Genomic DNA, 230,686 nt, shown 5'->3' with positions numbered 1-230,686 from the left:
CCCTTCGGCTACATCCCAGAGGATGGACGCCGAGGTGATGGCGATGGGCTTGATCTCTTCTACCAAAGTATATTTGGCTCCCGAGGGATGGACGAAGAGAATGTTCGCCGCAGTGGGAGTCAAGGTGGTGGTCATGAGCCGGGTGCCGGCATCCAGGGTGGACTGGTAGACCTTGGGCTGGGTGTTTTCCGGGCTCTGATTGTGGACCCCGAGACCGGCTGGCAGAATCAGGGAAATATCGGCATGCACGCCATTGCCGTCGAAATACATATTCGAGCGTGTGAAGCGGATCAAATTGACAGACCCAATCAAGCCTTGCAGCGGGATGGTAATGTCGATGGGAAAGGACAGGTCCTCGAGCTCGGCATGCCCGTCGTCGTAAAGGTGGACAAAGTATTCCCGCGTGGCGGCAAAGGTGTAGTTGGGATAGCCCTCGATGGTTCCCGCAGGATTGGTGACGATGGAGAAGAGTTTGCCGCCAATGATCTGGTCGTTGACCCGGTCGTCGGCATTGTCCAGCGAGTCCATGATCAGATTGACACTGTTGCCATCATTGACTCCCACCAGTTGGCCGTTGAAATGATGCAAAATCTCCGATGAGGAGCTCACATTCTGTTGGTCATCCAAGTAAATAGAAGAGTCCTCCACCTCTTCGTGCGAAAGGCTCACGCGGACATAGTAGGTCGAGGAGAGACTGGCCAATTGGGTCGTGGGCTTGAAGGTGAATTCCTTGATGACCTCTCGGGTGTAGGGCTCCTGCACCGAACCGGTGTAGTGAAACTCGTCCATATTGCGGCCAAAGTTGGCGTCGTCGTCCGCCACCGCGATGAGGTTGTTAGAGCCTTCCTCCCGCAGCTCGTAGGTCACTTTGCATCCAATGAGGTGTTCGTCAGGGACTGTCTCCAGATAGTCATCGTAGCGATGCAGAGTGATGTTCGCGGTGGCCTTGAACTTCTGTTTCTCGGGATCGGTATGGGTTTGGAGAGCCCAGCGGCGGTCCCAGTCGATGGAGGTGATTTCCCCCAGAACATTCACCTCGGTGTCGGAGTTGTCGGTGTTTTCGAAATGGAGAAATTGTTGCGCTGTGGTGTCGAGGCTATCCTGCAGCACGTAGGTGCTTCCCGTGGTTTGTTCGAAGAGTCCGACCCGCACGTAGTAGTTTTTCCAAGGAACGAGGGTGGAGGTCGGGGTGATGGTGCGGGTGCGGAAATCGTTGGTGGTAATCGTTCCCGCGTTGACCGAGAAGGGGATTCCCTGATCGGTGCTGACCAGCGCATTGGTGCCTGCTTCGCGAACCTGAAGATCAATGCGAAAGTCCGTTGACTCCACTCCGCCTGAATTGCTCACGTAGCTGAAGTCGACTCGTACGCTGATTTTATCGCGGTCCAAGCCTTCTCGACTGGCGTCGGAGGCTATCACATAGGGGCCGCTGTTGATGGTGACGGTGGAGATGGTCTCGTTGACCGCGCCGTGGCTAAGGGCGGCTGCGAAGAGACTGAAGAGGAGAGTGAGGCGTTTCATGGAGGTCCCGGTTGACTGGGACTACCTGCCAAATCCCGGCCTCTGACAGCCGGGTGCGAAAAAAATCCTCCGATTCCAATTTTCGCCTCTTTTTGGACACAAAGCGGGTTGAAATCCCTGTGAGCTGGTGAAGACTTTGCCCATGCCCAAAGACGATCCCAAGGAGCCCAAGAACCCGAAAACCCCCGAAGAATTGCAGAAAGTCTTCCAAGATTTTTTCGGCAAATTCGGGAATGTGAGTTTCGATATTGGCGGGATGGATGCCCCCACTCCCGATGATGACGGCGAAAAGGAAGTCGAGGTGGTCGAGTCCCAGTCGATTTTTGATTTCGACCTCTTGCCCCGCGATGTGAAGCGTCACCTCGACCGCTTTGTCATCCGACAAGATGAGGCCAAGAAGGCTTTGGCGATCGCAGTTTGCGACCACTACAACCACGCCAAACAGATGCGTGCCCTCGAGGAAGAGAATGGTGGCAAGCTTCCTGATGGGATGGAATATCAGAAGCAGAACGTCATGATTGTGGGACCGACCGGGGTGGGGAAAACCTACCTCGTCAAACACATCGCCGAGTTGATGGGCGTTCCTTTCGTGAAGGCTGATGCCACCAAGTTCTCGGAGACTGGTTATGTCGGCGGTGATGTCGATGACTTGGTGCGCGAGTTGGTGCAAAAGGCCGACGGCGACGTCGAGATGGCGGAATACGGCATCATCTATATCGACGAGGTCGACAAGCTGGCGAGCAAGCCCGGAATGTCGGGGCGCGATGTCAGCGGACGCGGAGTGCAGACCACTTTATTGAAGTTGATGGAAGAGACCGAGGTGCCCATGACCAATCCGATGGACATGCGCGCCCAGATGAAGGCCATGATGCAGATGCGGTCCGGCGGGGGCTCGAACAAGGACACCATCAATACCCGTCACATCCTCTTCATCGTGAGCGGTGCTTTCTCCGGCTTGGAGAAAGTGGTGCAGGGCCGCCTCAAGAGCGGTCAGATGGGATTCGGCGCCGAGATTTCGGAGGCGGTGTTGGATGGCGAATCCTTCCGCGAGGTCGAGACCCGGGACTTTGTCGAGTTCGGCTTCGAGGCCGAGTTCGTGGGCCGTCTTCCCGTGCGGGTGATTTGCGAAAAGCTCACCGCAGCAGATTTTGTCAAGATTCTCAATGACTCGGAGGGCAGTATCCTGCGCCAGTATGAACGCGAGTTCGAGGCTTACGGAATCGATGCCAAGTTCCAGCCCGATGCCATCGAGATGATTGCCCAGTTGGCTGAAAAAGAAGAGACGGGGGCCCGGGCCCTGATGACCGTTCTGGAAAAACAGTTGCGAGACTTCAAGTTCGACCTGCCTGGCACCTCGGTCAGCGAGTTGATCATCGACCGTGATTTGTTAGAAAACCGCGAGGCCAAGCTCAAGGAGTTCGCCGAACTCGGCAAGCGCGTGGACGTGAAGAAGACCCGCAGCGAAGTCGAGATTTGGGAGAAGGAATTCAGCGAAAAGCACGAGGTTTCGGTCAAGCTGGACGACCAGGCAGTGCTCGCCCTGGCGGAAAGAGCGACTGAACAGGGAAGAAGTGTCCTGCAGGTTTGCCGCGAGCGATTCAAGGATTACCAGTTCGGTATCAAGCTGATAGAGAAGAACACCGGACAGCGGGAGTTTGTCCTGACTCCCGATGCGGTCGCCGATCCAGACAAATTCTTGAGTGAAATGGTAGTTTTGAGTTACAGTCGCGATTCAGACGCTTCTCCAGCGGCTGAAAACGACGCATGAACAAACCGCATTCACTCGCTTCACCAACAGTTTGGCTGGCCTCCGGGATGGGCTTGGTCGTGGGGCTAGTCTGTCTTGTCATGGGGGCGGGTGATGGCTTCGCGGCGTGGCTCAAGGCTGGCTACGAGGCCCAGGGCTTTCCTGCCATGAGCGAGGTGGGCAGCAGTTCGCCGATTTCTCTCATCGTGATGGTCATCCTGACCTTTGGAGCTGTTTTCTCGATTGAAGGGACTCCGGGGGTGGGGCGGCGTTTGATGCTGATGCTCAGCGCGCTCGTTCTCATCGCGATGGCTTCGCCGATTTTGGCATTGTGGGGGCTCTTCTGGAGTCCCTTGGTGCTGATTCTCACTGTGCTATGGGCAGGAATGGCCGCGATGGTGCACGCCCATGGACGGGATAAGGCCGAAGTGGTGCGGAGCTCCGAAGAGAGAAGTGTGATGCGCATGAACCCTCCGGTATCGCCTAACAAGCGTCGCAGCCGGCTCTAATTGCAGGTGTTGGCTGTCCAATCTCCGAGACCCTCCTGACATAGGGTTGTCAGGAGAGTGTGTTTCGTATGGGGTGGTCATTCCATGAGCGCTCACGAGAAAATCAACTACGTCGAATTCGCAGCCAAGGACTTGGGCGCGACCAAAGACTTTTTCCGCAAGGCCTTTGCCTGGGAGTTCACGGATTATGGGGAGGATTACACCGCCTTTTCGGGGGAAGGCCTGGACGGAGGATTCTATCAGGCTGACCTCGCCACCAGCGCGGAGCGTAGGGGAGCACTTATTGTTTTCTATAGCGAGGGCTTGGAAGAGACTTTGGAAAAAGTGAAAAAGGCCGGAGCGGAAATTACCCGCGAGATTTTTTCTTTTCCCGGGGGTCGCCGTTTTCACTTCCGCGAGCCGAGTGGAAACGAGTTCGCAGTTTGGTCAGACAAGGGGCTTTAGAATTTCACGAACAAGGCCATGAACCGAATCGACCGACTGACCGCCATGGTACTGATGCTGCAGGGGCGGCGCGTGGTGACGGCGGAGCAAATCGCCGACCACTTCGAGATTTCGGTGCGCACCGTTTACCGCGACATCGCGGCCCTCGGCGAGGTCGGGGTCCCCATCGTTGCAGAGGCGGGGGTGGGCTATTGCCTGATGCGCGGCTATCACATGCCGCCGGTCATGTTTACCGAGGACGAGGCCGCCGCGCTCTTCATGAGCGGGGAATTGGCCGAGCAGTTCGGGGACGAGTCTCTCAAGAAATCGCTGCGGGGTGCTTTGCTGAAAGTGCGCTCCGTCTTACCCGAGGAGAAAAAGGACTATCTCAGCCGCTTGGGCAATTCGCTGGGGGTGTGGAGTGGGCGAAAGAATCAGGAGGAGGTGAGCTCGCTGATGTGCGTTCAGGAGGCGGTGGTACGACGGAGATGTCTCGCGCTCAGCTACAATACGGGTTCACGCGGCGAAATCTCGGAGCGAGTGGTTGAGGCCCTCGGGGTTGTTTTTTACGGAGGCCATTGGCACCTCTTGGGCTGGTGCCGCCTGCGGAAAGCGATGCGCGACTTCCGCCTCGACCGCATCTCGCGGTGGGAGTTGTCAGAAGAATGCTTCGAGGGACATGATGACTTTTCGCTCATGGACTTTCTCGAATGTGAGGCGGATGGGGAAGACCTCGTGGACGTGGTGGTCGAGTGCGAGGCTTGGGCTCTGGAGCGTTTGCTCTCGGACATGCCAGCGCGTCGCATCGAGAGAACTTCGTTGGCGGATGGTCGCTCGCGGCTCAGTGCGGAGGCCTTTTCGCTCGACTGGCTGGCCGCCTGGTTGCTTGGGCTGGGCACTGGCGTGCGGGCGGTTGCCCCGGAGGAGTTGGTGGAGAAGGTTGTTTCCGCTGCCCGTGGAGTGGCTGCCCAATATAAAACCGAAAAATCCGAGCTACCCGAAACGCTCCTGACATAGGGTTGTCAACGCGTCGTGTTCAAATGAGCGCGAGTCAGTTGAGTGAGTTGACTGATTCCCTAACAGATATGAGCAATATACAGAATGCGTTGAATTGGTTTGAGATTTATGTGGCGGACCTTTCCCGGGCGAAAAGCTTCTACCAAAAGGTCCTCGATATCACCATGGCTCCGATGGAGTCGGAGACCTGCGAGGGAGTGATGTTTCCCTACGAAGAGGGCATCGTGAGCGGAGGACTTTTAAAGGTCGAGCATTGTCAGCCGGGCCCAGGCGGCACTTTGGTTTATCTCAATGCGGACGGGAAGCTCGACGCCATCATCGCGCGAATCAAGGAAGCGGGTGGGAAGATGGTGCTCGAGAAGATGGAGATTCCTCCCCATGGGTTCATCGCGGTCTTCGAAGATTGCGAGGGCAACCACGTCGGTTTGCATAGTATCAGCTAGCTTTTACGAGGTTATTCAAAGGGTCGCGCAAGTTGGAGCTATGGCTTCAGCCTGCGCGATTTTCCGTGATTCAGAGGCTGAGGGTTTTTGCTAAGAAGTTGCTGAAAGATAGTCTCTTGAATCACCTTACAGAGGGGCTCTAAACTGAACTACCCATGATAGATCTCAAACCTGCCTCTTTGCTATTTTTCTCCCAACTGGCACTCGTTCACGCGGAGGCCTCGACCGAAATCGAACTGCATTCTCCCAACGAGGAGATCAAAGCCCGTGTCTTTGTGAACGATAAGGGCCAGCCCGGCTACGAGTTGTGGCACGGTGAGGCGAAGGTCATTCTTCCTTCCCGCCTCGGTCTGACCGTCGAGGGAAGCGCAGTCGCCTCGGACAAGCTGGTGATCTCTTCCACCGAGCGGAAGACCAATCAGTCGAAGTGGAAGCCAGTCCTGGGCGAACAGGCCGAGATCGAAGACCACTACCATCAGGCGCTGGTGACTTTTGCCCCAGAGGAGGGAGAGGCTCCAGCCTTTCAACTGGAGGTGCGTTGCTATGATGAAGGCTTCGCCTTTCGTTATCACCTGAGCTCCGAGAAGCCCTTGACCATCTCGGGAGAGTTGAGCGAGTTCACCTTTGGTGGGGACTACCCGCTGTGGAGCACGCGGGAAGTGGAAGGAGATTATCTGGAAAGCCGGCTTTCGGAGCTTACCCCTAACCGCATCCGTCCGATTGTCATCGAGGTGGAGAAGGGGCCATTCGTTGCTTTGGGCGAAGCGGCTTTGGTCGACTCGGCCCGCATGAGATTCCAGCCTTCACCCGACAAGGCTCATACCGTGATTCCTGACTTGGCCGGGAAAATCAAAAGCAAAGGCGACTTCACCAGCCCTTGGCGTTACGTGATGATGGGCGCGGACGAAGGGGAGTTGATTGAGAACAAGACGCTGGTTCCTAACTTGAACGAGCCCTGCGCGATTGAAGACCCGTCGTGGGTTCGGCCTGGAAAGGCGATTCGTGCGGAGCTAGCCACCGAGCAGGCCAAGGCGTGTGTTGATATTGCGGTGAAGATGGACTTTCAGTATCTCTTGCTGGATGCGGGTTGGTATGGACCGGAGCGCTCGAACTCGTCTGATGCGACCACGGTTACAGTCGACCCTGCCCGCAGTCATGGCGAATTCGATCTTCACGAGATCATTCGCTACGCCACCGAGCACGAGATTGGCGTCTTCGTTTATGTCAATCGACGCGCATTGGAAAAGCAGTTGGATACCTTGCTGCCGCTTTACAAAGAGTGGGGCATCTCCGGGATCAAGTTTGGCTTCGTCAATGTGGGGGCTCAGGAGTGGACCGTTTGGTTGCACGAAGCGATCAAGAAGTGTGCGGAGTATGAGCTGATGGTGGATGTGCACGACCACTATCTGCCGACGGGCTGGAGCCGCACCTATCCGAACCTTTTGACTCAAGAGGGGATCGGTGGAAACGAGCAAATGCCCACTGCCGAGCACAACGTGAACCTCGCCTACACCCGTTATCTCTGTGGCGCTGGCGACTACACCGTTTGCTATTACAGCGGTCGGATTCAAACTACCAGAACCCATCAGTTGGCGGCCTCGATCGTTTACTACAGTCCCTTGCAGCTCATCTTTTGGTATGATCGCCCCGGGACCATCCGCATCAGCCCCGAGCTCGATGTCTTTAAGGAGGTCTCCACGACTTGGGATGAAACCCGCTTCGTGCAGGGGGAAATCGGAGAGTATGTTGCGATGGCGAGACGGAAGGGCGACAAGTGGTTTGTGGGTGTTCTCAATAGCCAGAAGGAGCGCGAAATCTCGCTTAACTTGGACTTCTTGAAAGAAGGACAGAAGTATCAGGCCCGCATTTTCACCGACACCGATCCCAGCGGCAAAAAGCCTACCGAGGTTTCCCGCGCGACTCAAGAAGTGAGCTCGCAAGACAAGATGAGCGTGTCCATGGCCAAGAACGGCGGAGCGGCTTTCATCTTCTCCCTTGCCGAATAGGCCCGGACCGCGAGTGCTCCTACTCGCCCCCGTGCTCTCGTCATATGCCAAAAGGCCATTCTCCCATCTCGTCCGACCTCGCTCAGACGGGAAGGGTGGCTTCGTCGCAATTCCGTTAGAGTAGAGTTCCCTGTCCATCCGGACTGGGGGGCTCGGCTCCGATCTTGTGATAGGCCGGAGGGAGTGCCACGCGACCACGCGGAGTGCGCTTGAGAAAACCTTGCATGATGAGGAAAGGCTCGTGGACTTCTTCCAGTGTGGACTCGTCCTCGCCCACCGCAGTGGCGAGAGTTTTGAGCCCACAGGGGCCTCCCTGGAACTTGTAGATGAGAGCCTCTAACAGGCGTTTGTCCATCTCGTCGAGACCATCGGAATCAATATCGATCATCCCCAAGGCCGCGATGGCGACGGGACCAGTGATCTCGCCTTCGGCGCGGACCTGGGCATAGTCACGCACCCAGCGCAGCAGGTTGTTCGCGATGCGGGGAGTGCCGCGTGAACGGCGTGCGACCTCGAGTGCGCCTTCGGCACTGATGGGGACATCGATGATGCTGGCGGTGCGCTCAATGATGAAGGCAAGCTCCTCGGCAGTGTAGTAGTCCAGCCGATTGATTAGCCCGAATCGGGACCGCAGAGGCGCGGTCAACTTTCCGGCACGGGTGGTCGCGGCCACGAGGGTGAACTTGGGCAGGTTGAGCTGAATGGAACGCGCGGAGGGGCCGGAATCGATGATGATATCGAGACGATAATCTTCCATCGCGGGATAGAGATACTCTTCGATCGCGGGGTGGAGGCGATGAATCTCGTCGATGAAGAGAAGGTCGCCTTTCTGCAAGTTGGTGAGGATGCCAGCCAGGTCACCCGCCTTTTCGATTTGGGGTCCGGAGGTGGTGTGGAGATTGGTGCCAGTGGCGGCGGCGATGATGTTTGCGAGAGTGGTTTTCCCCAAGCCGGGAGGGCCGGAGAGCAGCACGTGCTCCAAGACGTCCCCCCGTTGGCGCGCGGCCTCCACCATGAGAATGAGCCTGTCCTTGACCTTTTCCTGCCCATGGAAATCAGCGAAATCGGGCGGACGCAAAGAGACATCGAAGGGCGTGTCTTCTTCGGGTGCCAGCTTGGGATCGAAAGGGTCGGTCATGTGCTGTTCTGATGATTAACCACGAAGGGCGCGAAGAGCACGAAGGTTTTCTGTCTTTTGCAGGGGGTGGGTTTTCTTGGGGAGGGAATTGGGAACCGCAGATTGACGCAGATGAACGCAGATTGACGGACCTGTGCTCATTAAGGATTTTGAAAAGTGATGATTTTGAAATGATTCAATTGAGCCTCACTGAGATTGTCTCAATGAATCGAATCTGCGTTCATCTGCGTCAATCTGCGGTTGGAATGAAAAACTATCCCAACCGCCCTGCAAAATCCTCATAGCCAAACCGCCTCACAGTCTCAATCTCTCCTCCCTCGTGCAGCAAAGCCAAATCAGGATGCGGAACGCCGTTGAAGAGGGTGGACTTGACGAAGGTGTAGTGCGCCATGTCGTCGAAAACGAGAGTGTCGCCAATTTCCAACGGGCGCGGGAAGGCGTAGTCGCCAATGGAGTCGCCCGCGAGGCAGCTGGGGCCACCGAGTCGGTGGAGGTGCGGGCCTTGTTCGGTGGCGAGCTGGTAATTCTCTCCTGCCAGACAGACTGCGGGTGGGGTGGCGGCGGGCTCGCCATCAGCTACTAGAAAGACGTCCGGCCGGTAGGGCATCTCGAGGACGTCGGGCATGTGGCAGGTGGCGGAAATGTCGAGCACGGCATGGCGCGTGCCCTGGCTTTCGAAAACGTCGAGAACTTGCGCGTGGAGCACCCCAGTATGGATGGCGACGGCTTCGCCGGGTTCGAGCCAGACTTGAATGGAGTATTTTTCCTGAATGCGCTGCACCAATGCGATGAGGGCCTCGCGGTCGTAATCGGGCTTGGTGATCCAGTGGCCGCCGCCCATGTTGAGGTCGGTGAACTGCGGGCTGGCCAGCAGATGGCCAAAGTCACGCTCGACGGCCTCCATGGTGGAAACCAGATCGCTGGCGGGCTGCTCGCAGAGGGTGTGGAAGTGGAGGGTGGAAAGCCCGCTGAGGTCGGCGCCTTCCAGCTGGTCGCGGGTGACCCCCAGACGGCAACCGGGGGAGCAAGGATCGTAGAGTGGAGTCTCACCGGTGGAGTGCAGTGGATTGATGCGGAGACCGAAATGAATCTCTCCCGCTTGGGCGCGGGGATGCGTCAGGCACACTTCCCGAAAGCTCTTCCATTGGGACAGGCTGTTGAAATCGAGATGGGTGGTGAATTCTAACAGCTCCTCGATATCGCCCCGGGTGTAGGCGGGGGAATAGGTGAGGGTTTCTTTGCCAAAATATTGCTGGGAAAGCTTGGCCTCCCAAAGCCCCGAGGCGCAACAACCCGAGAGATAGGGCTGCAGTTTGGCGAAGGTGGGCCAGAGGGAAAAGGCCTTGAGCGCGAGAACGATCTTGGCACCCGAGCGCTCGGCGACTTCGCGCAGAATGCTGGCGTTGCTTTCGAGGGCCGGGAGGGAGATGAGGTATTGCGACACGAACGTTACTTGTGATTGTAGACTCCCCAGACCGGACGAGCATTAAGGGTGATTTCGTCATCAATCTCCTTCATGCGCTTTTGCAGGCGCGCCACGATTTCAGGGTGCTTGGGCGCGAGGTTGATGGTCTCGGAGAGGTCGTTTTCCAAGTTGAAAAGTTGCTGGACCAGTTTTTTCTTTCTCGTCAACTCGAGGAGTTTCCAAGGCCCGATTCGGATACCAGCGAGGGTGCCGTTGGAGGTGTAGTAGACGAACTCGTTTCGCGGCGAAGCCTCGTCGCCCAGCACAATGCGGGAAGCATCGTAGCCATCGCAGTTATGTCCTTCGGGTAGTTCGGTCCGGGTGATGGAGGCCAGGGTGGGGAGAAGGTCGAGGGTGGACATCATTTGGTCGCAGGTGGTGTCGGGGCTGATGTGACCCGGGGCCCACATGACGCAAGGGACCCGCTGGCCGCCTTCATAGTTGGTGCCTTTGCCCTCGCGCAAGGGTTCCGCGCTTCCGCCATGGTGCTTGAAGGTCAGCCACGGGCCGTTGTCGGAGGTGTAGACGATGAGGGTGTTGTCGGCGATTTCGAGCTCGCGCAAAGTGCTCACCAAGCGGCCGACCTGGTCGTCGATGTGCTCGATGACGTTGATGTAGGCGTTCTTGGGGTCGGCATCGCGCACCTCATCCGGCACATACAGGGGGATGTGGGGCATGGAGTGTGGCAGATAGAGGAAGAACGGTTTTTCCTTTTCCGCACAGTCATTCACGAAGGTGATGGCGCGGTCGGTGTAGCGGCGGGTGATGGTGCGCTGATCGACCGGCACCTCGGTGATGGTCTCGTTTTCGACCAAGGGCGTGTTCCAAGCGGTGATAGCGGATTCGGGATCGTTCCAGAGCACATCCATTCCTTCCGATCCGCCTTTGGGTCTTTTGGAGTTGTCGGGATGGTTCATGTCGTTGGAGTAGGGAATCCCGAAATAGGAATCGAAGCCATGGGCGCGAGGAAGGACCTCGGGCTTGTGACCGAGATGCCACTTGCCGACACAGGCGGTAGCGTAGCCGTGGGAGGAGAAGTGGTCGGCCAAGGTGTATTCCTCCGGATTGAGCCCAAAGGTCGACTTGGGGAACAGAACGTGGCGATGCATGTTGATCCGCTTGGGGTAGTTTCCGGTCAGGAGCGCGGCGCGCGAGGGCGAGCACACCGGACTGGCAACGTAAAAGGAGGTGAACCTGCGTCCCTCCTTGGCGAGTTGGTCGATGTGAGGGGTTTTGATGGTCTTGGAGCCGAAGCAGCCGAGGTCGGCGTATCCTTGATCGTCGGTAAAAATGACGATGACATTGAGCGGGGTCTTGGCCGCGCAGAGCAGGGCGCTCGTGAGAAGGAGAAGAAGGGGTTTCATAAGAGAAGCTTGCGGAGAGATGAGGTGGCTGACCAAGAGAAAATGAAGTGATTGAAAACCCGCGCCGAAAAAGTCGGAACGAGCAAGTGGTCGAGACTACGACATCTATCGCCTGATTCTTAGTTCAATGTCACCTTGAGGAGATTTTACTCTGGGTGATGGAAGCGGGAAAGGGCTGCTGGGTTCGTTTGGATTCAGCTGCACGCGGGACTTGAAAAAAGGACGCAATGCAGGCAACTAGCCTCCATGACTTTGGCGGAGACCCTGCGGGGCGTATTGGTAGACTCATTTGCGAAGAACGGAATCGAGGGTGCGGACCTCGATCGGGTAGCGGTGGTGGCGGCTTCCGATATTCGTCATGGAGATTATCAATCCAATGCCGCGATGATGCTGGCCAAAGTTGCTAAGAAAAATCCCCGCGCCTTGGCCGAAGAGGTGGTGGCAGATCTGGAAGCCGCCCTTGCGGGAAAAGTGGTTTGCTCCCTGGCGGGACCGGGGTTCATCAACTTCAAGCTCGAGCCCGCTTTCTTTGCCGAGCATCTCAAGGGAGTCTTTCAAGATGAGCGTCTAGGAGTCCCCGAGCTGGCTGACAAAAAGCGAATTGTCATTGATTTTTCCGCTCCGAACGTAGCTAAGCCCATGCACGTGGGGCACATCCGTTCGACTGTGATTGGGGAAGCGCTCGCACGGCTTTCCGCTTTCCTCGGGCACGAGGTCATTCGTGACAATCACATCGGGGACTGGGGCACACAATTCGGGATGGTGCTATGGGCTTGGAAGAAAGAGCTGAACGAAACCGCGCTCGAAGAAGAGCCTTTGCGCGAGCTGCTGAGACTCTATCGTCTCGGGAGTAGCTCCTCCAAGTCCGACGAGGAGATTGCGAATGCCTGCCGCGCCGAATTGGTGAAACTCCAGGGTGGCGACGAGGAAAACACCGCCATCTGGAAGCGTTGCATCGAGCTTTCCAAAAAGGGCCTGAACGACATCTACGACCGTCTCGAAGTCAGCTTCGATCATTGGCTGGGCGAAAGTTTCTACAACGACCAACTCGCTCCCTTGGTGGACGAGATGGTCTCCAGCGGCATGGCGCGGGAGAGCGAGGGCGCGATTTGTGTCTTCTCGGCCGGCGAATTACCGCCCAAGAAAGACCCTTTCCTGAAGACCACCAAAGAGGGGGTGGAGGACTATCCCTTCATCATCCGCAAGAGCGATGGCGGCTTCAACTATGCCACCAGCGATATCGCGACCATCGACTTCCGGCTCAAGGAATGGCAGGCGGAGGTGATTTGGTATGTGGTCGATTTTCGTCAGGAGGAGCACTTCGCCCGTCTCTTCGAGGTGGCCAAGCGCCGCGGTTGCGAGGCCGAGCTGGTGCACGTGAAGTTCGGCACCATTCTGGGCGCGGACGGCACTCCGCTGAAAACTCGCGCGGGAGATTTGCCCGAGCTGCAGGACGTGATCAATGACGCGGTGGAAGCGGCGCGGAAGTCGGTGGCGGAGAAGAGTTTTCTCGAAGATGATCAGGAGAAGGAAGAGCTGGCCCAGCTGATTGGACTGAGCGCCATCAAGTTCATGGAACTCTCTCATCGCCGCGAATCAGACTATACCTATGATCTCGAAAAGATGGTCGCGCTGGAAGGGGATACCGCGCCCTACCTGCAATACAGTTATGTGCGCTGCCGGAGTATTTTCCGCAAGCTGGAGGAGGAAGTTGCCCTCGGGGGAGACGAGCTGATTCTGGAGGACGAGCGCGAGATTCATCTGGCCCGGATGATTGCCCGTTTCGGCGAAGTCGTTCCGCAGGTCTTGGAAGACCTTCGTCCCAACGTCTTGGCGAGTTATCTCCTGGAGCTCGCACGCGCCTATCATTCCTTTTTCCAAAGCTGCCCCGTGCTGAAATCCGAAGGCGCCACCAAGGCCTCTCGCCTCACTCTTTGTGAAGTGACCGCCCGGGTCTTGAAGCTTGGTCTCAGCTTGCTGGGGATTGGGGTGCCAGAGAAGATGTAGTTTCCAATGAAGTTGTCGAAGAGAAGCAAAGACCGAGTTAGTCTCGCGCTGCTCGTTCTAAGTGCGTCATTTGTCATCTTAGTGATTTGGACCACATGGATCAGATCCGGAAGTGGAGGACCCTTTTCTACCCTTGCATGGAAACTTTCTACCGCTGGACTTTTTGTCGGGCTTCCAACCTATATCTATTTCAGGATTTCAAGGCCTATCGGGCTAACTTTCATTCTAATGAGTCTTTTTCTATTCTCAATCGGGTTTGGAATCTTACTGAACTTCTTTGAGGCCCTTGGCCGTTTTTAGGGTGATGGGGCCTTGTTTTTTCAATGATGGGGAGGAGACTGGTCTTGTTAGCCTCAGTGCTTTCCTCTATCGTCCTTCGCACGGACGGATATCCGTAATTTCATGAAAAGTTCAGAATCCAAGCTGTTGGTGGTCGGGCACCGGAATCCCGATACCGACGCGATTTGTTCCGCAATCGGTCAGGCCGAGTTGTTGCGTATGACAGGCAGTGATGCCGAGGCTATTCGTTGTGGCGATGTGCCATCGCGAACCGCTTGGGTTCTGGAAAAGGCCGGACTGGAGACTCCTCGCCTGGTGACGGATGTTCGGGTCACGGCAGGGCAGATCGCCCGGCGCGAGGTGATTTCGGTCTCTCCCGAAGACAGCTTTCTCACCGTCTATCGCCGCATGCTGGCCAGCGGGGTCAAGAGCGTGCCGGTGGTGGATAGTTCGGGTGAGGTCAAAGGACTTCTTCGTTATCTGGACCTCTTGCAATTGCTTCTTCCGGCGCAAATGGAAGGCATCGCGGTGCGCACCGTGCAGGCCTCTTTGCAGAAGATTTGTCTTACCTTGCAAGCGGAAGCGGTGGCTTGTGCCAGTGAAAAGACTGAGGAGGAGGAGCTGCACCTGCTGGTTGGCGCTTCCAGCGAGGAAACGGTTCAGAAACGTCTCACCGCAGCAGCCAACGACGGGATTGTGGCGAAATACCTGGTGATCTGTGGCGACCGCCCCGGAGTGCAGGAAGCGGCCATTCGGCACGGAGTGCGCGCTCTGGTGGTGACTGGAGGCTTTGGGGTCGCGCCCGATTTGATTGCGGCCGCGCGCGAGAAGGGGGTCGCAGTATTGTTGGCCAGTCTCGATACCGCCAGTGTGGCGAAATTGATCCAGTGTTCGCGCAAAGTGAGCACCGTGGTTTCAGGTGATTTTCTAGTAGTGGAAGAAGGAGAAATCGTGTCCCGCCTTCGCAAGCGTCTTTCGGTCGAGAACCAGGATCTCTTCCCGGTCGTGAAGCGCGGCACCCGCACCATGGTGGGCGTGCTTTCCAAGTCCAACCTCGTGGAGCCGATGCGCACGCGCTTGGTTCTGGTGGACCACAACGAGTTCGCCCAAGCGGTGACCGGGGTGGACGAAGCCGAAATTTACGAGGTCATTGATCACCACCGCCTGGCGGGGGACTTGGCGTCGCGCGAACCCATTCGTTTCCTGAACGAGCCGGTGGGTTCTACTAGTACTCTAGTAGCTCGCAAATTCATTCATCGTGACATTGAGCCCAGTCCCGGAGTGGCGCTTTGTCTCTGCGCGGGATTGATCTCGGACACCCTCATGCTCACCTCTCCAACCACCACTTCTCTGGATCGCGAGATGCTCGAGTGGCTGGCCCCGATCGCCAAAGTGGATCCCGAGACCTTCACTGAGGAGTTCTTCGCAGTGGGCTCGCTCTTGGTGGGGGGGACTCCGAACGAAATCCTCACCACAGACCGCAAGGAGTTCTTTGAAGAAGGGGTCAAGATCAGTATTTCCCAGATTGAGGAGCGTGGTCTGAGCGGCTTTGACAAGCGGAAGAACAAGCTCGTCAATGCCCTCGAGGCTTTGCGGGAGCTGGAAGGCTGCGACCTCGCTCTCCTCGTCGTGACCGATATCTCTACTCACGATAGTTTGATTCTGGCCAGTGGCGATCCGGCTCTCTTGGAGGCTCTCCCTTACGAGAATCGGGATGGTGTTTTCATTGCGCCTGGCGTGGTGAGCCGGAAGAAGCAAGTCTTCCCCGCGGTCTGGGGAGCCTGTCGGAGTGCCGCGAGCAAAATCTCTGCTACTGCCTAGGATGAGCGATTTGTTAGTGGTGAAAGTAGGCACCGGGGTTCTGACCCGGGTGAGCGATGGACGCATTGACGGCGGCTCACTGGTCAAGCTCGTGACCGCCTTGGCCGAACAAGCCAATAGGGGGCAAAAAGTGGTGCTGGTTTCCTCCGGCGCGGTGGGTTCCGGGGTTTCAGCTCTGGGCTTGGACCAATATCCCACGGAACTTTCGGAGAAACAGGCTGCCGCAGCGGTGGGGCAAGCGCGCTTGATGCATACTTACGAAAATCTCTTTTCCCAGTTTGGTCTCAGCGTCGCACAGATTCTTTTGACCGGCGACAATCTGCAGAAGGACGAGGTGCGTGCCCGCGTGAAGAGCACCATCAACTGTCTTTTGGAGAAAGGTAATGTTGTGCCCATCGTGAACCAGAACGACTCCGTTGCGGTGGAGGAATTGAGTCAGGGGGACAATGACATGCTTTCGGTGCGCGTTTCCGAGCTCATGGATGCCCGCCTTCTTGTCATGCTGACCAGTGCGGACGGCTTGTGCCGTGGGGTGGGCGGCGAGCTGATTCCCGAGGTGCGCGATTTGGAGGAGGCCCGTCAGCAAGTGGCGGAAGGATCCGGTAAGTTTTCCATCGGCGGCATGAGGTCCAAATTGACAGCGGTCGAATTGGCGCTTTCTTGTGGCGTGCAGGTCGCCATTGGCAACGGCCGTCACCCCGAACGCTTGGCTGACATTGTAGCGGGCGGGGGAGTTTGTACGAGATTTCTAGTAGATTAAGATTATGGCATTGACCACGGAAGAAGTGACAACCCAAGTCCTGGAGATGGGCAAAAAGGCTCGCGCCGCAGCTCTCGAGTTGGCGGTCTTGGGGGCTGAGAAGAAGAATGAAATCCTGCGGGCAATGGCCGCTGGTTTGCGCGCCCAGGCGTCCGAAGTTCTTGCCGCCAATGCTCTGGACATTGCCGCTGGCGAGGAGCGGGAGTTGTCCTCTGCAATGCTGGACCGTCTTCGCTTGGATGAGACCCGGCTAGAGGCTGTGGCCGCTGGAATCGAAAAGGTCGCCACTCTCAATGACCCTGTCGGCGAGCAACTCGCCCAGTGGCAGCATCCCAAGGGGTTTTCCATCGAACAAATCCGCGTTCCCATCGGGGTCATCGGCATCATCTACGAAAGCCGTCCCAACGTCACCAGTGATGCGGCAGTGCTTTGTCTGAAAAGCGGAAACGCGACCATTCTGCGGGGTGGCAGCGAGGCCATTCACTCCAACCGGGCCATCGCGAAGGCGCTGCAGGAAGGCGGCGAGGCGGCGGGGCTCCCGGCGAACGCGATTCAGTTGATTCCTTTCACCGACCGCGAAAGCGTCAAGGTCATGGCGGGCATGGACCAGTATCTCGACCTCATCATTCCCCGGGGAGGCAAGGGGCTCATCGAAACCGTGGTCTCCCTGGCGCGGATGCCGGTCATCAAGCATTACGACGGAATCTGTCACGTCTACATCGCCGAGAAGGCGGACTTTGCGAAAGGCATCGACATTGCAGTCGACTCCAAGACGCAAAAGCCCAGTGTGTGCAACGCGCTCGAAACCCTCTTGGTCAACGAGTCCATTGCCGCCGAGTTTTTACCGCAGCTGGCAGAGGCCATGGAGGAGAAGAAGGTCGAGCTTCGCGGCGATGAAAAGACGCAGCAAATTTTGGGTGACCGGGTGAAGGCCGCAAGCGAAGAGGACTGGTCGATGGAGTATCTCGACTACATTCTGGCGATCAAAGTGGTTGCTTCGGTCGAAGAAGCGATGGCTCACATCAATCAGTATGGGTCCAAGCACAGCGACTGCATCGTGACCGAGGATAATGCGGAGGCCGAAAAGTTTTTGCGGGGGGTCGATTCCGCCTGCGCCTTCCACAATCTCTCCACCCGCTTCAGTGATGGCGAAGAATTTGGCTTTGGCGCGGAAATCGGGATTTCCACTGACAAGCTACACGCCCGTGGGCCCATGGCTCTGCGCGAGTTGACGAGCTATCAGTATCGCTTGCGAGGCGAAGGGCAGATCAAGGCTCGGTAGGGGGCTTTTTTGACGAGGTGTCAGTGGCGATTAAGGGCGCCCGCGGTCCGCGTTAGCGCGTCCAAGTCGCGAAGAGTTCGCCATCCGCGGTGGGCTCGAAGTGTGAAATCTGGAACGCTCGCGAGGCGGGAAGAAAGTCACCGGGAAATCCGGTGATAGTGGGGGCTGCTTTCCCTCCGATGAGAGAATGTCCCGCAATGGTGAGGTTGATTTCGTCGACGGCATCGAGGGCAAAGAGGTCTTTGACCAAAGAGCCTCCGCCCTCGCAAAGAAGGTTCGTAACCCCGAGTTCATTTTTCGCCACCGAAAGGAATTCTTCCAAAGAGCAGCGATGAAGGGTTGTGCCTTTGATGTCTTCCACTTGGGCGCTGGCTTCGGTTACGACCAAATGAATCGCTCCCCCCGTTGTCTGAAACACTTTGTGAGAGGGATCGAACTTGCCACTGCGAGAGATGACAAAGCGCAAGGGCTGCTTCTCAGGATGGCGCTCGGGCGGAATCGTCATCGACATCTCGTCGGCTTCCAAGGTGCCGCGACCCACGAGAATGGCGTCGGCTCTCTCCCGAATGGAAAGAAGGCGCTCCAAGTCCGCAGGGGCGGTGAAGCGGGAGGGGCCTTTGCTGCTGGTCCCAATCTTTCCATCCGCCGAGATTGCAAAGTTGATGAGGATGTAGGGTCTTTCCATCTCGGCTTTTTCTAGTTGGGAAAAGCCCGGGAAACGAGCCCGAAGCCTGAAATGGGCTCTTTCCGTCATGGAAGTCCCGGTTACGCAACGGTTGCGACGGGGGGCGTTTGCAGCTGGAATCGCTGTCTGGGGCTCAATCGAGGCCGCAAATGAGGCCTTGAAGTGAGCTTGAGCTTTTCGAAAAACGAGGGTAACTTTCCGACCAATGAGCGACCAACCAAAAATCGTGTGTTATCTGAAAACCTATTGTGGCTGGAGTGAAGGCGTGCGCGCTGTCCTCCGCAAATACAATTTGGAATGGGAAGAAAAAGACATCATCAAGAATCCGGCCATGCGCATGGAGATGGAATTGAAGTCCGGCCAACCTCTCTCGCCCTGTGTCGAGGTCAACGGCAAGATGCTTGCCGATGTCAGCGGGGAAGAAGTGGAAAGCTACATGGTGGAGCAAGGGCTCATCACGCATAGTGAGGAAGCACCCGACGCACCCATCGATTCGTCCTGCTCTCCCGAGCAACATGAGGCCCAGGCCCGTGCCGAAGCTGCCGCTCGCGGCGTTGCCGGCAAGGTGGTGATTCTAGACTAACTATTACAGTAAGAACATGGACGGCCAACTTCTCATCGTAGATGGTCATAACGCCCTGATGGGGTTGAAGCGGTTCGCGCAAGCTCTGTGGGACAATCCCGCAGATGCCCGCGAACAACTCGTCGATTGGCTCTCCCGCTACCAATCGTCCAGTGATGATGCGGTGGTGGTCGTCTTTGATGGCAAAGGCAACGATCGCAATGTCTATAGCGGTGACGAAGGCGAGGCCATGGTGATCTACGCCAGCAGCCAGGAAACCGCCGATGCCGTGGTGGAGCAACTGGCCGCCAGTCAGGGCAAGAAACGCTCGGTTGTCGTGGCCACCAATGACCGTTCGGTGCAGCTTTCCGTCATCGACAGCGGGGCGGAAGCTCTTTCGCTGGAAGCGATGGAAATGCGGGTCGAGCTCCTGCTCGATAGCGCGCGCAAGAATTGGAACGTCCAGTCCGGCTAGGAAGCGAGTCTTCAAAGCCTTAACGAAATTGAGCATCTCCTCGCCAGAGGGCTCTTCGCTTGGCCACTATTTGAGCCATGAAATTCCTACTCCCTCTTCTTTTTCTCGCGGCCCCACTCTTCGCCGAACCTGCTGCCCAAGCTGAACCAAATCAACTGAGCGCGGAGGAGAAGGAAGCGGGTTGGGAACTCTTGTTCGATGGCAAGACCATTGAGCATTTCCGCAACTACAAGAAGGAAGGCGTGAAGGACGCTTGGCAGGTTCAGGATGGAGTTCTCATTCTCACCAAAAAGGGCGGGGGAGACATCATCACCAAGAAGGAGTTCGAAGCCTTCGAGCTCACTCTGGATTACAAGATTTCCAAAGAAGGGAACTCCGGGTTGATGTTTCACGTGCAGGAGATTTCGGAAAAGCCCTGGCACACCGGAGCCGAGATTCAGATTCAGGACAACGTGGATGGACATGATCCCGAGAAGTCGGGCTGGCTCTATCAGCTCTACAAGCCGGAGCCCATTGTCGATGCCACCAATCCCGCTGGCGAATGGAACACGCTCCGCATCCTCATCACTCCCGAGAAGTGTGTCCACTGGATGAACGGCACCAAGTATGTCGAATACGTCAAGGGCTCCGAGGACTGGAACGAACGAGTCGCTGCTTCTAAATTCGCCGACAAGCCCCACTTCGGCAAGCCCACCAAAGGCCACCTTTGTCTTCAGGACCACGGCAACATCGTCTCCTTCCGCAACATCAAGGTTCGCGAAATCGAGGAGAAGTAGGGATTGGGACTGAAACGTTGCACGCAGTTCCAAGTGCGTGAGGGTGACGAACTGGTCCCCAGTTTACCCTGAGCCCCAGGCTCTGAGGATAATTCGGGGCCTCTCGTTACTCGATAGTTACGTTAGGACCCGAACTTCACAATGCAAGGCTACTGGATTCAATCCGCAGTTAGTAGCTTGCGATAGATGAGAAGACTTTCTTCGTCGAAGCAGCAAAAGGTGATCTGAAGTTCAGACGAGAACGAGCGGCAGGTCTCGACGGCAATGCGAGCAGCCTCTTCAGCTGGGAAATTGTAAACTCCCGTTGAGATGCAGGGGAAAGCAATGGATCGCCAGCCTTCCGCTAAACAAATTTTCAGACTGTTCAGATAGCACTGGGTGAGTTTCTCCTTTTCAGATGAATCACCACCTTGCCAGACCGGCCCCACCGTATGAATGATACGTTGGCAAGGGAGGTTGTAGCTCGCGGTTGCTTTGGCCTCTCCAGTTTTGCAGCCTCCGAGCAAGCGACATTCATGAACCAGCTCTTTTCCGGCTGCCCGATGGATCGCACCATCAACTCCACCACCTCCTAATAAGCTGGAGTTGGCCGCATTGACGATGACGTCCACTGAGAGGTTCGTGATGTCCGCCTGTATAGCAGTGAGAGGCATGGCGGCAGGTGCTTCATATTTTTCGAAGTAACGTGGAGGGACCGCTTCGGTGAGCCACACTCCATTTTCCGACCGGAAAAATTGATATCCATCGTGGTGCATTCTTCCGCTCTCAACTCGGAGGAGAATCGGCTTGCCGTGTCGGGAGCCGACTGCCCGCGCCGTCTCCGCGTCTTGACTGAGATGAACGTGTTGGCGTGAACGGCGCTGAATGCCTTCCCGTTCGATGGACGAGAATGAGGAGATGGCGGTTCCGTGAAACAGGAGCGGAGGGGGAGTTCTCTGCTCCAGCTGAAGGTCAATATCAATGGAATGCCCTTGATTGGCCCGAATACGAAGACCGTCTTCTGATAGTCGAAAGCGCTTCTTGTTGTTGCTTTCTACGAGCTCGAGTAAGTCATCCTTCGTTGTAGGAAGGTTTCGCTTGCTCAGTCGCTCTAGTAGTTGGTCGACCTGGGCCCATCCGTGGGAGTCCAGTTCGATATTCAAATAGGAAGGGTCGTGACGCAGGACTCGGCTGAGGAGTTTACTGCGGATCTTGAGTTTTTGGGGGCTCATATTTGCGTGTTGTTTTAAAGTTAAAGGCGTTTGCTCATTTATCAGCGATTGGGGGACGCTTTCTGCAATTGGTCGGACAGACTCGTGATCTTCTCCCGCCACGCCAGCTTGGCGAGCCAGTCTGTCGGAATGCCGCTTTCGCCCCAGAAGGCTCCTGCCAATTGTCCGTAGATGGCGGCGGTGGTGTCGGCATCGTCTCCGAGGTTGGCAGCCAAAAGGGCTCCGTGTCGGAAGTCGTCGGCCTTGGCAAAAGCCCAAAGCGCGGCTTCGAGGGATTTGACAACATAGCCCGTTCCCTGAATGTGAGGAGGCTCGGAGTTGCGGAACGAGCCGCTAAGAATGGCGGTGAGACCAGGTGACAATTCACCACCGTGAACCGATTCCGCCAACAATTCCTCATCGAAGGCGAGGGCCTCCTTTTTGCTCTCGCCCTCCATCGCCTGACAAATCAGTGCTCCTAAAATTCGACAACTCCAAATCGACTCCGAAGCCCCATGGGTTGTGAGCGAGCTTTCTTCGCAGCGGGCGAGAAGCTCTACCCGTGTTTGCGAATAATAGAAGAGAGGAACGGGGGCGAGCCGCATGATGCTTCCGTTTCCGGCCGAGTAGTTGTCAGTGGGACCCGATCGAGGATCCCCGGACTGACGATACGCCGCAAGGGCCGTGCGCACCGTGTTTCCGATATCGAAGCATTCTCCGGTCACGCTGTTGCTACCCCGTAGCCACCAGTCCAGATAGCGCTCGCACTGGTCCGCCAAGTCCATTCCTTTGCAAGAGATGAGACTCTCGGCCAAGCAGAGTGCCATCGAGGTGTCGTCCGTCCATTGACCTGGAAGCAAACTAAAGGGTCCGCCCCCGACCATATCGTCGAGAGGAGTGAAGGTCCCGGGTGAACGGAACTCCAAAGTCGTTCCCAAGGCATCGCCCACGGCCAGGCCCAGAAGGCAGCCTCGGAATTTGTTGGTGAAGTTCATATCTATCATTTTGCGAAAAGTATTCCTCCGGTCTCTTTTATCTTAGCCCCAGCTTCACTCATTTCCAAAACCGCTCGCTCCACGTCTCCGTCAGTCAGGTTGACTCCGCGGCAGGCGTCGGCGAGCAGGGTGGTATTGAAGCCTTCGGCGAGGGCGTCGAGGACGGTGAACTTCACGCAGTAGTCGGTGGCGATGCCGCAGATATGGAGTTCGGTGACTCCCTTGTTCCGCAGGTAGTCGGCCAAGCCGGTGCTGTGACGGTGACCATTGTCGTGAAAACCACTGTAGCTATCGATGTCGCGTTCGGTGCCTTTGCGGAAGACTGTGTCGATTCGAGTGGCGTCGAGACCCGGTGCCAGTTCGGCTCCCGGGCTGCCTTGCACACAGTGGGTCGGCCACAAAATTTGAGGAAGGCCTGCTAGATCGATCGTGTCGCCGATTGCATGCCCCGGATTGTTCCGGGCGAAGCTGCCATGATCAGCGGGGTGCCAGTCCTGGGTGGCGACCACGTGATCGTAGTGAGGCAGCAAGTCGTTGACTAGAGGAACGAGTTCATCGCCGCCAGCCACCCCGAGGGCACCGCCGGGGAGGAAGTCGTTTTGCAGGTCGATGATGAGAAGAGTTTTCATGTTGATTGGGAGGTTAGATTTCTAGATTGAGACCAGCCTCTTGTTTTTCGAGGTAGGCCTTGCGGTCGAAGCGGTAGAGTCGGGCCGCGCGGTGAGCGACGTCCTGTTCGATCTCGTCGGTCTCTTCGAGAATCTCGAGCTTGAGCAGCTTCTTGCGGAAGTTCCGCTTGTCGAGCTGCTCGTCGAGAATCCGTTCGTAGAGACTTTGCAGTTGGGTGAGGGTGAATTTTTCCGGAAGGAGTTCGAAGCCAATGGGAGAATAGCGGAGCTTGGAGCGCAGCCTTTCCCGCGCGCTGGCGAGAATCTCGGAGTGGTCGAAGGCGAGCTTGGGAAGGTCATCGAAGGGGAACCAGGCCGCCTCATCGGCATCGGTGTCCGCAGTTGGAGGGTGTTCGCTCAGGTTGACCAAGGCGTAGTAGGCCACGGTGACGACATGCTCACGCGGGTCGCGCTTGGGATGGCCAAAGGTGTAGAGCTGTTCGAGAAAGATATCCTTGAGTCCGGTCTCTTCCTGCAGCTCGCGCCGGGCACTTTTTTCCAAATCCTCACCCTCGCGGACAAAGCCTCCGGGCAGGGCCCACTTTCCCTTGAAAGGAGTCAGGCCGCGTTTGATAAGGAGAACCTTCAAGTCCTCCTCATCGAGTCCGAAGACAACGCAATCGGTGGTGAGGGCAGGGCGGGCGTATTCGTAGCTAGGCATAGTTTTGGAGTTAAGAATTTTTAGTGGGCAGCGATTTGATTGCGGGCTGACATTAGGGCGAACCCGAGAAGGTTCGGCCCTTTCCAGAGCAAGGGGTTTTCAGCGTCCGGATTGCTCTGAGCCATTCCGATTCCCCAGATTTTATCTCGAGGACTCGCTTCGACGAGAATCCGTTTTTGAGTTTGCTTGAGAAAGTCTCCGAGTTTCTGGTTTTGGCTGAACTTCGCGACGTTTCCCGTCACCACGATTTTAAACCGATTCTGCTGCCAGACCTGCTCATCGAAATTGGCGATTTGTCTTCCGAGCTTTTTGGCCTCAGCAGGGCTCTGGCAGGATAGAATCCGCTGGCGAATTGGCTCATCGTTAAAGAGGCGGGCTTTCTCGGCCATCATAAAGTGTTCGGTAGAAGGGTAGTTGATTCCAGAAACCTGAAAGCTGGCTGGATACCACTGGCTCAAACAGGCTTTGGTGATAGAGCCTTCTTGAGCGCTGTGTCCCCAGAAGAAGAGATACTTGAAGTCTTCGACTTCGAAGCGTCCAACGAGGTCGGACCAGGTTAGGGGGAGTTGATTCATGGGCGCAATCTTAGTGTAAACTTTGCACTAAGCAAACTATAAAGTGTGAAGTTTACACTTTGTGAGAGTGAGGCAGGGATATTTCCGTTCCTCAAGAAAATCGCCTAAACTACGACGAGGTCATAAATTGGCATCTGGCTTTCGGGGGCTCGACTCAATGGCAGAGTTGTTCCTGCTCCAATGTGTTGCTGAGGATCTCCGCGTGGTCGAAAGCCAAGGGCGGGAGGTCGGCGAGTGGGTGCCAGCGGACGTCCTTGGCGTCATCGGCTGCGATGGCCTCTTGGGTGTCTTGATTTGTTCGTGTGACGAAGGCAAGAGAGACGGTGTGTCCTCTGGGATCCCGGCCAGGTCGTCCGTAGAATCCGGCTTGTGCAAAAATCAGCCCAGTCAATCCGGTTTCTTCCTCAAGTTCCCGACCGACCGCGTCTTCCGGATCTTCGTTCTCATCGATAAATCCGCCGGGGAAGGCCCAGAGATCGCGAAACGGTTCGTTCTTTCGCTGAATCAGCAGGACATGAGTAGGCTTCTCTGCGGGAGCCAAAACAACGGCGTCAACCGTGACCGCTGGACGAGGATATTTGTAGCAGTAGTCCATCGCTTAAAGTTCGCTCAGTTCCTTTTGAAAGCCGCCGCTGAGAATCGGGAAGCGGCACCACGTCTTTGGATCGAGGTTGTCGTCATCGAGGTGGAATCCGGGGGCATAGCGTTCCCGCTTCCACTGATTGCGGCTCCAAAGCTGGAAAAACCGTTTCACCCAGACCCGCACCTGCTTCTCCTGATAGTTGGGGAAGCGGGCGAGGGTGAGGGCGAGAATGTCGCGCGGACTGCGCTTGTCGCGAATCGCCCACTTCTCAATTTGGTCTAACAGAGGGTAGGGCATGAGGTCGCCTTCATCGGTTTGTTCGGCCTCGTCGGGACGGAGTTCGGCGGTGGGTTGTTGCTTGTTGACGGCCGAGAGAACGGGTAGTGGAGGAATCTCGGTCGTTCCGGTGGTTTCCATCCAACGCAGCCAGTGTCTCAAGAAGGCCTTGTCGATGCCCGCAATGGGTGCCAGCCCGCCACAGGTATCGCCGTCCATGGTCGCGTAGCCGACAGCAGCCTCCGAGCGATTGCTGGTGGTAATGAGCAGCGCATTGCGGAGGTTCGCGAGCATCCAGATGCCGGGAGCGCGCACGCGGGCCTGAATATTCTGGCGCGCGATGTCATCCTGTTCCCAGCTGAGGGGGCGTTCCAAATGCCGTTCGATCATGTCTTCGTATTCCTCCACCATGGGGGCGATGTTCCAATGATCGAAAGTGCAGCCAAGAACTTTGGCCAAAGATTGCGCGGCATTGAGAGTGGTGTCGCCACTGTTCTCGCTGCTCTGATAGATGCAGGCGAGCAGGGCGGGCCTGGAGAAGGCTTCGTCTTGGTCACCTAGGTGGCACAGTCTTTCGCGGAATGAGGCTTCGCCGAGTTCGGTCCGCGCCAGTTGGATAGCCTGGGCGACGAGAACAGCGCAAGCCGCCGAATCCGCCCCGCCGCTCAGCGAAATCACGTAACCCCGACTGTAGCTTTTTCGCAAATAGTCGAACAGACCCAAGGTCACCGAGCGGGTGAACTCCTCTTCTTTGCTCAGGTGGTCCGGTAGATTGATGGGTGTCGGGAGATGCGGACTCTCAGGGAGGCGGAAGGGATGAGAAAAGATTTCGTCAGACTCTAACAGAAACGGTCTTCCTGCCGAACGCGCTTGCGCCAGGCGATTGAGTTCGAGGTCAACCGTGGCACAGGTCAGGGCATGGTCCTGGAAACTAAAGCGGGTGCCTTCCGCGATGAGGGTGCCATTGTTGGCGATGAGGTTGCCGCCATCGTAAATGATCTTTCCCGCCTCGTTGCCTAACAAGTTGGCGTAAAGATAAGCCACCCCAAAGGCACGTGAGCCTTCACAGACGAATCCGCGGCGAATCTCTTGCTTTCCGAAGGCGAAGTGGCTGGCACTGGGATTGATGATGAGGTCGGCCCCCAGCGAACTGGCGTCGCGGCCGGGCCGGTCGGGCACCCAGGCGTCTTCACAAATCTCGAAAGCGATGCGGACATCATCCAGCTGAAAGACAAAGTCGCCCAGAGGAACCTCGCGACCTTCCAGGGTAACGGTTTCTTGCATTCCTTCCGGCCAAGGAGAAAACCAACGGGGCTCATAGTGCAGTCCGTCACCTGCTAGATTTTGCTTGGCATAGAATCCAACTAGCTCGCCATTGGCGACTAAAGCGACGACATTGAAGAGCCGGTTCTGATAGCGGAGAGGAAGTCCCACTGCAAAGGCGATTCCGTCCGATAGGGGAATCAGGTTCCGCAAGCTGGCCAGGGCCCGGTCGGCGGTGTCGGGAGCCAAGAACTGGTCTTCGCAACCGTAGCCCGTGATTGCCAGCTCGGGGAGGCAGATCAAGGTGGCGTGCTGCTTCTTGGCATCAGCAATCGCAACCCGGATGCGTTCTTCGTTTCCGTCCCAGTCGAGCGGGGTTTGGTTGAGCGAGGCGGCGGCAAGGTGAAGAGTTCTCATGGGGTGAGGGCTAGGGTGGGTTGAGGTTTGAGGTGGGGAGCCATGAGCTCGGCGCGGGTCTGTTCCAACCGGGGGCTTCGCTCAAGGGTCAGGGGATTCTGGCGATAATCAGCCCAGCTGGCTAGCGCTCGCTTTCGAATTTTTTCCAAGGGAAGCGGCTCCGCAACCCGTCGACCATAGAGAAGGATTTCTTCTAACAGTGTGTTTTCGTGGGTCTCTTCAAGCTCATTGAATAGCGTCACTTTCCTTCCCTGGCGCGTGGCATTGAGGCAACCGGGGTTCGAGACCTTGATGGGGTCCTCGCTCAGCTTGATGGCATAGCGCCAAGTCTCTTCCTCCTGAATGGCTCCCAATTTAAAAACTCCTCCCAGCGCGGGCTGTTCGTAGGCGGTCACCAGTTTGGTGCCGACTCCCCAAGTGTCGATCTTGGCTCCGGCGCGCTTCAGTTCGCTGATGGTTTCCACATCGAGGTCGTTACTGGCCACGATTCGGGCCTCCGGAAATCCGGCCGCATCCAAGAGTGCGCGGGCTGCTATGCTGAGGGGGCCGAGCTCTCCCGAGTCAAGTCGTATGCCTGCAAACTGATGTCCGGTCTTGCGCAGCTCTTTAGCTACGACGATTGCCTTTTTCACCCCCTCGATAGTGTCGAAGGTATCTACCAGCAGGGTGGTATTATTCGGCATCGCCTCGGCGTAGGCTTGAAAGGCTTCACTCTCGTCGCGGAAGCTCATCACCCAGCTGTGTGCGTGGGTTCCTTTGACGGGAATCCCGAACAGCTGACCCGCCAAGACGTTTGAAGTCGCGTGGCAGCCTCCGAGATAGGCGGCCCGGCTGGCGCTGACTCCGCCATCAGGACCTTGCGCGCGACGAAGACCGAATTCCAGCACAGTGTCGCCCTCGGCAGCTTCACAGATTCGCGCCGCTTGCGTGGCGATGAGGGTTTGGAAGTTGATGATGTTTAGCAAAGCGGTTTCCACCAACTGACACTGCAAGATTGGCCCGCGCACCTGCAGGACGGGCATGTTGGCGAGGGCGAGACTTCCCTCGGGAAGGGCTTTGACGGTGAGTCTCCAGTCGAGGTTGCGCAGAGCCTCCAGATACTCGGGGGCGAAAAGCGGCTCGTCGTTATTTCCTCTGAGAGTTGCGAGGTAGGCGAGGTCTTCTTTTTCAAACTTGAGATTGGTGAGAAACTCCACTGCGGGTTCGATGCCGGCTACGATGGCCGCGCTTTCTCCGAAGGGTGCCCGGCGGAAGAAGAGATGAAAGACGGCTTCCTGATTGTGGCGATTGTGGTGCCAGTAAGCTTGCCCCATCGTGAGTTGATAGAGGTCGGTAAGGAGTGGGGTCTGCATGCGGATAGGGTAAAGTGTAAAAAATACACTTACAAGCACTTTCTGGTATAAAACGAAAAAGAGAGAGGGCCTTTCCCACAAAATAGCACGACCCCGAAGCGGTTGCTCCGAGGTCGTGCTATTTTGCGCCGGTAATGAAAAAAGGGGTTCTACTCCTCGTCCACCAGAACGCGGAGGTAGCCGTTCTCGAGACTGTGGTCGGCGAGGCGATAGGTGAGATAGTGGTAGCCAGTGGGCGGAGTCGGGAGTCCGCTGGGATTGTCGACAAAGTGAATCGGCTCGTCCCAGTTCGCCAAGTCACGGGAGCCTTGGAAGGTGTAGACCAGTCCGGCTGCGGTGTAAGTATTTCTCCCCAAGGTTCCACCTACAGCTACCGGGACGGTCTGGCAACAGCGCCCCTCTTCATCGACTGTCACTGGGATGACCGGTTGACTGTTCGCTTGTCCCGAGTGGGAGCCGAACGCGAACTCAGCAAGGTTACTGCTGTTGTCGCCGTCGCTGTCGACACTGCTCTCGACGACCAGCCCCACCTGTTGAAAGGACATTGCGCTGAGATTGGTCAAGGCATCGGTGCGCACCAACTCGAACCAGTTGAGGTTGACCGCGTCGCCAATCATCTCCAATCGGATCACCTTTTGACCAGCGCTGGCAATGGGTATTGAGGGGAGGGAAAGGGTGATCCAATTGGCCCACCCGCCGGTGGATTGCACATCGATGATCCCGAGTTCTTCTCCATCGAGGGTCACGCGAACATCACCCACCACGCTCTCGGCACTCGCGACCCGCATGTTCAGCTGATAGATTCCAGTCGGGGCTTGCACGGTGTATTCCATCCATTGGCCATCGTCGAACCAGCCCACGCTATAGCCGCCTTCCGTGTCGCCCGAGGGATCGATGTCGACGCCCTCCGTGCGGTAGGCTCCGCCCAAGTTTGCCTCTTCAGCATCGGAGTAGGCTACTCCCTGTCCACCCAAGTCGTAGTTCTCCGCCTCCACCCGTCCGGGGATGAGGTGGGCGGTTCCTCCGAATGGATTTTGCCCTTCGGGAACAGGGGGCTCGCCGGCTCCTTCGCCGATTTCGATCCAGTTCAGATTGAATCCGGCTTGTCCCGTGAACTTCAGTCGCAGGACTTGAAGACCGGTCTCGACGATTTCGACCGAGGGGATGGTAACGGTTTCCCATTGATACCAGTCCCCGGTGCCAGTGACCTCGAAGGTGCCGAGCGCCCGACCGTTCAGTTCGACCGAAAGCCCACCCGGAAGCGCGAAGCCACTGGCAACCCGGGCCTTGAGGTCGTAGGTGCCCGGGGTGACTTCGACGGTGTATTCCATCCATTCCCCGGGATCGGTCCAACCGACGGAAGGGGTCGACGGGCTGTCAAAGGAAGCCTCGATATCGACTCCACCCGGACGGTAGTTGAGGTCGGTGTAGGTGAACCCGAAGTTCTCTTCCTCCGAGTCGAGGTAAGCCACTCCGGGCCCGCCATCATCAAAGTTTTCGGCCTCTACCCGTCCGGGTATGAGTGCCGCAGGGCCGCCGAAGGGAGTCTGGTCGTCCTCGGTTTCGCCGGGGCCACCCCCACTGCCGGGTTCCCGGAATTCGATCCAGTTTAGGTTAAAGGACGCTCCCTGAAACTCCAGTCGCAGCACAGCCGTTCCGCCTTCACTAATCGTAAGATTGGGCAGGACAAAGTCTTCCCAGGCATACCAGCCACCAGTGGAGTCGATGTCGATCTCGCCCAACACTGCCTCGTCTAACAGAACTCGAATCGAGCCCGGAATGTTCAGCTCGCTGGCAGCCCGGGCAGCCAAGTCATAGGTGCCGGGGGTCAAGGCCACGGTGTAGCTGGTCCACTCGCCATCTTCGATCCATCCGATGGCGGGGGTGTTGGCGGTGTCGAGGGAGGCTTCCAGGTCCACCCCTTCGGCACGGAAGTTTTCGCCAAAGTTGGCTCCAAAGTTTTCCGGGTCGGTATCGCTATATGAGACTCCAGGACCGCCGGTGTCGTAGTTCTCCGCCTCGATGCGGCCGGGAACGGGGGCGGGAGTGCCTCCGAGGGCGAGGGACTGCGCGGGGATTTCATCTGGATTCTCTTCCAGCTGATTCAGGTAGGCGACAAGAGACTCGAGTTCCGCAGGCGTCACACTGACCCCTTCGTGAGCAGTGATGGCTCCGGCCAAAGTGTTTTCCGAGCCATCGTGCAGATAGGGCGAACCAGCCCATGAAGCTAAAAGAGAAGGAGTGTCGAATCCCGGCAGCGCACCATTGAGCCTTTGCCCGGAGGCGGCGGTGATGGTGCCGATGTCGTGGAAGGCCGAGCCGGAATCGGTAAAGGCGGATCCACTGTGACAATCGGCACAGCCCTTGGAAAGGAAGAGGTCTTTCCCCGTGAGGGCAGCTGCAGTCAGCTCGCCTCCGTTGGAGCGATGAGGGGATTGAGGAACTTCGGTGAGAGAGGAGAGATAGGCAGCCAAGGCATCAAGGTCTTCACTACGACCTCCGTTCGGCGAGCCCAGGGTTGGGTGGGGAGTTCCCGTCGAAAGAAGTCCAGTTCCTTTGGCAAAGCTGCGGATCTGTCCTTCGAAGTCCTGAAACTCGTCGAAGTTCGCACTCCAGTGCAAGGGGCCGTGTTCTTCTCCGCCCCGGCCGCGCAAGTCGATGGTGTTGCGTAGTCCCTCGCCAAATCCGGTGAAGTCCCAGGTCCGGCCATCGTGTCCTTCCTCATTGTGGCAGGAGGCACAGGACATGTAGTTTTCCATGCTGAGTCGGTCGTCCTCGGAGTCGTAGAAGAACTGTTTTCCCAACAGGACCTGAGCGGGAAGAGTTTCCGTGCTGGTGGCATCCAGTGTGGCCAGAGTCGGCGCCGCCTCGGTGCCATGCTCCACGAGAGCGGAGAGATCATGGCAAGTGAGGGAACGGCTCATGAAGTTGTGGACGTAAAGAGTATGTCCGTCGGGGGAAAGCGCGAGACCCTGGGGGGCGAGCTCGACATTCAGCCGGAAGAGTTCCTGCCCGCCGTAAACATCGACGACCGCGACTTCGCGCGAACCTTCCAAGGCGACAAAGAGATGAAGCCCGTAGGGACCATAGATTGCGGCGGAAGGGAGCCCCGAGTTGTCGTGGTCAATTCTGCTTAGGTAATCCTCGTTGTTAGTCGAAAGGTCGATACGGGAGGAGATGGAGCGCACCGAGTTCTGGTGGTCCAGCTGAAGCCCGTCGCGCAGCACGCCCCGCTCGATGTTGTCGAGCTTGGAGGGAATCCAGGCCGAATCATTAGCGGGAGAGAGAGCGGGTGATCCGAGATAGTTGGGAAGGCCGCGTCCGCCACCCGCGAAATCGCTTTCGGTGGAAGCTTGCAAGCGGGTGCGGGTCAGAATGTTGGCGGTGGCGGTTTCCATGACGGTCACATACCCACCCGCTGTGCTCAGATCCGGGGTTCCCGTGGACTCACCCGGCGCAGGGGGAGAGATGAACTGCGGCAGGTAGAGTCGGCTGCCATCGTGGTTGATGGCGAGGTGGCGGGGAAAGTCCCCCACGGGATGGCGGGACAGGATTGCGCCGGTGGTGGGATGCAGCTTCGCCACTTCACCCAGAGCTTCCAACGCGATCCAAGCGCTGGCTCCGTCGGGACTGTGCACGATTCCGTGAGGCATGGCACCACGGGGAAGAACGCGAGTGACCACGCTGTAGTCGTTGGGGTCGATGACCGAGAGCGTTGACGAGGTCTTGTTAGAGACCCAGACCCGACCGTCGGGAGCGAGGCTGAGAGTGCGGGGAAAGTCCCCGACGGGAATTTCCGCAAGCTTGCTGCGACTAGGAAGGTCGAAGACGCTGACGGTATCTTGGTCGGGATTGACGTTCCAGATCTGTTCGCTCGTGCCGTTGACCACGGTGATAACAGGTTGGGTATTGCGGGGGCGGCTGGCGGTCAGAGCGGGGTGAACCAGGTGCGTCAGACGCCGGGTCACGGCATCGCCGTTGGCATCAGTGGCGGTCAGGGAAACCGTGTAACGGCCCGGTTGACTGAAGACGTGGCTGGCGGACGAAGCGCTGGTGGTGACCTCTGGAGTGCCGTCTCCAAAGTTCCAAGCATAGGTGACATTGGTGCCACCCGTTGCACCCACGTTGAAGGTCGTGGCTGAGCCGGACTGGCTGGGGCTGGTCAAGGTCTCTGGGAGGTCGATGATGGGATGAATTGTCCAGCTAAAGGTGCGCGCGGCCTGTTCTCCATCGGGGTCGGAGACCGTGACGATGGGAGTGTAGCTTTGCGGCGAAGTAGGCCGCCCCGTGATTCGTCCGCTGTTGGGATCGATGGCGAGTCCCGCCGGAAGACCCGTTGCGCGGTAGGTGAGCGGGTCATTGTCCGCGTCCGCACCACTGACCAGATAGCTAATGGAGGTCCCTTCGGTGTGGGTGAGATCCGGAACCTCGCTCAGGGTAGGAGCTTCGTTTTCGTCGGGAATGAATGTGACGAGAAGCGACTCGAGCTCGAAGTGAGCGGTCTCGCTTGGGTCGTTCTTTTTGGAAAGATAGGCCCCCAGACGCAGGGTGTGGTTTCCCGCAGGCACGATGGCTGAGGAAACAGTGGAGGTTTGATAGCCGGAGTCACCGCCGCCGGTGTTTTGAATGAGATAGTCGTTCCCATTCAATCCCAGAAGCTGACCATTCAGGGAAACGAGGACCTCGCTGCTTTCATCGCTATCCAGCGTAGTGCTGGCATCGAGCCTCCATTGGGGAGAAATGACAACAGTTCCCGGTTGGGGCAATTGGATTGTGCGCTCCCATGCTCCCGACATCCCCGAGCGGGTAGTGGTGTCGACGCCACCGAGTTCGACATGGAGCCGACCATCGCGGAGGGGTGAACCCGCGCGTCCGGCCTGATAATTAGTGGCAATCTCCGCCGCAGTCAGGCCCTTGCTGTAGACCGCGAGCAAGTCGTAGTCGCCCAACCAGGGACGGTTGAGAGTGAGTTCGTTGGCGAGGGCAAAGCGATAGGAGGAGTCCCAGTTGGAAAGCGCACCAGGCACACTGGCAGTCTGCACGAGGTCACCATCGACGTAGAGACGGCCAACACCGTTGGAAAGGGTGTAGACCACGTGCTGATAGGCGAGCGCGGCGGGGTTGGAGGTGGTTTCCACCCCGGGGAGTCCGTTCGTCGAAGTCTGTGGGGTGCGCAGACGGCCGTGATAGTTGCGTCCCTCTTGCCCCACGGTGAAGTTGCGCAAGCTGGTCGTGCTCGATAGCGTGGCGATGCGGGCGGGACCGGCTTGAGTGAGGTTTTGTGGGCGAACCCAGGCTTCGAGGGTCATCGCATTGCTGCCGGTGATGGCTTGGTGCAGTTTGCTCGCGGCGGTGGTGCTTTGGATGAGGGTGTTTCCTGTGACTGACAGGCTGCCATCAGCGTTCCAACTTGTCAGGGAGGGATTGGCAATGGTCAGATTGAGAGGGGTGCCGTTTCCGGAAAGATCATAGACCGTATTGGCTACAGACCCTTGTTCGAAGGTGTAGAGCGCTTGCAAGGAGTCGCCACCCACCCGGCTTTGAATGGAGTTGGAACCTTTTGCGTAGGCGGGATTGTTCGTCGATCGAAAGGCGTCATCGCGATAGCTGAAGCCACCGTCGTCACTTTCAAAGTCTTCTTCAAAAAGCAAACTGCCGTGGATGGTCCAAGGCTGGGTGCTCGCCACCTGCTGACCTTCGCTATCGGTGACGGTGATAATCACGGTGCCGGTGCCCGTCAGGGTGGGTTGACCGGTGATGAGGCCGGAACTCGGGTTGAGAGTGAGACCTTGGGGAAGGTTTTCTACCGAAAAAGTATAAGGGGGGACGCCACCGCTCGCGGAGACCGAGTGATTGAGGGTGGTATTGAGAAAGGCGTTGGCAGGTGGCTGGTGTGCGAGGGAGAGCTCTCCCACCTTGATGCGCAGATAGAGTCCGTTGCGATTATTGAGGTCGGAGGACCAAATCCATTTCGCCGATGAGCTTTTGGGAAAGCCGGAAACCGGGGCCCAAGGCGCACTGGCGAGGTCCCCGTGCTCGGTGGCAAAGGCCCAGGCCGAGTCATCGAATTCAGGCTGCTCCCAGTCGGAGGGGGCGGTGTGGGAGACTTTCCAATCCGAGGAGGTGGTGAGAATCTCACCATTGACTCGCAAGTGCCCAAGCAAGCCGGTGGAGCCAATGACGTCGGTGACATGAATGGCAATCGTCCGGTGCGTCTCGTCGGAGAAGGAAGTGGTGGTCGCGCTGCTGGAGTTCAGGCCCAACTGGGTCAGCTGACCATCGATGTAGAGCTCGTGTCGGTTCTGGGAGGCGATGGTCGCCTCGTTGCGAGGTTCGACCGAGCGCAAGGCCCCCGAAGGAACGATGGCTTTGCTGGTGCGGGGGCTGGACCACTTCAGCTGGATGGTGGAGTCATTTATATTCTGGTAGTAATCGAGGCGGATGGGCACCGGAACCCCGCCCTGCAGGGCGATGGTGGCGGAGTCTTCGGTGGAGGAGTGACTATTCCAGTTATTGATGATTTGCTGGTTGTCGACCCACAACCGGACCCCGTCATCTGACTGGGTGTAGAAGGTGTAGTCTTCGGAATAATCGGGAATGATCCAACCCGTCCAACGAACGGAGTAGGTGCCATTGCCCACCAAGTCGGGAAGGGGCGAGTTCGAGGTGGAAGTGAAATCAATGAGGGCATCGGTGCGGGTCTCCTTGAGGGTTTGGAAGTTGGTGCCGTCGAAGTATTGGGCCATGAGACCGCTGGTGTCGGAATCCGAAGTCTCTTTGACGTGAATGATTTTCGCTTCGGAGTAAGCTCCATTGGCTTGGGTGGCAAAGAGCATCCAGTAGCCGGGAACCATGACGTCTTTGTTAGGGTGGGAGATGAGCTGATAGGTTCCGGGCGAGGTCTCGGTGAAAGGAATATCGAGAAAGCGTTGGTCCGAGGTGACGCCGTGGGTGATGGCGATCATGCGGGTCATGGAAAAGCGATTGAGACCAGCACTAGCCGAAACCTCGAAGACCGAACCCAGCGCCACCGCTTCGGGAGCCTCCTTGATGGTAGGGCGGGCAATGGGATTGTTGCTGGCGTCGAGCAGGGCGGGAGGAGTGAAGATTTGCGCGTCAGGATGGTTGGCCGAACTCGTCGCATTGTTAGAGAGGTAGCCGCCTCCTCCGGAATAGACCCGTCCGTCGGGGAGCAGCGCGGCGGTGGAGTGGTAGTTGCGGGGAATGGCCATGCTGGACAGCGTGCGCCAGGTGCCGGTGGCCGGGTTCCAGACCTCGGCCGGCAAGATGGAGCCTCCATCGGAGAAACGAAGGCCAGTGGTATTTCCCCCAATGGCGACCACTTCTCCGGATGGCAACGAGACGATATTGTGAAGACTGCGGGCAAAGGCCATCGAGCCGGTGGTCTGAACGGTGGGAGGTGTGGTGTTGAGATCGACGGTGTAGCAAAGCTTGCTCGCGGTGGAGGAGTTGGGGTTGGCGGCTCCTCCCACGATGAGGTATTTGCCCGAGCCATACATCACAATGCCGCCATCGTGAGGGTAGTGATTTCCTGGCACTGTGACCCCGGCCGAGGTGCGCGAACCGTTTCCACTGGCGTCGACCCAATGCATGGTGTCGGTGGGGCCAAAGTGGAAGAGGCGGCCATCGGGAGCCACCATCAGGAAGGGCCAGCCGTTGCTCTCGAATCCCGAGGCGCCGGAGATCGGCTGCCAGTTGATGCCGCTGAGCAGATTCCATTGCTGGTTGTTATGGTCAAAGCGCTCGACGGTGTTGGGGCTGCCTTGGCCGCCAAAGGTCACCACATCACCATCGGAGAGCGCCACCGCGGTGGTATACCAGCGCTTCCCGTTCATATCGGGGACCTTGTTCCAGGAGTTCGAGCGCCAGTCGTAGGTTGATGAGTGCTCGATGGTGAAGCGTCCTCCCATTGTCTGCAGGATGCCGTCCGTCCGCATCACGGGATGCGCACAGAACATTTCGTGGCCTTGATAGAGGTCGCTGGCGAATTGCCAGTTGTCGGGATTCCAGAGGGCCCAGTTGGTCTGGTGTGCGGTGCCCGGCCAGGTCATGGGCTCTTGCCCCGCGTAGGTGAGGAGCTTGCCGTTGGGGAGAACCGCGATGGTCACGGGGGTGTGCGGCCAGTCGATTACGGGACCCCATTTTCCAGCGCGGGTCGAGACGGCGGGCGCACTTGGGGGCGCGGTGTAGTTTGGAAGAAGCGATGCGGCTTGTTGCCAGAAAAGATCGTCTTCGGCATGAATGTTGGCGTCCGCCGAAACCTTGGTCAGAAGGGAAAGCCAAACAAGAGGAAGAACGAAAAGGGTGGAACGTTTCATGGCTGGTTTGGGAATTGGTGGTCGGTGAGAGTGGTGAGGAAGGCGACGAGAGCCGCCTTGTCCGCTTCGGTGAGGTCGAGTCCGGTCTCGGGATGTTTGGCCAGATTCGGGTCTAGAGTGGGAGAACGTTGAACCCCGGAGTTGTAGTGCTCCACCACCTCTTCCAGGGTCGCGAAGCGTCCGTCGTGCATGTAGGGCGCAGTGAGGGTGAGATTGCGCAAGCTGGGTACCTTGAACTTGCCCCGGTCGCTTTCCAGCCCAGTTGCGGCCGCCCGGCCCAGGTCTGAGAACGTGCGGTCCAAGCCATTGTTGGCGAAGGTGTGATTGCTAAAGAGCGCGCCCCCGTGACAGTGAAAACAGTCGGCGCCCCGCAAGCCGTTGTCAGGGTCATGCTCGGTGATGAAGAGTTCGAAGCCCCGTTTCTCCTCAGCGGTCAGCTCGACCTCCCCGCGCATCGCTTGGTCAAAACGCGATTCCTGAGAGATCAGGGACAGCAAGTATTGCTCCAAGGCTTTCGCCAAGAGGTCGCCATCGATTTCGGATTTTCCAAAGACCTTGGCAAAAGTGGTGGGGTATTCGGGGTTGGCATTGAGCCGCTGCAGGGCCTCCGTGAGAGGCAGGGCCAATTCGTCGGGATGCTCAATGGGATGAAGAACTTGCTCCCGGAGAGTTTGGACCCGTCCGTCCCAAAACATCTCTCGATGCCAGACGAGATTAAAGAGCGGCATGGAATTGCGGGTGCTCTTTCCTCCGAGATGACCTTCGGAAAAGGCCAAGCCCGCGTCGCTGAAGGCGGCCTCGGGTTGGTGACAACTGGCACAGGAGATGTTGCGCTCTTTGGATAGAATGGGGTCGAAGAAGAGCGCCTTGCCCAAGGCCACTCCTTCATAGGTAAGGGGATTGTCGGCAGGGAAATCGGGTTGAGGGAAGTGACGTTGGATCGCCGGTTCCGCAGTGGGTTGTTGATTCGGGTGAAGTGGGTTGTTCGCCTGGGGGTAATGATAGATGCCCGGAGTGATGGCGTCGACGGTGAAGGCTTGACCGAGAAGCTGGGAAAAGGTGGTGGCGACAGGGTCACCGGGGCGGGAGTGGGTGGAGGTGGTCTCTCTGATATCGAGCCGTGGACTCGCCAGAATTTTTGCCAAATCCAGACTTAGGGAGAGCGTTTGGGCACCCTCGAGATCCAGCTCCAGAGGCAAAACGATTTCGGTGGCGTTGGAGTCATTGCCCAGATGATAGAGGAAGCCGAGGTCCTGCTCGCTGTGACCCTCCAGCGCGCAAAAGATGTATCCGCTCTGCCAAGTCCAATGGAGGTTGTTGAGCTGGGGGTTGAGGGGGTGCTCGGGTGGATAGCGGTTCGGGTCGGAGGCATTGGTGTTCTCATCGAGACCAACGACAAAACGGAGAGCTTGAAAGCGGCCTTCCGGAATGGTCCCCAAGGAAAAACGAGTGCGAGCCTCGCCATGAGAAATGAAGGCGATCAAGGAGGAGTCCGCTTCCATCCAGGAGCCATCTTCTTTTTGCAGAGCGAACTGCGAGAGGAGATAGTCACAGCGACTGACTCGACGCCCTTCGCGCTCAGTGCCCACTTGGTAGCGCTCGCCCCGCCAATTGAGCTCGAACACCAAATCGCATTGCACCGACTGCCCCCAAGCTTGCAGCAGGAGACAGCAGGTGAATGCGAGATGATGAACGATTGTCTTCAAGACGTGGGTGAACGTCGTGAAGAATATGAATTTTCATAAAATGTTTAAATAAATTTATGGTAACGCTATCCGAGTGTATTCCGGTGAAACGCTAGCAATCCTCTTGTTTCCAGTGTTTTGAGGGTGAGAGTTACTCAAGTGGTGAACGGTGCTCTCGCTAATAAAATTTTAAAAGTTATTTAAGCCTTCCTGACAATAATGCGAATTGCATGGAAGTGAACTCGTCGTTTCACTTTCCCGCCAACTGGACAGAGTGCCCAATCGACTCGGTCGGGCACGCTTCGATGGCTTCGTGGGCGGCGCGAATCTCGTCTGCCGATTCGGGCTGGCGCCACACGTAGCTCAGGCCCTCTTCGTCATCACGCTTGAAGACGTTGGGTGCGAGTTCCGGGCAAAGCCCGCAGTCGATGCAGCTAAGATCGTTGAAGAATGACCCGGGGGCATTGCGCGGATTTTTGTCGGTTTCGTCTGCCATGGAGAAACGATGTCCGTGAATAGTACTGGTAGATAGGGTTGAGTTGCGATTGATTGATGCAGTTTTTGCATGAATAACGAAAGTCTGCCGCGCATCGATCTGGAGCTGTTAGAGTTGCTGCGGAGGGTGGCTGACGCGGGGTCGATTACCAGCGCTGCTCGGCAAACCGGGGGCTCGCAGAGTGCCCTGAGTCGTCGCATTCAAGAAGCCGAAGCTAGACTGGGCTTTACCGTTTTCGACCGAACGACCCGCAGCCTGGTTCTCACCGCTGCCGGTCAAATTCTCTTGAGAGAAACTGAAGCCATGCCCCACATCCTGGAAGGGGCTTTGCGAAAAGTTCGCGAAGACTGTTTCGGCGAACTTCCGGTCATCCGGGTGGGGGTGTCGCGCAGTCTTTCTCTCGCTCACTTGCCTGGACTCTTTCATTCGAACAAGACCGAGGAGCAAACCCGCATCGAACTCTCCCATCCCCGTGGCAAAGCGGTGATTGGTGGGGTGCTATCGGCGAAGCTGGATGTCGGTATCGTGCCGCTGCCGCCCCAGATCCCGCAGGACCTGGAGGTGAGTCATCAGTTTGAGGATGAGTTCGTTCTGATTTCACTCCAGGAGTCGAATGCGAATCTGAGGCGTAAACCCTCGCTGCGAACTTGGAGCGTCAAACAGCGCTGGCTCCTTCCGCCTGCGCAGTCGACCAGTCGGCTTGTGCTGCAAAACTGGTTTCTAACAAAAGGAGTCGAGGTCTCTCCGGCGATGGAACTCGACAGCTTCGATGTGATGGTGCAGCTGGTCGAACTCGGCATGGGAGTCGCCTTTGTCCCACGTCGCGCGCTCTCCGCTTTCCGACGTTCCTCCAAACTCCAAAGGCTCGACGTGGGAGGGTCACCCACCCGTAAGCTCGCCGTCCTCACCCGCAAAGAACCCGAACCACCCCGTGCGGTGAGAGAGTTCGTGGCCGGGATTCTGTTTTCTTGAAGTCTCTGCTCTCAAAAGATTTCTTCTGCTTTGGAGAACAGTCGAAAATTCGGTTTGATTGATTGGCATGGCTTTAGAGAAGCCAGCGAGGTCAGCCGTGAACCGGGCAGACGGTGAAAAAGTGAGTTATTTCTGATCTGCTGGGTTTGAGGTAGTCGGCTTGTCTTGTTGGGTCTATTCGACGCTCGAGGAGCTTTGTGAAAGAGCTAACTCACGAGAAATCATGCGCGTCGATGTCGGTGACGAGGATGACGTCTTCGGGGATGGGGAGTTTGGAGAGGACGGTGTGGATGTGTTTGGTGAGGGTGCGGGGGTTGCGGTGACGCAGGAGGAGTTGAAAGCGGTGGAGGTCGTGGGCGCGGGTGATGGGGTTGGGATTGGGGAGGCCGATCTCCATCCCGGCTGGTGGGTCTTCGGAAAGGCGGCGGTGGATGGTTTGGAGGGTGAACTCGGCTCGTTTTTCGTGGCGGCTACGGGTGGATAACAAGGCGATGCTGTAAAAAGGCGGGAAGTGATACTTTTCGCGGAATTCCAGCTCTTGCTCAACGAAGCCCTGGAAGTCGTGGTGGCGTGCGAACTGGATGGAAGGGCTGTGAGGGACGAAGGTTTGGATGAAGACTTCGCCCTCCATTTCGCCCCGACCCGCCCGGCCCGCAACTTGGGTCAGGAGGGAGAAGGTGCGCTCTCCTGCGCGAAAGTCGGGCGCGTTGAGCGAGAGGTCAGCATTGAGGACGCCGACGAGAGTGACGTTGGGGAAGTCCAGTCCCTTGGCGATCATTTGGGTCCCTAACAGGATGTCGATCTTGCGCGCCTTGAATTCGCCCAAGGTGCGCTTGAGGACGTGTTTTTTCCGCACGGTATCTCCATCGAGACGAGCGAGGCGGGCCTTGGGGAAAACTTTGCGGAGGATTTCTTCGACTTTCTCCGTGCCATAACCTTGTAGACGGATGGCGGGGTCCTGGCACTTCGGGCAGGTGCGCGGGACGATGGATTGGTAGCCACAGAGGTGACAGATGAGGCGTTCCTCCGCACGGTGATAGGTCACCGGGATGGAGCAATGGGCGCACTCGCAGGTGTGGCCGCAGGTGGGGCAGGTCAGGGAGCGGGCAAAGCCACGGCGATTGAGAAAGAGGATGATTTGGTCTCCGGCGGCGAGCTTCTGGTCCATGGCATGGCGGAGGCGCTGGGAGAGGATGGGCGGGCCGCCTTTCTTGGGCTCGTTGCGCATGTCCACAATACGAACGAGGGGAAGGGCTTGACCGTCGGCCCGCTGGTTCATGGTGACGAGTTGGTATTTGGTCGAAGGCTCTTCGCTTTTTTCGACGCAGAGGCGCGGAGACTCAGAGGTTTCGCTGAGTTCTTTGTCCTTGGGCCCAGGATGGATAGGATGGATTGGATTTTGTTCTTCTGAGTTTTGGTTTTTGAGTTTTTGAGGATTGGGTTTTTTGAGTGGGGTGATAGCGTTGTAGTAGCTTTCGACCGAGGGAGTGGCGGAGCCGAGAACGACGGTGGCACCGTCGAGATGGGCGCGCACCACGGCGAGGTCGCGACCGTGGTATTTAGGTGGATTCTCTTGTTTGTAAGTAGTCTCGTGCTCCTCGTCGACCAGGATGAGCCCGAGGTCGGGCAGAGGGGCGAAGATAGCGGAGCGTGCTCCGATGACCACGCGGGCCTTGCCTTTGCGAATGCGGTGCCACTCATCGAAGCGCTCTCCCTGGGTCAGGGTGCTGTGGAGAACGGCGACCAGTTCGGGATCGTCACTGAAGCGGGACTTGAAGCGTTGCACGGTCTGGGGCGTGAGTGAGATCTCGGGCAGGAGAACGATGACCGATTTTCCCGCCGCGAGGGCAGCCCGGGTGGCTTGCAGGTAGACTTCGGTCTTTCCGGAGCCGGTGATGCCGTGGAGGAGGAGAGGTTTGCGGGGGCCTTCGGTTTCGAGGCTTTCCCGGATGATGTCGTAGGCCGCGCTTTGCTCGGGATTGAGTGTTTTTTCGAGATCGGGGAGAAAGACCTCGTCGCCATCCGGGTCGCGCTGAATGGCAATCTCCTTGATGGTAAGAAGGCCTTTTTCGGCCAAGGCTTTGACTGGTCCGGCCGCTCCTTCGCCCAACTGGGTGACCGGCATCCCCTCCGCTCCGACCGCTTGCAGGATGGACAGGATGGAGTGCTGCCGGGGGGCGCGCTTTTGCAATTTGGCGAGCGCTTCGGGGTCGATGGGGTCGCTGGCGATGGCCTGCTTGATGGTCTTTTCGGAGTGATTCTCCTGGCGGACAGCCTCGGGCAACAAGGAGCGCATGATGTGCTCCAGCGGGGTGCCGTAGTAGCCCGCCATCCAGTCGGCGAGCTTCAGGAGGCCGGCGGTGACGAGCGGGTCGGGGTCGATGAGGGACTCGAGGGGGCGCAGGTCGAACTGCATCTCCTCGGGTTCGTGCACGCGGAGAACGGTTCCCGAAGCCGGGCGATTGCGCAGGGGAACACGGACCCGATGACCTGGCACCACGGTGAGGCTCTCCGGGATGGCGTAGTCGAAAACCAGTTCGGAGGGACCATCAATGAGGACTTGGGCAGCAGGCATGGAGTGGGAGAAAGGCTGGAAACTTCAGCGAGAATGGAAAGCGCAAAGACGAGTGATTTTTCCGGAGCAGGTAATGGGAAGTCTTGTGTACTTGTGACTTCCGAATGCTTGCGCTAGTCAGTAGGGAGTGGCAAGTGACTTTCAGATCCAAGAAATGATCTATCAGGATGCTGATGGAGTGCTGTTTCAAGCCTTCGAGAGGCAAACCGGACATCTCGTAGCCTTGCGCCGATTTTTCTTGGAAGAAGAGGTGTTAGAAGAACTGAGGGAAAGGGAGGGCGATAATCAGAGTCGTTTCGAACAGGGATTGGAGTGGATGAAAGCCCTTGAGATACCTCACTTGCAAAAAATCCTCGGAGGTGGGTTCGACGAGCTGGATGGCACTCCTTTTTTTGTAACGGAATGGATTGAAGGAAAGTCGCTGGACGAGGCCCACGAGCAAAACGTTTTCTCGCCGGGAGATGGGCAAATATTCGAAGCGCAGGTGCGCTCGGTGTTGCAGGCCTTGCCCGAGGAAGCGCGGTCTGCGATTCAGTTGCGGGAGGAGGAGATTCTAATCGCGCGGGATGATTCCGGCGGTCTACACACCATGCTACTTCTTTCGCCTTTGCGTTACTTTGGCGCCATGGGGGGAATGACTGTTCCAAGGGTGGATCAGGAAGAAGCGCTGCGTCTGTTGGTTGAACGATTTCCTGCTGCGGCATCCGTTGCAGAGCCGGCGATGCGCTCGCCAGAGATTCAAACGGCTCCGATCACGCCACTGAAAAGCGCGCAGGCAGGGAGTGACGGGGGCTTGCTGTGGGGAAGTCTCGCCGCCCTTTTCGTGCTGCTTGGGGTGGGATGCTGGTTTCTTTTCAGCTTTTCGAAAGAGAAGAAGCTCTCGGTTGAAGGAGAGGCTCCGCAAACCAGAGAGGAACCTCAGTCTGAAGAGCTGGTTCGGGAACAGGCGACGGGAGAGCCAGCCGCGAGTGCCTTGGCCGCGAGCGCCGACGAAGACGTGCAAGATTCGATAGAATTGGCTGAGATACCCTCAGACGGGGAAAGTGAAGCTCCGGTCGAGCTCGCCCAAGTGGAGGAGACGGTTCCCGAACCAGAGACTGAGGCAGAATCACCAGGGGCCGCCGCACCGCGCAATCGCCCAATTGTCATGGAGGAGAAAGCGCTCGAGGGGGAGATTGATCTCTTTGGCGATGACGAGGAGGTCGCCGACCCGGACCGCCCCTATTTCACCCCCAAGGACTTGGCTCAGCTCAAGCAACTGGACGGGCAGGCCATTTCCTTTCGCGGCAAAGTCGTGGAAAGTAACCAAAGTGGAGGAAAAGGGACCCTGTGGTATTTGGACTTTGGTGACCGGCGCGATCAACCCTTTGTCGTTTTCAGGCACACCGAAAGCGAAACGCCCGTTCAGCGCGCAGATTGGGACGAGTTCGTTGGGAAAGAGGTCTTTGTGTCGGCAACGGTTCAGGTCGACAGCGGAAAGATGGCCAGGGGAAGTGGAGTTTGGCTGAGAGTAAGTTCAATCGACGACATTCGTTTTCAGCCCGAAGAGCCTGAGGAAAAGGTCTATCAGTTTGCCGACCTCGAGGAGCTGAAGGGAGTCAGTGAGGGAGAAGAAGTGATCTTCGAAGGAGCCTTTGCGGATTTCAGAAAAAACGGGGATTTCGTCTACCTTCTTTTTCAAGATGGATACGCCATCGTCGGGCGTTTTCCTGTAGGTGGGGCTTTGTCCAATCGGCCTTTTGCGGAGAAGCTCAATCAGTCCAAAGGGAGTCGAGTTCGGCTGACCGGAATACGGGCAAGTGATACAAATCCCAACTTCGCAGTGGTGATCGGATTGGAAGCCGAATCGGGTTTCTCGGTAATTGAATAGACTTCGCGGTAGAGATAGGCTCCCCTTCAGCGGTGATGGCTTCTTGAAAGTTTGTTCTGGAACGAGCGGTTTAAGCGCTATCGCTGAAACAGCTCGTGCTTATGAAAAAATCATCTCTCCTGGTCGGACTTGGGACCCTCGTGGTCATTCTGGCTGTCGTCTTACTCTTGCGCAATCCGTCCCAAGGCCCCGCGGGAAGCGAAGAGACCAAGGAACGTCAGGCCACCGCCAGTGAAGGTTTTGTCAGAAAGAGCGCGGAGCAGGAAGGGCCCGCAACCCCGCTCGGCAGCAAATCGGAGCCTACGGAAGCTTCGGCACCAAGTGTCTCATTTGGTCACGCTGATGATGAAGAAACGCAGAAAATGATGGCTCAAATGCGCGATGCCATGACTCAGCGCAATGAGGCCAAGGCCACCAGGCTGATCGAGAAATGGTCCAAGGAGATGAACCTGTCGCCCGACCAAATCGGCCTTTTGGAAGAGCATTTTGCCAAGCAGGTCCAGCTGGCGGGGGGATTGATGGGTGGTGATGTCAATCAAGAGGATCCGATGGAGAATCTGAAGGCGATGCAGCATTTGGAGGGAAAGGGACTAAACGACCTGATGTCCGAGCTCTTGACTCCCGAACAGAAGGAGGTTTGGGAAGAAAGCGAGAAGAAGCAACAGCACCGCTTGGCTGACTCCGGCGCACTGAAGAAGTTGGCAGGCTTGAATTCGGTGATTGAGATTCGCGAAGAACAGAGGGACGCAATTTATGAACACTTCTATCAGCAACGTCTGGCGATCGAGACCGACAGTTCGGAAGAGAGCGTGATGTCAGCGGTCTACAACGGAATCTCCGACGGGTTTGGTGTCGAAGTGAATCCCTACGGGTTTCTCGATACTGATTTCTCGGCTTTGGTTGAAGAGGCGGCGGAAGAAGGGGGCGAAATTGATGTCAAAGAACTGGTGCGCAAGCAAAGAGAGCAACAGATCGAAAAACAGGTGAGCGAGCTCGCGCCTATTCTGGATGCGGAACAACTGCGGAGCTACCGCGAGCACCTCATCACGCAGGGCTCTGTAATCGACAGCTTTATGGATTTTCCGACGCACGACACATTCAGTATCGAACCCGCGATTGTCGTGCCCGAGGAATGAACTGATTCTCGAGATTACCCTTTTTCTTCGGGGTGAAATGTTGATTGTTTTACCACGATGAAGCTGAGAACCATTTTACTCCTAACGGCCCTTTTGCCAGTCTCCCTCCGTGCCGATGAATGGCGTCCGCTCTTGGACGCCGACTTGTCTCTCTGGGATATCTATATGGGAGTTCCTCACAAGTCCACCAAGGTAGAGGGCTATACCCATAAGGAGGGAACCGACCATATGAGCGGAGTCGCGATTGGCTTGGGGAAAGATCCTTTGGGGGTCTTCAAGGTGGTGGAAGAAGACGGCCAACCGGTGCTGCATATCAGTGGCGAAATCTATGCGGGATTGAGCACCAAAGAAGAGTTTGAGAACTATCATCTGAGCATGGAGTTCAAATGGGGAGACAAGAAATGGCCGCCGCGTGAGAACACCAAGCGGGATAGCGGGATTCTCTTCCACTGTGTGGGTGAGCATGGGGCCTTTTGGAAGGTCTGGATGCGTTCGCTGGAATTCCAAGTGCAGGAGAATGATTGCGGCGACTTCATCCCGCTTGCCGGCACTGCGGCCAGTATTCCGGTCGGGCCCTACGGTTACTTGAATCAAAAGCAGGCGGTCTATTCTCCGGATGGAACTTTATTTTCCAACACCAACTATACCCAGCATGGTCCAAGCAAAGAGAATGATCACGGCGAGTGGAACTTGTTGGAGCTTTATACCGTGGGTGACCGTGCAATCTTCGTGGTCAACGGGACCCCGAACATGGCGCTTTTCGACACCGCGCAAAAGGGCCCCGAGGGCAAAGGCCTGGTTGCCCTCACCAAGGGGAAAATTCAGCTTCAGTCCGAGGCTGCGGAGGTATTCTATCGCGACATCAAGCTGCGTCCCATTTCATCCTTTCCGGAAGAGTTTGAAAAGTTCACCACCCGTCCCGAGGGGGCTGTCACCAAGTGGGATCCTCCGAAAGAAGAGTCGAAGTGATCGGCTGACGGGAGGGGAGGGCGAAGAGAACCCTACCCCTTCTGACTCCCGGTGCGAGCGGGCAGGCAGAACAGAAGCGGGTCTTGCTTGGAAGGCGTAAATTCCGGACACTTTCCCCATGCGAGCCCAATTGACAAAAGAGTTCCGCTTCGAAGCGGCTCATACTTTGCCCAGCCTGCCGGATGACCACAAGTGTCGTCAGATGCATGGTCATTCCTTCAAGATCGATATTTCCGTGGAGGGGGAAGTCGACGAGGAGATCGGATGGGTCTACGATCACAAGCGAATTTCCGACGCCATGAACCCCTTGCTGGAGGTTCTCGATCACGGTTACTTGAACGATATCCCTGGTCTGGAAAGCCCCACGATTGAGCGCATGGCGGCGTGGTTTTGGCGAAAACTGGAGGCCGATTTGCCGGGACTGTGCGAGATCGTCATCTACGAGACTCCGACCGCGCGCTGCGTCTTTCGAGGAGACTTTTGACTTTCAAGAACTTGCAAAAGCTTGGAGCCAGAGGATGGGTATATCGATGGTTCTGTTTTATCTAATTCCATTGGGCGGGGAAAAGGTCTGATTTAATGATGCCCGCTTTCACTCGACCGAGCTCAGCCTTGCTCCTGATCGGGGGCATTGGCCTTTTGTCGCCCTTTGCTGGGGCGGTCGAGATTCGGGCCTACGATCCGCTTCGGCACGACCGGTTTGTGGATTTCCCGTCAGACCTCACCTCCAATTCAAACTTTTACCTGGCAGAGGAAGATTGGTCGGGATTCGGCTGGTGTGTGCAGGACACGCGCAAGCATTTCACCCTGATTTCTCCCAAGCACTTCGTAGGTGCCCGTCACTTTCGCCCCGCCATCGGGCAAGAGATCCGTTTCGTGAACCGGCAGGGAGTGGCGAAGACTTACACGGTGGCGGCGCGCCATGATATTCTCAATGACGAGGAGCCAGCGGTTTTTTCGGATCTTTTCGTCGGGGAGTTGGCCGAGATTGTGGGCCCAGAAGATGAGGTGAGCATCGTGCCTTTCCTGAATTTACCGGCGGAAGCTGATTATGTGGGTCAGGCAATCGTGGCAAGCGGCCGGAATTCGAGAGCAGGAGAAGGGACAATCGCCACCATCGAAGACTTTGGAGGTGAGTCTGGATCAGTATTGAATGTGAATCGGGGGCTGACTTTTCTTTATGTCGAACCGGGGACCGGTGGGGATGAATGCCGCTTGGTCGATGGAGATTCGGGTGGGCCTTCTGCGGTATTGGAAGACAAGGGTTTCGCGTTGGTTGGAACTCATTCAGCCATTGCAGAGGAAAGCGAATCCGGAACGACGACCCAGACCAATTTTGACGTCTTTGCACCCCATTACCTCGCGGGAATTGACGCCGTGCTGGCCGAGGACGGCTACAGTGTGAAGCGCTCCAACGAAAGCCAGCCGAACCTGGCGCTTTCTCTCGCGGAATCTGCGGACCCTGTTCTTTCGTCAGATGGGGTTGATTATGTGGTGACGATTTCCAATGCTTTCGAGGGCGAAATTGCGCGCAATCTGCATATTACCCTAACTTGTGATGCGGGAGCGAACTTCGCATCGTACGAGAGCTCGGAAGAGGGATGGATTTTCGTTCAGGAAGGAGAGACGTTGACTGCCTTGCGGGGCACACTGGAGAGCGAGGCCTCTACCTCATTGACCGTGACCTTGAATCTACCGGACGAGCCTGAAGGAGCGGTTACCTTGTCAGTGAACCTGCAGGCGGATGGGAGCGAGACTCTCGCGACGAGCGAATCGACGGAGGTGATGCAGAGTTACCAGAGTTGGGCAGCGGGCCTTTCCTCGGTGGACTTGCTGGCTGATCCTGATGGAGACGGAGTCAACAATCAGCTGGAATACGCCTTGGGAACCAATGGAGGTCGCGCGGAGGAGAACGGGCCTCTGGCTGTTTCCTTCTCCGGCAACGCCATCTTTCTTGGATATTCCCAGCGCGCTTTTGCCGTCGAACTGGGGGCTGAACTGGTTTTGGAAAGCTCTCCCGACCTGCTCAATTGGACGAAAGTAACGGAGACCTCAATGACCGTGGTTCCGCTGAATTATCAGCTTGAGACCGTCACCGTCGAACGCCCGGTCTCGGAAAGAGAGTTCTTTCGTCTGCGGCTCGAAACGGCGGCAGCAAACTAAGTCGCAAAAGAGCACGTTTCGGGGTTGGCGAGCGGCATTCGCTGGGCTATGAGGAGCGCGATGAGAGCATTTTCCCTGATTGCTGCCGCTGCGGCCTTATTCCTGAGCGCTTGTGACCGTCACGAGTGGGAATCAAAAGATGGAAACATGGGCACCAAAGAGCTCTATGTTCATCATGGCGAGCATGGCGGCGACCATGGCGAACACGGAGAGCATGGTGAACACCACGGCGACGATCACGGTGACCACGGCAAGGCCGCGGAGCACAAGGAAGAGGGAGAGGCCCACTAATCCGATTGCGTGGCAGCGGGGTTTGACATCCGGCAGCTAAACCCTGCCCAGCGGAAAGCGGTCGAGACCTTGGACGGTCCCGTCTTAATCTTGGCGGGTGCAGGCACAGGCAAGACCCGGACCGTGACCTGTCGCATGGCCAACCTGATCGATCAGGGCGTGCGGCCGGAACAAATCCTTGCGGTCACCTTCACCAACAAGGCTGCTCGCGAAATGCAAGAGCGGGTCGCCGGGATGGTGAGCAAGGCTGCGGCCGAGAAGCTGACGGTCTGCACCTTCCACTCACTCTGTGTGCGGCTTTTGCGCAGCGGGATCGAGCGGATGGGCTACAAAAAGAATTTTTCCATCTGCACCCCGGGCGACCAGCAGGCTTTAATCAAGCAATTCATCGTCAAGCGCGGTGGATTGAAGGAAAAAATCAAACCCGGCGAAGTGCTCGGCGTGATCTCGAAGGCCAAGAACGATCCCGCCGGAATGGATTCCATCGGGGATGAACTTTTCCGTTCGATCGCGATCGATTATCAGAATGAGCTCCGCGCGCGGAACTGTGTCGACTTCGATGACTTGCTCTTACTGGGCGAGCAACTCCTGCGCGAACATCCCGAGGAGCGAGCCAAATGGCAAGAGCACTATCGCTATGTGACGGTGGACGAGTTTCAGGACACGAACTCCCTGCAAATGAATTTGCTGCAGAACTTGGTGGGAACGCCATTCAACGTCTGCGTGGTGGGGGACGATGACCAGAGTATCTACGGGTGGCGTGGTGCGGAGGTTGCCAATATTCTCCAGTTCGAACGCTTCTTTCCCAACCCTGAAATCATTCTCTTGGAAGAGAACTACCGCAGCACCCAAGCGGTGCTGGAGGTGGCGAACAAATTGATCAAGGTGAATGTGGGGCGGCGGGAAAAGGAACTCCGCCCAACCATCCCTGGAGGCGATCTCATTCAATTGGTGGCTTTTGGCGGTGAAGACGAAGAGGCCGAATGGGTCGCGGACGAAATGAAACGTTTGCGCCGACTGGGCAAAAAAGGGAAAGCCGCTGAACCTAAAATCGACTCTGCAGTGCAACGTATGCTAGGAGGCGGTTCCGGAGCGCTGATGGAGGGAGGAGGCGAGGATCCGAACCTGCGACCGTGGGAAGACTTTGCCATCCTTTTCCGAACCAATACCCAGATTCGCAAAATGGAGCAGATGTTGCGGGAAAAGGAGATCCCGTATCGTCTGGTCGGAGCGCAGAGCTTCTACGACCGCCGAGAGGTGCGCGATATCTTGGCCTACCTGCAGACCATTGTAGATCCGCACGCCGACGTTCCGCTGTTGCGAATTCTGAACACTCCGCCTCGGGGAATCGGGAATTCGACCGCTCTCATCGCCAATGATTGGAGTCGGGAACACGAGACCAGCATTTGGTCAGCGATGGGAAACCCGGACTTTTTGGATCAAATGGGCACCAAGGCCCAAAAGTCGATTGGGGAGTTTCAAGCCCTCATCGAAGGAGCACATATCCGCTTGCTGGATGGTGAGCATCCGCGAGAGGTTTTGGAGTCAGTCTTGGAAAGCGCCGATTACGTCGAATGGTTGATGCGAAATACCAAGACCGACCAAGAAAAAGATCAACGCCGGGCGGGGATGGGCTTCTTTTTCGAAGGACTCGATCGCGCTATCGCCAAAGGGAAGACGGTGCAGACCTTCTTGGAAGAAACTTTACTCGATCCTCAAAAGGACGATGAACTCGCCGAAAAAAAAGGAGTGACCCTGATCACCTTGCATGCCGCCAAGGGCTTGGAATACCCGGTAGTCTTCCTTGTTGGATTGGAAGAGGGCATCTTGCCCCACAAGCGTTCGGTGGAAGAGGGGACCAAGGACGAGGAAAGACGTCTTCTCTATGTGGGTATCACTCGCGCTCAGGAGCGCTTGTCTCTCACCTATTGCTCCAGTCGGGTCAAATGGGGGGAGGAGATTCGTAGTGAACCCAGCAGCTTCATCGGCGAACTGAACTTCGATTGGATCGAGGAAACGGATCACGCCGCGATTATGAAGGAAGAAGCCAGCGAAGATGACTTGGCGGATTTTCTTGGCGGGATGCGTGCCATGCTCGACTAAGGTGCCTTTCTGCCTTCGACCAGAAAACCAGCCTCCACCTTATGTTATTCAGATGAATGTCCGCCAGCTAACAATGCCAAGCGGGTCAAAAAATCATCGGTGAAATCGGCTGAATGAAAGGGGAATTCCCCACCCAATGAGCGCTACATGGAAGGTCGATCTGCTCCCTTCGACGCGACCACAAGAAGAATTCAGGACATCGCCGAAAAAATGGTGACGGGATTCAGGAGCGAAAGAGGCTTGTCCTTTGCTCCGGAAAACGACGAAATAGGGGTGTTGAGAGATTACATGACCGAGCCCGCTTGGGAAAGCGGGGACCTCGGGCTGCCTTTACCAGATTCCCCCCACGCCTGTTCGGTATGTCTACCGACCTGGGACAGTGTACTCGGATATGAAGAAGAGCGGGACAAGGTGCTGCGCAAGCTTCGCGCGGGCTATCCCCGCTTTTTCATGAACGCGCATGTCAAGGCTCTCAATGACGCCGCGCAAGAAAGCGTTGCCCACGGAGGCGAACGGGTGGTGGTCTTCGCAACCAAAGAGGTTGCGCAACGGGCCCAGCGCTTTGTGGAAAAAAGAAATTCTTCAGCCTCCCGCATTGCCAGCTTCGAGGGCTTGCAGGCTCTGGTGGTCAGCGAGGAAGCCTACCGCTGTGCTCTGCAGTATTGGCGTTTTAGTGGAGAGGTGGTCAGCAGCCGTCAGGCAGAAGACACCTTGGCCCACAACGAGCCCGGGGACGACGGCGACTTGCTCGCTTTCCTCGCCAAGAAATTTGTCTGCTCGCGCTCCAAGCTCTTTCTCTATGAGTCAGGGATGTCTTCCTTCTACGCGGTGCATCGGGCCGTCACCGGAATGGCTCCTGCCAAGAAGACGCTACAACTGGACTTTCCCTACGTGGATGCTCTCAAGGTTCAGGAGAATTTTGGGAGCGGGGTGGTCTTTCTTCCCGACGCGACCGGAGAACACTTCGACGAAGCCCTTTCGCGGATTCGACAAGGCGAGTTTGCGGCAGTCTTTTGTGAGCTGCCTAGCAATCCACTCTTGAGCTCCGTGGATTTGGTCCGATTGTCCGAGGCCGCTCGAGCGGGCCGCGTGCCGCTGGTGGCAGACGATACTGTAGCCTCGCACCACAATGTGGATGTGTTGCCGCATGTGGACCTCGTGACAACCAGTCTGACCAAATGGATTTCGGGCAAGGGTGATGTCACAGGCGGCTCCGTGCGGGTCAATCCGGACTCTCATTTTGCCGAAAACCTTCTGGCGGCTCTGGAAGAAGGAAATCCAAGTCACAACCGGCTGTATCCGGGTGATTCCCGAGTTCTCAAGTCGAACGCAGAAGGCTTTCCCCGGCGAATGAAGGCCGTGAATCGCAATGGGGAACTGCTCGCCGATTTCCTGCAGGAGCATCCCGCCGTGGAGAGGGTTTGGTATCCAAAGTATCACGCTCGCAAAGCCTACGATGCCATCCGCCGCAAGACGGGTGGATACGGGGGACTGATCAGCTTCACCCTCCGAAATGAGAAGAAAGTTTCCAAGGTCTACGACGCTCTAGCGTGGAACAAGGGACCCAGCTTGGGGACCGAATTTTCGCTGGCCTGTCCTTATACTTTGCTCGCTCATTACGGTGAATTGGACTGGGCGGCAGGTTGTGGGGTGCCTTCACATTTATTACGGCTTTCCGCAGGAGTTGAGAAGGGTGATTATCTCTTGAAAAGCCTAGAGATCGCACTGAATCAGGCTTAAAAGCGCTTGAAAATTTTAAAAACAATACGAAATTTTAAGACTATTTTACATTGTCCAATGACACCCTTAGGGCGTGAACTTGGCTTGCCTTATGAAACGCAAAACTGTTTTAGCTGTCCGGGTTAACGAAGATAACCCCAATCACCACTTGTGGAACAATCGGGGAATCTGGTGGTGCCACCTTACTGTCCACAAACCTGACGCTACCGCCGAGCGTCTTCGCTTTTCGCTCAAAACCCGGGAAGTTGAAAAAGCACGCGAACGCCGTGACCGAATTTTCCGCGAGATCGCCAAGCACTACGATATCGCTGCCTAACTGACGCAAACAAGTTTAAGACCTCGCTTGTCAGAAGCGGCGGTCCTGAGCTAAAAGGCGTCCACCCAATTTCTCGACACTTTGTCTTTTGGGGCCTGTAGCTCAGCGGTTAGAGCAGGGGACTCATAATCCCTTGGTCGCGAGTTCGAATCTCGCCGGGCCTACCAACCTGTTTCACCAGCCCTCTCCATAGGGCTTTGCAGCAACAACAACCTTTCATTTGGAAATCAAAAAAGCAGCGGGTCTGACCGCTGCTTTTTTGCGCTTCAGGTGTCAAGGTTAACGGAGCATGGACATTCCTGTCCATGAGCAGAGCCCCGGAGCGTCAGAGCTTGCGTCAGGCAGTGCTGCGGTATCGAGTGACTCGGAGAAACGATTCGATGCGCCGGACCGTCCCAGGGACAGGAGTGTCCCTGCTCCGCCGGTAGGGCTGTTTTGCCAAAACAGCCGCGAATGTTCGGGGAAGGCCCTCAGGCTCTCGCCCCTCATCCGCGGGAGACCCCTACGAGCATTTCAGACCACTCGCGGTCTCTTTTTATCAAAGGGCCCCTTACCGGAGCATGGACATTCCTGTCCATGAGCTGAGCCCCGGGGTGTCAGAGCCTGCGTCAGGCAGTGCGGCATTAACGGGTGACTCGGAGAAACGATTCGGTGCGCCGGACCGTCCCAGGGACAGAAATGTCCCTGCTCCGCCGGTAGGGCTGTTTTGCCAAAACAGCCGCGAATGTTCGGGGTAGATTCCCCAGGCTCTCGCCCCTCATCCGCGGAAGAACCCCGCGAGCACTCCAGACTGCTCGCGGGTTCTTTATCAAAGGAACCCTTACCGGAGCATGGACATTCCTGTCCATGAGCTGAGCCGCGGGGTGTCAGAGCCTGCGTCAGGCAGTGCGGCATTAACGGGTGACTCGGAGAAACGATTCGGTGCGCCGGACCGTCCCAGGGACAGAAATGTCCCTGCTCCGCCGGTAGGGCTGTTTTGCCAAAACAGCCGCGAATGTTCGGGGAAGATCCTCAGGCTCTCGCCCCTCATCCGGGAGAGAACCCTACGAGCACTCAAGACCACTCGCGGTCTCTTTATCAAAGGAACCCTTCAGGAGCATGGACATTCCTGTCCATGAGCAGAGCCCCGGAGTGTCAAAGCCTGCGTCATGCGATGCGGCATTAACGAGTGACTCGGAGAAACGATTCGATGCGCCGGACCGTCCCAGGGACAGGAGTGTCCCTGCTCCGCCGGTAGGGCTGTTTTGCCAAAACAGCCGCGAATGTTCGGGGAAGGCCCTCAGGCTCTCGCCCCTCATCCGCGGGAGACCCCTACGAGCACTCAAGACCACTCGCGGTCTCTTTTTATCAAAGGACCCCTTACCGGAGCATGGACATTCCTGTCCATGAGCAGAGCCTCGGAGTGTCAAAACCTGCGTCAGGCAGTGCTGCGGTATCGAGTGACTCGGAGAAACGATTCGATGCGCCGGACCGTCTCAGGGACAGGAATGTCCCTGCTCCAGAGACGTCTTTGCGGTTGGGTTAACAGGTGTGAAGACCCTTTCCTGTCTTTATCAGAGATCTTCGAGCGCCTTGAGAAGGGTTTCAGGAGTGCAGATTTCGGGGAAGACGAGGGGGTTCTGACGGTCGTCAGGACGATAGAGGGCGAGCACGGGGACGGTAGAACGTTGCAAGCGGACCATCTCTTCCCGAATTGGCTCAACCGAGGGGTGACGCAAGCCCGGAGTGAGGTCGGCGTTCAGCACACGCACTCGTTTCTTCTGGAGAGTTCGCACCACTTCCTGATTCGAGAAGAGACCCCACTCGTAGTAGCTGGCAGAAAGTCACCAGTCAGCTCGGAAGTTCACGAGCACTGGCTCCTGACTCGCTTGTGCTTCTTCGAAGGACTCGGGGGTGAATGCCTGCGAGGGCAACTCCCCAAGCTTTTCGTTAACGAATTTCTTCATGAAGCTGGGAGTTAAAACTTCGGGAGTGATGTGGGGCGTCTTGTCGCCGGGAGTGTAGAGAACATTGACCGGAATCGCCGAGCGTTCGAGACGAGTGAGCTCGGCATCGATTTCCTCGTTGGTGGTGGTCTTGTCCGCTTTCATGAAGACAACACCCTGACGTTGCATTAGGTCGACGACCTCCTGGGTGTAGGCGTTCTTCTTGTTCACCTGACAAGTCAGGCACCATTTGGCGGTAAAATCGACGTAGACTGGCGTTCCCTTGGCCAACAGTTCCTGTTCCTTTTCCTTACTCCATTTTTGCCACTCAATGACGACCGCTTCCGATGCGTCTGACTCGGCACCAGGCTTGGCGAGGATGATCCCAATGATGAAAAGAAGAGCGGTGATCCCGCGGCCGATCCACTTCACCTTGGGCTTGCGAATCGGCGTGGTCCAACGACCCCAGACCCAGCCCGCAGCTGCTACCAATGAAAGTCCAATCATGACGAAGAGGCCTTTTTGTCCATAGTCTTGTTCGAAGACCTGGGCAGAGTAGACCCACAACAAGTAGCCGACAGTAGCAAAGAGGAGGAAGGACATTCCTTGCTTGAAGGACTCCATCCACGCTCCAGGACGGGGAAGCGCTTTCACCAAGTCAGGGAAAGCCGAAAGGGTCAGGTAGGGGAGCGAGAGACCGGCCGCCATCGCGGTAAAGGCGACAATGAACCAGAAGGTGGGCAGCGCCACGGCAGCACCGAGGGCGGCACCAAGGAAAGGAGCGGAACAAGGCGTCGCGACGACGGTGGCCAGAACACCGGAGAAGAACGAGCCTCCCAACCCTTCCTTGCGGGTCAGGTTGGAGCCCACGCCGGTGGCCCCCACGCCGATTTCGAAGACTCCATACATGTTCATCGCCAGAAGCAGCATCACGATGATGAGGGTGAACATTACGTAAGGGTTCTCCAGTTGTCCTCCCCAGTTCTTGATCCCTCCTAACAACATGATAAGGGTCAAAAGCCAGAAGCTAGCGAACACTCCTGCAGCGAAGGCGATGCCATGCAGCATGATTTTCTTTCGATCGTGACCAGCTTGGTCGACGAAGCCCATGATCTTAATTCCGATCACGGGAAAGACACAGGGCATGAGGTTGAGGATGAGGCCTCCGAGAAACATCCCGCCGAGGATGGGGAGTAGGCTCGAGATGGAGACTGGTGCTTTGACAATCTCTGGCTCTTGAAAATTGGTTTTCACCAAATAGCTGGTGTTGCCATCAGTGAGAATCCCGGTCAGTTCCTCGAGAACTGGACCGGCATCGGCGAAGTCGTTGCCTTGATTGCGGGGAAGCTTCAGAATGAGAGCGTCGCCCTCTTTGCTCGCTTCATGAGGTTCTTGAACGGAGACTTGGCCGTCTTCATCGAAGAAGTGGACTTTCTCCGGATCCAGGGAACCTGCGGGAGTGACCGTCAGGGTGATGACACTATTCGTCTCGGTCGCCTCGATGGAAAGGTCTTTGCTACTATTGGGGTAATGCGCTCTGGCCTCCGCGAAGCTGTCACTGACCGAAGCATCCAGTTGCACTTCGGCTGCAGCAGAGAGAGTCAGAGTTTGAGTGGTGTCCTCGGGGACGCACCCGGTGTCATCGCAAATTTGCCAATTGGCTTCTGCGGTGATTTCGATGGTGGTGCCGGGAGCGAGGTCCTTGGGAGGCGTGATTTGGTAAAGGTGGTGAACGGTGCCTTCGTAGCCGATGGATTGGTAGCCGAAGGAGTTACTCAGGTGCGGCGTGGGCCAGCCCAGATAGGTGGCGGTGAAACCATCGGGGAGGGTCCACTTGGTTTTCAGGACTTCGCCAATCAGACCGGTGTTGACGTAGTAGCTGTGCCAGCCATCGGGATGGGTCAGCTTCAGGTCGACGGTGAATGGTTGGCCGGGAGCGACAGCGGATACTTCGGAGAGAAGCTTGGCTTCCGTGGTTTGCTTCTTCGGCTTGTCCGTCGCGCTTGGCAGGTTCAAGGGATCAAAATCGTCCTGCGCAAAGACAGGGCTTGCGATGGAAAAGAGCGTGGTGAGGAGGAGGAAAAAGACTTTCATCGTGTAACTTGGCTTATTCCTACGATGTTTCAGGAGCGATTTCATTCCCTCATTTGTCCATTTTACAAAAAAGGCCCCGCCATAGCGGAGCCTTTCGAGAGAATAGTTCTGTTTGAATCCTAGTATCCGTAGGCTGGCTGTCCGGTGTAGCCTCCGCCTTGCTGCATGTCTTTGTTGTTGCCAACAGCAGCACCACCGAGTCCACCCAAGGCCGCACCAATCGCAGCGCCACGGGCAGCGTTGCCATCACCGACGTTGTTTCCAATGATTCCACCCAGAACGGCTCCGCCAGCAGCGCCAGTGGCGGCATCACGTTGCATGTTGTTCTGAGGAGCACAGTTGCTCAACGCGATTGCGGAAACGACTGCCAAGCTTGCGGTAATTATTTTTTTCATAGTTGTTTGGGGTATTTAATAAATCTTAACTAAACAGGCCGGTTGGTCAAATCGAAATCCTTCCATCCTTGCTGGCTATAAAACTTTCTTTGCTGGCAGTTTATTCAAGATTTCCTGAATCAATTTCGGCCCCCGATAAATAAAGCCGGTATAGAGCTGAAGAAGAGTGGCGCCTGCCGCCAGCTTGGCCAAGGCGTCCTCAGCGGTCATGATTCCACCGACGCCGATGATAGGGACTTCCTTTCCTAATTCGGCATGGAAGGCGGCGATGACTTGGGTGGAAAGCTCGGTTTCCGGTGCACCCGAGAGCCCCCCTTGTTCATTCGCGAACTTGTGTCCCTTGACCGCACTCTTGTCGATAGTGGTATTGGTCGCGATGAGGGCGTCCAGACCTCCTTCGCGGAAGACCCGGGCAAGTTCCCTGATGTGGTCGTCCTGGAGGTCGGGAGCGACTTTAAAGGCAATCGGGACCTGGCGTCCGGTGGCGGCTTTCAACTTCTCCCGTTCCTGCTGGAGAGCGTCCAGAAGCCTGGCGGTCGGCTCTGCGGCCTGCAGATCGCGAAGCCCCGGGGTATTGGGAGAGGAAAGATTGACGGTGATGTAATCGGCCACGGGATAAGCTCCCCGGAAGGCGATGAGGTAGTCATCAAGCGCGTTCTCATTGGGAGTGATTTTATTTTTTCCAATGTTGAAACCGACCGGACCTTGGAAGGTCTGTCGGTGGCGGACATTGGCGACCCCGGTGTCAATTCCCGGATTATTAAAGCCCATCCGATTGATGAGTGCCTGATGCTCCGGCAAGCGGAAGAGGCGCGGCTGAGGATTGCCCGGCTGGGGACGGGGAGTGATAGTACCAATCTCGATAAAAGAAAAACCCAACCGGCCAAAGGCATCGATGCTATTGCCTTCTTTATCGAGTCCGGCGGCTAATCCAACAGGATGGGCAAAGCTCAGCCCCATGCATTCGATTGGATCGGTCGCTGGTATTTTGGGAGCGATTGCGGCCAAAACTTTCGACTGCTCGGCGAGACGCAGGGAAGCTAGCGAAAGATGGTGGGCCTTCTCGGCATCGAGGGTGAAAAGAAGGGACTTGAGAAGCGGATAAGTGGAAGTCAGCACAGAAGCGGCAGCATGGTCGAAGGCTGGGAAATGGTCAAACCGAAGGACGTGTCTGCAAAGACGATTTTGTCTCAGTCTGTTCGTCTGGAATTGCGGAAGCCAGGTCGTCCAATACAAACCCTGCGATTGCGAACGCGAAGCTGCCAATGATGGGGGTGGCTGTCCCGTAGCCAGCGTCACATCGAATCCCCGGCACAACATCATCCGGACGCTGGGTGCTCACGCAGCCATCCGAAGTCGGATAGCGAGGTTGCTCAGAGGAAAAAACGGCAGGAATCTTGAATTTCTTGGCCTTCTTCCCACCGGCAGGGAAGCCGTAATCCGAGCGTAAATTCTTGCGGACCTGCAGAAGAAGGGCGCAGCCATGGGTTCGGGATAGGTCGGCAACCTCGATTTTATCAGTTCGGATGCGTCCACCCGCGCCACCCGAAGTGATTACGGGTATTTCTTTCTCCCGGCAAAGAGCCAGCAGCAAGCACTTGGCCTTGATGGAATCAATGGCGTCAATGACCCAGTCGTAGGAATCGGAGAGAATATCTTCGGCGGTCTTTTCGGTAAAAAACTCCTGGCGAACATGCACGACCACATCGGGATTGATGCTCCGCAGTCGGTCCGCCATGACCTGGGCCTTGGACCGACCAATAGTTTCTTCGACCGCATGCAGCTGCCGGTTGATATTGGTGACACAGAGGTCGTCGAGGTCGACGAAAGTGAAGGTGCCAACCCCGGAACGCGCAAGGGCCTCCGCGACCCAACAACCGACCCCGCCAATCCCTATGATTGCCACGTGAGCGTTCGCGAAATTATCCAGTGCCTGCTGACCATAGAGACGGGCAATTCCCGAGAAGCGGGTGAGAAAGGAGTCGGTCACAATCTGACTAAAGAGAGATTCGACTGGCGGAGGGGGTGGGATTCGAACCCACGGTAGGTTTCCCTACGCCGGTTTTCAAGACCGGTGCATTCGACCACTCTGCCACCCCTCCGGTGATTCAGCGTCGAGCGGCGAACATGGAGAAAGTTGACGAGGAGGGCAAGAAAAGGTCGTGTTTTGCAGCAACTTTTTTTGCCAGTCGATTTTTCAGGAGCTTGAAAAAACTTTTGCCACCCAAAAAATCAGGGATTGGACTTCGTGAAAGTCCCGCTAGGGTCTCGCCCGTGCGAGAGGTTGCAGTCAAACCTGAGATGGAAGAGTTTTGCCAGTTGGCAAAGCAGGGGAATGTCGTGCCGGTTTACGCCCAGCTGGCGGCCGATTTCGAGACTCCGTTATCGGCTTATTTGAAGATCCGGGATGGCCAATGGGGCTTTCTGTTAGAGAGTGCGGAAAGCACCGATGCAAGCGGACGATGGTCCTTGGTGGGGACCAGTCCGCGGGGAGTCTTTCGCTCGAATGGCACCGACTGTGAGGTGTCATGGAATGGAAAGGAGAGTGAGACTCTCAAAGGGGATCCTTTGGCCGAGTTGGAAAAGGTGATGGGCCGCTACCAAGTGGTGGAGCACGGTGACGCTCCTCCCTTCTATGGCGGAGCTGTCGGTTATCTTGGATACGATGCGGTCAGAACCTTCGAGCCAAGTATCAAGACGACACCCGAGGACGATCTCGGTCTCCCGGAATCTCTCTTTATGATCGCGGGGGAGGTTCTCATTTTTGATCACAAATTGCGTCGCCTAATCTTGGTCGCAAACGCTTTTTTGGATGAACACGAAACGCCCGAAGAGGCGTGGGCTGATGCACGCGGTCGCATTGCCGCTTTGGAAGAGATGTTGGAGCGCCCGCTTCAGGTTCCCGCTCTCAACGGGCTGGTTGAGTTCGAGACCCCGGTCGCGAGCAGCAATGTCACTCGCGAACGCTATGAGGATAATGTGCGCAAGGCCCAGGAATACATTGGGGCCGGCGATGCCTTTCAGGTGGTCCCCAGCCAACGCTTCGAAACCGACTTTGCGGGTGGAGCGACAGACCTTTACCGGGCTTTACGACATGTGAATCCTTCTCCATATCTTTTCATCCTGGAGCTGGACGGCTTTGCGCTGGTGGGTAGCTCCCCGGAGGTTCACGTCAAGGCGATCGATGGTCGCATCGACATTCGTCCGATTGCCGGGACACGTTGGAGAGGGAAGACGGAAGAAGAAGATCAAGCGCTCGCGGAAGACCTGCTGGCTGACAAAAAAGAGTGCGCCGAGCACCTCATGCTCGTCGATCTCGCTCGCAATGATGTGGGTCGAATCGCGCAGCACGGTAGCGTCTCGGTTGACGACTTCATGATCGTGGAGCGCTACAGCCATGTGATGCACATCGTCTCCAATGTGAGCGGACGACTCGACGATACCCATAGTAGTTATGATGTGCTGCGCTCGACTTTCCCGGCCGGAACCGTGAGCGGAGCTCCGAAGATCCGGGCCATGCAAATCATCAACGAGCTGGAGACCACCAAACGCGGAGCGTATTCTGGTGCGGTGGGATACTTCGGTTGGGATGGCAGTCATGACTCCTGCATTGCGTTGCGGACGGTTCTGCTCAAAGGGGGCAAAGCCTACGTCCAGGCGGGAGCGGGAGTGGTGGCGGACAGTGTGCCGGCCTCTGAGTTCGAGGAAACAGCCAACAAGGCCGCCGGCATGCTCCGTGCGATTGGTCTTGCGAAGACTTTATTGAAAACCGAAAAGGAAGCCTGACATGCTGTTAGTCATCGATAATTACGACTCATTCACCTACAACCTCGTGCAATACTTTGGCGAGTTGGGGGCGGAGATGAAGGTCATTCGCAATGACGAGTTGACGCTCGACGAGATTGAAGCGCTGGCTCCGGACAAAATTGTAATCTCACCCGGTCCTTGTACGCCCAACGAGGCAGGGGTCAGCGTGGGAGTGGTTCAGCGTTTCGGAGGCAAGATTCCCATCTTGGGAGTGTGTCTGGGACATCAATCGATCGCGCAAGCATTTGGCGGAGATGTCGTGCGCGCCGAACGTCTCATGCATGGAAAAACCTCAATGATGCATCACGAGGGTGGCAGCGTTTTTGCCAATCTGCCGGAGCCCTTCGAGGCCACTCGCTATCACTCCCTCATCGTCAAAAAGGACACCCTACCAGAATGCCTGGAGGTCACGGCTTGGACCGACGAGGGAGAAATCATGGGGCTGAAGCACAAGGACTTCGAGATCCATGGCGTTCAATTCCACCCCGAGTCCATTCTCACAGCAGAAGGGAAGAAGCTGTTAGGCAACTTCCTCACCATGTAATCGGCTGGCAGTAGTCCTTCCTAATCAGCTTCTGGCCGATAATCGCGGGTAAGGAGCTGATGCAAAACTTTGTTTGCCGGCTGGTCCAAATAGAGAATGGCGTGGACAGCATCGACCAAAGGAGTCCGGGCCCCAATGCTACGGGAGGTCTCGTAAATAGAGAGCGTGTTGGGGACACCCTCGGCAACCATTCCCAGACGGGCTTCCGCCTCGGCGGCCGTTTCTCCCGCCGCGAGTGCCAACCCCACCTGATGATTGCGCGAGTGGACTGAAAAGCACGTTGCGATGAGGTCGCCGACTCCAGAGAGCCCGGCAAAGGTCTCGGCCTGCCCACCCAGAGCAATGCCAAGGCGGGTCATCTCCGCCAGCGAACGAGTCGCGAGAGCAGCCAAGGCATTGTCCCCCAGCTTGAGCCCGGTCGCGATACCTGCCGCCAAGGCGTAAACGTTTTTGATTGCCCCACCGAGCTCGATTCCTGCGATGTCGGTGGAGGTGTAGGTGCGAAAGGTGTCGGTAGCGAACTGGGCCTGCAGATGCTCTGCGAGTTCCTCGTTCCGGGCTCCGATCACCGCACAGGCAGGTAGTCCTCGGGCAATTTCTTCCGCGTGGTTGGGGCCAGAGAGGACCGCGACCTGATGATTGGGAAAGACCTCTGTTAGAATCTCCGACATGCGTTTGCCGGTGCCGCGCTCGATGCCTTTGGCACAGGAAAGAAGGACGGCCTCCTTCGGAATGAGAGAGCGAAAGCTCTCAGCGGTTGAACGGAAGTGGGCGGTGGGGACCACGAAGAGAACGAGTTCAGCTCCTGTTAGAGCGGACTCGGGATCGGCACTGGCAATCAAGTTGTCGGGCAAACTGACCCCTGGCAGGTAGCGCTCATTCGCGCGGCTGGAATTGATGGTTGCGGCTTGTGACTCCTCGCGAGTCAAGAGCGTGACGGCATGCCCGTTGGATGCCGAGAGTATGCCAAGGGCCGTGCCCCAAGATCCCGAACCGATGATGGTGGTCTTCATAAAGTATTAGTGGACTGGGGCTACGCCTTTGTCTTTTTCGAGAACCTGTTTTCCGTGCCGTTGCGGAGACGCTGAATATTGGAACGATGTTTCCAGATGGCCAGAATTCCAATCGCGAGGCTGAACATGAAGAGGGGAATGTTCCAGGTTCCATCCTGGATCCGGCCATGGTGCCAGGAACCCCAGAGCGTGAGAAGGGGAAGAGAACCTGCCGCGATGATGGAAGCGAGCGAGACGTATCGGGTGATGAGGAAAACAATGAGGAAAAGAAGAACCAGAATCAAGGCGGCGAAGGGCATCAGAGCCAGCAGAACCCCGAGGGATGTGGCGATCCCCTTTCCTCCCTTGAAACCCAACCAGGGAGAATAATTGTGCCCGAGGATGGCGAAGAGAGCGGTGATGATGTGAACCATCTGCACAAAGAACTGCCTCGATTCAGGGAGCGTCGTCCTCATCGAATCGAGAAAGGCAAGGTGAGGGATGGGCTGGCGGTCGCCAAACTGCAAAAGATTGATGGCCAGAACAACCGGGATGAATCCCTTGAGAATGTCGAGAATCAGACAAATGATTCCAGGCCACATGCCGAGAACCCGAAAGACGTTAGTGGTTCCGATATTGCCGGAACCATGTTCGCGGATGTCGATTCCTTTGACCATGCGACCGATAATGAGACCAAAGGGAGTCGCCGCGATGATGAAGGCGAGGATGGGAAGCGCGTAGGGCATGAGGGAGAGGCTAGCAGTCGGGAGAGAAAGGAAAAGGCGGGTTTGTGACCCGCCTTTGAAAAAAATAGAAAGTCCCGCCAAAGGGACTACTTCAACTTGGCAGACTTGATGTAGTCCATCTTGGGAAAGCTCTTTTTGAGCAAAGCGTTCCCTTGGGCCTGCAACAGTCCCTGGTTCGGTCCGCGCCCTTGTGGAGAGCCTTCGCCGTAGCCGGCGTAGAGCGATTTCACGACTTCCATTCCCTTGGTCACTTCGCCGAAGGGAGTGAATCCCATTCCATCCAGATTGCCATTATTGCCGTAGTTGATGAAGAACTGCACCGAGCGCGAATTGGGAGCCCCTGTTTTGGCAAAGGTGATGCGTCCCGGGGTATTGGAGACGACCGCCTTGCCGTCATCCTTGATGTTCGCATCCTTCCAAACTGCATTCACAGCAGGATCACCGTGAACTCCAAATTGGGCCATGAAACCATCGATCACGCGGAAGAAGGCGACGTCCTGAAAGTAGCCGATCTTGACCAGGTTATAGAAACGGTCTGCTCCGAGCGGGGACCACTCGCGATTCACTTTGACTTCGAAGGGACCCTTGGTGGTGTCGAAGACAACTTCGAACGTCTCCGGCGCTTTTTCGGTCGCCTTGGACGGGTCTTTCATCGCGGGATGAGCCTTGCCGGCGGCGGCTTCGGCGGGTGCATTCTTCTCGGCGGGAGCTGCGGACTTTTCGTCAGCATCCGAGCACGAGGCCAATAGGAAGAGTGAGAGGAGAGGGGTAATCAGTTTCATGTTGCGTAGGCAATCTTGGCCAAAAACGGTAGGGTTGCAAGTCGCGGGCTAGGCAGTTTGAGGAGCATTCGCAGGCTTGGCCGTCAGCTTTTTGATCCCGAAAAAGAGAGCTGCTAGCGCTACGATGAGCAGAGGCACTCCGATGAGGGGACGGAAGGTGATCCACGAAATCGCCGCGATAATAAGGGTGATTCCACCTGCGAGGAGCATCCCGATGATACCAGTGGCAGCCCCCACGAGATTGCCGAGGAAGGGCACCAGGTCGGCGAGAACCGAGAGTGGTTTCAGGATCAGCCCGAAGCCAATCGACATCAGAACAAAGCCCGCGATCCGGAGCGCCCAACGGAGGAACTTGGCCTTTTGTTCCAAGACTTGAACCATCTCATTGGCGCTCAGGAGGCCTTCATTGAGTTCAAAGCGAATCTTGCCATTCTTCGCGCGATAGGGCTCGAAGCTCTCTCCTTTCTGCACCCCCATCACCGATACGTTGCCGGGTTGGGTCAGGGCGAAAGTCACTCGCTCGTCGCCGATTTCGGGTGCCGTCGGTGAGCCGGTGTAAAAGACCCCACCAGTGACATTGGCGGTCTCACTAACAAGATCGGCTGGCACTTCCTGAAGCGGGTAGGGCTCGGAGGAAGTGATTCTATTGATGAGAGTTTCCGGGAGTTGAAAGGCTCCCAATGTGACATTGGTGGCTTGTGATTGCCCCGAGCTGAATTTCTGGACCGAGTTGTTCTCGTGTCCGGCCTCCTCAAACTTACTGGAATCGATGGCGTTGGGCACCCACTTCTTTTCGTAGGTGTAAGACGTGCTGGTGGTCTCTCCACCTCCTACTTTCTTGTCGGTGCTAGTCTCACTTCTCTCATCCCATTGATAGATCTCCGAATTCCAAGTCAGACGAATGGCGTTTTCGCTGACACCAAACTCAGGATTTTCAACGAGGTCGTTTGTGAGGGTTGGGCCGTTGAGATGCACCAGTTTACCCTCTTTGCCGGGATCGACACTTTCGTTACCGATGGGAATCACTTCCTTGCCAACTTCGCGATTGGCCCGGATGTCACGCACCGCATTGCGTTCATTTCCAACCAATAGAACGACAGAAACCAGGGCCATCACGACGCCCACTAGAATCCCTTTAAACGAGCGTCCAATGCGCCCGAACCAACCCAAATTGGATACCACATTCATGCCGCGAGGCTATCGCGAATCACCATTCGTTCAAGCATCCGGTTGAATGGAATGCTAAGCCAGCGCGGCTGCAGGAGTCTCTTGAGCCAAACAGCCTGGGCAATCCTGCACCCAATGACCGGGGACAACTTCGGTGAGAACGGGAGCACGGTCGGTGAGGCAAAGGCTGGGGTCGCCCAAAGTGTTTCGCGGGCTGAAGGAACACCGCGTGGGCGACTGAGTCAGCGCGGGAGGAAGACCTCGGATGGTGTAGAGCTTTTCACCCTTCACCTGGCTGGCGGGGATACTCCTCAGCAGGGCTCGGGTGTAGGCGTGGCGCGGATTGCGGAAAAGAACATCGGCGGGGGCGCTCTCCACCACTTGGCCGGCATACATCACATTGACGTGGTCGCAGGTCTCGGAAACAACCGCTAGGTCGTGGGTGACGAGAATCACCGCCGAACCCAAGTCTTCCTGACGCTTCTTAATGAGGTCGAGGACCTGCTTTTGCACGGTCACATCGAGCGCTGTTGTCGGCTCGTCGGCAATGAGGAGTTCGGGTTTGGTGATGAGCGCCATCGCAATCATCACCCGCTGGCGCATTCCACCCGAGAACTCGTGCGGATAGCTATCGACGCGCGATTCGGGATTGGGGATACCGACCTCGGCGAGAGCTTGGATTGCCCGTTCGCGAGCCTCTGCTCCTTTGATGTTTTCGTGGAGAGCCAGAGGTTCAGTAAGTTGGTCGACGATCTTCAGGTAAGGATTGAGGGAAGTCATCGGATCCTGGAAAATCATCGAAATGCGCTTGCCTCGAATGGAGAGCAGGTCCTTTTCGTTCTTAGCCAAGAGGTCAAGACCGTCGAAGAGCGCTTTTCCGGAATGAATTTTCCCAGGGGGCTTGGGAATCAGACCCAACAAGGAATAACAGGTCACCGATTTTCCTGAGCCCGACTCGCCCACGATGCCGAGAGTTTTGCCTTTTTCCACTGAGAAGGAAACATCCTCCACGGCATGGACAATACCGTTGCGGGTGTGAAAACGAGTCGTCAGATTTGAAACTTCCAGAAGGGCCACGGGCGGGAGTGTGACTTCTTTTCCGCTCCGAAAGAAGAGCGAAGGGGAAAAAGTTTGTCGCGCATGAAGAGATCCGATTTGGGATTGAAAGAATCGTGCCACAACTCGTAAGAAATGTTGCTTGAGGGGGGCGTATGAGTTTCGGACACTGAGCGCACAGATGGCTGATTGGACTGAGCGATTTTTGGACCGGGACAACCCGGCGCGGGTGCACTTGATTGGGGTAGCAGGCTCGGGAATGAGTGGGCTGGCAGGATTGCTTTTGCAGATGGGTCACAAGGTGAGTGGGTCAGATCGCGTGACCAGCGGCGAAGTCGAGCGTTTGAAGTCGCTGGGGCTTCAGTTTTCGAGTCCCCATACCGCCGAAGCGGTGGAGGGCGTGGATGCGGTGGTTTATTCTTCGGCGATTCGTCCCTGTAATCCGGCGCGTGCTGCCGCGGAATCTGCAGGCATCCCTTGTCTTCTGCGTGCGGAATGTTTGGCCGCCATTTTGGGGGGCAAAGAAGGGGTCGTCGTGTCAGGCACCCATGGGAAAACCACTACTTCCGCGATGTGCGCCCATGTTTTGCGCAAGGCAGGCGAGAAGCCCAGCCACTACGTTGGGGCAGAGATTCCTGTGCTCGGCACCAATGCCCATTGGGAGGAAAGTGGTGAGTTGATGGTCGCCGAAGGTGACGAGAGTGATGGCACCCTGCGTCTCTACCGGCCGAAGTATAGCATCGTCCTCAATGTGGAGGCCGAGCACTTGGATTTTTATAGTGGAATTGACGAGATCGATGCCGTCTTCTCCACCTTGTTGGGTCAGACTTCGGACTCGGTCATCTATTGCGGCGATGATGAGGGGGCGAGACGGGTTTGCGGGGGACGCGAACAAGCGATTTCCTACGGACTGGAGGAAGGAAACGATTTTGTTGCTTCCAACATTTTGGAAGGACGGGGCACGACTGCCTTTACGGTCGTTCGGAGGGGAGAAGAACTGGGTAGGGTCGAGCTGGGGATTCCCGGGCGACACAACGTTCTCAATGCTCTGGCGGCTATCGTTCTAGCCTGCGAAGTCGAGGCAGATTTCGACTTGGTAGCGCGTGCCCTATCGACTTTTGCCGGCGCGAAACGTCGGTTTGAGACCAAATGGCGGAGCCCGCAGCTTCGGGTCATTGATGACTATGGCCACCATCCTACCGAAATTGAAGCGACTCTGAAGACCGCTCTGAGTCTCGGCCGCGAACGATTGGTTGTGGTCTTCCAACCCCACCGTTTTTCTCGCACCCAGCGATTGGCCGAGGAGTTTGGCAAAGCTCTGCAACTGGCCGACTTGGTCTATGTCCTACCGGTTTACGCGGCGAGCGAGGATCCGATCGAAGGGGTCACTGGTGCGACCATCGTGGAAGCCATGGATCGGCAGGGCCCGACCGAGGGCTATTATCTTCCCAACTTTGATACCGCCCATCACGTGGTGGGGAATGCGTTGAAAGAGCGGGATCTTCTACTGACCCTCGGCGCAGGCAACGTCCACGAGGTGGGGCGCAAAATCATCCGCGACATCGCCTATGTGGAGGAACTGAAGCGCGATGCCGGGGAGGAAGGTCTGAAGGTGAAGCTCTACGAGCCAATGAAACGACACACTACCATGTTGGTCGGTGGTCCGGCGCAATTTTGGGTCGAGCCCGAGACTTTCGACGGCTTCGTCAACGTGATCGATTACTTTAAGGAAGAAGGCTTTCCCGTCCGGGTCGTTGGGCGGGGCTCCAATTTGTTGGTGCGGGACGGCGGCATCCGTGGCGCGGTCATTCATCCGTCGAATAAAGGAGAATTTGGCGCACTCAGTGTGGTCGGAGAGGGCCTGATCGAGGCCGGTGCCGGTGTCCGGTTCAAGAAGCTTGCTAGCTTTGCCCAAAAGCAAGGCATCGGTGGCTTCGAGTGGATGGAAGGCATTCCCGGAAACGTGGGAGGAGGTCTCCGCATGAATGCGGGTGCCATGGGCACAGAGACATTCGATCAAGTCGTGGAATTGGAATTTCTTGATGAAGATGGTCAGCGACGGGTCCGCAAGCGGAACGAGATCGAGGCCCACTATCGCAACGTTCCCGAACTGCGACGCAACTATGCTTTGCGGGTTATTTTCAAAGGAGAGCCAAAAGCCGAGGCCGATAAGATTCAAGAGCAGCTCGACCTCTCACGCGACAAGCGAAAGAGTTCCCAACCACGGGGAGCCAGCGCGGGTTGTATTTTCAAGAATCCACAGAGTGCCGGCATCGGAGCGGGTCAACTGGTAGACGAATTGGGCTTGAAGGGTTCAACCGTTGGAAAGGCGATTGTCTCCCACGAGCACGGCAACTTCATCGTCAATGGAGGAAAAGGATCCGCGACCGAGGTCCTCGAGCTCATCAATCAAATCCAGGCCAAAGCCAAGGAAGAGCGTGGAATCGAACTCGATACGGAAGTGCAGATCCTCGGTGAGGACGAGGCTACGTTCTAAGGTTTCCCGATATTAGGAGTGGTGACCGTTCCTGCTGCCTTGCTCTTCCTGACTGGGTTGCAGGTTGTTCTTGAGCATGTCGAAGGGAGTGCCACAAAAGTGACAGCGAATTCGGCGAGTCGTGATTGCGCGGATGATATTTGTGTTCCCATAATTCAGAGGGAAAAGCCTGAACGCCTTCACGTGTTTGGAAGCTTGGCTGTCGAGTAGGGGGGTGCCTTTGCAGAGAGGGCAGGTTGCCTTTCGCCGGGACAGATAACCCAGTAGCCATACCGGAATGGCGAGAAAGGTCAGAGCAATGAGCAAATAGGCATTCTTCTCATTACCATCCAAAGCAAATCCGACACCAGCAGCGGCGATAAAGCTCAGTAGCATGTAGAAAAGGACAGCCCAACACAGGGAGGCGTGATAGTGGAGCTTGTGGGGAAGGGAACGAGCTCGTTGCTCATAGGGGAGCTTTCGGGGGGTCTCGGACATGGGGAGCTTCAGGATTACCCCAAGTGTGGCGCTATCACAATGCTGACGATTGCCATCACATTGATCAGGATGTTCATGGAGGGCCCGGAGGTGTCTTTGAAAGGGTCACCAACCGTATCACCGACCACGCAGCTTTTGTGGGTTTGGGAGTTCTTTCCACCAAAGTGGCCTTTCTCGACATGCTTCTTCGCATTGTCCCAAGCCCCACCCGCGTTGGACATCATCAGCGCCAGCAAAAGGCAGCCGAGCAATGCCCCGCAAAGGGTGCCCGCCAGCGCACTGGGTCCATTGGCACCAAAGCCAAAGCCGACCACAACAGGAGTGCCGACCGCGAGAAGCGCGGGGAGAATCATGCGCTTGGTTGCCGCTTTGGTCGCGATGTCCACGCATCGGTCGGAGTCGGGCTCGCCTGTTCCTTCCAGAATACCCGGAATATCCCGGAACTGACGCCGGATTTCCGAAATCATATCGAAGGCCGCCTTGCCCACCGCATCCATCGTGATTGCCCCATTGAGAAAGGGAATCACTCCACCAATGAAAAGACCGACAAAAAAGGTGCGCAATACCTCGGGCTCTCCCAAGGTTAAGCTAATCTGGGTCTTTTCAATAAAGGCGGTAATCAGGGCTAGGGCCGCGAGACCGGCGGCTCCGATGGCGAAGCCTTTGCCAATAGCCGCGGTAGTATTGCCGACCGCATCCAAGCCGTCGGTGATTTTTCGGGTTTCCTCACCCAAGCCCGCCATTTCGGCGATTCCACCCGCATTATCGGCCACGGGACCGTAGGCATCGATGGCCATAGTGATTCCCACCGTTCCCAACATTCCCACCGCCGCCAGTCCGACTCCATAGAGTCCGGCCAGTTCGAAGGAGCCATAGATGACGGCCGCAAGAGAGAGCATGGGAACAGCCACCGATTTGAGACCGAGGGAGAGTCCCGCAATCATGATGGTGGCGACTCCCGTTTCACCCTGTCGGGCCAATTCACGAATTGGTTTTCCCGCCGTATAGTGTTCGGTGATGAGGCCGATGACAATTCCTCCCAAGGCACCGCACAAGACGCAGGATGCCAAAGATGCTTTCAAGCCCAACATGCCGATGAGTCCGAAAGAGGCGACTATGAATAATAGGGCCGACCCAATGGTGCCGAAGCGGAGAGCCTGAGCCGGATCGCGCTCACACATGAGCCGCACCACCAGGATTCCCAGAACTGAGCAAACCAGTCCCAGGGTCGTCAGGAGCAGGGGCAACTGCATCGCCAGATTCTTGGCGTTTTCTCCAGTGAAACTCAATTCTGCCAAAGAGTTGGCCCCGATGGACGCAGCAGCCGCCGCGATGGCAATGGTCGCGATCTGCGCTCCACAATAGCTCTCAAAAATGTCCGAGCCCATTCCCGCCACATCGCCCACATTGTCTCCCACGTTGTCAGCAATGACTCCCGGGTTGCGAGGGTCGTCCTCGGGAATACCGGCTTCCACCTTTCCAACCAAATCTGCTCCCACGTCCGCGGCCTTCGTGAAAATCCCGCCACCTACGCGATAAAAGAGAGCCACCAGAGATGCGCCCATGGCAAAACCTTCTAAAATCTCAGCCAGTTCTTTGTGGTCGTTAAAGACCAAGAACAATCCGCCCAATCCGAGCAGGCCCATGGAGGCAACCGTAAGCCCCATGACGGAACCACCAAAGAAGGCGATCGTGAGAGCTGGTCCCGCTCCTTCCTCGCTGGCGGCAATCGCAGTGCGCACATTGGCCTTGGTGGCAGTATGCATTCCCACAAAGCCAGCAAAGGACGAGGCAATGGCCCCCAAAAAGAAGGCCAGGCTCTGTTGTGGGCCGTAGGTGCTCTTTTGAAAAAAGAAAAGACAGACTCCAATCACGAGGGCGAAGGCCGAAATGAGGAGAAATTCCCTCTTCATGAAGACCATAGAGCCTCGATGAATCTTCTCGGCTATCTCGGCAGTCTTTCCTTCTCCACCCGAACGCCTGGCGATCGAACGATAGAACAAGAAAGCCAGCAGGAGACCTAGTAGTCCAAAAGATGGGGTGATGAAGAGGGACGGAGTCATATGAGCGGTCAGGGGATGGATTTTTAGGAGTTGGTTCTCAACTCATTCCCCAGAATAAGAAGAAGAGCAGACTTCACAATTCCTAAAGTCGAAAACAGTCGGGATATCACATTCAGAACGCCCCCCTTCCGTTTCGACAGCTCCGTCGGGAAAGAGCCGCCGCCCCCGGAACGCGCGGCTCCTCCTTAGTTGACCTGATTGTCAGGCTCACCATTCAGCCAAGCTTCCAGGTTACCCAGAAGTCCATCCAAGAGGCGTTGGCGCGCCTCAATGGCGGTCCATGCGGTATGGGGAGTGATTAACAGGTTCTTGGCCCTGAGTTCGGGAGAGAGCAGGGGATTCTCCAACGAGGGAGGTTCAACCGAAAGCACATCCAATCCGGCCCCCGCGATCTGGTCCTCATGAAGAGCCTTCGCCAATGCGGGTTCGTCGATGAGAGCGCCACGGCCGGTATTTATAAGCAGAGCGGTTGGCTTCATGAGGCCAAGGGGCTCCGCGTTGATAAGCTTCTCCGTTTCGGGATTGAGAGGGCAGTGAAGGGAAATGATGTCGGAGGTAGCGAAGAATTCTTCCTTGCCCACCCGGTTGCGACTGGTGCTGGTTGCACCCTCGCGTGCGAGGGCCTGCACGGACAGTCCGAAGGCTTCCGCAATCCGTGCGACTGCGCTTCCGGTCTCGCCCAAGCCGACGATTCCGAGGGTTTTGTCAGCCAGTTCGGTTACGGGATGGTCGAGGTGGGTGAAAATCGGGGACTGATGCCAGGTTTGGATCTCGGCTCCATAGCGATTGGCGCTCGTGACGAGATTGAGAAGGAGCGCAAAGACATGCTGGGCAACCGCCGAAGTCGAGTATCCCGCCACATTGCACACGGGGATACCCCGTTCTTTGGCCGCCTCCAGGTCGATGTGGTTGAATCCGGTGGCAGCAATCAGAATCAGCTTGAGGTCCGGCAATTGGGCCAGGGTGTCGGCTGAAAAGGGGACCTTATTGGTGACCACGACCTCAGCACCGGCGGCGTGGTCTAGGATTTGATAAGGTGAGGTCGTATCGTGGAAAGTGAGGGAGCCATACTTTTCAAAAGGAGAGAAATCCAAGTCGCCACGATGCAGGGTTGATGAATCCAGAAAATTGATTTGCATGCGAACAGCCTACCGAAAAGTCGAGGTCTGGCAATCGAAGCCGCACGCGGAATAACCGATTCCTGACATGGCGACGGAACGACAAAAAAACGGCTCCAACTGGAGCCGCTCTGAAAAAAGTGTGGTTTAATGAGGAATTCTTATTCCGCGCTCTCGGCAGCTGCCTCAGCTGCGGGGGCTGCTTCCTCTTTGGTCGCGCGCTTGGCTGCGGAAGCCTCCTTCTTGGCGGCACGGGCTTTCGCTGCCGCGTTGGAGTCAGCAGGCTTTACGAGAAGGGCACGCTTACCAACGCGGTCACGCAAGTAGTGAAGCTTCGCACGACGGACTTTACCGCGGGAAACGACTTCAATCTTTGCAACACGGGGAGTGTGAACAGGGAAAACACGCTCAACACCTTCACCATAGGAAATCTTGCGAACGGTGTAGGAGGCATTGACGCCGCCACCTTTGCGAGCAATCACGAGACCAGCAAAGATCTGGGTCCGCTCCTTTTCGCCTTCCTTTACGAGGCAGTGAATCTTGACGCTATCACCGACACCAAATTCGGGGATGTTATCCTTCTGCTGCTCTTGGTCAATTTTATCGATGATGGTGCTCATGGCTTGAAAAAACTTGCTGCCGGTGCGCCGAGGGTTTCGGTCCGGAAGGGGCGAGGGAACTAAGGGATTCGAGGAAGGGTTTCAACTGTTTTTTTCGAAATCGGTCCTCGAATGCCACCTTTTCGTCACTTTTATCCCGCAAAGAGGATTCGGCCGCAGTTTTCGCACTGCACCACTTCCTTGTCCGCGGTGACCTTGATGAGGGTGGATGGCGTGACTTTCACATGGCAGCCTCCGCACTGCCCACTCTCCGAAAGGCTTACTACCACCTTGGTTCCGCGAGCATTCCGCAACCTGTCGTAGAGTTCGAGCAGGTCCTCGTCGCCTACCTCGCTTGCAGCCTTTTCACGTTGAGTTTGAACCTCCGCCAAGCGGGCGCGTTCTTCTTTCTCCCGTGTGTCATAAGCAGCCAAGTCTTCGGCCACGCTGGCCTCCGCTTTAGCCAACACCTCTTTCGCCGCCTCGAGCTTGGAGCGGAGTTCGTCACTTCGTTCCATCAGCTCCAATTCCGTGGTTTCGTGTTCGTCGATCTCTCCCTGGTAGCGTTCGATCTCGGTTCCGATGGCTCGAAACTCGTCGTTCTTCCGAGTTTCGAACTGCTGGGTCTTCAATCGGCCGATGGTCGTTTTCCGCGTTTCAATATCGAGCTCCACATTTTTAATCGCGACCTCGTTTTCCTGCAGAGCGGTCTTGGCTTCAGCGACGGCCTTCTGGGAACTGGATAGGCGCGTGCTCGCCATTTCCTTTTCGTGAGGGATACGTTTGAGGTCGCTTTCCAAATCAGCGATGGCCTGATCACGCGTTTGCAAGATTATCAGACGCTCAATTTCGGGAATCATGCCCTGTGGTTATCGCGTCGAAAGGTAGCTGGCAAGAGCAGTGATGCCTCGGGCGAAAAAGAAGACTCTAAAATCTAGAGAATGAGTTGATGCATGGACGTTAAACAGTGACACTCGAAGTCACCGAACGACTTTCCCTTTAATATTTGATGATGAATTTGCGAATTGAGTGCCCTGGCTGCAGACAAACCTTCGAGGTGAGTGAAGAGCTAAAGGGCCGGACTGTTGAATGTGGCTCTTGTGAGAAGCGCTTTCAGGTAACAGAGGGTGTGATCGCGCATGAGCGGGACCGCTTCTATCCCGATGAGATTCGGAAAAAGGCAGACCTGAGCCGTTTCGGACGTGCTCCAATTTCTTCCGCTCCGGTTGAATTCCGAACCATGGAGTACGGCAAAATCCCAAAGCAGCCCATGATCGGACCAGCGCCACCGGCACGCAACTTTTCCTTGGTCGGCGGTTTGCTCGTTCTTATTCTGACTGCTCTAGCGTTCTACCTGGGAGCAGAAAACGTGGGCGGTTTCTTACAAGATGTAGAGAAACCGCAACGATATGTCTTGGCGGGATTCTTTGGATTGCTGGGTTTTGGCCTTTTGACCTGGGGTAATATTCGTAAACCTATCTTGGGTGCCATTATTGGTTTGCTGGGAATGGCAGGCCTTTTGGCAATGGCTTACTATTTGCCGGTTCATCGTTCCGCCACTGCGGTTGGTTCCGCCAATGAATTCGAAAGCAGTGTGATTGGCGATCAGAGCGAAAAAGAAGAAGCCCCAGCCTTCTTCCCAGGAATAACCGAGGAGAAGCTGACGCCCCAACAGGTGATGAGAAAGACCCGCTGGGAATCGGCGGTCTTGCCTCTGGTGAGTCGAGGCGATGAAAATCAGGTGGCGGCAATTTGGGTGCGCTCCATGGAAGAGTTTCACAACCTGCAAATCCGGAAGTATCTTCAGCAGGAGCTCGAACTCCCGATTCGCCCGGATTTCCGGACCTTGAGCGATGGCGGAATTTTCGTTCTGAGCGGAATTCCCCTGGACTTGGATCAAGTGGAATTTGTCGCTGAGCGTTTTGGCGAGATTGAGCAAGTCATCCCCGAGTTGCGTCTCATCCAGATGCAGGTGAACCCAACCGTTCTGGGCGAAGTGAGCAACGAGTTGACCAGCAAGCTCAGTAATCCCGATGATGGTGCCTTTTACTCCCTCAATTACGCCGAGTTGATTGCCCTCGACCGAGGGCGCGTAAAGCTGGCCATCAAACGATTGGCAACCGCCGAGCCCATTCGGATGCGCAAAGATATCACCGTAAGGCTGGTCGGCCTATTGAGCGAAAAACACGATCCCGAGACATTGGGCGATTTGGCAAAAGCCATCGAGGTCTGGTCTGAAGAAGGCGATGGAGCCGACCGGATTGTCGCGGATATGGGGACCAGAATGAGGTTGCGGGGGCAGCCGGTTCCTGACGAGATTCTGCGTTTTGTCGCAGAGAGAAAAACGCCAACTGCCGCTTCCATGATGGTCGACCTCTGGGCCGAAAGTCCTGTCACCCGTCAAAGTTACCTAGAATCCTACGGATCACAGGCGGCTCCCTTGGTCGAGCCGTTCCTGCGCTCGGAAGAAGTCGGGATGGCTCGCTCTGCTGCCATCATGCTTGGAAAAATTGGAACTTCCGCTCAGCTGCCAGCCATGCAGGAAGCGCTAGCCGAATCAAGTGATGACGAGCTCAAGCTGGTCTTGGAAGAGGCCATCAAGCGTGTTTCGCAACGATAGGGGAGCTGACTGCGACAGCTGAATATTAGCCGTTGACGCCGAAGCCTCCTAAGTAGAAGAGTGCGCCGAATGTTACGCCAATTCTTAAAATCAAAAATCCACCGCGCGATGATCACCCGGGCGGACGTCGAGTATGAGGGAAGCATTGAGATCCCCGGCAACCTGATGGATGAAGTCGGGTTGATGGAGGGGGAGAAGGTGCTCGTCGCCTCGGTGACCTCCGGAAACAGGTTGGAAACCTATGCTCAACGGGGTCCGGACGGGATCGAGTTCATCATCAACGGTGGCGCCGCCCATCGGATTAAGAAGGGTGAACGTGTTACGATTATGGCCTGGGGTCTTTCCGAAGGGCCAGTTGTAGCCCGAAGGATTGTGATGAATGAGGTCAACGAAATCATCGCCCGCTCGGGACAGTAAAACCTGTCTTAAACTTCTTTTGACAACACGGGGTCACTTACCCATAGTCCGCCGCCCATGACTCTGGTAGCCGCTTCAACAGGTCTCAATATTTCCATTACCCTTCTCATCATCGTTCTGGTGGTGGTGAGTCTTCTCATGATCCTTGTGGTAATGATGCAACGTCCCAAACAAGAAGGATTGGGGGCCGCCTTTGGTGGAGGTATGACCGATCAACTTCTGGGTGCCGGAACAACGAGCTTCCTACAAAAAAGCACTGTTGTTCTCGGAATCCTCTTCTTCTTGCTGAGCTTGATTCTTGGAATCTTGGTCGGTCGTTCCAATAAGGAGCAGGGTCTGAGTGATTTGACCCCCGTTCCCACCGAGGAAAAAGCGGCTCCTGCTCCGGGTATTGCCGATGGCGTTGACTTGAGCTCGGGAGACGGGGAAGAAGACGCTCTCTTGGAGCAGATCGAAGCTGCAACCCGCATGGCGGAAGAAGCCAATGAGGCAGACGCCGCGGAAGAAACTGCACCGACTCCAGCCGAGGAAACCGAGTCGACTGAAATCCCTGCTGAAACAGAAGCCCCCGAGCCCGAAGTGGTTGAAGAACCAGCTCCAGCCGAGGAAGTGACTCCTTCTGAAACGACTGAGGAGCCGAGCGAAAACTAATTTCACATGAATGGGCAGGATGAATTGACGGACCTGCCCGTCTGGCAGAGGGAAGAGATCTTCCCCGCCAAACCGCCAGGGGGTAACTACGGGGTTCTGGTTGGCAAAGACGAGGCCAAGGCCTTTACGAATTTCGCTGATTTAGAGGAACATGTGGCCCAGTGGCGCGAACCTGCCGGGCTAATCTGGACTCCTGACCGGGAGCGTTGTTTCCCACCCGAAGAGGACGCCCGCTTGCTCAATGCGCTCCGCAAGAGAAAGGCCGCTCTTTCTGAAGTCGATTGGAGCAGCCTGCGATTCAGAGCCTTTCTTTTCGCCCTTCCCATTGTTTATCTTTTCTGGAGCGCCTTGGCTTCGGGACGGGTTTTGCACTCACAGGAGCTGGGAATTTACGCTGTTCTCTGGCTGATGTTTGCCGGAATCCCGGCCTATGAAGCGTGGAAACGGTCGCGACGCGCGCTGCGCCTGAATGCGGAGAATCTCGCAGGGGAGGCGGAAGAAGTTCGCTTCGAGATTTGGATACGCCGACAGCATATCCCATTCACCAAGATCCTTTTGGGGGTCGTGGTAGGGGTTTACTTTGTTCAAGTTCTCAAGGGAATGGCCCAAAGCGGAGGACTTCTTTCCGCGCTGTGGCTGCCGCTGGAGATTCGAGGAGGTCAACCGGACTTGGCCGGACTTGCCGAAGCAGGCTTGGTCAAGAGCCGGGATGGCATCGGGTATTTTCACGGAGAATGGTGGCGCCTTTTGACCGCGCCCATGTTGCACGGTCAGCTCATTCATATCGTGATGAATGGCCTGGGCCTTCTCTACCTGGGCCGCAGGACCGAGGTGATGGCGAGCTGGCCTCACCTGGCCCTGGTGTTTCTGGTGTCAATGTTGGCCGGAGGAATTGCCTCGGCATACGGCTTGCCCACCCAGCCATCAGTTGGGGCCTCGGGCGGCATTATGGGCTTGCTCGGGTTTCTATTGGTGTTCGAGTATTTGCATGGCCGTCTCGTACCCCAGCGAGCCACCCGGCGACTCTGCGCAGCCTTGATATTCACCTTTGTGGTAGGCTTTGTCGGTTACCAATTCATCGACAACTGGGCGCATGGAGGAGGTTTGTTGGCGGGAGGAATTTACGCCGCGATTGTCTTTCCCAAGTCCAGCTCTCCTCATCGGCCCCGAGCCACCCGGACCGACCAACTGCTGGGAGTGATCGCGGGCTTGATCGTTGTAGCCGGGGCTTTTCTCGCTGTCATGCGCATGCGTGGAGTGTAGGGCCGCAAGTCTCTCTTTCTTAAAGATCTCTCAAGCCTCAAAAGTCTATCTAGGTCAGTAGGCAAACGTTCGATTCAAACAAGTGTTTGACAGCGCCTTTCTATTGGGTAGCTTGCGGCGGTGCAGACTGAGCGGGACGGAACGGAAACGCGGGAACGGCTCCTGGATGCAGCCGAAGCTCTCTTCGCCGGAAAGGGCTTTGAAGCGGTCTCTCTCCGCGAAATTACTACTGCCGCAGAGGCCAATGTCGCGGCGGTCAACTATCACTTTGGGAGTAAGGACAAGCTCATCACTGCGGTAATGGTCCGGCATGCGGTCCCCATCAATCAGGAGCGCATGAGGCGCCTGGAGGCCTTGCTTTCCAGGAAAAAGAAGCCCTCGGTGCGCGAGGTGGCGGAGGCCTTTCTCAGACCGATGATGGAGCGCATCTTGGAACGAGATTGCCATCAAGCTCTCTTCGCGAAGTTTATGGCCCGGATGACAGGGGAGGGCGCCAATTGTCTCCCCTCGGAGGTGGTGCCTCAGTTTCGTGAGATGTCCCAAATGGTGGTGGAAGCTTTCCAACAAGCGGTGCCCGGCATGACCACGGAACAGGCCTATTGCCGAATGAAATTTTGCTTTGCGGTTGTGGCTGATGCCTTGATGAGGGATGGGGCATTCGAGCAAATTTCCGAGGGGCGCCTGGACGCCCCCTTGAATTGGGATTTTCTGTTCGAAGAGGTGGTGAACTTTTGTGTAGGAGGATTGAAAGGATGAAAATTCGAAACTCTCTGGGCCCTTTCCTGGTCTCGACTACTATCGTTCTAGTAGCTGGCTGCGGGGTGGGAACCGTCCCCGACTCCCAGGTGAAAAAAGTGGCCGACATCACGCCTGGGAATTGGGCTGCAAGTCAGGCGGGTAAGGCCGGAGTCGATGAACGCTGGGTGAGCCGTTTCGGTGACCGTCGATTGGCGACTCTGGTGAGTGAGGCCGTCGCTGCAAATCCGAGTATGCGCTCTGCTGAGGAAAAGGTCAGGCGAGCCGTCATTTTGGCCAAGAGTGCGAATGCACCCTCCTTGCCGCAAGCCAGCGCTGGCTTGAGCGGAACCCGGAATAAGCAAGTGTTTGTCGGTCTCCCCATCCCCGGAGCGTCCGGCCCGCTCTCATCCCTTTCCTCAAGCTTGGGTGCGTCGCTGGATGTGAGCTGGGAACCCGATGTGTGGGGAAAAGTTGCGGCCAGCCAATCGGCAGAACTCGCGCGATTGGGTGCGGAGAAGAATGCTTACCAAGCAGCGCGCGCCAGCTTGGCGGGACAGGTCGTAAAAGCTTGGCTGGCCTTGGGCGAGGCTAATGAGCAAATCACTTTAGCTGAAGAGTCTCTGCAGATTCGCCGGGACACCGAGACTGCAATTGAGGACCGCTTCGCCCAGTCCTTGGATGACGAGGGAGGGACAGCGGCTCAACTCCGCCTCGCTCGCACCGATACGGCGAATACCCAAGAGGTAATCGAGCGTTGGAAGGCGGAGAGTGCAAGAGCCCGCCGTCAGCTGGAGCTCTTGGCGGGTCGATATCCGGCCGGAAAAGTCGGTGCCGGAGTCACTCTCCCAAAGCTCCCACCCAAGCCTCCGACCGGACTACCCAGTGAACTCCTCAAGCGACGCCCCGACGTGCTCGAGGCCGAGCGCCGGTTTGCAGCCGCGATTCAGGATACAAAAGTCGCCGATTTGGCCCGCTTCCCCAGCTTTTCGCTTACCAGTAGCGCGGGACGATCATCTTCGAAGTTGGGGGACTTGTTAGATAGTGATTTTGGAGTTTGGTCTCTGGGTGGCAATCTCACCGCGCCCATTCTTTCCGGGGGAAGTTTGAAAGCGGAGTTTGAGAATGCCGGAAGCCGGGAGCGGGGTGCGCTTGCGGATTTGCAGCGCAAAGTTCTCGATGCCTTCGGGGAGGTTGAGCAAGCGCTGATCGCCGACTACTTTTACGACCAGCGGATTGCAGCGGCTCGTCGAGCATTGAATGAAGCAAAGGAAGCGGATTCCGCCTCAGCGCAGGACTACGCTGAAGGGGTTGATAACATTTTAACGGTGTTGCAGGCGCGTGGCCAACGGATTCAAATCGCCAGTCAATTGGTGACCCTACGTCGGCAACGTTTGGAAAACCGAGTGAATTTGCACCTCGCGCTGGGAGGTGACTTTCAGGTTCGAAGCAAGTGATTTCCAAGTAGTGATGAGAAAATGAGTAGTTTAAAAGAGACCGAAGAAAGCTTCGAAAATTTGGAAACCGAACGGCGACAGGCCCTGCATGCGGTGATGAGCTTCGTGGCGGTTCTCGCCATTCTGGGAGGCCTGTTTCTCGTGGTCTGGTTTTTAGTCATCAGCAAGCCCAGCGCGGCAAAGAAAACGGACGAAGCTAAAATGGCTCGGACGGTTGAAGTGGCGATCGTCGAACCAGCCAAAGGCGGAGCCTCAATCTCAGCGGAAGGGGTCGTTGAAAGCCAGCGGGTGGTTACCTTGACCGCAGAAGTTACCGGCAAGCTGGTGGAGGTGAGTCCCAATCTGGTAGCCGGAGGGAGAGTTCGCGAGGGAGAGATTCTGACCGCTATCGAGTCGGCCGACTACCGGGCTGCTCTGGAACAAACCAAGGCCGCCAAGGAACGGGCCCTCTCTGCCGTTGCCGACGCGGAGCTCGCACTTCAACAGGAAGAAGCCCGGCGAGACCAAGCTCTCCGCGACTGGCAAAAATTAGGAAAAGGGAAGCCAAGCGAGCTTCTTTCCCGCGTCCCCCAGATTGCCAGTGCTGAAGCCCGGCTGGCGAGCGCCCGCGCCGATGTCGAAAGCGCCAAGGCGGAAGTCGAGAGGGCATCCCGTAATCTGGAACGCACAATCATCCGCGCTCCCTTCGATGCCGTGGTGAGACAGGAGTCTGTGGAAGTGGGTGCAGTTCTCGCGCCAGGGACGACCTTGGCCACGCTCTTTTCGGAACGGAGTCTGGAGGTCGAACTCCCACTCAAGCTTGAAGACTACGCGCTCCTCAGACGGGATGAAAATGGGCGGGTCTTTGGACGAGTGGTTCTCCAGGGAACTCTAGGAACACGAACGATTCAGTGGCCGGGGGAAATTGTCAGGACGACCGGAGAAGTTGAGCGCGGTGCGCTCACTGCGGGAGTGGTGGTGGCAATCGAAGCAACGGATGGAGAAGGGGAACTGAGGCTCCCTCCCCCGGGAATGTTTGTGCGCGCGGAGTTAACGGGACGCAGTCTCGAAGAGAATCTGGTCGTTCCCCGAGAGGCGGTTCGGGAAGGCAACCGGGTAGCGGTGGTGACTCCCAGCAATACGATTGATTATCGCGATCTTCAGGTCGTCCGATCCAACGCAACCGAGGTCTTGGTCTCAGAAGGAGTCGTGGCCGGTGAGCGGGTGATCTTAACCCGCTTGGCCGGAGCTGTTCAAGGGATGGAAGTCGAAGTGGAAGAGCCCAAACAACCGGGAGAACCCAAACCCAGAGAGGAACAATAATGGAAGCCGCCGTCCGATGGTTCACTCGCAACCATGTTGCGGGAAATTTCCTGATGCTCGCGGTTCTTCTGGCGGGTTTCACCACTTGGTTCAAGGTCAGGAAAGAGATTTTCCCCGACACTGCATTCGATGCTCTGACCGTCACCATACCCTATCCCAACGCGACTCCTGAGGAGGTGGAACGGGGGGTGGTGATTCCCGTGGAGGAGGCGGTGGCCGATGTCCTGGGAATCAAGAAAATGACGTCGAGTTCCTCGCAAAACGGCGGGGGCGTGACCATCGAGGTCGAGGTCGGGTATGAGGTCCGCGATGTCATGGACGACGTGAAGACGCGGGTCGACGCCATCGACAACTTCCCGGAAGAGGCTGAGAAACCAGTCTTGGAAGAAATTGTGATCACCTCCCCGGTGATGGCCATTACCTTGGTGGCAAACGGAGCCGACGAGACGACCTTGACCCGGATGGCCGAGGAGATGAAGGACGAGCTCCTCGCATTTGAAACCCGAAAAAAACCGACTCTGATGGAGTTCATCGGCAATGCTCTGGCCGGGGAACCGCGAATCACCAAGGTCTCCATCGCCGGCACGAGGCCTTACGAGATTTCCATTGAGTTGAGTGAAGAACGGCTCACCGAATTGGAACTGACCCTGGGCGATGTCGCCGATGCGGTGCGTCGTTATTCCGTAGACCTTCCGGCGGGCTCGATTCGCACCGACGGGGGGGAACTCATCGTCCGAACTGTCGGGAAGAAATACCGCGCGGTCGACTTTGCAGATGCTCCTGTCAAAACTTTATCCGACGGCTCAGTGGTCCGGTTGGAACAGGTGGCGAGCTTGATTGACGGCTTTGAAGACGTCGATCTGAGTGTCAAATATGACCAGCAGGAAGCGATGGTGGTGAATGTCTATCGCGTTGGCGAACAGGACACCACTCGACTGGCCAAGCTGGTGGAAGAATATGTCGACTGGAAGAACTCCCAGTCCATTGAGGGAGTGACGCTCGGCATCTGGAACGACCAGAGCGAGCTCTTGAAAGGCCGGATCGACTTGCTGGCTCGCAACGCCAGCTTCGGATTGCTGCTGGTGCTTGTCGTGCTCGCTCTCTTTCTCCGTCCGTCACTTGCTCTTCTCGTGGCTTTGGGAATTCCGGTTTCATTTGCAGGAGGGATGTGGTTGATGCCTATGACCGGGATCTCCATTAATATGATTTCGCTGTTTGCCTTCATCCTCGTGTTAGGAATCGTGGTGGACGACGCCATTGTGACGGGGGAGAACGTCTACTCGCGGATCCAGGGAGGAGAACACCCTGCCATTGCCGCTTGGAAGGGGACTCACGAGGTGGGCACGGTTGTGATTTTCGGCGTTCTCACCACAGTGGTGGCCTTCACTCCCATGCTGGGCTTGACCGGGGTCAGCGGCAAGATTTGGCCGAACATTCCACTGGTGGTGATCCCGACTTTGCTTTTTTCCCTCGTGCAATCGAAGCTGGTTCTCCCCGCACACCTCGCGCTGCTGGGACCGACCAAAACGGAGGAAGAAAGGAGTCAAACTCGTTGGAGAAACTTTGCCCCTTGGAATCCGCTTAGATGGATTTTCTTCCTCGTGGAAGGACTTTTCTGGATTCAACACCAAATCGCGTCGGGGTTGATGCTCTTCATCAAAAAGGTCTACCAACCTGCTCTCAATTTCGGTTTGCGATGGCGTTACCCCATGATCGCGCTCTTCTTTTCGCTGTTTATCGTGAGTTTGGCAGCAGTGGGCACGGGGAGGATTAAGTTTCAGTTTTTCCCCGAGGTTGAGGGTGATGTGTTGAGCGCGAAGCTGGAGCTGGCCCAAGGAGTGCCTTTTAGTGAAACAGAACGAATCGTGGAACGGTTGGAGGCCGCGGCCCACAAGCTGGGGGAGCGCTTCCAAAGCTACGATGGCGGCCCGGTTGTCCGCCACGTGTTGGCCAGCAGCGGGACCCAACCCTTCATCACCGGGTTCCAGCCAGGCGGCCCACCCAAGGCGACGCATATTGGAGAGGTGACCGTTGAGCTGGTTCCCTCGGTCGAACGTTCTGCGGGAAGTGAAGAGTTGGTTAACGCCTGGCGCGAGATTGTCGGCGATATCCCCGGGGTGGTGGAGCTTTCCTTCAAGGCCGAAACCGCTGCTGGTGGAAACGCTATTGACCTTCGTCTCACCGGCACAAACTTGAGAGAGTTGGATGAGGCGACTCTTTTCGCCAAAGAGCGTCTCGCGGATTACGTTGGAGTGATCGACATCGCCGACAGTAGTCGGGCCGGTAAGGATGAGATCCAGATTGTGAAATTGACTCGGGCGGGTGAAACGCTGGGGTTCACTTTAGGTGAAGTGGGTCGTCAGGTTCGCGATGCTTTTTACGGGAATGAGGTTCAGCGATTGCAACGGGGGCGTGACGAGGTGAAAGTCATGGTTCGCTTGCCGGAGGAGGATCGCCGCTCGGTCGAAACTATTGAAAAGTTAGAGCTGGTGAGCCCGACCGGCGAACGGGTGGACTTGGGAGAAGTGGCCGAGTATCAGTTTGGCAGTGGACCGGCTGTGATCAATCGGACGGATCGCAAGCGTTCGGTCAAAGTGACCGCAGATGTCGACTCCAACACCAATGCCAATGAGGTCGTCGGGCGGTATACCAAGGAAGCGCTCAGCCAGTTGTCGCAAAAGTATCCCAGCGTGCAGTGGAGCTTCGAGGGAGAGCAGGAGGATCAGGCTAATTCCATGCGGGAAATTGGCATTGGTTTCTTGGGTGCCCTCATCATCATGTATGTCCTCATCGCGATTCCGCTGAAGAGCTACTTCCAACCCATTATCATTCTCAGCGTGATTCCCTTCGGTCTGATTGGGGGGATTTGGGGGCATGCCTTGTTAGGAATGAACCTATCCATCATGTCTATGGTCGGCTTCGTCGCACTAGCGGGAGTGGTTGTGAATGATTCCCTGGTGATGGTGGACTTCGTCAATCGCCATCGCGACGACTTGGGTTCTGCCCGCGAAGCTGCCCTTCAAGCCGGGGGGCGAAGATTTCGCGCCATTTTGCTCACCTCTCTAACAACCTTCGCCGGCCTTCTGCCGATGTTGGCGGAGAAAGATATGCAGGCCCGCTTCTTGATTCCGATGGCCGTTTCTCTGGGCTTCGGTATCATTTTCGCCACCGCGATTACTCTGTTTCTTGTCCCTGCGGTTTATGTCGTCTTGGATGACGTCATCAGGATGGGTCGATGGATGGCGCGCAAACTGACGGGGCGCAAGCCCGAGTCCGGAGTGCAGCCTTCGGTCTAGTGCGCGAGAAGCGAACCGCGACCACGGGCTATCCCAACAGGGCCTCTCGCACTACCGCGAGAATGGCGGATTTGCCGGTGCTGACCTTCGAGGAAGTGAAGATGCTCTCGGGGAGGGGATTGTAGTGTTCCCCAAGAGTGGATTTGAAGAGATCCGTGTTTTTCTGAAGCGCTGTTTTCTTCAGGCGGTCGGTTTTGGTGAAAAGAATGGTGTGAGGCTTTCCCAAGTCGGCGAGCCAGAGAATGAAGTCGAGGTCAATCTGCTGGGGCGGAATCATCGAGTCCACGAGCACGAAGACATGATTCAACTGCTCGCGGTCGGTGATGTATTCCGTAATGAGGGACGCGAACATATCGCGCCGCTCCTTCGACTTTCGCGCATAGCCGTACCCGGGGAGATCGACCAAGTGTCCAGTCTTGGGGGGAATGTGGAAAAAGTTGATCAGTTCGGTTTTTCCCGGACGAGAGGAAGTCTTGGCCAGCTCCTTGCGATTGGTGAGCATGTTGAGGAGCGAAGACTTTCCCACGTTGGAGCGGCCGATGAAGGCGACTTCATTCAGATTAGTCTCCGGACAGCCCGCCAAATCAGCAGAAGAGGTAAGGAAAGTGGTTTGAGTGATGTTCATAGACGCGTTCTAACCCCGGTGAAGGGGATCCGCAATGCGGAGAATTTTGGGGCTGCTGGGGTCGTCGGAATCGGTGAGGGAGCAAAACCGCAGATTGACGCAGATTGACGCAGATGAACGCAGATTGACGAGGTCTTGGGAAATTGGATTTATGGAGATAATTTTTGGACGACGAAATAGAGCCACCTGTTCGCAGAGCTGTTTCAACGGAAGTTCAATTGTAGCATCTGAGCGAAATGTTATTCTGATCTTTAAGGCCACCGAACCGTCAAATCTGCGTTTATCTGCGTCAATCTGCGGTTCAGACAAACCTATTCCATTTCACCCTAAGACCGCTTGGCCAAAGAAATGATCACTGACTTCGAGGTTGGCGTTTGGCTCACCTTGGCGGTGGAATTGATAGGCACCAGCACGTTGGCCTCGGGGTAATAGGCCGCCGCGCTTCCCCTGGGGGTCTCGTATGGAATCGCGAGGAAAAGCTCGGCGGTGCGGGTTTCGCCTTCGAAATAGCTGGTGATATCCACGGGGTCTTCCGCCTCGATGCCGCGTTCTTTCATGTCCTCGGGGTTGAGGAAGATGACGCGGCGCTCATTCTTGATTCCTCGGTAGCGATCGTCCATTCCGTAAATCGTTGTATTGAATTGGTCGTGGCTTCGGAAAGTTTGTAGTAGAAGCTGATCTGGTTTGAGCTGAATCTTGGAGAGAGGGTTGATCGTGAAGTTGGCTTTGTTGGTGGCGGTCTTGAAGACGCGCTCCTTCACTCCGTTGGGAAGATAGAATCCACCGGGCTGACGAAGGCGTTGGTTGAAATCATCAAAGCCTGGAATCACACGTTCAATGGATTCCCGGATACGGTCGTAGTTCATTTCGAAATCAGTCCAAGGGGCCTTCGAGCGTTCCCCCAGGGTCGCCTTGGCCATTCGGCAAATAATGGCGGGCTCGCTGAGAAGAGAAGGGGAGGCGGGGTCAAGAGCCCCCTGAGAGCTATGGACGACCCCCATGGAATTCTCAACCGAGACCATTTGACGCCCACTGGCTTGTTCGTCTTTCTCGCTACGTCCAAGACAAGGCAGAATGAGGGCGCGCTTACCGGTAACCAGGTGACTGCGATTCAGCTTGGTGGAAACATGGGCAGTCAGTCGGCAGTTGCGCAGAGCCTTGGCCGTGTAATGGGTGTCCGGCGCGGCGGATAGGAAGTTGCCACCAAGGGCGAAAAAGACCCGTCCTTTGCCAGCGTGCATCGCTCGAATGGCCTCGACAGTGTCGTACCCGTGAGCGCGAGGGGAGGTGAATCCAAACTCCTTGTCCAAGCTGGCGAGAAAGCTCTCGGGAGACTTTTCCCAGATTCCCATAGTGCGATCGCCTTGCACGTTACTATGTCCCCGCACGGGACAGAGTCCGCTCTTCGGACGCCCCACTTTACCAGTCAGAAGGTGGAGATTGACCACCTCGCGAATGATTTCGACCGAGTTGTGATGTTGGGTCAGTCCCATTGCCCAACAGGTGATAGCCTCTTTGGCCTTGATGAATATCTCAGCGGCTTCCCGGATCTGTTCTTCCGATAGACCGGAGTGCTCAACGAGATCGGACCATTGCACTTGAGCTGACTCTTCCTTCAGGGCTTCGAAACCAGCGGTGTGTTCTTGGATGAACTTTTCGTCCACCGCTTTGGCCTCGAAGACGCATTTGATCATTCCTTTGAAAAGGGCCAAGTCACCATTCAACTGAATCGGCAAATGTAGAGACGAAAGCGGTGTGGAATGTCCCAACATCCCCGAAATCTTCTGGGGGTGGGCAAAAGCGCGGAGCCCGGTTTCGCGAAGCGGGTTGACGGAGATGATGGTGCCACCGTTCTTCACCGTTTGCTCGAGGGAAGTGAGCATACGGGGGTGGTTGGTGCCGGGGTTCTGCCCGACCACCATCACGCAATCGGTCGTTTCGATTTCCTCAAGAGTCACGGTGCCTTTCCCGATTCCGATGGTTTCGTTGAGAGCCGAACCGCTCGACTCGTGACACATGTTCGAACAGTCCGGCAGGTTGTTGGTGCCGAACTGACGAACGAAAAGCTGATAGAGGAAGGCCGCCTCATTACTGGCCCGACCCGATGTGTAGAAAATGGCGTCGTGCGGGCTGGCGCACGCATTGAGTTCCTCAGCGAGCACCTCAAAAGTCTCCTCCCAGCTGGCGGGACGATAATGTGTCGCCCCTTCGTCCAAAATGAAGGGCTCTGTAATACGCCCCGCGTCATTGAGCCAAAAGTCGCTCTTTTCTCCCAATTCCAGCAAAGAATACTGCTTGAAAAACTCCCGGTCCACCCGGCGATCCGTGATTTCGGTAGCGATGGCCTTGGCTCCGTTCTCGCAAAACTCGGTGGGGGCGCGCTTGCCGTCGGGGTCCGGCCAAGCACAGCTTGGGCAATCGAACCCTCCCTTTTGGTTGAGCTTGGCCAAGGCGTGGGTGCCTCGCACGGGGTTGGTGTGCGAATGAATTTGAGCAAGAGAGGAAATCACCGCAGCGGAACCCACGGCGTAGGCTTTGGGTTCACTACGCTTCAGTTCACCAAGTTCGCGGGGTGGTTCAGCATCAGGCAGTTTTTCGGTCGGGTTGCTCATTAGATTGAGAGAAGTTAGTCAAATTCCGCGCCATGGCCAACGAGAAGTGTGCTGCAAATTGGCAAGGGCCGTTAAAAGAGCGATGACAACAGGGGTTGGGGTTGATTTTTTTCGAAAGGTGGGGGCATGGTCTCCCACGAATATGTTGACGGTGCGGCCATTGGAAAAATTAGGGACAGCGATAGAGGTTCCGGGAGACAAGAGTTGTTCGCATCGCGCGGCTATTCTGGCAGGTCTCGCGGATGGAGTGAGTGAAGTGAAAGGCTTTCTGCCTAGTGAGGACTGTCTCTGCACGCTCAAGGCGATGATGCAGTTGGGAGTTCAGGTCGAGGAGGTGAATTCCACCTGTTGGGGGCCAATTGACCTCCGCATCACGGGAACCAACATGAAGCTCACCGCTCCCACTGGCGATCTCGATTGCGGCAACTCAGGCACTGGGATGCGCCTGCTCGCGGGAGTGCTTGCAGCCCAAGGTTTCGAATCCCGTCTCATCGGTGACGACTCTTTGCAATCCCGTCCCATGGGGCGCGTCACAGTTCCTTTGGAGTCCATGGGGGCGAAGTTCGAGAGCGAGGGAGAGAAACCCGGTTGCGCTCCACTGCGGATCAGCGGAGGAAGCCTGAAAAGCATTCGCTACGAAATGCCGGTGGCCAGCGCCCAGGTGAAAAGCTCAATCTTGTTGGCTGGTCTTTTTGCCGAGGGAGAAACGACTGTGGTTCAGCCCGCAGTAACGCGCGATCACACCGAGCGAATGTTCGCGGACTTCGGAATCGAGTGCAAGGTGGACGGCAATAGCATCTCGGTCAAAGGAGGGCAGAATCCCCAAGCCGCGGACTTGCAGGTGCCCGGGGATTTCTCTAGCGCTGCTTTCTGGCTTGTCGCTGCTGCGGCGCATCCGGGTAGCGAGCTTCGCATCAACACGGTGGGTCTAAACCCGACCCGCACCGCGCTCATGACGGTTCTGGAGCGGATGGGAGCACAGTTTGAGATTGAAGAACTGGGTTCCAACGGAGGTGAGCCAATTGGCAACATTTTGGTCAAAGGCAAGGGCTTGAAAGGCACGGAAATTTTAGAGGAAGAAGTTCCCAACCTCATCGATGAGGTTCCCATCCTCGCCATCGCAGCGGCCCTTGCGGAAGGCACGACTACCATTCGCAATGCCGAAGAGCTGAGGGTCAAAGAGACGGACCGTATCATGGCGGTGGTCGACAACCTGAAGCGCATCGGAGTGTCCGTTGAAGAATTCCAAGACGGCATGGTCATCGAGGGAGGGAATCCCTTGAAGGGGGCCGAGATTGAAAGCTACGGTGACCATCGGATTGCGATGGCCTTTGCAATAGCGGGACTCTTTCTCTCCGAAGGAGAGATCGATATCCAAAATTCCAAGTGCATTGCGACCTCCTATCCTGGATTTCGTGACGCGCTCAATACCATGCGGACAGGAGGCGAAGTTAAGATTTTATGAGCGAGTTTCGAGCAATCGCGATCGACGGTCCTGCAGCCTCCGGCAAAAGTACTGTTGCCCGCCGTCTGGCCGAGGACTGGGGAATGACCATGGTCAACTCCGGAGCGATGTATCGCGCAGTCACTTGGGAGGTGCTTAGACGTGGAATCAACCCCTCTGCCACTGGGGAAGTCATCGCCCTTCTATCCGAAGTGGATTGGGGCTGTCTGGTTCGTAACGGTCAGACCGTGATGCAGGTCGGGGACGTCGAACCCACCATGAAACAATTGAAAGCGGACGAAGTGAACGGTGCGGTCTCTCTGATTGCCGCCATTCCTGAGGTCCGCGAGCTGTTGGTTCAGAAGCAGCGTGAATTTTTGACGAAGGGGGATTTGGTCATGGAGGGCAGGGATATTGGAACCGTGGTTTTCCCCGACACTCCTTATAAAGTGTTTGTCACCGCCAGTGAGGAAGTTCGCCGGCAGCGACGCGCGGCCGAAGGCGCGGAAGATGCGGTGGAGGAGCGGGATAAACTGGACTCCCAGCGCAAGGCCTCACCCCTGCGAGTTGCCGAGGGAGCCGTGGTTGTCGATAGCTCGGAGCTGGCCATTGACGAGGTCGTCGCACAAGTCAAAGATGAGTTAATTCAACTAGGTTGGAAGGAATGAAGCTGATTCAAAACATGAACTGGATTTACTGGGCCGGCTGGAGCTGGTTCCGGGGCGTGGCCAAGGCCTCGTTTAACTATGAAGTCGTCGGCAAGGAGCGCCTGATTGAAGAAGGCGGAGCCCTTGTCGTCTGCAATCACGTGAGCTTCCTCGATCCTCCTCTGGTGGGTATTGCTCACGACAATGGAGTTTACTTCCTGGCCCGTAAGACTCTCTTCAAGGGCTTCTGCGCGTGGCTCTACCCCCGGTGGAACTCCATCCCGATCGACCAGGAGAATCCGGACATGAGCAGCCTCAAGAAGACGATTAAGATTCTGAAATCCGGTGAGCGGGTTGTCATGTTTCCTGAGGGCGAGCGCTCGTGGGATGGCCAGATGTTAGAGGCCAAGGCGGGAGTGGGGCTCATCGTCTCGAAAGCCAAAGTTCCAGTTCTCCCCGTGCGCTTGTTCGGTGCCCATGAAGCCCTTCCGCGTGGAGCTGCTTTTTGGAAAATTCAGCAGGTGACTCTGGTTGTCGGAGAGCCTATCGAATTTACGGAAGAGGAGCTCAAGGCGAAGGGTCGCGATGCCTACCAAGCCATCGCCGACAAGGTCATGAGCGAGATTGCGGCCATTGAGTTGCCTGAAGTGCGCTAAGGATTGAGCCGCAAACCCTTTCCCGCGTTCTCACTGCCGCGAAAGGGTTGGCACACTCGCTTGCCGTCGGATTCCGCCTACAACGCGATCTCGATTTTCCGGTAGTCAGCAGGAGCTTCCACGATTTGCTCCGCAGCAACAGGGACCCCATCAACGGTTACACTCTTTGGCTTGCCATTGGTTCCGTGAAGGTGGATCCGGGTCGGGGGAAGGGGATGGGTTCCCTCGCGGGTCACCTGAACCTCAACTTGGTCTGCGGCAGTCCTTCGAACGGTATAGGTCGCTAGCGCGAAGTCTCCTTTTTGATAATCGTAGTGGTCGCCCGCGTCGGCGTAAATCTGCGACTGAACCGCTCCACACTCTTCGGTTGGGAGGTAGAGATGGTGCTCTTGGGGACCATCCACTTTTTCCCACGAATATTGCCTCACCGGGTCGAGAGGAAGGAGGGCGCCCGCTCTCACGAAGAAAGGAATCTGATCGAGCTTGGCCTGACAAAAGATTTCCTCTCCACCCGCAACGAGTTCATCGTTCCAGTAATTGTAGTAGTGGCCTTTGGTGAGATACATCCAGCGACCTTCGCTTCCTGCTTCCGTAATCGGACAAACGACGAGATTGTCTCCGAGGGTGAACTCGTCAGCCCGGTGAAAGGTTTCCGTATCCTCATGGTCCAAGTAAATGAGGGGCCGGAGAATTGGATCTCCGGTCTGAATGTGCTGATAGAAAGAAGTGTAGATATAGGGAAGCAATCGGTAGCGCAGTTCAATAAACTTGCGCATGATACTTGTGTAAGGCTCGCCAAAGGACCAGGGCTCCTGACTGCCATGTTCTCCCGACGAGTGGACTCGGCAGAATGGGTGAAAAATCCCAAGTTGAACCCAGCGGGTAAAGAGTTCGCCATTGGTCTTGTCGAGAAAGCCCCCAATGTCGGAGCCGACAAAGCTATAGCCGGAGAGATTGAGGCGCTGGCACTGGATATTCGCCATCCGCAAGTGTTCCCAAGTCGAGATGTTGTCGCCTGTCCAAGCGGAGGCGTATCGCCAGGCACCGGCGTAAGCTGAGCGAGTGATGGCGAAAGGACGCTTGCCGTCATTGAACTTCGCAATGCCCTCCCGGGTGGCGCGAATCATCTGTGTGCCATAGATATTGTGGGCCCTGCGGTGGGAGCAGGGGTGACCATCATAATCATGCCGGATGTGGCGGGGGAACGTCTTATCCTCATTGAAGTCAGCTGGCTCATTCATGTCGTTCCAGATTCCAGCAATCCCATCCTCGGCGATGAGGCCTTCAAACAAACCGGACCACCAGATTCTCACTGAAGGCTTGGTGAAATCAGGAAAGTGACAGTCACCAGGCCACACCTTGCCCGTGTAGATATCGCCATCCATCTGGCGGCAAAAGTGATCTCCTGCGACGCCTTCGTCATAGACGAAGTAGCCAGGGTCCACCTTGATGCCCGGGTCGATAATAGCCACAGTCTTGAACCCCTTTGCTTCCAGTTTTCGAATCATCTCACCCGGCTTCGGAAAGGACTCGAGGTTCCAAGTGAAACAGCGGTAGCCATCCATATAGTCGATATCGACATAGAGCGCATCGCAGGGAATTCGATTGTCGAGAAAGCCTTGCGCCAAGTCGGTGAACTCCTTCTCGGTTTTATAAGACCACTTGCACTGATGGAAGCCGAGGGACCAGAGAGGGGGAAGCTCCGGCACCCCTGTTAGTTGCGCGAATCGCCTGACCACGTCTCTAACAGTTGGCCCGTGAATGTAGTAAAAATCCATCAAACCTCCCTGCGCCCAAAAGGAAGAGGTCTCTTTTCTTTCTTTGCCGAAATCAAAGAAAGAGCGGTGGGTGTTATCGAAGAAAATTCCGTAGGCTTGCCCATGGTGAATGCCAATGAAGAAGGGGATGTTCTTATACAACGGGTCCGTCTCCGAACCATAAGCATAGGTGTCGGAGCCCCAGAGCTCAAAGCGACGACCCCGAATCTCGGGATGGCAGGATTTGTCACCCAACCCGTAGAAGTGCTCCCGCGGTTGGATGCGTCGCGAATATTGCACGATGTTCCCGCCAAATGCACGATTGCCTTCCCAGTGAAAACCCTTCTCGTCCTCGCTCATGACATTTCCTTCGGAGTCGGAAATAGTTAAGAGCAACCCTTGGAGGGAAATTTTTACCTGCAGAGAGTTGGTTGAAAAGTGGACGAACTCTTCGTCCTCTGTCATCTCGGGCGCACCCCGATCCGGAAAGTTTTCCGGCATGGCGGCATAGGAAAAACCATCTCCCAGGTGGCCGTCGGGAGCGAATTTGAAGTGCAGGATTTCGTCACTCAGAGCGCACACCGCCAGCTTCACCTTGTTGTCGCAAAGAAGGACCTTGCAGCCTTCGCCAGCTGCAATTTCCTTCACCCGTCCGGGGAAGAGGTCGAGCACTTCCTCCTTCTTTTTGGAGTCCATATAGTTCTCCTTTTCGAAGGTGTCGTTTTCTAGTGATTTATCCTCGTTACTGTCGCTCATTGGGGTTAATTGTTATGGCATTAGCATGTGATAGGCCAGTGTCCAGCTACGTGAACTTAATTTGCTTCGAAAAAAAGAGTTGCAAATATTTTGATGCAGGTGGAAGCGGCTGGCGCGGAAACTGCGAAGCATTAAGCGCAAGGGAACTATGAAAGTACTGATGTTGGGGTGGGAATTCCCCCCGTTGATTAACGGAGGCCTTGGCATTGCTTGTCTGGGGCTTGGTCGGGCGATGGCACAGCAGGTTGAACTCAGCTTTATCCTTCCCAAAGTTGACCCGGCTTTCCTAGTGGATCAGCTGGAATTGATCGGACTCAATCATCTCGAAGATAGAACGATTGATAGAGAAAAGGTCGAACAAAGTTTGGCAGATGTGGCAAACGTCAAATGGGTTGAGGGGGAGGTCGCTTCCCGAATGCTTCCTTACCAACTTGAGGAAGTGGAAAGGGCCCAGGGTCACAGCGAAACGACCTTCACCACGGTCGAAGAATCGAAGAAATCCCTCGCTGGCGAGAAGGTCATCGACCGGCTTCGGGCGGTGGGACTCGACGAACGCTTGGCAATGTTTCGTGACGATACTCTTTACGGGGATGACGTGGGTGAGCGGGTCTGGGCCTATGCCCAAGTGGCGGCCTCACTTGCGGAGGATATGGACTTCGACATCGTGCACGCACACGACTGGATGACCTTTGTCGCAGGGATGGAAATCAAGAAGCGGACCGGAAAACCTCTGGTTCTCCATGTCCATTCACTCAACTACGATCGGGGTGGTCCAGATGCCCGAGGTTGGATCTACGATATTGAAAAGAGTGCGATGGAAGCAGCTGATCTGGTGATTCCTGTGAGTCGGTATACAGGGACGATTTGTACGGGGCACTACGGAATCGATGCCAGTAAGGTGCACTTTGTCCACAATGGGGCCGACCCTGTGAAGACCTACCGCAGCAAGAGCCCTTTCAAACATGGTCTCGTTCTCTTTCTTGGGCGTCTCACCGGGCAGAAGGGACCTCGCTTCTTCCTGGAGATAGCAGCCAAGGTTCTAGAGAAAAATCCGGGCGTCTATTTCGTAATGGCTGGCACCGGAGAAAAGATGCGCGAACTGATTGAATACGGCGCTTTCAAGGATGTCGGCGACCGCCTTCACTTCACGGGTTTCCTAAACAAGGAAAAGGTGAACAAGCTTCTTTCGATGACCGATGTCTACTGCATGCCTTCCGTAAGCGAACCCTTCGGTCTTTCGGCAATTGAGGCCGCTCAATACGGGATCCCCGCCGTTATTTCCAAGCAGTCCGGGGTGGCCGAGGTGATGACTCACGCCCGGCACGCTGATTTCTGGGATGTCAACATGATGGCGGAGCACATCAACGAGCTTCTAACGGATCCCAAGGCCAGAGAGGAAGCCATCCAGTATTCTCTGGAAGATCAGAAGAACTGCACCTGGGAAGCAGCTACCGAACGAATCATCGAACTCTATCGCGACCAACTTGGAATCCATAATTAAGACAATGATGAAAGGTTTTCTAACCAGACTCAGCAAGGTCCTCGCTAGCGATAGCTCCGAGGGAAGCGACAAGAACGCGAAAGCCGCGAAAGCCGCGGAGGAGACGACCCAGCCTCCCGCCGTGCCGGACAAAGTCGCGAATACCAAAAAGAAAAAGGCTCCCAAGGAAGAGAAGAAGGTTTCCAAGATTCAGGTGGACCCAAGCTTGCAGCCCATTTGCTTTTTCTTTGAGGCCCATCAGCCGAACCGTCTCAAGCCCTACAGCTTCTTCGACATCGGCAATGATCCTTTCTATGAAGACGACGAGCTGAACCGGAAGCTCTTGGACGAGGTTTGTGAGGTATCCTACCTCCCAGCCAACAAGATGATGACCGAGTTGATCAAAGAGGGGAAAGGCCAATTCCGAATCTCTTTGTCGGTGAGTGGAGTCCTCCTTGAGCAACTCGAGCTGAATCGCCCTGACGTCTTGAAAAGCTTTCAGGACCTTCACGCTACTGGCGGGGTCGAGATCGTTGCGGAAACCTACTATCACTCGATGGGTTTCCACCGCAGCAAAGAGGAGTTCAAAGAGCAGGTCGAGAAGCAGCTGGAGAAGATCAAAGAGGTCTTTGGCGTGCGACCCAAAGCCTTTCGCCACACAGCTTGTGTCTATTACAACGAGCTCGCAGCCTTTGTGGAAAGCATGGGTTTCGAGTCCATGTTAGGTGAGGCCGTCGGGTGGATCTTGCATGGGCGGGAAGCCAACCGTCTCTATCGCTCTCCCAACTGTACGACTTTGAAGGCGCACCTTCGCAACGGGATTCTTTCCGACGATGTGGCCTTCCGGTTCGGCAACCACGCTTGGCCGCAACATCCGCTTACCGCTGAGAAATTCGCGACTTGGTGCCAAACGAATGGCGGGGAAGTGGTGAACCTCTTCATGGACTATGAGTGCATCGGCAAGCATCAGGACAAGGACACGGGCATCTTTGAGTTCTTCCGGGCCTTTCCTGCGGCTTGGGAAAAGCTAGGCGGGCGCTTCGTCACGGTGTCTGAATCTGCGGCAGAACTCGAGGTTGCCGGGGAGTATGATTGTCACGAACCCACTTCCTGGGCAGACACGGAGAAAGACCTGTCGCCTTGGAAAGGGAACGCCATGCAGGAAGAAGCCCGCCGCAAAATCCTCATCATTGAGAAGCAGGTGAAGTCCAAAAATAATCCTGAGCTCCTTCACCAGTGGCGCAAGATGCAGACTGCAGAGCACTTCTACTTCATGAGCACCAAGGGAGGCGAATCGGGTAAGGTTCACGAACGTTTGCGTCCATACCCCAGCGCTTATGAAGCCTACCTCTACTTTATGAACGCTCTTTCGGATCTTCAGATTCGGTTGGATGAAGAATAGTTGACGGGGAAGAGCTCCCCTGACGAGCGGTCGGTTAGGCTCGTGGGAAGAGAGTCTCGAATTCCGCGCTTTGCCCGACTTCGCTCACCAGCTCAAGCGAGCCTCCCGTTTGACTGGCGAGCCTGCGGGCGATGGATAGACCCAAACCCGTGGATGTCTCTTCGGCTGTAGGGTTGGCGCTCAAGCGGGAATATCGCTGGTAAAGGCGTGTGAGGTCGTCTTCGCTGAAGCCGGGCCCGGAGTCGCGGACTCGGATGCCAATCATGTCTTCGCGCTCAAAGATGGAGATATGAACCTCTCCGCCACGGGGTGAATACTTGATCGCGTTGTCAATGAGGTTGTCGAGAACCCGCTCCACCAACCAATGGTCCGCATTGGTAAGAGCCGAAGAATCGGTCAGAGTCGATTTCAACGAAATTGATTTAAGTTCAGCGGTCGCCTTTTGGTTTTCCACAATATTTTGAAGGACCGAGGATAGGTCGCAGGAGTTCTCTTCGGAACGTCTCCGCTCGAGAGAGTTTGCCTCCTTCAAAAGCTCCACCGCCTGCCCGGTAGACGAGAGAATGCCGTCGAGCAATGGATAGGTCTCGGGTGGGAAGCTGGATTTTCTTTCCAGAAGAAGTCGGGCCGAGAAGTCGGCAGCTGCCAGGGGACTCTTGAGATCATGGATCATGACATCCAGCAGACTCCGCCAACGCGCCTTCTCCATCTGGAACTGCACTTGGGTTGCGGCAATGGCTGCAAAGTCGCGAGCTCGATCGACTTCTTCTTCGGTCCAGTCTCTTTCAATGGAATCAATGAGGCAAAAAGCTCCGAGGATGTTCCCAAACCGGTCCGACAGAGGGAAGCCGAGGTAGGCGATTACCCCCAAATCAACGACAGCCGGATTGTTGCAAAAACGATCGTCATTTCGCGAATCATTGACCACCACCACGCGACGGGAAGACACCACGGTCTGACAAAAGGAATGACTGATGGGAGTCTCGCGCAAATCGCAATACGGGGCCGTTAGCCCCACTTGCCCCGCAAAAACCTGTCGCTCTTTCTCAACAATTGAAACCAGGCACACCGGAACATTCAGCACCCGTGCGCCCAGTTTGGTGATCCGATCAAACTCGCCCATCGCCGAGCGACTCAGGCTTTCCACAAAGGTTGTTGCGATTTCTTGCTCGATCACGGTAAGAGGTTTGAAGGCAACTCGGTGTGAAGACACTGATTGCCGGGGAGTTTCTGCCAACGGGGCTCATCAAGAACCCCAAATGATATCCGTTAGCTTTGCGCCTGAAGAGCTACTTGGCAAGAGGGCTCCCTCCATTTTTTTGCCTCCGTGAAAATCGCTTCGTCACCAAGAGCCTGCTGGCCGAAGGGGATCAGGTAAGTTTGTCGAGAACCGCAGAGGCCAGAGAAAGCACGAGGAAGAAGCCACACATGTCGGTGCAGGTGGTCAGAATCGGGCCGCTCGCCAACGCGGGGTCCACCTTTCTGCTTTTCAAAAAGAGGGGGACCAGACCGCCCAGAAGAACAGAGAGCACCGTGTTCAACGCAAGAGCAGAGGCAACCACTGCACCCAATACCAAGTTCCCTTTCCAAATGGCGGCTACCACCCCTAAAAGGATCCCCAGCAAGGAGCCATTGATGATTCCGACCAGTCCTTCTTTGCTGAGAACTCTCACGAAGTCCTTGGGCTTCAGAATCCCCAGGGTGAGCTCGCGGATGCTTACTGCTACCGCTTGATTTCCGCTGCATCCCGACATGTCCGAAACAATGGGGAGAAAGACCGCCAAAGCGATGACTTCCTGGAGGGTGGCCTCGTTCGCCGCAATCACGCTGGCCGCTGCTAGATTCAGAACAATATTGGGAGCAAGCCAAGCCAGGCGCTTGCGGCAGCGGTCGAAGAGAGGCATCGACCGCAACTCCTCACCGTCTACAATACCCTGCGATTGCAAGTATTGCTCAGTCTGTTCGTCCGAGGTCTCCCGCTGGACGGTATCGCGCGGCACAACCCCGACCAAACGGCCGGCATCGTCGACGACGGGAAGGCCCAGGAAGGCTCGTTTGGTAAAAATCTCAGCCAAATCATGAAAGTCCATTTGATCCGATACTGAGAGCGGATCGGGAATCATCAGTTCCCCGATGGTCTTTGAGCGCGGAGCCCAGAACAGCTGTCGTAGCTGGAGCACGCCAACAAGCCGCTTTTCTTCGTCCACCACATAGAGGTATTGAATGTCCCGGTCCGAGTAATCATCCGCATGATTGTAGAGATCGTTGAGAAGCTCCTGCACCGTTGTCTCCTGAGGAAAAGAAACCGGACTGCCCCGCATCAGGCTACCCGCGCACCCTTCCGGATACTCCAAGCGCGCTTTCAGTTCGCTCAGGCTCTCTCCGTCCTGAATCTCATGGAGGATCTGAGCCGAGTCCTGATCTTCCAACTCGCGCAGGAGCCGGCTACTGGTTTCCGCCGGCAGACACTCGACCGCCGCAGCAGTTTGCTCGCTGGGTAGAGTTTCCAGCAATTCCACGGCTTGAGCCTCAGGTAGCTCCTGAAGCAATTGGGCAAAATCCTTGCTGGGGAGAGTGACTAACAGAGCTTCCCGATTTTCCTGGGAGAGGAGGGAAACTGCCCGGGCCTGGTCCTCGGCTTCCAAGCCATCGAGGATGCTCTTGGTGAGAACGGTATCTTGAGCCTGAAGCGCTTCGTCGAGCGTTTCCCAAGCTTCGGTTTCTTCTGGAGGGGTCTCCTCAGAGGGTGGAGTCATTGGTACGAGGCTAGACCGGAAGGTAGCGCTTGGCCATCCTTGCTTGCCTGGCGGACACAGGGAATTTCTCTTAGGCGGTCACGGCTGGAGCTTCTCTGGCCCGCGTGGAGCAGTAGGCTTTCACCCGATGAGGCATTTGATGATTGGGATCGCCCTTTGTTTATTGATTCCGGGCTGTTCGTTCGGCCCTTCAGCCAAATCGCGGGATGGGGTCATTGTCCGAAACGGTCGCGGCCTGGTGGCGCGAAGTGCTCCGCCCTACGTCAAGAAAGCGGTAGCGGCCGCCAATCGCATCGCGGGCAAACCCTACAAGTGGGGCGGCGGGCACGGCACTCACATCGACAGTGGTTACGATTGCTCGGGTGCAACCAGTTATGTGCTGCGCGAGGCGGGATTGCTGAACGGCTCTCTGCCATCCAAGGGATTCTATCGATATGGCCGACGGGGAGCGGGGGATTGGATCACAGTCTGGGTGCGGGATGGACACGTCTTTCTTACCATTGGAGGGGCTCGCTTCGACGCCATGGGAGAGGATTCTCATGGCGGTCCAAAATGGTTCACCAGCGAGCGCTCCACCCGCAAATTCACCCCCCGACGCCCTAAAACCTAGAGGCGGGGGTATTGGGCGGCATCACCATTGTCGGGACCTTTCATTCGATGCGAACCGGAGCGAATCAGTTATTCTTTCGTGAAAGCGTCCTTAATGAGTGACATATTTTTACAATACATCATTTTGCAGGGCAATTTTAGGTGCTAAAGGCAGTAAGAAAGGGAAGGAAAATGGAGGAGAACGAGAAAGACACACCCCGAATCGGTAACGAAGAACCCAGCGGCGACGGCCGGGATCTCTTTATCCCGCTCTTTATGGCGAGTGAACGACGCCTTCGAGCCTTCGTTTATGGCATGGTGCCCAGCCAGCAAGATGTCGATGAGGTGATGCAGGAGGTCTCGATCGTCCTTTGGAAAAAGTTCGACAAATTCGAGCCGGGAACCGAGTTCATCCGCTGGGCTTACGCCGTCGCGCGTTTTGAAGTTCTCGCTTACCGTCGGAAAAAGGCACGGGATCGCCTTTGCTTCAGCGAGAACCTCTTGGAGCTCCTCGCCAACGAATACGAGGAGGAACGGCAAGTTCTGGAAGACGAGCGCCACGCTTTGGCAGCCTGTCTGGAACGGTTGCCGGCGAGTGAGCGCGAGCTCATTTTGACCGCTTACGGAAAAGATTTAAGAATCAACGAAATTGCAGAAGCCTCCGGGTTGACTGCTTCGAGCCTTTACAAAAGATTAAACCGGTTGCGCAAACGCCTTTTGGACTGCGTCACCATGAAGATGAAGACGGCATGAAGCCCGAACAAACACAAAATTGGAACGCCAGCGACGAGTTGGAGGGATTGGTGAATGATTGGTGCAACCGCCAGTGTGGTGCCGACCAGGTTCAACGTCTGGAGGAGCTCCTCCTCGATGACTACGAGGCTCGTCATTACTACCGGCGGATGATGAACATTCACGCCGAGTTGCATGAACAATCAGAAAGCGCGGTGGAAAACCAGAAGGTCATCACGCTGCCTACCAAGGGAAAGAACCGCAATCGCATCTTTGCCTGGGGAGGGTGGGCTGTGGCTGCCTCGGTTGCAATTTCGGCTTTGATGCTGCAACTGGCCTCGCGCAAAGCTGAGAAGCCCATTGCCGCAGCTGAATCCCAGTCGATCGAAGTGCCTTCGCCTACTGTTGGCCTGATGGTCAATCACTCGGGTGCCCAGTTCGCAGGCCTGGAGGATGACATGCCCATTCGGTTCGGTCCCGGCAAATACCAACTGGAGAGCGGGATTGTTCATCTACGGATGACCAATGGCGTCGATGTCGTCATGCGTGGGCCGGCAACCTTTGGATTACACGATCCCAAATTGATGACTTTGGAAAATGGCGCTCTGCGCGCAATCGTTCCCAACAGCGGCAAAGGGTTTACGGTGCAGTCTCCCGAGATGGCCTACGAGGATTTGGGAACTGAATTCGGGGTCTTTGTCCAGGATGGACGCAGCGAGATGCACGTCTTCAACGGCCAAGTCGACGCTCACCAAATCAGCACCAACAGCAAGGTGGCTTCAGTCTATGATGGCGAGTCCTTGCGTCAGGAGGGACCGAACTTCACGGTTGATGTCTCGGAGCCTGAAATGGAGTTTCCCTTGCCAGAGGATGTCGGTTTTGGCGGATGGTTGAGCCAGCAACCATCGACCATCATTCCCGACGGGCTGATCGCCTATTATCCATTCAATTACGATCCGGAGCTCCCGGAAGTACTTAAAAATGAGGCATCCAATGTGCCCTCCCATCGCATGATGGCTGACGGGCTCGTGATGGGCGCACGTTGGGTCTCCGGCCGCTGGTCGGAGAAAGACGCCCTCCTGTTCAATCAACAAGGCGAACACGCCGAGTTCGAAATCCCGGGGGAGTATGAAGAAATCACGCTATCCGTGTGGGCCAATATCGATCACTTGGATAATTCCTTGAATGCGATTATGACCAGCACGGGCTGGAGCCCAGGAGACCTGCACTGGCAAATCCTGCGCTCGCAGGATCCTATTCTGGCGATCCACGAGATCGCGGAGACCGGTTCCTTGTTGGTGAAGCCTATCGAGTTGGGTCGTTGGATTCATCTTGTTGCAGTCGTCAGCAAGACGGAACGGAGAACCCGCTTTTACGTCGATGGCCACCTTGCCCAAGAGAACAAGCTCCCTGCCGATGCCTTGGTGAAACCGGGCAAAGTCTGGATGGGTGACTGGAAGCAGGAGGCCGATGACCGCTACGTGAAGCGGAATTTCCGCGGGAAAATCGACGAGCTCGCCATTTGGGACCGCGCTTTGACTGGGGACGAAATCAAGGAACTGACTCATGCCGGCACTCCTTCCATGCTCTTGATGGGCAGAACTCCCGAGGTCATCGCAACTCCCCGTCGCAACGCGACGTTCCCAGCGCCTGACGTCAGAATCGAGAAATGATGGGATGCGGGAGTGCAATGCTCTCGCTTTTTCCTTTTGACTGAAAATTGGGGTCTGTCACGCTGACAGAAATGTGAATGTATGCCCTAATTTAAGATGGGGAAGGAGGCTGGAAGTCGCCATCCTTTGCCCATGGGCTCTACGACGATGATTGAACAACAACTACCATTCATTGAGGTGGGAGGGAATTTCGACTGGACCGAGACCGACGATCGAATTCGTGCGGCCGAGGCCGAAGGGGACCTTTCCGGAGCTCAAGAGATTGCCGATACGGCGGTGCAGGATGCGCGTTCGAATCAGAATGGCAGCCACAAGGATGCCGAACGCCTCCTCTTTTGTTTGGAGGCCCGGGCTGACTGGTCCAGCCGGCAGGGGAACTACCTGGATGCCAAGGACGATTACTTGGAAGCCATTTCGCTGGTAGCAGGGAAGTCGGGCCAGGAGGGAGCGGTTGGACGTCTCTACGGCAGTCTGGGCTACCTCTTCGAAAGCACCGAAAAGTTTGATGAGGCGATCGATGCCTACGAGCGCGCGCTCGAGCAATTGGGCCGACTACGCCATCCGGCTGTCATTGACGAGGTCCGCCTCTCTAACAATTTGGCCTTTCTTTATGCGGCGAAAGACGATTTCGATCAGGCTGAAACCCTGTTTCTTAAAGCTCTGAAGCTTGCACACGGTGAGCTAGGCGCTTCCGATCCCGACACCACGGGCGTCTGCAATAATGTCGGGGCGCTTTACCAGAAGGCAGGGCACCTGGAGCAAGCCCGTGAGATGCATGTCATGGCGTTGGAAGGACGGAAAGAAGACGGCGGCAACAAGGCGGACATCGCCCAATCGCACGGAAACCTTGCAATCGTCTTTGCGGAGGAAGGGAACGAGAAGGAGTCCCGCAGCCACTTTGAATCTGCCTTGGCCAATTTCCAAAGTGTCGGTAGCGAGTGGAGCGAAGACTTTGAGGCGGTTTGCGAGAACTATCTTCAGCTCTTGAAGAACGTGGGCGACCGGGAAGGCGAAGAACGGGTGAAGGCCCTTCTTGAAAAGGGAATTTAGCCTTCAGTAGTAAAGGTTCTCTTTTCGCTCGTTTCGTTTTCTGGCTGAACTCGCCAATCTGGAAGCGGGCTTCCTTCTATTTGAGAAGCTCGCGCAACATTTCCTCAACCACCGATTTGGTAATGGCGAGTGATTCAGGAGAAATGATGGACAGGTTGTCCTTGGGAGTGTGCCACCAGCCGCTGCGCTGAAAGTCGCCGATGATATCGATGGTGGGAATCCCGGCATCGTTGAGAGGAACGTGGTCGTCCAAAATCTCTCCGGCCGCCATCCCGAAGTGTTTGTTGTGACCCAGTTTATCGACCGCCGCATTCATGACTCGAACCAAATGAGCGGGAGAATCGGCGGGAACTTTGATGGAAAGATTCTTATGTCCCACCATATCGAGAAGAATACCAAAAGAGGGTTTGTATGATGCGCCATTCCAACGAGCAGCATAGGCCCGCGAGCCATAGATTCCGTCAAAAAGACCGCCTGCCTTCGGTCCCATGTTCTCGGTAAAAGCTTCTTCACCATCAAAGAAAATCAGCTCCATTCGGGACGCCTTCTCGGGCGTCTCAGCCATTTCCCGGGCCATGGTGAGAATGAGCCCACAAGCGGAACCCGCATCATCTGCACCGAGAAAACGTTGGTTGGAATAGTATTTGGAATCCAAATGAGCGCAGAGCAGGCCATCGATTCTGGCTTTCCAAGGATCTTCATTTGGTGAAGCTGGGAAGCGGGCGATGAGGTTGGTGAAGGTCCGGGGACCTATGGGTGTCTGGGATTGAAAAGTCTGGGCTCCCACCGTCCAGCCGGTCTCTTCCAATACCTCGGTCACGTAATTTCTGACCTCAACCGCGCCCTGTGAACCTGGATAGCGCGGGCCAAAGGACAGGATATTGGAGGTGTGGGCAAACGGAGTGCCGGAGTGATCGAGACTGACAGGCGGACTGGTGGTTTCTTTCTCTTTGCAACCGACCAAACAGAGAGCGAGAAGCAAGGGGAGTGACAGGCGCATGAAAAAGAAGGTCTTGGGAAAAAGAACGAAACGGACTCAGTCGAGGCTGATTCCCATAATCTCCAGGATATTGTTCAAGCCGTCGTCACCTTTGTAGTAAACGATTTCGATTCGCCCCTTGTCCGCTCCGGGAGTGATCGAAACCTGGGTTTGAAATTTGGACCGCAGCTTGGATTCGATTTGGCTATAGAGGGCCGCCAACTCTGGAGTGATTTCCTTCTTGGACCTGGTTTTCCTCTGCTTGCCATCGGTTTCGCGATGGTAATCTTGGATCAGCTTTTCGGTGGCCCGCACAGTGAGCTTGCGCCGAATGATCTCTTGCGCGGCCACCTTTTGCGCCTTGCCGTCCTTAATGGAGAGGATCGCTTTGGCATGACCAACTGAAATGGAGCCCTGCGCCACAAGGGGCTGCACATCCTTGTGAAGATCTAACAGACGCATCGAGTTCGCCACCGAAGCGCGCGATTTACCGACGGTCTTTGAAATTTCTTCCTGCTTCAGTCCAAACTCGCGGGCGAGTCGAACGTAACCCATGGCCTCTTCCATGGGATTGAGATCCGCACGCTGAAGGTTCTCGATGAGAGCCATCTCCAGCACTTCCCGGTCGGTAGCCTCCCGCTCGATAATGGGGACGGTCTTCAGACCAATCTTCTTGGATGCACGCCAGCGGCGCTCACCAGCAATCAGTTCCAACTCTCCATCAACCGGCCGGACGATGAGAGGCTGGATGACTCCGTGATGCTTGATGGACTCGACCAACTCGTCCAATTCGCCTTCGACGAAGTGAGTCCGGGGCTGCAGGGGGGAAGGGCGAACCTGGGAGAGGGGAACCTCCCGAACGGATGCGGTAGCGTCCGAAGGCATGGCATTGGAATCCGGTGACACCTTGGAAGGAGCCTTGCTACCGGAATTGTTAATGAGGGCACCGAGACCCTTACCCAAAGCTTGTTTTGCCATCGGCAAGCTTAGTGACAAATGGCGGGGCTTTGGCAAAGCCGAAAGTTTTTAAAATTGCTCGAAAGGCCAACTTCTTAGCCAAGCGCTCAAAGGAGGAGGTTCAATGCGCGACAAGCTGGCTTGACCCGAGAAGGTCCGCAGTGCAAACATCAGTGGTGCGCACTTTTTTTCTTTCTCTAACGATTAGTTTCGCGGTTGCAAATTCAGGCCTAGGCCAAGCCGGGGTGGTCGAAGATGCGGAGGTTTTGGAACGTGCGATCGTTCGTCAGGCTGTCCCTGCGGATGTCCTCGCCGACGCAGTCAAGGAGGTGCAGCAAGTCGGAGATTTGACCTTGAAGGGGGACTTCATGGGAGTAGTCGACAAGCTCTATCCCCGCTATCGCCACCGGGCCGCCAAGAAGCTCGGCGGCAACGAGGAAATGGCAGCAACAATGAAGAAGATGGTGGACGATCTCGCGGCATCGGGAATCACCATCACCAAGTTTGTGGCCGAGCCCGCCCTCCATGGTTTTGACATCCCTGAATTCCGCGAGTGGTTGGTCTTCGTTCCGACCACCCGCCTGGTTCGCCGCATCGATCCGGCAACCGGATTGGTCGAGCGGATGGAGATCAAGGACTACCAGGTCGCCATCCGGAAAAAGACCGAAGGCTCCAGCTGGTCCTTCCTCAATGGCTCAACCCTCAATATGCAGGAATTGCGCGCGCTCTTTCCAACGCTTCCTGCCGATATCGAAGAGTTTGCCGTGCCCGAAAAGGGTGCTCGCCGGGTCAAGTAGCCCGACGAATTTTCCTCCCAAGCCTTTTGCGAACATGCTTAAGGCTCGCGCTTGATCCTGAATTGTTGATCTTGTCCCCGTTCACCCTTCGTCATGTCGAAATCCGAAAAAAAGAAGAGCCGTAAATTCAAGTCCTACGAAAAGGCTCGCGCCGCCTTGAAGAGAGTGGAGGAGCTCAAAAAACGTGGAGAGAGCGAATGGGTCGAAGTGCGGGGATCGGAGATTCATGGACGCGGCGTTTACGCAGCTTGCGACATCCCCGAGGACACCGAGATTATTGAGTATGTTGGTGAACCCATTGACAAGGAAGAGAGCGAGCGCCGGGCTTGGGTCCAGATGGCCAAGGCGGAAACCGATGGCGATGCCGCGGTCTATATCTTTACGCTCAATGACGACTGGGACTTGGATGGAAGCGTGGAGTGGAACACCGCCCGCCTCATCAACCATTCCTGCGACCCGAATTGCGTAGCCTATACCGAGGAGGGCGAAGACGAAGATCGAATCGTGATCTATGCTTTGCGCGACATCGAAGCCGGCGAAGAACTAAGCTTCGATTACGGCTTTGACTTGGAGTGCTACGAGGATCACCCTTGTCGATGTGGCTCACCCAATTGCATTGGTTACATCGTGAGCCAGGAGCAATGGCCAGAACTCCGGAAGCTCCTTAAGAAAAAGAAATGAGCGGTCTCGCTTACCCCTTTCAAAATGAAACACTTTATCTTCACCATTCTTCTCTCCGTTCTTTGCCTGCCAAGTCTCCATGCTGACGAGGCCGGCGCAAAAAAGGTAATCGATCAATACGAGGCCGAGGTGAATGCTTGGGTCACCAAGATCAACGCCGCCCCTGACATCGCAGCCCGGCGGGAACTTTGGAAAGTGATTCCCGACCCCGACGCCTTCGGGCTCAGGCTTCTACGCCAACTGGATGGAGCTTGGAACCAACCCTGGTTCTTGGACTACGCCCCCAAGCTGCTGCAACTGGCTCCGGCATTTTCTGTTAAGCCCGTGTCGGAGAATTCGACCAAGACCCCACTGTCGGTGGTGCGCGATTCGGCAGACCGCTTTCACTTTGCCAGCCCCAAGGTTGGCCCACTGTGTTTGGCACTGGTTGCCGACTCTGGTCCGGCTACCCGAAAGTTTCTCGAAAAGGTAGAAGCCAATCATCCTGACAAGAAAGTCCAGGGTCAGGCGGCGATGGCCTTGGCTCTCCTCTCGAGAGAGCTCGGCGACGGAGGAGGCTTTGCGCAGTTCAAGGCCCAGCGCATTGATTGGATTCGCAAAGCGATCATCGAAGCGGCTGATGTGGAGGTCGGAAACACGACCGTCGGCAAAATGGCGGAAGAATTTCTCTTCTCCATTTCCAAACTCGACAAGGGGATGGAGGCTCCAGACATCTTGGGCTGGAATGTCTCCGAGCAAGCCATGCGTCTCAGCGACTATCGCGGCAAGCCGGTCATCATTGTCTTCTGGCACACCCGCATGCAGGCCTCCGAGGAAACCATGGCCTTCCTTCGCAAACTCGAAGACCGGTTGGGGCCCAAGGGGGTGGCTGTTCTCGGAGTAGCCAGTGAAAGTCGTCCCGCCCTGCGCGAAATGGTGAAGAGTGGCTCGGTCACTTGGAAGAACTGGTTGGACGCCAATGGGAAGATTGCGAACCTCTATCAGGTCACCGATTATCCCGCTTGCTGGGTGCTGGATGGAGCGGGAAAAGTGCAGTATCGCGGGGTCCCCGGACCCTTCGCCGAGCTGACTGCCGAAGCATTGGTGAAGTAGGGAGCACTTTCTAGCTTTGGATAAAGTCAGATTTCCGCGAGATAACTCGAAAAAAGGGTGACAGCTGGAGCTCTTTGCGGCGTTCTGTTCTCTGTAAGATTGCGATGATCAATTTGTTGTTGGAACCGGCCCGCGAGACCGGATGTGAGGATTTGGCTGCGGTCGAAGAGGTTCTGGGAGCAGCGAAACAGCGTCAGCGATCCCAGATCGACGATGTCCTCGATACGGGTGCAGTCGACGAGGAACCTTACATGCAGCGTCTGGCTGACAACCTCGGGATGGAATGGCTGGCGGAAATACCCGCGCCCGAGTCACCCATCGACCTTCGCGACGTGTGTGGCCCACGGGTGGCCTTGGGGCATCAGGTGTTGCCAGTGGAAGTGATTGGCGAAGACGGGGACGAAAGCCTCGTGATGGCCACTTACGATCCCTTCAATCTCCTCGCCAAACAAGCGGCGGTGCAGGCGATTGAAATCCCAATCATCTGGAAGATGGCTTCTCGTCGCCGGGTCTATGATGGCTTGCGTCGACTCTACGGGGTGGGAGCTGACACCTTTGAACAGATTCTGGAAGGGCGCGATATGGACCTCGAGAATCTCGAGGTCCAAGACGAGACCAATGTCATCGACGATGATGACACCGAGGCCAGCGTGGTCAAATTCGTGAACCAAATTCTCCGCGAAGCCCTCGACCAAGGTGCGACTGATGTCCACGTTGAACCTTTGTCGAATAATCTCCGGATTCGCTACCGCGTCGACGGACGTCTCATCGATGTAGCGGTTCCCGATCAGATCAAGACTTTGCAAAGCTCGGTGATTGCGCGACTTAAGATCATGTCGCGGCTGGATATTGCCGAGAAGCGTCTTCCGCAGGATGGCCGGATCAACCTTTCCCTGGAAGGGCAGTCCATCGATGTCCGGGTTGCCACCGTTCCGACGGTGGAGGGGGAGAGCGTCAGCCTTCGTCTTCTCAACCAGGAGAAATTCAACGTGGCCAAGCTCGGGATGGAACCCTTCGTCCTCGATCGCATTCGCCAGCTTCTCGACCTTTCCAACGGCATTATTTTGATTACCGGGCCGACCGGTTCGGGTAAGTCCACCAGTCTCTATTCCTTCCTGAGCGAACTCAACAAGTCCGACACCCGTATCGTAACGGTGGAAGACCCGGTGGAGAACAAGCTGGATGGGGTGATGCAGATTGCGGTCAAATCCGAGATCGGCCTCACCTTCGCAAGTGGCCTTCGCTCGATTCTACGGGCTGACCCCAACATCGTCATGATTGGTGAGATTCGGGATTTGGAGACTGCGGAGATTGCCATTCGGGCCTCCCTCACCGGTCACCTTGTATTCAGCACCTTGCACACCAACGACTCACTGGGAGGAATCAGTCGTCTGGTCGACATGGGGGTGGAACCCTTTCTGGTCAGTGCGGCGGTGCGAGCCTTCTTGGCCCAACGTCTGGTGCGCAAGCTTTGCCAGCATTGCAAGACCCCGGTCGAAATCTCGGATGACCAGCGACGCCGTTTGAAGATTCCACATCTCGAGGGACAGGCCTACGAGCCAGTGGGCTGCGACAAGTGCCGCAACACCGGCTTCTCGGGACGTCTCGCGATTTACGAAGTGGCCACCCTCACCGAACCGATGCAGGACCTGATCATCAAGGGCGCAAATGGAAACGTGCTGAAGGAGCAGGCCGTCAAAGATGGCTACGTGCCGATGCGCGATTATGGCTGGTATAAGGTCATGACGGGAATGACTACGGTTGAGGAAGTGGTTTCCGCGACTGCGGTCGACTTGGGCGGAGAATAATTTTTTCCTGAAAAAAGCTAATGGCAGTCTTCAATTACAAAGCCCTCGGGGCAGGCGGAGCGGTTGTGACCGGAGAATTAACGGCGGGCGACCGTGGCGAAGCTCTTCGACAGCTGGACAAAAAAGGTCTCCAGCCCGTCAAGGTCGCGGAGGCCAAGGTGGTCGCCAAGCCTGCCAAAACTGATAAGACCGCCGCCCGGCGCGCACCCCAGGTGAAGGCCAAGCCGGAAGGACTCGTCAAGGCATCGCCCAAGGTCAAAGCCAAGGATAAGGACACAAAAGAGGTGCCCGAGGGACCTCTCAAGATGAAGTCCAAAGAGGTAGTCTACTTTACGGAGGAATTGAGTGACATGCTGGCTGCCGGACTCCAATTGGAGCCGGCCTTGCGCGCAATGGAAGCACGTGAGGAAGAGGGCAACATCAAGGAAATTTCCCAGCGGATTCGGAATCTGGTGCGGGACGGAACGAGTTTCTCCCAAGCTCTGAAGCGAGTAAGCCCGAGCTTTGGTCCTTTGTATTGTTCGCTTGCGGCAGCCGGAGAGGCCAGTGGAGCTCTCGATACCATTCTGCGTCGACAGGCTCACTATCTGAAGACCATTCAAGAGCTCCGGGGCCGCATCACGCTGGCGCTGATTTATCCTGCTTTCTTGATTCTTTCCGGAATCGGGGTTTCGATCATCTTCGTCACCAAGCTCATCCCGCAACTGACCGGCCTCCTGAAAGGGACTCCCGGTTCAGAAATGCCGATTGGGGTCAGGGTCATGATTGGGGCCAGCGACTTTCTCCGCGCCTGGTGGATTGTCATTCTCTTGATCGTTCTCGCTGGTGCGATCTTCTTCAAGGCTTGGAAGGATGCCGAACGAAACAAGCCCGCTTGGGATCGTATCAAATTGAAGCTCCCTCTCTACGGCAATGTGATTCGGGGACGATTTTACGTTCAGTTTTTGGAAACGATGGCGAACTTGGTAGGCAATGGCCTGCCGCTTTTGCGCTCCTTGGAGCTCACCCGGGATGCGGCGCAGAACATTCATTTGCGGAGCAGTATGGATGAAATGATTGAGATGGTAGGGGACGGACGATCGCTTTCGTCGACCATGATTCGTTCTCAGATTTTCCCTCCTCTGCTCATCGATATGGTCGCGGTAGGTGAGCAAACGGGGAAAATTGACCTCGCGCTTCGTCGAGCGGCGGAACGCTACGACAAGGAGTTGGATGGAGCGCTGCAAAAGGTGATGGCCATGGTCATGCCGGCAGTGCTTTTGCTGATGGCATCCTTGGTTGGAACGATGGCTTATGCCATGATTTCTGCCATTTTTCAGACAATTAACAACCTCGGGGGGGCATAACCTAGGGTATGATGACCCGTTTTGCCCCGCTCCTACTGGGAGCGGCATCTTTGATATTGCCTGCCACAGCAGAGGAACAGCGCCCTAACATTCTTTTCATCATGTCCGATGATCACACCACCCAAGCGGTGGGGGCCTACGCGACTTTGCTGAAGGAACTCAATCCAACCCCTACCATCGATCGTCTCGCTGCTGAAGGCATCACTTTCGATAATGCGTTCTGCACCAACGCGATTTGCACCCCGAGCCGAGCTTGTATCATCACGGGGCAGTATCCGCACGTCAACGGCGTGACCGATCTCTTGGGGCGAATTGAACCGCCAAATCAGATGCTTCCGATCCAGATGAAGGGAGCAGGCTACCAGACCGCTATGATTGGCAAGTGGCATCTGAAAGTGGAGCCCAACTTCGATTACTACAAGGTCCTGCCCGGGCAGGGGAAATACCATGACCCTGAATTTCGGGTTCAAGGGGACAAGCCTTTCGGAAAAAATCTAATCACTCACGAAGGGGAACACTCCTCCGACGCCATCACGGATTCCACTCTCGCTTGGTTCAAGGAAAAGCGCGACCCGTCAAAGCCGTTCTTCGTTTGTCATCAATACAAGGCTCCCCATGACATGTTCGACAACGCGGAGTGCTATCAGGACTATTTGGCCGACGTGGAGATTCCCGAGCCCCCGACTCTCTACGACGTGCCCGACACCTTCGGATCCATTGCGACCCGGGGATATCAGGATGAACTCATGCCCCATATTGGCACTTCCATTGGCAGCCGGAACCCCCGGCGCTCCTATGCGGACGACTTGAGCCGTCTATATCCGGAGGAATTTCCCGCTGACTACGACTTCCAAAAAGAAAGCGAAGTTCGGAACACCAAGCTGGCCTACCAAACTTACCTCAAGAAATATCTCCGCTGCGTCAAGGGTGTGGACGACAATCTCGAGCGACTATTTGCCTATTTGAAGGCCGAGGGCATCTACGACAACACCCTCATTATCTACACTGGGGACCAGGGTTTTTGGCTGGGTGAGAACGATTATCAGGACAAGCGCTGGGCCTATGATCCCTCCATGCGGATGCCGCTGATCATCCGGTATCCCAAGTCTATTCCCGCAGGCCAGCGCAGTGACGCTCTGATTGAAAACGTCGATTTTCCAGCCCTTATGCTCGACTACGCGGGAGCTGAAATCCCCGAAAGCGTGCAAGGAAATTCCTTTCGTAAGATCTGTGAAACTGGCGAGGAACCTGCCGACTGGAGGCAAGCGGCCTACTACCGCTACTGGATGCACATGGCCCACCACGACAACCCGGGCGAAATGGCCATCCGAACCAAGACCCACAAGTTGGTCTACTTCTACGGAGTCAACTATGATGGCGGTTATGCGACCCCTCCGGCATGGGAACTCTACGATCTGGAGAACGATCCTGCCGAGCTCAACAATGTCTATGATGACCCCGCCTATGCCACTGTGCGGGATCAGTTGAAAAAGGACTTTGCCAAACTACGCGAGACTGTCGGCGATGACGGAAGCATTCACCCGAAATGCGAAGCAGTGGTTCAGGAGTTCTGGGATTATGACGAGGCCGACCGCAAAAAGGCGATTGAGATTTCCCACGAATACAAAGCTCGTCGTGAGGCAGAATTGCAGTCGCGCAAGAGCCGGAAGTGAGGGCTAGCTCGACAATTATTCCGAATCAGTTGTTGAGTCCGGAGGGCCACCAAGCTTACACAGAGTCAGATGTTTCAATCGAAAGACTTAAGCGAAGAGCAAATCAAGAAGCTGCGCCAATGGACCGCCGAGGGCGAGCAACTGGCGGACTTGCAGCGCAAGATGAAGGAGGAGTTTTCCCTCAACGTGACCTACATGGACATGCGCTTCGTCGTTCTCGACCTGGGTTTGGAGATTCAGAGCCAGGAAGAGCCCGAGCCCGACGAACCCGCTGAGCAGGCGGATGACAGTGCGGTCGCGCCAGAAGCACTTGGCGGAGGACCAGGCGAGGTATCGATCACGGTCGATAACATTGCGGTGCCGGGAGCCATGGTTTCCGGCGGCGTGAACTTTAGCGATGGCGAGCGGGGACGCTGGATGATTGATGAAATGGGCCGTCCTTCACTGGACCCCGATACCGCTGGCTATCAACCCACTCGGGATGACCTCGTCGCCTTCCAGAATGAGCTCCGCAAAGCGCTCTCGGAAGAAGGTCCGGGGCGGCCTTTCTAGCGGAAAGCAGAGTCATGAGAAGCGACGTTCGCGAGGTTCTGCAATATGTCCCACTCTTCGCCGGAAAGACCTTCGTGGTGGTTTTCGACGAGGGGCTCTTGCCAGAGTCGGCAGTTGCCGAGACTTTGCTCGATCTGATTTCTCTGCAGCGGATCGGAGTCCATCTCGTGGTCATCGTTGTCGGTGGAGACCTGTCCGACTTGGTCAATTGGGCGGTGGAGTCGGAATTCCGAGCTGAGCCAGTCGGACGGATTCTGGGAGAAGAGGGCTGTTCGGACGAATGCCGTGCCCTCCTGAAGCGTGGTCAGGCCGCTATGGTCGACGGTCGCGGAAGCCGGGTGCTGGCAACAGGAGTCGGACAATTGGCCAAGGACCTCTCGGCCGCCAAGTTAATGGTCCTGTTGAACGAATTTCCCAATATCGGAAAACGCCCGAGTGTTGCGGAGGCTTCGATTCGCCCCGGCGAAGAGCACGAATTACTCGTGATGGCCGCAGAGATTTGTCGCACCGGCGTTCCGCGGATTCACCTCCTCGACGGGCACTTACAGGGAGCGCTCACCGCTGAGATTTTTTCCAACGAGGGTGTCGGCACCATGGTTCACGCCGATAGCTATCGGGAGATCAGGCCCTTGCGAGAGGAGGATATTCCTGAACTGTTGGCGATGATGGGGCGATCTGTGCGGGCCTCTCATTTGGTGCCCCGGACCTACGAGCAAGTTGTCAGCCGACTGGGGGATTTTCTCCTCCTGACCGTGGATGACAACGTGGTGGGATGTGTCGCGGTTCACGGCTATCCCCAACACGAGATGGGGGAGTTGGCCTGCCTCTATGTTAAAGAAAGTCATGAAGGACGAGCCTACGGGGCCCAACTGGTCGAGGCTGCGGAACAAAAGGGGAAGGATGCGGGGATGAACGGTCTCTTCGCTCTCACCAATCGCGCTGCCAAATTCTTTGCTGCCAGAGGGTATGAGAAGAAAGAGATGAATCTCCTGCCTGATAGTCGCCGCCAACAGCTGGAGGCAAGCGGCAGGGGATCGGAAGTCTGGGCCAAGTGGTTCTAACTTTTTACCCGCGAAAGGCGGCCAATCACGAAAACGACCGCTTAAACGAAGATTGGTGATAGGAAGGAATTGTCGCTACAGCCACGGCCAAGCCTTGCGCCGCTCGAGGCGCGGGGTCACTTTTTCTTTCTCCTGTGACTCCACTCCTTCGAAAAATTCTCGGCCTCAACTGGGTGCTGGTGATCGTGATGTTCGGTCTCCTCGTCTTCGGGGTCTTTTCGATCGATAGCGCGGCGCGTCACCTCCCTGGGGGCGGGGAGCGGTTCGCGAACAATCAGAAAATGTTCATCCTGCTGGGGAGTGCGGTCTACTTTTGCACCGCTCTCATCGACTATCGATGGGTCAAGTGGCTGGCGATTCCGATGTATTTGGGGGGTGTCGGCTTGCAAGGGATGCTCATGGCTGGCATTTGGGAGGCTCCCGAACCAGCAGTTCACCAGCTGATGATTCCAGGCATTCCTTTCAGCTTTCAGCCCACCACCTTCGTGTTGGCAGCAGGGATTATTTTGATGGGGACTGCCTTCGACCGGCTGCCCCGCCTCCATCGCTTCTTTGCCGAACCAATCGTCAAACTGGCTCTGGTGGGGCTAATTTGTGGAGTTCCGTTTTTAATGGTGATCAAAAATGGCGATATGGGGTCAGCCATCGTCTTTCTTCCGGTCGCATTTGTCACCCTCCTGGTGGGCGGGGTGCCGTTTCGCTACCTGAGCGCTCTGATGCTGACAGGGGTTGGATTGCTCCCCATCATTTACTATCTCGTTCTTCCCGAAGTATCGGACCGGGCGACCGGGCGGATTGACCAATACCTCGAATTCTTAAAAGAGGGGAAAGTCGAGAAGTCTGCCGAAACCTATGCCTCCTACTACGTCTCACTGGCCGTCGGTCAGGCCGGATGGAAGGGAATGGGCTACAAGGCCAAGGCCGAACGAGGTTCCATCCACGACAAGCGCTACATCCCATGGACGACCGCGCACAACGACTACATCTTTGCGGTGATTGCCGAGGAGCAGGGATTCCGCGGCTCTTTGCTAATGCTGACTTCGTTTGCACTCTTGCTGATTCAGATGCTTTTCGTGGCCTTCTACAGTCGGGACTTTCTTGGCCAAGTCGTGTCCGCAGGGGTGGTTGCAATGTTCTTTGCCCACATTTTCGAAAGTGTAGGCATGTGCGTGCTCCTGATGCCAATTACCGGTATTCCGCTGCCATTGATCAGTTACTCGGGAACCTTTGTGCTGATCTGTATGTTTCTTCTAGGTCTCGTTCAGAGTGTCTGGGTGCATCGGAATGAGCTCAGTGGAATTGTCGACGGGCGTCAGGAGAGGCCTCACTGAGCAAGGAAGGACCATCGCCGGGCTCCCCGGGAGGTGGTCAAACATTGAATTTCCAATTCAGCCGTTCTGGCCTAATCTTTTAAACGATGCGAGAAGCAAGCAAGGGTTGGCCTCGGGCAAAGAGTGCGGCGTCGCATACCGCCTGCGGCTACTGCGACACCTTGCAGCGAATCATCCCCTTGAGCGAGGGGGATTCAGCCCATTGCCAGACCTGCGGAGGTGAGCTCTACGAAAACAGGCCCCACAGTTTGCAAAGGACGATCTCCTTCTCTTCTGCCGCTCTTTTCCTGATGGGGCTGATCATGATTTTTCCTTTTCTAAGCCTTGATAACAACGGGCTCAAAAGCACCATGACGGTCTGGGATGCCACCGAACAGTTGTGGATGGAGGGCAGCGAGATGGTAGCGATAGCGACCGCGCTATTCATCATTATCCTGCCACTTCTGCTCATCGCCTGCCTCATCTATGTGTGCTTTCCTCTCTTGTTCCAGCGCTATTGGCCGGGTGGAGTGATGGCCTTTCGGGCGGCCACCTTTTTACAAACCTGGGCCATGGTAGAGGTCTTTTTCTTGGGAACGATTGTGAGTTTGCTAAAGCTCGTAAAGCTGGCGGAAGTCAGTCTGGGGGTGGGCTTCTGGGCCTTTTCCCTCTTGGTTGTAATGTTGGCGGGGGCCTTGTCCAGTGTGGATCGGGTGGAGTTCTGGGACCGATTGGAAGCCGCACGCGAAGGTGGAAGGGAGAAGCCCGCATGAGCTCGCTCCCTACTGCGATGTCGAAGAATCTCGCGAGTTGCCACACTTGCAGTCGCGTGCAATCCGCGGAACTGCACCACTGTGAGCGTTGCGGAGCCCCCGTTCACCTGCGCAAGCCCGACAGCCTGCAGCGCTGTATCGCGCTCTCAATCGCATCTTTGATTGCTTATGTGCCCGCTAATGTCATGCCCATCATGATTGTCACCCAATTGGGGGCAGCTGAACCATCGACCATCCTGATGGGGGTCGCGACCTTCTGGGACATGCACGCCTACCCGGTTGCAATCACGATTTTCATCGCCAGCGTGATGATTCCAGGGCTGAAACTTGTCGCCCTTGGCATTCTCTGCGCTGCAGCGGCCGGGAAGTTGACGGTCGATCCCAAAAATGCAAATCGGATCTACTTTCTGACCGAACTGGTGGGCCGGTGGTCCATGGTGGACGTCTTTGTAGTGGCCATTCTCGTTGGTCTGGTCAAATTTGGTGGGATGATGAGCATCGAAGCTGGGCCTGCCGCAGTCGCATTTGCAATCATGGTAATCTTGACCATGTTTGCAGCCCATGCCTTTGATCCCAAACTGATCTGGGACCGGATTCGGGAAGAAAAGAAACACTAGATTAATGGCCAAATCAAAACAGACCCCAATCCAAGATGCTGCTCCATCCGATGAGCCACGCATCACTCCTGTCCGGCGCATCAGCTGGTTTTGGGCTTTGCCATTATTGGCACTGGTCCTTGGCCTTTGGTTGGTGAAAAGGCACTTCGACGACTTTGGCGAACTGGTTCAGGTTGATTTACCAAGCGCGGAAGGACTCTCGGTGGGCAAGACCGAAGTGCGATGCCGTGCGGTCAAAATTGGAGATTTGGAAAGCATCAGTCTGACCGAGAAGCTGGAGGTGAAACTGGGGCTGCGCATTAAGCCGCAGTATCTCCATCTGCTGCGGGAGGATTCCCAGTTCTGGGTGGTGAAGGCTCGCATTAGCGGCGGAAGCGTTTCCGGTTTGGGCACTGTTTTCAGTGGTGCTTATATCGAGCTCGACCCGGGAATCGGGGACCCGGGCAAACGACGCTTCGAAGGCTTGGAGAATCCGCCTCCCACTCCCAATTCCGTCCCGGGTCTCCGACTGGAACTCGTGACCGAGGATGCGGGCACCGTTGATGTGGGCAGCGGAGTATTCTTTAAAAACAACTTGGTCGGCAAGGTGGAGAGCCGGAACTTCGACCCTCGGCGCGAAGAGGTTCGCTTCGGTATCTTCATCGAAGATCGCTATCGGGATTTGGTCGGGACCAACACCATCTTTTGGGGGGCCAGCGGGCTCCAATTGCGGGTCGGCCCCGAAGGAGTGGACATTGAACTCCCTTCTCTGGAATCTCTTCTCAAAGGACGAGTCGGCTTTGGTGTCATCGAGGGGGAGACCGTAGGAGAAGAGGTGACCGACGGTTTTGTCTATCGTCTCTTTGGTGATGAAAAGGAAGCCCTCGCCAGCAGTTTCGAGTCCGAAGGAGAGTTTCTTTTGCTATTCGAGCAATCTGTTCGAGGGCTCAGTGAGGGTGCGCCGGTCGAATTCCGGGGCCTCAAGGTAGGGCGAGTGAGCGAAATTTCCTATACTCTGGTCAACGACTCGACCGAGTCCCAGACCCCCGTGCTGATTCAGCTCAACAAGCGACTGCTGGAGAAACACTTCCCGCCCGAACTCCTCGACGAAGGGGGTGGAGGCATTGAGGACGCATTGAAAAAAGGCCTCCGGGCCAGCCTCAAATCGGCAAACCTGCTGACCGGACAGCGCTACGTTGACATGGACTACTACCCCGAGGAGCAGTTCGTGGGAATGGAGGTTCTCGACAACTATTTGGTCCTTCCAACAGTCGAAACCGGCTTGGGTCAGCTCGAAGAGCGGGTGACGGCAGTCGTTGACAAGCTCAACGGAGTGCCGATTGAAAGTCTCGTGACGCAGCTCGAAGCCACTACTTTGGCCGCGCAGAACACCCTCCATATCATGAACGAAAAGTTGGAGAGCACCGGCCCGGTCATTGCGGAAAGCCAGGCTACCATGGCTGAGATGAAAGCCAGCCTGACCGCGCTGAATCGTATCCTCGAAGCCGAATCGACCAAAGCGATCCCCGACGACGTGCGGACTACGCTCGCTCAAATCAACAGCACTCTCAAGCCTCTCTCGGCGGAGGGTGCCTTCTACGGAGACATGCGGCGGACTCTCGACGAGCTGCGCTCTGCCACTCGTTCAATCGAGCGGCTCACCGAAACGATCAGCGATAAGCCGAATTCACTTCTTTTCGGGAAGCCGACATCCTCCGATAAAATTCCGCGCGCCAAACGACAATGATCTCTCCTTTTTCTTTTGCTACCCGCGGGCTTGTTCTCGTTGGACTGGTCCTGCTTTCTTCCTGCTCTTTTCTTTCGAAGGGACCTGGACGCTCCTATTATGTCCTCACTGCTGCGGGCCCCGCACCCACTCGCAGTGGGATTGGTATTGGAGTAGGCCCCGTCAACCTGGCACCCTTCTTAACCGAGCGGCCCAACTTGATTTTCCAGAGTTCACCCAATCGCTTGGAGTTTTCCGATGAACACCTCTGGGCGGGTGATTTGGAAGATGACTTTGCCCGCGTGCTGGCAACCAACTTGGGACGTCGGGTGGGCACCGCCAATGTGAAGATTTACCCTTGGCAGCGGGAGAGTGAGTTGAACTATCAAGTGACCATCGACGTCATTCGCTTCCAAGGCACACCTGATGGAGAAACGGTTCTGGAAGCCAATTGGCGAGCCTATCGATTGCCCGAGGGGAACCTGGTCATGAACCGCAACACCACGGTGACAGATGATCTTCTCAACGATGGATTCGAGGAATTGGCTGCTTCGCAGAGTCGCCTGGTGGACAAGCTGGCAGCCGCGATTGCCCAGTCACTCTAAAAGCATCCCAATGCCAAACCCCGAACGATGCCACGCGCCGAAATCGTTGTTCCCTTTTTTGGCGAAAATTCCAAGAAGGCTAAGCTCGTGCAGTGGCATGTGAAGGATGGGACTGCGGTAAGAATCGGTGAATCCCTCGCTACCCTCGAAACCAGAAAGGTCGTCACGGACTTAGAGTGTTATCAGGAAGGGATTCTTCATCATATCATTCGGGAAGGCGAACTGGTCGAGGTTGGGAGCTCGATAGGCTATCTCACAACTGACGAAGTGGAGGGAGAAGACGAGCGCTGCCAAGTCACACTTGAACTCACGACCGCAGAAATCGAGGCTCTCGATTCGGTTCGAGAGTCAACAAGCCGGGAAGAGTTTCTGCGGAAATGCCTACAGGAAAAGCTGGCGAAATCAGATCACTTGCGGGGCTGAGTCATCATAAACTCGTTGCCATCAGGATCGATACACATAGCCAGGTGCAGCGGGTCTTCGGGGGTGTCGTGAGGTTCGCTGGCAAGGGCACCTCCGTGCGCCTTGAGTTCTTCAATTGCTGAACGAAGGTCTTCAACCTGAAAGGACAGCCCAGTCCAAGTCCGCTTGCCCTCGCCGCCGCCATGAATCCCAATGATCCCGTTCGCAACTTGAACCTCGGACCAGACTTCTGACTCCATGGTGACGATGCCGTTGAAAAGATCGCGATAGAATGCGACCGCACGCTGCCAATCAGCAGCCCAGAGAGTGTATTTTGTTTTAAGAACAGTCATTTGTTAGTTTGTGAATTCGCTTGCGGTGGGAAGCTGAAGCTCCTCGGCATCGGGAACGGCTTCTAGCGCTGGTTCGGGCTGGGCTGCGGGTTCGACTTGAGGCTGGACCGCAGGAGCTTCCCCAGCAGGCTGCACGGCGGGTTCGCGCTCCTGACGCTGGTGCCCTTTCAACATGCGAAAGAGGTCGCTGTCAGTTGTGAGAATGAGGGAGGTGTCAGCCCCAAGGATGTCCTGATACGCTTCCAGGGTCTTGGTGAATCGGTAGAACTCTTCTCTCTCTTTGGTGCCGCCATAGGCTTCGGCATAGATGCGGGTGGATTCCGCATCCGCCCGCCCCAACTCGGCTTGCACCTTTTTATAGGCCTCGGACTCGATGGTCTTCACCTCCTTTTCCATATTTCCCTTAATCCGAGCGGCCTCACCAGCTCCTTCCGAGCGGAAGCGTTCTGCGATTTGCTGCCGTTCGGATATCATACGTTCAAAGATTCGGGACTCTACCTCACGGGTGTAATTGATGCGCTTGAAGCGAACATCCAAGAGTCTGATGCCAAAGTCTTCCAACTTTCCTTTCGCTGCCGCATGGACCTCTTTTTCAATGGCACTACGGCCAATTCGAATGGGCTCCAAGCTTCCTTGCTCGCCCAAGATTTCGCCGATGTCTTCGGGTTGCTGGGGCTGACGGTCTTTGGTTGTGCGAATAATCTCAATCAGGTCGTGCTTGGCGACCATGTTGCGGGTCTCACTTCCAAGAATATCGTCGAGGCGAGAGAGGGCCGTGCGTGGATCACGCAGTTTCTCAAAGAACTCCAGAGGGTCCTCAATCTCCCAACGGGCAAAGGTGTCGACCTTGATATAAAGTTTGTCGCGGGTTGGCATCTGGGTGCTTTGACCATCCCATTCGAGGACCCGCTTCTCCATTTGATTGGCAACTTGGATGAAAGGGAGTTTGAATTTCAATCCGGGCTCCACGATGGGATTGCCCACAGGTTTGCCGAATTGGGTAAGAATGACCTGACTATCTTCACGGACCGTAAAGATGGAGCCGGTGACGACCAGGAGAACGAGAACAATAATGAGGCCGGCGAGGGCGTAGATTCCTTTTTTCATATTACTGGCGTGCTTTCAGTTGAGTGCTTTCACCATTGAGATGAAGGAGGGGGAGAGGGGAGTTGGAGGCATCGCCGTCCATGATGATTTTGCTCTTAATGCCGGGCAATACTTCTTGCATCCGCTCCAGATAGAGGCGCTCCCGCGTTACGTCGGGGGCTCGTTGATAGGCTTCGAAGAGGGCGAGAAAGCGCTCGGCGTCACCGGTGGCCTCATTGATTCGCTGGGTGGCCTGACCTTCCGCTTCCGCGATCTTTTGGTCGGCGACACCACTGGTGCGTGGGACCTTTTTGTTATACTCGCCCTTGGCAATATTCACCATCTGATCCCGTTCCTGCTGAGCCTCGTTCACTTCGTTAAAGGACGCTTGGACTGCGCGGGGAGGGTTGATGTTTTTCAGTTGAACCTGGTTGATGCCAAAGCCGAGGCCGTAGGCGTCGGCCAAAGCCTGTAATTTCTCCAAGGCCTCGATCTCGATTCCTTGGCGACCGATCGTGATGACTTCGTCCACCGTGCGGTCACCCACCACCTCGCGCATTACAGACTCGGATGCATCCCGGAGCGTCATCTCGGGGTTGCGAACTTTGAAAAGGTATTCCCGCGCATCGTCGATGCGATACTGCACCACCCACTCGACCAGAGCAGCATTACGGTCGCCCGTGATCATCGACATTTCCTCCTCTTGAATCGCGCGGGGAGCGAACTGATACTCATTGGTTGCTCCCGCGGTTCCAAATCCGAATTCCATCTTGAGCTGGCGCCGAACGGGTACGACGTAGGTCTGATCGATACCAAAGGGCAGCTTGAAATGAAGACCCCGGTCCACAATTCCATGGAATTTTCCGAACCGGAGAATCACCGCATTGGAGTTGGCTGGGACCGTATAAATGGATGAAAAGATGGCGATAATCCCTAAGAGAATAATGGCCACGGGAATAAACCCGAAGCGGGCAATTTTGCTTAAGAGCTCAGAAGCTGAACCCGGATTGATGTCGACGACGTTCTTCACGATGTCCCAGAATCCGCTCTTATCATCTTTTCGCAATGAGAATTGCTGTCGGATTTTGCAATCCGCTAGCTAAAAGCCTTCAAAGCCGCTGCCAGCGAAGAAATCTCTTCGGCCGAATGGGCCGCGCTAAGGGTGATTCTCAAGCGGGCCGTGTTTCGAGGCACGGTCGGAAAGCGAATCGCTGGCACAAGCAATCCCTGCCCACGAAGGCGATGGGAAACCGAAAGAGCCAATTCATTATCGCCTAAGATGTGAGGAATGATGGGAGTGGCAGGCAATTTTCCAGCGAGACCAGCCTCTGAAGTCAGCAGCGCGATACGATTTCTCAAGTCCTCTCGAAGTTTCTGACCGTGAGAAGAACAGATCAAGTCGAGACCCGCCTGAGACGCTGCCACTTGAGCCGGAGGCGGAGCCGTGGAGTAGATGAAGGAACGAGCCTTGTTGGTCAAAAGGTCAATCCAGTCCTGACTTGCGGCGAGATAACCTCCCGCGGAACCAGCTGCCTTTCCAAGCGTTCCCATCTGAAAGTCGACCTGTTTTTGCAAACCCAGTTCTTCAGCCAACCCCAGTCCGCGAGGGCCGAGGACTCCCAAAGCGTGGGCTTCATCGAGAAGGAGAAGCGCTTCATATTGATTCTTCAATGCGACAATCTCCGCCAAGGGACAGGTATCGCCATCCATTGAGAAGACGGACTCGGTGACTACTAGAATTCTCGTAGTTGACCCTGACTTCTCCCGTGTATTTCTTAAGATGGCAGCCAGTCTCTCAGTCTGATTGTGGGGAAAGACGCGGATCGTTGCTCCGGAAAGTCGTGCGGCATCAATGAGAGAGGCGTGACAAAGCTTGTCGAGGATTACGGTGTCTCCTTTGGAAACCAAGGCCGTAATCGTGCCCAAAGCGGTGCTGTAACCGTTGGCAAATAACCTGGCGTCATCAGTCTCCTTGAGAACAGCAATGCGCTGCTCCAACTCGCGATGATAGCGGAAAGTGCCACAGACCAATCGCGATGCGGTTGCCCCTGTCCCGTGCTCGCGAGTGGCTTCGATGGCGGCGGACTTGAGGGCGGGGTGTTGAGATAGCCCCAGATAGTCGTTGGAGGAAAAATTAAGCAGCCTCCGCTCCCCAACCGTCACCCACGGAACCTCGCCTCCCTCGATCTGAGCTAGCGAGCGAAGCAGGTTTTGCTCCTGGAGCTGGGCCAATTCTTGAGCTGGAGAACGCATCATCTGGGACGGACAGCAAAGTTGCGAGCGGGCTGCCTCTCGCTTATCATTGTCTAGAAGCTCGCCACGAGCTCAAAGGTGAAGCCCTTGAGATACTCCGTCTCCGGAAGGTGGGCCAAGACCGGGTGATCCGCTCGCTGCGAATGGGATTCCACGAGACGCAGAGTCTTCTTGGCGTCGTTGGCGGCAGAGCGCACGGAGTCCAGAAAGAGCTCGCGGGTGGCGTGGTGCGAACAGCAGAAGGTGGCAAGCCGACCGCCGGTGTTTAACAGTCGGATGGCGCGAAGGTGAATCTCCTTGTAGCCCTTCATCGCAGCATTGACGGTCTTTTTGTTGCGGGTGAAAGAGGGGGGATCGAGGATGATAAGGTCATACTTCTCACCCTTCTTCTCGCGATGGCGCAGGTTATCGAAGGCGTTCGCGGTCTCGAGATTGAGGGTTAGACCATTCAACTCGGCATTGCGGGCTGCCGCCTCGGTCGCTTTCTCCGAGATGTCGACCGCAGTGACAGACTCCGCGCCAGCTTGGGCGCAGGCGAGACCGAAGCCACCCTGATTGCAGAACATATCCAGAACCTTGGCCCCTTTTGCGAAGCGAGCCACAGCTGGATAGGCGTTGGTGATATCGAGATACAAACCCGTCTTCTGAGCATTGGCCAAATCGAGTTCAAATTTGATGCCGTTGACAATCACCTCAAATGGACCGGGGTCATCACCCAGCAAAATAGCGGTTTCGGACTCGAGCCCTTCTGCTGTTCGCATGGGGGTGTCGTTGCGGAGAATGATGGAGCGAGGCGCAAAGACCTTTTCAATCGCTTCCACGAGAAGGTCCTTTCTCAAGTCAAAAGCCAAGGTAGTGGTCTGCAAAACAAAGACGTCGTCAAAGCGATCCAAAATCACTCCCGGAAGACCGTCGGACTCCGACCAAATCAGACGGCAGACGCTTTCATCAATGCCGATGCCCTCGCGAACCTTGCGTGCCCGCTCAAGTCGACGAACCAAAAAATCGGCATCAATTTTTTGCGCCCGGTGGGAGATGCGACGAGCGACGATCTGGGACGCCGGGTTGTAGATGGCCGCGCCCATGGGACGATCCTTGAAGTCCTTCAGGGTAATCACGTCGCCGGGTTCGGGTTCGCCGAAGGTCTTTTGAATTTCCGATGCGTAGATCCAATCGTGTCCCTGAAAGATTCGAGACCGGGGTTTGATGATAATGCCGCCCATGTGACCCGCTTAGTAGAATCTTCCGAAAGAAGTCGCAAGAAATGTTTGGAGCACGGGGTCAAAGGTCTGATAGGGTCGACCACATGGACACACTGATTTCAGAGGTAGAGAAGGGGCAGGACTTGGATGAGAGGCATGTGGAGGCATCGGTGGACTTTCTTTTGGACGAAGGGGCGGATGATGAGAAGAAGGCTCATTTCTTGAAAGCCCTGGCGGCAAAGGGAGAGACTCCGGCGGAGATTGCGGCATTTGTGGAAGCCTTCTTGGAGCGCTCCATTCCGGTGGAATTGCCCCCCGAGGAACTGGATGGCCCGACGATTGATGTCTGTGGCACGGGTGGGGACGGACTCAATCTCTTCAACGTTTCGACCACCAGCATGTTCGTGATAGCGGCAGGTGGCGGGGTGGTGGTCAAGCATGGCAACCGTGGAGTCACCTCGAAGAGCGGCGGCGCGGATGTCCTCGAGGCCTTGGGGGTGGATATCGAGCAGGGCCCCGAGGAATTTCGCCAGACGGTTCGTCGTGCTGGAGTTGGCTTTCTCTATGCACGCAAATACCATCCAGCCTTCAAGGCAGTGGCTCCAGTGCGAGCGCAATTGGCCCAGGAAGGAGTGAAGACTTTGTTCAACTTGCTTGGTCCCTTGCTCAATCCTTGCCGACCACAATGCCAACTCGTGGGTGTGACCCAGCGCGGGATGGCTCCGACCTTTGCCGAAATCCTGCAGCGCTTGGAGCGCGAATCGGTGTGGGCCGTTCATGGCACAACCGCAGATGGCCGGGGTGTTGACGAGGTCAGCCTGATGGGACCAACGCGAATTTGCAAAAGTGGTTCCCTGCAAGACCACGAAGACGAAGAAGTCTCACCTGCAGACTTTGGACTCGAAGTGGCAAGCTTGGAGGATCTGGTTGGCGGAGACGCAAAAGAGAATGCCCAGATCCTGATCAATATTCTAGGCGGAGAAGAGAAAGGCCCCCGCCGGGACATGGTGCTCTTGAACGCCGGGGCCGGCTTGGCTTGTGTCGGCTTGGCCGATGATCTGGGAGATGGAATCGAAATCGCGAGAGGGCTGATTGCCAGTGGCGAAGCGATGGATCGCTTGGAGGCGATGCGCGGATAACGAGACTTAAAAGCTTGTTCCCGGGGAGGCCGCAACTGAGGCCATCCCACTCAGGCCCAGCGCTTTGTGGGCTTGAATCGAGGCTTGCTGGAGTAGGGGATGAAGCCCACGGATGACGACCTGCAGGGCTTCGGCCAGTTTCCCTTGCCCCAACAGTGGGCGGGCGGTCTCCAGCAGCTCGACGATCTCCTCCTTTTTCAGAAAAGGCTCCAGTCCGTAGCCCACCATCAGCGCGACACGTTGCTGGTGGGGATCGACGCCAATCAGGATATCCTGATTCTTTTCCTGCTGAGACTCGCTCGGAGACAATCCCGCGGTGTTGAAAAGCCAAAATAGATGGGTCGCGAGATTGTATTCGGGCTCGAACGAACGCACCACAATGTTCAGGCGTGAAGCCGGATGAATCTTCTCGAACCGAGTCATGGCACCTTCCAAGGCCCGGCGTTCCCGACCGGAAAGAGTCTCGGTGGTGTCGGTCAGGCCGCGATTCAGCAAAGGCACCGGCCCAAGCAGGGAAGCTGCGCCCTCAATCGTCAGACTACACGATTGGCAAGAGAGCGCGTCTTCGGTCACAGGCTTCTGGCAATAGGGACAAGACAACATGGGCGAGATGCGAGCTTAGGAATAGTCTCCCACTTTGGCGAGTCCCGGATCTGTCGCCCACTTTGTTCGCTCCTGACTTTGGAGTTGGCAGACGGGCTTGTCTCGGGTGCAATCCCGCGATGGCAAAATTTCAAGATCAAGTGGTAGTAGTCAGCGGTGCGGGACGGGGAATCGGCTTGGAGATGGCAAAATCATTCGCAGCCGAGGGGGCTAAAGTCGCAGTCATTTCCAGAAACGAAAGCAGCTGCGGGGCCGCCGTCAACGCGATCAATGCGGAGTATCCCGGCGTTTCCCGCGCCTATGCGGTCGACGTTTCCGACGGCGCTGCGGTTGAAGAAATGGCAAAAACCGTTATCGCTGACTTCGGAAAAGTCGACATCTTGATCAACAATGCAGGGGTCACGAGAGATGGTCTCCTCATGCGGATGAAGGAGGAGGACTGGGACGTGGTTCTCGATACAAACCTGAAGGGAGCCTTCAGTATGACCAAAGCCTTTCAGCGCCCATTGATGAAGTCCGGAAATGGCCGTATCATCAACGTAAGCTCCGTGATTGGATTGATAGGAAATGCCGGACAAGCGAACTATGCCGCAAGCAAGGCTGGTCTCATCGGCTTCACCAAGTCCGTTGCCCGCGAACTGGCAGGCAAAAAGGTGACCTGCAATGCGATTGCTCCCGGCTTCATCGCCACTGATATGACCGATGCTCTCGACGAGAAGATCATCGATGCAATTCTGGGTAAGATTCCGCTCAAGGAACTTGGAAATGTCGGTGACGTTACTGCTTTGGCTCTTTTCCTGGCAAGCCCCGAGGCCCGATACATCACCGGTCAGGTGATTGCTACCGATGGTGGAATGACGATGTGATGGAAGTCATTCTGGTTAGACACGGAAAGGCTCACGAGGTAACCCCCGGAGAAAAAGATCACGACCGAAGTCTAACAGACAAGGGGTGGAAGCAATCTCGTGCAGTTGGCAAGTTGCTCAAGAAAATGGACCTGATTCCTGATCTCGTCTTCACGAGCCCTCGCGTCCGTGCGCTTGAAACAGCCGAGGGGGTGGTGACTGCCTCTGGCGCGGAAGGGGAGCCAGTGGTCCAAGATTGGTTGGACTTCGATCTCCGGCCAGCAAATGTGATGGCAGAACTGGGCGCCTTGCCTGATGAGATCACGCGTGTCGTTCTCGTCGGACACGAACCTACATTCTCGGGAATGGTATCGTGGCTTTTAGGTGCGGAGACTGGTTATTGCGAGGTCAAGAAAGCCGCGCTCGTGCATTTCAGTATGGCGCCCCCGACCCGCCACGGAGTTGTATTGAAGATGCTCGTGCCTCCAAAAGTCCTAATTTAGAAAATAGAGCAGGGGTATTCCTGTCCTTGGGACGGTTCGTCTGAACCGAATCCGTCCTCACGAAAGCTCTGACAACCGGAGGCTCTGTTCATGGACAGGAATATCCATGCTCCGGTAGGGGCCCTTTGATGAAGGGACCGAGAGAGTTCACCGTTCTTCGAAAGGCTCCCTCGCGGACGATGGCCGAAGGCCTGGAGACCTTCCCCAAACATTCGCGGCTGTTTGATCAAAACAGCCCTACCAACGGAGCAAGGACATTTCTGTCCTTGGGACGAACCGTCCATACCGAATCCGTCCCCACGAGAACTCTGGCAACCGGAAGCTCTGTTCATGGACAAGAATGTCCATGCTCCGGTAGGGGCCCTTTGATAGAGGGACCACGAGAGTTCAGCGTTTTTCGAAAGGCTCTTTCGCGGACGATGGCCGAAGGCTTGGAGACCTTCCCGAAACATTCGCGGCTGTTTTATCAAAACAGCCCTACCAACGGAGCAAGGACATTTCTGTCCTTGGGACGGTTCATCTGAACCGAAGTCGTTCTCACGAAAGCTCTGCCAACCTGAGGCTCTGTTCATGGACAGGAATGTCCATGCTCCGGTAGGATCCCTTTGATAGAGGGACCACGAGAGTTCAGCGTTTTTCGAAAGGCTCTTTCGCGGACGATGGCCGAAGGCCTGGAGACCTTCCCGAAACATTCGCGGCTGTTTCATCAAAACAGCCCTACCAACGGAGCAAGGACATTTCTGTCCTTGGGACGAACCGTCCATACCGAATCCGTCCCCACGAGAACTCTGGCAACCGGAAGCTCTGTTCATGGACAAGAATGTCCATGCTCCGGGAAATTATTCCTCTTGGCCGCAGCAGGATTTGAACTTCTTGCCTGAGCCGCAGGGGCAATTGTCGTTCCGTCCCACTTTGACGGTAGGACGGCGCTTGGGTAGGTTCAGCTTCAGCTCGGGCTTGTCGGGTTTGATGTCCTCGGGGATGTTCGTAGTGACCGACATATTGCTCTGAGCAACCTGACCTTGGGTCGGAGGAGTTCCACCCATCTGCATCGGAAGTTCATGTAAGAACTTCTCGTAAGCTTCCAGATTCGTGTAGGAGCGGAACAGATTGCCAAGGGCCTCTTCTTCGATATTGCTCATCAATTCTTCGAAGAGCTTGTAGGCCTCGTTCTTATACTCGACCAGCGGGTCTTTCTGTCCCTGAGCACGCAGGCTGATGCCGTCGCGCAGGGAGTCCATGTTGTAAAGGTGCTGTTGCCACTGACGGTCGATGGCGACCAAAATGATCTGCCGTTCCAAGTCGTCCAGCATGATGGGATGCTCATGTTCGACCTTCAGCTCGTAGGCTTGCTTGACTTTCTCCAAGAGGAATTGGGAGATATCATCCGCGCTCTTGTCCTCAAACTTAACCTCTTCTTTTTGGAGACGGAGAGGAAAGGTTGTGTTGGCCCAGCCGATCAGCTCAAGGATATCGGAAGCTCCCTCGTCACGCTGATTCATATAAAAATCGACTTTGTCGGGAATGACCTTCTCGATCACTTCGTAAAGAAGTTCACGGGGATCTTCGGTGGAAAGTACTTCGTTGCGATATCCGTAAACGACTTCACGCTGATTGTTCATCACGTCATCGAAATCGAGAACGTATTTCCGTTGGCGATAGCGGTGCTGCTCCACACGCTTCTGCGCGGTCTCTACCGAGCGATTGAGCCACTTGTGCTCCAGGGCCTCGCCTTCCTCCATCCCGAAGCGTTCCATCATGCTCGTCATGCGGTCGGCGGCGGCAAAATTGCGCATGAGGTCGTCCTCGAAAGAGATGTAGAACTGCGACATCCCGGGGTCGCCTTGACGGGAACAACGACCGCGCAACTGACGATCGATTCGACGTGATTCGTGACGTTCGGTGCCAATGACGAAGAGTCCTCCCACCTCGGCAATTCCTTCGCCCAGTTTGATGTCCGTTCCCCGACCTGCCATGTTGGTAGCGACGGTGACCGCACCTCGCTGACCGGCGGCTTGTACGATTTCAGCTTCTTGACGGTGGAACTTTGCATTCAACACTTTGTGGGGAATCTTGGCCCGCTTCAGCATGCGGGAAAGGGTCTCGGAGGATTCCACCGAAGCCGTTCCGCAAAGGACAGGTTGCCCCTTGTCGTGCGCTTCCTGAATTTTGGTGATAACCGCGTTGTATTTTTCGCGACGGGTTTTGAAGACCTGATCATTTAAGTCCTCGCGCTGGTTAGGACGATTGGTCGGAATTGGAAGAACATCGAGGTTGTAGATATCCTTGAATTCCGCAGCCTCGGTCTCAGCTGTTCCAGTCATGCCGGCCAGCTTGGTGTAGAGGCGGAAGTAGTTTTGAATGGTGATTGTCGCGTATGTCTGGGTCTCGGCCTCGATTTCGCAATTCTCTTTGGCTTCAACAGCCTGGTGCAGTCCGTCAGACCAACGGCGGCCGGGCATTTCCCGTCCGGTGTTCTCATCCACGATGACGACCTTGTTGTTCTGAACCACATACTCGACATCCTTTTCATAGATGCAGTAGGCCTTCAGAAGCTGGGTGATGACGTGCATCTTTTCGCCCTGCTCATCGAGCTTGACGGTGACCTTCTCTTTCATTTCGGCCCTTTGCTCGTCGCTTAGGTCAAGCATGGCATCGATCTCGGCGTAAGCGGTCGCGATATCAGGGAGAACAAAGGATTCGGGGTCACCGGGGGAGAGAAACTCACGCCCCATTTCCATTAGATCGGTATCGTGACCTTTTTCGTCGATGGTGTAGTAAAGTTCCTCCTTGGCTGCGAAGAGGTCCTTCTTCTGGGTGTCCTGATACATCGCCAACTCGGCCTTCTCGACAATTCGCCGAATATCAGGGTCTTCCATGAAGCGCATAAACTGGCGGTTGCGAGGCTGGGCCAACTTCAGTTTGAAAAGGGTGCGCCCGGCTTCGTCAGGCTCATTGTCGTCGAGCTGCTTTTGGGCGGTGGCCGCCAGCTCGGCGCAGAGGGTGTTCTGCTTCTTCACCAGCTGCTCAATCATCCCTTTGTATTGAACATACTTCTCGGTAGAAGTCGCAACGGTGGAAGGTCCGGAGATGATGAGAGGAGTTCGCGCCTCATCGATCAGAATGGAGTCGACCTCATCGATAATGGCAAAATAATGGCCACGCTGGACCTGCTGGTTGGTCGAAGTCGCCATGCCATTGTCACGCAGGTAGTCGAAGCCAAATTCGGCATTGGTTCCGTAGGTGATATCACATGCGTAGTGCTCGCGGCGTTCCTGCGGGGACTGCTGGTTCTGGATACAGCCGACGGACAGACCCAGATAACGATAGAGGGATCCCATCCACTCCGAGTCCCGCTTGGCGAGGTAATCATTCACGGTAATGACGTGCACGCCCATTCCGGTCAGAGCGTTGAGATAGACGGGCAGGGTCGCTACCAGGGTCTTACCTTCACCAGTCTGCATCTCGGCGATGATTCCGCGGTGCAGTCCGACACCTCCAATGAGTTGAACGTCGAAGTGGACCATCTCCCAGAGCATCTCCTGGTCGGCCACGTTGATCGTCGATCCACACATCCGGCGCGCACCATTTTTAACTACGGCGTAGGCTTCGGGGAGAATCTCTTCGAGATACTTCTCTCGCAACTTGGGGAATTGGTCCTCAATCGCCCGAAAGGCCTCCTTGGCCTCCTCAATTGAAGCCGGGGAGGCGCTGACTTTTGGTAAATTGGGGAACTCCGGGCGAAGGGACTCGATGCGCCCAGAAACAAATGCGGTCAGCTCGGCCAAATCTTCAGCGGCAAGCTGCTCAATCGTGCGCTTGGTAGGGGTGTGGAGAGGGAGAAAACGATGAAGCTTTTCCTGCCAAGAACGGGTTTTTTCGATCAAAATGGACTCCGGTTCCTGCTGGAGAGCCTCTTCGATCTCATTGATACGGGCTGCGATAGGGCGAAGCCGTTTGACTTCACGTTGATTTTTAGTCCCGACGATTTTTTGGAGAGTCCACTTGAGCATGAGATTGTTGCGCTGAGCTTGAAGGGCGGACTCATACACCTGCCTGACGTAGGTTGCAAGGGAGGCTTCTGCCCTATCCTACAAACTACTGGATTAGGCGAATAATCAGCGGGATGCGGTGCCAGTTCCCCTTATGAGCTTCTACACAGGCGATTATCTCGAAAATCAAGACCATCAGTGTCCATGGAAGGTAAATGATCACGCCAAGCCCGAGGGTGGCAAAAACAACCGCCAACATGGCGATTCCCACGATAATCGTTGTGATGGCATTGTTGAGAGCCTCCTTGCCGTGATGGTTGATGAAGGCAGAAGAATCTTTTCTCACCAGCCAAAGAATAAGCGGACCGATGAATCCGGTGACGATCATGAGAAGGTGAATCAGCATCGCGGTCGTGCGCTCATCCTCATTCGGCATGTAGGGAGCCTGGTGGTTTCCGGAGTGGGGAATCACCTGGTTGGGGAGTCCCGGCGGAGGCTGCTCATGCAGCGGTGGTGGTCCCGGCTTCGAATTCATACCTGAGTTTACTCAGTTCCCGGGGGGCTTTACCAGTCAAAGCGCTTATTCGGAAGGAGTGGAAAGCTGGCTCTCGGTGGCCCGCGCCAGTTTGCGTCCCAACTTCGGAGAGCAAGCAGCCAGAGCCAAACCTGCCAGACAAGGAATCAAGCTGCTGGTGAGAGAATAGAAGTTAGAGTCTTCATCTACCGCAGTGGTCATGAGGTCATGCCCGGCCTGAGTAATTGCAAGATAATGGAGCCAATTGAGGCTTCCTCCAAGGTAGGTCAGAAAGAAATAGAGCCCAATCCCGAGAAAAGCAGTGGAAAAAAGCATGGCCGGGGTGATTTCTTTCGCCATCTGGACATCGCAATCCGCTCTCCCAATCAAGACCTTGGCAATCTTTACCGCGAAGATCCAAGCAAGCAAGGCGGCTAAAAAATAGACCCCGGGACCGGCAAGATAGAAAGCGGACAGCCAGTTGCTGGTCAGCATTGGAATGCTCACGAAAAGTCGGAAAAAGCCGACGAGAAGCCAGTTGATGGCAAAAACGCGGAGGAATATGATAAGGATGTGACTGAGCTTCATAACGATTTCAACTGACCGAGCCTACAAAGGTATCTGAATGGTGGCGACTGCACCGCCCTCAGGATGATTCGCAATCCGCGCGCTGCCTCCGTGAAGCTGGGCTGCTTCGCGCACGAATGTGAGGCCCAATCCCGAGCCCTTGGAAGCGCAATCTTCGGGACGATGGGAGTAAAAGCGATCAAAGGCGCGCTCAATGGCATATTCGGGAAGTCCGGGCCCCTCGTCTATAACCGTCAGGGTCAGCATCTCTTCATCCAGCGCGAGAGTGACGGTGATGACCGAACCTTCGGGACTAAAGTCGATGGCGTTTTGCAGCAGATTTTCCAGTGCCGCTCGAATGATATAGAAGTCGCCGGAGAATATCACCGGTTGCGGGGGGTGCTCGACCCGGACCGTCACGTTGCGCAAATCAGCTTGGGTTTTAAGGAGTCGCACCGAGTCCTCCATCAATGTATTCACCACAATGGGTTCCCGTTTCTGCAATTCGGTTTTTCCTTCCAAGGCCGAGAGATGCAGCAAGCGATTGATCAACCGTTCCGAGCGGTCGACCTCAGTCCGGATGTTCTTCAGGAAGCGGTGACGCGCGGCCAGAGGCATTTCTTCATCCAGCAGTTCTGCCGAACCCCGGATGGCGGCGAGGGGAGACTTCAGCTCGTGTGTGAGCGTCTGGGTGTAGTTCTCCACATAGGAACGGCCCTCCAAAGTTTCGCGCATATCGCGGAGAGCTTTTCCCAGCGCATTCACTTCCTGGCCCTTTCCCAGCGGGGGGTAGGCCGGCCGCTCCCCAGCCGTAATCCGGCGAGCATACTCAGCCAGCCTGCCGATGGGGCGATAAAGCCAGAAGAGCACGGACCAGATCAGAAATAGGATCGCCAGCGCGATCGCAATCGCGGGCCTCAAAATTTGACCCCGTCTTTTATAAACAAAGGGAAGAAGCTCTTTCTGCGCCTTATAAGCAGTGGCTACTCCCACGATTTCACCATCGTGCCGAATCGGAGCTCCAACATACATTACGGAAGTGGAAGCATCGCCTTCGTCAATGCGACTGGAACGAGCCCCATATTCTCCAAGTTTGGTTTGGTAAACGTCGTTGAACACGGAGAGATCTTGTCCCGTCCTTTCGTGGCGGGAGTCAAAAATGACAATTCCGTCCTGATCCGTTAGATAGCAATCAAGGGAAACCCCAGTCTTCTTTTTAACGAAAATCTGTGCCTCGAATTCGCGTTCCCGGGCATTGGAAAAAGTTCTCTCAAAGGCCTCCAGCGTCTCGCTTCCCAGACGACCTTCGACGAGGTGAGCCTCCGCCGCCGCGGCGAAGAGATGAGCGGCGTCCACCATGGACTCTTCCGTAGCTTGAAAAGTCTGAAACTCGAGATCATCCAAAAGGTAATCGCAAAGCCGATAAAACCCCAAAGCCAGAATGCCGGCTATCAAAAGAAGGGTGAGTCGAGTGAGGCGCATGAAAGGGACGAAACAGTTCCTTCCCTAGGCTGCGAAAACTGGGCGCTATATCGAGCCTTTTCGCATAAACGCAGAAAAAAGAACCCCGCCGTCTCGCCCTCCCGAAGGAGGAGGTGAGACCGAGGGGTTCTATCAGGAATTCAGCCCGCAATAGATTGAGAATTCAGATCGAAAAGCGCAGCCATGAGAAAGATCATTAGGTGAGATACATCACCGCCTTAATGAGAGCGGCAACGACACCCACCAGACCGGCGAGGATTGAAAAGAGACTCACGACTCCACCGCGTCTGTTCGGGGACAAGGCCATGGCGATTCCAAAGAGACCGGCAATGATCGCGATTCCGGCAAACAAAAGACCTAAAATTGCTCCGGTCATGAAGCTGGCGATGGCCGAAACAATCGCAATGATGGAAGCAATACTGAAGCTGTTGGTAGTTGGGGTAGTGGTTTGGGTATTCATGTCGGCGAAAGAATTGCAATCCGTGAACCAACCGCAAAAACCATTCACCTAAAAACACTCAATAACCTCACAACCAGCAAATTACGCCAACAAAGAACGCAGCCCACATACCGTGGGAAGCTGACCGAAACCATGCGCATTGCATGAAGGGAGAAGGGCTTTTGCAACTTCCGGCAACTTGAAGGGTTCCTTTCTTCGAGATGAAAAGACAAATGATTATTCTTACGTCCTTAGCCTTGTTCGGCTCCTCCTTGGCACACGCCCAAAGAAAAAGCCGGGTAGGAGACCGGGGCCTTGCCCAGCGAGAATTTCAATCGGTCAAAGCCGAGTTCGATGCTTGGAAGTTGAGCGTGCTCGAATCGGGTTTGCTCAAGATATCGGAGAGTCGGGAGGGAGAGCCGCTGGACTTCTATACCTACCTTGTTTCAGCGGTTCACGAGGAAAGGCTCACCGAGGAGGAGTTTTCAAATTTGGGTCAGCAGTATATCACCGCAGTGATTCAGGCAGGCAAACAGGGAGCAGCCTCGATGACCAAGGAGCTCGAAAGCTTGCGCCTCGAGACCTTGGAAGCAGCCGACGGTGAGATGAATGCAGCCACTGCAACCTTGGACATCAACCGCGAACAGATCAATGCTCAGGAGCTCATGTGGTTCGGTATCCTCACTGACAAATTGAGCAAAGGAAAGCGCGCGACCATCGAACGAAAGCAGTCGGCTCTCGTCGCCTTGGAGCAAAAAGCAAAATCCGATCAAAAGCTGGACGATAGAGAGCGCGAGAAACTCCGGGAAGACGCTTCTGAAATTCTGGAGGAGTTGATGGAGGCTCTGGCCAGCTAGGACTCGGACACTCTGTTAGAGAACCAGACAGTAGCCCAAGCCGCGGCGAGTTTGAATCGGGTCGTCGTGCTCGGGGGCGGCCAGGCGGATTTTGGCTCGCAGGGTCTTGATGTGAGCGTCGATGGTGCGGTCCATGGCCGAGCCCGGATCTTCCCAAGCCTGCATTAGAATCTGATCGCGGGTGAAGGTGCGGCCAGGTTGCTTCATCAACAGAGCGAGCAGCTTATACTCGTGGGCGGTTAGGTTCAGCGGTTGCCCTAGGCACAAGATGGCCATGGAGGATTCGTCATGATGAAGGAACTGTCCGATGGCGGTCTTTTCTTCTTCGGCAGAATTCGACCGTCGCAAGATCGCACGAACCCGCGCCACCACCGCGCGGGGAGAGAAGGGCTTGGTGACGTAATCATCCGCTCCCAGTTCCAGCCCCAACACCTGATCGATTTCTGAATCCCGCGCGGTCAAAAAGAGCACGGGAATTTGCGAAAAAGTCCGCACCTGACGACAAACGTCAAAGCCCAAAATATCCGGCAGCCCAATATCCAGGACCAGAAAGTCACAGGGATTGCCCTGCAACCAACTCAACCCCGCCTGACCCGTCGAAGCGTGATGAACGGCGAACCCCTCCGTCCGCAGCGCATAGAGCACGGTATCGGCAATGGCAGGTTCGTCTTCGATGAGCAGGACGGTGGGCATGGGCTGCAGTGTGGCGAATTGTCCTTCCTTCTCCAACTCCGAACTCGGCCAACAAAGTTTTCAACCCGCTGCTACCACTGCCGCGCAAATCAGCGCGACCCCAATTGGCTGCGGTCGAAACCAAACCTCACTTCTTGCACTGGCAGAACCCGGGCCATTCCAATCGTGAGAGTGTCGCCAGCCTTAAGCTCACCGTACCAAGGTTGATGGAGTTCCATGGTTGAGGTCTCACCTCGCCAGCCGCTTCCCCCTGAGCCCAAGTTGACTTGTCCTCGCGAGAAGGTCTCCGAAGCAAAGAAAAGATAGAGCGCCGCATTATCATACTGCAGGCTTCCGATAGCGAACGCCCGGGCCTTTTTACTTTTCCATTCAAATTCAGCATCAATCTGGGTCGTGGCGCTGTGGTAGGCTTTTCCGCTGGGAGAGAGGGTAAGACGCTTCAGCCCCAAATGCTTTTCCGACGAGAGCATCGTGATCGTGGTTCCATCCGCCTCCACCTTTGCCTTGCCCAAAACGATGACATCACCGAGCGCGCGCGGATAAGCCGTGCTTCGTTCGATGGAAAAGGCCACCTCGAAATCCCGGCTGTCGGCGCTGATCAAGAAGCCTCCCTCGTAATCCCCGGCAGCGATTTCAAAGTGGCCTACAGGAGTCCATTGTCCCAGCTGGTTGCGGAGGGTGGGATATTCCGTAAAGACCGCTTCTCGGGCTGGAAAACGGAGGCCGGTCTGAGGGAGATGACTCTCAAACTCGTAGTCGATGGTGACCACTTCTCCGAGTTCAGGGAGGGAATGAATGGTTGCGGAGCGAAGAGTGAGCGCGAAATCTTTTTCGCGGTGAGTTTGCGGAAGACTTTTGGGTGCAGTGGTTCCAACCGCAATTCGATGGAAAGGGTTGGGCAGGGTAAAGGTCTCCGGCTGTTCTCCGGGAATGATGGCTCGGAACTCCAGGGTCTTTTCACTCACGGGCCACACCGGAAAAGCCACCACCGCGAGGTCATCCAAGGCCTTGTCTTCCTGAATCGGGCCGATAGACGTGTGCCACCCTCCTTTGCCGTCCGCCAACTGGAGGCACATGGGTGGGATATCGAGGCGGCCGCTCTGCATCTCGGTGGACGGGCTTTTGATGAACTCGACATTGAAAACACCGCTTTTGCCGAAGGCGTGATCGGCAAGCTGACCATTGTAAAAAGACTTTTTGAGCGCCCCTTTCAGAAAGGGTGCTTTGACGAGAAGAAAAAGGCCGGAGGGAGCATGGGAGTTGGCATAGATTCGGGCTGCAATTTCGCCATTGATTTCCTTCGTTTCGATTTGAAAACGGTTGGAATACGAAGACGTCGATGAGCCGCTCGATTGCACTGAAAACAGCCCCGTTTTCGGCGGAGTTGGATTCCCGTCCACTAATCGCCCCACTTCCATCTTAAGAATCTGAAGCTGGGAAAAATCATCAAACTCGACGGTGGCGAGGGGCGAGTAGTTTCCAAAGGCAGGACCGCCTGAACGGGTTGTTCCTGACACGCTTTTCCCAAAATAGAGAGCGGCGAGAACAATCAAGAGCGAAAGCAAGATTCCCGAAATCCAAGCGAATATCTTCATAACCGACCGAATCCTGTCAGCTCGGTCGGAACGGTCGATTGCAAAAAAGGGGGTGGTTTTGGAATCGGCAGGTTCTCGCTCCACTTTTGCCTTTGTTCTTTGCCGCCTCAGCCAGTAAGGCAGCGCCATGAATTTGGAACGGTTGCGAGCAGTCTTCGCGGAGAACTTTGCCGAGCGGGACGAGATTGGAGCTTCGGTCTCGGTTTGGCAAAACGGCCGCGAGGTGGCGACCCTTTCCAGTGGATGGTGCGAGCGCGAGCAGGAGCGGGCTTGGACCGACGAAACCCTCGCTCCCGTCTACTCCGTGTCCAAGGGGCCGGCAGCAGCGACCTTTCTCTTGGCGCTCAAGCATGCCGGGCTGACTCCGGATGACTTCGTCGAACGAGTCTGGCCTGAACTCGGAGTGGGGGATTTGACCTTTCTGGAGCTTCTTTCCCATCAGGCCGGATTGCCCGGGGTCAATGGTGTGGTCGAGGTCGCGAATCGGGCGGCTGTCGTGACGGCGCTGGAAGAGGCCGAGCCGTTCTGGGAACCTGCCAGCGAACATGGCTATCACGCCCGTTCGATTGGCTTTCTGTTAGACGAACTCTGCGAGCGGCTTTTGCAAAAGCGTTTGGGCGAATGCTGGCGCGAGTGGGTGGCCGAACCCTTGGGGCTGGATTTTTGGATCGGACTGCCGGAAAGCGAGTTTCCGCGCGTCGCCAAGCTCTATCCCGGGCGATACATCGTGCGCAAAGAGGAGAAGGCATTCTATACCGCGATGCAGACCGAAGGCTCCTTGGCCCGTCGCGCATTCGGCTCGCTCAAAGGCTATCAGTCCGCCAGCGAGATGAACGATCCCGCGGCCTGGGCCGGAGGCTTTCCCGCCTTCGGAGGGGTGGGGTCGGCGAAGGCCTTGGCGCACTTTTACCAAGCTGTTCTGGGGCAGACTGAGCAGGAAATTTTCCCGGCGGAGATCCGTGACCTTCTGGCCAGTCGTCTGGTGCAGGGACCGGACCAGGTTTTGCAGCTGGAGACTTCTTTCGGCGCGGGCACGATGTTCGATCCGGTGCACGAGGGGAAAAAGTCGCGCCAGTTGTTCGGCCCCAATCTCGAGGCCTTCGGTCATCCCGGGGCAGGGGGCAGCCACGCCTTTTGCGACCCGCAGACTGGGATCTCTTTTGCCTACGTCATGAACCAGATGGAGCTGGGACTCTTTCCCGGTGAGCGCGGCCTCGGATTGGTGCGCGCGGTTTTCGAAGATTCACTTGAATAAATTGCATTCCCGCTGCATCTTATCTCCGTAACCTGAGAGGGGGCGTCCCGGCTTCGACTGGATGCTGGAATCGATGGCTGCATGTAGAGGTTGGTCGGTTGGCCTCTTAAAAAGCCGTCCAAAAACATAATTGCAGACTCTAACGAGCTCGCACTTGCTGCTTAATTGACGGCAACGTCCCAATCCTGATGTCTGTTAGGGTGCGGGGCGACTACTTAGCAGACTGGCTGCAGCGCCGGGTATCCGGGCAAAGCGGCGAGAACTAACAGGATAATCGGGAACCTAGAACGCGCCAGATGAGGCTCGGGTTCCTTAAACTAGAAAACGTCTGGCTACACATGTAGACGCTTTCAAGAAAGGCATCTAGGACAGGGGTTCGACTCCCCTCGCCTCCACCAGGTTACGGAAAGGCCCCGGCAGTTTTGCCGGGGCTTTTTCGTGTCTGGATGTCTTTGGTCGGACGCGCTCGCGCGAAAGTCTCCGAGAGGACAGGGAAGGAGAAAGGCAGTTTTTGAACCGAGGATGGCCAATTGGGTGGGGGCTGGGTAGTGAAGGAGTCATGAGAGAGAAAACTACAACGCTCACCGTGTTGACCCTTCTGGCAATGATGACTTCGTTCTTGGCAGGGAAGCCGCTTCAGCCTTTGGAGGAGCTTGCCGTGACGGAGGAGCGCTTTAAGACGGTGGAGGTGAAGACGGATCAAGGGCAATTCGACTATCACTTGGATAACACCGGAAAGCGTGATGTCTCGGCGGCACTTCAGGAGATTTTCGAACGCACGGCGGCTCTTGAGGATGTGTCGGCGGATTTCACTTTTCACCCGGGAGTCTATTTCATCGATGCTCCGATTGCGGTTGAGTTGGTGTGCCTGAAGCTCAAGGGAACGGCCCACGGAGGGCTCGATATTTTCGGGATGAACTTAAAAAGCGGGACCATCTTCCTCTTTGGCGAGAACACCGGTCCCCATTGCATCACTTTCAATCGGGCAAGCCACTCCCAGTCCTTTCCTGCGGGAGACAGCCCTTGGCCTTATCAAAACTGCAAGGTTGAGGTCGAGGGGATGACCTTCGTGGGGCACAACAATACCGATGTCGACACCGCGAAGGGGTATAGCCGCTTTCGGGGTGACGAACCCAATTTCCGAGGCCTACACTGGTATCCAGCGGAGGGTCGCTATCAGGATGTCGAGAAAGAGGGGCAGCGCGCGCTCTTCTTTCCCAAGGGGCCCGGAAAGAACGAGATGCTGCGGGTCAACAGCTGCGTTTTCACTGATCTCTATGTCGGAATCGAGACGGAGTATTGTGACGTCTGCTACATCACGGACAGTTGGTTCGCGCAGATGGTCTACGGCATCCGGATGCAAGGTCACAACCCCATCTGCATGATCAAGAACAACTGCTTCGCCGATCTGGAGACCGGGGTGACCTTGGGTGCAGCGGTTTCCTCGAGTCTGAACGGCAATGGCTTTGCCTACGTGAGCAAATGCTTTGTTCTCAAGGATGCCCAGCAGACCACGATCAATAACAACACCTTGTTCAATTGGAAACTCTCCACTGGGGCGGCAGCCTTTGGCGCCTTCTGTCACGTCGGTTCGTCGCGAAACCTGGTGATGACGGGCAACAGTATCAAACAGGAAGTGGATTCGCGTGCCAAGACCCGCACTGTGGACGAGAAGCCCAACGGTCGTTCTTTCATCAATATCGAGAATTCTTCCAACCTGATATTCTCTAACAATGTCGTTGATACCGTCCAGACCCAGACGGTGATGAAGCTGCACAACGTGGTGAACTCGGTGATTACGGACAACATCGTCACCTTTGGCAAAGGAGGAAATGCGGTGGCGCAAACGGGCAACTGCGCTGGGAATTTCTATCGTCCACTCACGCCCGAGGACTCGGCGCCTTTTGATGAATTCGAGGAGTAGGGATCGCGGAAAGCTTTCCAAGCGGATGGCGACAACCGTTGAGAGAGAACCCTTGAGGGGGTTAGCACGGGAACTGCTTTTAGACCGAAATACACAGTTTGGATTTTCTTTGTCGGCTTTTTCATCGAGAATTCCTGGGCTGCATTACCGCTGAGTCTTGTGACAGCCTTGGGTGATTCAGCACGTATTCCGGTTTCTTCCTACCAATGAAAACGATTCCGCTTCTTCTCTTCTCTCTCCTCCTTGCTGGTTTGCCGGCAGCGGCGGAGGACCGTCCCAACTTTGTCTTTCTTCTCGTCGATGACCTCGGGTGGGGGGACTTTGGCTGCTATGGGGCGGAATTCTATGAGACTCCCAATATCGACAAGCTGGCGGACCAGGGGATGATTTTCAGCAATGCCTACGCGGCTTGCACGGTCTGCTCTCCAAGTCGGGCAGCTATTCTAACAGGATGTTATCCGGCGCGGATTCATCTCACGGATTGGATCAAAGGACATGTCCGTCCGCGTGCTCCGCTGGCGGTTCCGGATTGGAATATGCGCATCGACCATGAACGGGTGGTCTTGCCCGAAGCCTTGAAGGAGGGCGGCTATAGCACCGGGTTCTTTGGCAAGTGGCACTTGATGCCCATTGATGCGGAAGACTTTGAAGAACACTATCCCACCGACCATGGTTTCGACCTGAACGTGGGAGGTCGCGAGTGGGGACAGCCCAAGGGTCCCGGCAAGTATTTTTCCCCCTTTGGCATGCCCAACCTCGATGATGGCGAGAAAGGGGATTACCTGACCGACAAGCTCACCGATGCGGCCTTGGACTACCTCGACGAGCAGAGCAAAGCGGAGAATCCCTTCCTCCTCTACTTCTCCTACTACACTCTGCACGGCCCCATCATGGCTCCCCCGGAGTTGGTGAAAAAGTATCAGGAAAAGGCCAAGGGCTTCGACAACAAGAAGAATGAACTGCTCAATCCCAAGCGGGCCGGCATGGTGGAAAGCCTCGATAATAGCGTGGGGCGTCTCATGGCCAAATTGGAAGAACTCGGGATCGCCGACAATACCGTGGTCATTCTAACAGGCGACAATGGCGGAGACTATCCCGAGACCAGTGGAGGCCTGCGGGACTACAAGGCCTTTTCCCATGAGGGCGGAGTGCGCGAGCCCTTCGTGGTGCGGTGGCCTGGCGAAATTCAAGCGGGTAGCTCCAGCGACGTTCCTGTGATTGGAACCGACTTCTACCCAACCTTGTTGAAAATGGCCGGACTGCCAGCCCGTCCCGACGAACATTGCGATGGACTCAATCTCACTCCCTTGCTGAAAGGCGAAGTGGAGGACCTCGACCGGGACACGCTCTATTGGCACTATCCGCACTACCACCGCACCAAGCCCTACGGCGCGGTTCGCGAAGGGGATTGGAAGCTGATTGAGTTCTTTGAAGACGGAGCCTTGGAGCTCTTCGACCTCGCCAACGACCCGAGCGAAAGTAAGAACTTGGCGGAGGAAAAGCCCGAGCTGGCGCAACGACTTCTCAAGAAGATGCAGGATTGGCGCAAGTCGGTGGATGCCCAGATGATGACGCCCAATCCGAAGCACGTACCGAAGAAGAAGTAAAATTCGCAAGAGTTGAGGGGTGCGGCAAAACCCGCCTCCTCTGATGAATCCCGGGGGAGCAGAAGTGCTCCCCATTTTTGGGTCAGAAAAATGGCGATTCACAGAGTTCTCCAAGGACTCAAATTGAAAATTTCAGTCCACAATCGCATATTCAGAACCCCCTTCGTCCGAGCTGAGGAGTCAGCAAGCTGTTCCTTCAACGAGGAACCGAACGACCTAAGCCAACCCAGGTCTAACCACTGTTGCTCAACATGTTTTGGATATCCCCACTCGCAGAAACAAGACTGGCGCGACTGGGTTTCATTCTTCAATGAGCGAGTTTCCACTTCTGAACTGAAATAGTGGGCCTTTGCCGGCAGCAAGAACATCTGTCACTGTTCGGTAAGAGATTCAATCACTGGAGAATCTTACATCCCGGTCCACAGACATGACTTCAGCCCTCAAACTCATCCCTATTTTAGTCACCTCGTTTTGCTGTTTTGCCAAAGGCGCGGGACAGCCCAATCTGATTCTTATCTTTACCGACGACCAAGGATACGAGGATGTCGGCTGCTTCGGTTCAAAGAAGATCAAAACCCCTCATCTCGACCAATTGGCGGCAGAGGGGATCAAGTTCACGAGCTTTTATGCTCAACCGATCTGCGGTCCCTCCCGGGCAGCGGTGATGACGGGTTGCTATCCCATGAGGGTGGCCGAGCGGGACAACTTCAAAAACATTCACCCGATTCTCCACGAGCGGGAAGTCACGGTGGCCGAGGTCCTCAAAGAAGTGGGCTATACGACCGGGTGCATCGGCAAATGGGATTTGGCGGGCCACTCCCAGACACACTTCAATCCCGAGCTGATGCCTCCCCATCAGGGCTTCGATTTTTTCTTTGGAACTCCGACTAGCAACGACAGCTACGTTGATCTCTATCGAGACGAAGAACTCGTTGAGCGGAAGGCCCCGATGGACACCTTGACCCAGCGCTACACCGAGGAGGCCGTCGGTTTCATCCAGCGTAGTGCGGCTGCGGAAAAGCCATTTTTTCTCTATGTCCCTCACACCATGCCTCACACCCGATTGGCGGCGTCGGAGGAATTTCGGGGTCAGTCCGAGAGAGGGCTTTATGGGGACGTCATCCGAGAAATCGATGCCAGTGTGGGGCGCATTGTCGCAACCCTCAAGGAACTCGAACTCCAAGAGAATACCTACCTTCTCTTCACCAGCGACAACGGACCTTGGTTGAACAAAAACAAAAACTACGCCGATGGCTCACTCGTGAAAGACCGCGGCGGTTCCGCGGGACTGTTTCGCAGTGGAAAGGTTTCCACTTGGGAAGGGGGAGTCAGAGTGCCAGCCATCCTGTGGGCTCCTGGACGTGTTCCCGCCGGGCGGAGCTGCGAAGCGATAGCAACCACTATGGACCTGATGCCTACCTTCGCCAAACTGGCTGGCGGAAAAGTGCCTTCCGATCGAGTGATTGACGGGGAGGATATTACCCCCTTGTTCGAGGGAAAGTTCGCAGAAGCCAACCCGAACAAGGCCTACTACTACTACCTGCTGTCTCATCTCCAGGCCGTTCGCCAAGGTCCCTGGAAGCTCCACCTTCCTCGTCCCCAACATCCGGAATGGCTGGGCAGGCACCGCAAGAGCGCACACATCCATCCCCGGGACGACATTGGTTTTCCTGAACCCGTCCTCTATCACCTGATCGATGATCCCAGTGAAACCAAGAATGTTGCCGCCGCGAATCCTGAGGTGGTGGCGAGACTGTTAGAACTGGCCGAACAGGCCCGCAACGATATCGGAGACCACAATCGGGTAGGGAAAAACATGCGCTTTTACGAACCCGCTGAACCGCGTCCAACGCAGCTGAAAACACGATTTGTCGCACCGAAGCAAAACCACTGACTTCTTCAATTCCGCAAGCCCAGAGAGCCGCGCCTCAGTCTCAGGCCAAGAGAAAGACGCCGACCAAAATCCCCAACACTGCCAATCCCTTGCTTACCCGGAAGGGCTCCTTCAGGAGGAGAATACCCAGCGTGAAGGATACCACGGTGGCGGCACGACGGACGGGCGCAATGATGGAGATGAGAGCATCGGGAGCGGCAATAGCGGTGAAGTATAGCCAGTCGGCAGCTAGCAAGGTGAGACCGATGGCGGGGATGGACCACCGGAATTGAAAGACCTGACGGTCAGTTCGACTGCGCCACCACCAGAGAGCCGGGAGCATCGCGAGGACCGAATAGAGGGAGAACCAGGCCTGAACTTCAGTGGGATTGAGACCCACTGATTGCAGCAGGTATTTGTCGAAGAGAGATGAACTCGCCCCCAGAAGAGTAGCGGCGATGATGAGGTAGACCGCCTTGCTACGATGAAAGTGAATTCCTTCTTTTCTCCCCGCGAAGGAAAAAAGGAAGAAGGAAGCGAGAATCACCGCGACTCCGCTCCATTGTCTCATGGAGGGACTTTCCGAAAAAATCAGCAACGCAAAGGCGATGGTCCAGACTGGGCTGGTGGCTCGGATCGGAGTCGCTATGGAGAGCGGCAATTCTTTCAAGCCGATGTATCCAAATATCCAGGAGGCCACCACGATGAGCGACTTAATCAATAGCAGTCCATGCTCTTGAGCAGAGATGGCGGTGACATGCAGACTCGGGTGCGGAAGGCTCTCCGGCGAAAGCGCCGACCAGACAACAAACGGCAGCCACGCGAGTCCGCCCGCACAAATGCCACCAAATAGAACAGGTAGCACCGCATTTCCCCGAACCGCAAGCTTCTTGAAGAAGTCATAGAGACCAAGAAGAGCGGAAGAGCAAACAGTGAGAAAGAGCCAAGACATATTGCGAGGGCTCTTTGCCCGTAGGTCATGACCGGGTCAAGGCGGGGGAACCCTCTCCTTTCTCTCCCAAAGAAAATCGAGACCGAAAACTAGAATCAATCAAATTCTTGACTCAGTCCAGAACTCGAGCAAATCTTTCCGCGTGACCGACTCCGTTCAACTTCTCCGAGACCACGGCCTGGCAGTAACAGCCCAGCGTCTTGCCGTATTGAAAGCCGTGGCTGGAGAGCCTCACGGAACGGCTGACTCCATTTCCAAGGCGGTTCGGGACGAGATCGGAACCGTCTCGCGACAAGCCGTCTATGATTCCCTGGGGCTTCTTTCAGAAAAGGGGCTGATTCGGCGGATCCAGCCCTCGGGTTCGCCTGCTCGTTTCGAAGATCGGGTGGGGGACAACCACCATCACCTTATCTGCCGCAAGTGCGGAGTCACCGTCGATGTCGACTGCGCGGTCGGCCACACTCCCTGTCTAACCGCCTCGCAGGACTGGGGCTTCGAGATCGATGAAGCCGAAGTCATCTACTGGGGCATCTGTCCTAGCTGCCAAAATAGCCGAGCGGTGAACTCATGATTCTCATTTCCAGAACTCAACTCTAAACAGAAATCCTAAAACTAAATAAAAGCCATGTCAGAAGCATCCGGATGTCCGATGGGACACACAGCAGCAACCGCAGGTGGAGGAACCTCCAACGAAGATTGGTGGCCCAATCGCCTGAAAATTGAATTGCTCAACCAGCATTCCAATAAGTCCAACCCTCTCGGAGAAGAGTTCGATTACGCCAGGGAGTTCGAGTCTCTCGACCTCGCGGCAGTGAAAGCCGACTTGAACAAAGTGATGACCGATTCCAAGGACTGGTGGCCAGCCGACTGGGGACACTATGGCCCACTTTTCATCCGTATGGCTTGGCATAGCGCAGGCACCTACCGGACTGCCGACGGGCGGGGCGGGGGAGGTCGCGGGCAACAACGTTTTGCCCCCCTGAATAGCTGGCCGGACAACGTGAGTCTCGATAAGGCTCGACGCCTCCTCTGGCCCGTCAAACAAAAGTATGGACGTAAACTTTCGTGGGCTGACCTGATGATATTGGCGGGCAATGTCGCGCTCGAGTCCATGGGCTTTAAGACCTTCGGATTTGCCGGTGGCCGGGAAGATACCTGGGAGCCAGATCAGGACGTCTATTGGGGCCGCGAGACCACTTGGCTGGGAGGCGACGAACGGTATCCCCAGGGTTCTGAAGGAGCGGAAGGCGAAGGAGTATTGGTGTCCGATGATGATGCCGATGGCAAGACCCACAGTGAAGGGCTCGAGAATCCTCTCGCGGCTGTTCAGATGGGGCTCATCTATGTCAACCCGGAAGGCCCCGACGGCAATCCCGACCCTCTCCTCTCGGCCCACGATATTCGTGTGACCTTTGGACGCATGGCGATGAACGATTACGAAACCGTCGCCCTCATCGCTGGTGGTCACACTTTTGGAAAGACTCACGGCGCAGGTCCTGCCGACAACGTGGGACCCGACGCGGAAGCGGCTCCAATCGAAGAACAAGGCTTTGGATGGAAAAATAGTTACGGCACTGGGAAAGGGGCCGACACCATCACCAGTGGCTTGGAAGTGGTCTGGACCCAGACCCCGACCCAGTGGAGCAACTACTACTTCGAGAACCTGTTCAAATATGAATGGGAGCTCACGAAGAGCCCTGCTGGAGCTCACCAGTGGGTGGCGAAGGATGCCGACGACATCATCCCCGACGCGCATTCCGAGAAGAAGATCAAGCCCACCATGCTCACCTCCGACATCGCCCTGCGGGCCGACCCGGAATACGAGAAAATCTCCCGCCACTTTCTTGAAAACCCCGAGGAGTTCGCCGAGGCATTCGCCCGCGCCTGGTTCAAGCTCACTCACCGGGACATGGGGCCGAAGACGCGCTACCTCGGACCCGAGGTGCCAGCCGAAGACCTCATCTGGCAAGATCCAATCCCCGCTGTTGACCACCCTCTGGTGGACGGGAGTGACGTCGCGGGATTGAAGGAGAAGATTCTCAACTCTGGCCTAACGGTCTCCCAACTGGTCTCTACCGCATGGGCTTCCGCCTCGACCTTCCGGGGTTCCGACAAACGAGGAGGTGCCAACGGAGCCCGGGTTCGCTTGGCTCCGCAGAAGGATTGGGAAGTCAATCATCCCACCCAACTGGCCCACGCCATCGAAGTGCTGGAGGCGGTTCAGGCTGAGTTCAATGACTCCCAGAATGAAAAGAAGATCTCCCTGGCCGACCTCATCGTGCTCGGTGGTTGTGCGGCAATTGAAAAAGCTGCGAAAGACGCGGGCCACGAAGTCGAGGTGCCTTTCACCCCTGGTCGCATGGACGCCAGCGAAGAAGAGACCGATACCGAGTCCTTCGAAGTTCTGGAGCCCATTGCCGATGGTTTCCGGAACTATTTGAAGGGAGCCTACTCAATCCCCGCCGAAGCGTTGCTTGTCGACAAGGCCCAGTTGCTGACCCTGACCCCACCTGAACTCACTGTTCTGGTGGGAGGAATGCGAGTGCTCAATGCCAATTACGACGGCAGCAACTACGGAGTCTTCACCCATCAACCTGGTAAGCTCACCAATGACTTCTTCGTCAACCTCCTGGATATGGGAGTGGAGTGGAAGCAGGCTTCACCTTGCGGAAACGCCTTTGTCGGACTTGATCGCAACACGGGGGAAACCCGTTGGTCCGCGACCCGGGTAGACTTGGTCTTTGGCTCAAATTCCATCCTGCGCGCTCTCGCCGAAGTCTACGGTTGCGGCGACAGCGAAGAGAAATTCGTCAATGATTTTGTGGCCGCTTGGGACAAGGTGATGAACCTTGATCGCTTCGATCTGAAAGCCTAGCGCCTCCTCAATATTTGCTACTGATGGCCGGCTTCTCGTCAGAGGAGCCGGCTTTTTTATGCAATCAGTTTACAGCGATAGAAAAGATCTCTGGCATTCAGTCACTTATTCGCTGGCGCATCATGCTGGGTGGCATGAAGATCGAATCGAGGAATGATTCCAGTGAGCTTTTTACGTTCAGCGCGATGTTCGGGCGAGAGAGCTTTCCAATCCTTGATTTGAGGAAAAGAAATCAGGTCTGCGGGGGTGTTCTCAACGTCCCACCACTTTCCACGACCATCTTTCATCACCTTACGACCCCGAATCAAGGTTTCACTCTTCTGATAAGCGTAGATCCAATCCCGATGGTCGGTTTTGTCGGAGAAGAGAAAAGGCACTAGGCTCTCTCCATTGATTTCATAATCTGCCGGAAGCTGATAGCCGGTGAGTTCCGCAATAGTAGGGAGAAAATCGGAGAGATTGACGAGAATATCCTGCTTGCCTCGCTTAGTGAGTCCAGGCGCATGAATGATAAGGGGAACGTGGGTGCCTTTTTGACGATCACTACTCGACTTTCCATAGCCGCTGGTTCCATTGTCGGCACAAAAAATGAGGACGGTGTTGTCGGCTATGCCCATTTCCTCGATTTTTTTTTGATAGAGCCAGATCTGGTAATCGAGGTAGTTGACGTGATGGTGAATCCCGGGCTCCGTCACAGTGCCATGGGTCTCATACTTCCCTTGATCACCGGTGATGTGGGGCGTGGTGCGCTCATACCCCTTGCCCGTCCATTTGATGACGGGAGTGCCAGGCCATTTGGATGAAGAAGCCGGGTTAAGCCAGTCCCAGGCATCGTGTCCGAGGTGTGAACAATGGTAGATGAAAAAGGGTTTTCCCGCCTCCTTCTGACGGTCCATATAGTCGAAGACAAAGTCTAGTTCGACATCAGGCCCGTATGTGCCCAGGCCGAATTCGGCAATCGATTCTTCGGTATTGGGCCACCACTGAAAGCCGCTCTTGCCCTTCGCATTCATGAGACGGACATGGGGATACCAATACCATCCATGCTGCTGGTAGGTGTCCACCTCCTTGCCAGTGTCGACATCGAAGAGGACGCGCTTGCCATCGACCTTCTTGTAGAAATGCTTGAAGTCGGTGAAGGGATTGTCGGTATCAGAGAGATTGCCCGGCGTGAGGCAACCTTCGTCATATCCATAACGGCGAAGGTCGCCGGGCATCTGGGTCTTGCCCGCCCAGTAGGTCGCGTAGCCTGCCTTTTGCGCCACGTGTCCGAGCTGAATGGGGGAGCTATCGCAGAGGTTCCACTTTTGCTTTTTAGGATTGGGTTCGGGGGCGAGTCCGACGTCCTTGTTGTGCCACCACTTGTGGAGATGAGCATAGCGCCCAGTCATCATCATGGCTCGACTGGGGGAGCAGACGGTGGCTGCCCAAGCGGTCTCGATCCAGCAACCTTCCTCGGCCATTTGCTCCAGAACAGGGGTGTGGGCGCGGTAGGCGGGGTCGTTGGTGTCGCCGCCGGCAGGAGGGCTCCAGGACGATGAGCCGTAGAGAGGAAGCTCGCGAGCGCTGATGTCATCGGCAAATACGAGGATGATGTTTGGCTTCTCAAGCGCGCCGAGAGACTGCGCGAACAAGGCGAGAGAGGAAAGAATGATTGGAGGCTTCATAATTGAGTTTAAAATGTAAGTTCTGTTAGAGGGCTGGAATCAAACCGGCAGGAATTTCAAGCTTATGGTCGTGCGCACCCGCAGCGAAATTGGTGATTTGGAAAGACTCCTTCTGGCTCCAATCCGCTTCCAGGCGATTGTCGCCCAGAACGATGCGACCGAGCTTTTCCCGAAACCACTCGGCGAGCTTCCGGTAGGCGGGATCGTCCGCCACATTGTTTTGTTCCATCGGGTCGTTTCGGAGGTCGAAGAGCGCGAGCTCAACCGATTCAATAGGGGCAGTGAGTCCCCACTGGATATCGTGGCCCGGAGGCTGCCCCCATTTCTCCCCGGGTTTTCCGTTCTTTTCGCGGTGCCGCATGGAGAAGCCAAAATCTTTGGAACGCAGGTAGCACCGGGGCCCAATGACATGGTTCATCTCGCCAATCACATAATCGCGAGAGACCTTGCTGGTGAGAATCTCGTCCATAGGAAGACCGTCGAGATGCTGGTAGGCAGGGTCACCCAACTCCGCCCCCCCAGCGCGCAGGAGGGTAGGGGCCAGGTCTACGAATTCCACAAAGCTATCGGACACTTGACCGGCAGGCCAAGTCTCCTTGTCCGAGGACACCGCGATCACCGCGCAATGGTTAGAGGTATCGTAAGGTGCGAATTTAGACTCTCCGCCTTGTTCGCCCAAGTGCCAGCCATGGTCACCAATGACGTAGAGAATGAGATAATCACGTCCCTGCTTTCTGCTAAACTCCTTGAAGTTTGCCACCGACAGGCCGATGAGATGATCGCCCATCGCACAGAACGCGAAGTAGTCGCGAATAGCCTGCTGTTTGTCCTCCGCCTTCATGTCCGCGAAATTTGTTTTCTCGAACCAATTGACGAGCTGGGGCGGAAGCGTTTCGAGTTCATCTTTGGTGAAGTCAGGAATCTCATAGACCTGATCGGCGAACTTCTTGCGGAACTCCCCGGAGGGAAGAACGGGAGTGTGGGGAAAGTGGTGGCAGAGCGCGGCAAAGAGAGGCTTGTCGCTTGGAGGGCCTTGCAGTTTTTGCTTCCAGGGGGCTTGGTATTTTTCGTCGGCATGGGCGAGATAGGAGCGGAAGGCCGATGAAATTTGCCCATCCTGTGTATTTGCGGTGGCACACGGGCTGACTCCTCCCACGACCAGATTGGGATTTGCGCGCTCATAGGAGTAAAGAAGGTCCAGCTCCTTTTCCACGCGGCGCTTTTCACTCAAAACTTCTTCGCTGGCTTGGCCATCTTTCGGCAAGAGATAGCGAGCGGGCTTGCCGGGAAGGTTCCAAAAGAACTCGTCACCCTGATTCTTTCCATCAGCCCAGACGCCCCGCTTGGACCAATCAGTGCGATCGTGCTGATAGAGCTCTTTCTGAGAAATCGAAAAGTCGTAGAGGGAGGCTTTCTGCAACTTTTGGGGATCATAGTTAAAAATCCTGAGACCGTCTTTGCCGAAGTGCGCGGTGGTGTAGCCGAGGTCCTGCATGAGCTCGGGCAAAGTTTTTTGAGAGACAGGAAGGGCCCGATGGGAATTCTCGAAGCCAAAGTGACCCGAGCGATGGGGATACATTCCGTAATGCATCGAGGTCCGGCTGGGAGCACAGCCCGGCGAGTTGCAATAGGCGCGGGTAAAGAGAACCCCTTCCTTGGCCAATTGGTCCGCAGCCGGAGAGCTGACAAATCCGAGAGCAGAATGGTCGCGCTGGGATTCAGCCCGATTGAAGGCGCGAATCGAATCCGCGCGATGGTCGTCCGTGACGATCCACAGGATATTGGGTTGGCTCGCGAGGGCCGGTGCCAACGAACTGACGCACAGGAACAGCAGAAGGAATTTTCTCATTTGGTAAGAGGTTATGTCGAAGGCCGACTTCTTTTTGCGCACTATTTCGCTTCTATTTGACGAAGGAGTCACGCTCTGTCCGGCTCGGGGATGCTTGCCAGACTCTTAAAAACCTTGCGTGAGTCGGCGGAATCTGGAACCTCAGCCCCCGACTGATGAATACCTCTCTTTCCTGGCTCAACGATCATATCGACCTTGCGGAACTTTCGACTGCGGAGATTTCCGATTTGCTGACCTTTTCGGGCATCGAGGTGGAGGGCATCGAGTCAAAGGGGATTCCTTCAGAGCTCATCGTCGTTGCTCAGATTAAAGAGGCCCAGCAACACCCCGACGCGGACAAATTGAAGGTCTGCATGGTGGATGCCGGGGAACCTGAGTTGAGGCAGATTGTCTGTGGGGCAAAGAATTACTCTGTGGGCGACAAGGTTCCTTGCGCCTTGCCCGGAGCAGACCTGGGTGGGGGATTCGTCATCAAGGAAGGCAAACTGCGCGGGGTGGCGTCCTTGGGAATGCTCTGCGGCGCTTCCGAGATCGGAATGCCAGATGAGGAAGACGGTCTGATGATACTCCCTGCCGATTCAGTGATCGGCACCAAACTCCAGGATCTCTATCCCTCGGATACCGTTTTCGAATTGGAAGTGACGCCTAACCGGCCCGACTCTCTTTCCCACCGCGGAGTCGCTCGCGAGCTGTCGGTACTTTCCAAGCGGGAGCTGAAGGACTTGGCGACCCCTGCCTTCGAGACCACTTCGTCTCCGGTCGTTCTCTCAAGCGGAACCTGCCCCTACTACACCTCCACTCGCATCAGTGGGGTCAAGGTGGGGGAGTCTCCTGCCTGGCTGAAGTCCAAGCTGGAAGCGATTGGTCTGCGTCCCATCAACAACGTGGTCGACATCACCAACTACATTCTCCACGACCTCGGCCAACCACTGCATGCCTTTGATGCGGCCAAGGTCACCGGCAACCTGCTGGTTCGGAATTCTCCCGGCGGCGAGGTCTTCAAGGCCCTCGACGAAGAGGATTACACCCTGCTCTCCGAGGACTGCGTGATTTCCGACGAAAGCGGAGCCGCACTTGCGCTGGCCGGGGTAATGGGTGGTCTGGACTCGGGTGTGACCGAAACGACCACAGACCTGATTCTCGAATCCGCCTGGTTCACTCCATCCGAGATTCGCCGCACCTCCCGCCGATTGATTCTCACTTCGGACTCGTCCTACCGCTTCGAGCGCCAAGCCGATCCGGGCATGGTTCTTCCCGCCGCAGCGCGCGCGATTGAACTGATTCTGGAGCTCGCGGGAGGAAAGGCCGAACCCATTGAGGTGGCAGGGCAAATTCCAGCGGACTTTCCGAAGGTGACCTTTTCGGAAGAACAGCTCAATCAGGTGAGCGCGGGGAGTATCACCATGGAAGAGGCCACCGATTGTCTGACCCGGCTGGGCTTGAGTGACTGTGGCGATGGCTCATGGTCCATTCCTTCCAACCGTCCCGACCTGACCCGACCCATTGATCTGATAGAAGAAGTCGTGCGCGTAATCGGCTTCGACCGCATTCCGGTTTCGACTCTTGCCCATGCCGTTCCCCGCTCGGCGAGCGACAAATTCTACGATGCCGAGCTCTCGCTCAAAAAGCACCTCGGGGCCCTCGGGTTCTATGAGTGCCAGACCATTAAGCTCATCGCCGAATCCCAGATTCCCGATCTGCTTCCGCTCAAGCCTCTTCAAGATGCTGACTTCATTCGGGTTGCCTTGCCGCTTTCGGAGGACCATTCGATAATGCGCCCATCGCTCGCGCCCGGCCTGGTGGCCTCGGCGGCGAACAATGCGCGGCAGGGTGCAAAGGCGATTCGCTTGTTCGAAGCTGGCACCTGCTTTCGCCACTTCGGCGGCGGTAAAAAGAAAGATAACGAATTCCCCGTTCTCGCTATTTTGCAGACCGGTCAACAGAACCCGCCCTCGTGGGCAAACACTCACCCGGCGAGCAGCGACATCTATGATCTGAAGGCGACCTTGCAGTCGCTGGCGCCCAATCTGCCACTCACTTTCAAGGCCAAGGACTTGGGAGGCTACCTCCTGACTGCCACCGTGCATCTCGGAGACGCCAATATCGGAGTGGTGGGACGCCTGGCGCCTGCTCGCTGCCGCGAACTGGACCTCCCGCTGGAAACTCACATTGCGGAGCTGGATATGGCCAAGCTCGCCAAAATCGTCAGCAGTGGAGCTCCCGTGACAGACCTGCCGCAGTTCCCGGGTTCCAGCCGCGATGTTGCGATGGAACTGCCTCTCGACTTGGCCGCCTCGGAAGTGGAATCTGCTTTGGCCAAATTCAAGGAGCCTCTGTTGGTTTCCAGTCGCTGCGTCAGCTTGTTCAGCGACCCCTCGGGAGAAAAGATTGCCGCCGACAAGAAATCCGTGGCCTACACCTTCCTCTATCGGGCGGATGACAAAACTTTGAAGACCAAGGAAGTCGACGCAGCTCACCAAGCACTTCTCGCTCATTTGGAAAAATCTCTGCCGGTGAAATTTCGTTAGGACAGCACTGATTCAGTATCGACAGACGAGGCTGGCTCCCTAGCTTTCCGCCAGTGTCGGAACGGTCAACTCAACTGCGTCTTTCGCTGGTTTTCTTTCTCCTCGCAGCGATGCCAGGCTGTTGGACTCCGGTGCTCTCCATCGTGCTGGAAGCGAGAGGCTGGTCGAATCTAACGGACTGGGTCTTTGTCATCCCTTCTCTGGGGGCCGTAGTCTCGCCACTCCTACTGGCTGCCGTCGCCGACCAGCGCGTCAATGCCGAGAAGGTGCTGGCCGCGGTGATGACCGCCAATGCAATCTGCACCGCCTCAGCCTTCTGGTTTCTGGGGCAGGGGAATTCGCAAGCTTGGTTTCTCTTTTTCCTCGTGGCCAAGGCCCTGCTGGGTGCGCCCGCCTGGTCTCTCCTGATGTCGATCACCTTGACGCATTTGACCGAACCTGAACGCCAATTTGGAGGAGTCCGGGTGTGGGGCACGATTGGCTGGATGATGGCGGGGTGGGGGATCAGCTGGTTTGCTCTCGACGAATCCCCCATGACTGGGATCGTCGCCTCCTGCATCGGCGTCATTGCGGCGGGGTTCAGCCTAACCTTGCCAGCTACTCCTCCGTCAGGAATCCAAGGAAAGACCCTTGCGGAAAGTTTGGGACTGAAAGCCTTTAGTATTTTAAAGGATCGGGACACTGCGGTCTATTTCCTAACCGCCTTTCTCTTCTCCATTCCGCTGGCCGCCTACTATGTCTACACCCCCAAGTTCTTGAAGTATCTGGAGGTGGAGAATGTCGCCATGATGCTGTCCCTGGGCCAAACTTCCGAGATCATTTCCATGCTCTTGATGGGATGGGTCTTTCGACGTCTGCGGGTGAAGTGGATCTTTCTTCTGGCATTGGGCGCGGGGCTGCTTCGCTATGCCTTTTACTTTGGTGGAGTGCTCAGCGAAGGCGCACTGCCCGGTTGGGGTCAAGTGGTATGGGTGGCCATCGGCATCTTCATGCACGGCTTCTGCTGGACCTTGTTCTTTGAGTCCGGCCGCTTGTTCGTCGACCGGCGGGTGCCGCGTGAGGTCAGGAGTCAGGCTCAGGCCTTGATGACAGTCTCGACTGGCGGGGTGGCAACCATCGTAGGAGTGTTCTTCTCCGGCTGGCTCTACCGTTGGTGCGTGGAAGGTGACGGTCCGGGATGGATGGGCTTCTGGGCAGTTCTGGTCGGGCTATGCGTGTTCTCCCTCCTCGTTTTCGCGGTCGGCTACAAGGGCCTGCCCGTCGCCGTCGCCCGCAGCAGCAAGTAAGAGCTGCTCTTCCGTCGCCAAAGCCTCTTTGGGAAGGTGAATGGAAAAGGCGGTGCGCTGCCCAGGCACGGAGGTCACATCGATGGTGCCGCCATGAGCTTCCACCGCCCGCTTGACGATAGAGAGCCCCAGTCCCGTTCCTTTGATAGAGTCTTGGCTATGATGCTTTTCCACCCGATAGAATCGACGGAAGATGAAAGGCAGGTCGACCCCGGGAATCCCAACCCCGTTGTCGGCAACCCAGAGCGTCACCTCGTCTTCTCCATTGAATCGAGCTCCAATTTCCAGGGTCAGAGGTCTGCGAGGATTCTGTTTGAGGGCGTTCTCAACCAGATTGAAAAAGACTTGGGTCCAATAAAAGCGGTCGCCGATTAGCGCCAGACTCTCGTCCTCGATTTTGAAACGTATTTTCGTCTTCTGCTGTTGAATGAGCGGCTCAAGTCGGTCGAGGACCTCTTCCACACATTCGGTGAAGAGGAAGGGCGAGACATTGAGCGCGGCCGCTTCTCCTGATTCCAAGCGGGAGATCACAAGCATGTCCTCCACGATTCGAGCGATGCGTTCGCCGTGCTTTTGCATCACGGTCAGCGCCCGCTTCAGCATCGCTTGATTGTCGATGTCGCCCTCGACCAGATTCTCCAGATAGCCGTTGATGATGGAAAGGGGGGTCCGAAGCTCGTGGGATGCATTGGCGACAAAGTCCTTCCGCACCTGTTCGACCAAATGCTCCGTCGTGATGTCGCGAATGACTACCCGGGTGATGGTCTTTTTGGCATTTCGATTGAGTGGTGCGACGTCGACCACCCAGGCGGTTTCTCCTCTCTTTTCCACGATCCCACGGGGGGAAGCCTGCTGCGGAAGCACCACCTGATGCACCACCCCGCGACCACTGGTCAAAGAATCTTCGATAGGCCGGTTGAGCCTTTCGTCGAGAAAGACCTCCCGGTAATTCCGCCCCGCGACTCTCCTGCCGGCAACGAGTTCAGTGGTGGTCTCGTTGGCAAAAAGAATGACCCCATCCGGACCGATCAAAAAAAAGGCATCGCTGAGGGCATTGAGCAAGCGGTCTTGCTCCTTGCGCAGACGCTTCTTCTGCTGGCGCAACGACTTCCCGATCCGAGCCTCAGCCTTCCGGGCCTTCTTGCGCTCTTGGAACCAGAGATAGGCGAACGCTCCCGCAATGAGAGCCGCAAGAATAGTGGGAAGGTAGGACATCTAGGAGACGTTGAGACGGTAGCCGATACCGCGCACGGTTTCCACAAGATTGGCGTAATCTCCCAATTTGCTGCGAAGGCGCTTCATGTGTGTGTCGAGGGTGCGGCTATGGACTTCGTCGGAATAACCCCACACATTGCGCAGCAAGTCATTGCGATCCTGAGGACTGTCGGGGCGCTCCACGAGAAAGAGGAGGAGCTTGAACTCGGTCGAAGTGAGGTCGACTTTTTCGCCTACCAGATAGAAACTCATGCTGTTTTTATCGAGCCGGAAAGGGCCGACCGTGACTTCCACCGCGCCAGGAGAGGCCTCTGTTCGGCGCATAATGGCATTGACGCGCAGAACGAGTTCCTTTGGGGAAAAAGGTTTGGTCAAATAGTCATCGGCGCCCGCCTCAAAGCCCTTGATGCGGTCTTCCGTCTGCGCTCGCGCAGTAAGCATCAGGACCGGAGTGTGGGCGGTGCGGTTATCGCGGCGCAGCTCTTTGAAGACGGAATAGCCATCCTTCCCCGGCAACATCAGGTCCAGAATGATCAAGTCGGGTCGTTCCCGCAGGGCCAGGTCCTGACCGACCAGCCCATCGTTGGCGATCAACACTTCATAGCCAGAACGCTCTAGATTAAAAGCGATCAGGTCTGCCACATCGCACTCGTCTTCAACTACCAGGATTTTACCGGAATTTTCTGCCACGCGGCTTCTATAGGCTCAGCAAGGGGAAGAGTGGAGGGTGAAATCGCGTTACAAATTTGTCACACTGAGGGTGAGGGTGTCGAAATATGGCTCGACCAAGCGTTGACGCGGACTCGGGCCGCTGGTTAAGACAACTTAACAAAATGGCTGGCTACACCGAAGACGACATCAAGAGCCTCGACTGGCGCGAGCACATCCGCCTGCGCCCGGGCATGTACATTGGCAAGCTCGGCGACGGCTCGTCTCAAGACGACGGAATTTATATTCTCCTGAAGGAAGTCATCGACAACGCGGTGGACGAATACGTGATGGGCCATGGCAAAGAGATCCATATCGATATCGATGAAGCCGGTCGGGTCGAGGTGAGGGACTATGGACGCGGAATCCCGCTCGGAAAACTCTACGATTGTGCCGCCCAAATCAACACCGGGGCCAAATACGATTCAGAGGCCTTCAAAAAGTCAGTGGGTCTGAACGGGGTTGGCATCAAGGCGGTGAACGCCCTCAGCTCGTTCTTCGAGATCCAAGCTTGGCGCGAGGGCAAGACCAAGGCCATCGAGTTCTCCAAAGGCGAGGTCGTTGACGAAATGAAGACCCCTCGAGCCGACAAGGAGGCAGCCAACGGGACCCGTCTGGCCTTTGATGTCGACAGCACTATTTTCCCCAAAAGGGTCAAATGGCGCGATTCCTTCGTGGAGCGGATGTGCCGCTACTACTCTTTCCTCAATCCGGGCCTTTGCCTCGTCTATAATGGCAAGAAGTATAAGTCCAAGCATGGCCTCCTCGACCTTCTGAAGGAAGAGATGGATGAAGAGCCTCTTTACGAGCCCATCGTCTTGAAGGGGCCGGATATCGATGTGGTCTTCACCCACACCATGGGGAGCAGCGAGGAATACTATTCCTTCGTCAACGGCCAGCACACCACGCAGGGAGGAACCCACCTCGCCGCCTTTCGTGAGGCATTGGTAAAGACTTTACGCGAGTTCTACAAAAAGCAGTGGGACCCCGCAGACATCCGTTCGGGAGTGGAAGCCGCAATTAGCGTGAGGGTCGAGGAGCCGGTCTTCGAAAGCCAGACCAAGACCAAGTTGGGAAGCACGCACATGGCGCCGGAGGGCGAGACGGTGCGGACTTTCATCAGCAACTTCATGAAAGAGCAACTCGACAACTACTTGCACAAAAACAGTGCGGTAGCCGATGAGCTCCAGAAGCGAATTCTACAAGCCGAGCGGGAGCGCAAGGAATTGAAGGGCGTGAAAAAATTGGCCCGCGACCGGGCACGCCAGGCCAAGCTTCACAACAAAAAATTGCGCGACTGCAAGGCGCACCTCGACACCAAACACAAGCGTCGCTTGGAAACCACCATCTTCATCACCGAGGGTGATAGCGCCAGCGGCTCCATCACCAAGTGCCGCGATGTCGAAACCCAAGCGGTATTCTCCCTACGCGGAAAGCCGCTCAACACCTTCGGTCTAAGCCGGAAAATCGTTTACGAAAACGAGGAATTCGCTCTCTTGCAAGCCGCCCTGAACATCGAGGACGGGCTCGACGGACTGCGCTACAACAATGTCGTCATCGCAACCGATGCCGATGTCGATGGCATGCACATTCGTCTTCTGTTGCTGACCTTTATCTTGCAGTTCTTCCCCGAGCTCATCCGCGAAGGCCACCTTTCGATTCTTGAGACGCCACTGTTCCGGGTTCGCAATAAAAAGAAGACCTTCTATTGCTACGATGACGACGAGCGGGTGAAAGCTCTCGAAGAGGTGGGCAAGACTGCCGAGGTGACGCGATTCAAGGGTCTGGGTGAAATCTCACCGGACGAGTTCGGCTTCATGATCGGCCCCGAAATGCGACTCGATCCCGTGCTAATGGAGGAGGGGAAGAGCCTCAAGGAGATGCTGACCTTTTACATGGGGAAGAACACTCCCGATCGACAAGGCTTCATCATCGACAACCTCCGCGCCGATGTCGACACCGCCGAGGTCTAACGGAGCAAGGACATTCCTGTCCTTGAACCAATCCCTAATGCGCTTCCAACCAAGTCTGTCCGGTGCCGACCTCGACCTTAATCGGGACTTCATTCGGCAGAGTGAGAGCTCCTTCCATGGTGGCCACGATTTGGTCGGGTAGAGTCTGGGCTTCGCTTTCGTGAAGGTCGAAGAGCAGTTCATCGTGAACTTGCAGAAGCATCTTGGACTGCGTTTGCTCCTTTTCTAACAAGTCTGCGGTTTGGATCATGGCCAGCTTGATCATATCGGCGGCAGTGCCTTGGATCGGGGTGTTGATTGCCGCGCGCTCGGCATTGGCCCGCACGGTGCCATTGCCCGACTTGATGTCGGGAAAGTAGCGCCGGCGACCGCTGAGGGTTTCGGTATAGCCCTTCTCCTTGGCGGACTCGATGGTCGCATTCATGAAGTCGCGAATCTTGGGATACTGTTCCCAGTAGGCCTTGATGATTTCGGTTGCTTCCGCCCGAGGAATGGAAAGGCGCTGCGCCAAACCAAAGGCTGAGATACCATAGATGATGCCGAAGTTCACCATCTTGGCCGTGCGTCGATGGTCGCTGGTGACCTCGCTACTAGAAATCCCGTAGACCTTGGCCGCAGTCTCGGTGTGGATGTCTTGGTCGTTTTGAAAGGCCGCAATCATCGAGGGGTCGCCGGACAGGGCCGCCATGATGCGGAGCTCAATTTGTGAGTAATCCGCCGCCAGGAGGGTGAACTCCGGAGTGGTGCGGGAATTGTTTTTCGAACTCCCTTCGCCGGGATGGGTGGACGAGACGTCCACCCCACACACTTGGCGCGGAACGAAGGCCTTGCGAATCTCCCGCCCGAGTTCGCTCCGGATGGGAATATTCTGCAAGTTCGGGTCGCTGGAGGCCAGTCGTCCGGTCGCGGCGATGTGCTGATGCAGGTGGGTGTGAATCCGCTGGTCGTGAGGGGCGATGTCATTGGGCAGAGAATCCACGTAGGTGGACTTCAGCTTGGTCGCTTGCCGATAGAGCAGGATGTCCGCCGCGATGGGGTGTTCGATGGCCAGCAGCGAAAGCGTCTGTTCATCGGTCTTGAACTGGCCGGTCTTGGTCTTTTTAGGTTTGTCGACTAGCTTGAGTTTTTCGAAAAGGATCTCCCCGAGTTGCTTGGGGGAATTGAGGTTGAATTCTTCCCCAGCCGCTGCGGTGATGCTTTGCGAAAGATTGTCGATTCGGTTGCCAAGATCGACTCCGACTTCAGCCAACAATTCCGGATCAAGCTTGATGCCTTCTGCCTCCATCTTGACCAAGACAGGGAGCAGGGGAGCCTCGATGGTTTCGTAGACCTCGGTGAGTTCGTTCTTGGCCAAAAGAGGGCGCAAGTGCTCCGCCAACTGCCAGGTGATGTCCGCATCTTCGGCTGCATATTCTGCGAGGGATTCCAGCGGAATGGACTTCATGTTAAGGTCACCTTTTTTAGATGAAGCGGGTGCCTTTTTCTTTTTCTTGGCAGCGAAAGCAAAGAGGTCGCCGTCTGCGCCTTCTTCCTCGGCCTCCGGCTCGACTTCGTCCGGGACGATATCCGCCAGCTTAATGGTTTGATAGTTTAGCAGATTTTCCGCGAGGCGGTCCATGGTGTGGCGCTGCTCGGGATAGAGCAGGGCGTGCACAAGCATGGTGTCGAAAAAGGGTCCGCTGACTTGAATCCCGTGGCTATTGAGGATGTGCAGGTCGAACTTGAGGTTGTGGCCAATCTTTTCGCTCGGCTTCGCGAACAACTCCTGCAGTCGGGGATGGTGAACCCGATTGTAGGGCAGGTAAAATCCCTCACCGGCTTTCAGTGAAAAGGCAATGCCGAGGATCTTGCTTTCGAAGCGATCCAAGGACGTGGTTTCCAAGTCGAAGCAATAACTCTCCGCTGACTCGAGAGCCTCGAAGAGTTGCTTCTCCAGTGCGGGAGAATTGACCAATTGATACTTCGGTTTGGTGTCCGCGATGGTGCGAAGGGCGGCAGGGGGCTCGGGCAGAGAGGCGCTTTCGTCCGCACTAGTGACTGCGGGAGCCTTGTTGCCGAAGAGACGCTTGGAGAGGGTGCGGAACTCGTGCTCGGCAAAGAGCCTCTGAATGGCCTCCTCGTCGTAAGGACTGAGCGTGAGGTCCTCGAAACTGACATCCAGCGGAGCATCGCGAATGATGGTGGCGAGGTCTTTGGAGAGCAGGGCGTTTTCGCGATTGTTCTCCACGTTTTCCTTCTGCTTTCCTTTGAGCTTGTCGGTGTTTTCTAGGAGATTCTCGATGGAACCATACTCTGCAATTAGCTTGACCGCCGTCTTGGGTCCAATGCCGGGCACCCCGGGAATATTATCGGAGGCGTCACCCATCAATCCGAGCAGGTCGATGATTTGATGTGGCTCCTGGACCCCCCAGATTTCGGGAAGCTCCTTGGTGGTGATGGCCTCGTAGTCGGAGCCCTTTCGCCCTGGTTTCCACATCGTGGTGGTGGGGGAGATGAGCTGCGCAAAGTCCTTGTCCGGCGTCACCATGAAGGTGTGGAACTCGCCCCGCTCGTCAGCGGTCTTGGCCAAGGTGCCGATCAAGTCGTCGGCCTCGTAGCCATCGATTTCCAGCAGCGGGATCGCGAAGGCTTTGCAGAGTTCCTTGCAGGCCGGGATGGCCGCGCGCAGTTCCTCCGGCATTTCATCGCGGTTGGCCTTGTAGGCCGGATACTTTTCATGGCGGGGCGTCGGCGCCGAGGTGTCCCAAGCGACGGCGAGATGGGTTGGTTTTTCCGTCTGGATGATGGAAAGCAAGGTGTTGGTGAACCCGAAGAGAGCGGAAGTATTCACCCCCTTGGAGTTCATGATGGGACTGCGAATGAGGGCGAAATGCGCTCGATAGACGAGGGCCATGCCATCCAGGAGGAAGAGGCGGTTGGGTTCGGGTGCTTCAGTCATGGAGAAAGGATTGGCGAAGGTGGCCCAACTAAGAAGAAAGAACTCTGAAATTGACGGAATTTCGGGACGAAAAACCGCTGACGAGGAATTTTTCGGGAAGTATTGCGAAGAAAGGTCATTCTGTGGCGTTGTATGGGGAGCAACTAATTGTGTTTCTATGAAGTTTGTTCTGTATGGGGTAATGGTAATCGGCGCGTTTTTCTTGGGTAAGATCATGTACGGACCACTGGCTCCCAGCCTCTTGGGTGAGACCACAGCCAAGGCAACGGATTCCGAAACAGTGCAGGAAATCAAGGTGAAGTCACCCATGGGAACGATCACTGAAGTCGTTGACTTGGAAGACGTTGACCCCAAGGATTTCCCCGAAAAAGTGACTTTGGCTTCCGAGCTGATTCTAACCGACAAAAACGGCCTGAGCCCGCTCAAGTTGGATGCCGGCAGCCCGGTCACGCCTCTGGAGCTGGAAGATATGGTTTTGAAAGTAACGTCCTCACTCGCGACTCACCTCACGGGTGAGATATCGGTATTGGAAACTGATTTCGTGGAGGGTGTCGCTCATAAGCGCATGGACCAGCGAATGGCCAAGCTGGAAGCCGACAAAGCTCCGGCCGCACCGACTCCGCCAACGCCCAAGCCTGTGGTTGAAGTCGCGGCGAACAATCCTGCCCCGAAGCCTGCGCCCATGGTTGAGCCTGAACCCGCTCCCGAGCCCGAACCTGCCCCAGAACCCGAAGCACCCACCTCGCTGAGTGCCGACCAGATTGTCGCAGCGATGAAGGCCAGTCTGGAGGGCGGAAAAATTAAGGAACTCGACGCGAGTAAAGTCACCAATTGGGAAGCTGGCGAGGACGAGACCTTCGACGGTGAAGAATTCCAAGTCGGAATCGCCACCTACAAAGAGATGACCATCCTCGGCGAAAAGACCCTCCAAGCGAAAGCGCTCTTTGCCGAAGGCCAGCTCGAGAAGTGGATTCACGCCAAGACCGGCATGGAAATCCGCTAGCCTTCTCCACCTTCAAACCGTCTCGAGTGCCGCCAGACAGGGAGCGCTTTCAGCCCTCGGCTGCTCGGCTCGAGACGTTCTCGTCTTTCCTAGAAAGAATCTGGAAACACGTTTTCCCAACGAACTCCTAAGTCGCTGAAGGTGTGTGGGTCGAAGGTTTTAGTCATTCACCAAAATGGGATGCGGCACACTTTTGCATGGTCAGATTCGAGATAAACCTCCAAGTTTTCTCAGAAATGACACGAAACTTCTTCCGACTAGGCCTGCTTTCATGCGCACTGACGACTTCAGGATGGGCCCTCGCTCCGGGGGATTCGGTAACCATCGACGCTCTTTCCCAGTCCGATTTCGTCCAAGGAGAAGCTCCGAAGTCCTGGGAAAAGGATGAGGTCTATATTTTGGAATGTTGGGCGACTTGGTGCGGTCCTTGCATCGCCGCCATCCCTCATGTCGACGAGCTCCATGACAAGTATCACGAGAAGGGATTAACCGTGGTGGGAATGAATGTCTTTGAGGAAGGTCGGGAAAAGGCGGTCAAGTTCGTGGAGAAAAAAGGAGACGGCATGTCCTATCCGGTCGCCTATGTGGGCAGAAGCGGTCAGTTCGCGAAAGACTGGCTCAAGCCCGCCGAGGTCACCAGCATCCCGCACGCCTTCGTGGTGAAGAACGGAGAATATCTCTTCAGCGCTCATCCCAGCCAACTAACGGAAGAGCTCGTTACCATTCTCCTTGCGGGAGGAGAAGAGGCTGATGCGGAAATCAACGAAATCCGGATTCAGGCCAAGGACAAGGTCGAAAAAAATGCGGCCATGATGGACTTCCAGTTTGCCAGAATCGCGAAAGACGTGCCCGCAATGGAAGCCGCCTATGAGAAAGCATCACAATTGTCGACTGAGGCAGGAACGCTGGCCGCGATGAAAATTGAGATCACTACTGCCCAAAAAGATTGGGCGGAAACCGAGAAGATTCTGCGTTCTCTGGATGACGATCGAAAGGGTCTCAATAGTGTTCGCAGTGTCGGACTTTCTCTCGAAGCGGAAGAAGAAGAGGTTCCTGAAAGCCTTTTGAGGGGAGTCCTCTCCCGTTTGGAATCAGCTTCGTCCTACCACTTCATGGATGCTCCCTTGATCGCTCATTTGCACTGGGACCTTGGGGAAAAAGATTTGGCTCAAACCGCTTGTCAGGAAATGCTGGAGAAAAAATCCCTCATCCCTTCAGAGCTCTTGGCTGAGTTCGCTGCGAGCTTCACAACGGGAACTCCTCAAACGATGTCTGAGTTCCGTCAGAAGGTGACCACGGCGATGAAAAAGCGCTCGGAAGACGCCAAGGCAGCCAAAAAGAAAGCGGCAGCAGAGAAAAAAGGTTAATCGGGGAATTTATCGACCAACAGGGGCAGGCGAACTATCGCTTGTTCCACTTCCTCGGGCCTTTGCGAAGGGCTTGTTCCTTCAAAAATTGCGAGGCGGGGGGATCCTCAACCCAATGCCAACAGGGAAAGTCGACTTGGTCCTTCACCCTGGGATCTGCCCCGTTCTCGATGAGCCATTTTGCCGCTGGAAGCGACTGGCAAGCACAGAGAACCGTCCAGCCATCAACGTCCTGAACATCCAGTCGGGCTCCGCTTCGATGCAAGAGTTGAACCATCTCCAGATTATCGTTTCGAACGGCTTTGAAGATAGCGGTTTCACCCGTGGAAGTGAGGTTGGGGTCGGCTCCATTGCTCAACAACCATTCGACCGCAACCAAATCATCCGATTCGGCAAAGGTGCTGAGAGGCCAATAGCCATCCGGGCCCACATGATTGACGTCAGCTTGATAGCGTTCGATCAATAGCTTTAGCATCGCAAGGGAGCTGGCATGTTCGATGGCGTGTTCCGTCTGCACCTCGAAATGGATTTCGTCGAAGCCTTCGGGGTGGCCCGAAAAAGCTTCTTTGAACAGGGGGTCATCCACGAGTTCAGGGGGAAGCTGGGAAAGAAGTTCCTTCTGGGAGGACTGCATCTCCGGACTATCGAATAGGGCCTCAGTACTTTCCTTGATTCTGGCCCGCTCATCTGGAGTATCTTCCCGCTGATAGCGATATTCGATGGCACAGCCCGAATCCAACAGGAGGGCCACAGTTTCGATATTGTCGGCCATGACAGCCAGCAAAAGGGGAGTCCATCCCTGCTCATTGAGAGGGTTTAAAGGATGCTTGTCGGCAATCAGTTGGCGACAGGCATCGCCCTCGCCATTCTCAGCCGCTTGATGAAGGGCTGTGGCTTGGAACTGGGAGTTGGGTGTCTTTTCCATTTCTGCTCTCACCAGAGCATCCGGAACAATCAGTCATTCCCAGCAGGAAGTGATGCATCGCGAACAATTCGCAAAAGACCCATGAACACCAAGGCTCTCCAAGCCTGTGCGCGGAAGCCCTGGTTTTATTTCAGCGCAGGCTCGACCTTTGGACCTGAGGTGTGGCGATTCATCAGGATCAGGTAAAAGATGATCAGATGGACAATCTGGCTGGGGAGTCTTTCCCAAGCTTCAACTAGAGTTGTGCCAAACATGAGCACACCCATCAGAGCGATTCCGAGAACGAGGGCCCAGCGGGTGAATTGTCCGCCGATCAAAAGACCAAGTCCCACCGCGACCTCGGCGAATACGATGAAATAGCCTGCGGTGAGGGAAGGGAATCCTCCAATGAACGTTCCTTCGTAACCTTTGGCGACTCCACTGGCGAAGGTCTGGAGCTTGGGCAAGCGAACTCCTCCGTGAAAAAGTAGGCTCACCCCCATCGCGAGGCGTGCAGAGTGATAGGCGAGTTGCTCGTTAGAGAGATTGCTGATTTTACTCATCATACGGAGCAGAATCTCACCCGTTTTTAGCTCAAGGCAAGGGACGAACGCTCCAATTTGCGCTGTCAGCATGACGCTGACCACGAGGCAATCCTTACTCGGTAGCCTTCATTGTGGATTCGGTAAAAAGAAGAGCAGTCATCACGCCTTGTCGAGTCTGGGCCTGTTGACGTTGAAACACTTCGAGCTGTGCGGGCTCCAAAATCCCTGAGGCTGGCGCGAGGAGTTCCTGTTGCATATTGTCCCAATCGGCTCGAAAGCGTTCCGCCATTCCCGGGTTGTCGATTTGATTGACCACAGCATTGCCTTCCCAGCGATCGGCGATTCCACTACTGGTGCGCGCTTGTTGCATGGCCTCAACGAGTTGGGTCTCCTGAACTGACGAAAGCGGCAGGTTCGACCTCTGCATGCTAGAGCGAATCCCACCCATCTGCTCGTATATAGGCCGACGTTCCTCAAAGTCTGAGAAGCGCTGAAAGTCTTCCTCGTTATTCAGAAAATCCTGCATATCGAGCTTCAGCTTCTCGGAATCCGCCTCGTATTGCGCGATGATCTCTTGTCTCTCCGCCGAATCTTGGGTGGCCAGCAGATCACTCCAGAGCTTCTCTTGCGCGCCCACCGAGGATGAGGTGAGCTGGAGGAAATATTCCTTCTCGTCACCCTCCAGATTGAATTCACCGATGAGAGCTTCATAGACCCGCGCGGCGCGAGATTGGTTGCCCCACTTCTGGAGCTGCTTTGCAGTGTCGCTTTCCGCAAAGGCCCGGAAGAGTTCGCCCAAGGCTCGTTCGGGAGTTTCAGGCTTCTTCACGTCTTCCTCAGGGACTTCGTCCGGCTCAGGAACAGCGGGTGATTCGAGGGCAACCGAGTTCTCGTCGGGGGCGGGGTCTTGGGAATCGGGGGCCTCATTCTGAAGCACGCCTTGCCCCTCCCGCATCTGGGACAAGTCCGTTTTGAGAGTCGCAACTTGGGATTCCAAGGACTGCATCCGGGTCGAACTCCAAACAAAGAAAACCGAAAATAGGATCACGAGGGCCAGCGAGAGGAGCCAGGGGGACTTGAGTTTCATTTTCATCATGGGACAGGTTTCTACTTTCTTGATAACCTCTCGAACCTGCGAGGGTTACATCCAAATCTCTCTCTTTCTTGGGTGCCAAATTCTGCGGAATTCTGACCATCTCTTTGCAAGGGGTTGACTGTTTGAGTGGCTAGTTTAAATCAAAGGGACGATGGACTTGACCAAAACTTGCTACGGAAACTGGAGCGGCGGACGCTTCATGCACTTCGGGGAAATGGTTAGCGAAGAGCGCTACCTGAACATGATTCGCCATGCCTACGAGAAAGGGATGCGCACCTTCATCACGGCTGATGTCTACGGTGGCGGCAAGGCTGACGAGATGCTGGGTCAGGCCCTCGCCGACTACCCGCGCGACAGCTATTGTCTGGTGGGAACCATCGGGCACGACTTTTACAAAGGGGAGCGGCAGGGGAGCTCTGGCTATCCACGCTTCACCCATCCCGACCTCCACAGTGAGCGCGAGTATACGTCCTATCTCCGGATGGCTTGCGAAAAGTCACTGGAGCGTTGCGGAACCAACCACTTCGACCTCGTGATGCTTCACAACCCCGACGAGACCGGCTATACCAACGATACCGTGTGGGAAGGGATGCGCCGACTGAAAGAAGAAGGGCTTGCCGAGCGCCTGGGTGTCGCTCCGGGACCGGCGAACGGCTTCACGCTCGATCTTCTCCACTGCTTCGAACGATTTGGCGAAGTCTTGGATTGGGCCATGATCATTCTCAATCCCTTGGAACCCTGGCCGGGACAACAGGTATTGGGAGGCGCGGAAAAGAACGACATCAAGATCCTCACCCGCGTAATCGATTACGGCGGAGTCTTCCATGACGACATGAAGCCCGGGCACGAGTTCCGTCCCGGTGACCACCGCGCCTACCGTCCCGCCGGATGGGTGGAGAATGGCTGTGAAAAAATGGAAAAGATGCGTCCGCTTGCGGAAAAATACGGTCTTTCCATGCTGCAGTTCGCGGCCATTTGGAATCTTTCCCAGAAGCCAGTCGCCAGCGTTGTGCCCACCTTTATTCAAGAAGCCGGCGACAATGCACGCCCTGTCGAAGACAAAATCGACGACTTGGCCGCCTTGCCTGAGGATGTGGTTTTCACTCCAGAAGAAGTTGAGACCATCCGGAAAATTGGCGACAACACCGGTTGCATGGCCCTCAAAGGAGCGAGCCAACGCCACGAGGGACCTTGCGAGCGCCCTGACGAGTGGCCCATGCGCGACGAGTTGCTTGAGCTGGCCGATGCCCATGGCGTGGGCCGGGACTGGTAATCACTTTCCCCCAACAAAAAAAGAGGCGCGCATCTTCTCGATACGCGCCTCTTTTTCATTCTAAAAGTTCGCTTAACCCGAGGCGTAGCTCTTTTCAGTCGCCGCATCGACAATGTCGTAGCGCTCGCGGTGACGAGTGGAATCGGTGCGGAAGATGAGGCGGCCGGTGTGCTTCCGTTCGAGGTCGACGAGGATATGGGAATCTTCTTTCTTGAAGCGCTCGAGGACTACCGGGTGGACAATCACGATCAAGTCGCCCGCTTCTTCCTGATGACGGGCGATCACGGTGTTCAGGGCCCGCTGAATCTCGACGCTCAGGGTAAAGGCCGTCTTGACCCGACCCCGGCCTTCGCAATATTCACAAGGCTCGGAGAGTGTCTCCTGCAGACTTTCGTTGAGACGCTGCCGGGTCATTTCCATGAGGCCCACGGAGGAGATTTGCAAAACCTGAGTCTTGGCCTTGTCCCGGGTCATGCGCTCCTTCATCGTGCGATAAACCGCCATCTGATCCCGACGGTGACGCATATCGATGAAGTCGACCACCACCAGACCACCGATGTTGCGGAGGCGCAACTGCCGGGCCACTTCTTCTGCGGCTTCGATATTGGTCTGGAGAAGAGTCTTGTCGACATCTTTGCCTCCCCGGTTCCGGCCGGAGTTGACGTCCACCGCGATGAGAGCTTCTGTCTCGTCGATGACAATGTAGCCCCCACAAGGAAGCCAAACCTGACGGTGAAAGGCCTCATCGATCTGCTTCTGCACGCCCAATTTGTCGAAAATTGGGGAGCGGGTGGGGAAGTGATGGATTCGACGCTTGGCCCGACGGGAAATCTTTTCCGCAATGGCCTGCATGTGCTCGGTGGTCGCAAGATCGTCGCAGATGATGTTGTCGATGCTCTCGGTCAGGAAATCACGAGCAGTTCGCTCAATGATTCCCGGCTCTTGGAAGACACAAACGGGCGCAGATTTGGCGTCCCGATTTTCTTCCACCGAATCCCACTGATCGAGCAGCATATCAAGGTCGCGCATGAAGTGGCGGGCACGCTGTCCCTGCGCAACCGTTCGCATGATGATGCCCATGCCTTCCGGCACATCGAGCTTTTGCATGATGCCCCGCAGGCGGTCGCGCTCCTTTGGATCGTCGATTTTGCGAGAAATACCAAATTGCTCAGAAAAGGGCATTAAGACCAGATAACGTCCGGCGAGCGACACGTTTGTGGTGACCCGTGGCCCCTTGGTGCCAATTGGCCCCTTGGAAACCTGAATCATGATCTCCGAACCAATCGGATAAATGCTCGGGATATCCTTCGAGGTGATCTTCTTTTGCTTCTTCCGAGGACGGTCGCTGCGCTGGATCTCCTCCATGGAGTTATCCAAAGCCGCGGGAATGGCATCCCAGAAGTGAAGGAAAGCGTTTTTCTCCATCCCGATGTCCACGAACATGGCCTTGAGTCCCTGCTCGATATTCTTGACTCGACCTTTGAAAATGCTGCCCACGAGGTTCACCTCGCCTTCGCGTTCGATATTGTATTCTTCCAACTGGCCGTTCTCCAGCAGGGCGACCCGTCGTTCGAGGGTCTCGGCATTGATGACTATGGTATTGCCTTGGCGGGGATCGATTTCCCCAAAGCCCAAGGCTCTTTTGATTTGTTTCAACATGTGTATCTCTGAAAATTGTTTATTCGTGACGACTTACTCGTCCGCGTCCTCGGATTGACCGCTTCCGCCACCGGGCAGGGGAATGATGCGGGGTTTGACTTTCACGGGTTTGTTTTCATCAAGAGCCTCGCTCACTTCATCCCCCGTTTCACCCACATCTTCCAAGGTAATGGACAACAGGGCATCTTCGGGAAGTTCAATCTCTTCGATAGGATCGAAATGACCAGCGAATTTTCCCATTCGCTTGGTGGGAAGTCGCAAGCCTTTCTCGGTAGCCGCAATTCCGCGTAAGATCATGTGGGCGAGGGGGCCAGCAACTTTGCCTCCACTCTTGCCTCCTTCGACAAAGACTGTGACGGAATAACGGGGCTCATCGTAAGGAGCGAAGGCCGTCACCCAAGCATTGTTGGTGTGATTGGGGGGTGTTCCTTTCTGCACGGTGCCGGTTTTGGCTGCCACGGTGTAATCCTTGATTGCGACCCGACCGGCAGTTCCTCCCGGGGCATTGGCTGCCAGCCACATTCCGTGCTGCACGCGCTTGATATCATTCCGGGAAACTCCCTTATCCTTAACGAGGTCCAACTCCACCTTGGGGACATCAGGCACAATTGTATCATCCAACAGGGTGGCTTTTTTCAAAAGGCGGGGTTGATAATAAGTGCCTCCATTCGCCACACAGGCCGTGATTGCGCAGATTTGAAGAGGTGTAGCCTCCATGTCCCACTGTCCAATTGCCATCAAAGCCACCTGCGAAGGGGTCACAATCGAACCCGGTTCCTGCAACTGGAGCCAGTGCTGGCTTCCGGGCAAGATTCCGGGCTTTTCTTCCGGCAGGCCGACTCCGGTGCGGCGCCCGAGATTGAGCGCGGAGAATCCCTCCACCATTTTTTCGCGTCCCATGCGATTGGCCAAATCCATGAAATAGGGGTTACAGGATCGTTGGAGAGCCTCATCCATTCGCAGTGTGCCGTGTCCGGCGGTGTGCCAACAGCGAATCTTCGTTCGCCCGAATGCCACATAGCCCCGACAATTGTCAGCAAAGCCGGCCTGACCATTCATCAACGCCGTGAGCGCCACCGGAATCTTGGTAGTAGAACCCGACTGATAGCTGGAAACCGCCCGATTGGTGAATGGGTGCCCTTTGTTTTGAAAATAGTAGTCCGCCGACTTTTGGGTGAGGGATGGGACATAGTCATTCGGGTCGTAGTTCGGAACCGAAGCCATGGCCAAGACCTCCCCGGTATTCACATCCATGACCACTGCGGCTGCCCGTCCTGCCTTACGCAACACATTCTCAGTCAGGCACTGAATACCCGCATCAAGGGTCAAAGTGAGCTCCGCTCCTTGCCCTGGAGCACGGGAATCCACCGTGCGCCCAATGATGTTGTTTTTTTCGTCCTTATAGAGACTGCGCTTTCCATGCAAGCCGGTCAGAATGTCGTTGTAGGTCTTTTCAATCCCGCTGACTCCCTTACTATCGCCGAAGTAATGGGCGAATTCCGCTTTCTCAGCCGGGGTGTATGTTCCTTTCTTCCATTGCTGGACGTAACCCAAAACATGGCCCGCCAGCGTTCCCATGGGATAACGGCGCTGGGGACGGGAGTTCACATACACGCCCTGCAATCCCAGCTTGTGCTCTGCCAATCGGGAAAACTGGTCGAAGTCGAGCTCTCCCGGAAAAACATAGGGAACCAGGTCGCCATGAGTGACGTAGTGGGTCCTGATTGCGGTCCGGTTCAAGCGGGGCTCAACCCCCAGTTCCTTGAGCCGGGGAAGAATCAGCCGCTCGACAATCTTGTCGATCTCGGGTGGCTTCTCATCAGTCTCTTCGCCAACCGATTTCTCAACTTTCCACTGCCGAATCCAAGACTCGCGCACCTCTCCCAGATTGACCACCAGCTCGTAGATGCGATAATTCTCGGCCAAAGGAACCCCATTCCGGTCGAGAATCTCACCTCTCACCCCCGGCTCTCGAATCGCCACCACGCTGAACCCCGGCTTCTGACGAATGTAGTAATGCTGGTCCTTGATCTGAAACTGGTGCAAGCGATGCAGCAGGGAAAAGACCCCCAGCAAAATCATGGCAGTCAGGAGATAAAGGCGAAAGCGAAAGCGAGATTCCATAAGATTTAGTAAATTTGCCGCCCTTTCCGGAGGCCTTCATAACGGATTCGATACTGATACAACTTCGCTAACTTAAAGAGAATAAGAAAGACTAGCGGAGAAAACAGCATAGTCAGGACTGAGCTATAGAAAATAAACTTCAAGGTATCGGTGGTGAAAACCAAATGACCCCGCACAAAGGAAAGAAGCATCCATTCGACAAAAAGATAGAAGAAAAGGGCGACTCCAGTCACCAGAACCGAGACCTGCCATTTCCCTTCGCGGAAAACTGGTTGCACCCCCTGCATGATGAAACCAGCAATGGCGAAAAGGAAAATCGAATACCCAAACTTCAGTGTCTCCGAAACCTCCGGATAGACCTCAACATCACCGACGACGGGCAAGATTGTGTGTTGAGCATCCCACAACAAACCACAGACAAAGGACAGGAGTAACATCCCCAGAACATCCAAGGTCACCGAAGCACAAATGAAGACCAAGGGCACGAGAAACAGCCTGGCATCATAGAACTGCGGGAGGACCGGCACAAACTGCCGTAAGATGAAGGCGACCAATAACAATGCGAGCACTGTCAGGAGATAGCGAATCATGGTTCGGGGTCTTCCACTTGTTCGACGGTGTCATCTCCAGCGAGGACAAAGACAACCGACAAATTCTGTAAATCCACACTCGGTTTCACCATCGCCTCGCTTTCATAGCTCCCGGGGATCACCTCGGTAATGGTTCCGACCTGAATATCGGGCGGGAAGATTCCCCCTCGTCCGGTGGTAAAAACTTTCATCCCTTTTTGGATGGCGGCATTGCGACTGAGATAACGCAAGCGGAGTAGGGGAGTCGTGCCATATTCGCCTGGCTCCCCGCTCAAAATCCCCTTTTCCGGCGATCCTTCCACATAGACCGAGACCTGACAGCTCTCATCCGTCACGAGAATGATGTTAGAGATATCTTCAAAAGCCTGATCGACCCTGCCCACAAGTCCGCCCTCGGCCAACACTGTCAACTGGGTCCCGACATCGGATTTCTCACCCTGATTGATAGTGAGAGTATCCCACCAAGTTGAAGGTTGCCGTTTGATCACCTTGGCTGCCTTCACGTCGAAAGTCGTCCGTTTCTGGAATCCAAGCGCCTGATTGAGCTGCACGTTCTCACGCTCAAGCTCACGGAAACGGCCCTCAATGATTTTTAGCTCGCCATAATCGGCCTGAATCGCTTCCAGCTTCCGCTGCAAATTCTCGGAGTGCTCCACCTCGCGCACGAAGTCGCGACTGAACTTCTCAATCTTGGAACCGCTCTGAAGAAAAGGGCCAATCGCCTTATAATAAGTCTCCTGCACCTTACGAACCGTCATCGGGCTCCAAGTGAGTACCCAAGTTCCCGCACTGAGGAAGATCAGTAAGGCAAAAAGGGTCAAAGGCTTCATATCAGATCAAAATGCGCTCGTTCGATGGAACAAATCTTTAGCGACGGTTCGAATGGTAGTCGGTATTGGTCACGCGCTTGAGGAAAGCCAGTTCGCTCAGGGCCTTGCCCGTTCCCTCAGCCACCGCACTCAGCGGATCTTCGGCGATGTGAACCGGCAATCCGGTCTCCTCGCGCAACAATTTGTCAAGGCCTCGCAAAAGAGCTCCGCCGCCGGCAAGAACAAGTCCACGATCCACCAGGTCGGCCGCCAGCTCGGGCGGGCAACGTTCCAAGGTCGTTCTCACCGCGTCCACGATGGTCGCCAAAGGATCTGCCATTGCTTCGCGAATTTCTTCCGAAGTGATGGTGACTGTTTTCGGCAGGCCAGAGACCAGGTCACGACCTTTCACCTCCATACTGCTTTCCTTGGGCAACTCGTAGGCTGAGCCGACCCGAATCTTGATATCTTCAGCGGTGCGCTCACCAATCAGCAGATTATAGCCACGCTTCATATACTGGATAACCGCCTCATCCAACTCATCACCGGCGGTGCGGACACTCCGGGCATAAACGATTCCAGATAAGGAAATGAGAGCGACCTCCGTGGTTCCGCCACCAATATCGACCACCATATTACCGGAGGCATCCTGAACGGGCAAACCAACCCCGATTGCGGCAGCCATAGGCTCTTCAATCAGGTAGACTTCGCGAGCACCCGCTTGCTCGGCGGACTCCTTGACCGCCCGGCGTTCCACTTCTGTGATTCCGGAAGGAATGGCAATCACAACCCGCGGGCGGGCCCGGCGCTTGTTGTTCACCTTGCGAATGAAGTGGCGAAGCATGGCTTCGGTGACCTCAAAATCGGCGATCACACCGTCTTTCAACGGTCGAATCGCCACAATATTGCCAGGTGTGCGGCCAAGCATCCGCTTGGCATCATCACCAACTGCCAGAACCTCATTTGTGCCGGCCTTGACTGCAACCACCGAGGGTTCGCGCAAGACAATACCGTGGTCCTTCACATTGACGAGGGTGTTGGCCGTCCCGAGATCGATGCCGATATCATTCGACAACATGCCAAAAAACTTAGAGAGAAACATTACGAGGGCGTCTATTTTTTAAAGGTGAGAAAAACTGCATTTCAGCGAGTGAAACTTCACAAAAGACTAATTCTCAGAGGATTCGCGCACAAAATTACGCAAAAATACTGAAAGGCTAGGATTCCGTGTCCGGCAACTATCGAAGTTGCAAGCCCTTGCGGCAAGCGGGAATGCTGTCAAGTAGAGCTTAGGCTGCGGAGGCGCTTTCGCGATGCCTCTTGAGAAACTCGAGGGCCAGATTCCGGTAGGCTTGAGCGCCGATACCCGTGGGATCATGCTCGAAGATCGAAAGCCCGTGACTGGGCGCTTCGCCGAGTCGAATCGTGCGTGGAATCACGGTTTCATAGAGCTCGCCGGGAAAGAAATTTTTCACCTCGGTGACCACGCTGCGAGACAAATTGGTGCGACCATCATACATGGTCATCAGAATCCCTTCGATCACCACGTCTTCATTGACGCCAGCTTCGCGAATCTGGCTCACCACGCGGGTAATTTTAGCCAAACCCTCCAAGCCGAACCACTCACACTGGAGCGGAATCAAAATCTCGTCCGATGCCGCCAGAGCCGAAGTCATCAGAATCCCAAGGGATGGCGGCGTATCCAGAATGCAAAAATCATATGACGCCTGCACCCGAGCCGCATCCTTGAGGACCTCGGTAAGCCTGGTGAGATGGTTGTCGAACCGAACCAGCTCAACCTCGACACCGGCCAAATCCATCTCAGCGGGAATCAAATGGAGGTTCTCTTGGCTGGTGGTTAAAATTTTAGACTCCAGCAAATCGTCGCCAACGAGCGCACTATAAATGCTGTCGTGCTCATCAGCGGAAAAACCGAGCCCGCTGGTGGCATTGGCCTGAGGATCGAGATCAATCAGCAGCACGCGTTGACCTTCGCGTGCGAGCGCGGTGGAGAGATTGATTGAAGTCGTCGTTTTGCCAACGCCGCCTTTCTGATTCGCGATTGCGACAACTTTCATGAGGACGCGGACACCTGAAGGCAAAGCGCGCGGCAAGACAAGCTCTAGTTGGGTTCGTAAGTGAGACCACGTGTTATGACAAAGCAAACCCATGAGACACCAACATCCCGCAAAGCCCGAGAAATCAACGAATCCAGCTCTTTCCGACCATTCTAGCTTCCTAAGGATAACTTCGCATAATAAATGTAATGCGGAATTCATAATTGGAGATTTACGGCCTGAGGTTTCCCCTTGCCCTTCCCAGTTCTCGGTGGCGGCTGTCTTTTGAAAAGGCCCTCCGAATAGTTCCCACGAAATTTTCACCCCTGAGACCAGGCTCCAATTTGAGTCCCATAGAGCCCCCTCGGATTTTCGTTTCGAACGACACTTGGACTTTCCGACCGGCTTCCTAGAGTCCATGTCGAATCTGGGACTTGGTTCTGCCAAATGCATTCCACCGCAAGCTGAGCTTTTCAATCTCATTGCCATCGGCTAAAGGCCCGTGAAATGTCAGCTCGTTCTTCCATTCAAGCCTTACGCATCGTGGCCCTGATTGAAGGTCTTTCCTGGTTAGTTCTCATCGGCGCCATGATCTACCGCGGCTTCACCGGACATCATGAACCTGTTTCTTGGGCCGGACGCGCTCACGGAGGCCTTTTTTGTCTCTTTGGACTCCTTCTCCTAATTGCTTGGATGGAAAATCGTTGGTCGTTCTTCTTTTCGATGGTGATTGGCCTTTCGTCGCTCGTCCCACTGGGATTCCTGTTTGCGGATCCCAAACTGCATGCGAAACTCAAGGAGGTGCCTTGAGCTTTTTGTCGTCTTGCGCGTGCTCGGGGTTCTTTCCTTGATGGCGGGCAAAAACGACTCGTCGTTTGACATTCTCGCCACACCTTTTCATAAGCCTGTTTCTCATGAGTCTTTCGGTCCCTCCCAAGCCCCGTATACCTACCAGCGGGCGTAATAAACTCGCCATCGTCGCTTCCCAATTCAATCAGGAATACACCGACGGATTGGTGGAATCCGCCATTGATGAGCTCAGCGGTCTCATTCCCAGCGCTCGGGTCGATTTGATCCGGGTCCCGGGCGCATTCGAGATTCCCTTGGCAACCAAGCTCATCTTGGAAAACGAAGAACCTTCCGCCGTCATCTGCCTGGGGCTCATTCTCGAGGGCGAAACAGCCCATGCGGAGTTGGTCGCCGATTCGGTTACCGAAAAGTTGCTAGAGCTGTCGATTCTCTACAACGTCCCCGTGATTCATGAAGTCCTTCTGGTTGAAACACATGAACAGGCACACGCCCGTTGTCTGGGAGTGGAAATGAATCGTGGCGTGGATGCGGCGAGAGCAGCCGTAAGCATGATGGAAGTCTGCAAAGAGTTGACTCGGTCGGCCCGAGCACGTTAGCAGACCGCATCAATCTGGCATGAACTCATCTCCCACTCCGACCAACTCTTCCACTGTCGCCCGCCGCCAGATTCGGGAGGCTGCGATTCAGCTCCTTCATTCTTCGCAATCGAATACACATCAGGCCGAAGGAACCGGTGATCCGTGGCCTTTGATTCTGGCCCAACCGGAAGGCAAGATCACTCGCACGCGCGCACGTGCCGTTCTTCACTTGCAGCAAAACCGCCCCGGACGCTTCAAGCCCATCTGGGAACAGCGAATGGTTGTGCAGCCTCTTTTAGAGACCTACTACGACGATCGAGCGGCCAACCGGAGCTATCGAAAGCTATTGGAGGCAGAGCAAAAGCTCCCGGATTTGCTCGATATTCTCCGGCGCCAATTGAAGTCGGAAAAGGAACCTGACCGGATCGAAGAAACCCTGCTGAAAATTCGGGATTTCAACAAGGAAGCTCTCGACCAAGGATCCGTGCTCTCCGATTTCCTGGGTCCACTGGAATCCTGTCCCGAGCCCTTGAAGCCTCTTGCGAGCAAGCTTCCGGCCCTTTTGGCTGCAGGCGAATTGCTACGCAGTCTTTTCGCGGAAAAATTGCCCGAGATTCCCGAGGTCAAAGCCCTGCTCGATGCCATTGACGAACGGAACCAGCTGCGAAACGAGACCGAAGCACTCTATAAGCTGGTGGTCGACAACTTGCCGGCCACCGACAAGCTCATCGCCGAACAGTTGGAGAATTTTTCCTTGGAAAGACTCGCGCAGGTAGACCGGGCGGTTTTGCGTCTGGCAACCACGGAGTTGCATCACTGCCCGGATATTCCGCCAGCTGTCAGCATCAATGAGGCCATCGAGATTGCCCGGCGTTACAGCGGAACCGAATCCGCCGGTTTCGTGAATGGCATCCTCGACAAGTTGAAGTCCTAGTGGCGGAGACACTTGCGATTACAACTTTAGGTCATTTTCGGACTTCCGTTTTTGCCCCATTAGCATTGGTTAAGAGCTGACAAAATGGCTTATCCAAACGACTTCCAAAGACGAACCCTGTGGTCTGGCTTGACCGGTCTATCCATCGTGCTGCTCGGCGCGATTCTGGTGGGCATCATTTGGTTGGGCGGCCGGATCCTCGGCTATCTGCAACCGGTATTGGTTCCGCTCGCGGTTGCTGGAATCGTGGCCTACCTATTGGATCCCATTGTCGAATGGCTGCAGAATCATCGCAAACTTTCGCGCTTGAAGGCCGTGCTGACGGTGTTCGGGGTCTTCACCTTGATCGTCGCGCTCTTCGTTTCTTTTCTCTTTCCGAAGTTGCTCGATCAGGCTGGCAGGTTGCTGGGTGATGACGAGGACTTGGGAGCCAGTGTCGTGCGTTCCCTTGAAAAAATGCAGGACAAAATCCCCGGAGCACGTCCTCTGGTAGATTGGGCTACAGGACCGGTGGACCCGTCAACTGGCGAAGTGATCCCCAAGCCCTACCCTTATCCAGTCTACCCCCGGGGGGAAGATGGAGTGAAGAGATTCTCCCACTACATCAACAAGCGAGGAGAAAAAGTTTTTGTCAAAGTTCGCCCCGACAAAGTTCAGGAAGCTCCGGCAACAAGCGAACCTCCATCCGTCGATTCTGACGAAGAAGTCGCGCCCGAAGATTCAAGCCCTGAGAATGAGGGCGAAGAGCTTGGCTTGGAAGCATTTGGTATCGAGCCGCCTGCGGAAAATCCTGCCGAAGTCTTACTGAATGAAGGAAGGGAGAAGGCCTCTTCGGAAGAAGAATCTGCTAACGAGGAAGGCATCCAAACGGTCGTCGTCAGTCGCGACTACATGACGCAGCTAAAAGACTACGAACGCAAAATCAACCAAATCAAATTCGACGACACCAAGCTCGGCCACCTCCTCACTGACAACTGGCAAATTCTCACCAAGACCGGACTGGATTGGCTTCGCGCTTCCACCAAGGTTTTTGGCCTGCTCGGCTACCTGCTCGGCTTTCTTCTCGTTCCGGTTTATCTCTATTATTTTCTCAACGAGTCATCGAAAATTAAAGCGACCTGGCATCAATACATCCCGCTCAAGGCTTCCAAATTCAAGGATGAAGTGGTCTCCACCTTGGCTGAGATCAATTCCTACCTCATCTCCTTCTTCCGGGGGCAGGTGCTTGTCTCTCTCATCGACGGGGTGCTGGTAGGGGTCGCGCTTTCCATTTTCCAACTCCCCTACGGCTTTCTCATTGGTCTTGCCCTCGCCGTGCTAGGGATTCTGCCCTTTATCGGCAACATTCTCTGCATGATTCCTGCGGCTCTGATTGCCTTCATTCACTTCGGGAGCGACACCCCCAATCACCAGTGGCTAGGTGACAGTCCGTGGGCCTACGTGGGAGCGGTCATCGCGATTTTCCTCGTCGTTCAGCAAATCAATTCTCTGGTGACCGCACCTAAAATTGTAGGCGATTCAGTGGGCCTGCATCCCATGACGGTCATCTTTTCGATTCTGTTCTGGTCGCTCCTGTTGGGTGGCTTTTTAGGTGCCTTGCTCGCGGTTCCCTTGACCGCCGCGATAAAAGTGCTTTTCTCCCGATACATCTGGCAACGCCGGGTATCGCCACAGCTCAATACCCCGATGTCAGACGAGGCCCTGCTGCCTCCTGTTGAAGACTAACCAATCAATACACCAAAAGAAGATTATGATCCAATTCTTGCACACTCGCATCCGCGTCTCCGATCCCGAAACCTCCATTGCCTTCTACAACAAGTTGGGCTTTGAAACTGGTGAGAAAAAGACCTCTCCCCAAGGCAACCAGTTGGCCTTCATGAACCTCCCCGGCAACGACCACTTTCTCGAGCTAACCTACTCTCCCGACTACAAGGTCGAAGTTCCCGAAGACCTCATGCATACAGCGGTAGGCGTACCCAACATCATCGAATATTGCGACAAGCTCGAGAAGGACGGCATCGAAATCTGGCCTGACGGATGGCGGGAAAAATTTTCGGGCGGGGAGCGCAAGATGGCATTCGTCACCGATCCCGATGGTTACGAAGTCGAAATCCTCGAGCGCGGAAGCAACCCTCTTGCCTAGCTGATTGTGCGCCCACACAAGAAGTTCAAAGCCACGCCGTTCCCCTATCACCACGAGCTCACTTTGGAAGTGGACTCGCTGAGTAATCTGGGAATTGGGGTCGCACGAGTCACTCTACCAGACGCGGAACCCGACCAAGGCCCCTGGGTGGTCTTTGTCCCCTTTTGTCTTCCTGGCGAAACTGTGCGGGCGCGCATCTATCGCAACGATTCCAACTGCTCACACGCTGACCTGTTAGAAGTTGTTAGACCTTCCCCCGACCGGGTAGAGCCACGGTGCTTTCTCTTCGGAAGCTGTGGCGGTTGCCAGTATCAACACCTTTCCTATTCCAAGCAATTGCAGTGGAAGCGTCAGCAGGTCGAGGAGCTCACAGTTCGCTTGGCCAACCTCACCATTCCAGTGTTGGAGCCCATCGCTTCGCCAAAGGAATGGAACTATCGCTCCAAGCTCACCCCCCATTTCGACAAACCCAAGAACGGCGAAATCGGGCCCATTGGTTTTCTGGCCCATGGCACCAGGAACCGCCTGGTTGACGTCCCGCAGTGTCCAATTGCGATGGAGGCCATCAATGAGGCCTTCCCAGCCGTGCGCAAAGAAGCCAAAGAGCGCGCTTCGACCTTTAAGAAGGGCGTGACCCTGCTCCTCCGAGCCCATCAAAATGGCGTGGAGACCAATCACCGGGCCGTCATCAGCGAAGAAGTCAATGGGCTGACCTTCCACTTTTTGGCCGGAGACTTTTTCCAGAACAACCCCTCCATTCTTCCGGCGTTCGTCGACTACGTGGCAGCAGAAGCGGCACAAGATGGCTGCACCCATCTGGTCGACGCCTATTGCGGCTCCGGCCTCTTCGCGCTCTCGCTCTCATCGAAGTTTGAGCAAGTGGCGGGAGTGGAAGTCTCGGAATCTTCCGCCGACTTCGCACGCCGGAACGCGGAGCTCAATCACCTCCCGCACGTCCAGATTCTGACCTCTTCAGCAGAGGGTATTTTTGAAGACATCACCTTCCCTGCCGAACAAACCGCACTGGTGATCGACCCTCCGCGCAAAGGGTGCACCCCGGGGTTTCTCGAGCAGTTGGCGCAGTTCGGCCCCAAGCGGGTGGTCTACGTCTCCTGCAATCCCGCCACTCAGATGCGCGACTTTGTCTTGCTGGATGAGGCCGGTTATCAGGTCGAGAAGATTCAACCCTTTGACCTCTTTCCGCACACCAAACACCTGGAGTGCGTGGCCACACTCACTCGCAAGCCGTGATAGGTTCCCAGGGGTTCAATTCGTCAGCTTGTTCGGCGACAAACCAAGCCCTGGTTCATTCCCATCGCAGGATTCTCCTCCTCGGTTCGTCCCACCACCTCGGCGGGAACACCGGCTACGGTGGTGTGGGCCTCAACGTCATTGAGGACCACACTCCCTGCTCCGATCTTGGCCCCTTCGCAGATCTCAACCCGACCTAGAATCTTGGCCCCTGCTCCAATCAACACGCCTGAACGAACGATGGGATGGCGGGCTCCAGTTTCCTTTCCGGTTCCACCCAGAGTCACCTCATGGAGGATGGAGACATTGTCTTCAATGATCGCGGTTTCACCTACTACGAAACTAGTAGCATGGTCCAGCATGATGCCACAGCCGATGCGAGCGGCGGGATGGATATCGACCCCAAAGACCTCGCTGGCGAGACTCTGGAAATAGTAAGCCAACTGCCTGCGCCCGTTCTTCCAAAGTTGATGCGAGACCCGATAGGTGGAGATGGCAGCGAACCCTTTATAAAACAGCAGTGGTTCCACCGGACTATCACAGGCGGGATCCCGGGAATGGATAGCCTCGATGTCTTCGGCCGCACTATGAACCAGCGCGGGATGCTCGCGAAAGACCTCTTTCAACAACGACTGGACATCCTCCCTCCCCATGTCTTCACGCGCCAATTTGCGGGAAAGTCGGGCGGAAAGAGCCTCTCCCAGGCACTCCTGGTCCAGGATGACACCTTTCACCAAAGGCTGGAGTCGGGGCTCGTCACAAGCCACCCGCTCGGCCTCCAGTCGAATCACTTGCCACAGTTCGTTGAGTTCCACAGTGTGGTGTTCACACAACCGGGGTGCCTTACCGCTGGCCTCAGCCGCGTCTTCATGCTCTTCTTTCATCAGTGAGGGTATCGCAAAAACTGGAATATGCCTGCCGGGCAGCCATTCAATTGGCGAAGCACTATGATGGGGAGTCGCCTCTCCGTCTCGATGACCTCGCGTCCAGGGAGCATGTGCCAGCGACCTTCCTAGTGCAAATCCTCTCTGATTTGAAACAGGCCAATCTCGTCATCTCCCGGCGCGGAAAGAGCGGGGGTTACCTGCTGAGTGCGGCTCCTGCGGACATCTCCCTGGCCCGAATTATCGAGGCCGTGGACCCTCAATTACTGGAAGAACCCGCAGTCAGCGAGGGCGAATCCGGTGAGGCCTTGCACCAGATATGGCAAGGATTGACCTCCACACTCTCAGAAAAGCTGCAAAGCACCACCTTGGACCAACTGGCCCACCCCCAGGAGGAACCGATGTGGTTTATTTGAGCACGTTGGAGAAGTCATTTGCCCTCTGGAAACAAAAGCGCCAAACTGCACCCATGCGATCACAGCTCCTCTGGTCTCTGCTTCTGACTCCCCTTTGCGCGGATCAGACGTACAATCTGAGTCACTTTGCAAAAGGGGTATTCGCGGAGCAGCGGGGCGAAAAGGAGGAAGCCCGTGCGATTTACGAAAGCGTCCTGGCGAAAGACCCCGAAAGCTACCCTTTGGTCACCAAGGTCGTTGCCCTTCAGAGCCGGGAGGATATTCCGGCAGCCTCCGCCACCCTTCGGTCATTCGCAAAGAAGCACCGCAAGCACCTCGCGGCCCAACTCCACTACTCGGCGTTTCTGCGGCAGCACGCGCCGCACGACGCCATCGCTCGCGAGGCCGCCCTGGAGACCCTCGAACTGGCGAACCGCAATTTTCCCGAAACCGATGTCGTCTTTTCCCCGTTGATTAATCTCTATGAGAACCTGGAGCGTCGTGAGGACTCGATCCGGTTGCTGGAGGAACAGCTGAGTTCGGCCAACGAAGACCCCAACCACTGGCTCGCGCTGGCGCCCATTATCGACACCCTCTATCCCCGCGACGATCCTCAGCACGGCCAAAAGCTGGCTCGAGTGATGGAAAAGGTCTCCGAATACGGGCTGCACCAAGAGAACATCGCGCGCCGTGTCTCCGAATATCATCGCGAAAATGGCAAGCTCGCAGAGGCCATCGAGACCCTACGCCGTCATTTGGAGCTGACCCCTTACTCCCATTCCCTCCGAACCCGGATGGGACTCCTGCAGTTATCCAACAAGGAAGAGACCGCTGGAGAATTGACCCTGCTGGATGTCATCGCCATCGACCCCGACCAAAGCCTAGCCCATGGCTCCCTGTCCAAGCTTTACTTGAAAAAGGAGCAACCTCGTAAAGCCCTCTTTCATCGCGCTGAAGTCCTTCGTATCAGCGGCGGGACGCCCGCTCAGGCCATCGAAGTTGCCAACGAATATCTCGACTTGGACGAACCCCATCCCGCCCGGCTCTTGCTCGAAAAATTTCGTTTTGATTATCCCGATGAGGCAGGCATTCACGCTCGCCTGGCTATCGCGACCCTGCGGGACGGCTTGACCCAAGAGGCGGCAAGGCTATTTCGACAAGCGGAGGCCCTGGCTGAAGCCTCAAAGAATCCCGCTGACGAGCAATATCTCGACGCGGACTTTCAAATCGAGTTCGCGCAATCTCTCGTCGAAGCCAACGATCTGGAATCCGCGGAAACTCGCCTGCGGCAAGCCGCGCAAGGACTGGACCTCGATACCCAGCCCGAGAAGTATGCCCGGGCGGTCACGAAGCTGGCGAAGCTATGGATTGAGCAGGGCAAAAACGAGGCCCCTGCCAAGGCTCTCCTCCAAAGAGCCCTCTCCCTCGACCCCAACAATGAAGAAGCGGCTGAACTCTTGAAATGAAAGGCCTTCTCGCTCTCTTTCCGGCACTTTTCCTACTTTTGACAAGCTGCTCGGTGCCGCCCCGGGGACTGGTCGAAACAGCCCCGCAGCCCTCGACAGTCATCGTTTTACACGGACTCTTCGCCAGCCCGGACCATGTGGAGCCTCTTCGCGAGGGACTTGCAGCACAGGGAATCATCTGTCTGTCCCCCGATTTGCAACCGTCCAATGGCAGCTTGCCGATTGAAGCGATGGCGGAGCAGCTAGACAGCTTCCTCCAGAAAAATGTGCCCTCCAACGCTCCCTTGCAGTTCGTTGGACACAGCATGGGAGGCTTGGTTGCTCTCCAGTATCTTCAGAGTGCAACTCATGCCCAGCGGTGCCGAGGGCTCTTTACCATTGCCACGCCGCACCACGGAACCTTTCTCGCCAATCTTCATACAGGCCCGGCCGGACGCCAAATGTTGCCCAACTCGCCTTTCACCCAGAATCTCAATTCCCGGACGCCCCGCTTTCCCGTCGTGACCTACCGCACCCCGAACGACCTGGTCATCATCCCCAACAGCAGTTCGGTGCTTTCCTTCGCCGAAAACAAAGTCATTGCCAGCCCCGGCCACAACGAAATCGTTTCCAGTCCCGAGCTCATCGAGGACCTCGGCAGACGAATCCGCCAGCACGACAGCGCTGCGGGAGTTCGTTAAACCTTGTCGGAAAAGTCGCTGGCATCTGGACGTATGGTCCCCTAGCTTCCCGCCAACGCCACGCGGTCCATTTTTATCCCATGTTTCTCCTGACCAAACTCTTTCAAATCCGCGACAGTTCCAATCCGGATGCCGAAAAGCCCTTTCTTGCGCATTTGGATGACCTTCGGGTGACTCTGAGCCGGATTATCCTCACGCTCGTTGTCGCGACCTTGGTTTGCTATGTTTTCCGGAACCAGTTGATGGATGTCATCCGTCACCCGGTGGAGCAAGTCTGGTCCCATTCGCAGAAAGAAGCTCTCTCCGGACTCAATCCCAAACCGACGCTCGATACCTGGGAAAAGGCCGTCAAGGTCTCCAACGATGCCATTGGGCTCAACGAAGCCCAGCGAATGCATTTCCAAAAGTTTGCGGGCACCGAGGACGAGAACTTCGCCTTTCACGTTGAATCCGCCTACCACTTCCGCATCGCACTCGCGATTTCCGACATTAAGAAGCGCGAACGATACGTTGCGTCCATCCCGGGAATATCCGATCAGCAGCACAAACAGCTGAAGGCCTTGGTAAAAGGCAATCCCAATGCGGAACTGGACGCCCGCGGACGCATGGTCCTGATGCAATCCCTGAACCCCACGGAGGGCTTCATGTTATCAGTGAAGCTGGCCTTCTTCGCCGCGCTTGTTCTTTCGTTCCCGCTTCTCCTGCTGTTCCTCTTGCAGTTTGTCCTTCCCGGGCTTCACAAGGAGGAGCAGCGAGCCCTATTCCCCGCGCTGGGGATTGGCTTCCTTCTTTTCCTAACAGGGGTGCTCTTCGCCTACTTTGTGATCCTGCCCAACGTCCTTGATTTCTTCTATCAATACTCGATGGATATGGGGATCCAGAATGATTGGCGTATCGGATATTACATCTCGTTCGCCACCCAATTCGTGTTGATCTTCGGTCTCGCTTTCGAGCTCCCGGTGGTGGTGATGACCTTGGTGAAGTTGGGAATTCTTTCCTACGAGATGATGCGGAACACCCGTTCCTACGCCGTGCTCGCCATCGTTGTGATTGCCGCAATCATCACTCCAACTCCTGATGCCCTGACTCTCGGACTGCTCGCCGGACCGATGTATGTTCTTTACGAAATCTGTATCTGGCTGGCCTACTTCATGGACAAAAAGGAGAAGGCCAAAGAGGAAGCGGAAGAAAAAGAGCGCATGGCTCGGCTGTTGGCGGCACCAGGAGCAAAAAGTCGAGCGGATGACGATGAGTCGGAAGAAAAAAGCGAGGAAGTGGTCGCCACCTCCCCCGCTGCCCTCGAATCCAGCGACGAAGCCGAGGCTTCCGAGGATATTGACGAAGACGATGGCTTCGTTGGCCCCGACCCCGAGGAAGAAGATCTCTATTCCCAAGCCCCCATCGAGCCGGATGAGGACGAGGGAGATCCCGACGAGCCAGAGAACCGTGACGAGGACCCGAACTTCGACCCGCTCAAATAAAGTGGCCCCCAGTGACGGACAGCGCCAAGCTCCCCGGGAACGACCCGGGGAGTCTCCCGTAATGTTTCAACGATGGTCTCACTTGCTCTTTCTCCATTGGGAAGTGCCGTCAGACCTGTTGACTCCCCATCTTCCCGAAGGCCTTCATCTCGACACCTTTGATGGGAAGGCCTACCTGGGGATCGTCCCCTTCTTCATGCAGAAGATTCGCCCGCGTTTCCTTCCCTGCGTGCCGGGCCTGTCTTGGTTTCTGGAGTTGAACCTGCGCACGTATGTCTACGATGAGCAGGGACGCCCCGGGGTCTGGTTCTTTTCTCTGGATGCCAATCAAGCTCTCGCAGTGACCTTGGCCCGCACTCTCTTTCACCTCCCCTATCAACATGCCCGGATGACAGCCACCAACCGCGATGGCGAGGTCGATTTTTCCTGCCAGCGCAAGGGGATGGATGAGCTCGCCCGCTATCAATATCTAGCAAAAGGAAGCTCACTGACGGCAGCCTCGGGCACGCTCGAATACTTCCTCTTGGAGCGCTACTACCTCTTCTCCACTACTGCAAAAGGGGAACTGAAGATTGGGCAAGTTCACCATCGCCCCTATCCCTTTCATCAAGCCGCTTGTGAGAAGGTTTCGATGGCCCCGATGGGCTGGAATCAATTCTCCGTCGCCGAATGCGCACCGGTCTCGGCCCTTTACAGCCCCGGAGTGGATGTCGAGATTTTCGGGCTCAAAGTGGCTTCTCGAACTCGCTAAGTAATCTTCCTAGGATAAACTCATCCCTTGCCGCCGGAACCCTTTCCGTTCAAAAGTCCCCTCCTCCCGTGACCAATCAAACCGTTCAAACCCAATTTTGCCAGCTCGACCAATTCCAGGTCGCAGACGGCAGCGTCTTGCAGGCTCCCCGGATTGCCTACGAGCTCTATGGCGAGCTGAATGCTGAAGCCAGCAATGCGATTCTGCTTTTCCATGCCTTGTCCGGCTCACATCACGCGGCAGGAATTAATCGGGATATCGCGGGGGTATCGTTTTGGAATGAGGAACTGCATGACGGCTGGTGGAATGATTTCATCGGACCGGGTAAGGCTCTCGATACGGAAAAATTTTGCATCATCTCGCCCAACTACCTGGGAGGCTGCTACGGCTCGACCGGGCCAGCCAGCCACGACCCCGCTACTGACAAGCCCTACGGGTCCAGCTTCCCGCGGGTCACGGTGGGAGACCAGGCCCGCTTTGCAGCCGCATTGTTAGATGAACTGGGAGTGGCCCGCCTTCATGCGGTGGTCGGTCCTTCGGTCGGGGGGCTCTGCGCCCTGACCTTCTCCAATCTCTTTCCCGAGCGCACCCAGAAGGTGGTCTCCGTTGCGTCCTCCTACAAGAACACCATTCTCAATCGGCTCCTGCTTTTCGAACAGATTCTCGCTATTGAGAACGATCCCTACTTCAATGGAGGCGACTACTATGAAGGTAGTAGCCCGAAGCTGGGCCTCGCGCTGGCCCGCATGATTTCTCACAAGACTTTCGTCCATATCGATGCCTTCGAGCGCCGGGCCAAGCGAGAGATCGTGCAGGAGAATGAGATGCTCTCATGGTATGGCGTGACCGATCCTTTTCAGTCCTACATGCTGTATCAGGGAAAGAAATTCACCCGCCGGTTCGACGCCAACACCTACCTGCGCATCGTCGACATGTGGTCTTCCTACAACGCGCTCAACGAGGCCAAGGCCGAAAGCGCGGAAGAACTTTTCGCCCCTTCCAAGCGCGAGGGCCATCAGTTCCTGGTCTTCTCCATCGATTCGGATTTTTGCTTTTACCCCGAGGAGCAGGCAGAATTGGTGGCAGACCTGGAGAAGGCCGAAGTCCCCGTCACCCACCTCACCGTTCACTCGGACAAGGGACACGATTCTTTCCTTCTGGAACCGGACCTCTTCACTCCCCAGCTGAAGTTTCATCTTGAGTCATAGTCCTTCTCGCCCAGCTAAAAGGCTCGCCAAAAGAGTCGTTCGAATTCACATTGCTTCGCGTAATCCATGAACAATTATCTCACCAATCTTTTCGGGCTCGAAGGCAAAGTCGCTGTCGTCATCGGCGGCACAGGCGAACTTTGCGGAACCATGGCTGAGGGCTTGGCTGCAGCTGGAGCCGAAGTTGTTCTGGTCGGCCGTTCTGAAGAAAAGGCGAACGAGCGCTTGAAGCGTATCGAGGCTGCGGGTGGTCGGGGCTACTTCGCCCAAGCGGAGGTCGGCAAGCGGGAAGCTCTCAATGATCTCCTCGACTCCGTCATCGCGCAGTCCGGACGGGCCGACATTTTGATCAACGGAGCCGGCATAAATTCACCCACCCCTTTCGTGGAGATCACAGACGAGGAATTCTTGCGCATCATCGACACCAACGTCGTCGGTGTCATGCGCGCTTGCCAAATTTTCGGCAACTACTTCCTCTCCCGCGACGTCCCCGGCTCCATCATCAACCTGGGTTCGATTTCGGGATTGAATCCCTTGTCTCGAGTGTTCACCTACTCCGCCTCCAAGGCTGCCGTTCACAACCTGACCCGCAACCTCGCTCGCGAATGGGCCGACCGGGACATTCGGGTCAACACGCTGGTTCCCGGCTTCTTCCCTGCAGAACAAAACAAAAGTGTTCTCGACGAGGCGCGAGTTGCCGAGATTCTTCGCCACACCCCTTCTTCGCGATTTGGTAATCCCCAAGAGCTCATCGGAGCGACTCTTCTTCTCGCTTCCAACAACGCCGGCAGCTTCCTGACCGGCACGGAACTGATTGTCGACGGTGGCTTCCAGGCCATGACCATTTAGGCGGAATTCCTCCCGCAAGAACGAGAAGCGAACAAATCAATTTACCTAAAAAAGGAGACGGGCAACCGGCTCCTTTTTCATTGGTCTCCAGCCTGGTGAATGGTCACTTGCGTAAACGGAATAACCCAACCCTTCTCGTTGCAGATGTCGACGCAGATACGCTGGATTCCCCGCTCGATCTTGTTGTAGCGGGAAGCAGCGCTTCCCTTGAAATCTGCCAGAATCGCGTAGTCCAGCGAAGAAGCGGCAGCGGCATGAAACTCGACATTGATCGTGTTGAGGTGATCTCGCTCCTCCAACAGGTCGACGACCCGCAGCTTCAGTTGCGCCTTGAAGAACTCCACCACCTCACCCGTTGCAATCCCCTGGTGGGCGTAATCGATTCCGAAAATCACTTTCACCCGAAAGCTTTTGGAAAGATTGACAGGAGCCATGGAGAGAAAGTCCGGAGTCGCGAATGTCTCGCGCGCGCCTCCCAGCCGAACCAACTGGACATATTCCGGAGTCTGCATCACCACCTTGCCAAGGTTCCCACCCGAAAGAACCCAATCCCCCGTTTTACTCGGAAACCAAGCTTCAGCCGGATCGTGGGGACGTGAGCGCAAGGTGCTGAGCCGCTTGATGGACATCCGGATCAAGCCACCCGTCAGCTCCGTATTTCGCAGCTCGGTATAGATCCCGATGGTGCCGACTTCCCAAGGGACACCCTCGAAGGTCAGTCGCTCCCCTTTTCGAACCGGCCCTAGATTCAACAACATCTTGGTCTGCTCAAAAGTCCTCGGAACCGTACTTTTGGCTGTCCAGCCCAGCCCAACCAAAAAGACCACAAACACGGTGAGGAGGAGCCAATCTCCGCTGAAATAAAGCACCAGCAAGGCCGCCAGCGCAGCCAGGCACACGGTGGCGACCACCATAGTCAGTTCGACCAGCCGCCAGCCAAAGGCCCCGTGATCCTGACGCCGGATGAGAGGCAGGCGGCATGTCATCCGCCAGAGCCAACGGAGGGCGACCCAAGTGAAAATCAGGGCTGCGACCGCTTTGATCAAACTCAGCCCCCGTCCTTTGAAGAACTTGCCGAAGGCATCGCTCACCGGCTCGAGCAGCGGTCCGCGCTCACTATTTTGCTGCTCCATCTGCACCGCCAAGGCTGCCAGTTGGCCCTGAGCATCCTTTTGACGGGCCTTCCAGAGATCCTGAAGCTTCTCGATCTCCTTGCCAGCCCCTCCATTGAGTTCCCCCCAACGGGAAAGTCGGGCAAGGGCTTCCTCCGCAAGTTCCGCTTGATCAACCAAGCGTTGCTCGCGCTCGCGCAACTCCTCGGTTTCCCGCGGGCGTTCGGTCGCCTTCTTGAGCTCTTTGACGAGCGGACGCAGCACGTCCTGAAACTCTTCCTTGAGGTCCAGCTTGGCCTCGTCGGCCGTTTGCAGATCTTCCTCGCGAATTCCCGAGGCCAGCTCGTCGAACTGCTTCTTCAGTCCTGCCAAGCGGGCCGCTAATTCGGCTTCCCGCTTTTCGTTTGAGGCGGTCTCTTCCTCACTGAGTGCAACCGCGGCGGGCTTTCGAATCTCAGCGAGCTCGGAACGGGTATCGACAATGACTTCCCAGAGCTTTGCCAAAGTATCAGCCGTTTTCTCGTCGACATCATTATTCGCGAAAACAGAGCTTACACTCAGAAGGACAATCAGGAGAAGACGGCGCACCGGAGGAAAATAACAGCGGCAGCATTTGCAACAAGCCTCCCTCTTTAGAAAAATTTCAACGGCAAGAGTTTAGCGGAATTTCTTTCGGCCTCCCTTCTCAAGCCCACCCAAAAAAAAAAGGCTCGAACGCAGATCGCGTCCGAGCCGTTTAAATGATTGGGTCGAATAATTTAGCAACCGCAGCCACCGCCGCCGCTTCCGCCGCAGCATCCTTCATTCTGGGCAGCCATGTCCTCCGCAGTAGGAACGCGACCGAGCTCCAGAGTCATGCCGACATACTTGCCGATACTTCCCTGAAGAGCTTGCAAGCCCTGCTGGGCGTTGAGGAAATTGGTCGCAACGGGATTCTCGAAAAGAGCGCCTCGAGCGGTTTCGAATTCCTTGATCTCGGTCTCGCTGAGTTCAAGACCAGCCTGTTGCTTCTGGTTGAGTTCGTCACCCCACTCCTGCACCTTACGAAAGCTGTCGCGGGCAGTGTCATCGGCGAAGAACGCTTCCACGTCTTTCTGCAAACTGCCAAATTCGGCATCTTCAGCGATCAGCGCGCAAAGTTCGCGCGTCTTTTCCATAATAGGTGAACTATCTTCCAAAAAACTCATCGGGCGGGACGCTAGCGGCGCGAAGGCAATCCCGCAACCCACGATTGTGCTAATTTTTTCAGATGCGAAACGTAGAAATGCCACTACATTCTGCGTAGAATCAACAACATGAAATCCAAACTGCCGATCTATCTCTCGCTGTGGGGAGTCTCCTTGGGAGCAGCCTTCTTCGCTGGCAAATCACTTTCTCCAGCGATTGAAACGACCGAAACCGTCCAATCAGCCAAGTCAATGCGGGGAGAAAAATCCGGTGGTAGCGGCACCTTCTCAGACTCCGGCAGCGTGGCCAGCATGGCTTCGGCGCAGGCCAGACTCGATGCCGCTCCTATGGTGAAAAAGGGCTCTACCCCAGAGGAGATGGTGGCAGACATCGCCCGCTATGATGACGCCATCGAGCGAAACAACGCCCTGCTTGCGCTCATTGACAGCTTGGCACCCGAGGAGTTCCTTTCCGTAGTCGATGCCTTTCGTGAGCTGGGAATCACCCAGGACCGCTGGGGTGAGTATGAGATGCTGTTAACCGCATGGGCCAAGGTCAATCCGTCGGAAGCCCTCGATTACGCCTCCGAAAACACGAGCGGCAGCTTTGCCCGCAACACCATTCTCTCCACTTGGGCTTCGACCAACCCCGATGCAGCCATCGCCTGGGCAGAAGCCAATCATGAAAACAAGGACGAGGCCAACCCCTGGCTGGTGGGAGTCATTGAAGGAATCGCGCCTTATGACGTGGCTCGGGCCACAGGCCTGATGGAAACCATGCCCCGCTCCCGAGAGCGAGGTCAGGCTTTAAATACCTTAATCCAGCAAATGATGATGGAAAGCCCCGAGGACGCCAAGGCATGGGCTGGCACCATCCAGGATGAAGTTTTGCGCTCGGGAGCTTACGCCACTACTGCAGAAGCAATCGCGCGGAAGAATCCTGCAGAGGCAGCGGAATGGCTCACCGAGCTTGCGGATGTCGAGGCCTTGAATCGGGTTGGGGACGACTTGGCCCAGACTTGGTACCGCGAGTCTCCGGAAGACGCCACCAACTGGGTCACCTCTCTCCCTGCGGAAGCGATGGGAGAAGCGGCCGAGGGAATCGTAGACCGCGTGGTTCGGGAGGATCCGATTCAGGCCGCGGAATGGCTTTCCCAACTGGCCACCGCCAATCCGGATGCCAACTTCGACGGTTCGATCCGCGAATTGGTGAGAGGCTCCGTGCGACGGGACCCTGAATTGGCGGCGACTTGGGTGAGTGGACTCTCCAGCAATGAGGACCAGACTCGCTATTATCATCGAATCTTGAGCGAGTGGAACAACAACGACTCCGCCGCAGCTCTCAATTGGGTGCAGGCCAATGAGCAAAACCTGCCGGAATCCATCGCGCGACGCTTCCTCAATACCCAGCAGCAAAATTAAAGACTTTTTAGCGTCGCTGTTTTCCCTTCTCTAAAAAAATCAGGTCATTACCTGACTCCCGCTTGCCACTCTGATGTTCGCGAGTCATCACTTTGCGCAACACGACATAGTTTTCGACAAAAATGAAATTCACCCGTCTCACCCTGATAGCGCTATCCGCGCTCTGCCTCCCTCTGGCTGCCGCGCCAGAGGAGAAAAAGAAAGATGCCAAACCGCCTGCCGAGGGCATATCGCTCGCTCCCGTCGATTCCGAAATCGTCATCGCCGGTCAAACCATCCCCTACACTGTCACCGCCGACACCCTCATCCTGAAAAGCGATGATGATAAGGAGCGTGCATCTATTTTTCACGTATCATACGTGCGCAAGGGAGGCGACTCCAAGAACCGGCCCGTGATGTTCGCCTTCAACGGAGGCCCCGGTTCATCCGCCGTTTGGCTTCACCTCGGTGCACTGGGACCGAAGCTGGTCCCAACCTCTCCCGACGGCACACAGACCCTTCCTCCTCCCGTCACCCTTCAGGACAATCCTCATTCGATTCTGGATGTCACCGATTTGGTTTTCATCGACCCGGTTTCGACAGGCTACTCCCGCATCGAAGGCGAAGCGAAAGGCTCGGAATTTCATGGTGTCAACGGTGATATCAATTCCGTGGGCGACTTCATCCGTCGCTGGACGACCGAGAACAAGCGCTGGAGTTCTCCCAAATATCTCCTCGGCGAATCCTATGGTGGAGTCCGCGCAGCCGGTCTATCCGAGCATTTGCAATCGGAGTATGGAATGACCCTCAATGGAGTGGTCATGCTCTCCTCGCTCTTGGACTTCCGGACCTTGCGCGGCAGCCAGGGTGACTATTTGGTCAATCAGGTCTATCTTCCGGCAATGGCCGCTGTGGCCCACCACCATGGCAAGGTGAAGCGCGACCGCGACGAACTACTCGCCGAGGCCCGCGCCTTTGCGAATGGCCCCTACGCCAGCGCCCTCTTTGCGGGAGCAACTCTGACGGATGCCGAGATTGACACCCTCGCCGCCAAGCTGGCCGAACTCACCGGCGTCACTGCCGAGCTTTGGAAAGAGACGAGCCTGCGTCTTTCTCCGACCCGTTACCGTCGTGAACTCCTGCGGGAAGAAGGCAAGGTCTTGGGCCGCTTTGACGCCCGGGTTGCCTGGCCTGCCCAAAGCAAGGACAGCGACTATCCTTCCTATGACCCATCCTACGCCGTGGCCTACGGCGCCTTTTCCACCTCAATGCTCAGCTACCTGACCGAGGAATTGGGAGGCAACGAGGTTCACGACACCTACCGGATTCTCACCCGCAAGGTTCACCCCTGGCGCTGGGATGCAGAGAACTCGGTGGTTAACCTCTCCGGCCGACTGCAGACCGCGATGACTGACAACCCCAACCTCCGGCTCCTGGTGATGGGTGGATTGACGGATTTCGCGACTCCCCCCTCGGGCATCGAATACACAATCAATCAGCTGGTGGATATGCCCAAGGAAAGCCGCGACCGGATCTCCTACGTCTACTATGATGCAGGCCATATGTTCTACCTGAACGAGCCTGACATCATCAAGATGCGGACCGACCTGGTCGAGTTCATCGAGAGCGAGTAAAGCTAGGGAACACTCAATATCACTGAAGAAAGGCTGGGGATTTCCCCGGCCTTTTTTGGGGTCGGGCTTACCTGCCCGAGACTCCGTTGCGTCGAAAGAAGTCCTCGGCGTCCCCCATTCTAAAAGCCCGGCGCGGCAACGGTCGCATTTGCCCGTTCCTCATTGCGCCGTAATAGGATGCCGTCAGCTATCCCAAGCACTGTTTCTTCTAAAATCAGTCGGAGGTGACTACCGGGGCGGTAATCGGCGGGTGCGATGTGCTTCACCCGATCGGCATGGGCCGAAAGCTGGAAACACTTGCGGAAGCTGCGGCGAGAATCGTCATTGGGATTGTAAACCGCAACCGCGTGTCCCCCGTTCTTCTTCATCACCGTGAAGCAGGGAACATCAGTAGGGCCGTCCCCAATATAGGTCATATTTTCAAAGGGAATGGGTCGTTGTTCTGGCGGCATGTGATCGTTCACATCCTGGTCGTAACCCAGCATGCCTTTGTTAATTCGAAACAAGAATTGAGTCTTGGTCGTGTGCGAGATCGTGCGCTTGGGGAAGGAAATGCATCCATCCGAGTTCTCGCCGAATTCGCACCCGAAGATGGCTTTGACCTTGTCCTTTAAGGAACTGCCATCCAAGAGAGCCTTCAGTCCCGAGGAGATAATATAATGCTCCACGATGATTCCAGCCGCTTCATGCTCGGGACGGAGAACCCGATTCAATTGGTCAAAGAGCTCATCGACGCCGGGGTAGTAGTGAAGGTCTTTCCCCAGATTGGAAAGGTCCTGATTGCTCACATTATCCATTCCGAGGTAATCTAACAAACACTTCATGTAGGCCAGTTCCCCATCCCAATTCTGCTCCTTCACCAAGGTGTTGCACTTTTTCCAAAACTGCTCGGGATCAATTCCGAAACGCGGAAAGAGAACATCATCCTGCATATAGCTCGGACTGAGAGTTTGGTCGTAGTCGTAAACGAGGGCGATGGTATTTTGGGGAGCAGCCACGTGTTAAGAGTCTCATTTTGCGCCTTGCCGGGCAAGAGAAAGGAAATCCCAGACCGGGTCGAAAATTCTGCCCTCCCTTTTTTCCCCCTTCTTGCTAACTTCATGGAATGACTGACCGTCGAACCTTTCTTCGCACCTTGGCAGCGTCGACCGTGGCGAGCACTCTGGCCAACGGCGAGTCCACGTCGGACAAATTGGGCCAAGTCCTGCCAACCCGATTACTGGGGAGAACAGGCGAGCGTATCACCAGCTTCACCCTGGGAGGCTCTCATTGCGAAAAGGCGGCATCGGAGAAAGAGTCCCAGCACATCATCGAAACCGCCATCGAACTGGGAGTTCGCAGCTTCGACAACGCGCGAAACTATGGCGAAGGAAACGCCGAAGTCGTCTACGGCAAGTTCCTGACCCCTCGATATCGCGAACACATTTTTCTCACCACCAAGACTTCAAGAGGCACCGCTAAGGCGGTTCGAACCCAACTCGAGGAATCCCTCCGCCTGATGAAAACCGACTATCTGGACCTCTGGCAAATTCACTCCATAGAGTCCCCCGAGGATGTCGACAACCGCATCAAGAATGGAGTGTTGGATGAGTTCTTGAAAGCTCGTGAGGAAGGAAAAGCGCGCTATCTGGGCTTCACCGGCCACTCATCATTCAGAGCGCACCTCCACCTTCTCAAGCGACTCAAGGAACTGGGCACCCCACTGGACACTTGCCTCATGCCCATGAACCTCGTGGATCCTCATTACGACTCCTACATCGTCAACGTCCTGCCCGAACTGCTGAAAGATCGATACGGAATTTTCGCCATGAAATCTCTGGCCTGCGGAACGATGCTGGGGGTTCCTCCATTCTGGCGTCGAGGGAAAGAGGAAGAACTCCCGTCTCTAACAGACAAACTCGATCTAACCGTCGAGGACATGCATCACTACGTGTACTCCCTGCCGGTCTCCTCGCTGGTCTCCGGATGTGAGACCGCGGACCAAGTGAAGGAAAACATCGCAATCCTGAAGTCTTACAAAGGAATGGATGCAAAGAAGCGGGATGAACTCATCGTCAAGGTGAAGCCATTCGCGGGCCGAACTTTCGAGTATTACAAGAAACCAATCTCCTAGTTCTCGCCCGTGACTGAACTATTGCTCAACGACCAGATCTATCATCGCGTTATTGAAGGCCTCGTCCCCGATACCCAACGCTACCTCTGGATCGTCACCGCAGATCTCAAGGACCTCCATGTAAAGAAAGGACGTCGCTACGTCCCCTTTCTCGCCGTGCTCTCGGACTTGATCGAAGCGGGAGTCGCTGTGCGTCTGTTTCACGCCAAAGAGCCCGGCCCCCGCTTCCGCAAAGACTTCGACCGCTACTCGGCACTGTTGGAAAGCGAGCTGTTCGAAAGAATTCTCTGCCCTCGAATCCATACCAAAGCCATCGTGATCGATGGAAAGACCGCGCTGATCACTTCCGCAAATCTAACTGGCGCGGGAATGGGGGCGAAGGGACCGACGAGACGAAACTTTGAAGCCGGCATCCTCACCGACGAGAAGGAGCACCTCCGCCCTCTCATAGAATGGATCGACGAACTCTATCTTGGCGAGCCATGCCTCAAGTGCGGCCGCCGTGATGTCTGCCCGGACCCAATCGCCTGATCGGCCTATGATTGAAAGGACCGGCGATACTCGCTGGCAGTCATCCCGGTCAGGTTCTTAAACTGCCGGCAGAAGGTTGGCTGATCACAAAAACCGAAGCGATAGGTGATCTCGCTAAGGGAGTCCTGACTATTGCGCAACCGTTCCGCAGCGGCTTCAACGCGAATGCGGGTGAGGAGTTGTCGGGGTGAGATCGACATGATGGAGCGCATTCTTCGCTCCAATTTGCGCAACGGAATTCCCGCTTCCTCAGCCAAGGTGGAAATTCGAATCGGCTCCGCAAAACGCTCCCGCATCAAATTGACAAAGTTCACGATGAGCGCCATCTCGGTATCGACATCGACCTTCATCCGCAAGTCACGAGTCGTCGAAGCCACCGCTATGATTTCCCGCTTCAGCCCCCTCACTGGGACCTTGTCACTAATATACCATCCCAAGCTGCGATCCGGATTGGTGGCGACGTCCAAGCGGTTGGAGATACTGGTCCCCTGCCGAAACACCTCCAGATCCTGTTCCTCGAAATTGATCGCCAGTGAATGAGGAAAGACCTCCCGGGTGTTTTTCCCAACCAGATCCTTCATTTTGTCGATTCCCACGCGTAGTAGAAAGGCCTTGTTCGCGCACAAGTATCGCCCCTGGCGGTCTTTGATGCAGAACATCACGTCCCGCAATTCGGCGAAGAGAAATTCCATCGCCTCAGCAGCTGGTGCCGCTCGAATAAACTCGTGATAGATTTTCAGGGCCATTTTGTGTTTTTCCGACATCCATCTCAGGGAAAACTCCGAAGACATACCAGCGCAAAGTGATATTCTTTCGCTTCCACGAGGGTTCAGCGCTCCAAGTGCTACTGCTGAAAAAAGCGACCTGGATGGCATTTTGTAAAAAGATGAAAGAGTTCACCGACGTTAAGAGGTTTCAGGATTTGATCGAATCACAGCCTGATTTCGATGCTCACGAAGAGGTCGTTTTCGCCCGGGACGAGCAGACTGGCTTGCAGGCTCTCATCGCGGTGCACAATCTCTCCCGTGGACCGGGAACCGGCGGCACAAGGCTATGGCGCTACGATCAATTCGAGAACGCGCTCACCGACGTGCTGCGTCTTTCCGCCGGGATGACCTACAAGAACGCGATGGCAGAGCTGCCCTTCGGGGGTGGCAAAGCGGTGATTCTAGCGCCAAAGGAATTCAAGTCTACCCGTGCGGAATTCATGCAGGCTTTCGGCAGAGCGGTTGAATCCTTGCAGGGTCGCTACTGCACGGCAGAGGACGTGGGGACCAACTGCGACGACATGGCCGAAATCGCCAAGAGCACTCGCCACATCTTTGGGCTGCGCGAAACAAGCGGCGACCCGTCCCCCTACACCGCGCGGGGCGTTCTGTTAGGTCTGCAGGAGAGTGTGCGCGAGGCGCTCGGAACGGATAGCCTGAAGGATGTCCGGGTGCTGGTGCAGGGAGTCGGCCACGTGGGATATCACCTCTGCCGCTTGTTATATGAAAAGGGTGCCAACATCATTGTGAGCGATGTCAATGAGACCGCGCTCGCCCGCTGTGAACATGAATTCGGTGTCGATGTGGTCGCACCCGACCGGATTTTCAAGACTGCGATAGACGTCTATGCTCCCTGCGCTTTGGGAGCCACCGTCAACGAAAGAAGCATCGCCCAAATGAAGTGCGGTGTGATTGCCGGAGCAGCTAACAATCAGTTGGAGTCAAACGAAACTGCCGAGCTCTTGCGCCAGGCCGACATCCTCTACGCTCCAGATTATGTGATCAATGCGGGTGGCATCATCAACATTGCCTGCGAAGTTTCCCAAAGCTACAACGCGAAAATCGCAACGCAGAAGGTCGACGAGATCCAAGGCCGGGTTCGGGAGATTTTCGCTCGGGCGAAAGCCGAGAACAAGACCACCCTGGCAGTTGCGGGAGAAATGGCTCGGGAACGTTTTCAGACAGGACAGAGCTCAAGCTTTCGAGTGGAAGATCTGACCAGAACCGCCGCGAGGATGGCCTGAGGACGAAGAGTGGCGGAAAATTGTCCAATTGCGGGCAGCTTCGAGAGCTTGCCCGCGAGAATGCGACAACGCGGCAAGCTTGCCTCTTGATTAATTGACCTTCTTGCGCCATCCCTCCCGCGTCCGATGAACTCCGATCTCGCTGAAATCCAGACCGCCGCCCTTGCCGCAATTGAATCCGCTCCCGATGGGCAGAGCCTCGAACAGGCTAAAATCGACTTTCTAGGAAAGAAAGGCCGTCTCACGGCGGCTTCGGGCCTGATGAAAACTCTTCCCAAGGAAGAGAAACCAGCTTTCGGACAATCCTTGAACCTTGTGCGCGGGGCGATCACTGCGGCCTTGGAGGAAAAAGGAGCAGCTCTTCAGGAAGTTGCGGATCGCGAAGCCATCGCGGGAATCGACGTGACATTGCCCGGACGTGAAATTCATTCCGGCGGCCTGCATCCCCTCACCCGTATCAAGGATGACGCCATTCAGATCCTGCGACGCATGGGTTTCGCTCTCGCCGAGGGACCTGAGATAGAGGACGAATTTCATTGTTTCGATGCGCTCAATACGCCGGCGGACCACCCTGCCCGGAATGAGAAAGACACCTTCTATTTCGATTCCGGCAAACTCCTGCGAACCCACACATCCTCGGTGCAAGTTCGCACGATGGAAAATCAGAGCCCGCCAGTCCGCATCATCGCGCCGGGGTCTGCCTATCGACGCGATGAGATCGACGCAACCCACCTGTCAGTCTTCAATCAATTGGAAGGACTGTATGTAGCCGAGAATGTTTCACTGGCTGACCTCAAGGGAACTCTCGTTTACTTCTTCCAAGAACTTTTCGGGCCCGACACAGAACTGCAGTTCCGTCCCCACTTCTTCCCTTTCACCGAACCCTCGTTCGAAATTGACATCAAGCTTCACATCGCTGGACGGGCACCGAAGTGGATCGAGGTCGCAGGCTGCGGCATCGTCGATCCTGCGGTATTTTCCGCGATCAGCAAATCCCGCGGCGACGAGGCTTTCTCCCCCGACAAGGTCACTGGATTTGCCTTCGGCATGGGCTTGGACCGCCTCGCCATGATTAAGTGGGGCATCAAGGACATCCGCCTGCTCATCGAGAACGACACCCGTTTCCTCAAACAGTTCGCCTAGCCCGCTAGCTGGAGAGCACGGTTACCCCCGCATCTTCATCAGGACAATTGCGATGATGATTCCAAGGGAAATCAGGAGAAGAATAATTCGACCCGACCGGGTCTTGGCGGCGTTGCAAACAAGTCAAAGCATGAAAAAGTATCGTCCATCTTTCGAGAAACTCAACGGAAGATCTTCTGTTTTTCCCAATCAAACTGTGCCTGAATCCTTCTTGTGAGAACCGCCGTTTATGCAGGGTCCTTTGATCCCCCTACCAATGGTCACCTCTGGATGATCGAGCAAGGGCTCGCCCTTTTTGACCGTCTCATTGTAGCCATCGGGACCAACCCGTCCAAAAGCTACACCTTCACGGTCGCCGAGCGACTCTCGCTCCTGAAGGCTTCCGTCCCAGCGAATGAAAATCTCGCGATTGAGCACTTCGACAATCGCTACCTCGTCGATTACGCCAAGGAACAGGGAGCGAAATACATTCTGCGCGGAATTCGTTCGCCTGGCGACTACGAGTACGAACGAGTGATGCGCCACATCAATAACGATCTCGCCCCCACCATCACCACCTGCTTCCTCATGCCGCCCCGCGAATTGGCGCAAGTTTCATCCAGCATGGTGGAATCCCTCATCGGGCCGCAAGGGTGGGAAAAGACGGTGGAGCGTTACGTTCCACCGCCTGTCTTCGAAGCCTTGAAGGCGAAGTGAGTCGCCTTGATTCCTAGAGCTTCTCGACCTCGGCAAAGTAGGCGCCGATTTCCTGATCATCTTCGGTCGTGAAGACTCCTTCCAACTCGATATCTCCCGCCTCGAGCTCGACTTCGAAAGAAACGGCGGTGTCGTCAGCGCCGACCGCTTGTTCTGCTTCGAACTCTCCGATTTTCATCTTCGCCCGATTGATGGCCAGGGCCTTGCCGGGAGTTTCGCGGAAAGCGGCCAGGCCCGGAACGGGAGCTCCGGGGGCCAGGCTTGCGGTGATTTTTGCGCCTGTTTCGCGAGGCCAGCGACGCAAGGTAACGCGATACTTTCCTTCTGCTGCCACTTTAAGCGCCCAGAACCCCTTGCTGGCAGGACCAGACCTTACCGCGGCCTGATTCCAGGGAACCATATTGCTTTCAGTCACCCAATCATGCGAGGTCAGCTGCCCCTTTGGCTCGGCATCACTGCCGACAACAATGCGAGCTTGTCGGGTCAGCGAAGGAGCCAGACTGTCCCACCAGATATCATAGTCCGCCCGCAACTGCTCAACCACATCGGGAAGATCTTTGGCCAAGTTGTTCTTTTGACCGGGATCGGCCTGGATATCGTAAAGTTCCTTACCATTAATAAGACGCCACCGCTCGGTCATGGTGCTGCTGTTTCTCCATTTCTTAGGCTCACGAACTCTCTGGGAATCAGTCACCAGGGTGCGCGCGGGCCAAGCTGCATCCTCGTCCTTGAGCAATGGAACCAGCGAACGCCCATCCAGCTTGTAGTCGACAGGCAAAGCCTGAAGTCCCAGGAGATCGATGAGAGTTGGCAGGACATCGATGTGAGCGGTCAATTGCTCAATGTCACGACCTTCCGACAAGCCACCCTTGGGCCAATGAAGGAAAAATGGCACGCGGTGCCCTCCGTCATACATCGAGCCCTTGTTGGCCCTCATTCCCGAGTTGTGAACATTCGCGCCCGAGGCGGTGCCGTTGTCGGTCATGAAGATGAACAAAGTGTCCTCCGCAAGGCCTTCCTCCTCCAGCCATGACCGCAGGGCCCCGACGTTCTCGTCGATATTGGCGATCATCCCGAAGAAGACCGCCACTCGCTCCTTATTCTTGGAGTCCTTCAGCTTCTCCAGATACGGCTCCGTATACTTCTCGGGACAGTGAAAAGGGCCATGGGGAGCGTTGGTCGAGATATAGGCGAAAAAGGGCTTCTTTGCCTTGGCGCTCTCACCAATGAAACGCTTGGCTTCTTGGAAATAGACATCCGTGCAGTAGCCCTCGTATTTCTCTGGCTTGCTGTTGTGGAAGTAGGTGTCGTCGAAATAAGAATTATCCCAAAAATCGGGAGTCTGTCCGACCCCGCCGCCGCCGTGGCGAACAACCTCGTGAAAGCCCCGGTCCTCAGGCCGGAACGGATAGTTGTCACCCAGGTGCCATTTGCCAAACATTCCGGTTGCGTAGCCACTACCGGCGAAGACCTCGCCCAAGGTCTTTTCTCCCTCAAAAAGAAAGGACTTGCCCATGATGGTGTGCCAGGGACCCGCGCGATTGGTAAAGTGTCCACTCATCAACGCGCCCCGGGTTGGAGCACAGGTAGGACTCACGTGAAAGTCGGTCAGCCGGACGCTTTCGCCATGAAGTTCGTCGAGATGCGGAGTCTCGAGGACGGGGTTGCCGTGACAAGAGAGGTCGCCGTAGCCTTGGTCGTCAGTAATCACTAAGACCACATTGGGTTGAGCTGAAAGGAACGGTGCCAACGCCGCTGCAGCCAAACAGGTAAGATGGGAAAAAAATCGCACGGTTTGCAAACGCATAGTCGAACGAGTTTCTATCCAAGTTCCCAGCCCCCTTCCATTTTAAAATCAAATGGTGCCGCCGACCGGAAGCCTGGAAGGACAGTCCAAATCCCGAAAATCCTCCATTCGCACCATTCTCCTGCCAGTTTCACGGCAAGCCTTTGCGGCGAAAAGTCAAACCGTTCGAATCAGGATGGGTCGCTCGAATGTCGTGAGTGAATCAGTCACCGAAGGAAATGAAATTGCTCTGAATTCCACACCGCCGAGCCGAGAGAACTCAGAAAGATCGGCTTTTCCTGCCCTGACGACAGACCTTTTCCTGTTCTGCGCGGTGGGAACAAGGTCTACTGAGGCCGCTCCTGATGATTCCTTACAAGGCAGCCATTCCCATTCTCCTTCTCACCCCTCTGGCCATTTGGTTTTGGGGCATCAGAAAGTATGACTTCATGACCCCGCGGGCGATTCCCGCCAGCGAGCTGCGCCCGGACTTCGCCTCTCCAGTCAATCGGGAGATTGCCGATGAGCTGGCTCCACTGGCCCAATCTCCTCCCGAGACCGAGACTCCCTCGATTCCGGAAATTGATCCGGGGGACCTGATGGTTTCACCCGGACTGGACGAATATATGAAGGACGCCCACCTTGGCGCTCCTTCCTTGCTGAACCTTGCCCAGCGGCTTCAATACGAAGGTCAGTTGCAACGCTCCGTGCTGGCTTACGAACGCGTGCTCGACTCCACGCCTTCCGGAGGAACATCCCAATCCGAGGCCGAGGCCGCACTAGTTGCCCTCAAAACCTCCCTTCCCTTATGGAATGCGGACCCCGCGGCAGCCACGCAGATCAAAGTTCATTTGGGCACGGCTCGGACGCCCGAATCCTTGTCAGGCGCTCTCGCAACGTTGAGCGAATTGATTCGAGTTAGCAGTGGGAACCTTTGTCAGGCCGAATTTCAAATCATCACCTCACCCGAGCCCTCCCAGCCACTCCCCGCTCTTCCCGTAGCGATGTGGTTGACCATGCCGAGCGAAGACCCGGAAAAGCCTTCATTCGCAGTGGTGACGGTCGCACCCAAATCCGACGAGGAATTGAATGACAGGCTGACCCATGGGCTCTATCGCCTCCTTTCGCGCCGCATCGTGGCGATTGACAAACTCACTCCACCTCCCCCTCTTCTCAAGGGCGAGGATCCCGAGAATGCCATTGTTAACAAACTGACCCGATTGGCATGGAAACAGATCTTGGAAACTCCCTTTCAATCACTTGAAGCCGGCCCTCCCATCGAGAACGCGCCCGGAGAAGAGCCATCCTCCGACGCAACTGAGAATGGCGAGGCGAGCGGTGAGGAAGAAGTGGCTCAATAATCTGATTTTTCCCAAAGACAGGTCGGGAATGCAGCGTTACTCTCATACACACATGAGAATTTTCGCCGTCTTGCTCGCCCTTTTACTGACTACCGCCGCTGAAGAACCGACGCAACCGGTGGTCACGGAACTCGGGGATGGCAAGTATACCATCGGCACGGTCGAGTTCGACGAGAACAGCCGGAGAATTTCTTTCCCTGCTGAGATCAACCAAATTGAAGGCGTGCTGGAGTTCGCCATCGTTCATGAGAAAGGGAAAATTCACGAGTCCCTCCTCATGACCAGGACATCCGCCTTGCACCTCAACATTGCGCTCAAACTGCTGCGCTACCAGAGCTCGCCTGAACTGTTTCCCATTCTCGATGAGAACTTTGAAAGCACTGGTCAATTTCCCGATGTTCCCGAAGCCCAAAAGACAGCATCGAGGTTGCAAATTCTCGTCTCTTGGGAGCAGGACGGCGCGAAGAAGGAATATTCCCTCAACGACCTCATCTATCACACCACAACTGAAAGACCGATGGAACCCGCTCCCTGGATCTATCAGGGTTCCTACATTCACGAAAACTCCTTCAAAGCCGAGACCTCCGGAGACCTCGTCGCCATCTACATCACCCGCTCGTCCCTCCTGAATTTTGCAGGAAAAGACAACGAGACAGACGAACCCTGGACGCCCAACCAGAAAATCCTGCCCCCCATGGGCACTCCTGTCACCGTCACCTTTGCCCCTCTGTTAGAGAAAAAATAGTCCCAGAATCGAACACCTGTTAGAACCATGTTAAAAGCACTCCTACCGCTCATCGCGGCCACCGTAACTCTCGGCGCCCAAGAGGTGACCGAGAACAAAGAAGTCGCCAATCACTACCTCTCGCTCAAGCTCGAATCCGAGCGAGCCATCACGACTGGCGTTGCTTACCTGAAGGGGCAGCAGCAGCCCGAGGGCCACTGGGGAGATCCCAAGACACCCGCAGTCACGGCCTTGGCGCTCACCGCAGTGCTCCGCGACCCAAGCTTCGACCACGACGGAGAGATTCCCGAGTGGGTGAGCAAAGGATTCGACTTTTTGCGCAGCTGTAAAAAGCCTGACGGAGGAATCTACGGCAAAGGCCTTGCCACTTATAACACCTCGACTTCAATGATAGCCTTTCTCGCTCTGGGCAAAGAGGAAGACGAGCCCCTCATTCTCAGCGCGCGTGCTTTCCTCATCAATCAGCAGACCGACTGGGGCAACAAGGGCGAGACCGACGACCAGTTCGATGGGGGCATCGGCTACGGGGGCTCCTATCCCCACTCCGATATGTCCAACACTTACCTTTCCCTGGAGGCTCTTTACCACAGCAAGCAACTGGCGACGGACTCCAAGCACGGCAAGCAGCCCAAGCTGGATTGGGAAGCCGCCTTGCAGTTCGTCTCCCGCTGCCAAAACCTCACCGAAACCAACGACCAGCCTTTCGCCTCTGATGATCCGGATAACAAAGGCGGCTTTGTCTACTTTCCCGCAGACAGCAAGGCAGGCGAGCAAGAGCTACCAGACGGAACGGTCGCACTGCGCTCCTATGGCTCAATGTCCTACGCCGGCCTTCTCTCTTTCATCTATGCTGATCTCGAAAAAGACGACCCACGCATCGTCGCGGTCTTGGACTGGCTGGGTCGCAACTACACCCTCGCGGAAAATCCAGGCCTTGGTGAGCAAGGTCTCTACTACTACTATCAGACCATTGCGAAGGCACTTTCCGCGGCTGGCGTCGACAAGTTGAAATTGCCAGATGGCAAGGAAGCCGATTGGCGCTTGGACCTGACCCGCAAGCTTCTCGCAAATCAGCGCGAGGACGGATCTTGGATCAACTCCAACTCCCGCTGGTGGGAGAATGATCCCGTCCTGGTGACCTCTTACACCGTGCTTTCCCTCGCCCAGTTGCACGCGGTGATGTAGCGTGCTGCGGCTGTTGCAAGCGAGGTTTTTGCGACTTCGCCTTGCCCAGACCACCCATGACCGTTCGCGAATACGCCGAGAGCATCCTCCTAGCCAAGACTCTGGAGGGCAAGTTGGCTCCGCCTCCTGCGGGGATGACTCTCGATCCGCCCCACAAGGGCAGCTACCAGACCCCCGACCTGCCGGGACGACCCGAGCTTCTGATGCCTCGCCGCAGCGGCGAGACGCGGACCAAAATCCCGTCCTCCGAGCAACTTGGTGACGAGGATCATCGCTCGGTCTTGCTTCACTTTTTCTGCAATCACGAGCTCATCGCGGTCGAGCTGATGGCGCTCGCTTTGCTCAAGTTTCCCGACGCGCCCGATGCCTTTCGCCGGGGTCTCCTCCACACTTTACAGGAGGAACAAGAGCACACCCGGCTCTACCTCGACCGCATGGCCGCCACTGGAACGGTCTTTGGCGAGCACAGTCTCTCTCGTATGATCTGGGACCACATCGCGCCCATGACCTCGCCCATCGAGTATGTCTCGCGGCTGTCCCTCACCTTCGAGCAAAGCAACCTCGACTACGCCAACCATTACTCCAAGGCCTTTGCCCGGGTCGGTGACGAAACGACTTCCGGGCTTCTCGCGCAGATCTACAAAGACGAGATCGCGCATGTCGGTTACGGGCTGAAGTGGCTTCGGCGCTTCAAGAAGCAACAGGAGACGGACTGGGATGCCTGGCACCGCTCCTTGGCCCATCCCCTGACACCCGTGCGAGCAAAGGCTCCGGGCGGGATTCCTTTCAACCGCGAGGGCCGAAAAAAGGCAGGCCTCGACGACAGCTTCATCGAACAATTGCAGATCTATCAGCGCTCGCGCGGCCGCACCCCCTTCGTCCATTTTTTCAATCCCAACTGCGAAGCCCACGCCGCAGCCTCCGCGATGGGAACGGCCTTCCAAGGGAACAAGGCCAGCCGACACCTTGAGGAAGATTTGGAAGCCCTCATCCTCGCCAACGCCCATCCCGATGATCTGGCTCTCTTGCGGATTCCCCCTTCGCCCCATCATCTCAAGACTCTCAAGGACGCGGGCCTTCCGCTCCCTGAGATTCTGCCTTTGCATGAAAAGGACGAGCTCGCGACTCGAAAGCTGGGAGGGTTTTGCCCCTGGGCTTGGTCTCCGGATTCGAGCAAACTCTTCGAGAACTTGGCTGACAACCCAACCTCAAACACGCTTCATCCCTGGCGCGAGCCACTGCCAACTGACCAGTTTTCAAAAAAACTCACCTCCCGAATCGTCGAACAACTCGATGTATCCAATAATGAAAGCCACACATTCTCGAGCCTACGGGAGGCCCAATCTTTTATTGAGACCAACCTCGTCACAGGCCCTCTCCTCCTCAAACCTTCTCTCGGCTGTGCAGGCCGAGGTCACTTGGCCATCGAGCGCAATTCACCCCAAGAAAGAACTCAGTCGTGGTTGGAGAAGGTTCTCAATGAGCAAGATGCGCTCGTAATCGAACCCCTGCTCCCCCGCCTCCTCGATTTCTCCGCCCTTTACGATATCTCACAAAATGGCGATGTCCGCTTTCTGGCTTTCACCCGTCTCATCACCGATTCCAGGGGACATTATCGAGGGACCCAAGTCGCTCCAAAAATCGGGAATCTTTTTCCCTCGGACCTCACCATCCTTTTTCATCAGGATTGCATCTCTGCCGGAGGCAAGCACTACTCAGGACCGGCCTTCTATAAACGGCTCCTACCCCGATCCCTCTCTACTCTCCTCCCTCACTACCACGGACCAGTCGCCGTTGACGCTCTGTTTTACCAATCCGAGAACTCGCTCGCACAGGTGAGACCAATCGTCGAAGTCAATGCCCGCTGTTCTATGGGAAGAATCGCCCACAACCTGCGACGGAAGCTTTCGCCGGATTCCGTGGGACAACTCACAATCCACCGCACCAAAGAGTTGTCAGGCGAGCTGCCAACAGGTCTTGCTATCAATGACCCCGGGAAGGCCAAGAGCTTCCTCGCTGTCTGGAGCGAAGTGCCCTTCTAGTAAGCCCGGTCCCAGCGCTCGATTCCAGCCAGAATGCTACGAGCAGCCGCGTCTTGAAAAGAGGAGGTGTTGCAACGAGCCCGTTCCTTGGCATTGCTGATGAATCCACACTCAACCAATGCGGCCGGACATTTGGTATTATGCAGAACGGTGAATCCGGCATAGCGCGCGCCGCGATTCCTCACTTTGCAATGGCTGACCAAGTTGCGCTGTAAAGAGGAGGCAAGATAGCGACTGGTGCTCGAACCGCCGTGAAAAGTCTCTCCGCCATGAACCCAGGTTTCACGTGTCGCGTTATAGTGAATGCTAACAAATACCGCATTGCGATAGCGATTGGCGATCGCCGCACGACTCATCAACGACACATACCTGTCACTCCGCCGAGTCATCACCACCTTGTAACCAGCACGCTTGAGGTAATACTCCAGCTTGAAAGCGGTTTTCAGGTTCAAGTCCGACTCGCGCACCCCACCCCAGACTGCGCCCTTGTCCCGACCTCCATGTCCGGGATCGATGATGACGGTTTTCGATTTCGTTACACTACTTGACGAGCGAGTGACGGTGGAAGTTTTCAGCGAGATGCTGGCAGTCTTTTTCTTGCTGCTGGTTCCGGGAATGGTGAGTCTTCTCCCGATCTGCAAGCTCGTTGGCTTTGTGATTCCGTTTTCACTCATCAAGCGCTGAACCGAAACCTTGTTGGCAGTCGCTATCGAGTAGAGGGTTTCCCCCTTTTTTACGATATGCGCCCCGTTGGCATTCGCTAGAACCGCGACAAGGCAGATTCCGCACAAAAGAAATGATCTGATAACGCTGAAAACACTCACTGGATCTGAATCATGACAAAGTTTTTAATATTTGTAAATATTTTTTGCTTCCATTTAATCAAGTTTTACAAATTTTCAAGTTCACCCAACCAATTAGTCGCGAGTTCTCAGCAATTCTCAGCAATCCTCTGGCCTTCAAAACCAGCTCCCTCTTATGCTTGGCTGAAATTTCAAAAAAAAAGACCCTTCGCTCAGTGAGAGCGAAGGGTTTGGAAAATGGGTAACCGGAGAATGAGACTTTAAATTTCGTGAGTCGGTAGATTGCTGACCTCTTCCTTGACCGCCTCGGCCAATGGCGTGCTGAGGTAGCGCTCGGTGGAAGAACAACCCACGGTCACGATGCGACCTCCGGGAAACTTCTTCGCAATCTGCATCGCGGACCACACGTTGGCTCCGGTGGAAATACCCGCAGGCAGACCCTCATCCTGAGCGAGACGTTGCGCGGTTGCGAAGGCGTCTTCGTTGGTGACCTGCACCACTTCGTCGATGATTTCGGTATTCAAGTTGCCGGGAATGAAGCCGGCTCCAATTCCCTGAATTTTGTGAGGACCAGGCGATCCACCCGAGATAACAGGACTGGCTGTTGGCTCGACCGCCACGATGTGAGTTCCACCACGTGACTTGAGAACTTCGCCTACTCCAGAAATCGTTCCGCCGGTGCCAACGCCCGCGACGAAAGCGTCGACCTTGCCCTCGGCATCTTTCCAGATCTCCTCAGCGGTAGTTTCGCGGTGGACTTGGGGGTTGGCGGGGTTGTCAAACTGGCTGGGGCCAAAGGAGCCTTCACCGTGTTCCTCCAACAACTTCTTCGCCATCGCAATTGCGCCGCCCATGCCCTTGGGTCCGGGAGTCAGTACGATTTCGGCCCCTAAGAGACGAAGCAAAACCCGACGTTCCATCGACATCGTCTCGGGCATGGTGAGAATACAACGATAGCCCTTCGAGCGAGCCACGAAGGCGAGCGCGATTCCGGTGTTGCCGGAGGTGGGCTCGATGATAGTGCCGCCTGGCTTCAAGCTGCCATCACGCTCGGCTGTCTCGATCATGGCCTTGCCAATCCGGTCCTTCACACTGAAGAGCGGGTTGAAGAACTCCGCTTTCACAAAAATTTCCGCGCCCGCTTCTTCCGAAATCTTGGGCAACTTGATGAGGGGCGTGTTGCCCACGGTATCGACCATATTGTTTGCAATCATGTCAGTTAATTATTGAGAGGTTTTGAGACTTTCCCAACGGAAAAAAGGGAAAATTAGATTTGGAAATCGGTCACCCCGGAATTGAGGTGAAGACCGCACTCATATTTTTCGCCCCCGAAGCGGGTTTCCTCCGCCGAGTTCGCTTCGGAGACTTTCTTGGTCGAATGCCAATCCCCCATAGTGACGTATTCGTCCGCGAGAGGATGCTTGGGGAGTTGATACTTTCGGAAGTAGTTCTCCACCTGTTCGTCATCCCAATCGAGGATGGGATAGGCCTTCATGGTCTTGGACTGCTGCTCCGCAAAAGGACGTTCCACCCGGGTCTTGGAGTGACTGCGACGCAGCCCGCTGAGCCAGACTTGTGCACCCAGCTCTTCGATGGCCCGGTTCATGGGCTCGACCTTGTTGAGGAGAGAATACTTCTCGTTCCCTTCCGCCCCCTGCTCCCACAGCTTGCCATGCACCGCCTCTTGCCATGCCGGGCTCCACTTGGGTCGGTAGACCTTGATATCGAGACCGAGGCTTTCACTCAACTCCACCGCATAGCGATAGGTCTCGTCAAAAAGATATCCCGTATCGATGAACACCACCGGAACCTCGGGTGCATGGTCTTTGACCAATTTGAGCATGACCGCCGCCTGCAGACCGAAGCTGGTGCTGGCAACGACCCGACCGGGAAAGCGCTGCGAAAGTTCCTCAATTCGTTTTCCTGCGGAGAGAAGAGCCAACTCATCAGACAAGGCAGCGACATCAGTGCGTTGAGCACCATTGATTTGTTGAGTCTCGTTCACCTTTATTCTGAAGCAAAAGCCTCTTTCTTAATGTTGTCGTGGAAGTCGCCTCCCCATTCGGTAGCGGCGACGTAACCCTTGCGAATCACAAAGTCCCCGAACTTCTCCCCGTCATTTCTTTCCTTCGCATAGTGCTCCAGAATTGGATCGAGGGTTTTGCGAATATCTTCTTGGGACAGATCCTGGCGATAGAGTTTGTTCAAGCGCATCCCGTTGTGTCCTCCACCGAGATAAAGATTGTATCGTCCCGGTCCGCGACCGACGAAAGCGATCTCGGCCAAGAAAGGACGCCCGCAACCATTGGGGCAACCCGTCATCCGGATGGTGATGGCATCGTGGCGCAATCCGACCTCTTCCAACTTCTCCTCCAACGATTCAATCACTTCGGGGAGATAGCGTTCGGCTTCAGCCAAAGCCAAAGCACAAGTCGGCAGTGACACGCAAGCAATCGAGGACAAGCGCAAGGCGCTCCGTTCGTGACTGCTCGCGATGCCGTAGGTCTCCATCAGGGCTTCGATCTCGGCCTTGTTCTCGGGAGCGATGTCCGCGATCACGAGGTTCTGGTTGGCGGTCAGCCGGAAGTCTCCCTCGTGAATTTTGGCAATCTCACGCAGGCCGGTGCGCATCGGATAGGCCTCGGTGTCCAGCACCCGTCCTCCTTGCACGAACATGGTGTAGTGAAATCTGCCGCGATCGTCTTCCATCCAACCGAAACGGTCGCCATTGTCTTCGAAGACAAAGTCACGCGCAGGCTCCAGGTCGTAACCGAGATACTTGTTCAGCTCCGCCAAAATCCAATCAACACCACGGTCCTCAATAGTATACTTGAAGCGGGCGTGCTTGCGATTGGTGCGGTCACCATAATCACGCTGCACCAGAACCACCTTCTCGGCCACATCCACAACCTGTTCCGGCTTGCAGAAACCGATCACATTGGCCGCGCGGGGAAAGGTCTTTTCATCGCCATGGGTCATGCCCAATCCGCCTCCGACCGCCACGTTGTAGCCGACGATGTTGCCCTCTTCCACGATAGCGATAAAGGACAGATCGTTCGCGCAGATGTCGACGTCGTTGGAGGGAGGAATCGCGACTGCAATCTTGAACTTGCGTGGCAAGTAGGTCTTCCCGTAGATCGGCTCCACCTCTTCCTCGCTCGACTCCACCTTTTCCCCATCCAACCAAATCTCGTGATAGGCGCGGGTCTGGGGAGTTAAGTGTTCAGAGATATCTTGTGAAATCTTCAGCGCCTCCGCGTGAACCGAGGAGAGATAGGGATTCGGATAGCACATCACGTTGCGGTTCACGTCTCCGCAAGCGGCGATAGTGTCCATCGCGGTGTCGTTGATCTCCTTGATGGTGCGCTTCAAGTTGGACTTGATCACCCCGTGCAACTGATAGGCCTGACGGGTGGTCAACTTGATGGTTCCATTGGCAAACTGGTCGGCCATGCGATCCACTTCCTGCCACTGGATGGGCGTGGTCACGCCGCCGGGGACCCGGATGCGAATCATGAAGGAGTAGGCTTTTTCAAGCTTGTGGGCGCGGCGACCAGCGCGGATGTCGCGGTCGTCCTGCTGATAGGTTCCGTGGAATTTCAGCAGCTGCTGGTCGTCCTCCGAGAGAGAGCCGGTGGAAAGGTCCTGGAGACCTTCCGCGAGAGTTCCCCGCAGGTAATTGGAACGGGTTTTGATGCCTTCGTTGGCTGAGAGTTTTTCACTCATGGTCTAAATAATCTTTTAAAGGTTTGTTCTTTAGTAAACGTCACGTTGGTAACGCTTCTCTTTCTTCAACTGGGCCACATATTCCGTAGCCTCTTCGCTGGACATCCCGCCTTCTTGTTCAACGATGTCGAGGAGGGCCTCATGAACATCGTGGGCCATGCGGCTGGCGTCGCCGCACACATAGAAATGCGCGCCCTTTTGCAACCATTGATAGAGTTCGGCCGCCTTTTCGCGCATCTTGTCCTGCACGTAGACTTTCTCCGGTTGGTCCCGGGAGAAGGCCACGTCCAGCTTGCTGAGAGCCCCGCTGGCGAGGTGGTCCTGCCACTCCAGCTGATAGAGGAAATCGTAGCTATAGCGCTGGTCGCCGAAGATGAGCCAAGAGCCTCCATTGGAACCGGACTCGCCGCGATGCTCGACGAACGAACGGAACGGAGCCACTCCGGTTCCAGGTCCCACCATAATGATGGGAGTTTCGTCAGACGCCGGTAGACGAAAATTCTTATTCGGCTGCACAAAGAGCTCCACTTCCCCGCCCTTCTCAACCAAATCCGCCAGGTAAGTCGAGGCAACCCCTTTGCGAGGCTGACCATCGAACTCATATCTAACAGAAGCGATGGTGAGGTGAACTTCATCGGGATGAGCCAGTGGGCTGGAGGCGATGGAATAAAGGCGCGGCGGCATCTTACGGAAAATGCTGACTAGCTCGTCTGCCTTCAATCCATTCGGGGCAAAGTCACGGACCGCGTCGGCAATCCAGCGACCCCAGAGATAACTCTTGAGCTCTTCTTTGGACTCGTCCCCTAGGAGCGCTTGCAGCTTGTCCGAAGGGGCTACCGCGAGCAGCTTTTTGAGGATGGCCTTGGACAAGACGGTGATCTCCAAGTCTTCGCGCAGGGCATCGGCCAGCACCTTGGTTTCTCCCCCCTTGAGCACGACCTCTTCATTCCCGGTCAGCTTGGCAGCGGAAAGAATGCCCTCCACCATGTCGGGCGCATTTTTCGCCACCACGGCCAAGGCATCGCCTGGTTGATAAACGAGGCCGGAACCTTCGAGGGAAAACTCATAGTGCCAAGTCTCCTTCATCGAGCCCTCGCCATTGAGGAGAACTTTGTCGAGCAACTCGGAAGGAAACGGCTTCTTCTTGCCATACTCCACTCCCGCCACCGCCGGAGCGGCAAAAGCAACCGGCGCGGCCGCCACGGGTTCCGGAGCGAGCGCTTTGAAAGCGGCTTCCACCCATTGGTCGGAGAGCTCTTCGTAGTCGACGTCGCAATCGACCCGAGGGGCGATTCGCTGGCCTCCCAATTTCTCGAGGCGGGCATCGACTTGCTTTCCAGTCTCGCAAAAGCGCTCGTAGGACGTATCCCCCAAGGCACAGACTGAGAACTTCACTTTGGAAAAGTCCGCCTCGGATTCCATGAGGGACTTGTAGAATTCTTCCGCTGCTTCCGGCGGGTCGCCTTCGCCCCAAGTGCTGACGATGACGAGTAGGTTCTCAACCTTCTCCAGATCAGCGGGCTGGCAATCGGCCATATTTTTCAGCACCGCCTTGAACCCCTTTTTCTTGGCCGCTTTCACGGTCTGGGCGGCGAGCGCCTCGGAGTTCCCTGACTCGGTGCCATATAGCACAGTCAGAGGCGTTTTGCTTGCGGGGGCTGCTGCGACTGCAGGCATTCCCGAACTGGCCGACAGAAATCCGCCCAGCCACCAGCGTTGGCTAGGATCGAATCCGGCCAGCAAGCCATTCAAGGCTTGGCGCTGGTCGGGAGAAAAAGGAGCATGCTCAGGAATCATACTTGAGTAAATTGATAAAGTTAATCAGGTTAACGGCGTTAGGTTACTTGGGGGGGCGGCGGATAGCAAATCCTTTTTACAAAGGAAAGCCGGATCGAGGACTGGATTGCGGGGGTATTGCCTTTTCAATTGCCCGTGTTCTCCTCAAAGTCTCCCCCGATGCCCGAGGATACGCCCAGCGCCAGCCCCCCCCCGCTCCCTCCGTCTCCGATGGAAAAACTCAATGATTTTTCCGACTGGTTCAGCCCCATGCTGGTCAAGGAACTGCGCCAAGGCCTCCGCACCCACACCTTTGTCATCCTCTTTCTCATCTTGCAGGGTCTCCTCGCTCTGATTCTGCTCACCACCGCGGCCGCCGACACCAATGCGGGTGGCTTCGTCTCCTCCATCATCTTCTTTTTCTTCTCGCTCGCCGTTCTCGTGGTGCAACCGTTGCGGGGAATGTCCGCGATCTCCAGCGAGGTCAAGGGGGACACCATTGACCTGATGTCCCTCACCCGACTTTCGGCGTGGCGCATCGTGTTTGGCAAATGGTCCTCCATCATGGGGCAGACCGCGCTGGTGCTCTTTGCCATCATTCCCTATCTCATCCTGCGTTACTTTTTTGGGGGCATGCAGTTGTTCTCCGAGCTACTGCTCCTCTTCACCCTCTTCCTATTCTCGGGAGTGCTGACGGCGGTTACGGTTGGTCTTTCCGCCTCCACCCTCGCCCTGATTCGCGCCATTCCGCTTTTGGCAGGCCTGGTTCTAATTTGGCCCATCGGCTACCTTTCTTTCGCGGGGTTTGATGAATTGTTGGCTCTCTTTTCCCCCAACTCGCGCAACGAATGGTTCGCGCTCTTGGCCTCTTATCTCGTCGCCACCTTTGTGGGTTACTTTTTCCTCGAAGTGGCGGCCACCACCATTGCTCCATCGGCAGAAAACCGGGCCACCCGCAAGCGTCTGATTTCGCTCGTGGTGATTCCCCTGACCTTCGCTGCCCTCCATGCCGTAAATCACGAGCCCGCTTGGCTTCTAGCGTTTTTCTTGCTCGCGATGGTGTCCTTGGACTTTTTCACCGAGGATTCGGAGTATCCCTCAGTGGTGCTGCGACCCTTCCTGCGCTTCGGTCCCCTTGGTCGAGTGGCCGCCCGACTCCTGGCTCCGGGCTGGGGCACGGGAACGCTTTTCCATCTCTTTCTCATCGCGCTCCTGATCGGAATCAGTCTGCTGATGGGTGATGAGCTGCGTGACTTTTCCCGCTACGAGATGTGGGGAGTTCTCGGCGTGTTCACAGGGATGCTCTACCTCCCCCATGCCGTGGTGCAGTTGATCCAAAAGCGCATCGCCAATCGCATGGTGGCCTACCTCTCCCTCTCCATGCTGCTCTTTGGATTGATTCCCTTACTTTTACTCCTGAACGATATCGGAGACGTCAAAATGGTGACCTGGGTCTTCTGCTTCATTCCCCATGTGCAGGTTTTGCTCACGGATTACACCTCGGACAAAATCTGCATTCTCATCGCATGGGTCTCTGCGGCGGCCTACATTCTGGCCTGTCTCATCTCCGCTGGTCGTCCTCTGCACAAGTTGACCGAATTGGAGCGTGAAGAATTGGAGATTCCTGACCCGAACACCCCCTCATGACACCCGACGCCCTCAAATCCGCCTACACCCAGGCCTCCACCTGCGCCAATCGCATGCGTCTGCCAATGCGCAGCAAAGTCTGGCGCGGAGGCTCGGGAGAATTTGCAGGCGCTGGCACCGGCTCCTCGATGGACTTTCAGGATCACCGCAACTATGTGCCCGGTGACGACCCCCGCCACATCAACTGGCAGGCCTATGCGCGCACCGGACAGTATACCATGAAGCTCTATCGCGAGGAGGTCCGCCCCGTCATCGACCTCATCTGCGATGTCTCGCCCTCGATGTTCTTGGACGAAGCCAAGTCCGCCCGCACCGCCGAGCTGTTAGCCTTCTTCACCCAATCCTCCCTCCGGGCCGGGGCCGCGCTAACCATTCATCTCGTCTCGGGAGCCGCCCACCAACTGGTGCCCAACGAAGCCGTCGCCACCCATCAGTGGTTCACTGTCGCGGAAAAACTGCAAAAGGAAGATCCCGCGGGAGCCCTCAATCTATCCTCGGTTCCCCTGCGTCAAAGCTCGTTCCGCGTGCTTCTCTCCGACCTGCTTTTCCCCGGCGACCCGGCTGCGGTGTTGCACCTTCTCGGCGCACGCCAGGGAACACCCCTGCTCTTTGTCCCCTTTCTGGAAAGTGAAGCCAACCCCGACTGGCAAGGGAACTACGAGTTCGTCGACGCCGAACGCGCCACGCGTCATCCCCACCGCATCGAACCACGCGTGCTCAAGAATTACCTCAAGGCCTATCAGCGTCACTTTTCCCTCTGGAAGCAAACCTCCCAGCGTCTCCAAATCCTAATGTCGCGCGTGCCCGCCAATCTGGATTTGGAAAAGGCCCTGCACTCCGAAGCCATCCCGATTCAGGCCTTGGAAATCATGGGCTGAAGCGCGGCAACAAAAAAGCCGCCTCCCGAACAGGAAGCGGCTTGGGAAAGATTTGTCGGCGCTACTTTTTCAGCAAAGACTCTCCGGTCATTTCCTTGGGCTTGGGTAAGCCCATCATGTCTAACAGAGTCGGAGCCATATCTGCCAAGATGCCGTCCGCGACGTAATAGTTCTGCGCATTGTCAGCGACATAGATGGCGTGAACCAAGTTCGTGGTATGCGCGGTATTCGGGGAGCCATCGGCATTGCGCATGAACTCACAGTTTCCGTGGTCGGCAGTGATCAACAGCTTCCCGCCAAGGCGCAAAGTCTCCTCCACCACCTGCTTGACCGCATCATCGATGGTTTCCACCGCCTTCATGGCAGCTTCCACGATTCCGGTGTGTCCCACCATGTCCGGGTTGGCGAAGTTGAGAATCACGAGGTCGTAGTTCTTCAACTTTTCCACCACGGTCGAGACCACCTCCTCGGCGCTCATCTCCGGCTTCTCGTCGTAAGTCGCCACTTCTTTGGGCGAGGGAATGATGAAGCGTTCTTCGCCTTTGAATTCCTTCTCGACACCACCATTGAAAAAGTAAGTCACGTGCGGATACTTCTCGGTCTCCGCGATACGCATTTGGTTCTTTCCTGCCGCTGCCACGACCTCACCCAAAACGTTGTCCATGGACTGGGATGGGAAGGCGATGGGCACGCCGTAGGTTTCGTCGTATTCGGTCAGGGTGACGAAGTGCACCTTGGGCACGCCACCGGTATCGAATCCATCGAACCCATCCTTGAGAAAGACCTCGCACAACTGGCGCGCCCGGTCGGCCCGGAAGTTGAAGAAGATCACCACGTCGCCATCGTTGACCCGGCGCTCATTGGCCGCGTCGAAAATCATGGGCATAAGGAACTCGTCGGTCTTCTCCAGCTCATACTGCTCGGCCACCGCTTCGCTGGCGAGGACATCCTTCTTCTCCCCCTTGCCATCGACGATGGCATTCCAGGCCAGTTGGGTTCGCTCCCAGCGCTTGTCCCGGTCCATGGCATAGTAGCGCCCGATCACGGTCGCGATGCGCGCACCGGATTCGGCTAGCTTCACCTCGACCTCGCCCAAGTAACCTTGCCCTCCCGTCGGGGAGGTGTCGCGGCCATCCGTGATGGCGTGAACAAAAATGTCATCCACTCCCGCAGCCTTGGCCTCGCTCGCCAACGCCACCAGGTGATCCTGATGACTGTGCACCCCGCCATCGGAAAGCAAGCCGATGAAGTGCAGGCGCTTGCCCTTGGCTTGGGCGAATGCCTCTTTCAAAACTTCGTTCTGCCCCAGCTCGCCATCCGCGATGCACTTGTTAATACGGGTGAGGTCCTGATAGACGATGCGCCCGGCTCCCAGATTGAGGTGTCCGACCTCCGAGTTGCCCATCTGCCCTTCCGGCAAACCAACATCGAGACCCGAAGCCGAAACACAGCCGCGAGGATACTTGGGCAACAAGACCTGATCGTGAAACGGGGTATTTGCCAACTCGACGGCATTGCCATCCTTTTCCGCAGTCGCGGCACCTCCTGGATTGAGGCCCCAACCGTCCCGAATAATCAACACCACAGGCTTTTTCGACATGCCGTTCGTCTACTCAAGTCCCGTCCAGTCTTCAAGCCTGACTGGCGAATCTTTTCAGAAAAGGTGACAGCCCGACACTCCGCGCTTTTCACTCTGGACCTCAGCTCCTAGCCTCCCGCCCGTGTTTCTTCGTATAGACGACCTCAAAGTTCATTTTCCCAGTCACGGTGGCTTCCTCGGCAAAGGCGGCCGCGATGTGGTCAAGGCCGTCGATGGCGTTACCCTTGCACTTGAAAAAGGCGAAATTCTCGGATTGGTGGGCGAATCCGGTTGCGGCAAGTCCACCCTCTCCCGCACCGTCATGCAGCTCCAGCAACCCACTTCGGGAAGCATTATTCTGGAGGACCGGACTCTTACCCTTCTGAGAAAAAGTGAAGTGCGAAAGCACCGGCTGGACTTCCAAATGATTTTCCAAGACCCGTATGCTTCACTCAACCCACGGATGACCGTCTTCTCCATGCTGGCCGAAGCCATCGCACGGCGCCACCCATCTGCTTTGAAAGACCGGAGTGAAATGACCAAGAAAGTCATCAAGCTGATGGAAACCGTGGGTCTCGATCCGCGTCACATGCGCAAGTATCCCCACGAATTCTCCGGCGGACAGCGCCAGCGGGTTGCCATTGCCCGCGCGCTCGCTCCGGAACCCAAGCTGGTCATCGCCGACGAACCTGTATCGGCTCTCGACGTTTCGATTCAGTCCCAGATCCTTAATCTTCTGCTCAAACTTCGGGACGAACTCGACCTGACCATGATCTTCATTTCCCATGACCTTTCGGTCGTGCGCTACATCGCGGATAACATTGCCGTGATGTATGCAGGAAAAATCGTTGAATACGGAACTGCAGAAAAAGTCTTTAACGAAGCCGCTCATCCTTATACGCAAAAGCTTCTCGCCGCTGTTCCTCAGATCAAAACTTACGCTTAAACCATGTTTCTCACGTTCAAACTCATCCACTTGGTTGGAGTCATGTGTATCTTTCTCTCTCTCGGGTTGGCAATTGCCGATACCCAAGGACGCTGGAAGAAAGCAACCGGAATGATCCACGGCATCGCCCTGGTTTTGATGCTCATCACCGGATTCGGAATGTTGCAAAAGCCCCCCATGGACCAGTTCTGGTGGATGGCCAAGATTGTGATTTGGCTGGGATTCGGTGCAAGCCTCACGCTGGCGCGCAAAAAATTCCTCCCTCCCGTCGGAGTTGGAGCCGGAGTCATCGTCCTCGGACTCATTGCCGCCTACCTGGGCGTGATGAAGCCTTTCTAAAAGGGTTTTCGCGAAATCACTTCCCCCTCCTCATCCCCCCGATTCTCCGGCGGGCAGTTTCAGGCATAGGAGCAATGGGAGCTCACGACGAAAAGTTATGAGCTTCTTTTTAGTCCATGTGATGAGATCTTAAGGACAAACTAACCATTGTCATCGCTGTCGGTTGAGGCTAAACTACTTGCCGTTCACCCCCACCTTACCTGTGAAATTTTCTTGTTCATCCCTTCCCCTTATTGGCTTCCTTGCGACCAGTTTATCAACTTCAGCCCAGAATTTTTCATTTGAGAACGGAGACTTTTCCGCGAACGACTCCTACTTTGGGTCCAGTGCGGATGCCACAACCGTGTATGACCAGGATGTCGATTCGTGGGATCGCGACGGAAGTCATTGGGTTGACAATTCATCTTTAGCAAGCGACGGCGACCGCTTTCTTGCTCTAGGCCAATACGGTTGCGCCTACCAAACCTTCTCTTCCGGGGTGCTCACGCCCGGTTCGACCTACCGCATCTGCGTCGATGCCGCTGCCGCTGATGAGGAGAACAAAGGAGGGCTGGCCAGCTTGGTTTACGAATACAGCTGGTATAACACCTCTTCCGGTGACGAGACGACGGTCACCGCTTTAGCCGACCTTTATGCAGGCGACTTCACCATCGACGGTGTGCAGTCCTCCGCAGGGAGTCAAATCAGCCCAAGTGACCTGCTCTCTTCGGTGGATTGGAAGACCTACTGCGTCGACCTCCTGATGCCTACCAACTCTCCGGGAGCTGGCTATGACTTGAAGCTTTATATCAGCAATGGCGGAACGAGCCCGACTCCGACGGCCGACCTTTTGATCGACAATGTTCAGCTCAACGCAATCCCGGAGCCCTCTGCCTCCGCCCTGCTTGGATTATCCGCGCTGGTTCTTTTGCGAAGAAAGCGTCCCTAAGGTCTTGGGCGCCCGCTATTGAGTTCCACAGTCAAAGGCGAAAGGCGCAATCCCTTCCGACAATGCCAATGAGGCTGGCAAAAAAACTATCCTTTGCCGTCAACTTGGTCCAAAGATCGGCCTGTGACTCCTGCTGCCAGAATTGCCGAGCTGCGTGACCAGCTTCATCGCCACAATCGCCTTTATTACAATGAAGCCACGCCCGAAATCTCGGACGCAGCCTACGACAAGCTTTTCCATGAACTGAAGGATCTCGAAGCAGCTCACCCCGAGCTCGACGACCCAAACTCCCCCACCAAACGCGTGGGCGGAACTCCGCTGGAGCATTTCTCCCAAATCGATCACCTCGTCCCGATGCTCTCCATCGAAGATGTGCACGAGTTGAAGGAATCTGAAATCGAGCTTCCCAACCACGGGGACGGCCTGAGCCTTTTCGCTGCTCCAACCGAGATTCCAGAGCACGCGGCCGCCGGGCGCCTGGCAGATTGGTTTGCGAAACTTGAAAAAAATCTCGCTCCTGGAACAGCTCTCACGATCGAGCCAAAAATTGACGGTGTCGCAGTTTCCATTCTCTACCGCGATCATCAACTCGTTTACGCCGCCACCCGAGGCGATGGCACTACCGGCGACGACATCACTGCCAACATCCGCACAATCGGCTCTATCCCTCTGACCTTGCCTCCTGAAGCTCCCGCCCTAATGGAAGTTCGCGGTGAAGTGTTCATGAACGATTTGGACTTTGCCCAACTCAATGAACAGCGCGATGAGGCAGGGGAAACGGCCTTCGTGAACTCTCGCAACGCGACCGCAGGCACCCTGAAGCAGCTCGATCCCAAACTGGTCGCAGCCCGTCCTCTCGATTGCATCTTTCACTCCTTCGGCAAAGTCGAACCGCGCACTTTCGAGACCATGGAGCAGTTTCACCAACTGCTTCCTACCTACGGATTCAAGGCTACGAAATGGCTGAAGAAAGCCGCCGATAGAGAGAGCTTGCTGGAAGCCGTGGCGCAGCTGAATTCTGACCGCCATGACTTCCCCTACGCTACTGACGGAGCAGTCGTCAAAGTGAACGATATCTCGCTCCACGCAGAGTTGGGAGCAACTTCACGCTTTCCCCGCTGGGCCTGCGCTTACAAATTCTTACCCGAACAAAAGGAAACTCTGCTGAAGGCCATCACCATTCAGGTTGGTCGCACCGGGGTTCTCACTCCGGTTGCCGAGTTGGCCCCTGTCTTCGTCTCACGCACCACGGTCTCACGCGCAACCTTGCACAATGAGGAAGAGATCCAGCGAAAAGACATCCGTATCGGGGACACCGTTGTGGTGGAGAAAGCAGGCGAAATCATCCCCGCCATCGAACGTGTGGTTTTAGAAAAGCGAAAGCCGAACAGCAGGCCTTTCTCCTTACCCGAACACGTTGATTATCGTTGCCCATCCTGCCACGGTCCGATCGAAAAACCCGAGGGCTTCGTGGCTTGGCGCTGCGTGAACTTCGCCTGTCCCGCCCAAGCGGTCACCAGCATCAAACACTTCGGTGGACGTAAAGCGCTCGACCTGGACGGACTGGGAGAAGCCGTCGCTCAAAAACTGGTTGAAACAGGTCTGGCTCCTACTCCGCTGGATCTTTTCGACCTCACCTTGGATGACCTCGCTAACCTAATGCTCGACCCAGCCAAAACGGCCGAGGGCGAAGCCGCCTCCAAGGAACGTCGATTCGGGGAGAAGAGAGCGCAGACTCTCCTCGATGCTCTTGAGCGCGCCCGCAGCGAAATGCCACTCAATCGCTGGCTTTTCGCGATGGGAATTCCACACATCGGCGAGTCCACATCCAAGGAATTGAGCCGACTACACGAGAATCTCACCAGCCTGAGCGAAAGCACCATCCTGCCCGTCATTGCACAAGCGGCCGCTCTGGAGGACGAACAAAGACAAATCTCACCTCGCAACAAAAGCAATCCTCCCGCCGACGAAACCGAAAAGGCGGAGAGACAGAAACAATACGAAAGACTCAAAAACGAAATCGCCGTTCTGAAAGGTTCGCTTTCCGAGGTTAAGATCACACCCGACCTGGGCCCTGTGGCCGCGCAGTCCTTTTTGAACTACTTCGCCTCCGAGGCCGGTAAGTTTGTCCTCGAGCGACTTGAGGAATTGGAGATCAATCCGGCCTCAAACAACTTTGCCCCCAAAGGGCCGGAGCTCTCTCCCGAAGCCGAGAATTCGCCGTTCGTGGGAAAAAATTTCGTGATTACAGGTACCCTTTCTCAATCGAGAGACCACTTCAAGGAACTCATCGAGCAGCAAGGCGGCAAGGTCAGCGGCTCTGTTTCGAAGAATACGGATTACCTTCTCGCGGGAGAAAAGGCTGGTTCCAAGCTGACGAAAGCCCAATCACTGGGAGTCGCCGTGCTCGATGAAGAAGCATTCGGTGGCATGATAGAACAGGCCTCGATCTAGCTCTCGAACCTCTGCCGTGGTAGCAAGAGCTCTTGGACACAACCGAAATCACCCACGCCTTTTCTGTATTTGCTCTATTCGGGCTCATCTGGACCATTCAGTTGGTCCACTACCCCATGTTCAAATTCGTGGAAGCTCCCCACTGGCCCCGCTTCCACCGCATTCACAGTCGCAATATCACCTTCATCGTCTTCCCCCTCATGCTGGTGGAATTGCTGACCTCGCTGCAATTGTTTCTGGAAGACAACAACTTCAGTCATTCGATGTCGCTGGGATGCGCCGCCGCAACCTGGTTGCTCACCATCCTCATTTTTGTTCCCCTCCATAATCAGATCGCAATCCGCCCGGTGCCCTCCAAGCTCGCACTACTAGCCCACCTCAATTGGTTGCGAGTGGTAGTCTGGACTCTTGCCAGCGTGAACCTTTTCACAAACCTCGTTTCCACCGCTTCCTAGCCTCTCTCCTGCCGCCAATTCGGAGGATGCCATTTTCCCCCAAACCGAAAAACGGGGAGCCTACTTTAATGATTGCGCAACTTGTCGCAATTCGGGAGACTCCTCGCCCCCCGTTGTCAGAGGGATACGAAGACCTCTGACGCAGAGAAAACTTTAAGGACGTAGAATACGAAAATGGCAGCGCGAGAAAAACGGGTAGGATTGATGGTGGAGGCTCTCCATGGATACGGACCTCGCATCCTCAATGGCTTGGCCAGGTGGGTCCACTCCCATCCCGGCTGGCGGGTTTCATTTTTCGATGGCGAGCGCTCGGAATTGGCGAGAATGGTCGCGACTTGGCAGGGAGACGGAATCATTTGCACCATTTCCGACAATGACTTTCTCGAGGCCGCGAGGAGCCGGGATATTCCGGTCGTCAATGTTGCGGGGCGCTTCTACGAGTCCTACCAGACCTCGGTCATCAGCGACAACTTTGCTTGTGGACGCTTGGCGGCAGAGTACTTCCTCAATCGCGGCTTTAAGAATTTCGCCCTCGCGGGAGCCACCGAAGCAAGCTTTTCCAGCAATCGCGCAACCGGCTATGTCCAGGCGCTGGAGGAACATGGCCATCGTGCCTCTATTCTGCAAAATCCTCTGGGAGAGGAACAGGCACTTGCCGATTGGCTCAAAACTCTCCCCCTTCCCTGCGCCATCTTCTGCCCCTCGGACCGGAGGGCTGCCAGCGTCTTGGAAGCAGCCTACCTCGCCAAGCTCAACGTCCCGGAAGATCTTTCGGTTCTGGGAATCGGAGACCACAAACAACTCTGCGAACTCTGCACCCCGCCCCTCTCCAGCGTCGATTGCGATATGGAATTGCGTGGCTTCGAGGCGGCGTCCCTTCTCTCCAGGTTGATGGCGGGAGAGGAACGACCCAATGAACCCTTGCTCGTGGCTCCCACCGGTGTCGTCACCCGTCGTTCATCCGACATCTACGCTTTCGAAGACCCAGACTTGGTCAAGGCTTTGCGCTACATCTACGAGAATGCCCACAAGACCATCAAGGTGAACGACGTGGTCGCGGCCACTTCCATCTCGAGGCGCTCGCTAGAGAATCGTTTTCGCCACCAGTTCCACCACAGCTTGCACGACGAGATCTGGCGCGTGCACTTTGACCTCGCCAAGCACCTGCTCACTACGACCGACTTGGGCCTTCAACAGGTCGCAGAGCAGTCTGGATTCCGGACCGCCTCCGGGCTCGCCAATCTTTTCAAGCAAAAGACCGGAGTCACCCCCCGAACCTACCGCTCCGAGCACCGGCGGTAAGACTGGAAAAGACTCATTTTGCGCAGGCAATGAGCCTGATGATCGGCAGTAAAGGGCTGTAACGAAATTCGTTTTCCTTCACTCGATCATGAAACTCTACGCCACCCGACTAGCGGCCCCTCTGCTCGCGACAACCTTGACCACTTCCTATTGTCACGAAGGCTCGCACGAACCACAGCCCTCGCCCTCCAGTTTGATTCGGACGGCAAAGGCCGCGAGCCAATTGGCCGAACTCACCTTGCCTTCAGGATTACCCCAAAATTTCTCCCTTCAAGTCCCCTGCTTCGGCCACGACTTGACGGTTCATTTGAAGAAAAACTCTATCTTTGGAGCCAATACTAGAATTCTAGTAGATAGTGGTGGCGACGAACTCACTGAGATCCAAACCGGCCCCGACAGCAGCTACCTGGGTCATGTCGACGGACACCCCAATCTAACAGTAAGCGCCATTCTCTCGGAACGCGGACTCTCGGCATTCATCATTCGCCCAGGCGAGGAGTCCATCGTGATCGAACCCACCGGCGAACAGGGAAACAGTCACCGGCTATCAATCGGCACCAGCGGCGACTACACCGAGGGCACGACCTCGCCAGTCGCCGAAAGCGAAGAGCTGGCTGCCTCCATTGGCCCCGTGTTCTCCATCTTCTCTCCTGCGATGAGCACAGTCGCACTGGAGTCGAAATCAACCGCGACTCTCCCTCCCGAGCGAAAAATGGACGTCTTGGAATTCGAGATTGGAGTGGAGATTGGTTCCCGCGCTTTTCTTGCTGACACCTATGGAAGCAGCTTGGAGAAGGCCAAAGCTTCAGCCCAATCGGTCGTAAGTAATTTGGACGCCCGCTTCCTCCACTCCGCAGGAATCAAGCATCGGCTGGGAACGGTCATTATCCGCACCGATGCGGAGAAAGATCCTTTGAGGAATCAGATCACGAGGAACTCACGCGAGGGCCTCGATGCCTTCATGAACTATTGGAACAATAATGCAGACGAAGTAGGCAACACCCACGACTTGGCCGTCTATCACGTCTACTCCGCCCCTTCGGGAATCGCCTACGTCAACACCGTCGGCTCCCGTAGAAAATACGCGCTTTCCTGCGGCAGGGGCGCTACCAGTTGGGCCGATGGCACCATTGCCCACGAGTTTGGGCATTCATGGAATCTTCATCACAACAACAAATCGGGATTTTTCTACGAAGCACGCCCGAGAAACAACCGAGGGGCAACTTCTGCAGGAGGAAATGACTATCACGTCAGCATCATGCACGGAGGGGGAAATCATAATATCGGACGCCTCTCTACTGAAGAAGCCAACATGGTTTCAAAGATCCGAAACGAACGCAGGCGCTTCGGTGATCCCGTGCCAGAACCCGGCCCTATCCGCCCCTATGGTCATCGTGACCTGGCCTTCTGCAAGGACCATGAGCCGCTGACCATCGACGTCATCGCAAACGATTACGACTGCAACAACGACCCCCTCGACGCTCGTCTGTTAGATTCGGTGAGCTATCACGGGGGCGCGGTCACCCTGTCCCCCGGAACCGGTCCAGGGGGGAGGAATGAACTGGTCTATACTCCTCCAAAAGGCTTCGTGGGCCGGGACTTTTTCCACTATCAAGTATTCGATCCCAGCGGCCTCAGCGACTGGGGGGCGGTCTATGTAACAGTGGATGGACCGATTGCAGTCGATACAACTCTGAAGACCTACAACTACGACTTGGGGCCTCAAAGCTCTCCGGTGGAAAGTGGATGGAAGACCATTACCCCCGATACCTCCGGAGACATCAATTGGAGCCTTGGCAGCCAGCTGGAAGCCCGCGACCGGGGTGCCAGTCGAGGGGTTAACAACATCAACCGCGACTTCATCTTCAGCGCAAACCGAGCTCAGCTGAACCACAAGCTGGCCAATGGTCGTTGGGCCATCACCATCAATATGGGCGACCGCAGCAGGCCTCACGACAAGATGAAGGTCCTTGCCGAGGGCAAGGAAATCGGATTTGTCGATTCCAGCGCCGGGACCTTCCCTTACGTGAATGGTGAAGTCGAAGTCAGAGACGGCGAGCTCAATCTGGAATTCTCCGACGCTGGCGGCAAAGACCCCAACTGGGTCGTCACCCGCCTCTCCTTAGAGAAGCGATGACCCGATTCTGAGGGAGCCGCCCCTAGCGGCCCCTGCCACCCCGACCACGACCGCGACCGCCGCCGTTGGCGGCGCGTTCTTGGATCTGCTGAAGGGTCTCAGCTTCGATGAGATTGGAACTCTCCAAATAGGCAGTCGCGGCGGCTTCGTCCTCACGCAACCACTGGCTCGCCGCCATCCCGACAGTTCGGGCGCGACTGTCGTCATCGCCAATTGTGGCAGCAAGAAGAAGGGTCTCTTCCGGATTGCTACTATCGGCAGAAAAGACATAGGTGCTCACCGCCCGGTCACGGACCGAGTTGTCTTCGAGCGAATTGATCACTTCCAGAGCTGCGGCGGGATTGGTTCTCGCCAAGGGAGACATGGCTTCGCGCATGGCTCCTTCCTGAGCGTCTTCACTGCCATTGGCCAAAAGGAAACTCATGGCCTCCTGAGGATTTTGCGAAGCCCAGCTTTCGATAGCGACTTCGATGCTGCGATCGCGCTCTTCCCCTTCTCCAAGGGATAGCGCTTTCTGCGCAGCCAACTCGGGTTCGCGCTGTGCGAGCCCCTCGATACCCTGCGCGAGGACCCGGTCACGTTCATCGGCAGGCAAGCCATTGGCCCAACTCTCCATCGCGCTCCAGTCTTCCTTGGCCCACTCTTCGGCAATTGACGCATAAGCCGCGGATCTGCCGGCTTCGTCCAAAGTGCTCGCCATAGATAGAGCCGCAACGGGATCATCGGAAGCCACTTCCTTGATCACATTCGCAATCGCTCCGGAAGCCTCACGCCCCTCGAGGGTTTTGGCCCATGCCAATGCCGCCTCAGGGTCTTGTCGAGCCCACTCGGTAGCGATCGTTCCAGCAGCTCCCTGACCACGCCCACCACCCATCATCCCCATCATGGCAAAGTCGCGAGGATTCTCCTTCAGATAATCCGCAGCCGCTTGAGGATCGCTGGAAGCCCAGCTTTGCAGGACAGTTGGCTTAACAAACATTCCACCGCGACCCATGGTGTCGGTCTGAGCTAAGGCACCGAGTGGATCGACCTCCGCCCATTGGGAGAACAAAAGATAGGAGGCCAGAATACGCTCGGAAAAGGGCAGCTCGTCAAGCTTGGCGGCCTCTTCCGCAAACTTGCTCGGATCCAAGTCTGCGTAATAATCGAGCATCTTCTGAATGCGCGCGGTCTGACTCGGCTCGTTGTAGACCTCTCTCAAATCACGAATGATCTCGCTGCTTCGACCGGACTCCACCGCCACGACCTTGGGACGATTCGTTTTGGTGTCGTTTTGATCGCCACCTGCTCCGGCGCCCGAATTACCGGAATTTCCGCCCATCATGAAGCCCCCGGCTCCACCCAAAATCAGGCCACCAACGCCAACCGCGATAAGAGAGTTGTTCATAGAACTGTCCTAACCTCTGAACTCGGGAAAAGTTGCAGAAAAAAAACAAATTTTAGATCCGCTTCTCGATGTCTGCCTCGATGAACTTCCACATCGACTCCAGAGAAGCCTTCACCTTGGCTTTGCTCGCTTCCAGATCGGTTGCGCCGGGAGCATCTTTGCCAAAGAGATAGTACTTAATCTTCGGCTCGGTACCGCTGGGCCGAACCGCGAAAACGCGTCCATCTTCCAAATCAACAATCAACATCGCCTGAGCAGGAACCTCATCTCCTTCCTCATCGAAAATCGTATCGGTATTGAAATCCCGAACCTTGGCGACCTTGCACCCATCGACTTCAGCGGGACGATTTTCGGAATAGCTCTTGGCCAGTTTGGCAATCTTGGCGGCACCTTCCGCCCCCTCCATATAGATCGATTTCCCAATCTCGAGATGGACACCATACTCGCGATAAACCTCGTCCATCAGATCCGTCACTTTGCATCCCTTGCTCGCCGCGTAGGCTACGAGTTCGGCAAACATCACCACCGCACCATTGCCGTCCTTGTCGTGAACAAAGTCAGAGCCCAGGTAGCCATAGCTTTCCTCTCCTCCAAACACGAAGAACTTGGAGTACTCCAACCTGAGCTTGCGACTTTCCTCCGGCGTCAGAGCCAGATAGTCCGAAACCTTGTCCTTGGGGAGAGCTTCCTCATACTTCCGCAACTTCGCGGCAATCCACTTGAAGCCAGTCAGGGTGTTGACTACGGAAATCCCACTCTGATGAGCAATCGTGTCCTGTAGCGTGCTGGTCACGAACGTCTTAATCAAAATCGCCCGGCTCCGATTGGACTCAGTGATCCAACCCTTCTCGAACATGATTTTGATGCGATACCAAGCCATCAGCGAGCCGATTTGATTCCCAGTCAACAATTCCATTTCGCCAGCGGCGTTTCGCACAGCCACCCCCATCCGGTCACAGTCGGGGTCAGTTCCGATAACCGCATCCGCTCCCTCTTTCTCAGCCAGGTCCATGGCCATTTGCAGGGCCTCCGCATTCTCTGGATTCGGGGACGCCACGGTGGGGAATCTTCCATCGGAGACCTCTTGCTCCGGGACAGTGAGCACCTCGAAACCAAGCTTCTTCAAAAGCGGCACCACGATGTGACCGCCCGTTCCATGAATACTGGTGTAGACGACCTTGGCCGAACGACCTTCGAGCAGCTCGGGCTGCAAAAGCAAGGTCTGGGTCTCGGCCATGTAGACCTCATCGGCCTCTTCGCCCAGGGTCACAATCTCCCCTTGCTCCGCCGCAGGAAGGGCGTCGTATTCCGCGCTCTGCAGGGCATTGACTTCCCCGATGATTCCGCTCGCGGCAGGCTCCACGATCTGGCCGCCATCATCGAGATACGCCTTGAAACCATTGTCACAGGAAGGGTTATGACTGGCAGTCAGCACGATGCCTCCCGCGGCCTTCACCTTGCGAATCTGATAAGAAATCTGAGGGGTGGCGCGAGGCCCTTCGAACAAGTAGGCATCACAGCCCAGTTCCGCACAAAGACGGGCGCAATACTCCGCGAAATCACGGGAAAAGTGCCGGGTATCATGACCGATTACAAAGCGTGGTTTTTCCTCAGAGCTATTGGCTTTGACGTAACGGATGAAGCCCTGCATCGCCCGGCCCACATTGTGATAATTCATGGTAGCAGTCCCCTGACACGGATGCTCCGGTCTTTCGAGCGGGCCGCCTGCCCCTTCTTCCGCTTTCGTCACTACCTTGCCCACCGTGCGACCGCGGAGTCCCCCGGTCCCGAATTCGAGAGTCTTATAGAATCGATCGTTCAGCTCTTCCCACTGCCCCTCATTCACCAACTCGGCAACCGCCCGTTCCGCCACCTCTCCAGTGGCGCCCAAAAGATACTGTTCAATATTCTCTTTCGAACTGGCGAGAACTGATCCTGCGGCCACGGCCTCCTCCAAAGCTGATTTCCATTCGCTCATAAGGGCGTGGAGCCTATTGATTGGTGACAATTTGTCGATCCCTAAGGGGTGGAGAAACTCGTCAAATCGCCTCACGGCCCCTCATTCAGCCTCCTCCTCTAGACTAACCCTGCCCAAAGACCTGAATCACCACAGGCTCATGACGTTTTTTTTCACGAACAGGTAGCATGAAACCCATCAACTCCCCTCTCCACCTTCGACTTGGACCCCAGAAAAAATGAAAGATTATATTTTCCGGCTCGGAGGCCCTGAAAACCCCTTCATATCGGCACAGAAAAACCTAGCCGCACCACAAACCTCCAAAAAAAGAGCGAACTCTGTAAAGAAAAAGACAGAAAAAG

General features: G+C 55.9%; 188 protein-coding genes, 2 tRNA genes and 1 other RNA gene (1 of these 191 cut by a window edge). 109 read left to right on the top strand and 82 right to left on the bottom strand.

What is annotated here, in order from left to right; translation table 11 throughout:
- Nucleotides 1-1,521 carry the beginning of an apolipoprotein A1/A4/E family protein gene (locus IE099_RS06615; RefSeq protein WP_189568574.1) on the bottom strand. The gene continues 3,900 nt to the left of window position 1, outside the view, so 1,521 of the gene's 5,421 nt are visible here — the first part of the coding sequence; the start codon lies at nt 1,519-1,521; its stop codon lies beyond the left edge, outside the window.
- Between the two features lie 142 nt (nt 1,522-1,663).
- Here IE099_RS06615 and IE099_RS06610 point away from each other — a divergent pair, with 142 nt between their 5' ends.
- From IE099_RS06610 to IE099_RS06585, 6 genes are all read left to right on the top strand, one after another.
- Nucleotides 1,664-3,289, top strand: a complete 1,626-nt coding sequence (locus IE099_RS06610) for an AAA family ATPase (RefSeq protein WP_189568571.1) — start codon at nt 1,664-1,666, stop codon at nt 3,287-3,289.
- Nucleotides 3,286-3,777 (top strand): hypothetical protein, encoded by a 492-nt coding sequence (locus IE099_RS06605; RefSeq protein ID WP_189568569.1) that lies wholly within the window; start codon nt 3,286-3,288, stop codon nt 3,775-3,777. The genes IE099_RS06610 and IE099_RS06605 overlap by 4 nt, the downstream gene beginning before the upstream one ends.
- An 84-nt stretch (nt 3,778-3,861) precedes the next feature.
- Nucleotides 3,862-4,221, top strand: a complete 360-nt coding sequence (locus tag IE099_RS06600; protein WP_189568566.1) for a VOC family protein — start codon at nt 3,862-3,864, stop codon at nt 4,219-4,221.
- Between the two features lie 18 nt (nt 4,222-4,239).
- On the top strand, nt 4,240-5,217 hold the full coding sequence (locus tag IE099_RS06595) for a helix-turn-helix transcriptional regulator (RefSeq protein WP_189568563.1): 978 nt from the start codon (nt 4,240-4,242) through the stop codon (nt 5,215-5,217).
- Between the two features lie 23 nt (nt 5,218-5,240).
- Nucleotides 5,241-5,660, top strand: a complete 420-nt coding sequence (locus IE099_RS06590) for a VOC family protein (RefSeq protein WP_229809421.1) — start codon at nt 5,241-5,243, stop codon at nt 5,658-5,660.
- A 155-nt stretch (nt 5,661-5,815) separates the two neighbouring features.
- Nucleotides 5,816-7,666 (top strand): glycoside hydrolase family 97 protein, encoded by a 1,851-nt coding sequence (locus IE099_RS06585; protein WP_189568560.1) that lies wholly within the window; start codon nt 5,816-5,818, stop codon nt 7,664-7,666.
- Between the two features lie 115 nt (nt 7,667-7,781).
- Here IE099_RS06585 and ruvB read toward each other — a convergent pair whose 3' ends face one another.
- Entirely contained in the window at nt 7,782-8,804 is a 1,023-nt protein-coding gene (gene ruvB / locus IE099_RS06580) for a Holliday junction branch migration DNA helicase RuvB (protein WP_189568557.1), read from the bottom strand.
- Nucleotides 8,805-8,815: 11 nt separating this feature from the next.
- On the opposite strand from ruvB, the gene IE099_RS06575 reads away from it, so the two are divergent.
- Nucleotides 8,816-9,088, top strand: a complete 273-nt coding sequence (locus tag IE099_RS06575; protein ID WP_189568555.1) for a hypothetical protein — start codon at nt 8,816-8,818, stop codon at nt 9,086-9,088.
- Here IE099_RS06575 and nspC read toward each other — a convergent pair.
- A complete protein-coding gene (gene nspC, locus IE099_RS06570; protein WP_189568552.1) occupies nt 9,058-10,248 on the bottom strand; it encodes a carboxynorspermidine decarboxylase in 1,191 nt (396 codons plus the stop codon). The genes IE099_RS06575 and nspC overlap by 31 nt on opposite strands.
- Nucleotides 10,249-10,253: 5 nt before the next feature.
- Complete coding sequence (locus tag IE099_RS06565; protein ID WP_189568549.1) at nt 10,254-11,633, bottom strand: sulfatase family protein; 1,380 nt, start codon at nt 11,631-11,633, stop codon at nt 10,254-10,256.
- A 246-nt stretch (nt 11,634-11,879) separates the two neighbouring features.
- Between IE099_RS06565 and argS the strand changes: the two genes are divergently transcribed.
- The 4 genes from argS to IE099_RS06545 all read left to right on the top strand — a co-directional run bounded on the left by argS (nt 11,880) and on the right by IE099_RS06545 (nt 17,782).
- Complete coding sequence (gene argS, locus IE099_RS06560; RefSeq protein WP_189568546.1) at nt 11,880-13,640, top strand: arginine--tRNA ligase; 1,761 nt, start codon at nt 11,880-11,882, stop codon at nt 13,638-13,640.
- A gap of 402 nt (nt 13,641-14,042) precedes the next feature.
- Nucleotides 14,043-15,740, top strand: coding sequence for a putative manganese-dependent inorganic diphosphatase (locus tag IE099_RS06555; protein WP_189568543.1), 1,698 nt, complete (start codon nt 14,043-14,045; stop codon nt 15,738-15,740).
- Nucleotide 15,741: 1 nt separating this feature from the next.
- Nucleotides 15,742-16,500 carry a glutamate 5-kinase gene (gene proB, locus IE099_RS06550; protein WP_189568540.1) on the top strand — a complete coding sequence of 253 codons (759 nt, stop codon included), beginning with the start codon at nt 15,742-15,744 and terminating at the stop codon, nt 16,498-16,500.
- 4 nt (nt 16,501-16,504) lie between these two features.
- On the top strand, nt 16,505-17,782 hold the full coding sequence (locus IE099_RS06545; protein WP_189568538.1) for a glutamate-5-semialdehyde dehydrogenase: 1,278 nt from the start codon (nt 16,505-16,507) through the stop codon (nt 17,780-17,782).
- A gap of 52 nt (nt 17,783-17,834) precedes the next feature.
- Here IE099_RS06545 and IE099_RS06540 read toward each other — a convergent pair whose 3' ends face one another.
- Entirely contained in the window at nt 17,835-18,467 is a 633-nt protein-coding gene (locus tag IE099_RS06540) for a RibD family protein (protein ID WP_189568534.1), read from the bottom strand.
- A gap of 205 nt (nt 18,468-18,672) precedes the next feature.
- Between IE099_RS06540 and IE099_RS06535 the strand changes: the two genes are divergently transcribed.
- The 3 genes from IE099_RS06535 (at nt 18,673) to IE099_RS06525 (ending at nt 20,280) form a co-directional block, all read left to right on the top strand.
- Entirely contained in the window at nt 18,673-19,050 is a 378-nt protein-coding gene (locus IE099_RS06535; RefSeq protein ID WP_189568532.1) for a glutaredoxin family protein, read from the top strand.
- A gap of 16 nt (nt 19,051-19,066) precedes the next feature.
- The gene (locus IE099_RS06530; RefSeq protein ID WP_189568530.1) at nt 19,067-19,504 is read left to right on the top strand and encodes an NYN domain-containing protein; all 438 of its coding nucleotides are present in this window, start codon (nt 19,067-19,069) and stop codon (nt 19,502-19,504) included.
- 77 nt (nt 19,505-19,581) lie between these two features.
- Nucleotides 19,582-20,280, top strand: coding sequence for a 3-keto-disaccharide hydrolase (locus tag IE099_RS06525; RefSeq protein WP_189568528.1), 699 nt, complete (start codon nt 19,582-19,584; stop codon nt 20,278-20,280).
- A 158-nt stretch (nt 20,281-20,438) separates the two neighbouring features.
- Here IE099_RS06525 and IE099_RS21140 read toward each other — a convergent pair whose 3' ends face one another.
- From IE099_RS21140 to IE099_RS06465, 11 genes are all read right to left on the bottom strand, one after another.
- On the bottom strand, nt 20,439-21,491 hold the full coding sequence (locus tag IE099_RS21140) for an O-acetyl-ADP-ribose deacetylase (RefSeq protein ID WP_229809420.1): 1,053 nt from the start codon (nt 21,489-21,491) through the stop codon (nt 20,439-20,441).
- 41 nt (nt 21,492-21,532) lie between these two features.
- Entirely contained in the window at nt 21,533-22,474 is a 942-nt protein-coding gene (locus IE099_RS06510; RefSeq protein WP_229809419.1) for an ADP-ribosylglycohydrolase family protein, read from the bottom strand.
- Nucleotides 22,471-23,094, bottom strand: a complete 624-nt coding sequence (pncA, locus tag IE099_RS06505) for a bifunctional nicotinamidase/pyrazinamidase (RefSeq protein ID WP_189568526.1) — start codon at nt 23,092-23,094, stop codon at nt 22,471-22,473. Before pncA ends, IE099_RS06510 begins: the two co-directional genes overlap by 4 nt.
- A 13-nt stretch (nt 23,095-23,107) precedes the next feature.
- Nucleotides 23,108-23,794: an NUDIX hydrolase gene (locus IE099_RS06500; protein WP_189568524.1), complete on the bottom strand. Its 687-nt coding sequence runs from the start codon at nt 23,792-23,794 to the stop codon at nt 23,108-23,110.
- A gap of 20 nt (nt 23,795-23,814) precedes the next feature.
- Nucleotides 23,815-24,369 carry a riboflavin biosynthesis intermediates N-glycosidase gene (ybiA, locus tag IE099_RS06495; RefSeq protein WP_189568522.1) on the bottom strand — a complete coding sequence of 185 codons (555 nt, stop codon included), beginning with the start codon at nt 24,367-24,369 and terminating at the stop codon, nt 23,815-23,817.
- A 154-nt stretch (nt 24,370-24,523) separates the two neighbouring features.
- Entirely contained in the window at nt 24,524-24,964 is a 441-nt protein-coding gene (locus IE099_RS06490; RefSeq protein WP_189568520.1) for an NUDIX domain-containing protein, read from the bottom strand.
- A gap of 3 nt (nt 24,965-24,967) precedes the next feature.
- Entirely contained in the window at nt 24,968-26,908 is a 1,941-nt protein-coding gene (gene nadE / locus IE099_RS06485) for an NAD(+) synthase (RefSeq protein WP_189568518.1), read from the bottom strand.
- Complete coding sequence (locus IE099_RS06480) at nt 26,905-28,260, bottom strand: nicotinate phosphoribosyltransferase (RefSeq protein WP_189568515.1); 1,356 nt, start codon at nt 28,258-28,260, stop codon at nt 26,905-26,907. The genes nadE and IE099_RS06480 overlap by 4 nt, the downstream gene beginning before the upstream one ends.
- A 149-nt stretch (nt 28,261-28,409) precedes the next feature.
- Entirely contained in the window at nt 28,410-36,599 is an 8,190-nt protein-coding gene (locus tag IE099_RS06475) for a carbohydrate-binding protein (protein WP_189568512.1), read from the bottom strand.
- The gene (locus IE099_RS06470; RefSeq protein WP_189568509.1) at nt 36,596-38,305 is read right to left on the bottom strand and encodes an MbnP family protein; all 1,710 of its coding nucleotides are present in this window, start codon (nt 38,303-38,305) and stop codon (nt 36,596-36,598) included. Before IE099_RS06470 ends, IE099_RS06475 begins: the two co-directional genes overlap by 4 nt.
- A gap of 229 nt (nt 38,306-38,534) precedes the next feature.
- Nucleotides 38,535-38,780: a ferredoxin gene (locus IE099_RS06465; RefSeq protein ID WP_189568506.1), complete on the bottom strand. Its 246-nt coding sequence runs from the start codon at nt 38,778-38,780 to the stop codon at nt 38,535-38,537.
- 69 nt (nt 38,781-38,849) lie between these two features.
- On the opposite strand from IE099_RS06465, the gene IE099_RS06460 reads away from it, so the two are divergent.
- Nucleotides 38,850-39,752 carry a LysR family transcriptional regulator gene (locus IE099_RS06460; protein WP_189568503.1) on the top strand — a complete coding sequence of 301 codons (903 nt, stop codon included), beginning with the start codon at nt 38,850-38,852 and terminating at the stop codon, nt 39,750-39,752.
- Between the two features lie 211 nt (nt 39,753-39,963).
- Here the strand turns inward: IE099_RS06460 and priA are convergent, their stop codons facing one another.
- Entirely contained in the window at nt 39,964-42,327 is a 2,364-nt protein-coding gene (gene priA / locus IE099_RS06455; protein WP_189568499.1) for a replication restart helicase PriA, read from the bottom strand.
- A gap of 127 nt (nt 42,328-42,454) precedes the next feature.
- On the opposite strand from priA, the gene IE099_RS06450 reads away from it, so the two are divergent.
- From IE099_RS06450 to IE099_RS06405, 10 genes are all read left to right on the top strand, one after another.
- Nucleotides 42,455-44,197, top strand: a complete 1,743-nt coding sequence (locus IE099_RS06450; protein WP_189568496.1) for a serine/threonine-protein kinase — start codon at nt 42,455-42,457, stop codon at nt 44,195-44,197.
- A gap of 101 nt (nt 44,198-44,298) precedes the next feature.
- The gene (locus IE099_RS06445) at nt 44,299-45,333 is read left to right on the top strand and encodes a hypothetical protein (protein WP_189568491.1); all 1,035 of its coding nucleotides are present in this window, start codon (nt 44,299-44,301) and stop codon (nt 45,331-45,333) included.
- Nucleotides 45,334-45,390: 57 nt separating this feature from the next.
- Nucleotides 45,391-46,302: a 3-keto-disaccharide hydrolase gene (locus tag IE099_RS06440; RefSeq protein WP_189568488.1), complete on the top strand. Its 912-nt coding sequence runs from the start codon at nt 45,391-45,393 to the stop codon at nt 46,300-46,302.
- Between the two features lie 118 nt (nt 46,303-46,420).
- Nucleotides 46,421-46,786: a 6-carboxytetrahydropterin synthase QueD gene (gene queD / locus IE099_RS06435; RefSeq protein WP_189568485.1), complete on the top strand. Its 366-nt coding sequence runs from the start codon at nt 46,421-46,423 to the stop codon at nt 46,784-46,786.
- Between the two features lie 95 nt (nt 46,787-46,881).
- Entirely contained in the window at nt 46,882-48,465 is a 1,584-nt protein-coding gene (locus IE099_RS06430) for a hypothetical protein (protein ID WP_189568483.1), read from the top strand.
- A 60-nt stretch (nt 48,466-48,525) separates the two neighbouring features.
- Nucleotides 48,526-48,756, top strand: a complete 231-nt coding sequence (locus tag IE099_RS06425; protein ID WP_189568798.1) for a hypothetical protein — start codon at nt 48,526-48,528, stop codon at nt 48,754-48,756.
- Between the two features lie 9 nt (nt 48,757-48,765).
- A complete protein-coding gene (locus tag IE099_RS06420; RefSeq protein ID WP_189568480.1) occupies nt 48,766-50,859 on the top strand; it encodes an ATP-dependent helicase in 2,094 nt (697 codons plus the stop codon).
- Between the two features lie 147 nt (nt 50,860-51,006).
- A complete protein-coding gene (locus IE099_RS06415) occupies nt 51,007-52,599 on the top strand; it encodes a PLP-dependent transferase (protein ID WP_229809418.1) in 1,593 nt (530 codons plus the stop codon).
- 91 nt (nt 52,600-52,690) lie between these two features.
- On the top strand, nt 52,691-52,915 hold the full coding sequence (locus IE099_RS06410; RefSeq protein ID WP_189568477.1) for a hypothetical protein: 225 nt from the start codon (nt 52,691-52,693) through the stop codon (nt 52,913-52,915).
- A 91-nt stretch (nt 52,916-53,006) separates the two neighbouring features.
- Nucleotides 53,007-53,082 (top strand) — tRNA-Ile (locus IE099_RS06405).
- Between the two features lie 1,386 nt (nt 53,083-54,468).
- Here IE099_RS06405 and IE099_RS06400 read toward each other — a convergent pair.
- From IE099_RS06400 to IE099_RS06375, 6 genes are all read right to left on the bottom strand, one after another.
- The gene (locus IE099_RS06400) at nt 54,469-54,666 is read right to left on the bottom strand and encodes a thioredoxin domain-containing protein (protein ID WP_189568474.1); all 198 of its coding nucleotides are present in this window, start codon (nt 54,664-54,666) and stop codon (nt 54,469-54,471) included.
- 72 nt (nt 54,667-54,738) lie between these two features.
- Nucleotides 54,739-56,934, bottom strand: coding sequence for a protein-disulfide reductase DsbD family protein (locus IE099_RS06395; protein WP_189568471.1), 2,196 nt, complete (start codon nt 56,932-56,934; stop codon nt 54,739-54,741).
- A gap of 119 nt (nt 56,935-57,053) precedes the next feature.
- Complete coding sequence (locus IE099_RS06390) at nt 57,054-57,329, bottom strand: YMGG-like glycine zipper-containing protein (protein WP_189568468.1); 276 nt, start codon at nt 57,327-57,329, stop codon at nt 57,054-57,056.
- A gap of 75 nt (nt 57,330-57,404) precedes the next feature.
- Entirely contained in the window at nt 57,405-58,448 is a 1,044-nt protein-coding gene (locus tag IE099_RS06385) for a quinone-dependent dihydroorotate dehydrogenase (protein ID WP_189568795.1), read from the bottom strand.
- Nucleotides 58,449-58,482: 34 nt separating this feature from the next.
- Nucleotides 58,483-59,319 carry a tRNA threonylcarbamoyladenosine dehydratase gene (locus tag IE099_RS06380; protein ID WP_189568465.1) on the bottom strand — a complete coding sequence of 279 codons (837 nt, stop codon included), beginning with the start codon at nt 59,317-59,319 and terminating at the stop codon, nt 58,483-58,485.
- Nucleotides 59,320-59,343: 24 nt separating this feature from the next.
- A tRNA-Ser gene (locus tag IE099_RS06375) sits at nt 59,344-59,431 on the bottom strand.
- A 172-nt stretch (nt 59,432-59,603) separates the two neighbouring features.
- Between IE099_RS06375 and trpE the strand changes: the two genes are divergently transcribed.
- The gene (trpE, locus tag IE099_RS06370) at nt 59,604-61,115 is read left to right on the top strand and encodes an anthranilate synthase component I (RefSeq protein WP_229809417.1); all 1,512 of its coding nucleotides are present in this window, start codon (nt 59,604-59,606) and stop codon (nt 61,113-61,115) included.
- Nucleotide 61,116: 1 nt separating this feature from the next.
- Nucleotides 61,117-61,680, top strand: a complete 564-nt coding sequence (gene pabA / locus IE099_RS06365) for an aminodeoxychorismate/anthranilate synthase component II (RefSeq protein ID WP_189568462.1) — start codon at nt 61,117-61,119, stop codon at nt 61,678-61,680.
- A 20-nt stretch (nt 61,681-61,700) separates the two neighbouring features.
- Here pabA and IE099_RS06360 read toward each other — a convergent pair whose 3' ends face one another.
- The 5 genes from IE099_RS06360 to IE099_RS06340 form a co-directional block, all read right to left on the bottom strand.
- A complete protein-coding gene (locus IE099_RS06360) occupies nt 61,701-62,693 on the bottom strand; it encodes an NAD(P)H-dependent glycerol-3-phosphate dehydrogenase (RefSeq protein ID WP_189568459.1) in 993 nt (330 codons plus the stop codon).
- A 20-nt stretch (nt 62,694-62,713) separates the two neighbouring features.
- Nucleotides 62,714-63,418, bottom strand: coding sequence for a glycerol-3-phosphate 1-O-acyltransferase PlsY (gene plsY / locus IE099_RS06355; RefSeq protein WP_189568457.1), 705 nt, complete (start codon nt 63,416-63,418; stop codon nt 62,714-62,716).
- Between the two features lie 86 nt (nt 63,419-63,504).
- Nucleotides 63,505-64,200: a peptidylprolyl isomerase gene (locus tag IE099_RS06350; RefSeq protein ID WP_229809416.1), complete on the bottom strand. Its 696-nt coding sequence runs from the start codon at nt 64,198-64,200 to the stop codon at nt 63,505-63,507.
- 48 nt (nt 64,201-64,248) lie between these two features.
- The gene (locus IE099_RS06345; protein ID WP_189568454.1) at nt 64,249-65,388 is read right to left on the bottom strand and encodes a TMEM43 family protein; all 1,140 of its coding nucleotides are present in this window, start codon (nt 65,386-65,388) and stop codon (nt 64,249-64,251) included.
- 54 nt (nt 65,389-65,442) lie between these two features.
- On the bottom strand, nt 65,443-66,444 hold the full coding sequence (locus IE099_RS06340; protein ID WP_189568451.1) for an ABC transporter ATP-binding protein: 1,002 nt from the start codon (nt 66,442-66,444) through the stop codon (nt 65,443-65,445).
- A gap of 160 nt (nt 66,445-66,604) precedes the next feature.
- Here IE099_RS06340 and murC point away from each other — a divergent pair, with 160 nt between their 5' ends.
- Nucleotides 66,605-68,920, top strand: a complete 2,316-nt coding sequence (gene murC, locus IE099_RS06335) for a UDP-N-acetylmuramate--L-alanine ligase (protein WP_189568448.1) — start codon at nt 66,605-66,607, stop codon at nt 68,918-68,920.
- 12 nt (nt 68,921-68,932) lie between these two features.
- Here the strand turns inward: murC and IE099_RS06330 are convergent, their stop codons facing one another.
- From IE099_RS06330 to IE099_RS06310, 5 genes are all read right to left on the bottom strand, one after another.
- A complete protein-coding gene (locus IE099_RS06330; RefSeq protein WP_189568446.1) occupies nt 68,933-69,397 on the bottom strand; it encodes a hypothetical protein in 465 nt (154 codons plus the stop codon).
- A gap of 14 nt (nt 69,398-69,411) precedes the next feature.
- Nucleotides 69,412-71,460 carry a sodium-translocating pyrophosphatase gene (locus IE099_RS06325; protein WP_189568443.1) on the bottom strand — a complete coding sequence of 683 codons (2,049 nt, stop codon included), beginning with the start codon at nt 71,458-71,460 and terminating at the stop codon, nt 69,412-69,414.
- 185 nt (nt 71,461-71,645) lie between these two features.
- Nucleotides 71,646-72,599, bottom strand: coding sequence for a D-2-hydroxyacid dehydrogenase (locus tag IE099_RS06320; RefSeq protein WP_189568440.1), 954 nt, complete (start codon nt 72,597-72,599; stop codon nt 71,646-71,648).
- 140 nt (nt 72,600-72,739) lie between these two features.
- Nucleotides 72,740-73,198 carry a 50S ribosomal protein L19 gene (rplS, locus tag IE099_RS06315; RefSeq protein WP_189568437.1) on the bottom strand — a complete coding sequence of 153 codons (459 nt, stop codon included), beginning with the start codon at nt 73,196-73,198 and terminating at the stop codon, nt 72,740-72,742.
- 131 nt (nt 73,199-73,329) lie between these two features.
- The gene (locus IE099_RS06310) at nt 73,330-74,037 is read right to left on the bottom strand and encodes a zinc ribbon domain-containing protein (RefSeq protein ID WP_189568434.1); all 708 of its coding nucleotides are present in this window, start codon (nt 74,035-74,037) and stop codon (nt 73,330-73,332) included.
- Nucleotides 74,038-74,234: 197 nt separating this feature from the next.
- Between IE099_RS06310 and IE099_RS06305 the strand changes: the two genes are divergently transcribed.
- From IE099_RS06305 to IE099_RS06270, 8 genes are all read left to right on the top strand, one after another.
- On the top strand, nt 74,235-75,797 hold the full coding sequence (locus IE099_RS06305) for a HEAT repeat domain-containing protein (protein WP_189568431.1): 1,563 nt from the start codon (nt 74,235-74,237) through the stop codon (nt 75,795-75,797).
- Nucleotides 75,798-75,866: 69 nt separating this feature from the next.
- Nucleotides 75,867-76,214: an aspartate 1-decarboxylase gene (locus IE099_RS06300; RefSeq protein ID WP_189568429.1), complete on the top strand. Its 348-nt coding sequence runs from the start codon at nt 75,867-75,869 to the stop codon at nt 76,212-76,214.
- Nucleotides 76,215-76,271: 57 nt separating this feature from the next.
- Nucleotides 76,272-76,865 carry a preprotein translocase subunit SecG gene (gene secG / locus IE099_RS06295; protein ID WP_189568426.1) on the top strand — a complete coding sequence of 198 codons (594 nt, stop codon included), beginning with the start codon at nt 76,272-76,274 and terminating at the stop codon, nt 76,863-76,865.
- A gap of 6 nt (nt 76,866-76,871) precedes the next feature.
- A complete protein-coding gene (locus tag IE099_RS06290) occupies nt 76,872-78,128 on the top strand; it encodes a rhomboid family intramembrane serine protease (protein WP_189568424.1) in 1,257 nt (418 codons plus the stop codon).
- A 120-nt stretch (nt 78,129-78,248) separates the two neighbouring features.
- The gene (locus IE099_RS06285; protein ID WP_189568422.1) at nt 78,249-78,884 is read left to right on the top strand and encodes a TetR/AcrR family transcriptional regulator; all 636 of its coding nucleotides are present in this window, start codon (nt 78,249-78,251) and stop codon (nt 78,882-78,884) included.
- The gene (locus tag IE099_RS06280) at nt 78,881-80,320 is read left to right on the top strand and encodes an efflux transporter outer membrane subunit (RefSeq protein ID WP_189568420.1); all 1,440 of its coding nucleotides are present in this window, start codon (nt 78,881-78,883) and stop codon (nt 80,318-80,320) included. The genes IE099_RS06285 and IE099_RS06280 overlap by 4 nt, the downstream gene beginning before the upstream one ends.
- Nucleotides 80,321-80,341: 21 nt before the next feature.
- A complete protein-coding gene (locus IE099_RS06275) occupies nt 80,342-81,622 on the top strand; it encodes an efflux RND transporter periplasmic adaptor subunit (RefSeq protein WP_189568418.1) in 1,281 nt (426 codons plus the stop codon).
- Nucleotides 81,622-84,918: an efflux RND transporter permease subunit gene (locus IE099_RS06270; protein ID WP_189568416.1), complete on the top strand. Its 3,297-nt coding sequence runs from the start codon at nt 81,622-81,624 to the stop codon at nt 84,916-84,918. The genes IE099_RS06275 and IE099_RS06270 overlap by 1 nt, the downstream gene beginning before the upstream one ends.
- A gap of 28 nt (nt 84,919-84,946) precedes the next feature.
- On the opposite strand, the gene yihA is transcribed toward IE099_RS06270, so the two are convergent.
- Both yihA and IE099_RS06260 read right to left on the bottom strand, forming a co-directional pair.
- Complete coding sequence (yihA, locus tag IE099_RS06265) at nt 84,947-85,543, bottom strand: ribosome biogenesis GTP-binding protein YihA/YsxC (protein ID WP_189568414.1); 597 nt, start codon at nt 85,541-85,543, stop codon at nt 84,947-84,949.
- A gap of 326 nt (nt 85,544-85,869) precedes the next feature.
- A complete protein-coding gene (locus IE099_RS06260; protein WP_189568411.1) occupies nt 85,870-88,155 on the bottom strand; it encodes an FdhF/YdeP family oxidoreductase in 2,286 nt (761 codons plus the stop codon).
- A 142-nt stretch (nt 88,156-88,297) separates the two neighbouring features.
- On the opposite strand from IE099_RS06260, the gene aroA reads away from it, so the two are divergent.
- Genes aroA through IE099_RS06245 form a run of 3 tightly spaced genes read left to right on the top strand, consistent with a single transcriptional unit; the run spans nt 88,298 to nt 90,902 of the window.
- On the top strand, nt 88,298-89,620 hold the full coding sequence (gene aroA / locus IE099_RS06255; RefSeq protein ID WP_189568408.1) for a 3-phosphoshikimate 1-carboxyvinyltransferase: 1,323 nt from the start codon (nt 88,298-88,300) through the stop codon (nt 89,618-89,620).
- Nucleotides 89,617-90,267, top strand: a complete 651-nt coding sequence (gene cmk, locus IE099_RS06250; protein WP_189568405.1) for a (d)CMP kinase — start codon at nt 89,617-89,619, stop codon at nt 90,265-90,267. The genes aroA and cmk overlap by 4 nt, the downstream gene beginning before the upstream one ends.
- Nucleotides 90,264-90,902 (top strand): lysophospholipid acyltransferase family protein, encoded by a 639-nt coding sequence (locus IE099_RS06245; protein ID WP_229809415.1) that lies wholly within the window; start codon nt 90,264-90,266, stop codon nt 90,900-90,902. Before cmk ends, IE099_RS06245 begins: the two co-directional genes overlap by 4 nt.
- Before the next feature lie 77 nt (nt 90,903-90,979).
- On the opposite strand, the gene IE099_RS06240 is transcribed toward IE099_RS06245, so the two are convergent.
- On the bottom strand, nt 90,980-93,415 hold the full coding sequence (locus IE099_RS06240) for a glycoside hydrolase family 31 protein (protein WP_189568401.1): 2,436 nt from the start codon (nt 93,413-93,415) through the stop codon (nt 90,980-90,982).
- A gap of 148 nt (nt 93,416-93,563) precedes the next feature.
- Here IE099_RS06240 and IE099_RS06235 point away from each other — a divergent pair, with 148 nt between their 5' ends.
- On the top strand, nt 93,564-94,916 hold the full coding sequence (locus tag IE099_RS06235; protein ID WP_189568398.1) for a glycosyltransferase: 1,353 nt from the start codon (nt 93,564-93,566) through the stop codon (nt 94,914-94,916).
- Nucleotides 94,917-94,920: 4 nt separating this feature from the next.
- Nucleotides 94,921-96,297: a glycoside hydrolase family 57 protein gene (locus tag IE099_RS06230; RefSeq protein WP_189568395.1), complete on the top strand. Its 1,377-nt coding sequence runs from the start codon at nt 94,921-94,923 to the stop codon at nt 96,295-96,297.
- 34 nt (nt 96,298-96,331) lie between these two features.
- Here IE099_RS06230 and IE099_RS06225 read toward each other — a convergent pair whose 3' ends face one another.
- Nucleotides 96,332-97,474, bottom strand: coding sequence for a GAF domain-containing sensor histidine kinase (locus IE099_RS06225; RefSeq protein WP_194598372.1), 1,143 nt, complete (start codon nt 97,472-97,474; stop codon nt 96,332-96,334).
- A 193-nt stretch (nt 97,475-97,667) separates the two neighbouring features.
- Nucleotides 97,668-99,053 carry a magnesium transporter gene (gene mgtE, locus IE099_RS06220; protein WP_189568389.1) on the bottom strand — a complete coding sequence of 462 codons (1,386 nt, stop codon included), beginning with the start codon at nt 99,051-99,053 and terminating at the stop codon, nt 97,668-97,670.
- Between the two features lie 127 nt (nt 99,054-99,180).
- Here mgtE and IE099_RS06215 point away from each other — a divergent pair, with 127 nt between their 5' ends.
- The 4 genes from IE099_RS06215 to IE099_RS06200 all read left to right on the top strand — a co-directional run bounded on the left by IE099_RS06215 (nt 99,181) and on the right by IE099_RS06200 (nt 103,096).
- Complete coding sequence (locus IE099_RS06215; protein ID WP_189568386.1) at nt 99,181-99,663, top strand: NlpC/P60 family protein; 483 nt, start codon at nt 99,181-99,183, stop codon at nt 99,661-99,663.
- A gap of 170 nt (nt 99,664-99,833) precedes the next feature.
- Nucleotides 99,834-100,394, top strand: coding sequence for a sigma-70 family RNA polymerase sigma factor (locus tag IE099_RS06210; RefSeq protein ID WP_189568384.1), 561 nt, complete (start codon nt 99,834-99,836; stop codon nt 100,392-100,394).
- The gene (locus IE099_RS06205) at nt 100,391-102,046 is read left to right on the top strand and encodes a LamG-like jellyroll fold domain-containing protein (protein ID WP_189568381.1); all 1,656 of its coding nucleotides are present in this window, start codon (nt 100,391-100,393) and stop codon (nt 102,044-102,046) included. The genes IE099_RS06210 and IE099_RS06205 overlap by 4 nt, the downstream gene beginning before the upstream one ends.
- 147 nt (nt 102,047-102,193) lie before the next feature.
- On the top strand, nt 102,194-103,096 hold the full coding sequence (locus IE099_RS06200) for a tetratricopeptide repeat protein (RefSeq protein ID WP_189568378.1): 903 nt from the start codon (nt 102,194-102,196) through the stop codon (nt 103,094-103,096).
- A gap of 76 nt (nt 103,097-103,172) precedes the next feature.
- Here the strand turns inward: IE099_RS06200 and IE099_RS06195 are convergent, their stop codons facing one another.
- Entirely contained in the window at nt 103,173-104,096 is a 924-nt protein-coding gene (locus IE099_RS06195) for a M28 family peptidase (protein ID WP_189568375.1), read from the bottom strand.
- Nucleotides 104,097-104,132: 36 nt separating this feature from the next.
- Nucleotides 104,133-105,053 carry a ParB/RepB/Spo0J family partition protein gene (locus IE099_RS06190; RefSeq protein ID WP_189568372.1) on the bottom strand — a complete coding sequence of 307 codons (921 nt, stop codon included), beginning with the start codon at nt 105,051-105,053 and terminating at the stop codon, nt 104,133-104,135.
- A 155-nt stretch (nt 105,054-105,208) separates the two neighbouring features.
- On the opposite strand from IE099_RS06190, the gene IE099_RS06185 reads away from it, so the two are divergent.
- The 14 genes from IE099_RS06185 to IE099_RS06120 all read left to right on the top strand — a co-directional run bounded on the left by IE099_RS06185 (nt 105,209) and on the right by IE099_RS06120 (nt 119,475).
- Complete coding sequence (locus tag IE099_RS06185) at nt 105,209-105,829, top strand: hypothetical protein (RefSeq protein WP_189568370.1); 621 nt, start codon at nt 105,209-105,211, stop codon at nt 105,827-105,829.
- A 93-nt stretch (nt 105,830-105,922) separates the two neighbouring features.
- Nucleotides 105,923-106,510, top strand: a complete 588-nt coding sequence (locus IE099_RS06180; RefSeq protein ID WP_189568367.1) for an SET domain-containing protein — start codon at nt 105,923-105,925, stop codon at nt 106,508-106,510.
- Between the two features lie 24 nt (nt 106,511-106,534).
- Nucleotides 106,535-107,602, top strand: coding sequence for a peroxiredoxin family protein (locus IE099_RS06175; protein ID WP_189568364.1), 1,068 nt, complete (start codon nt 106,535-106,537; stop codon nt 107,600-107,602).
- Nucleotides 107,603-107,706: 104 nt separating this feature from the next.
- The gene (locus IE099_RS06170) at nt 107,707-109,410 is read left to right on the top strand and encodes a GspE/PulE family protein (protein WP_189568361.1); all 1,704 of its coding nucleotides are present in this window, start codon (nt 107,707-107,709) and stop codon (nt 109,408-109,410) included.
- Nucleotides 109,411-109,430: 20 nt separating this feature from the next.
- A complete protein-coding gene (locus IE099_RS06165; RefSeq protein ID WP_189568358.1) occupies nt 109,431-110,756 on the top strand; it encodes a type II secretion system F family protein in 1,326 nt (441 codons plus the stop codon).
- Nucleotides 110,757-110,767: 11 nt separating this feature from the next.
- On the top strand, nt 110,768-112,429 hold the full coding sequence (locus IE099_RS06160; protein WP_268244904.1) for a sulfatase family protein: 1,662 nt from the start codon (nt 110,768-110,770) through the stop codon (nt 112,427-112,429).
- A 69-nt stretch (nt 112,430-112,498) separates the two neighbouring features.
- Nucleotides 112,499-112,981 (top strand): hypothetical protein, encoded by a 483-nt coding sequence (locus tag IE099_RS06155; protein WP_189568354.1) that lies wholly within the window; start codon nt 112,499-112,501, stop codon nt 112,979-112,981.
- Between the two features lie 14 nt (nt 112,982-112,995).
- Nucleotides 112,996-114,042: a GNAT family N-acetyltransferase gene (locus IE099_RS06150; RefSeq protein ID WP_189568352.1), complete on the top strand. Its 1,047-nt coding sequence runs from the start codon at nt 112,996-112,998 to the stop codon at nt 114,040-114,042.
- 134 nt (nt 114,043-114,176) lie between these two features.
- On the top strand, nt 114,177-115,373 hold the full coding sequence (locus IE099_RS06145) for an FtsW/RodA/SpoVE family cell cycle protein (RefSeq protein ID WP_189568350.1): 1,197 nt from the start codon (nt 114,177-114,179) through the stop codon (nt 115,371-115,373).
- Between the two features lie 86 nt (nt 115,374-115,459).
- Entirely contained in the window at nt 115,460-116,125 is a 666-nt protein-coding gene (locus IE099_RS06140; RefSeq protein ID WP_189568349.1) for a paraquat-inducible protein A, read from the top strand.
- A gap of 17 nt (nt 116,126-116,142) precedes the next feature.
- On the top strand, nt 116,143-116,742 hold the full coding sequence (locus tag IE099_RS06135) for a paraquat-inducible protein A (protein WP_229809413.1): 600 nt from the start codon (nt 116,143-116,145) through the stop codon (nt 116,740-116,742).
- 4 nt (nt 116,743-116,746) lie between these two features.
- A complete protein-coding gene (locus IE099_RS06130; RefSeq protein ID WP_189568345.1) occupies nt 116,747-118,468 on the top strand; it encodes a PqiB family protein in 1,722 nt (573 codons plus the stop codon).
- Nucleotides 118,465-119,052: a PqiC family protein gene (locus tag IE099_RS06125; RefSeq protein ID WP_189568343.1), complete on the top strand. Its 588-nt coding sequence runs from the start codon at nt 118,465-118,467 to the stop codon at nt 119,050-119,052. Before IE099_RS06130 ends, IE099_RS06125 begins: the two co-directional genes overlap by 4 nt.
- 27 nt (nt 119,053-119,079) lie before the next feature.
- Entirely contained in the window at nt 119,080-119,475 is a 396-nt protein-coding gene (locus tag IE099_RS06120) for a lipoyl domain-containing protein (protein ID WP_189568341.1), read from the top strand.
- Here IE099_RS06120 and IE099_RS06115 read toward each other — a convergent pair.
- The 5 genes from IE099_RS06115 to IE099_RS06095 all read right to left on the bottom strand — a co-directional run bounded on the left by IE099_RS06115 (nt 119,460) and on the right by IE099_RS06095 (nt 124,369).
- Nucleotides 119,460-119,807, bottom strand: coding sequence for a VOC family protein (locus IE099_RS06115; RefSeq protein ID WP_189568339.1), 348 nt, complete (start codon nt 119,805-119,807; stop codon nt 119,460-119,462). The two genes, IE099_RS06120 and IE099_RS06115, sit on opposite strands and share 16 nt — an antisense overlap.
- 3 nt (nt 119,808-119,810) lie before the next feature.
- Nucleotides 119,811-120,914, bottom strand: coding sequence for a protease modulator HflC (gene hflC / locus IE099_RS06110; protein ID WP_189568337.1), 1,104 nt, complete (start codon nt 120,912-120,914; stop codon nt 119,811-119,813).
- A gap of 1 nt (nt 120,915) precedes the next feature.
- A complete protein-coding gene (gene hflK / locus IE099_RS06105; protein WP_229809412.1) occupies nt 120,916-121,923 on the bottom strand; it encodes an FtsH protease activity modulator HflK in 1,008 nt (335 codons plus the stop codon).
- A 65-nt stretch (nt 121,924-121,988) separates the two neighbouring features.
- Nucleotides 121,989-123,149: an aminotransferase class I/II-fold pyridoxal phosphate-dependent enzyme gene (locus tag IE099_RS06100; protein WP_189568335.1), complete on the bottom strand. Its 1,161-nt coding sequence runs from the start codon at nt 123,147-123,149 to the stop codon at nt 121,989-121,991.
- Nucleotides 123,150-123,199: 50 nt separating this feature from the next.
- Nucleotides 123,200-124,369: a class I SAM-dependent rRNA methyltransferase gene (locus IE099_RS06095; RefSeq protein WP_189568333.1), complete on the bottom strand. Its 1,170-nt coding sequence runs from the start codon at nt 124,367-124,369 to the stop codon at nt 123,200-123,202.
- An 83-nt stretch (nt 124,370-124,452) separates the two neighbouring features.
- Here IE099_RS06095 and trpD point away from each other — a divergent pair, with 83 nt between their 5' ends.
- Nucleotides 124,453-125,487 (top strand): anthranilate phosphoribosyltransferase, encoded by a 1,035-nt coding sequence (gene trpD / locus IE099_RS06090; protein ID WP_189568323.1) that lies wholly within the window; start codon nt 124,453-124,455, stop codon nt 125,485-125,487.
- 6 nt (nt 125,488-125,493) lie between these two features.
- On the opposite strand, the gene IE099_RS06085 is transcribed toward trpD, so the two are convergent.
- Complete coding sequence (locus tag IE099_RS06085; protein ID WP_189568321.1) at nt 125,494-126,060, bottom strand: TPM domain-containing protein; 567 nt, start codon at nt 126,058-126,060, stop codon at nt 125,494-125,496.
- A 149-nt stretch (nt 126,061-126,209) separates the two neighbouring features.
- Between IE099_RS06085 and fabG the strand changes: the two genes are divergently transcribed.
- The gene (gene fabG, locus IE099_RS06080) at nt 126,210-126,956 is read left to right on the top strand and encodes a 3-oxoacyl-[acyl-carrier-protein] reductase (RefSeq protein ID WP_189568318.1); all 747 of its coding nucleotides are present in this window, start codon (nt 126,210-126,212) and stop codon (nt 126,954-126,956) included.
- A complete protein-coding gene (locus IE099_RS06075) occupies nt 126,956-127,438 on the top strand; it encodes a SixA phosphatase family protein (RefSeq protein ID WP_189568317.1) in 483 nt (160 codons plus the stop codon). The genes fabG and IE099_RS06075 overlap by 1 nt, the downstream gene beginning before the upstream one ends.
- A gap of 839 nt (nt 127,439-128,277) precedes the next feature.
- Here IE099_RS06075 and secA read toward each other — a convergent pair.
- The 5 genes from secA to IE099_RS06050 form a co-directional block, all read right to left on the bottom strand.
- Nucleotides 128,278-131,451 (bottom strand): preprotein translocase subunit SecA, encoded by a 3,174-nt coding sequence (secA, locus tag IE099_RS06070; protein WP_189568315.1) that lies wholly within the window; start codon nt 131,449-131,451, stop codon nt 128,278-128,280.
- Nucleotides 131,452-131,536: 85 nt separating this feature from the next.
- A complete protein-coding gene (locus IE099_RS06065) occupies nt 131,537-131,965 on the bottom strand; it encodes a DUF4870 domain-containing protein (RefSeq protein ID WP_189568313.1) in 429 nt (142 codons plus the stop codon).
- A 45-nt stretch (nt 131,966-132,010) separates the two neighbouring features.
- Nucleotides 132,011-132,532: a hypothetical protein gene (locus IE099_RS06060; protein WP_189568311.1), complete on the bottom strand. Its 522-nt coding sequence runs from the start codon at nt 132,530-132,532 to the stop codon at nt 132,011-132,013.
- 21 nt (nt 132,533-132,553) lie between these two features.
- Nucleotides 132,554-133,993, bottom strand: a complete 1,440-nt coding sequence (gene creC / locus IE099_RS06055; protein WP_189568309.1) for a two-component system sensor histidine kinase CreC — start codon at nt 133,991-133,993, stop codon at nt 132,554-132,556.
- Nucleotides 133,994-134,189: 196 nt separating this feature from the next.
- Nucleotides 134,190-134,453 carry a hypothetical protein gene (locus IE099_RS06050; protein ID WP_189568307.1) on the bottom strand — a complete coding sequence of 88 codons (264 nt, stop codon included), beginning with the start codon at nt 134,451-134,453 and terminating at the stop codon, nt 134,190-134,192.
- A gap of 212 nt (nt 134,454-134,665) precedes the next feature.
- On the opposite strand from IE099_RS06050, the gene IE099_RS06045 reads away from it, so the two are divergent.
- Nucleotides 134,666-135,289, top strand: a complete 624-nt coding sequence (locus IE099_RS06045) for a hypothetical protein (RefSeq protein ID WP_189568305.1) — start codon at nt 134,666-134,668, stop codon at nt 135,287-135,289.
- Between the two features lie 15 nt (nt 135,290-135,304).
- Here the strand turns inward: IE099_RS06045 and creB are convergent, their stop codons facing one another.
- Nucleotides 135,305-135,982: a two-component system response regulator CreB gene (gene creB, locus IE099_RS06040; RefSeq protein ID WP_189568304.1), complete on the bottom strand. Its 678-nt coding sequence runs from the start codon at nt 135,980-135,982 to the stop codon at nt 135,305-135,307.
- A gap of 89 nt (nt 135,983-136,071) precedes the next feature.
- Nucleotides 136,072-137,577: a hypothetical protein gene (locus IE099_RS06035; protein WP_189568302.1), complete on the bottom strand. Its 1,506-nt coding sequence runs from the start codon at nt 137,575-137,577 to the stop codon at nt 136,072-136,074.
- A 127-nt stretch (nt 137,578-137,704) separates the two neighbouring features.
- On the opposite strand from IE099_RS06035, the gene IE099_RS06030 reads away from it, so the two are divergent.
- The 5 genes from IE099_RS06030 to IE099_RS06010 all read left to right on the top strand — a co-directional run bounded on the left by IE099_RS06030 (nt 137,705) and on the right by IE099_RS06010 (nt 144,257).
- Nucleotides 137,705-138,832 (top strand): serine hydrolase domain-containing protein, encoded by a 1,128-nt coding sequence (locus tag IE099_RS06030; RefSeq protein WP_189568300.1) that lies wholly within the window; start codon nt 137,705-137,707, stop codon nt 138,830-138,832.
- Between the two features lie 38 nt (nt 138,833-138,870).
- Nucleotides 138,871-139,230: a transfer-messenger RNA gene (gene ssrA / locus IE099_RS06025) on the top strand.
- Between the two features lie 161 nt (nt 139,231-139,391).
- Nucleotides 139,392-140,756, top strand: a complete 1,365-nt coding sequence (locus IE099_RS06020; protein ID WP_229809411.1) for a NosD domain-containing protein — start codon at nt 139,392-139,394, stop codon at nt 140,754-140,756.
- Between the two features lie 206 nt (nt 140,757-140,962).
- A complete protein-coding gene (locus IE099_RS06015; RefSeq protein ID WP_189568298.1) occupies nt 140,963-142,363 on the top strand; it encodes a sulfatase in 1,401 nt (466 codons plus the stop codon).
- Between the two features lie 427 nt (nt 142,364-142,790).
- Nucleotides 142,791-144,257, top strand: a complete 1,467-nt coding sequence (locus IE099_RS06010) for a sulfatase family protein (protein WP_189568296.1) — start codon at nt 142,791-142,793, stop codon at nt 144,255-144,257.
- A 40-nt stretch (nt 144,258-144,297) separates the two neighbouring features.
- On the opposite strand, the gene IE099_RS06005 is transcribed toward IE099_RS06010, so the two are convergent.
- Nucleotides 144,298-145,188: a DMT family transporter gene (locus IE099_RS06005; RefSeq protein WP_189568294.1), complete on the bottom strand. Its 891-nt coding sequence runs from the start codon at nt 145,186-145,188 to the stop codon at nt 144,298-144,300.
- A gap of 142 nt (nt 145,189-145,330) precedes the next feature.
- Between IE099_RS06005 and IE099_RS06000 the strand changes: the two genes are divergently transcribed.
- Both IE099_RS06000 and katG read left to right on the top strand, forming a co-directional pair.
- On the top strand, nt 145,331-145,759 hold the full coding sequence (locus IE099_RS06000) for a Fur family transcriptional regulator (RefSeq protein WP_189568292.1): 429 nt from the start codon (nt 145,331-145,333) through the stop codon (nt 145,757-145,759).
- A gap of 54 nt (nt 145,760-145,813) precedes the next feature.
- Nucleotides 145,814-148,063 carry a catalase/peroxidase HPI gene (gene katG, locus IE099_RS05995; RefSeq protein WP_189568290.1) on the top strand — a complete coding sequence of 750 codons (2,250 nt, stop codon included), beginning with the start codon at nt 145,814-145,816 and terminating at the stop codon, nt 148,061-148,063.
- 101 nt (nt 148,064-148,164) lie between these two features.
- Here katG and IE099_RS05990 read toward each other — a convergent pair whose 3' ends face one another.
- Both IE099_RS05990 and IE099_RS05985 read right to left on the bottom strand, forming a co-directional pair.
- Entirely contained in the window at nt 148,165-149,730 is a 1,566-nt protein-coding gene (locus tag IE099_RS05990; protein WP_189568288.1) for a sulfatase-like hydrolase/transferase, read from the bottom strand.
- A gap of 25 nt (nt 149,731-149,755) precedes the next feature.
- Complete coding sequence (locus IE099_RS05985; RefSeq protein ID WP_189568286.1) at nt 149,756-151,579, bottom strand: sulfatase-like hydrolase/transferase; 1,824 nt, start codon at nt 151,577-151,579, stop codon at nt 149,756-149,758.
- A 155-nt stretch (nt 151,580-151,734) separates the two neighbouring features.
- Here IE099_RS05985 and pheT point away from each other — a divergent pair, with 155 nt between their 5' ends.
- Nucleotides 151,735-154,107, top strand: a complete 2,373-nt coding sequence (gene pheT / locus IE099_RS05980) for a phenylalanine--tRNA ligase subunit beta (RefSeq protein ID WP_189568284.1) — start codon at nt 151,735-151,737, stop codon at nt 154,105-154,107.
- Nucleotides 154,108-154,160: 53 nt separating this feature from the next.
- Nucleotides 154,161-155,393 (top strand): MFS transporter, encoded by a 1,233-nt coding sequence (locus tag IE099_RS05975; protein ID WP_189568282.1) that lies wholly within the window; start codon nt 154,161-154,163, stop codon nt 155,391-155,393.
- On the opposite strand, the gene IE099_RS05970 is transcribed toward IE099_RS05975, so the two are convergent.
- Together IE099_RS05970 and IE099_RS05965 are read right to left on the bottom strand one after the other, a co-directional pair.
- Nucleotides 155,316-156,608, bottom strand: a complete 1,293-nt coding sequence (locus tag IE099_RS05970; protein WP_189568280.1) for a sensor histidine kinase — start codon at nt 156,606-156,608, stop codon at nt 155,316-155,318. The genes IE099_RS05975 and IE099_RS05970 overlap by 78 nt on opposite strands.
- The gene (locus tag IE099_RS05965) at nt 156,609-157,298 is read right to left on the bottom strand and encodes a response regulator transcription factor (protein WP_189568278.1); all 690 of its coding nucleotides are present in this window, start codon (nt 157,296-157,298) and stop codon (nt 156,609-156,611) included.
- Between the two features lie 143 nt (nt 157,299-157,441).
- On the opposite strand from IE099_RS05965, the gene IE099_RS05960 reads away from it, so the two are divergent.
- The gene (locus IE099_RS05960) at nt 157,442-159,289 is read left to right on the top strand and encodes a DNA topoisomerase IV subunit B (RefSeq protein ID WP_189568276.1); all 1,848 of its coding nucleotides are present in this window, start codon (nt 157,442-157,444) and stop codon (nt 159,287-159,289) included.
- Between the two features lie 34 nt (nt 159,290-159,323).
- Here the strand turns inward: IE099_RS05960 and IE099_RS05955 are convergent, their stop codons facing one another.
- On the bottom strand, nt 159,324-162,227 hold the full coding sequence (locus IE099_RS05955; RefSeq protein WP_189568274.1) for a DNA polymerase I: 2,904 nt from the start codon (nt 162,225-162,227) through the stop codon (nt 159,324-159,326).
- 157 nt (nt 162,228-162,384) lie between these two features.
- Between IE099_RS05955 and IE099_RS05950 the strand changes: the two genes are divergently transcribed.
- Together IE099_RS05950 and IE099_RS05945 are read left to right on the top strand one after the other, a co-directional pair.
- Nucleotides 162,385-163,230 (top strand): hypothetical protein, encoded by an 846-nt coding sequence (locus IE099_RS05950; protein ID WP_189568271.1) that lies wholly within the window; start codon nt 162,385-162,387, stop codon nt 163,228-163,230.
- A 236-nt stretch (nt 163,231-163,466) separates the two neighbouring features.
- The gene (locus IE099_RS05945) at nt 163,467-164,597 is read left to right on the top strand and encodes a TlpA family protein disulfide reductase (protein WP_189568269.1); all 1,131 of its coding nucleotides are present in this window, start codon (nt 163,467-163,469) and stop codon (nt 164,595-164,597) included.
- A 34-nt stretch (nt 164,598-164,631) separates the two neighbouring features.
- Here the strand turns inward: IE099_RS05945 and IE099_RS05940 are convergent, their stop codons facing one another.
- From IE099_RS05940 to IE099_RS05930, 3 genes are all read right to left on the bottom strand, one after another.
- A complete protein-coding gene (locus IE099_RS05940) occupies nt 164,632-165,522 on the bottom strand; it encodes an ankyrin repeat domain-containing protein (protein ID WP_189568267.1) in 891 nt (296 codons plus the stop codon).
- 125 nt (nt 165,523-165,647) lie between these two features.
- The gene (locus tag IE099_RS05935) at nt 165,648-166,067 is read right to left on the bottom strand and encodes a DoxX family protein (RefSeq protein WP_189568265.1); all 420 of its coding nucleotides are present in this window, start codon (nt 166,065-166,067) and stop codon (nt 165,648-165,650) included.
- Nucleotides 166,068-166,158: 91 nt separating this feature from the next.
- Nucleotides 166,159-167,142 carry a hypothetical protein gene (locus tag IE099_RS05930; protein WP_189568263.1) on the bottom strand — a complete coding sequence of 328 codons (984 nt, stop codon included), beginning with the start codon at nt 167,140-167,142 and terminating at the stop codon, nt 166,159-166,161.
- Nucleotides 167,143-167,293: 151 nt separating this feature from the next.
- On the opposite strand from IE099_RS05930, the gene IE099_RS05925 reads away from it, so the two are divergent.
- Entirely contained in the window at nt 167,294-168,415 is a 1,122-nt protein-coding gene (locus tag IE099_RS05925; protein ID WP_189568261.1) for an aldo/keto reductase, read from the top strand.
- A gap of 72 nt (nt 168,416-168,487) precedes the next feature.
- Here the strand turns inward: IE099_RS05925 and IE099_RS05920 are convergent, their stop codons facing one another.
- The 6 genes from IE099_RS05920 to IE099_RS05895 all read right to left on the bottom strand — a co-directional run bounded on the left by IE099_RS05920 (nt 168,488) and on the right by IE099_RS05895 (nt 175,675).
- Nucleotides 168,488-170,074, bottom strand: a complete 1,587-nt coding sequence (locus tag IE099_RS05920; protein ID WP_189568259.1) for an Rne/Rng family ribonuclease — start codon at nt 170,072-170,074, stop codon at nt 168,488-168,490.
- Nucleotides 170,075-170,107: 33 nt separating this feature from the next.
- Complete coding sequence (locus tag IE099_RS05915; protein WP_189568257.1) at nt 170,108-172,198, bottom strand: peptidoglycan D,D-transpeptidase FtsI family protein; 2,091 nt, start codon at nt 172,196-172,198, stop codon at nt 170,108-170,110.
- 5 nt (nt 172,199-172,203) lie between these two features.
- On the bottom strand, nt 172,204-172,788 hold the full coding sequence (locus IE099_RS05910) for a hypothetical protein (protein ID WP_189568254.1): 585 nt from the start codon (nt 172,786-172,788) through the stop codon (nt 172,204-172,206).
- The gene (gene mreC / locus IE099_RS05905) at nt 172,785-173,618 is read right to left on the bottom strand and encodes a rod shape-determining protein MreC (RefSeq protein ID WP_189568252.1); all 834 of its coding nucleotides are present in this window, start codon (nt 173,616-173,618) and stop codon (nt 172,785-172,787) included. Before mreC ends, IE099_RS05910 begins: the two co-directional genes overlap by 4 nt.
- 37 nt (nt 173,619-173,655) lie before the next feature.
- Nucleotides 173,656-174,699 carry a rod shape-determining protein gene (locus IE099_RS05900; protein ID WP_189568250.1) on the bottom strand — a complete coding sequence of 348 codons (1,044 nt, stop codon included), beginning with the start codon at nt 174,697-174,699 and terminating at the stop codon, nt 173,656-173,658.
- Between the two features lie 187 nt (nt 174,700-174,886).
- A complete protein-coding gene (locus IE099_RS05895; RefSeq protein WP_189568248.1) occupies nt 174,887-175,675 on the bottom strand; it encodes a ParA family protein in 789 nt (262 codons plus the stop codon).
- A gap of 486 nt (nt 175,676-176,161) precedes the next feature.
- Here IE099_RS05895 and IE099_RS05890 point away from each other — a divergent pair, with 486 nt between their 5' ends.
- The 6 genes from IE099_RS05890 to IE099_RS05860 all read left to right on the top strand — a co-directional run bounded on the left by IE099_RS05890 (nt 176,162) and on the right by IE099_RS05860 (nt 181,370).
- Entirely contained in the window at nt 176,162-176,464 is a 303-nt protein-coding gene (locus IE099_RS05890; protein WP_189568246.1) for a DUF3817 domain-containing protein, read from the top strand.
- Nucleotides 176,465-176,568: 104 nt separating this feature from the next.
- Nucleotides 176,569-177,060, top strand: a complete 492-nt coding sequence (gene ribH / locus IE099_RS05885; protein WP_189568244.1) for a 6,7-dimethyl-8-ribityllumazine synthase — start codon at nt 176,569-176,571, stop codon at nt 177,058-177,060.
- A 19-nt stretch (nt 177,061-177,079) separates the two neighbouring features.
- Entirely contained in the window at nt 177,080-177,976 is an 897-nt protein-coding gene (gene nusB, locus IE099_RS05880) for a transcription antitermination factor NusB (RefSeq protein ID WP_189568242.1), read from the top strand.
- Between the two features lie 84 nt (nt 177,977-178,060).
- Nucleotides 178,061-179,701: an AI-2E family transporter gene (locus tag IE099_RS05870; RefSeq protein WP_229809410.1), complete on the top strand. Its 1,641-nt coding sequence runs from the start codon at nt 178,061-178,063 to the stop codon at nt 179,699-179,701.
- A gap of 25 nt (nt 179,702-179,726) precedes the next feature.
- Nucleotides 179,727-180,119 (top strand): VOC family protein, encoded by a 393-nt coding sequence (locus tag IE099_RS05865; protein ID WP_189568240.1) that lies wholly within the window; start codon nt 179,727-179,729, stop codon nt 180,117-180,119.
- A gap of 6 nt (nt 180,120-180,125) precedes the next feature.
- The gene (locus IE099_RS05860; protein WP_189568238.1) at nt 180,126-181,370 is read left to right on the top strand and encodes a class I SAM-dependent RNA methyltransferase; all 1,245 of its coding nucleotides are present in this window, start codon (nt 180,126-180,128) and stop codon (nt 181,368-181,370) included.
- Nucleotides 181,371-181,393: 23 nt separating this feature from the next.
- Here IE099_RS05860 and cysE read toward each other — a convergent pair whose 3' ends face one another.
- On the bottom strand, nt 181,394-182,254 hold the full coding sequence (cysE, locus tag IE099_RS05855; RefSeq protein WP_189568236.1) for a serine O-acetyltransferase: 861 nt from the start codon (nt 182,252-182,254) through the stop codon (nt 181,394-181,396).
- A gap of 2 nt (nt 182,255-182,256) precedes the next feature.
- Here cysE and IE099_RS05850 point away from each other — a divergent pair, with 2 nt between their 5' ends.
- From IE099_RS05850 to IE099_RS05820, 7 genes are all read left to right on the top strand, one after another.
- Nucleotides 182,257-182,670, top strand: a complete 414-nt coding sequence (locus IE099_RS05850) for an RrF2 family transcriptional regulator (protein ID WP_189568234.1) — start codon at nt 182,257-182,259, stop codon at nt 182,668-182,670.
- A gap of 53 nt (nt 182,671-182,723) precedes the next feature.
- On the top strand, nt 182,724-184,115 hold the full coding sequence (locus IE099_RS05845; protein WP_189568232.1) for a tetratricopeptide repeat protein: 1,392 nt from the start codon (nt 182,724-182,726) through the stop codon (nt 184,113-184,115).
- The gene (locus IE099_RS05840) at nt 184,112-184,795 is read left to right on the top strand and encodes a lipase family alpha/beta hydrolase (protein ID WP_189568230.1); all 684 of its coding nucleotides are present in this window, start codon (nt 184,112-184,114) and stop codon (nt 184,793-184,795) included. The genes IE099_RS05845 and IE099_RS05840 overlap by 4 nt, the downstream gene beginning before the upstream one ends.
- Before the next feature lie 80 nt (nt 184,796-184,875).
- Nucleotides 184,876-186,276 (top strand): twin-arginine translocase subunit TatC, encoded by a 1,401-nt coding sequence (gene tatC, locus IE099_RS05835; protein WP_189568228.1) that lies wholly within the window; start codon nt 184,876-184,878, stop codon nt 186,274-186,276.
- A gap of 61 nt (nt 186,277-186,337) precedes the next feature.
- Nucleotides 186,338-187,027, top strand: a complete 690-nt coding sequence (locus IE099_RS05830; RefSeq protein ID WP_189568226.1) for a YqjF family protein — start codon at nt 186,338-186,340, stop codon at nt 187,025-187,027.
- Nucleotides 187,028-187,095: 68 nt separating this feature from the next.
- Complete coding sequence (metX, locus tag IE099_RS05825; RefSeq protein WP_229809409.1) at nt 187,096-188,235, top strand: homoserine O-acetyltransferase MetX; 1,140 nt, start codon at nt 187,096-187,098, stop codon at nt 188,233-188,235.
- Nucleotides 188,236-188,301: 66 nt separating this feature from the next.
- Complete coding sequence (locus tag IE099_RS05820; protein WP_189568222.1) at nt 188,302-189,084, top strand: SDR family oxidoreductase; 783 nt, start codon at nt 188,302-188,304, stop codon at nt 189,082-189,084.
- A gap of 77 nt (nt 189,085-189,161) precedes the next feature.
- Here IE099_RS05820 and IE099_RS05815 read toward each other — a convergent pair whose 3' ends face one another.
- Nucleotides 189,162-190,784: a hypothetical protein gene (locus tag IE099_RS05815; protein ID WP_189568220.1), complete on the bottom strand. Its 1,623-nt coding sequence runs from the start codon at nt 190,782-190,784 to the stop codon at nt 189,162-189,164.
- Between the two features lie 170 nt (nt 190,785-190,954).
- Nucleotides 190,955-191,383 carry a YlbF/YmcA family competence regulator gene (locus IE099_RS05810; protein WP_189568218.1) on the bottom strand — a complete coding sequence of 143 codons (429 nt, stop codon included), beginning with the start codon at nt 191,381-191,383 and terminating at the stop codon, nt 190,955-190,957.
- Nucleotides 191,384-191,491: 108 nt separating this feature from the next.
- On the opposite strand from IE099_RS05810, the gene IE099_RS05805 reads away from it, so the two are divergent.
- Together IE099_RS05805 and IE099_RS05800 are read left to right on the top strand one after the other, a co-directional pair.
- Nucleotides 191,492-192,784 carry a hypothetical protein gene (locus tag IE099_RS05805; protein ID WP_189568216.1) on the top strand — a complete coding sequence of 431 codons (1,293 nt, stop codon included), beginning with the start codon at nt 191,492-191,494 and terminating at the stop codon, nt 192,782-192,784.
- A 122-nt stretch (nt 192,785-192,906) separates the two neighbouring features.
- A complete protein-coding gene (locus tag IE099_RS05800; protein ID WP_189568214.1) occupies nt 192,907-194,397 on the top strand; it encodes a S10 family peptidase in 1,491 nt (496 codons plus the stop codon).
- 119 nt (nt 194,398-194,516) lie between these two features.
- Here IE099_RS05800 and IE099_RS05795 read toward each other — a convergent pair whose 3' ends face one another.
- Complete coding sequence (locus tag IE099_RS05795; protein WP_189568212.1) at nt 194,517-195,395, bottom strand: haloacid dehalogenase-like hydrolase; 879 nt, start codon at nt 195,393-195,395, stop codon at nt 194,517-194,519.
- A 107-nt stretch (nt 195,396-195,502) separates the two neighbouring features.
- Between IE099_RS05795 and IE099_RS05790 the strand changes: the two genes are divergently transcribed.
- Together IE099_RS05790 and IE099_RS05785 are read left to right on the top strand one after the other, a co-directional pair.
- The gene (locus IE099_RS05790) at nt 195,503-196,510 is read left to right on the top strand and encodes an aldo/keto reductase (RefSeq protein WP_189568211.1); all 1,008 of its coding nucleotides are present in this window, start codon (nt 195,503-195,505) and stop codon (nt 196,508-196,510) included.
- Between the two features lie 9 nt (nt 196,511-196,519).
- Entirely contained in the window at nt 196,520-197,041 is a 522-nt protein-coding gene (locus IE099_RS05785) for a phospholipase D-like domain-containing protein (protein ID WP_189568209.1), read from the top strand.
- A 5-nt stretch (nt 197,042-197,046) separates the two neighbouring features.
- Here IE099_RS05785 and IE099_RS05780 read toward each other — a convergent pair whose 3' ends face one another.
- Nucleotides 197,047-197,787, bottom strand: coding sequence for an AraC family transcriptional regulator (locus IE099_RS05780; protein WP_189568207.1), 741 nt, complete (start codon nt 197,785-197,787; stop codon nt 197,047-197,049).
- 122 nt (nt 197,788-197,909) lie between these two features.
- Between IE099_RS05780 and IE099_RS05775 the strand changes: the two genes are divergently transcribed.
- The 3 genes from IE099_RS05775 to coaD all read left to right on the top strand — a co-directional run bounded on the left by IE099_RS05775 (nt 197,910) and on the right by coaD (nt 200,891).
- Nucleotides 197,910-199,052, top strand: a complete 1,143-nt coding sequence (locus tag IE099_RS05775) for a Leu/Phe/Val dehydrogenase (RefSeq protein ID WP_229809408.1) — start codon at nt 197,910-197,912, stop codon at nt 199,050-199,052.
- Between the two features lie 126 nt (nt 199,053-199,178).
- Nucleotides 199,179-200,195, top strand: a complete 1,017-nt coding sequence (gene pheS / locus IE099_RS05770) for a phenylalanine--tRNA ligase subunit alpha (protein WP_189568203.1) — start codon at nt 199,179-199,181, stop codon at nt 200,193-200,195.
- A 213-nt stretch (nt 200,196-200,408) separates the two neighbouring features.
- Complete coding sequence (gene coaD / locus IE099_RS05765) at nt 200,409-200,891, top strand: pantetheine-phosphate adenylyltransferase (protein WP_189568200.1); 483 nt, start codon at nt 200,409-200,411, stop codon at nt 200,889-200,891.
- A gap of 13 nt (nt 200,892-200,904) precedes the next feature.
- Here coaD and IE099_RS05760 read toward each other — a convergent pair whose 3' ends face one another.
- Entirely contained in the window at nt 200,905-202,698 is a 1,794-nt protein-coding gene (locus IE099_RS05760) for an arylsulfatase (protein ID WP_189568198.1), read from the bottom strand.
- Nucleotides 202,699-203,042: 344 nt separating this feature from the next.
- Between IE099_RS05760 and IE099_RS05755 the strand changes: the two genes are divergently transcribed.
- Genes IE099_RS05755 through IE099_RS05740 form a run of 4 tightly spaced genes read left to right on the top strand, consistent with a single transcriptional unit; the run spans nt 203,043 to nt 208,010 of the window.
- Entirely contained in the window at nt 203,043-204,038 is a 996-nt protein-coding gene (locus IE099_RS05755) for a hypothetical protein (RefSeq protein ID WP_189568197.1), read from the top strand.
- A gap of 52 nt (nt 204,039-204,090) precedes the next feature.
- Nucleotides 204,091-204,783 carry a YdjY domain-containing protein gene (locus IE099_RS05750; protein WP_189568196.1) on the top strand — a complete coding sequence of 231 codons (693 nt, stop codon included), beginning with the start codon at nt 204,091-204,093 and terminating at the stop codon, nt 204,781-204,783.
- 27 nt (nt 204,784-204,810) lie between these two features.
- The gene (locus IE099_RS05745) at nt 204,811-205,968 is read left to right on the top strand and encodes a prenyltransferase/squalene oxidase repeat-containing protein (protein WP_189568195.1); all 1,158 of its coding nucleotides are present in this window, start codon (nt 204,811-204,813) and stop codon (nt 205,966-205,968) included.
- Between the two features lie 56 nt (nt 205,969-206,024).
- Nucleotides 206,025-208,010 carry a DUF455 family protein gene (locus IE099_RS05740; protein WP_189568192.1) on the top strand — a complete coding sequence of 662 codons (1,986 nt, stop codon included), beginning with the start codon at nt 206,025-206,027 and terminating at the stop codon, nt 208,008-208,010.
- Here IE099_RS05740 and IE099_RS05735 read toward each other — a convergent pair.
- The 5 genes from IE099_RS05735 to IE099_RS05715 all read right to left on the bottom strand — a co-directional run bounded on the left by IE099_RS05735 (nt 208,007) and on the right by IE099_RS05715 (nt 214,336).
- Nucleotides 208,007-208,684, bottom strand: a complete 678-nt coding sequence (locus tag IE099_RS05735; RefSeq protein ID WP_425606166.1) for an N-acetylmuramoyl-L-alanine amidase — start codon at nt 208,682-208,684, stop codon at nt 208,007-208,009. The genes IE099_RS05740 and IE099_RS05735 overlap by 4 nt on opposite strands.
- 389 nt (nt 208,685-209,073) lie before the next feature.
- The gene (gene cysK / locus IE099_RS05730; protein ID WP_189568190.1) at nt 209,074-210,027 is read right to left on the bottom strand and encodes a cysteine synthase A; all 954 of its coding nucleotides are present in this window, start codon (nt 210,025-210,027) and stop codon (nt 209,074-209,076) included.
- 53 nt (nt 210,028-210,080) lie between these two features.
- Nucleotides 210,081-210,818, bottom strand: coding sequence for a phosphoadenylyl-sulfate reductase (locus tag IE099_RS05725; protein ID WP_229809406.1), 738 nt, complete (start codon nt 210,816-210,818; stop codon nt 210,081-210,083).
- Between the two features lie 2 nt (nt 210,819-210,820).
- Nucleotides 210,821-212,539, bottom strand: coding sequence for an NADPH-dependent assimilatory sulfite reductase hemoprotein subunit (locus tag IE099_RS05720; RefSeq protein ID WP_189568188.1), 1,719 nt, complete (start codon nt 212,537-212,539; stop codon nt 210,821-210,823).
- 30 nt (nt 212,540-212,569) lie between these two features.
- Complete coding sequence (locus IE099_RS05715; protein ID WP_189568186.1) at nt 212,570-214,336, bottom strand: assimilatory sulfite reductase (NADPH) flavoprotein subunit; 1,767 nt, start codon at nt 214,334-214,336, stop codon at nt 212,570-212,572.
- Nucleotides 214,337-214,546: 210 nt separating this feature from the next.
- Here IE099_RS05715 and IE099_RS05710 point away from each other — a divergent pair, with 210 nt between their 5' ends.
- Both IE099_RS05710 and IE099_RS05705 read left to right on the top strand, forming a co-directional pair.
- Complete coding sequence (locus IE099_RS05710) at nt 214,547-215,962, top strand: hypothetical protein (RefSeq protein WP_189568185.1); 1,416 nt, start codon at nt 214,547-214,549, stop codon at nt 215,960-215,962.
- The gene (locus tag IE099_RS05705) at nt 215,959-216,840 is read left to right on the top strand and encodes a DUF58 domain-containing protein (RefSeq protein ID WP_189568184.1); all 882 of its coding nucleotides are present in this window, start codon (nt 215,959-215,961) and stop codon (nt 216,838-216,840) included. Before IE099_RS05710 ends, IE099_RS05705 begins: the two co-directional genes overlap by 4 nt.
- Before the next feature lie 61 nt (nt 216,841-216,901).
- On the opposite strand, the gene gpmI is transcribed toward IE099_RS05705, so the two are convergent.
- A complete protein-coding gene (gene gpmI / locus IE099_RS05700; protein WP_189568183.1) occupies nt 216,902-218,440 on the bottom strand; it encodes a 2,3-bisphosphoglycerate-independent phosphoglycerate mutase in 1,539 nt (512 codons plus the stop codon).
- A 121-nt stretch (nt 218,441-218,561) separates the two neighbouring features.
- Here gpmI and IE099_RS05695 point away from each other — a divergent pair, with 121 nt between their 5' ends.
- The 7 genes from IE099_RS05695 (at nt 218,562) to IE099_RS05665 (ending at nt 226,980) form a co-directional block, all read left to right on the top strand.
- Nucleotides 218,562-219,365 carry an ATP-binding cassette domain-containing protein gene (locus IE099_RS05695; protein WP_189568182.1) on the top strand — a complete coding sequence of 268 codons (804 nt, stop codon included), beginning with the start codon at nt 218,562-218,564 and terminating at the stop codon, nt 219,363-219,365.
- Between the two features lie 3 nt (nt 219,366-219,368).
- Nucleotides 219,369-219,704, top strand: a complete 336-nt coding sequence (locus IE099_RS05690) for a hypothetical protein (RefSeq protein ID WP_189568181.1) — start codon at nt 219,369-219,371, stop codon at nt 219,702-219,704.
- 202 nt (nt 219,705-219,906) lie between these two features.
- Nucleotides 219,907-220,632: a PEP-CTERM sorting domain-containing protein gene (locus IE099_RS05685; protein ID WP_189568178.1), complete on the top strand. Its 726-nt coding sequence runs from the start codon at nt 219,907-219,909 to the stop codon at nt 220,630-220,632.
- A gap of 123 nt (nt 220,633-220,755) precedes the next feature.
- Nucleotides 220,756-223,086, top strand: coding sequence for an NAD-dependent DNA ligase LigA (gene ligA / locus IE099_RS05680; RefSeq protein WP_229809405.1), 2,331 nt, complete (start codon nt 220,756-220,758; stop codon nt 223,084-223,086).
- Nucleotides 223,087-223,118: 32 nt separating this feature from the next.
- A complete protein-coding gene (locus IE099_RS05675) occupies nt 223,119-223,541 on the top strand; it encodes a hypothetical protein (RefSeq protein WP_189568174.1) in 423 nt (140 codons plus the stop codon).
- A gap of 174 nt (nt 223,542-223,715) precedes the next feature.
- Nucleotides 223,716-224,843: an AraC family transcriptional regulator gene (locus tag IE099_RS05670; RefSeq protein ID WP_189568171.1), complete on the top strand. Its 1,128-nt coding sequence runs from the start codon at nt 223,716-223,718 to the stop codon at nt 224,841-224,843.
- An 88-nt stretch (nt 224,844-224,931) separates the two neighbouring features.
- Nucleotides 224,932-226,980: an Ig-like domain-containing protein gene (locus tag IE099_RS05665; protein WP_189568169.1), complete on the top strand. Its 2,049-nt coding sequence runs from the start codon at nt 224,932-224,934 to the stop codon at nt 226,978-226,980.
- Nucleotides 226,981-227,002: 22 nt separating this feature from the next.
- Here IE099_RS05665 and IE099_RS05660 read toward each other — a convergent pair whose 3' ends face one another.
- Nucleotides 227,003-228,367 carry a hypothetical protein gene (locus IE099_RS05660; RefSeq protein ID WP_189568167.1) on the bottom strand — a complete coding sequence of 455 codons (1,365 nt, stop codon included), beginning with the start codon at nt 228,365-228,367 and terminating at the stop codon, nt 227,003-227,005.
- Between the two features lie 52 nt (nt 228,368-228,419).
- Nucleotides 228,420-230,345: a phospho-sugar mutase gene (locus tag IE099_RS05655; RefSeq protein WP_189568165.1), complete on the bottom strand. Its 1,926-nt coding sequence runs from the start codon at nt 230,343-230,345 to the stop codon at nt 228,420-228,422.
- Nucleotides 230,346-230,686: the final 341 nt, after the last annotated feature.

This window comes from Roseibacillus persicicus, from assembly GCF_014651675.1.
Lineage (GTDB): Bacteria > Verrucomicrobiota > Verrucomicrobiia > Verrucomicrobiales > Akkermansiaceae > Roseibacillus > Roseibacillus persicicus.
The sequence above is the reverse complement of the archived record's forward strand: the minus strand, read 5'-3'. Positions and strand labels throughout refer to the sequence as shown.

Coding starts and splice junctions, on each gene's coding strand:
- IE099_RS06610 (WP_189568571.1), top strand. CDS start 1,664: ATGCCCAAAGACGATCCCAAGGAGCCCAAGAACCCGAAAACCCCCGAA.
- IE099_RS06605 (WP_189568569.1), top strand. CDS start 3,286: ATGAACAAACCGCATTCACTCGCTTCACCAACAGTTTGGCTGGCCTCC.
- IE099_RS06600 (WP_189568566.1), top strand. CDS start 3,862: ATGAGCGCTCACGAGAAAATCAACTACGTCGAATTCGCAGCCAAGGAC.
- IE099_RS06595 (WP_189568563.1), top strand. CDS start 4,240: ATGAACCGAATCGACCGACTGACCGCCATGGTACTGATGCTGCAGGGG.
- IE099_RS06590 (WP_229809421.1), top strand. CDS start 5,241: ATGAGCGCGAGTCAGTTGAGTGAGTTGACTGATTCCCTAACAGATATG.
- IE099_RS06585 (WP_189568560.1), top strand. CDS start 5,816: ATGATAGATCTCAAACCTGCCTCTTTGCTATTTTTCTCCCAACTGGCA.
- ruvB (WP_189568557.1), bottom strand. CDS start 8,804: ATGACCGACCCTTTCGATCCCAAGCTGGCACCCGAAGAAGACACGCCC.
- IE099_RS06575 (WP_189568555.1), top strand. CDS start 8,816: ATGATTAACCACGAAGGGCGCGAAGAGCACGAAGGTTTTCTGTCTTTT.
- IE099_RS06565 (WP_189568549.1), bottom strand. CDS start 11,633: ATGAAACCCCTTCTTCTCCTTCTCACGAGCGCCCTGCTCTGCGCGGCC.
- argS (WP_189568546.1), top strand. CDS start 11,880: ATGACTTTGGCGGAGACCCTGCGGGGCGTATTGGTAGACTCATTTGCG.
- IE099_RS06555 (WP_189568543.1), top strand. CDS start 14,043: ATGAAAAGTTCAGAATCCAAGCTGTTGGTGGTCGGGCACCGGAATCCC.
- proB (WP_189568540.1), top strand. CDS start 15,742: ATGAGCGATTTGTTAGTGGTGAAAGTAGGCACCGGGGTTCTGACCCGG.
- IE099_RS06545 (WP_189568538.1), top strand. CDS start 16,505: ATGGCATTGACCACGGAAGAAGTGACAACCCAAGTCCTGGAGATGGGC.
- IE099_RS06540 (WP_189568534.1), bottom strand. CDS start 18,467: ATGGAAAGACCCTACATCCTCATCAACTTTGCAATCTCGGCGGATGGA.
- IE099_RS06535 (WP_189568532.1), top strand. CDS start 18,673: ATGAGCGACCAACCAAAAATCGTGTGTTATCTGAAAACCTATTGTGGC.
- IE099_RS06530 (WP_189568530.1), top strand. CDS start 19,067: ATGGACGGCCAACTTCTCATCGTAGATGGTCATAACGCCCTGATGGGG.
- IE099_RS06525 (WP_189568528.1), top strand. CDS start 19,582: ATGAAATTCCTACTCCCTCTTCTTTTTCTCGCGGCCCCACTCTTCGCC.
- IE099_RS21140 (WP_229809420.1), bottom strand. CDS start 21,491: ATGAGCCCCCAAAAACTCAAGATCCGCAGTAAACTCCTCAGCCGAGTC.
- IE099_RS06510 (WP_229809419.1), bottom strand. CDS start 22,474: ATGATAGATATGAACTTCACCAACAAATTCCGAGGCTGCCTTCTGGGC.
- pncA (WP_189568526.1), bottom strand. CDS start 23,094: ATGAAAACTCTTCTCATCATCGACCTGCAAAACGACTTCCTCCCCGGC.
- IE099_RS06500 (WP_189568524.1), bottom strand. CDS start 23,794: ATGCCTAGCTACGAATACGCCCGCCCTGCCCTCACCACCGATTGCGTT.
- ybiA (WP_189568522.1), bottom strand. CDS start 24,369: ATGAATCAACTCCCCCTAACCTGGTCCGACCTCGTTGGACGCTTCGAA.
- IE099_RS06490 (WP_189568520.1), bottom strand. CDS start 24,964: ATGGACTACTGCTACAAATATCCTCGTCCAGCGGTCACGGTTGACGCC.
- nadE (WP_189568518.1), bottom strand. CDS start 26,908: ATGAGAACTCTTCACCTTGCCGCCGCCTCGCTCAACCAAACCCCGCTC.
- IE099_RS06480 (WP_189568515.1), bottom strand. CDS start 28,260: ATGCAGACCCCACTCCTTACCGACCTCTATCAACTCACGATGGGGCAA.
- IE099_RS06475 (WP_189568512.1), bottom strand. CDS start 36,599: ATGAAACGTTCCACCCTTTTCGTTCTTCCTCTTGTTTGGCTTTCCCTT.
- IE099_RS06465 (WP_189568506.1), bottom strand. CDS start 38,780: ATGGCAGACGAAACCGACAAAAATCCGCGCAATGCCCCCGGGTCATTC.
- IE099_RS06460 (WP_189568503.1), top strand. CDS start 38,850: ATGAATAACGAAAGTCTGCCGCGCATCGATCTGGAGCTGTTAGAGTTG.
- priA (WP_189568499.1), bottom strand. CDS start 42,327: ATGCCTGCTGCCCAAGTCCTCATTGATGGTCCCTCCGAACTGGTTTTC.
- IE099_RS06445 (WP_189568491.1), top strand. CDS start 44,299: ATGAAAAAATCATCTCTCCTGGTCGGACTTGGGACCCTCGTGGTCATT.
- IE099_RS06440 (WP_189568488.1), top strand. CDS start 45,391: ATGAAGCTGAGAACCATTTTACTCCTAACGGCCCTTTTGCCAGTCTCC.
- queD (WP_189568485.1), top strand. CDS start 46,421: ATGCGAGCCCAATTGACAAAAGAGTTCCGCTTCGAAGCGGCTCATACT.
- IE099_RS06430 (WP_189568483.1), top strand. CDS start 46,882: ATGATGCCCGCTTTCACTCGACCGAGCTCAGCCTTGCTCCTGATCGGG.
- IE099_RS06425 (WP_189568798.1), top strand. CDS start 48,526: ATGAGAGCATTTTCCCTGATTGCTGCCGCTGCGGCCTTATTCCTGAGC.
- IE099_RS06415 (WP_229809418.1), top strand. CDS start 51,007: ATGGAAGGTCGATCTGCTCCCTTCGACGCGACCACAAGAAGAATTCAG.
- IE099_RS06410 (WP_189568477.1), top strand. CDS start 52,691: ATGAAACGCAAAACTGTTTTAGCTGTCCGGGTTAACGAAGATAACCCC.
- IE099_RS06395 (WP_189568471.1), bottom strand. CDS start 56,934: ATGAAAGTCTTTTTCCTCCTCCTCACCACGCTCTTTTCCATCGCAAGC.
- IE099_RS06390 (WP_189568468.1), bottom strand. CDS start 57,329: ATGAAAAAAATAATTACCGCAAGCTTGGCAGTCGTTTCCGCAATCGCG.
- pabA (WP_189568462.1), top strand. CDS start 61,117: ATGCTGTTAGTCATCGATAATTACGACTCATTCACCTACAACCTCGTG.
- IE099_RS06360 (WP_189568459.1), bottom strand. CDS start 62,693: ATGAAGACCACCATCATCGGTTCGGGATCTTGGGGCACGGCCCTTGGC.
- plsY (WP_189568457.1), bottom strand. CDS start 63,418: ATGCCCTACGCGCTTCCCATCCTCGCCTTCATCATCGCGGCGACTCCC.
- IE099_RS06350 (WP_229809416.1), bottom strand. CDS start 64,200: ATGAAACTGATTACCCCTCTCCTCTCACTCTTCCTATTGGCCTCGTGC.
- IE099_RS06345 (WP_189568454.1), bottom strand. CDS start 65,388: ATGAATGTGGTATCCAATTTGGGTTGGTTCGGGCGCATTGGACGCTCG.
- murC (WP_189568448.1), top strand. CDS start 66,605: ATGGCTGATTGGACTGAGCGATTTTTGGACCGGGACAACCCGGCGCGG.
- IE099_RS06330 (WP_189568446.1), bottom strand. CDS start 69,397: ATGTCCGAGACCCCCCGAAAGCTCCCCTATGAGCAACGAGCTCGTTCC.
- IE099_RS06325 (WP_189568443.1), bottom strand. CDS start 71,460: ATGACTCCGTCCCTCTTCATCACCCCATCTTTTGGACTACTAGGTCTC.
- IE099_RS06320 (WP_189568440.1), bottom strand. CDS start 72,599: ATGCAAATCAATTTTCTGGATTCATCAACCCTGCATCGTGGCGACTTG.
- rplS (WP_189568437.1), bottom strand. CDS start 73,198: ATGAGCACCATCATCGATAAAATTGACCAAGAGCAGCAGAAGGATAAC.
- IE099_RS06310 (WP_189568434.1), bottom strand. CDS start 74,037: ATGATTCCCGAAATTGAGCGTCTGATAATCTTGCAAACGCGTGATCAG.
- IE099_RS06300 (WP_189568429.1), top strand. CDS start 75,867: ATGTTACGCCAATTCTTAAAATCAAAAATCCACCGCGCGATGATCACC.
- secG (WP_189568426.1), top strand. CDS start 76,272: ATGACTCTGGTAGCCGCTTCAACAGGTCTCAATATTTCCATTACCCTT.
- IE099_RS06290 (WP_189568424.1), top strand. CDS start 76,872: ATGAATGGGCAGGATGAATTGACGGACCTGCCCGTCTGGCAGAGGGAA.
- IE099_RS06280 (WP_189568420.1), top strand. CDS start 78,881: ATGAAAATTCGAAACTCTCTGGGCCCTTTCCTGGTCTCGACTACTATC.
- IE099_RS06275 (WP_189568418.1), top strand. CDS start 80,342: ATGAGTAGTTTAAAAGAGACCGAAGAAAGCTTCGAAAATTTGGAAACC.
- IE099_RS06270 (WP_189568416.1), top strand. CDS start 81,622: ATGGAAGCCGCCGTCCGATGGTTCACTCGCAACCATGTTGCGGGAAAT.
- yihA (WP_189568414.1), bottom strand. CDS start 85,543: ATGAACATCACTCAAACCACTTTCCTTACCTCTTCTGCTGATTTGGCG.
- IE099_RS06260 (WP_189568411.1), bottom strand. CDS start 88,155: ATGAGCAACCCGACCGAAAAACTGCCTGATGCTGAACCACCCCGCGAA.
- aroA (WP_189568408.1), top strand. CDS start 88,298: ATGTTGACGGTGCGGCCATTGGAAAAATTAGGGACAGCGATAGAGGTT.
- cmk (WP_189568405.1), top strand. CDS start 89,617: ATGAGCGAGTTTCGAGCAATCGCGATCGACGGTCCTGCAGCCTCCGGC.
- IE099_RS06245 (WP_229809415.1), top strand. CDS start 90,264: ATGAAGCTGATTCAAAACATGAACTGGATTTACTGGGCCGGCTGGAGC.
- IE099_RS06240 (WP_189568401.1), bottom strand. CDS start 93,415: ATGAGCGACAGTAACGAGGATAAATCACTAGAAAACGACACCTTCGAA.
- IE099_RS06235 (WP_189568398.1), top strand. CDS start 93,564: ATGAAAGTACTGATGTTGGGGTGGGAATTCCCCCCGTTGATTAACGGA.
- IE099_RS06230 (WP_189568395.1), top strand. CDS start 94,921: ATGATGAAAGGTTTTCTAACCAGACTCAGCAAGGTCCTCGCTAGCGAT.
- mgtE (WP_189568389.1), bottom strand. CDS start 99,053: ATGACTCCACCCTCTGAGGAGACCCCTCCAGAAGAAACCGAAGCTTGG.
- IE099_RS06215 (WP_189568386.1), top strand. CDS start 99,181: ATGAGGCATTTGATGATTGGGATCGCCCTTTGTTTATTGATTCCGGGC.
- IE099_RS06210 (WP_189568384.1), top strand. CDS start 99,834: ATGGAGGAGAACGAGAAAGACACACCCCGAATCGGTAACGAAGAACCC.
- IE099_RS06205 (WP_189568381.1), top strand. CDS start 100,391: ATGAAGCCCGAACAAACACAAAATTGGAACGCCAGCGACGAGTTGGAG.
- IE099_RS06200 (WP_189568378.1), top strand. CDS start 102,194: ATGATTGAACAACAACTACCATTCATTGAGGTGGGAGGGAATTTCGAC.
- IE099_RS06195 (WP_189568375.1), bottom strand. CDS start 104,096: ATGCGCCTGTCACTCCCCTTGCTTCTCGCTCTCTGTTTGGTCGGTTGC.
- IE099_RS06190 (WP_189568372.1), bottom strand. CDS start 105,053: ATGGCAAAACAAGCTTTGGGTAAGGGTCTCGGTGCCCTCATTAACAAT.
- IE099_RS06180 (WP_189568367.1), top strand. CDS start 105,923: ATGTCGAAATCCGAAAAAAAGAAGAGCCGTAAATTCAAGTCCTACGAA.
- IE099_RS06175 (WP_189568364.1), top strand. CDS start 106,535: ATGAAACACTTTATCTTCACCATTCTTCTCTCCGTTCTTTGCCTGCCA.
- IE099_RS06170 (WP_189568361.1), top strand. CDS start 107,707: ATGATCAATTTGTTGTTGGAACCGGCCCGCGAGACCGGATGTGAGGAT.
- IE099_RS06165 (WP_189568358.1), top strand. CDS start 109,431: ATGGCAGTCTTCAATTACAAAGCCCTCGGGGCAGGCGGAGCGGTTGTG.
- IE099_RS06160 (WP_268244904.1), top strand. CDS start 110,768: ATGACCCGTTTTGCCCCGCTCCTACTGGGAGCGGCATCTTTGATATTG.
- IE099_RS06155 (WP_189568354.1), top strand. CDS start 112,499: ATGTTTCAATCGAAAGACTTAAGCGAAGAGCAAATCAAGAAGCTGCGC.
- IE099_RS06150 (WP_189568352.1), top strand. CDS start 112,996: ATGAGAAGCGACGTTCGCGAGGTTCTGCAATATGTCCCACTCTTCGCC.
- IE099_RS06140 (WP_189568349.1), top strand. CDS start 115,460: ATGCGAGAAGCAAGCAAGGGTTGGCCTCGGGCAAAGAGTGCGGCGTCG.
- IE099_RS06135 (WP_229809413.1), top strand. CDS start 116,143: ATGTCGAAGAATCTCGCGAGTTGCCACACTTGCAGTCGCGTGCAATCC.
- IE099_RS06130 (WP_189568345.1), top strand. CDS start 116,747: ATGGCCAAATCAAAACAGACCCCAATCCAAGATGCTGCTCCATCCGAT.
- IE099_RS06125 (WP_189568343.1), top strand. CDS start 118,465: ATGATCTCTCCTTTTTCTTTTGCTACCCGCGGGCTTGTTCTCGTTGGA.
- IE099_RS06120 (WP_189568341.1), top strand. CDS start 119,080: ATGCCACGCGCCGAAATCGTTGTTCCCTTTTTTGGCGAAAATTCCAAG.
- IE099_RS06115 (WP_189568339.1), bottom strand. CDS start 119,807: ATGACTGTTCTTAAAACAAAATACACTCTCTGGGCTGCTGATTGGCAG.
- hflC (WP_189568337.1), bottom strand. CDS start 120,914: ATGAAAAAAGGAATCTACGCCCTCGCCGGCCTCATTATTGTTCTCGTT.
- IE099_RS06100 (WP_189568335.1), bottom strand. CDS start 123,149: ATGATGCGTTCTCCAGCTCAAGAATTGGCCCAGCTCCAGGAGCAAAAC.
- IE099_RS06095 (WP_189568333.1), bottom strand. CDS start 124,369: ATGGGCGGCATTATCATCAAACCCCGGTCTCGAATCTTTCAGGGACAC.
- trpD (WP_189568323.1), top strand. CDS start 124,453: ATGGACACACTGATTTCAGAGGTAGAGAAGGGGCAGGACTTGGATGAG.
- fabG (WP_189568318.1), top strand. CDS start 126,210: ATGGCAAAATTTCAAGATCAAGTGGTAGTAGTCAGCGGTGCGGGACGG.
- IE099_RS06075 (WP_189568317.1), top strand. CDS start 126,956: ATGGAAGTCATTCTGGTTAGACACGGAAAGGCTCACGAGGTAACCCCC.
- secA (WP_189568315.1), bottom strand. CDS start 131,451: ATGCTCAAGTGGACTCTCCAAAAAATCGTCGGGACTAAAAATCAACGT.
- IE099_RS06065 (WP_189568313.1), bottom strand. CDS start 131,965: ATGAATTCGAAGCCGGGACCACCACCGCTGCATGAGCAGCCTCCGCCG.
- IE099_RS06060 (WP_189568311.1), bottom strand. CDS start 132,532: ATGAAGCTCAGTCACATCCTTATCATATTCCTCCGCGTTTTTGCCATC.
- creC (WP_189568309.1), bottom strand. CDS start 133,993: ATGCGCCTCACTCGACTCACCCTTCTTTTGATAGCCGGCATTCTGGCT.
- IE099_RS06050 (WP_189568307.1), bottom strand. CDS start 134,453: ATGAATACCCAAACCACTACCCCAACTACCAACAGCTTCAGTATTGCT.
- IE099_RS06045 (WP_189568305.1), top strand. CDS start 134,666: ATGATTATTCTTACGTCCTTAGCCTTGTTCGGCTCCTCCTTGGCACAC.
- creB (WP_189568304.1), bottom strand. CDS start 135,982: ATGCCCACCGTCCTGCTCATCGAAGACGAACCTGCCATTGCCGATACC.
- IE099_RS06035 (WP_189568302.1), bottom strand. CDS start 137,577: ATGAAGATATTCGCTTGGATTTCGGGAATCTTGCTTTCGCTCTTGATT.
- IE099_RS06030 (WP_189568300.1), top strand. CDS start 137,705: ATGAATTTGGAACGGTTGCGAGCAGTCTTCGCGGAGAACTTTGCCGAG.
- IE099_RS06020 (WP_229809411.1), top strand. CDS start 139,392: ATGAGAGAGAAAACTACAACGCTCACCGTGTTGACCCTTCTGGCAATG.
- IE099_RS06015 (WP_189568298.1), top strand. CDS start 140,963: ATGAAAACGATTCCGCTTCTTCTCTTCTCTCTCCTCCTTGCTGGTTTG.
- IE099_RS06010 (WP_189568296.1), top strand. CDS start 142,791: ATGACTTCAGCCCTCAAACTCATCCCTATTTTAGTCACCTCGTTTTGC.
- IE099_RS06005 (WP_189568294.1), bottom strand. CDS start 145,188: ATGTCTTGGCTCTTTCTCACTGTTTGCTCTTCCGCTCTTCTTGGTCTC.
- katG (WP_189568290.1), top strand. CDS start 145,814: ATGTCAGAAGCATCCGGATGTCCGATGGGACACACAGCAGCAACCGCA.
- IE099_RS05990 (WP_189568288.1), bottom strand. CDS start 149,730: ATGAAGCCTCCAATCATTCTTTCCTCTCTCGCCTTGTTCGCGCAGTCT.
- IE099_RS05985 (WP_189568286.1), bottom strand. CDS start 151,579: ATGAGAAAATTCCTTCTGCTGTTCCTGTGCGTCAGTTCGTTGGCACCG.
- pheT (WP_189568284.1), top strand. CDS start 151,735: ATGAATACCTCTCTTTCCTGGCTCAACGATCATATCGACCTTGCGGAA.
- IE099_RS05970 (WP_189568280.1), bottom strand. CDS start 156,608: ATGTCCTACCTTCCCACTATTCTTGCGGCTCTCATTGCGGGAGCGTTC.
- IE099_RS05960 (WP_189568276.1), top strand. CDS start 157,442: ATGGCTGGCTACACCGAAGACGACATCAAGAGCCTCGACTGGCGCGAG.
- IE099_RS05955 (WP_189568274.1), bottom strand. CDS start 162,227: ATGACTGAAGCACCCGAACCCAACCGCCTCTTCCTCCTGGATGGCATG.
- IE099_RS05950 (WP_189568271.1), top strand. CDS start 162,385: ATGAAGTTTGTTCTGTATGGGGTAATGGTAATCGGCGCGTTTTTCTTG.
- IE099_RS05945 (WP_189568269.1), top strand. CDS start 163,467: ATGACACGAAACTTCTTCCGACTAGGCCTGCTTTCATGCGCACTGACG.
- IE099_RS05940 (WP_189568267.1), bottom strand. CDS start 165,522: ATGGAAAAGACACCCAACTCCCAGTTCCAAGCCACAGCCCTTCATCAA.
- IE099_RS05935 (WP_189568265.1), bottom strand. CDS start 166,067: ATGATGAGTAAAATCAGCAATCTCTCTAACGAGCAACTCGCCTATCAC.
- IE099_RS05930 (WP_189568263.1), bottom strand. CDS start 167,142: ATGATGAAAATGAAACTCAAGTCCCCCTGGCTCCTCTCGCTGGCCCTC.
- IE099_RS05925 (WP_189568261.1), top strand. CDS start 167,294: ATGGACTTGACCAAAACTTGCTACGGAAACTGGAGCGGCGGACGCTTC.
- IE099_RS05920 (WP_189568259.1), bottom strand. CDS start 170,074: ATGTTGAAACAAATCAAAAGAGCCTTGGGCTTTGGGGAAATCGATCCC.
- IE099_RS05915 (WP_189568257.1), bottom strand. CDS start 172,198: ATGGAATCTCGCTTTCGCTTTCGCCTTTATCTCCTGACTGCCATGATT.
- IE099_RS05910 (WP_189568254.1), bottom strand. CDS start 172,788: ATGATTCGCTATCTCCTGACAGTGCTCGCATTGTTATTGGTCGCCTTC.
- mreC (WP_189568252.1), bottom strand. CDS start 173,618: ATGAAGCCTTTGACCCTTTTTGCCTTACTGATCTTCCTCAGTGCGGGA.
- IE099_RS05900 (WP_189568250.1), bottom strand. CDS start 174,699: ATGTTTCTCTCTAAGTTTTTTGGCATGTTGTCGAATGATATCGGCATC.
- IE099_RS05895 (WP_189568248.1), bottom strand. CDS start 175,675: ATGAAAGTTGTCGCAATCGCGAATCAGAAAGGCGGCGTTGGCAAAACG.
- IE099_RS05890 (WP_189568246.1), top strand. CDS start 176,162: ATGTCAGCTCGTTCTTCCATTCAAGCCTTACGCATCGTGGCCCTGATT.
- ribH (WP_189568244.1), top strand. CDS start 176,569: ATGAGTCTTTCGGTCCCTCCCAAGCCCCGTATACCTACCAGCGGGCGT.
- nusB (WP_189568242.1), top strand. CDS start 177,080: ATGAACTCATCTCCCACTCCGACCAACTCTTCCACTGTCGCCCGCCGC.
- IE099_RS05870 (WP_229809410.1), top strand. CDS start 178,061: ATGGCTTATCCAAACGACTTCCAAAGACGAACCCTGTGGTCTGGCTTG.
- IE099_RS05865 (WP_189568240.1), top strand. CDS start 179,727: ATGATCCAATTCTTGCACACTCGCATCCGCGTCTCCGATCCCGAAACC.
- cysE (WP_189568236.1), bottom strand. CDS start 182,254: ATGAAAGAAGAGCATGAAGACGCGGCTGAGGCCAGCGGTAAGGCACCC.
- IE099_RS05845 (WP_189568232.1), top strand. CDS start 182,724: ATGCGATCACAGCTCCTCTGGTCTCTGCTTCTGACTCCCCTTTGCGCG.
- IE099_RS05840 (WP_189568230.1), top strand. CDS start 184,112: ATGAAAGGCCTTCTCGCTCTCTTTCCGGCACTTTTCCTACTTTTGACA.
- tatC (WP_189568228.1), top strand. CDS start 184,876: ATGTTTCTCCTGACCAAACTCTTTCAAATCCGCGACAGTTCCAATCCG.
- IE099_RS05830 (WP_189568226.1), top strand. CDS start 186,338: ATGTTTCAACGATGGTCTCACTTGCTCTTTCTCCATTGGGAAGTGCCG.
- IE099_RS05820 (WP_189568222.1), top strand. CDS start 188,302: ATGAACAATTATCTCACCAATCTTTTCGGGCTCGAAGGCAAAGTCGCT.
- IE099_RS05810 (WP_189568218.1), bottom strand. CDS start 191,383: ATGAGTTTTTTGGAAGATAGTTCACCTATTATGGAAAAGACGCGCGAA.
- IE099_RS05805 (WP_189568216.1), top strand. CDS start 191,492: ATGAAATCCAAACTGCCGATCTATCTCTCGCTGTGGGGAGTCTCCTTG.
- IE099_RS05800 (WP_189568214.1), top strand. CDS start 192,907: ATGAAATTCACCCGTCTCACCCTGATAGCGCTATCCGCGCTCTGCCTC.
- IE099_RS05790 (WP_189568211.1), top strand. CDS start 195,503: ATGACTGACCGTCGAACCTTTCTTCGCACCTTGGCAGCGTCGACCGTG.
- IE099_RS05780 (WP_189568207.1), bottom strand. CDS start 197,787: ATGGCCCTGAAAATCTATCACGAGTTTATTCGAGCGGCACCAGCTGCT.
- IE099_RS05775 (WP_229809408.1), top strand. CDS start 197,910: ATGGCATTTTGTAAAAAGATGAAAGAGTTCACCGACGTTAAGAGGTTT.
- pheS (WP_189568203.1), top strand. CDS start 199,179: ATGAACTCCGATCTCGCTGAAATCCAGACCGCCGCCCTTGCCGCAATT.
- IE099_RS05760 (WP_189568198.1), bottom strand. CDS start 202,698: ATGCGTTTGCAAACCGTGCGATTTTTTTCCCATCTTACCTGTTTGGCT.
- IE099_RS05755 (WP_189568197.1), top strand. CDS start 203,043: ATGATTCCTTACAAGGCAGCCATTCCCATTCTCCTTCTCACCCCTCTG.
- IE099_RS05750 (WP_189568196.1), top strand. CDS start 204,091: ATGAGAATTTTCGCCGTCTTGCTCGCCCTTTTACTGACTACCGCCGCT.
- IE099_RS05745 (WP_189568195.1), top strand. CDS start 204,811: ATGTTAAAAGCACTCCTACCGCTCATCGCGGCCACCGTAACTCTCGGC.
- IE099_RS05740 (WP_189568192.1), top strand. CDS start 206,025: ATGACCGTTCGCGAATACGCCGAGAGCATCCTCCTAGCCAAGACTCTG.
- IE099_RS05735 (WP_425606166.1), bottom strand. CDS start 208,684: ATGAGTGAAAACGGAATCACAAAGCCAACGAGCTTGCAGATCGGGAGA.
- cysK (WP_189568190.1), bottom strand. CDS start 210,027: ATGATTGCAAACAATATGGTCGATACCGTGGGCAACACGCCCCTCATC.
- IE099_RS05720 (WP_189568188.1), bottom strand. CDS start 212,539: ATGAGTGAAAAACTCTCAGCCAACGAAGGCATCAAAACCCGTTCCAAT.
- IE099_RS05715 (WP_189568186.1), bottom strand. CDS start 214,336: ATGATTCCTGAGCATGCTCCTTTTTCTCCCGACCAGCGCCAAGCCTTG.
- IE099_RS05710 (WP_189568185.1), top strand. CDS start 214,547: ATGGAAAAACTCAATGATTTTTCCGACTGGTTCAGCCCCATGCTGGTC.
- IE099_RS05705 (WP_189568184.1), top strand. CDS start 215,959: ATGACACCCGACGCCCTCAAATCCGCCTACACCCAGGCCTCCACCTGC.
- gpmI (WP_189568183.1), bottom strand. CDS start 218,440: ATGTCGAAAAAGCCTGTGGTGTTGATTATTCGGGACGGTTGGGGCCTC.
- IE099_RS05690 (WP_189568181.1), top strand. CDS start 219,369: ATGTTTCTCACGTTCAAACTCATCCACTTGGTTGGAGTCATGTGTATC.
- IE099_RS05670 (WP_189568171.1), top strand. CDS start 223,716: ATGGCAGCGCGAGAAAAACGGGTAGGATTGATGGTGGAGGCTCTCCAT.
- IE099_RS05665 (WP_189568169.1), top strand. CDS start 224,932: ATGAAACTCTACGCCACCCGACTAGCGGCCCCTCTGCTCGCGACAACC.
- IE099_RS05660 (WP_189568167.1), bottom strand. CDS start 228,367: ATGAACAACTCTCTTATCGCGGTTGGCGTTGGTGGCCTGATTTTGGGT.
- IE099_RS05655 (WP_189568165.1), bottom strand. CDS start 230,345: ATGAGCGAATGGAAATCAGCTTTGGAGGAGGCCGTGGCCGCAGGATCA.